This window comes from Hyunsoonleella aquatilis (assembly GCF_014270105.1).
GTDB lineage: Bacteria > Bacteroidota > Bacteroidia > Flavobacteriales > Flavobacteriaceae > Jejuia > Jejuia aquatilis.
Genome location: NZ_JACNMF010000004.1, coordinates 115,344 through 308,848, shown reverse-complemented (window position 1 = coordinate 308,848; position 193,505 = coordinate 115,344). Strand labels below are relative to the sequence as shown.

145 protein-coding genes, 4 tRNA genes and 1 pseudogene are annotated in these 193,505 nt (G+C 37.8%); 85 read left to right on the top strand and 65 right to left on the bottom strand.

What is annotated here, in order from left to right; all coding sequences use genetic code 11:
- Positions 1-1,809 (top strand): T9SS type A sorting domain-containing protein (locus H7U19_RS12915; protein ID WP_186563027.1); only part of this gene is annotated, 1,809 nt, incomplete at its 5' end.
- A 73-nt stretch (positions 1,810-1,882) separates the two neighbouring features.
- Here the strand turns inward: H7U19_RS12915 and H7U19_RS12910 are convergent.
- From H7U19_RS12910 to H7U19_RS12875, 8 genes are all read right to left on the bottom strand, one after another.
- Positions 1,883-2,062 (bottom strand): hypothetical protein, encoded by a 180-nt coding sequence (locus tag H7U19_RS12910; protein WP_186563025.1) that lies wholly within the window; start codon positions 2,060-2,062, stop codon positions 1,883-1,885.
- 72 nt (positions 2,063-2,134) lie between these two features.
- Positions 2,135-2,512, bottom strand: coding sequence for a hypothetical protein (locus tag H7U19_RS12905; protein ID WP_186563023.1), 378 nt, complete (start codon positions 2,510-2,512; stop codon positions 2,135-2,137).
- A gap of 12 nt (positions 2,513-2,524) precedes the next feature.
- A complete protein-coding gene (locus H7U19_RS12900; protein WP_186563021.1) occupies positions 2,525-4,153 on the bottom strand; it encodes a DUF1501 domain-containing protein in 1,629 nt (542 codons plus the stop codon).
- Positions 4,154-4,164: 11 nt separating this feature from the next.
- On the bottom strand, positions 4,165-5,817 hold the full coding sequence (locus H7U19_RS12895; protein ID WP_186563019.1) for a DUF1800 family protein: 1,653 nt from the start codon (positions 5,815-5,817) through the stop codon (positions 4,165-4,167).
- 89 nt (positions 5,818-5,906) lie between these two features.
- Complete coding sequence (locus H7U19_RS12890; protein WP_343069106.1) at positions 5,907-8,261, bottom strand: TonB-dependent receptor plug domain-containing protein; 2,355 nt, start codon at positions 8,259-8,261, stop codon at positions 5,907-5,909.
- A complete protein-coding gene (locus H7U19_RS12885) occupies positions 8,254-9,162 on the bottom strand; it encodes a FecR family protein (RefSeq protein ID WP_186563017.1) in 909 nt (302 codons plus the stop codon). The genes H7U19_RS12890 and H7U19_RS12885 overlap by 8 nt, the downstream gene beginning before the upstream one ends.
- 151 nt (positions 9,163-9,313) lie before the next feature.
- Positions 9,314-9,673 carry a hypothetical protein gene (locus H7U19_RS12880; protein ID WP_186563015.1) on the bottom strand — a complete coding sequence of 120 codons (360 nt, stop codon included), beginning with the start codon at positions 9,671-9,673 and terminating at the stop codon, positions 9,314-9,316.
- 54 nt (positions 9,674-9,727) lie between these two features.
- Positions 9,728-10,246, bottom strand: coding sequence for an RNA polymerase sigma factor (locus H7U19_RS12875; protein ID WP_186563013.1), 519 nt, complete (start codon positions 10,244-10,246; stop codon positions 9,728-9,730).
- Between the two features lie 217 nt (positions 10,247-10,463).
- Between H7U19_RS12875 and H7U19_RS12870 the strand changes: the two genes are divergently transcribed.
- The gene (locus H7U19_RS12870; RefSeq protein ID WP_186563011.1) at positions 10,464-12,215 is read left to right on the top strand and encodes a hypothetical protein; all 1,752 of its coding nucleotides are present in this window, start codon (positions 10,464-10,466) and stop codon (positions 12,213-12,215) included.
- Positions 12,216-12,749: 534 nt separating this feature from the next.
- Here H7U19_RS12870 and H7U19_RS12865 read toward each other — a convergent pair.
- Entirely contained in the window at positions 12,750-13,163 is a 414-nt protein-coding gene (locus H7U19_RS12865; RefSeq protein WP_186563009.1) for a hypothetical protein, read from the bottom strand.
- 255 nt (positions 13,164-13,418) lie between these two features.
- Here H7U19_RS12865 and ffh point away from each other — a divergent pair, with 255 nt between their 5' ends.
- Both ffh and folD read left to right on the top strand, forming a co-directional pair.
- Positions 13,419-14,747 (top strand): signal recognition particle protein, encoded by a 1,329-nt coding sequence (gene ffh / locus H7U19_RS12860; protein ID WP_186563007.1) that lies wholly within the window; start codon positions 13,419-13,421, stop codon positions 14,745-14,747.
- A 184-nt stretch (positions 14,748-14,931) separates the two neighbouring features.
- Positions 14,932-15,807: a bifunctional methylenetetrahydrofolate dehydrogenase/methenyltetrahydrofolate cyclohydrolase FolD gene (gene folD / locus H7U19_RS12855; RefSeq protein WP_186563005.1), complete on the top strand. Its 876-nt coding sequence runs from the start codon at positions 14,932-14,934 to the stop codon at positions 15,805-15,807.
- Positions 15,808-15,834: 27 nt separating this feature from the next.
- Here the strand turns inward: folD and H7U19_RS12850 are convergent, their stop codons facing one another.
- The 10 genes from H7U19_RS12850 to H7U19_RS12805 form a co-directional block, all read right to left on the bottom strand.
- Positions 15,835-16,581: a LytR/AlgR family response regulator transcription factor gene (locus H7U19_RS12850; protein ID WP_246454806.1), complete on the bottom strand. Its 747-nt coding sequence runs from the start codon at positions 16,579-16,581 to the stop codon at positions 15,835-15,837.
- Entirely contained in the window at positions 16,578-18,413 is a 1,836-nt protein-coding gene (locus H7U19_RS12845) for a tetratricopeptide repeat-containing sensor histidine kinase (protein WP_186563003.1), read from the bottom strand. Before H7U19_RS12845 ends, H7U19_RS12850 begins: the two co-directional genes overlap by 4 nt.
- Positions 18,414-18,559: 146 nt before the next feature.
- Positions 18,560-20,527 carry a leucine-rich repeat domain-containing protein gene (locus H7U19_RS12840; RefSeq protein WP_186563001.1) on the bottom strand — a complete coding sequence of 656 codons (1,968 nt, stop codon included), beginning with the start codon at positions 20,525-20,527 and terminating at the stop codon, positions 18,560-18,562.
- A 166-nt stretch (positions 20,528-20,693) separates the two neighbouring features.
- Positions 20,694-21,446, bottom strand: a complete 753-nt coding sequence (gene rluF, locus H7U19_RS12835; protein ID WP_186562999.1) for a 23S rRNA pseudouridine(2604) synthase RluF — start codon at positions 21,444-21,446, stop codon at positions 20,694-20,696.
- 20 nt (positions 21,447-21,466) lie between these two features.
- Positions 21,467-22,294, bottom strand: a complete 828-nt coding sequence (locus H7U19_RS12830; protein WP_186562997.1) for an alpha/beta fold hydrolase — start codon at positions 22,292-22,294, stop codon at positions 21,467-21,469.
- Entirely contained in the window at positions 22,295-22,663 is a 369-nt protein-coding gene (locus H7U19_RS12825) for a cupin domain-containing protein (protein ID WP_186562995.1), read from the bottom strand. It lies immediately after the preceding gene.
- A gap of 8 nt (positions 22,664-22,671) precedes the next feature.
- A complete protein-coding gene (locus H7U19_RS12820; RefSeq protein ID WP_186562993.1) occupies positions 22,672-23,655 on the bottom strand; it encodes a YitT family protein in 984 nt (327 codons plus the stop codon).
- A 4-nt stretch (positions 23,656-23,659) separates the two neighbouring features.
- On the bottom strand, positions 23,660-24,214 hold the full coding sequence (locus H7U19_RS12815; RefSeq protein WP_186562991.1) for a hypothetical protein: 555 nt from the start codon (positions 24,212-24,214) through the stop codon (positions 23,660-23,662).
- Positions 24,215-24,344: 130 nt separating this feature from the next.
- Positions 24,345-25,886 (bottom strand): helicase HerA-like domain-containing protein, encoded by a 1,542-nt coding sequence (locus H7U19_RS12810; RefSeq protein ID WP_186562989.1) that lies wholly within the window; start codon positions 25,884-25,886, stop codon positions 24,345-24,347.
- Between the two features lie 57 nt (positions 25,887-25,943).
- Entirely contained in the window at positions 25,944-26,672 is a 729-nt protein-coding gene (locus H7U19_RS12805) for a hypothetical protein (protein WP_186562987.1), read from the bottom strand.
- A 113-nt stretch (positions 26,673-26,785) separates the two neighbouring features.
- Here H7U19_RS12805 and H7U19_RS12800 point away from each other — a divergent pair, with 113 nt between their 5' ends.
- From H7U19_RS12800 to H7U19_RS12790, 3 genes are all read left to right on the top strand, one after another.
- Positions 26,786-27,415 (top strand): 7-carboxy-7-deazaguanine synthase QueE, encoded by a 630-nt coding sequence (locus H7U19_RS12800; RefSeq protein WP_186562985.1) that lies wholly within the window; start codon positions 26,786-26,788, stop codon positions 27,413-27,415.
- A 281-nt stretch (positions 27,416-27,696) separates the two neighbouring features.
- Complete coding sequence (locus H7U19_RS12795; RefSeq protein ID WP_186562983.1) at positions 27,697-36,507, top strand: fibronectin type III domain-containing protein; 8,811 nt, start codon at positions 27,697-27,699, stop codon at positions 36,505-36,507.
- A 263-nt stretch (positions 36,508-36,770) separates the two neighbouring features.
- On the top strand, positions 36,771-37,085 hold the full coding sequence (locus H7U19_RS12790; protein WP_186562981.1) for a DUF202 domain-containing protein: 315 nt from the start codon (positions 36,771-36,773) through the stop codon (positions 37,083-37,085).
- Positions 37,086-37,088: 3 nt separating this feature from the next.
- Here H7U19_RS12790 and H7U19_RS12785 read toward each other — a convergent pair whose 3' ends face one another.
- From H7U19_RS12785 to H7U19_RS12735, 11 genes are all read right to left on the bottom strand, one after another.
- The gene (locus tag H7U19_RS12785; RefSeq protein WP_186562979.1) at positions 37,089-37,544 is read right to left on the bottom strand and encodes a hypothetical protein; all 456 of its coding nucleotides are present in this window, start codon (positions 37,542-37,544) and stop codon (positions 37,089-37,091) included.
- Entirely contained in the window at positions 37,544-38,059 is a 516-nt protein-coding gene (locus H7U19_RS12780) for a DUF4468 domain-containing protein (protein WP_186562977.1), read from the bottom strand. The genes H7U19_RS12785 and H7U19_RS12780 overlap by 1 nt, the downstream gene beginning before the upstream one ends.
- Before the next feature lie 98 nt (positions 38,060-38,157).
- A complete protein-coding gene (yiaK, locus tag H7U19_RS12775) occupies positions 38,158-39,177 on the bottom strand; it encodes a 3-dehydro-L-gulonate 2-dehydrogenase (protein ID WP_222597434.1) in 1,020 nt (339 codons plus the stop codon).
- A 129-nt stretch (positions 39,178-39,306) separates the two neighbouring features.
- Positions 39,307-42,645, bottom strand: a complete 3,339-nt coding sequence (gatB/aspS, locus tag H7U19_RS12770; protein ID WP_186562975.1) for a bifunctional amidotransferase subunit GatB/aspartate--tRNA ligase AspS — start codon at positions 42,643-42,645, stop codon at positions 39,307-39,309.
- Positions 42,645-44,045, bottom strand: a complete 1,401-nt coding sequence (locus H7U19_RS12765) for an amidase family protein (protein ID WP_186562973.1) — start codon at positions 44,043-44,045, stop codon at positions 42,645-42,647. The genes gatB/aspS and H7U19_RS12765 overlap by 1 nt, the downstream gene beginning before the upstream one ends.
- A gap of 2 nt (positions 44,046-44,047) precedes the next feature.
- Positions 44,048-44,314, bottom strand: coding sequence for an Asp-tRNA(Asn)/Glu-tRNA(Gln) amidotransferase subunit GatC (locus H7U19_RS12760; protein WP_186562971.1), 267 nt, complete (start codon positions 44,312-44,314; stop codon positions 44,048-44,050).
- Positions 44,315-44,714: 400 nt separating this feature from the next.
- Positions 44,715-44,939 carry a membrane protein insertion efficiency factor YidD gene (gene yidD / locus H7U19_RS12755; protein WP_425489559.1) on the bottom strand — a complete coding sequence of 75 codons (225 nt, stop codon included), beginning with the start codon at positions 44,937-44,939 and terminating at the stop codon, positions 44,715-44,717.
- An 81-nt stretch (positions 44,940-45,020) separates the two neighbouring features.
- Positions 45,021-46,502 (bottom strand): cysteine--tRNA ligase, encoded by a 1,482-nt coding sequence (gene cysS / locus H7U19_RS12750; RefSeq protein WP_186562967.1) that lies wholly within the window; start codon positions 46,500-46,502, stop codon positions 45,021-45,023.
- Between the two features lie 40 nt (positions 46,503-46,542).
- On the bottom strand, positions 46,543-47,220 hold the full coding sequence (folE, locus tag H7U19_RS12745) for a GTP cyclohydrolase I FolE (RefSeq protein WP_186562965.1): 678 nt from the start codon (positions 47,218-47,220) through the stop codon (positions 46,543-46,545).
- Between the two features lie 178 nt (positions 47,221-47,398).
- Positions 47,399-48,943 carry an OmpP1/FadL family transporter gene (locus tag H7U19_RS12740; RefSeq protein WP_186562963.1) on the bottom strand — a complete coding sequence of 515 codons (1,545 nt, stop codon included), beginning with the start codon at positions 48,941-48,943 and terminating at the stop codon, positions 47,399-47,401.
- A 31-nt stretch (positions 48,944-48,974) separates the two neighbouring features.
- Complete coding sequence (locus tag H7U19_RS12735; RefSeq protein WP_186562961.1) at positions 48,975-50,135, bottom strand: hypothetical protein; 1,161 nt, start codon at positions 50,133-50,135, stop codon at positions 48,975-48,977.
- A 101-nt stretch (positions 50,136-50,236) separates the two neighbouring features.
- Between H7U19_RS12735 and proS the strand changes: the two genes are divergently transcribed.
- The 3 genes from proS to rpsT all read left to right on the top strand — a co-directional run bounded on the left by proS (position 50,237) and on the right by rpsT (position 52,177).
- On the top strand, positions 50,237-51,715 hold the full coding sequence (gene proS, locus H7U19_RS12730) for a proline--tRNA ligase (RefSeq protein ID WP_186562959.1): 1,479 nt from the start codon (positions 50,237-50,239) through the stop codon (positions 51,713-51,715).
- 113 nt (positions 51,716-51,828) lie between these two features.
- Positions 51,829-51,900: transfer RNA gene (locus H7U19_RS12725), tRNA-Glu, on the top strand.
- A 25-nt stretch (positions 51,901-51,925) separates the two neighbouring features.
- Positions 51,926-52,177 carry a 30S ribosomal protein S20 gene (rpsT, locus tag H7U19_RS12720; protein WP_186562957.1) on the top strand — a complete coding sequence of 84 codons (252 nt, stop codon included), beginning with the start codon at positions 51,926-51,928 and terminating at the stop codon, positions 52,175-52,177.
- Positions 52,178-52,497: 320 nt separating this feature from the next.
- Here rpsT and rho read toward each other — a convergent pair whose 3' ends face one another.
- Positions 52,498-54,069 carry a transcription termination factor Rho gene (gene rho, locus H7U19_RS12715; protein WP_186562955.1) on the bottom strand — a complete coding sequence of 524 codons (1,572 nt, stop codon included), beginning with the start codon at positions 54,067-54,069 and terminating at the stop codon, positions 52,498-52,500.
- Between the two features lie 200 nt (positions 54,070-54,269).
- Between rho and H7U19_RS12710 the strand changes: the two genes are divergently transcribed.
- Positions 54,270-54,680, top strand: a complete 411-nt coding sequence (locus H7U19_RS12710; protein ID WP_186562953.1) for a DUF4293 domain-containing protein — start codon at positions 54,270-54,272, stop codon at positions 54,678-54,680.
- Between the two features lie 448 nt (positions 54,681-55,128).
- On the opposite strand, the gene H7U19_RS12705 is transcribed toward H7U19_RS12710, so the two are convergent.
- Positions 55,129-55,623 carry a YfcE family phosphodiesterase gene (locus tag H7U19_RS12705; RefSeq protein WP_186562951.1) on the bottom strand — a complete coding sequence of 165 codons (495 nt, stop codon included), beginning with the start codon at positions 55,621-55,623 and terminating at the stop codon, positions 55,129-55,131.
- A 215-nt stretch (positions 55,624-55,838) separates the two neighbouring features.
- Between H7U19_RS12705 and H7U19_RS12700 the strand changes: the two genes are divergently transcribed.
- The 3 genes from H7U19_RS12700 to H7U19_RS12690 all read left to right on the top strand — a co-directional run bounded on the left by H7U19_RS12700 (position 55,839) and on the right by H7U19_RS12690 (position 60,455).
- Entirely contained in the window at positions 55,839-57,386 is a 1,548-nt protein-coding gene (locus tag H7U19_RS12700; RefSeq protein ID WP_186562949.1) for a hypothetical protein, read from the top strand.
- Between the two features lie 555 nt (positions 57,387-57,941).
- Complete coding sequence (gene truA, locus H7U19_RS12695) at positions 57,942-58,685, top strand: tRNA pseudouridine(38-40) synthase TruA (RefSeq protein WP_186562947.1); 744 nt, start codon at positions 57,942-57,944, stop codon at positions 58,683-58,685.
- Positions 58,686-60,455, top strand: a complete 1,770-nt coding sequence (locus H7U19_RS12690; RefSeq protein ID WP_186562945.1) for an ABC transporter ATP-binding protein — start codon at positions 58,686-58,688, stop codon at positions 60,453-60,455. It begins immediately after the preceding gene.
- Between the two features lie 21 nt (positions 60,456-60,476).
- Here H7U19_RS12690 and H7U19_RS17040 read toward each other — a convergent pair whose 3' ends face one another.
- The 11 genes from H7U19_RS17040 to folP form a co-directional block, all read right to left on the bottom strand.
- A complete protein-coding gene (locus H7U19_RS17040) occupies positions 60,477-63,350 on the bottom strand; it encodes a CHAT domain-containing protein (protein WP_186562943.1) in 2,874 nt (957 codons plus the stop codon).
- A gap of 4 nt (positions 63,351-63,354) precedes the next feature.
- Complete coding sequence (locus H7U19_RS12680; protein ID WP_186562941.1) at positions 63,355-64,095, bottom strand: tetratricopeptide repeat protein; 741 nt, start codon at positions 64,093-64,095, stop codon at positions 63,355-63,357.
- Positions 64,096-64,108: 13 nt separating this feature from the next.
- Positions 64,109-64,693, bottom strand: a complete 585-nt coding sequence (locus tag H7U19_RS12675) for an RNA polymerase sigma factor (protein WP_186562939.1) — start codon at positions 64,691-64,693, stop codon at positions 64,109-64,111.
- Between the two features lie 139 nt (positions 64,694-64,832).
- Complete coding sequence (locus tag H7U19_RS12670) at positions 64,833-66,317, bottom strand: BspA family leucine-rich repeat surface protein (protein WP_186562937.1); 1,485 nt, start codon at positions 66,315-66,317, stop codon at positions 64,833-64,835.
- Between the two features lie 135 nt (positions 66,318-66,452).
- Complete coding sequence (locus H7U19_RS12665; RefSeq protein ID WP_186562935.1) at positions 66,453-67,169, bottom strand: hypothetical protein; 717 nt, start codon at positions 67,167-67,169, stop codon at positions 66,453-66,455.
- Positions 67,170-67,181: 12 nt separating this feature from the next.
- Positions 67,182-68,264 (bottom strand): hypothetical protein, encoded by a 1,083-nt coding sequence (locus H7U19_RS12660; protein ID WP_186562933.1) that lies wholly within the window; start codon positions 68,262-68,264, stop codon positions 67,182-67,184.
- Between the two features lie 437 nt (positions 68,265-68,701).
- A complete protein-coding gene (locus tag H7U19_RS12655; protein ID WP_186562931.1) occupies positions 68,702-69,526 on the bottom strand; it encodes a DUF3667 domain-containing protein in 825 nt (274 codons plus the stop codon).
- The gene (locus H7U19_RS12650) at positions 69,526-70,311 is read right to left on the bottom strand and encodes a diadenylate cyclase (RefSeq protein ID WP_186562929.1); all 786 of its coding nucleotides are present in this window, start codon (positions 70,309-70,311) and stop codon (positions 69,526-69,528) included. The genes H7U19_RS12655 and H7U19_RS12650 overlap by 1 nt, the downstream gene beginning before the upstream one ends.
- 35 nt (positions 70,312-70,346) lie before the next feature.
- Positions 70,347-71,075: a hypothetical protein gene (locus H7U19_RS12645; protein WP_186562927.1), complete on the bottom strand. Its 729-nt coding sequence runs from the start codon at positions 71,073-71,075 to the stop codon at positions 70,347-70,349.
- A gap of 34 nt (positions 71,076-71,109) precedes the next feature.
- Positions 71,110-71,508 carry an endonuclease domain-containing protein gene (locus H7U19_RS12640; protein ID WP_186562924.1) on the bottom strand — a complete coding sequence of 133 codons (399 nt, stop codon included), beginning with the start codon at positions 71,506-71,508 and terminating at the stop codon, positions 71,110-71,112.
- Positions 71,509-71,615: 107 nt separating this feature from the next.
- Positions 71,616-72,443 (bottom strand): dihydropteroate synthase, encoded by an 828-nt coding sequence (gene folP / locus H7U19_RS12635; RefSeq protein ID WP_186562922.1) that lies wholly within the window; start codon positions 72,441-72,443, stop codon positions 71,616-71,618.
- A 120-nt stretch (positions 72,444-72,563) separates the two neighbouring features.
- Here folP and H7U19_RS12630 point away from each other — a divergent pair, with 120 nt between their 5' ends.
- From H7U19_RS12630 to H7U19_RS12570, 13 genes are all read left to right on the top strand, one after another.
- Complete coding sequence (locus H7U19_RS12630; protein WP_186562920.1) at positions 72,564-73,103, top strand: DUF1599 domain-containing protein; 540 nt, start codon at positions 72,564-72,566, stop codon at positions 73,101-73,103.
- 49 nt (positions 73,104-73,152) lie between these two features.
- On the top strand, positions 73,153-74,910 hold the full coding sequence (locus tag H7U19_RS12625; RefSeq protein ID WP_186562918.1) for a BT_3928 family protein: 1,758 nt from the start codon (positions 73,153-73,155) through the stop codon (positions 74,908-74,910).
- A 3-nt stretch (positions 74,911-74,913) separates the two neighbouring features.
- On the top strand, positions 74,914-75,990 hold the full coding sequence (locus H7U19_RS12620; RefSeq protein ID WP_186563414.1) for an ABC transporter permease: 1,077 nt from the start codon (positions 74,914-74,916) through the stop codon (positions 75,988-75,990).
- Positions 75,991-76,005: 15 nt separating this feature from the next.
- Entirely contained in the window at positions 76,006-76,485 is a 480-nt protein-coding gene (locus tag H7U19_RS12615) for a TlpA family protein disulfide reductase (protein WP_246454805.1), read from the top strand.
- 48 nt (positions 76,486-76,533) lie between these two features.
- Complete coding sequence (gene tpiA, locus H7U19_RS12610; RefSeq protein ID WP_186562915.1) at positions 76,534-77,283, top strand: triose-phosphate isomerase; 750 nt, start codon at positions 76,534-76,536, stop codon at positions 77,281-77,283.
- Positions 77,284-77,692: 409 nt separating this feature from the next.
- Positions 77,693-78,412 carry a fibronectin type III domain-containing protein gene (locus H7U19_RS12605; protein ID WP_186562913.1) on the top strand — a complete coding sequence of 240 codons (720 nt, stop codon included), beginning with the start codon at positions 77,693-77,695 and terminating at the stop codon, positions 78,410-78,412.
- Between the two features lie 342 nt (positions 78,413-78,754).
- The gene (locus tag H7U19_RS12600; RefSeq protein WP_186563438.1) at positions 78,755-79,483 is read left to right on the top strand and encodes a hypothetical protein; all 729 of its coding nucleotides are present in this window, start codon (positions 78,755-78,757) and stop codon (positions 79,481-79,483) included.
- Between the two features lie 637 nt (positions 79,484-80,120).
- Positions 80,121-81,224 (top strand): right-handed parallel beta-helix repeat-containing protein, encoded by a 1,104-nt coding sequence (locus tag H7U19_RS12595; protein WP_186562911.1) that lies wholly within the window; start codon positions 80,121-80,123, stop codon positions 81,222-81,224.
- A gap of 17 nt (positions 81,225-81,241) precedes the next feature.
- A complete protein-coding gene (locus H7U19_RS12590; RefSeq protein ID WP_186562909.1) occupies positions 81,242-82,654 on the top strand; it encodes a T9SS type A sorting domain-containing protein in 1,413 nt (470 codons plus the stop codon).
- 58 nt (positions 82,655-82,712) lie between these two features.
- Positions 82,713-84,638 (top strand): ATP-binding protein, encoded by a 1,926-nt coding sequence (locus H7U19_RS12585; protein ID WP_186562907.1) that lies wholly within the window; start codon positions 82,713-82,715, stop codon positions 84,636-84,638.
- Positions 84,628-85,263, top strand: a complete 636-nt coding sequence (locus H7U19_RS12580; RefSeq protein ID WP_186562905.1) for a response regulator — start codon at positions 84,628-84,630, stop codon at positions 85,261-85,263. Before H7U19_RS12585 ends, H7U19_RS12580 begins: the two co-directional genes overlap by 11 nt.
- A gap of 36 nt (positions 85,264-85,299) precedes the next feature.
- On the top strand, positions 85,300-86,136 hold the full coding sequence (gene prmA / locus H7U19_RS12575) for a 50S ribosomal protein L11 methyltransferase (protein WP_186562903.1): 837 nt from the start codon (positions 85,300-85,302) through the stop codon (positions 86,134-86,136).
- 30 nt (positions 86,137-86,166) lie between these two features.
- Positions 86,167-86,442, top strand: coding sequence for an ATP-dependent Clp protease adaptor ClpS (locus tag H7U19_RS12570; protein WP_186562901.1), 276 nt, complete (start codon positions 86,167-86,169; stop codon positions 86,440-86,442).
- Here the strand turns inward: H7U19_RS12570 and H7U19_RS12565 are convergent, their stop codons facing one another.
- Entirely contained in the window at positions 86,443-86,709 is a 267-nt protein-coding gene (locus H7U19_RS12565; RefSeq protein ID WP_186562899.1) for a heavy-metal-associated domain-containing protein, read from the bottom strand. It abuts the gene before it with no gap.
- 66 nt (positions 86,710-86,775) lie between these two features.
- On the bottom strand, positions 86,776-87,375 hold the full coding sequence (locus tag H7U19_RS12560) for a LexA family protein (RefSeq protein WP_186562897.1): 600 nt from the start codon (positions 87,373-87,375) through the stop codon (positions 86,776-86,778).
- Positions 87,376-87,487: 112 nt separating this feature from the next.
- Here H7U19_RS12560 and dinB point away from each other — a divergent pair, with 112 nt between their 5' ends.
- The 3 genes from dinB to H7U19_RS12545 are packed head-to-tail and all read left to right on the top strand — an operon-like array spanning position 87,488 to position 91,974.
- Positions 87,488-88,708: a DNA polymerase IV gene (gene dinB, locus H7U19_RS12555; RefSeq protein WP_186562895.1), complete on the top strand. Its 1,221-nt coding sequence runs from the start codon at positions 87,488-87,490 to the stop codon at positions 88,706-88,708.
- Positions 88,709-88,736: 28 nt separating this feature from the next.
- On the top strand, positions 88,737-88,892 hold the full coding sequence (locus tag H7U19_RS12550; protein WP_186562893.1) for a hypothetical protein: 156 nt from the start codon (positions 88,737-88,739) through the stop codon (positions 88,890-88,892).
- 43 nt (positions 88,893-88,935) lie between these two features.
- Entirely contained in the window at positions 88,936-91,974 is a 3,039-nt protein-coding gene (locus H7U19_RS12545; protein ID WP_186562891.1) for a DNA polymerase III subunit alpha, read from the top strand.
- A 30-nt stretch (positions 91,975-92,004) separates the two neighbouring features.
- Here H7U19_RS12545 and H7U19_RS12540 read toward each other — a convergent pair whose 3' ends face one another.
- From H7U19_RS12540 to H7U19_RS12515, 6 genes are all read right to left on the bottom strand, one after another.
- On the bottom strand, positions 92,005-93,417 hold the full coding sequence (locus tag H7U19_RS12540) for an MBL fold metallo-hydrolase (RefSeq protein ID WP_186562889.1): 1,413 nt from the start codon (positions 93,415-93,417) through the stop codon (positions 92,005-92,007).
- Between the two features lie 70 nt (positions 93,418-93,487).
- A complete protein-coding gene (locus tag H7U19_RS12535; protein ID WP_186562887.1) occupies positions 93,488-94,279 on the bottom strand; it encodes a sulfite exporter TauE/SafE family protein in 792 nt (263 codons plus the stop codon).
- A complete protein-coding gene (locus tag H7U19_RS12530) occupies positions 94,280-94,693 on the bottom strand; it encodes a DUF6691 family protein (protein ID WP_186562885.1) in 414 nt (137 codons plus the stop codon).
- 2 nt (positions 94,694-94,695) lie between these two features.
- Positions 94,696-95,253: a YeeE/YedE family protein gene (locus tag H7U19_RS12525; RefSeq protein ID WP_186562883.1), complete on the bottom strand. Its 558-nt coding sequence runs from the start codon at positions 95,251-95,253 to the stop codon at positions 94,696-94,698.
- A 204-nt stretch (positions 95,254-95,457) separates the two neighbouring features.
- Positions 95,458-95,778, bottom strand: a complete 321-nt coding sequence (locus H7U19_RS12520) for a YtxH domain-containing protein (RefSeq protein ID WP_186562881.1) — start codon at positions 95,776-95,778, stop codon at positions 95,458-95,460.
- 293 nt (positions 95,779-96,071) lie between these two features.
- A complete protein-coding gene (locus tag H7U19_RS12515; protein WP_246454804.1) occupies positions 96,072-97,232 on the bottom strand; it encodes a tRNA modification GTPase in 1,161 nt (386 codons plus the stop codon).
- A 230-nt stretch (positions 97,233-97,462) separates the two neighbouring features.
- Here H7U19_RS12515 and H7U19_RS16915 point away from each other — a divergent pair.
- Positions 97,463-97,609 (top strand): annotated as a pseudogene (locus H7U19_RS16915) (MazG nucleotide pyrophosphohydrolase domain-containing protein); the annotation flags it as partial.
- 26 nt (positions 97,610-97,635) lie between these two features.
- Here the strand turns inward: H7U19_RS16915 and H7U19_RS12510 are convergent.
- The gene (locus tag H7U19_RS12510) at positions 97,636-98,853 is read right to left on the bottom strand and encodes a porin family protein (RefSeq protein WP_186562880.1); all 1,218 of its coding nucleotides are present in this window, start codon (positions 98,851-98,853) and stop codon (positions 97,636-97,638) included.
- Positions 98,854-99,141: 288 nt separating this feature from the next.
- On the opposite strand from H7U19_RS12510, the gene mazG reads away from it, so the two are divergent.
- Positions 99,142-99,915 carry a nucleoside triphosphate pyrophosphohydrolase gene (gene mazG, locus H7U19_RS12505; protein WP_186562878.1) on the top strand — a complete coding sequence of 258 codons (774 nt, stop codon included), beginning with the start codon at positions 99,142-99,144 and terminating at the stop codon, positions 99,913-99,915.
- Here mazG and H7U19_RS12500 read toward each other — a convergent pair.
- Genes H7U19_RS12500 through H7U19_RS12480 form a run of 5 tightly spaced genes read right to left on the bottom strand, consistent with a single transcriptional unit; the run spans position 99,912 to position 104,777 of the window.
- Positions 99,912-101,054, bottom strand: coding sequence for a lycopene cyclase family protein (locus tag H7U19_RS12500; protein WP_186562876.1), 1,143 nt, complete (start codon positions 101,052-101,054; stop codon positions 99,912-99,914). The genes mazG and H7U19_RS12500 overlap by 4 nt on opposite strands.
- 6 nt (positions 101,055-101,060) lie before the next feature.
- Positions 101,061-101,513, bottom strand: a complete 453-nt coding sequence (locus H7U19_RS12495) for a sterol desaturase family protein (RefSeq protein WP_186562874.1) — start codon at positions 101,511-101,513, stop codon at positions 101,061-101,063.
- Between the two features lie 10 nt (positions 101,514-101,523).
- Positions 101,524-102,363, bottom strand: coding sequence for a phytoene/squalene synthase family protein (locus H7U19_RS12490; RefSeq protein ID WP_186562872.1), 840 nt, complete (start codon positions 102,361-102,363; stop codon positions 101,524-101,526).
- Positions 102,364-102,366: 3 nt separating this feature from the next.
- Positions 102,367-103,830, bottom strand: a complete 1,464-nt coding sequence (locus H7U19_RS12485) for a phytoene desaturase family protein (RefSeq protein ID WP_186562870.1) — start codon at positions 103,828-103,830, stop codon at positions 102,367-102,369.
- A gap of 44 nt (positions 103,831-103,874) precedes the next feature.
- A complete protein-coding gene (locus tag H7U19_RS12480; RefSeq protein WP_186562868.1) occupies positions 103,875-104,777 on the bottom strand; it encodes a MerR family transcriptional regulator in 903 nt (300 codons plus the stop codon).
- 243 nt (positions 104,778-105,020) lie between these two features.
- Between H7U19_RS12480 and H7U19_RS12475 the strand changes: the two genes are divergently transcribed.
- Entirely contained in the window at positions 105,021-107,270 is a 2,250-nt protein-coding gene (locus H7U19_RS12475) for a tetratricopeptide repeat protein (protein ID WP_186562866.1), read from the top strand.
- Positions 107,271-107,311: 41 nt separating this feature from the next.
- Positions 107,312-107,722 (top strand): hypothetical protein, encoded by a 411-nt coding sequence (locus H7U19_RS12470; RefSeq protein ID WP_186562864.1) that lies wholly within the window; start codon positions 107,312-107,314, stop codon positions 107,720-107,722.
- 124 nt (positions 107,723-107,846) lie between these two features.
- Here the strand turns inward: H7U19_RS12470 and H7U19_RS12465 are convergent.
- Positions 107,847-107,931: transfer RNA gene (locus H7U19_RS12465), tRNA-Leu, on the bottom strand.
- 57 nt (positions 107,932-107,988) lie between these two features.
- A tRNA-Lys gene (locus H7U19_RS12460) sits at positions 107,989-108,061 on the bottom strand.
- 138 nt (positions 108,062-108,199) lie between these two features.
- Here H7U19_RS12460 and H7U19_RS12455 point away from each other — a divergent pair.
- Positions 108,200-108,721 carry a shikimate kinase gene (locus tag H7U19_RS12455; RefSeq protein ID WP_186562862.1) on the top strand — a complete coding sequence of 174 codons (522 nt, stop codon included), beginning with the start codon at positions 108,200-108,202 and terminating at the stop codon, positions 108,719-108,721.
- Here H7U19_RS12455 and H7U19_RS12450 read toward each other — a convergent pair.
- Both H7U19_RS12450 and H7U19_RS12445 read right to left on the bottom strand, forming a co-directional pair.
- Positions 108,713-109,216, bottom strand: coding sequence for a phosphoribosyltransferase family protein (locus tag H7U19_RS12450; protein ID WP_186562861.1), 504 nt, complete (start codon positions 109,214-109,216; stop codon positions 108,713-108,715). The two genes, H7U19_RS12455 and H7U19_RS12450, sit on opposite strands and share 9 nt — an antisense overlap.
- Before the next feature lie 30 nt (positions 109,217-109,246).
- The gene (locus tag H7U19_RS12445; RefSeq protein WP_186562859.1) at positions 109,247-109,618 is read right to left on the bottom strand and encodes an RNA-binding S4 domain-containing protein; all 372 of its coding nucleotides are present in this window, start codon (positions 109,616-109,618) and stop codon (positions 109,247-109,249) included.
- 81 nt (positions 109,619-109,699) lie between these two features.
- Here H7U19_RS12445 and H7U19_RS12440 point away from each other — a divergent pair, with 81 nt between their 5' ends.
- A complete protein-coding gene (locus H7U19_RS12440) occupies positions 109,700-110,743 on the top strand; it encodes an FKBP-type peptidyl-prolyl cis-trans isomerase (RefSeq protein WP_186562857.1) in 1,044 nt (347 codons plus the stop codon).
- A gap of 103 nt (positions 110,744-110,846) precedes the next feature.
- On the opposite strand, the gene H7U19_RS12435 is transcribed toward H7U19_RS12440, so the two are convergent.
- Positions 110,847-111,476, bottom strand: a complete 630-nt coding sequence (locus H7U19_RS12435; protein WP_186562855.1) for a Crp/Fnr family transcriptional regulator — start codon at positions 111,474-111,476, stop codon at positions 110,847-110,849.
- Positions 111,477-111,559: 83 nt separating this feature from the next.
- Between H7U19_RS12435 and H7U19_RS12430 the strand changes: the two genes are divergently transcribed.
- Positions 111,560-111,633 (top strand) — tRNA-Arg (locus H7U19_RS12430).
- Here H7U19_RS12430 and H7U19_RS12425 read toward each other — a convergent pair.
- Positions 111,631-112,146 (bottom strand): hypothetical protein, encoded by a 516-nt coding sequence (locus H7U19_RS12425; RefSeq protein WP_186562853.1) that lies wholly within the window; start codon positions 112,144-112,146, stop codon positions 111,631-111,633. The two genes, H7U19_RS12430 and H7U19_RS12425, sit on opposite strands and share 3 nt — an antisense overlap.
- Positions 112,147-112,603: 457 nt before the next feature.
- Here H7U19_RS12425 and H7U19_RS12420 point away from each other — a divergent pair, with 457 nt between their 5' ends.
- From H7U19_RS12420 to H7U19_RS12345, 16 genes are all read left to right on the top strand, one after another.
- Positions 112,604-113,278, top strand: coding sequence for a bifunctional 4-hydroxy-2-oxoglutarate aldolase/2-dehydro-3-deoxy-phosphogluconate aldolase (locus tag H7U19_RS12420; RefSeq protein WP_222597433.1), 675 nt, complete (start codon positions 112,604-112,606; stop codon positions 113,276-113,278).
- A gap of 9 nt (positions 113,279-113,287) precedes the next feature.
- The gene (locus tag H7U19_RS12415; protein ID WP_186562851.1) at positions 113,288-114,376 is read left to right on the top strand and encodes a sugar kinase; all 1,089 of its coding nucleotides are present in this window, start codon (positions 113,288-113,290) and stop codon (positions 114,374-114,376) included.
- Between the two features lie 372 nt (positions 114,377-114,748).
- On the top strand, positions 114,749-115,927 hold the full coding sequence (locus H7U19_RS12410; protein ID WP_186562849.1) for an enolase C-terminal domain-like protein: 1,179 nt from the start codon (positions 114,749-114,751) through the stop codon (positions 115,925-115,927).
- A 51-nt stretch (positions 115,928-115,978) separates the two neighbouring features.
- On the top strand, positions 115,979-117,436 hold the full coding sequence (locus tag H7U19_RS12405) for an NAD-dependent succinate-semialdehyde dehydrogenase (RefSeq protein ID WP_186563408.1): 1,458 nt from the start codon (positions 115,979-115,981) through the stop codon (positions 117,434-117,436).
- A gap of 24 nt (positions 117,437-117,460) precedes the next feature.
- Positions 117,461-118,444 (top strand): family 16 glycosylhydrolase, encoded by a 984-nt coding sequence (locus tag H7U19_RS12400; RefSeq protein WP_186562847.1) that lies wholly within the window; start codon positions 117,461-117,463, stop codon positions 118,442-118,444.
- 5 nt (positions 118,445-118,449) lie between these two features.
- Positions 118,450-119,475 (top strand): family 16 glycosylhydrolase, encoded by a 1,026-nt coding sequence (locus tag H7U19_RS12395; RefSeq protein WP_186562845.1) that lies wholly within the window; start codon positions 118,450-118,452, stop codon positions 119,473-119,475.
- A gap of 19 nt (positions 119,476-119,494) precedes the next feature.
- Positions 119,495-119,851 carry a hypothetical protein gene (locus H7U19_RS12390; protein WP_186562843.1) on the top strand — a complete coding sequence of 119 codons (357 nt, stop codon included), beginning with the start codon at positions 119,495-119,497 and terminating at the stop codon, positions 119,849-119,851.
- A gap of 24 nt (positions 119,852-119,875) precedes the next feature.
- Positions 119,876-121,369 (top strand): sulfatase-like hydrolase/transferase, encoded by a 1,494-nt coding sequence (locus H7U19_RS12385; RefSeq protein WP_246454803.1) that lies wholly within the window; start codon positions 119,876-119,878, stop codon positions 121,367-121,369.
- A gap of 490 nt (positions 121,370-121,859) precedes the next feature.
- Complete coding sequence (locus tag H7U19_RS12380; RefSeq protein ID WP_186562841.1) at positions 121,860-122,717, top strand: AraC family transcriptional regulator; 858 nt, start codon at positions 121,860-121,862, stop codon at positions 122,715-122,717.
- A gap of 202 nt (positions 122,718-122,919) precedes the next feature.
- The gene (locus H7U19_RS12375; RefSeq protein ID WP_186562839.1) at positions 122,920-126,144 is read left to right on the top strand and encodes a SusC/RagA family TonB-linked outer membrane protein; all 3,225 of its coding nucleotides are present in this window, start codon (positions 122,920-122,922) and stop codon (positions 126,142-126,144) included.
- Between the two features lie 16 nt (positions 126,145-126,160).
- Positions 126,161-127,885 carry a RagB/SusD family nutrient uptake outer membrane protein gene (locus tag H7U19_RS12370; protein ID WP_186562837.1) on the top strand — a complete coding sequence of 575 codons (1,725 nt, stop codon included), beginning with the start codon at positions 126,161-126,163 and terminating at the stop codon, positions 127,883-127,885.
- 116 nt (positions 127,886-128,001) lie between these two features.
- On the top strand, positions 128,002-129,324 hold the full coding sequence (locus H7U19_RS12365) for an MFS transporter (protein ID WP_186562835.1): 1,323 nt from the start codon (positions 128,002-128,004) through the stop codon (positions 129,322-129,324).
- A gap of 116 nt (positions 129,325-129,440) precedes the next feature.
- Entirely contained in the window at positions 129,441-130,607 is a 1,167-nt protein-coding gene (locus tag H7U19_RS12360) for a mandelate racemase/muconate lactonizing enzyme family protein (protein ID WP_222597432.1), read from the top strand.
- Positions 130,608-130,621: 14 nt separating this feature from the next.
- Positions 130,622-132,391 carry an arylsulfatase gene (locus H7U19_RS12355; RefSeq protein ID WP_186562833.1) on the top strand — a complete coding sequence of 590 codons (1,770 nt, stop codon included), beginning with the start codon at positions 130,622-130,624 and terminating at the stop codon, positions 132,389-132,391.
- A gap of 132 nt (positions 132,392-132,523) precedes the next feature.
- Positions 132,524-134,740 carry a T9SS type A sorting domain-containing protein gene (locus H7U19_RS12350; protein ID WP_186562831.1) on the top strand — a complete coding sequence of 739 codons (2,217 nt, stop codon included), beginning with the start codon at positions 132,524-132,526 and terminating at the stop codon, positions 134,738-134,740.
- 10 nt (positions 134,741-134,750) lie between these two features.
- Positions 134,751-137,741: a sulfatase-like hydrolase/transferase gene (locus H7U19_RS12345; RefSeq protein ID WP_186562829.1), complete on the top strand. Its 2,991-nt coding sequence runs from the start codon at positions 134,751-134,753 to the stop codon at positions 137,739-137,741.
- Positions 137,742-138,398: 657 nt separating this feature from the next.
- On the opposite strand, the gene H7U19_RS12340 is transcribed toward H7U19_RS12345, so the two are convergent.
- The gene (locus H7U19_RS12340) at positions 138,399-139,445 is read right to left on the bottom strand and encodes a T9SS type A sorting domain-containing protein (protein WP_186562827.1); all 1,047 of its coding nucleotides are present in this window, start codon (positions 139,443-139,445) and stop codon (positions 138,399-138,401) included.
- Positions 139,446-139,855: 410 nt separating this feature from the next.
- Between H7U19_RS12340 and H7U19_RS12335 the strand changes: the two genes are divergently transcribed.
- The 18 genes from H7U19_RS12335 to H7U19_RS12250 all read left to right on the top strand — a co-directional run bounded on the left by H7U19_RS12335 (position 139,856) and on the right by H7U19_RS12250 (position 170,349).
- Positions 139,856-142,891 carry a SusC/RagA family TonB-linked outer membrane protein gene (locus H7U19_RS12335; protein WP_186562825.1) on the top strand — a complete coding sequence of 1,012 codons (3,036 nt, stop codon included), beginning with the start codon at positions 139,856-139,858 and terminating at the stop codon, positions 142,889-142,891.
- A gap of 4 nt (positions 142,892-142,895) precedes the next feature.
- A complete protein-coding gene (locus H7U19_RS12330) occupies positions 142,896-144,755 on the top strand; it encodes a RagB/SusD family nutrient uptake outer membrane protein (RefSeq protein ID WP_186562823.1) in 1,860 nt (619 codons plus the stop codon).
- A gap of 75 nt (positions 144,756-144,830) precedes the next feature.
- A complete protein-coding gene (locus H7U19_RS12325) occupies positions 144,831-146,558 on the top strand; it encodes a hypothetical protein (protein ID WP_186562821.1) in 1,728 nt (575 codons plus the stop codon).
- A 201-nt stretch (positions 146,559-146,759) separates the two neighbouring features.
- Entirely contained in the window at positions 146,760-148,193 is a 1,434-nt protein-coding gene (locus H7U19_RS12320; protein ID WP_343069104.1) for a sulfatase-like hydrolase/transferase, read from the top strand.
- Positions 148,194-148,258: 65 nt separating this feature from the next.
- The gene (locus H7U19_RS12315) at positions 148,259-149,752 is read left to right on the top strand and encodes a family 16 glycosylhydrolase (RefSeq protein ID WP_186562819.1); all 1,494 of its coding nucleotides are present in this window, start codon (positions 148,259-148,261) and stop codon (positions 149,750-149,752) included.
- An 11-nt stretch (positions 149,753-149,763) separates the two neighbouring features.
- Positions 149,764-151,737 carry a glycoside hydrolase family 127 protein gene (locus tag H7U19_RS12310; protein WP_186562817.1) on the top strand — a complete coding sequence of 658 codons (1,974 nt, stop codon included), beginning with the start codon at positions 149,764-149,766 and terminating at the stop codon, positions 151,735-151,737.
- Positions 151,738-151,755: 18 nt separating this feature from the next.
- Positions 151,756-153,612 (top strand): CRTAC1 family protein, encoded by a 1,857-nt coding sequence (locus H7U19_RS12305; protein WP_186562815.1) that lies wholly within the window; start codon positions 151,756-151,758, stop codon positions 153,610-153,612.
- Positions 153,613-153,636: 24 nt separating this feature from the next.
- The gene (locus H7U19_RS12300) at positions 153,637-155,205 is read left to right on the top strand and encodes an MFS transporter (protein ID WP_186562813.1); all 1,569 of its coding nucleotides are present in this window, start codon (positions 153,637-153,639) and stop codon (positions 155,203-155,205) included.
- Positions 155,206-155,228: 23 nt separating this feature from the next.
- Positions 155,229-155,975: an HpcH/HpaI aldolase family protein gene (locus H7U19_RS12295; protein WP_186562811.1), complete on the top strand. Its 747-nt coding sequence runs from the start codon at positions 155,229-155,231 to the stop codon at positions 155,973-155,975.
- A gap of 239 nt (positions 155,976-156,214) precedes the next feature.
- Positions 156,215-157,864, top strand: coding sequence for a sulfatase (locus tag H7U19_RS12290; RefSeq protein ID WP_186562809.1), 1,650 nt, complete (start codon positions 156,215-156,217; stop codon positions 157,862-157,864).
- A 10-nt stretch (positions 157,865-157,874) separates the two neighbouring features.
- Positions 157,875-159,752: a CRTAC1 family protein gene (locus H7U19_RS12285; RefSeq protein WP_186562807.1), complete on the top strand. Its 1,878-nt coding sequence runs from the start codon at positions 157,875-157,877 to the stop codon at positions 159,750-159,752.
- Positions 159,753-159,786: 34 nt separating this feature from the next.
- Complete coding sequence (locus tag H7U19_RS12280) at positions 159,787-160,821, top strand: SMP-30/gluconolactonase/LRE family protein (RefSeq protein WP_246454802.1); 1,035 nt, start codon at positions 159,787-159,789, stop codon at positions 160,819-160,821.
- Between the two features lie 92 nt (positions 160,822-160,913).
- Positions 160,914-163,292 carry an alpha-amylase family protein gene (locus H7U19_RS12275; protein WP_186562805.1) on the top strand — a complete coding sequence of 793 codons (2,379 nt, stop codon included), beginning with the start codon at positions 160,914-160,916 and terminating at the stop codon, positions 163,290-163,292.
- A 32-nt stretch (positions 163,293-163,324) separates the two neighbouring features.
- Positions 163,325-164,260: a family 16 glycosylhydrolase gene (locus H7U19_RS12270; RefSeq protein ID WP_186562803.1), complete on the top strand. Its 936-nt coding sequence runs from the start codon at positions 163,325-163,327 to the stop codon at positions 164,258-164,260.
- A 5-nt stretch (positions 164,261-164,265) separates the two neighbouring features.
- Positions 164,266-165,924 carry a sulfatase gene (locus H7U19_RS12265; protein WP_186562802.1) on the top strand — a complete coding sequence of 553 codons (1,659 nt, stop codon included), beginning with the start codon at positions 164,266-164,268 and terminating at the stop codon, positions 165,922-165,924.
- 15 nt (positions 165,925-165,939) lie between these two features.
- Positions 165,940-167,862: an FAD-dependent oxidoreductase gene (locus tag H7U19_RS12260; protein WP_186562800.1), complete on the top strand. Its 1,923-nt coding sequence runs from the start codon at positions 165,940-165,942 to the stop codon at positions 167,860-167,862.
- Complete coding sequence (locus H7U19_RS12255; RefSeq protein WP_186562798.1) at positions 167,859-168,986, top strand: hypothetical protein; 1,128 nt, start codon at positions 167,859-167,861, stop codon at positions 168,984-168,986. Before H7U19_RS12260 ends, H7U19_RS12255 begins: the two co-directional genes overlap by 4 nt.
- A gap of 7 nt (positions 168,987-168,993) precedes the next feature.
- The gene (locus H7U19_RS12250) at positions 168,994-170,349 is read left to right on the top strand and encodes a hypothetical protein (protein WP_186562796.1); all 1,356 of its coding nucleotides are present in this window, start codon (positions 168,994-168,996) and stop codon (positions 170,347-170,349) included.
- Positions 170,350-170,374: 25 nt separating this feature from the next.
- On the opposite strand, the gene H7U19_RS12245 is transcribed toward H7U19_RS12250, so the two are convergent.
- Positions 170,375-171,544 (bottom strand): carboxypeptidase-like regulatory domain-containing protein, encoded by a 1,170-nt coding sequence (locus tag H7U19_RS12245; protein WP_186562794.1) that lies wholly within the window; start codon positions 171,542-171,544, stop codon positions 170,375-170,377.
- Positions 171,545-172,005: 461 nt separating this feature from the next.
- Here H7U19_RS12245 and H7U19_RS12240 point away from each other — a divergent pair, with 461 nt between their 5' ends.
- The 14 genes from H7U19_RS12240 to H7U19_RS12175 all read left to right on the top strand — a co-directional run bounded on the left by H7U19_RS12240 (position 172,006) and on the right by H7U19_RS12175 (position 193,383).
- Positions 172,006-172,962 (top strand): sugar phosphate isomerase/epimerase family protein, encoded by a 957-nt coding sequence (locus H7U19_RS12240; RefSeq protein WP_186562792.1) that lies wholly within the window; start codon positions 172,006-172,008, stop codon positions 172,960-172,962.
- 41 nt (positions 172,963-173,003) lie between these two features.
- Positions 173,004-175,316 carry a chondroitinase-B domain-containing protein gene (locus tag H7U19_RS12235; RefSeq protein WP_186562790.1) on the top strand — a complete coding sequence of 771 codons (2,313 nt, stop codon included), beginning with the start codon at positions 173,004-173,006 and terminating at the stop codon, positions 175,314-175,316.
- 5 nt (positions 175,317-175,321) lie between these two features.
- Positions 175,322-176,323 carry a sugar kinase gene (locus H7U19_RS12230; RefSeq protein ID WP_186562788.1) on the top strand — a complete coding sequence of 334 codons (1,002 nt, stop codon included), beginning with the start codon at positions 175,322-175,324 and terminating at the stop codon, positions 176,321-176,323.
- Positions 176,324-176,352: 29 nt separating this feature from the next.
- Positions 176,353-177,390: a polysaccharide lyase family 7 protein gene (locus H7U19_RS12225; protein ID WP_246454801.1), complete on the top strand. Its 1,038-nt coding sequence runs from the start codon at positions 176,353-176,355 to the stop codon at positions 177,388-177,390.
- A 32-nt stretch (positions 177,391-177,422) separates the two neighbouring features.
- A complete protein-coding gene (gndA, locus tag H7U19_RS12220; RefSeq protein ID WP_186562786.1) occupies positions 177,423-179,303 on the top strand; it encodes an NADP-dependent phosphogluconate dehydrogenase in 1,881 nt (626 codons plus the stop codon).
- A gap of 23 nt (positions 179,304-179,326) precedes the next feature.
- Positions 179,327-180,601 carry an Nramp family divalent metal transporter gene (locus H7U19_RS12215; RefSeq protein ID WP_186562784.1) on the top strand — a complete coding sequence of 425 codons (1,275 nt, stop codon included), beginning with the start codon at positions 179,327-179,329 and terminating at the stop codon, positions 180,599-180,601.
- 54 nt (positions 180,602-180,655) lie between these two features.
- Positions 180,656-181,720: a polysaccharide lyase family 7 protein gene (locus H7U19_RS12210; protein ID WP_186562782.1), complete on the top strand. Its 1,065-nt coding sequence runs from the start codon at positions 180,656-180,658 to the stop codon at positions 181,718-181,720.
- 162 nt (positions 181,721-181,882) lie between these two features.
- The gene (locus H7U19_RS12205; RefSeq protein ID WP_343069103.1) at positions 181,883-184,153 is read left to right on the top strand and encodes an alginate lyase family protein; all 2,271 of its coding nucleotides are present in this window, start codon (positions 181,883-181,885) and stop codon (positions 184,151-184,153) included.
- Positions 184,154-184,159: 6 nt separating this feature from the next.
- Positions 184,160-184,537, top strand: a complete 378-nt coding sequence (locus tag H7U19_RS12200; RefSeq protein WP_186562780.1) for a cupin domain-containing protein — start codon at positions 184,160-184,162, stop codon at positions 184,535-184,537.
- 414 nt (positions 184,538-184,951) lie between these two features.
- Positions 184,952-188,056 (top strand): SusC/RagA family TonB-linked outer membrane protein, encoded by a 3,105-nt coding sequence (locus H7U19_RS12195; RefSeq protein ID WP_186562778.1) that lies wholly within the window; start codon positions 184,952-184,954, stop codon positions 188,054-188,056.
- A gap of 13 nt (positions 188,057-188,069) precedes the next feature.
- Positions 188,070-189,518, top strand: coding sequence for a RagB/SusD family nutrient uptake outer membrane protein (locus H7U19_RS12190; protein ID WP_186562776.1), 1,449 nt, complete (start codon positions 188,070-188,072; stop codon positions 189,516-189,518).
- Positions 189,519-189,534: 16 nt separating this feature from the next.
- Positions 189,535-191,451, top strand: a complete 1,917-nt coding sequence (locus H7U19_RS16990) for a PKD domain-containing protein (protein WP_186562773.1) — start codon at positions 189,535-189,537, stop codon at positions 191,449-191,451.
- A gap of 82 nt (positions 191,452-191,533) precedes the next feature.
- A complete protein-coding gene (locus H7U19_RS12180; RefSeq protein WP_186562771.1) occupies positions 191,534-192,451 on the top strand; it encodes a polysaccharide lyase family 7 protein in 918 nt (305 codons plus the stop codon).
- Positions 192,452-192,465: 14 nt separating this feature from the next.
- Positions 192,466-193,383 (top strand): polysaccharide lyase family 7 protein, encoded by a 918-nt coding sequence (locus tag H7U19_RS12175; protein ID WP_246454800.1) that lies wholly within the window; start codon positions 192,466-192,468, stop codon positions 193,381-193,383.
- Positions 193,384-193,505 lie beyond the last annotated feature (122 nt).

The following is a 193,505-nucleotide window of genomic DNA, read 5'->3' as shown; positions in this document are numbered from 1 at the left end:
GATAGCGTTGAGATCAGCGCCACCGAAGACGGCAACCAGGTAGTCCCCGACGGCTACAGCAAGATATTCGTGCTTACGATGGGAGAGGCCCTTTTGATCAAGGGCGTTAACATGGACGCTCCCGTGTTCGAGGTGACCGAGCCGGGCATGTACACGATCCACACGCTTGTGTTCGACGGCAGGTCGGACAGCCCCAACTTTTTGGACCTTGGCGTCGTGGGCCCGACCACCACGGGTGTTGACGTGCTGAACATAGTTATAGAGAACGGTTTATGTGCCTCGCTGGACGTAACGGGCGCACCGGTTTACGTAGAAGAAGCAGACTCTTGTGATGTAAGTGCAGGAACGTTAACCGCTTCGGCAGAAGAGGTGTGCTCAACTGGAGAAGTTGTTATTTCAGCACATCCAAATAATGATGCGATAATTCCAAATGATTATTCCGTGTTATACGTATTGACGCAAGGCGAGGGGTTGATCATTCGTCAGATTTCAGAAACACCTGAATTCACAGTTGTTGGAGGAGGGCATTATACCATTCATACTTTTGTTTTTTCAACAGGATTAGATTTAAGCGGTGTTGTTCCAAATGTTACTACAGGTTTTGATGTAAATGCTTTGTTGATCCAAGGTGGAGGTGAGCTATGTGCTGCTTTGGATGTAGCTGGAGCGCCAATTAGCATTACAAACCCAAATGCAGGTACATTAACGGCAATAGATACAAATGTTGCTTTGACTGGTGGGGTTGCAATGCTTTATGCGCAACCAAATGATGATGCCATAATTCCTAACGATTATTCCGTGTTGTATGTACTAACGCAAGGCGAAGAACTAATAATACGTCAAATAGAAAATACACCAGAGTTTACAGTTACGGAGCCAGGTAATTACACCATTCATACCCTTATTTATCCCATAGGTTTAGATTTAAGTGCTGTTGTTCCAAATGTCACTACAGGTTTTGATGTTAATAGCCTTCTGGTTCAGGGTGGTGGTGAGTTATGTGCCTCTTTGGATGTGGCAGGAGCACCAATTCAGGTTGAGGCTGAAGAATGCACGGCGTTTTCAGGAAAAATGTATTCGCCAAAATCTGTAGTATGTCTCGAAAATGGCGTGGCTAGTCTATATGCAAAATTCAATAGAAACCCTAATATTCCGAAAGGATACAAGCAGTTATTTGTTCTTACCGATGCGTTTACTCTAACCGTTTTACAAGTGTCTGGGCATCCTGAGTTTAATGTGGATGGTAGCGGTTTCTATCGTATTCATAGTTTAGTTTATAATCCGGATACCTTAGATTTAAGTGTGGTTAAGTTTGGCGAGACTACGGGTTTTGATGTTCTAAATTTAATAGAAGAGAATGGTATTTGTGCTTCGCTACATGTAAAAGGTGCTATCAATTTAGTGATTGGCTCAAAATGGTTCTGCTACTTTTTCAATAAATACCGAGCGAAAAACAATAGCAATTTGACGAGTAAAGGGACAAATGATGATGATTTGGAAGGCTATGTAGGCGACTTTGATAGTTATGATGAATTTGAAGCATCTTTTGTAGAACAGAACGATGAAGTAAGGTTCTATCCTAACCCTGTTGTCAATGATTTAAATGTTGAAATCAGATTGTTTGAGAACGAGGAAATTGAGTATAGTATTGTTGATATGAAGGGCAGAGCAATAATTAGTGGTTCAGCCGAAGATCTTAAATTTGGCAGGTTAACCATTAATACCAACCGATTTGCAAACGGAATGTATATCATAAATTTTGTATCAGAAATGAGAACCATTACTAAAAAGATTATGATAGAAAAGTAATAATATCAGTTTAATTGTGAATAAAAGCCGCAACAATGTTGCGGCTTCTTTTTTTGAAGTAATGGATTCGTATTTAAAACAACTCTTTAATATCATCTTCTTCGTCTTCATCCTCCTTTTTATCAATTTGTTCTATGGTAAAATTAGGGAGCTTGTCTTTTCGGTAAACCGTGATGGGTACTGGTATGATGGTAGCCAGCATAATTAGCAGAACTAAGGCCATAAGCCTTAATGCTTTTTTAAAGTTTTTCATTAGGATACAGGTAATGCGGCATCAAAAGAATGCCTTTCTAAAAGTTGAATGGATCAAATAAAGCGTGCGGAATTACGGCAAGGATACCTGTAAAAAATCCCCTGAGTAAAGTATGGTAACTAAGTTTTGGGCTAAACTGGATTTTTGACTGTAAAAATCTGATAATGTGTTATTTTGGTGGCAAAAAGCTGTGTTGGAACTGATGAGTTGCGCATTAAAAAGACAATCAAAATCAAAAAATGCAAAAACAAAATAGACCTTTGGTGAGACACTTTTTGAAATTTGAAATAGGGCAACTTTGGTATATTGTTGTGGACGCCCATATGACAGCAATTCAACATTATGGTTATGGGAGGGGTTGAGGGTGGCTTTAAAACCATCAAAGGAAGCAAGTGTTAGTAATACTACTAAACCCGTGAGCAATTTTTGAATGGTTTTAAAATGTGGCATAAAACTGCTGGTTTAAAGTTTGAGCAATTTATGCACTTCCTGAGCATTACCAAATTTAATGGCGCAAAAATAGACGCCACTACTCAAGTGCATTAAATTTAAGGAGAGGTTGCCATTTTCGAGACTATCTGTTCTGTTCATAATTTCGACCCCCGTAGCGTTGAACAGTTTGTAACTTATCTCGGAATTTTTATTCACACTAGAAAAGTTGATGGTATCGATAAACGGATTGGGATATATCAACCATTCTCGCTCGGCTTTTAATTGTTCTTCGGTACTTAGTGTCTGGTAGCATTCACTGGATAACGGATTCTTTAAAATTTCAGGTAATTTTAAATTGGTAAAGCTATCACCAAGGGTATGGTTGAAAAAAGTACCATCAATTATGGAATTTTGTGCGCCCAAAAAGTCCTGTAATAGTGTTGCAAACGTTTGTCTGTAGTCGTATTGTACCGTTTGGATTTGCCAATTGTTGGCACTGGTAGCTTCGGTCAAATCTGGATTGGTTCCCGAAACACCTCCTGCTACTGGATTTCCAAAAACAAACATTGGGGCTATTTCTCCATGATCGGTTCCAAAATTTCCGTTTTCGGCTGCCTTTCTGCCAAATTCGGAAAAGGTCACACCCACAATATCATCTCCTAAATTTTGGCTTTGCATGTCATCCACAAAGGCTTTTACGGCCCCTGAAAGTTCTTCTAAAAGCACGTAATGACGTCCCAAAATATCACCGGAGCCCTGCACTTGGGCATTATGGGTGTCAAACCCCGAAATCCGAACCATATAGATTTTTGAAGCCAAATCCCCACTAATCAATCGCGCTACGGTTTTTAATTGGTTGGCCAAATCCGTATCGGGATAGGTTACATCATTTTGCCCACTATTAAAAGCATTAGAAATTGCTTCGGCATGAGTATTTGAAAGGGTATCCGTATCTTTTAGAAATCGCAATTGGTAACCATAATCGGAATCGGGAATATTTGCTGGCGGTACACCTCCCAAACCATTCAAAATATTGTAAAATCCTGCGGGATCCTGGCCTGTAATGTTGAGTGACATCCCATGCGCCTCTTCGCCGTGAAATCCAAGTGAAGTTTTAGTAGAACCTATTTCGACAGCTAACGGATAGTTTTCCAATAGAAAATCCTCATAAAATTGCTCCATAAAACGTCCAATCCATCCCGTTTCGGCACCATTTAAATTGCTGTTGCCATCATTGCCGGTCATATACAAATCGGTGGATTTAAAATGACTTTTATTTTGTGAAGGATACCCCACGGACTGCATTATTCGTAGTAATCCGTTGTCGTATAACGATTTAAAACCTGTAAGAGTTGGGTGCAAACCGACTTGTTGATTCGTCGGAAGCGTAGTGTCCAAATCAATGTATTGGCCGGCCCCGCTGTTGGGTACTTTTATGGTAGGTCTTAAGTTGCTGTACGTGTCGTATTGATTTAATGGTATTGCCGTATTTAATCCGTCATTGGCTCCAGCAAGATTTATTAAAACCAGTTTTCTGTTGGAAATATCTGGACAGGACGCAAAAGGCAATACAGCTTTTAGAGCGGCTTGCAGTTCAAAAGGGGTCATTCCAATTACAGAAGCCGTGGCAGATAGTTTTAAAAATTGTCTTCTCTTCATAATCTAAAGGCTTACATTAATTGGAATTCGGCTGCATTTACCATTGCAGTGATTAATGCATCTAGTCTAGTTTTAACGGTGGTTTTATCTGCTTCACTATGGGTGTTGATGTATTGCAACCAGGCCCCAGTCCAATAATAATCATTGAACCCTTCCACTAAAAAGCTCTTAAAATAGTCTTTACGGTCTTCATCAATACTTTCGGGGTATAATAGGTCTGCAATTTCAATCACTAACAAATTCGGGTCTGAGGCATTGGTGATCTTAGTTTCAACAAAAACTACAGTATCTAAGGTGGCATATATGTTAGCATTGTTGTCTATGGTGTTTCTGCCAATGATAAGGCTTTCAATCAATTTATAGCGCCCAATCAAGGTGTTTGAGGAAAACCAAATTCTATCAAAACTGGGTTCCTGATAATAGGCGGGATAGCCAGCAACGGAATCTGGATTGTATATTTCCATCCCAGCTGCTGAATAATACGTATTATGAATAAAACGCAAGTAGAAATTAACATAAAAGCGAAATGCATCCATTGCAGGGTCTGGGATTGTAGGCTCAAACATGCTACATACTTCGGTCAATAACTGAAGTGGGCTTTTAATAATGGAACCTATAATATTATCCGTTGCATCACCATCATCCGCATCATAAAAATGCTCGCTGGAAAGCAAAGTAGTAACAACGGGTAGAATTTCAAAATTATTATCAATGAGCTGTTGTGCTAAAGGCGTAATAATATCAGTTTCAACTGTATCGTCCCAAGTGCTTTTTACAAAATAACGATATAATTTTCGGCAATAGGCTTTGGCCGTTTCTGGTTGGGCAAAGACCATTTCTACAAAGTCATCGAGTTCGTCCATCATGCCCGAGGCTGTATTTCTACCAGTAATAGTTTGGCCTCCAAAAGCACTACTAAAGGTTTTGTCATTGGTATCGTGCTGACCTAGGGCCAAGTAACCAATGGGAATACCAGTATCTGGGTCAATATCCCCATTTCTGTCATATTTCTTTTTAAACCCCGAAAATACCTTGGCTGCTTGCTGAATATCAAGTTCAGTGTAATTAGTATAATTGCCTTCGCCAATTTGCTCTCCCTTTAAAATGGTGAACAGTTCTAAATACTCCCTTGCATAATTCTCGTTCGGATTGTTTTTATTGTTCTGTGTATTGTCCAAATAGTCTAGCATACCATTATCCAGGGTGATTTTTTTTGCCAAGGTTTTTATATTGCCCAAGGCATAAAAATCAAGTAAGCGGATATGGTCATAAAAAAACGGGGAATGGCCTACGCCGGAATCTTTTCCAACGGTGAAACAGGTATGCAAAAAGAAAGATAACTTATGCTTTAAACTTACTTCGTTTAAGGCATTATACCACCACCAAGCCGTGATGTGGGAGCGTTTTCTACTTTGTCCGCCAAAGGTATTGGGGTGTTCTGTGGATTGCAACCAAAACCCATCTGGGTTTCCATTTGGAAGTGGGTCGTAGGGTTCTGCTATTTTATTAATTGGGTTTGAAGAAAGGCTATTGACAGCATTTGTTGCTGTCATATTAGCAAAAGCTTCAATCTGTAATTTCGTATAGTTGAAGGTGGTTCTACGTAACAAATGTTTGGCCCGTCTTAAACCAAGAGTACCACTTAAAGGATTTAAAGAAGCCATTTCCTATTTTTCTGTAAATTAACTAATTAAGTTCAATTGACGAAAAAAAATAGATGATTGGTAATTTGCAGTAGGAAAAACAATCTTGTCTAAAACACCATCCTAAAACTTACATTGGGTGTGATGCCCAACGATTGGTTTTCAACAGTGATTATATTATTGTCCTCGTCTTGCGTATAGTAGGTGTTCAGGATGTTTTTCTCATTTAAAAGGTTCCAAAGAGAGGCGCCGATCACCCCTTTCGATTTCCTAAAAAGGTTGAATGAATACGTTGCCGAAAAATCTGCTCGCATATAATCCTGAAGGTTGGAAGCATTCGGGCTTTCATAAAGAATAGTGTCTTGGTTGTTGGGGTCATCGTTTTCAAGGAACATGGTGGTTGGTCGTCCAGCATGCCAATTGAAACCGAGTGCCAATTTTAAATTTTTATAGTTGTAGGTTCCAGCAAAGGTTAGGGCATGCCTAATGTCAGCGTTGTTAGGGAAGGGTTGTCCGTCATTCAGTTCAGGAAAGGTATAGTCGTTTTTGCTGTAGGAATAGCCCAGCCACGTACTCACTACATCCGAAAATTGTTTATTAATAAGTACATCAATACCCTTGATTTCGTAACTGCCAACGGCATGTGTAAATTGATATTGATTTTGAAAGCCTTGACTTCTCGTTGTAATGCCGTCCACTTTTTTAATGAAGGCTTCAGCACTTATTAAAAACTTGTTTTTATTGAAATGAATACCAGCTGAGGCCTGTTTGCTTTTTACGATAGGCACGGGATACAACGATTTTCCATTTTCAATTTCTACCTCGGCTTTATTGTTGGCCAACACCCATCGGCGTTTTTCAATTCCTAAAAAATCATTTTGTAAATCGATAATCTGGGTGGTGGTTTGACTTTTATATTCGCCCAATAATTCCAAACGGAAAGCCCCCAAAAACCGTTGACTAAAATTCAATCGTGGTTCTACGAGAACTTCATCAAATTTGTTGAAATAATTGACCCGTGTACCCAATTTTAGCTTTGTTTTGGCGTTGTTGGATAAAAAAGCGATTTCCCCGTAACCGGAATGACTTCGAATCACTTCCTTGATAAAACTCCGGAATTCAGGATTGTTCACATCCTCCAAATTACTGATGCCCGTTTCGGTAAATTGATACCCTAAGTTGACTTTAAAATTGGGGTTCATTTGATAATCAATATCCAATCGACCTGAACCATCAAATACTTCGTTTTCCTGAATCAGTCGCTGATTATTTATGATGTCGAAGTTGGTGCCGTCCAAATCATAATTGGTTACATATAACTGCGCGGTAGTAGAGAATTTAGAACTCCAATCCCTGATATACGTGAAGCCGTAGGCCGAATTTTGTTGCGAAAGTTTACTGTTTAGGGCCTCATTTCTATCATTTATTGTAGAACGTTCCTCATATTTCAGGCTGTTATTGACATTTAAAAAATGAAGTCGAATCTTGTCCTTTTTGGTGATGTCGTATAGTAATTTGGCCGTAATATCGTAAAACGAAAAATCCTCATTTTGGGAAATCGTATTGTCATTTTTTTGATGGTTCGATAAATCAGAATCCTGAAATACCCGCTTAAAATACTGGTCGTAGGTCGGGGTGGTAATCACATCCGTAATGGAACGTCTTGTGGAAATTTGGAGTTCCATATTTCGAAAAATCGGAATCTTGGCATACCCATGGGCATTAATTAAATTAAACCCAAGTCCGCCGTTAAAATTTCCATCTACATCATCCGAAAGACGCATATCGATCACACTGGAAATGCCATCTCCAAATCGTGCTCGTGTCCCATTTTTGGATACATTCACTTTTTCTGTTGTGTAGGGGTTAAACGCCGAAATCAGCCCGAAAAAATGTCCGGATTGATACATTTTAATCCCATCCCAAAGGATAAGGTTTTGGTCGTGAGTGCCACCTCTGACGTTTATATTTGAAACGGATTCATCAATACTAAAAATTCCTGGGAGTGCCTGAATGGTCTGCAACACGTCGGGTTCAATCAATCCAGGCAAAATACCGAATTTGGCAGGTCTTAAATTAATGGTCCCGTCGTTGAATTTGGTGATACCCGAGGTCAAATAATTATTGACCACTACTTCTTCGAGTCTTTCCCTTACTATTGTTTTTTCTTCTTCTTTTCGTTTAATAATCGTAATAAAGCGCGTATCCAAAACATTGAATTCCAGACCGGTGTTGATTTCAATTTCTACGAGGGCGTCCAAAAGGTCTAAATCGGCCTCAGGGAGCAGCGATTCAATATCTGCAATCGTTTCATCTACATAAGAAAAACTAACCTTATAGCGTTCAGACAGTATTTTGAGAATAGCCGAAAGGGGTTGGGTTTCTTGATTGGTTTGAGAGAAACCGATGGCACCATTCAAAAAAAATAAGAGTACAGGAACAATAAGTAGCCCTTTGTTATTCACGCTTTAAAATTATCGTACCGTCTTTTTTGCTGTACGATACTTGTAAAGGTAAGGCAATAGATTTTAATGCCACATCAAGGTTGTCGTGGGTGAACGATCCCGTAAATAGTTTTGTGGAGTCTACGCCTACCAAGGTAATATCCACCTCGTATTGTCTCTCAAATTCGGCAACAACCTGCTTAAACGGAATGCTTTTAAATTCACTTTCGTTATTTAGCCACGAAGGCGATGAGCGATAATCTTTTTCTTTAGCAATTTTTTTCCCATCGATAATTAAAAAACTGTCGCCAGGTTTTAATTTCGTTTCTTGGGCATTGTAGGTAACGCCAACCAATCCTTCGTAGCAAATAACCTCAAAATAATTGTCCCGTTGTTTTACATTAAATTGAGTACCATAAACCGTTACGGTTCCTGATGTGGTGTTTACATTGAATGTAGAGCCCTTGGCCACTTTAAAAAAGGCCTCGCCCTGCAATTCAACATCACGTTCTTTGTTCCAATGGTTTTTATTATAAGCCAAAACTGACTTTGCGTTGAGGGAAACGGTGGATGCATCTGGTAATTCTACAGTGGCTTTTTGCGCAAACTGTGTTGTTACTGTAGTATCAAGGGTAGTAGTGTAATAATACGCACTGACACAAATGGCAATAACGGCCGCAACACGTAAAAACGTTTTAAACATCCCAAGTTTTGGGGCCGTTTTTTGCGTTTCTGTGGCTCGGATTTTGGATAATACCCCTTCCAATTCACTGGAAGTATCATAGGTATCCACCTTAAATCCTTGCAGGCTGTTATCTAACTTTACTAACTCGTCATAGTCCTCAAGCGCTTTAAACGCCTCGAATTCCTGATCGTTTAGATCGTTATTTAACCATTTTGATATGAGTTCTTCTCGTTTCATTATATCGTTATTCAATTATATAACAAGTATGTTTTATTTTTTCCTACCCTAGCTTTAAAAAAAGTTTCAAAAAAAATCAAAAACTAAATTCCAAATACCAGTTTCCATCTTAATTTCTAAAGAAAATATTCCAGTATATACCGGAGGTTTTTTATTTTTTTAATTTGAACTGATTCATTTTTATACTAAAGACAATTTTATTTTCAAATTCTATCTGTTTTCCATTTGCATCTAAAAACTCGGCAAATACATTTTCCTTGTCAATTATTTCTAATATCACGCCTTTTTGCCCATATTTTAAATTAGGGTTAACATTTTCCAACAATTCGATTTCTTTATAAAGAAGTTTTTGCTCAAGTATTTTTTTCCGGTGAAGTGTTTTTTTTTCAAAACCGAATAATCTGATTTTTATAAGTTCAAAGAATTTTTTCAATAATCTATAAATACCCAAGATGATACCTTCAAATAGGAATTCAATGAATATTCTTCCCAAAATTTCCAAAACAATCATAACTCTCAAATATTTTTCCTGTCTCTTGTCTCCTGTCTTCGGTCATCCGTCGACTCACAACTCCTTAATCTCCCTCCGCAACTTCTCCAGCGCCCCATAAATGCGTTTCTCCACTGCTTTGGTGGAAATATCCAACAGTTCCGCAATTTCCTTAAAGCGTTTCCCTTCCACACGGTTCATCATAAAGGCCACCCGCTGGGGTTCGGTTAAATTCGCAAGTGCTCGTTGCAGTTTGTCGTTATATTCGGATTCCTGCATTAAAAACTCTGGGCTTTCGTTGGTACTCATCTTCGGTTTTGAAGATTGCTGATGTTTCAATACCACTTTTTGGTGGGCTACTTCATTCAACATTAAATTGTTGGCGGTGGTAAAAACAAAACTTTTGGCTTTATCTGGTGATACCTTGGCGCAGTTTTGCCACAGTTTTACAAAAGCCTCCTGTACTTTGTCCTTCGGGTTGAGTAATTCTCCGAACTTATAGTATAAAAAATCGTGTAAATCTTTAGAGTATTTATTAAATATGGATGAAAATAATCGCTCCTCGCAAATATTTTCATGTAGTTGTTTGGCCATGCGCATTGGTGGTTAATGCCACTAAAATAAAGGTTTTGGTGTTTTATTTTGGAATTTGGAATTTATTTTTTTGAAAATTTTTAACATCTGGGGTAGGAATTTTTAAAGTTGCCCTGTTTTATAATAAAACGCTATGAATCGTTTCAATCTTTTAACTATCATGAACACCTATTTATCATTGAAACGCATAGAAAAGTTTAACCTAAAATCATATACCATGAAAACTAAATTTAAAGCCCTATTGCTATTGCCTTTTTTTGCCCTTCTATTGTTTTCTTCTTGTCAAGAGGAAGCACTAGAAATTACTGAGCCCACCGAGGCTGAAGCCCTTGTTGCAGATTCTGCACTAACTGCTATGATTAGCTCCGCATCTACCATGGACGGATCTGAAGATAATATTATCGACAGAGCCAGTTGTATTGCCGTAAAATTACCTGTTATTGTTAAGGTAAGAGGTTTGGAAATCCGTATTAATTCCAAATTGGATTTCAAATTAATCGAAAAAATCTATGACGAGTTTGACAATGATGAAGATCGTCTGGACATCATTTTCCCTATTACTATTATTAACAGGGAGCATGATGAAATCGTCATTAACAATGCAGATGAGTTGGAAGCTTTTGTTAAAGAATGTAAAGGCGAAAACGAAGAGGACGACGATATAGAATGTATCGATTTCCAATATCCAATTTCCTTTTCTGTATATAGTCCTAATTTTGATGTGATTGATGTGGTGACTATTGAAAACGACCGTCAATTACACAGATTTATGAAGCGTGTAAAAAATAGAGATGTTATTGCTAGTTTAAATTTCCCAGTAACTATGGTATTGGCTGACGGTACTACAATTCAGGCTAATAATAATGAAGAACTAAGAGCTATCATTCATGAAGCTAAAGATGCTTGTGATGAAGACGATGATAACGATCATAACGACGACGATTTCACTAAAGAGCGTCTGGATGAGTATTTGATTAGATGTCCTTGGGTGGTGTTCGAATTTAAAAGAGATAGTAATGCCTTGACTGAAGCTTACCAAAACTATGCTATCAACTTCAAAAAAGAAGGTGTAGTTACCATGAAAGCTAGAAATGGCGATGTATTGACCGGTTCTTGGAGCACAAGAGTAAGTGATAGAGGTGCTTTGATTAAGATGGAGTTTGAATCTTTGGCTGACTTTACTTTAGAGTGGTTCATTTATGAATTCGAAGACGGAAGAATTAAAATCTACCAAGAAGGCGGTAACCGAATCGTACTAAAAAGAAACTGTGAAGTAGTTGTTGATATTACTAAAGAGCGTGTTGAAAACTTCTTACAGGAATGTTTATGGAGAGTAGCCCGTTTACAAGTTGACGGTGCGGATAACGAGAAAGATTATATCGGTACACCATTAAAGTTCTACGAAGGAAACAAAGTTCATATCAGAGTTCAAGGTGAATTACTTGAGGGTACTTATGAAGTAATTGTAAGACCTGCAGGTGTCGGATTGGAAATCAATCTTGAAGGAAGACCCGACTTGAAACTACAATGGTTGATTACTTTCCTTGGTAAAGATTTGATTAAGTTGACTAATGTAAACAACCAGATGGTATTGAAGAGACACTGTCCAGATATTGATGACGATTTAGATTATGTTGAAGGTGTATTGATAAACGGAACCTGGGAAGTGGCCTCGTACATGGAGCTTGATGCTGATTTAACGGATAACTTTAACGACATCGTGATAGGCTTCAATGAAAATGGTAGAGTGATTGCCGAAGGTGCCGGGAAAAACTTTTTCGGATCTTGGTTGGCCTACAGAAACGATGGCCTTCATTTAGGATTGTACTTTGGAAGAGAGCAACAGCCAATGAGCGAGTTGAACCACAGATGGAGAATTAAGGAAATCACGCCTAACAGAGTGGAGTTGAAAGATTTCGGTGCCAACGGAATGATAGAGCGTATCCTAGTTCTTGAAAAAGCACAATAAAAAATTGAAAAGAATTCCTCGAGGCTGTAGGTCTCGAGGTTTCCATTGAAGTTGTCATTCCCTGGATCCCGATAGCTATCGGGAGGGAATCTAAAAAATTAATTTCAAGGAAATAATTTTTGCTTTTGGTTAATAAAGGAAACCCTTATTTATTCGCCCCGATAGCTATCGGGATGTAGGTTGGTTAACTAAGATTCCTTTTTGGAGGCTGTCAAATTTAATTTGGCAGCCTTTTTTTTTGTGAAACCCAAACTTGAGAAGTTTTTAAAAAACGCGCTCAAGTTTGATGGTTGTCCCGATAATTATCGGGATAATTCCGATGAAGATCGGGATATCATCTTTAGTGTGATTTTTTGGGCGTTCCCCTGCGGGTCGGGCTTTCACTACTCAATCTTTTTTAAAGTGTCATTGCGAAGGAGGAACGACTGTGGCAATCTCAAAAATTTATTTTCTGCACAGACTTAAATCATAACTGCTTTAAAAAAGGATTTCAAACATGCCGTTCAATCCCTAACGCGGTTGTGTTTTCTGGCTTTATTTAATTCCAATAAACTTTGCCGGCGATCCAATTTCTTGTTCAGTTTTCAGATAGAATTTTTTTCCGTCTTTACTTATCATTAGTACTGCAAATGTGCTTTTTTGACATTCTTCAAATGCGCTTTTCAATTCAACAAATTGTTTATCAAACTCATTATAGGAAACCACATAACACAAGTCCGAATCCTTGAGTTTCAAATCAGATTTGATTTTCTCATAGGTATCACAGTCCGATTTTGTATTCAGTTCGGTCAAGTCTTTTTCCGCAATCATCTCATTCCAACTGTGATTGAATCTATCGATAAAGTCAGTTCTTTTCTTTTTATGATTCAAAGCCCACAAACTTCTTTCTCTTTTTTCTTTGCGAATAAAATTTTTTACAAATTGCTTTTCGGTTTCTCGTACGTTCATTTTTTCAGCTTGCCTACAATGAGTTCAGATATATACGCCGTTATATAATGGCTTATATCCGCCGTTAAACGAAGTTAGTTGAAAATTTTCACAAAGTCAAATACCATTAGCTTTTAAATATCAGTTTAAATTAGGTGGTAAAACACGAATTCAACCTTACAGAAAACCAAATATTTCGCTATTTTTGCAGTTCTTAAAATTTAATCGAAAAGGCAGGCTGGTGACAGCATACTGCCTACTGAAGACTGAAAGATTATGTTTAATAATTTAAGTGAAAAATTAGATAAGGCCCTACACGTATTAAAAGGACACGGTAGCATTACGGAGGTAAACGTTGCCGAAACCTTAAAAGAAGTAAGACGTGCTTTGCTGGATGCCGATGTCAACTTCAAAATTGCCAAGGAATTTACCAATAAAGTAAAGGAACAAGCGCTGGGTCAAAATGTATTGACCACCTTACAGCCAGGGCAGTTGATGGTAAAAATCGTTAAGGACGAGTTGACCGAATTGATGGGTGGTGATGCCGAAGGCATTAACTTGTCTGCAACGCCAAGCGTGATTTTAATGTCCGGTCTACAAGGTTCTGGTAAAACCACCTTTTCTGGAAAATTAGCTAATTACCTAAAGAATAAAAAAACTAAGAAACCGCTTTTGGTAGCCTGCGACGTGTACCGTCCTGCTGCGATTGACCAATTGCATATTGTAGGGGAACAAATCAATGTTGAGGTGTATAGCGATAAAGGCAATAACGACCCTGTGGCTATTGCCCAAGCAGGTATAGCCCACGCCAAAGCAAATGGTTTCAACGTTGTCATAATTGATACGGCCGGACGTTTGGCAGTGGATGAGGTAATGATGACTGAAATCTCAAATATCCATTCTGCCATCCAACCGCAGGAAACTTTGTTTGTTGTGGATTCCATGACCGGTCAAGATGCAGTAAATACGGCAAAAGCTTTTAACGATGTCCTAAATTTTGATGGCGTTATCCTGACTAAATTGGATGGTGATACCCGTGGAGGTGCCGCCATTTCCATTAAATCTGTGGTAAATAAACCCATTAAGTTTATTGGTACAGGCGAAAAAATGGAGGCCATCGATGTGTTCTACCCATCACGTATGGCCGATCGTATTTTGGGCATGGGGGATGTGGTATCCCTTGTGGAACGTGCCCAAGAGCAGTTTGATGAAGAAGAAGCCAGAAAACTCCAAAAGAAAATCGCCAAAAATCAATTTGGTTTTGACGATTTCTTGAAACAAATCCAGCAGATCAAAAAAATGGGGAACATGAAGGACCTAGTTGGCATGATTCCCGGTGCTGGCAAAATGATGAAGGATATTGATATCGACGACGATGCTTTTAAAGGTATCGAAGCGATCATCCACTCCATGACACCAAAGGAACGTTCAAATCCATCCGTTTTAAATGCCAGTAGAAAAAAACGTGTTGCCAAAGGTTCTGGAACTACGGTTCAAGAGGTAAATCAGTTGCTGAAACAATTTAACCAAATGAGTAAAATGATGAAAATGATGCAAGGCGGCGGTGGCAAAAAGATGATGCAGATGATGAAGAATATGCGTTAATCTTGTTAAAAGTTAAAAGTTAAAAGTTAAAAGTTAAAAGTTAAAAGTTAAAAGTTAAGAATTAAAGGTGTCACACTGAGCGCAGTCGAAGTGCTTTCATGGCACCATGATAATCATTCCAATTTAATACTTGGCGTTTTTGCGCCCCTGCCTAACGGCAGGCAGGTTTACGAGAGAATAAAAAATGACAATTTTAGACGGTAAAAAAGTAAGTAACGATATTAAAAACGAAATCGCGGAACACGTACAGTCCATGATTTCGAAAGGTGAAAAAGTACCCCATTTGGCGGCTATTTTGGTAGGTTCCGATGGTGCAAGTATGACCTACGTGAATGCCAAGGTGAAAGCTTGTGAGCGTATCGGTTTTAAATCGACGCTAATAGAAATGCCAGAATACACTTCTGAAGAAGAGCTTTTGGAAAAAATTCATTTATTGAATACAAATGACGATATCGATGGCTTTATCGTGCAGTTGCCCTTACCGGAACAAATCGATGAGCAAAAAGTGTTGATGGCGGTAGATCCTGATAAGGATGTCGATGGATTTCATCCTACTAACGTTGGAAGGATGGCTTTGGATCTGCCAACATTTTTACCTGCTACGCCATACGGTATCATGGAATTGTTGGAACGCTATCAAATTGAAACCTCTGGCAAAAATGTGGTAGTTATGGGAAGAAGTCATATCGTTGGTCGCCCGATGAGCATTTTGATGAGCCAAAAACGTCCGGCAGGAGATGCCACGGTTACTGTGGTGCATAGTCGTTCAAAAAACTTAAAAGAAATAACGAAAGTTGCCGATATTATTGTGGCAGCCATAGGTATTTCGGAGTTTTTAACTGGGGACATGGTCAAGGAAGATGCGGTAATTATTGATGTTGGTATTACAAGAGTACCAGACCAAACCAAAAAGAGTGGTTATCGATTAGCAGGGGATGTAGAGTTTGAAAGCGTTAGCAAAAAAGCAAGCTATATTACACCTGTTCCTGGGGGTGTGGGGCCGATGACGATAGCTATGTTGTTGAAGAATACGTTGTTGGCCAGGGAGCGTCACGGATAATAACCTTTTGATAGAGTAACCAATACTTTAGTGGCCAGAATTTGTCCATCGTAAAAATGTACTTAAAAAGTGTTCTTTTTTTCTAGAAGATACTGGTATTTTCTTGCCGTTTTTCAAATAGATAACTCCGGATTTATCATACTTATCGATAAATTTTAGATTCACCATAAAGGATTGATGCGGACGGGTAAAATTGGCTTTCGAAAGGCGTTCTTCAAATTCTTTTAAGGTTTTTGAAACAACATATTTTTTATGGTCATTGCAGTAAAACGTTGTATAACCTTTGTCCGATTCGCAATAAAGAAGTTCCTCTAAATCAATGACCTGAAAGCTGTCATGAAGTGACAAGATTATTTTAGAGTCATCAGGTTTCCAAACGGATTTGGTGTTTTTTATTTGTTGTTTTTGTTGCGCTATAGTAGTACTATCAATTTTTTGAAGTGCGATTTTAAGTTCTTCACTATCAATGGGTTTTAAAATATAATCTACCGCTCCAAATTTTAAAGCCTTAAGTGCATATTCTTCATAGGCGGTTATAAAAATGACCTTGAAATTCAAATGCTCCGTTTGCTCTAAAAAATCAAATCCAGTACCATCCGTTAAGTTAATATCTAAAAAAATTAGTTCAGGTTGGCAGGCATTTGCAACGGTAACGGCATCTTTAACGTTGGCACATTCTCCTAAAACTTCAACCTGTGCTTCAATAAGTTGCAATAGGTTTAAAAGTCCTTTTCGTATATATGCTTTATCTTCAACAATTAAGGCTTTCATCATGCTTCAATTATTTTGTGGGGAATTACTAAAGTTACCAACGTACCTTGGGCATCATATTTTCGTCTATCCTCAATAGTTACCCACCCTTTTACTTTTAAATCTTTTGATAAGAGCTTTACCCTTTCCGAAGTAATTGCTGTGGCAAGAGATGTTTTATCTCCGCTTTTAATTTCCTTTTTGGTGTTTACGCCTATTCCGTTATCGGTAATCGTACAGATTAAATTTTTGTTGGAATAATTTAAATGAATGGCTATCGTTTTAATTTCTTGTTCGATTTTGAATGCATGCGCTATTGCATTTTCTACAAAAGGCTGTATCAGCATCGGCGGTACTAGAAATACCTTACTATCGATATTATCATCAACAGAAATACTAAATTGGTAAGCTTCATTTTCTAAATTCTGAAGGGATAAATAGTTATCTACTGCTAAAAGTTCTTGGGATAACAATACGAGTTTGTCTCTAGAATTTTCTAATGTAATGCGCATCAATTTAGAAAATTTCGATAAATAACTAACTGACTTTTTTTCTTCCTTATTTAAAATCATGCCTTGTAGAACGGATAGTGAATTGAAGATAAAATGCGGGGTCATTTGGCTACGCAATAACTTTTGTTCCGTGGCGATGGTTTGATTTTTAACTTTAATAGATTTAAATTTTTGAAAGAAAGCCGTGGAACCCAAAATTATTGAAACCAATAAAACACCAATAATAGCCCATAGATAATTTTGTTGGGATTTTGCTAAATCTCTACTCGTAGCTGTGACCTGTTCAGTAAGTTTTAATTCTCGTATGCTTGCAGAGTCCAAAGCCTTTTGGTATTTGTATTCAGATTCTATTTGGGCTATTTTTTCAATATTTTTCTTGTTAAAAATGCTGTCATTCAGTCTTTTATAGTGTTGGTGGCTCGATAATGCTTCTTTGTAATTGCCAATGTTTTGATAAATAGTGGAGAGTAATTCTTGAATATCTTTTTCAAAGCCCGACATGTTGAGGTCCTGCGAGAACTGAAGACTTTTTAAAGCATTTGGTAGGGCTTTCTGGAATTCTCTCTTTTGCGTTAAGGCTTTTGCTAAACCATAATACGAGACCGTCAAAGCTCTTTTTCCATTAATATCCAAATTGGTTTTTTTTGCCTTTTTATAATATTCCAGCGATTTCTCATAATTTTTCGAATTCAAATAAGCATATCCGATGTTATTCAAGGTGAAACCCTCAATGTATTTGCTATTAATATCCTGACTTATTGCTAATGCCTCCTTTAAAGTTGTTTTAGCCTTTTCGTGGTCTTTAATTTGAATATATAACAACCCTAAACTATTTAGTGTTTCAGCAACCCCCTTTTTGTTACCAATTTTTTTTTGTATTTCCAGAGCTTTTTCCGAAAAGGTTATTGCTTTTTCATAGTCTTCTAAATTCCTGTAAATGAGTCCTAAATTGTTTAAAGAGAAGGATATCATTAAAGTATCACTGATGCTTTCACTAATTTTCAAGGATCTATTATGGTAATCTATGGCAACAGGATAGTTGCCGTTGGATAAATGCACATTGCCAATATTCAATAAGCACCGTGCGGTTATTGATTTGTTATCTGTTTCTCTGTTGATTTTCAGAGCTTTATCATAGTAGCTTAGTGCTTCTGTAAAATCACCAATTTCAAAATATGCCACACCTAATGTTCTAAGGGTGGACGGATCCTCTTTTGTATTGTTTTTTAACTGATTGCTCAAAACTATTTTTAGACTATCTATTTTTTTATTTTGTGCAAAAACAGATGTTTGTATCCAAAAAAAGAGAATGAAAATAGCAAAACTTAATGTCAAGGATTTCATTAGGCTAATTAACAATTTAATTTTTATAGTTAGCAAAAAAATCATCTGTCTCGGTATTTTGCAAACCCCAAACAAAAAAACAGCAAACCGCAAACTTCATAAAAGCTTACGGTTAACTAAATAGTCAGATGGGGCTTTAAACTAGCTTATTTTGCAAATTTCTTAACAAGTTTTCCTTCACCAAAAATGGCTTTTAGAATATAAATACCATCAGGTAAATCGCTAATTTCCAAAATACTTGAATCGTTTTGCGCTTTCACTTCTTTACCCATTATATCAAAAACACTTAAGTTTTTAAGCGTAACGTTTCCTGACGACACGATTCTTAGTTCATCAGAATTGGTAATTACTTTTATACCATGTTCTAATTCAAAATCTGATGCACTTAAATTGGCATCTTCTGTAACCATATTAAAATTTGTCCATAGCGCTCCCGAATTTGTTACATAGACACCTGTAGTACCTGTTGGGATATGTAAGTCGATGGTGCCTCTATTTGTAGCAAACGTATCCATAAAATCGGCTGTGGTTGTAATGGTTGGTGGGGTATTGGCTAGTGAGGTAACATCGGTTAACGGATTGTTATTAAAAGCTCTTTCCCCAATTGTAGTCACATTTTCTGGAATGGTTACTGTTGTTAATTGGTTTGATCGAAAAGCAGCAGTTCCAATAGAAGTAATACCGTTTGGAAGTGTAATACTCGTTAGGTTATTTTGCAGGAAAGCACTCTGTGGTATGTCAGTCACACCATTTGGAATGGTTACACTGGTTAAATCATTATTCATAAATACACTTTGACCAATAGAGGTTAGTGTATTAGGAAAATTTATACTTGTTATATCGTTATTTTCAAAGGCAAAATCGCCTATACTTGTTAAATTATTTGAAAGGACAAGAGTGGTGATATTATTATTTTGAAATGCAGAAGTTCCTAAACTTGTAACATTATCCGGAATTGTAACACTGGTTATGTCATTTATAGAAAAGGATGCATCTTCAATTGTAATAATACTTGTAGGTATGTTTACGCTCGTTAAACCACAATTGTTGAAAGCATAGGCACCAATACTTGTAATGCCATTATGCAAAGGTGCGCTAGCTAGGTTTGGGTTGTTGGAAAAAGCGTTTGGTAAAATAACGGTAACACTTGAAGGGATGGTGACACTGGTTAAGTTCTTCTGAAAAAAGAATCCAACTTCTGTAACATCATAAGTTATACAACCTCTAGTGACTGTTGCAGGTATAACAACATCGGAACCTCCAGCCGTATTATAGCCCCCGGTTCTTACCGTATTACTTGATAAAATAGTATAAGTTATATGATCCACAATAAAGAAACCCGTTAGTCCTTCGGCCACACTATTGAACCCCGTCCAAGTCGCACTTGCATAAGCGCTAGCTGTATTGGATGGTATAGTTAGATTGATGTTACTTCTGTTACCAAAACTATCAGAACTTACATTTGGACCCGTTGGAGTATCTATTGAAGGCGGTGTTGAATTTTGTGAAATAACACAAGTTAAAGGGTTTCCAAAAAATGCACGCGTTGCAATACTGTTGACGTTACTAGGTATAGTAACGCTTGTTAATTGGTTATTAGAAAATGCATTAGAACCAATTGCGGTAACAGAACTAGGTATGTTAATAGTAGTTAAAGCACAACTAACAAAAGAAAATGGAGCAATATCAGTTAAATTAGCGCTAAGCGTAACGCTTGCTAATTGAGGGTTTTCTCCAAAACTTAGATTGCCTAATTGTGAAACACTATCAGGAATGGTAACACTGGTTAATAAGTTACTTTGAAATGCCCTATAACCAATAAAAGTAACCGAATTAGGAATAGTTACGTTAGTTATTTGAGCACCTGTTGTGGTATTACCAAGAAAGGCCTGATCACCAATCACAGTAACAGTGTACGTTATCGAGTTATTACTTACCGTTGCTGGAATAGTAACTGACGAGCTGCCATTTGTGAAATCATAACCTGTTATTTGTACCGTGTAAGGAGGCGTAGCACTTATTACTTGATACGTAATAAAGTTGTCCGTAAATGTTTGGGAAAACCCAACGACATAAATAAATAAAGCGATTAAAATAAGTAGATTTTTTTTCATAAGTACCATAAATTTGGGTTAATAATGGTACTAAAGTAGGGCTGTGGGTTGTTGTGTAATACACCGAATATTTTTTCGAAACCTTTGAAGTGATATCCGTTTAGGTTGGCTTAATATTCGTCGTCTTTTGAAATTTTATGAAAAAACAATGGAACTTGGACTCTGGTTAATGCCTTTTTTTGGGTTCGAAGAGTTTTGAAGAATCGCTCAGTAAATCGGTTAGCTGTCTAAACTCTTCGGAAGTTAATTCTCTATATTTACCAACCGGAGTATCTAATTTAATATTCATTATCCGAACACGTTTTAACGTTTGTACCTCGTAATTCAAATAATCGCACATACGTCTAATTTGTCGGTTCAGCCCTTGCGTCAGGACAATTTTGAATTTAAATGTGCTTAGTTTTTCTACCTTACATTTTTTAGTCCGTTGCTTTAGTTCTTCCAAATAAATCCCGCCCGACATACGGTTGATAAAGGTTTGCGAAATAGGCTTATCCACCGTAACTACATATTCCTTTTCGTGATTATTACTGGCACGAAGAATTTTATTGACGATATCCCCGTCATCCGTCAGAAGAATTAAACCTTCACTGGGTTTGTCTAATCTTCCGATAGGGAAAATGCGTTTTGGGTAATTGATAAAATCAATAATGTTGTCTTTTTCTACGGAAGTGTCAGTAGTACAAACAATTCCCACGGGTTTATTGAAAGCGAGGTAAACAAACGAATCTTTAGTGTTTTTAATGGTTTCACCATCCACGGCAACCACATCTCCCGAGGCAATTTTTGTGCCCATTTCAGGTACTTTCCCATTGATGGTTACGCGTCCGGCTTCAATAAGCTTGTCCGCTTCCCGACGGGAGCAATAACCTACTTCGCTTAAATATTTATTGATACGTTTTAAAGGTGTTTCTGCCATGGCTCAAAAGTACGATAAACTTAGTCGTTTAGAAAGTCGAGAATATAGCCATACACCTTATAAGAGCGCAATCTATGCCCTAAACTTTCTGTTTTTATCAACTTGGCATTGGGATATGCCCTATAGTTTTCAAGGGCATTCTTAAACGGTATCACATCATCCATTTTGTCATGAATGATTAGCCCTTCGGCTTCGATTTTGCCCAAGAAATTGGAAGCTTTGTAGTGGTCCACAGTATGTCTAAAATGTTCAAGAAAATAATCATGCATAGCACTTATAACCTTGCTGTTATAGCCCATCAAATCCACATAATGTTGCACAAGTCCTGCAAAATTGGAAGGGGAGCCCATAATTACAAATTTTTTGATGGATTGCTTTTTGTAGCTCTGAAGTGCCAAGGCAACCGAATTACCGCCAACAGAATGTCCTACAACATAATCAATATCAAAAGCCTCCATAACAGTATGTATACATTCAGAGTACAGAATTGCATTAAATATTTTACTGCCGGATGCACCGTGTGCAGGAGCATCCACGGCGATAATCGAGTAATCCTCTTTTTTTAAAAGTTGTATTAAATCCTTCCATCGGAAGGCATTGCTTTCCCAACCGTGAACCAATAAAACCGTCGCTTTTGAACCTTTCCAATGGTAAGTTCTAAATGAAAAGTCATCATGGTTTAAATCTTGGATAGATGCACTTTGAAGGTAGTCGAATGCCTCTTTATCTAGCCTGCCCTTTCGTGGTGTTGAAAATACTTTAACGGCCAATTTGGCTGCATATTTCGATGAAAAATAGCTGAGAAAGTTTACAAAACTTCCAATTATTCTGGGAAGATATTTTTCCATTTAATCTTCCCGATTTACTAGATCCATTGAAAAGGCTGGGGTGCAAATAGCGATGTATTCACAAACTTGATCAAAGGGGTTGGAATATTGAATTCTGGTGTTTTTTTCAATTTTAATGGATTGCCCACCTTCCAAAACAATGGTTTCGCCCTCAATAATAAACTGCTTTTTTCCGCTGATGATAAATGTATATTCATCAAACTTGGGGGTTTGAAAAGGCTCACTCCAACCGGGTGGGGCTTTCATATGGGCTATGCTAATTTCTGGGTTTCCATTGGTGGCATTTCCAAAATGCTCTTTTATGATTTTTCCATCATCTGTAGGTACTGCAAAGGGATTTTTTTGAATGGTATATTTCCGAGGCATCATATTAAAACTTAGTGGTTGTCTTTTAAAGGCTTCTTTTTTATCATGCCACCTTTTAAATCTTTTACTACGCCCATTATGATAAAGGCTTTACTATCAATTTTATCAATTTCAGTCTGCAATTTTGCCAATTCTAAGCGGGTAATAACAGTATAAATAATGTCTTTGTCAAAACTTTCGCCACTGCTACCATAACCCCCTTTTCCAGCATAAATGGTACAAGCGCGTCTTAACTTTTGGGTTAGCATAACTCTCATTTCCTTGTGCTTATTGGATATAATGGTAACACCAACATATTCCTCAACACCATCTACAACGAAATCCACTGTTTTTGCCGCCGATAGATAGGTTAAAATGGCATATAGAGCCGTCTCTACAGATAGTACGTAAGCTCCAACCGAAAATATGATGATATTAATAATCAGTAACACATCGCCTATGGTCAATGATAATTTTCTCCCTAAATAAATGGCCAAAACTTCTGTGCCGTCAATTACACTGCCACCTCTCATTGACATCCCGATACCCAGCCCAAGAAAGAAACCTCCAAATACTGCGATTAGTAATTTGTCCTCAGTAATTATCGGATATTTGACAAAATGAACCACAATGGCCAAGAATGCAATGGCGACGATACTTTTAATTGCAAACTTATTTCCAATAGTTCGTGAGGCTAGGTAAATAAACGGCAAGTTGACTATTACTAAAAGTAGACCCAGCTTCAATGGGGTAACATTTTCAAGAAGCAGAGAAATACCCGTGGCGCCGCCATCAATAAAGCTATTGGGCAATAAAAATCCTTTTAGGCCAAAACCGGCAGAAAAAACGCCGATAGCAATAAACATGTATTCTTTAATGGCGTGGGTGACTTCAACATGGAGGCGTCGTACAACAGGCTCTATTTCCTTTTTGGTAACAGGGGTATTTGACGGTCGTTTTTTTTCAAGACGTTTTCTTGCTACATCTACTAATATTTTGGATAAAAAAGGGTTCATAAGTTTAGTGCCAGTTAATGAAAAAGTATTTAATCTTTGCGTTATCAGGGATATGCGTAGCTTCAATATTTAGGTCCATATCGAACCTTAAATTTGGGGGCAGTTCCTTTTTGTCGATAGTGAAACTGGCGTTGATACTGTTCACGGTCACTACGATAGAATTAATGAGGTTGTCAATCCTCGAAATTTTATAGTTATCCGCGATGTCCTTAAAAGTGCTTAATGCTGAAATGTTTTTATCCGTTTTAAAACGCTCGTCCATAATCTGAACGGTTTCAATCACCGAAACAGAATCTAAAGCTTGGGAAGGGGTGAGGGATAATAAATGTTTTCCACCCTTTTCATAGATTTCTATCTGATTTTTATTTCCGGTGAATTCATCGCCTCCGATGCGTTTTACTACGGAATCGGTTTTGAAAACCCATTCAATATCTTTCACGAATGTAGAATCTGTCAATAGTCCAACATGCCGTTTTGAGATTTCGAATGGATCCTGTTCTTTTTTACAGGAAATCAAAATGAATAGAATGCAAATACCATATAAAATGTTTCGGGTCATAATATGTTTTATTAAATAAAATGTCACATTGAGCGCAGTCGAAATGCTAAAAAAACTCTTATTATAATGCCTTCGACTGCGCTCAGGCTGACATTCGTTCACTACACTAATTTTTAGATGTAATTAGTTTTTATTTCATCACTTTGGTCAGGATACCAAAAACACTTCGAATAAACGTGGCACTGGTCAATACCTTAACCACAGGGTTCATACGTGTACTCCGTCTTCTGGAAGATGTTTTTCGTTTTGCTTCGGCCTTTTCTAGTTCTTCTTTTTCCTTTCTGGCTTTTTCTTTTGCCTCTTCGGCTTCCGCCTTTTTTATCTTTTCGTTAAGCAGTTCGTATGCGCTTTCCCTGTCAATGGTTTCATTGTATTTTTTGGCCAATTTCGATTTGGAAAGGAGTGAAGCTAGTTCAGTTTCCGTCAACACGTCCATACGGCTCATCGGTGCGCGCATCATTGTCGCCGCCAATGGGGTAGGGCGTCCTTTTTCGTCCAAAGCCGAGACCAAAGCTTCACCAATTCCTAGTGAAGTCAAAACTTCAGTGGTATCGTAGTAATCTGAATCAGGGTAGTTTTGCGCAGTTAATTTTATCGCTTTTCTGTCCTTTGCCGTAAACGCACGTAAGGCATGTTGCACTTTGAGTCCTAATTGCCCCAAAACAGCTTCCGGTACATCCGTTGGATTTTGAGTGACGAAATATAAACCCACCCCTTTACTACGAATGAGTTTTACGATGCTTTCAATTTGGTTTAACAGTGCCTTGGAAGCCTCGTTAAAAATCAAATGGGCCTCGTCAATAAATATGACCAATTCAGGCCTGCCACTATCGCCTTGTTCAGGAAATGTAGAGTAAATTTCTCCTAATAAACTCAACATAAAGGTTGAAAACAGTTTTGGCCTATCCTGAATATCCGTCAATCGGATGATATTGATATAGCCCCTGCCTTCTTCGTTAATTCGCAACAAATCATCCACTTCAAAAGAAGTTTCACCAAAAAATAAATCTGCGCCTTGTTGCTCCAATTCAATAATTTTCCGAAGGATAGCTCCTGTTGAAGCGGTAGAAATACGTCCGTAAGCTTCGGTAAACTCTTCCTTGCCTTCGTTTGTGGCATAATGCAGAATCTTTTTAAAATCTTTTAAATCAAGAACCGGTAGTTTATTGTCGTCGCAATATTGAAACAGTACTGCAACTACGCCTGATTGGGTTTCGCTCAAATCCAAAATTCTGGATAATAATACTGGGCCAAATTCACTCACGGTAGCTCGAAGTCGAACACCATTTTGCTCGGATAAAGTCAAAATTTCAACTGGGAAGGGTTTTGGCTCAAAAGGTAGTCCAATTTTTTCGTGGCGCTCGTCAATTTTTGGGTGTCCGGGACTCGGTTGTGCCAAGCCACTTAAATCTCCTTTGATGTCCATCAGTAATACAGGTACGCCTTTATCGCTCAAATTTTCAGCCAAAACCTGAAGGGATTTTGTTTTTCCGGTACCTGTGGCTCCCGCAATCAAGCCGTGCCGATTCATGGTTTTAAGTGGAATCTTAACATGTGCTCCAGCAATCGTTTCACCATCCAACATTGCGGCGCCAATCGGGATAAAATCGCCTTTGGTAGCGTTGCCCTCAGTAATGTATTTAAAAAAGGTATCCTTGTCCTTCGTACTCATATGCTTCAATTTTGCATAAAAATACAGGAAATTGCCAGAAAATTGGAGGGGATGGTATTATTTTATTCTTTCAATGTAGATATTGGAGGTGCCTGCGCTACGCATAACTGCTGGAGCCGAATTGCCACCTCTAATAGTCTGTACGCTGATAGTTTGCCCAGCGGCAATATTAAAAACCTCGGTAATGTGCAACGAAGCCTCCAATTGGTTGTTGGCATGCCTAACGTATCCTGTGTTTCCAATTGTTCCCGTAGGTGTGCCGTTAATAGCAATTTGTGCTTCCACGGACACCCTTTGATCTGTGTTTCCCGCAATAGCGGGAACTCTGTATGCAATATTTACCGTTATGCGATAACGGCCTGAAGTATTGATGGTTAAAGTGTTTCCAGCTTGGTTATAGAGTGTCGTATCATCGTTCCATTCTAAATTACCAAAAATGGGAACGTTGGCGTATGCCCCATTATTATTGATGTTTGTTGCCGTGTCTGTATTGCTGTATTTTACCGAACTATTATGGGAAATTTTGCTCCAATCCGGAGTTACTAAAGTGCCGCAATTAAATTGAAATTCACCAATATCGGTGTTGTAGACCATAAGACCATTCGCCGGATTGGCAATAGCATTAATCTGGGCTGTAGTTAATCTGGGAATTAGAATGCCCTTATCTGTCGATTCGATATGCAGTACTGACGACGCATCAGGGTTGGTCGTGCCAATACCTACTTGGGCTAAACCAAGATGGCAAAAGGCAATAAAAAGCACGAGCACATAGGCTATTTTGTTCATTCTCGGGGTTTGAGAGATTAGCAATTTATACTAAAAATCGACGTAAAGATATAAAAATCCGATAAAACGCAAAGAAATCATAAAAATATTTGAATTTGTATCTTTGCCAGCCAATGAAAAAAGAGATTCAAAATTTAGTAGATAAGGGCGAGATGTTGCCTTTAATGGAGGAGTTTTATACCATACAGGGTGAGGGCTACCACAAAGGCACTGCGGCTTATTTTATCCGTATTGGAGGTTGTGATGTCGGTTGCCATTGGTGTGATGTAAAGGAAAGTTGGAATGCCGAAATTCATCCACCCACCGAAACTCAAAAAATTGTTGATAATGCGAAAAAATATAGCAATACCATTGTAGTTACTGGTGGTGAGCCGTTAATGTGGGATATGACTGCATTGACAGCCAAACTTAAGGCAGAAGGTTTGCAAACCCATATTGAAACGTCGGGAGCCTATAAATTAACCGGAATTTGGGATTGGATTTGCTTGTCGCCAAAAAAGTTGAAATTGCCCACTCAAGAGGTTTGTGAAAAGGCCGACGAGTTAAAGGTTATTATATATAACAAAGACGATTTTCGCTTCGCAGAAGAGCAGGCCTCCAAAGTCAATAAAAACTGTATTTTATATCTCCAGCCCGAGTGGAGCAAACGTGAAAAGGCCGTGCCAGCTATTGTGGATTATGTGATGGCAAACCCCAAATGGAAAATTTCCCTACAGACACATAAGTATTTGAATATTCCCTAAGTTTTTGGTAACCAAATACTTATGTGTTTTTCATGACCATTGGCCCTATTCAATTTTTATTCCTACGTATATTTATCGCCCAAGGTAGCATAAAGTGGAATACTTTTTTGAATCTAATGAATGTAAAAACTTACGTCTAAAATATTTCCCTTTTGGCGGTTTTATTTCTTCAAGCTAAAAACTTAAGCCATATTTGAGAAAACCAGTTAATAACAATACTAACTTAAATCAGCCTATCACTTCTGGCTGCTTTAAGTTATATTTTTTTTCACATTTCAACTATGAGAAAGAAACCTTCCAAGTTTTTAAAAGCCCCAATTCTCCTTTGTTTTTACTTTTTAATTTCTTTTCAGGCCATAAATTCCCAGAATGTTGTCTGGGAAAAAGCCAGTCCTGGGAAAAGGGTACTTTCTAAAAATGGTGCAACCTCTGAAGTATATAGTCTTAAGCAGAATGCTTTTGAACAAAAGCTAACGTCTATATCTGCCTATCAACCTATAATGCTAGGTTTTCCGGTTGACAATGGTAAGCTGTTGGAGTTTCGCATTAAAGAGACAAATACAATGCATCCAGATTTAGCGGAGAAATTCCCTGATATTAAGAGCTATCGAGGCATTTCAACAGATGGGACCAATAAATCAATTGCGTTTACATATTCTTCTAAGTGGGGTTTCAAAGGGGTTTTTGAAAGTGATTTGCACGAAAAAAGAGAGATTAGGAATTTGGGGAGTGCACTTTATGAGTTTGTGGTTAATTCTGCCTTAAATGATGACGCTACATTTATATGCGAAATGGAGGACTATTTAAGGCCAAATAGTTTTGCAAGTGGAATTTTAGATAGAGATGTAGATGATGGGAACCTCAGAAGATATCGTTTAGCGCTTTCAGTGAGTGGGGATTATTCTCAGGTGTTCCTGGATGGTTCGGAAGTGGACGATAGCGAAAGAAAAGCGAAGGTCATGCAGGCGATGGTAAATTCCGTGAACAGATTAAACGGTATTTTCGAACGTGATTTTGGCATTACCATGCAGTTAATTGCCAATTCTGATGCCTTAATATTTCTAAATCCTTCGACCGACCCATTTACAAGCGGGATCAGTTTAAGAAGCCAATTGGTAAGTACTTTAAATAATGAGCTTTCCGACAGCGATTATGATGTAGGACATTTATTCCATAAAGAAACCAATAGAAAATATGGTAATGCCGGTTGTATTGCCTGTGTTTGTACCGATGGGCAAAAAGGGCAGGCCTATAGTGTTCATGGAAATCCAGATACCGACGATATGAATCTATTGGCGGCTCACGAGTTTGGTCACCAATTTGGAGCCTATCATACACAAAGTAGCAGAAACTGTAGAAGTGGTCTAAATAGCGAGGTAGAACCTGGAAGTGGTAGTACTATTATGAGTTATGCCGGTATCTGTGCGCCAGACGTACAACCCAGTTCTGATGATTATTTTAATTACACCAGTATAAGGGATGTAGCAATTTGGACAATTGACAATTCCAATTGTGCGGAATTAATACCAACTAATAATAATGCCCCAGTTGTTGTTGAAGGGGCAGATTATGTTATTCCGAGAAGTACAGCTTTTGTGTTGGAGGGAAGTGCTTCCGATCCTGACGGGAATGAAACATTGACCTATTGCTGGGAGCAAAACGACCCGGAAGACCCAAATAGTACAGTTTCTCCTATGTCCACCAATACTTTTGGACCAATGTTTAGATCTTTGCCACCAACCTCTGATAACAAAAGATACTTTCCTAGGTTGGACGATATCTTGGCCAATAACTTGAATACGACATGGGAAGTTCTCCCTTCAGTATCAAGAAGGCTAAATTTTGTTTTAACTGTAAGGGACAATGATTTAATTGGGGGGCAGGTAGCAGCAGATGCAATTGCTGTTGATGTAGATGCCAATGCAGGACCCTTTAATGTTACTTCTCAGGCAGATAACACCGAAGTATGGACGGTAGGGGATGCTGTTACTGTTACCTGGGATGTGGCTGGGACAAATTTATCACCGATAAGTACTGAACAGGTGGAGATATTATTGTCAATCGATGGAGGGGCCACATTTTCATCCAGTTTGTTAATTACGGATAATGATGGAGAGGAAACCTTTAATTTACCTGATGTTGAAGCTACATCAAGCGCGCGGATAATGGTCAAGGCCGTTGATAATGTGTATTTTGCAGTCAATCAGGAAGAGTTTGCGATCCTAAAATCGGAATACGCAATTTTATCAGGTGAAACTCATGTTGACGCATGTAATTCTGAAGACGCCATATTTAATTTGGAATATAAAACTTTCCTCGAATTTGAGGAAGAGGTGGGTATTTCAGCCTCTAATTTACCAACAGGAGTTAATGCCACGTTTTCCGTAGATACATTCAGCGGAACGCATTTGGATGGTACCCCTTTTATCGTAACCTTATCAGGATTAGAAGGACTGGATACAGGAACCTATAACTTCTCTGTTGATGGTCTGTCTGGAACTTCCAATATTGTTAAAAATATTAATCTTCAATTTACTATATATACAGCGAATACGGTTGCAATAAATTTGGTTTCACCTATTAACGATGCTACTTCAGAGGCATTAGAAGTGGATTTGATTTGGGATGAAGATGCCAATTCAGTGTCATATCAGGTACAAATTGCAACTGATGATACCTTTGTTGATGTTATTGAAGACTTTGTTACAAATGAAACTACATTTCAGCCTTCAGGCTTGGAAGGCAACCAAAAATATTATTGGAGGGTAAAGTCTTTTAACCCTTGTGGGTCTTCGGATTTTTCTCCAGCTTTCAATTTTTCAACGCGATGTATTGCACCAACCGATATTAGTTTGGTTTCAACAGAAATTGAATCTATTGAAATAACATGGGAGGATGCATCAAGCACTTCCTCATGGACGGTGGAGTATGGTTTGGCAGGCTTTACATTGGGTACCGGGATTGTGACTCAAGTAAATCAAAAGCTATTTAAAGCGGAGAGTTTAGCATCTGGAACAAAGTATGATTTTTATGTATCCGGAGATTGCAGTGTTGGGGGCAGTAGTACGTACCTTGGACCATATAGCGTTTATACAAAATCGGACTATTGTGCAGGAGACCTCTTTTATGATTCGGGCGGAGCAGACGGCAATTATGAAGACAATGAAAGTATTACAACCCAAATTGCCCCAGATAATGAAACAGATAGGGTTAGGGTGTTCTTCAATACCTTCGACGTGCATAGTGGATTTGATTATTTGTCAGTGTACAGTGGAGAGGATAATACCGGAAGTTTTTTAGGGGCGTTTACTGGTTCTGAGTTAGTGGGTCAAGAATTTGTATCTACACATGATTCTGGTGCGCTAACATTTGTATTTACTTCAAACAGTTTTTTAAACTTTAGTGGTTGGGATGCAACCGTTTTTTGTGAGGAAAAACCAAATTGTTTTGAGCCAGTTGATTTTACTGCATCTGAAATAAAAGGAGATGAAGCTAGCTTTGTATGGACGGGAGTTGGTGACGAAAATAGTTGGGAATTGGAATATGGGCTGGACGGTTTTTCTCAAGGAAATGGTACAAAAATAACTGTTAATGAGGAGTTGGTAACAATTTCAGATTTAATACCTCTGACGGCCTACGATATTTATATCAGAACAATTTGTGATGTTGGTGGATTTAGCGAAACTGTAGGCCCATTGAAAATAACAACCACTGAATTGTGTTCAACGCCTTCAAACCTGCGTATTACTAGCTTCACTAACGACACGGCAAACGCCGAATGGGATAATTTGAATAATGACGTTTCTAGTTGGGAATTAGAGTACGGTGATTTTGGATTTGTTCAAGGGACAGGAACTTCCCAGGTCGTAAATGAAACAAATGTTGCAATTACTGGTCTGTCATCTAATACTCAGTATCAAGTATACGTTAGAGCTAGTTGTGAGGCTGAGGGGGATGGATTTAGTGATTGGATCGGCCCAGTCGATTTTACTACTTCCCTTGACTATTGTGGTGGAGATAGGTTTTATGATTCTGGGGGTCCAAATGGAAATTATGCCAATCGGGAAAATACCTTGACCACAATTCATCCGAATACTTTAGACGAAAGAGTAAGGGTAATGTTTAATAGTTTCTTGGTGGAAACTTGTTGCGATCGCTTACGAATTTTTGATGGGCCTGATGCCCAGTCTCCTTTAATAGGGACATATACTACTAATCCCGGTACAATCGTCTCGTCCCATGAGAGTGGTGCATTAACGTTTTTGTTTACCTCAGATGGTAGTGTTACAAGAAGTGGCTGGGAAGCTACGGTAATCTGTGAATCAAAACCCAACTGTTTAGCACCAACTAATTTCAGCTATGGCAATTTGGAAGCAAAACAAGTGAGTTTAGATTGGCAACAGGCAGATAGTGAAACTAGTTGGACTGTTGAATATGGTGTGGCAGGTTTTGTTTTGGGAGAAGGAAACGAAGTGACCTCAAATACCACAAGTAAAATATTAACTGAATTGACACCAGAAACAAGTTATGAAGTTTACATTAAGGCAAATTGTACCGAAGGTGGATTCAGTGATATAGTAGGGCCTCTAAGGTTTACAACGCCTGTGGCTTGTTTTGTTCCTCAAAATGTTAACATAACAGCAGTTAGCACAACTAGTGCTGACATTACATGGGACAATGGTACAGGCAATGAAAATGAATGGGAGATTGCTTACGGTGTACGGGGATTTCAATTGGGTAATGGAACTCGCTTGGTAGTTGCAGAAAACGAAGAAACTCTTGAAGGTTTGATCTCTAACACTGAATATGATGTTTATGTCAGGGCCAATTGCGCTGATGACGGGTACAGCGATTGGTCATTTGTAAAGACTTTCAAAACAGACTGTGAATCGTTGCTTGCGCCTTATACAGAGAGTTTTGTTACTACCAACGTCATCCCAGATTGTTGGGAGCAGAGCAGTAATGGAAACTGGAGTTTCAATACCTTTGCCAGTTCGGGAGCGTCCAATGTGCAGGATAGGAATCCTTTACGGAATTCCAACTATGCTTGGTTAGATGGGTCTTATAGTGCATCTAACGGTGATTATATATTATATTCGCCTTGGGTGGATATCTCGTCCTTAACCCTACCGGCTGTAACTTTCTCTGCTTTTAGTAAGAATATTATTAATGAAGTTTACAACACCCTATATGTTACTTTGCGAGACTCGAATGGGGTTGCATTTGAAGATATCATTGTAGTTGACGGAGATACGGGTATTTGGAAAGATTTTGTAATTGACTTAAGTACGTATGCGCTAACATCAAATGAAATTCAGGTAGCCTTTAAGGTTCGTTTAAACACCCAAAGTAGCAGTAAGCGATATAATGATATCTTGGTCGATGAGGTTAGTTTTGATGAGTTGCCATCATGTACTAATCCTATAAATCCAGTAATTACGAATATTTCGGGAAAATCTGCAGAATTCTCGTGGGAGGCTACAGATGATGAAACCAATTGGGAAATACAATATGGCTTTGCTGGATTTACATCAGGTGAGGCCCTGACTGTGTTTACTACAACTACTACTTATGAGTTTAGCAATTTGGAGCCCGAGAGAGCTTACGACGTTTACGTAAGGGCTGTTTGCGATATAGGTAATGCTAGTGAATTTATTGGACCTGTTAGGTTTACTACAACAGAATTATGTCCAAGGACTACCAACTTCAATTTTGTTTCCTCAACAACTTCCACAGCGTCACTTTCATGGGATGATTTACCAGATACTTCAGGTTGGGAGGTAGAATATCATACAAATTTCTTTACTCCGGGAATTGGAACTGGTACCACTCAGATGTCTAGTACAAATTCAATTAATTTGGAAAACTTATCACCTGATACCTTCTATTATGCCTATTTAAGAAGAAATTGTGGGGAGGAAGATGGTTATAGTGACTGGATGGGCTATATTACGTTTCGTACTCAAATATCCTGTTTTGTTCCTACAGGGTTAAGGTTTACCGATGTCACTAAAAACAGAGCTACAATCTTATGGGATGACAATGAGGATGTAGAGGAATGGGAAGTTGAATATCATACAAGTTTCTTTTCACCCGGAAATGGAGTTGGTGTAACGATCACTTCAACGACTAATACATTAGATATTGAAAACTTAACTCCCAGTACACTTTACTATGTTTTTTTGAGAAGTAATTGTGGAGCCGAAGATGGGTATAGTAGGTGGGCAAGTTATATAGCTTTTAGGACACCTTTAAGTTGTGCTGTTCCAACAGGATTTGTAGCCAAAGATATTACCAAGAATAGTGCCGTGCTGGAATGGGATAATGCAAGTGATGCCACAGAGTGGGAGGTTGAATACCACACAAGTTTCTTTTCACCCGGAAATGGAGTGGGAGCTACTGTAACCTCAGCAACCAATTCAGTATTGGTGGAAAATTTGTCACCCTTTACAAATTATTATGCATATGTGAGAAGTAATTGTGGAGCGGAAGACGGTTACAGCGCTTGGACGGGTTATATATTTTTCAGAACGCCATTGAATTGTGCGGATCCAGTAGGGTTTGTTGCTACGGATATTACAAAAAACAGTGTCATGTTACAGTGGGAAAACAATAGCGGCGCTGAAGAATGGGAAATAGAATACAACCCTGGATTCTTTACCCCGGGTATTGGTGTTGGTACAGTTATAACTACTACATCTACTCAACAAGAGTTGCAAAACCTATCCCCTGACACGAGTTACTATGCTTACATTAGAAGTAATTGTGGTGTAGATGACGGATTTAGTAATTGGATTCGTTACGTTTTTAGAACTGAAATATCCTGTAATATACCTACTGGAATTCTAATTTCTAATATTACCAGCAGCGCCGCAACAATGGAATGGGCCAACAGTAGTGACGCCAATGAATGGGAAATTGAATACAGTACTACAGCTTTTAGCCCTGGAACAGGTGTAGGAACTCAGGTTACCACCACCTCAAATTCATTAACCATTGATAATCTCCAGCAGGATACAAGGTATTATGTTTATTTCCGAAGTTATTGTGGTTTAGATGACGGTTATAGTAACTGGGTGGGCTATTATTCATTCAGAACCTTAGTGTCCTGTAGTGCGCCAACTGGATTTAGGTTGAATAGCGTTACTAAAAATAGTGCTTCAATAGAATGGAATAACAGTAGTGATACAAGCGAATGGGAAATAGAATACCATACCTCATTTTTCTCACCGGGTAATGGAGTGGGAACTGTGGTTTCAGCAACATCAAATGTTTTTACCATAGAAAACCTATCTCCGGATACTTTGTACTATGCATATTTAAGGAGCAATTGTGGGTCAGGTAATGGTACAAGCAATTGGGTAGGCTCTGTTTGGTTTAGAACTCAGGAATCCTGTGCAAGGCCTAACGGGTTTTCGGTAAGTTCACTAACTAAAAATACAGCGACGTTGCAGTGGGATACGGATACTAATGTCAACGAATGGGAAATAGAATACTATCCTGGTTTCTTCAGTCCTGGTTCTGGGGTTGGAGCACTTTCCACTGCTATAACCAATCAAATAGAGTTACAGGACCTCTCTTCTGATACGCTTTATTATGCCTACGTTAGAGGTGATTGTGGTACCGATGATGGCTATAGCGAATGGGCGGGTTACATTACCTTTAGAACCCAAGTTTCTTGTAACATCCCAACTGGATTTGTAGTGACCAATATAACCCAGAATACAGCATCCTTAAATTGGACAAATGGAGCTGATGCCGATGAATGGGAAGTAGAGTATAATACAGCTCCTTTTACTCCAGGGATAGGCGCAGCCACCAGTGTAAGCGCATCATCCAATACATTGCTTTTGGAGTCGCTTACACAAGATACACCGTATTACGTTTATTTAAGAAGTAATTGCGGTGATGAGGATGGCTTCAGCCGTTGGGTAGGGCCGATTAGTTTTAGGACGCTAATATCCTGTCCGGCACCCACTAATTTTAACGTGATCGGTTTAACGGATAATAGTGCGTCTTTAACTTGGGATGATGATGAGAATGCAGAAGGTTGGGAAATAGAGTATAGCACGGCACCATTTGTGCCTGGCAACGGAACTCTGGTAACTTCAATATCAAATTTGGTTAATCTGGATAACCTTGATTCAAGTACTACCTACTATGCTTCTTTAAGAAAGGATTGTGGTGAGGATGACTTCAGTAATTGGACACAGCAAATAAGCTTTACTACACTATGTGATACAGGTTCGGATAGTGATAATTTATTGGTAAACGGTAGTTTTGAGTGTGGCTATTTATCACCATGGACTGTAAGTGGTACTGCAGCTTTTTCTGGCTGCAGTTATAATTTTACCGTGTTAAATAATTCTGGTTCAATTTGTTCTATTGTAAACGAAGTGGTTCCTACTGACGGGAATTATGCGGCATTTACGTCGTTTGATGGTCAGGCCGGTTACGTATATATACTTGAGCAAAGAATTGACGTTCCTGCAGATATTGGTAGTGCAGATGGTGCCATATTATCTTTTGATTTTAAGGTAAATTATCAAATGACCTATAATAATCCAACTCAAGAAAGGATTTTTGAAGCAAGGTTTACCGACTTAAGCGGTGTGCAATTATTTCAAGTTGAGGAAATACGATTTGGATTAGATCCAGCTATTGGTCAAATAGAAAGTTCGTTCAGTGAAGATATATTGGCAAGTTTAAATGCGTATGCAGGGGAAACGATAGTGTTAAGTTTTACGGCATTCGTCCCTGAGAGTAATACGGGGCCTTCGAAAGCATTAGTGGATAATGTTTCATTGATCATTGAGGAATCGCTTTCAAGTTCACAAAATGGCCTAGGAAATAAAGATTTACTGGTCTACCCAATACCAAATAATGGTGAATTTATAGTGGAAAACAAAGCTGTAGGGTTAATCGAAACTATTCAGGTTTTTGATGTATCCGGAAGACTGATAAAAGATGAGAAGCTCAAAAAACCATTACGGAAGGCAAATGTAAGTCTACAAAATGCGGATGCAGGATTCTATTATGTTATTGTTGGAATAGAAGGTTCCAAGTACACAAGAAGAATAATTGTAGATTAAGAACTCTAAAAAAGGGGCATTTGGGTTGGAGTGCTCCTTTTTTATGTTTTTAGGTCGAAAAGCAAAAGAGAGAATTCATTCCCTTAATTGAAGACTTTTTAATAACCTCCAAAAAATGGAAAATATCATTGCAGACGAATAGGTATTTGAATATACCTTAGAACCCCGAAGTTGGAAGTGGGATATATTTTAAATTTTCCGTAAATTTATTTTGGAAACTGAAATCGGAAACTGTGGTGAAGCCCAACGTAAAAATCAGGAAAATGAAGCTATTGCGTTTTGGACGGGATTTTAAGCCGGACGAACGTGTCATCCTAAGGGACTACCTAGCTATAGAACGCACCCGTTTGGCAAACGAAAGAACATTGTTGTCGTATATAAGATCTTCCTTGTATTTATTGATAGGCAGTATTGCTTTCTTTCAGTTAAAGGAATTCCCGAATTTCAAATATTTAGCCCTTGCGTCTCTCGTGTTTAGTGCCCTGTTCTTTATCATTGGTGTTTTTAGATTTACCACCTTAAAGCGAAGTTTAAAGCGCTTGTATTATATGACTGAGGATTTGGAGAATAAGGATTAAATACTATTGATTTCTTAGAAATAATAGTTTTTTACCATTTTTAAGTTCTATGAAAATAGTGTCATTTTTAATGAGCCTTAACGATTTTCTTTCTTTTCGTTTTTCAAAAATCAATCTGTAAAGAATAATGTTTTCGTCGTCATCGGTAAATAAAGAATCCACTTTTTTTAAAGGGCCAAATTTATGAGACCTCACTTTGTTAACAAGAGTATTTGGATTAATACTATTTTCCGTTTTTATAACAGCTCCCAAGCCATTTTCTCTATTTCCTGAATATTCATAGAAATAGCCAACATTTATTAATAAATCATTTCGTTGATCTAGTTTTATGCGCGTAAACCCAAATTTTTCTTTTGGTGCATGAGGGTCAATGAAATCATAGTCATAATAGTGAGCGGCAGGACAACTAAATAAGATAAAACAGATTAAAACTAAGGATGATGTTCTTAGGTATCTCATTATTCAGAAATTAAATAATTATAAAAACTGCTATTGAGTTCATTCAAAACTTCAGGAATAACCTCTACATAAGATTTTGTTTTATAAATGACTTTCCCATTTTTGAAAAATTCTGCTCCATTTTTGAGGTCGAAAGGCTTCCATCCCATATCATATTTGCTGTTGACTTTGGTCTGAATTGATAGTGGTTCAAACTTGTATTGCCCCGTTTTAAAACTAATTTTGATGGTGAACCTCAAGTGCAAATGGCGTTTGTCAACTTTAATAGCGTTCTCTTTTAAACTGGTCATTTGAATATGGTGATTTTCAATTTTGCTATTGATAACCTTATCAGGGTTTTTATAGGTGGCTTTGATCCAGTTGAGGGTTTTGCTATATAATTCTGTTTCTGAAAGACTGTCCACTTGAACAACAACATGTTCAGGTGTCAAACCATTTTTGGTGAAGGTGAATCTGGTTTGGGTATAAGAGGCGTTACTGAATATTAAAAATGTAATAATAAATGTACTCCTCATCGTTATAAATTTTAAATTAAAACCCTAAAAAACTGCTTCAAAAAAAGATTGCTCTAAGACATAAAAACGTTATAATTAAATATTCCTTAGTTGCCTATTTATTGCAATAGCATCGTTATTTTATCCCAAATATTTTGGTTGACGGGAATACCATTTTTTAAGTTTTCAGATTTTCTGAGCAAACTTCGTTCTCCTGGATAATATGTTTTATCATCAGGATGTATGGGTTCCACATTATGAGTATAATCAATAATTTCATTTATTAATTTTTCTTGTAAAGTCGTATCATTAAAAACTTCGGGATAAATACATAGATATACTTGAGAAATCCCAGTTTCTATTTCGTTTAAGCTAATTCTATAGGTAGAATTTCCTGCTGATAATAACGTAGCCAGCATATCTAAAACTATAGAAAGCGCTGAACCTTTCCAGAAGCCTATTGGTAATCCACGTTCTTTTTTTGAGATTTTTTCGGGATCTTTAGACAGTGTGTCGTTTTCGTCCCAACCGCCATAAAAGGGTAGCTTTTCTCCCTTTAGCTTATAGTCATTTATCTTTCCAAATGAAAACTGGGATATGGCCATATCCAAAACGATATTCCCATTTTTATGAGGAATAGAAACAATAAAAGGGTTGTTACCTATACGGCTATCTTTTCCTCCCCAAGGAGGCATGTTAGGTTGGGTGTTTGTAAAAAGTATGGAAATGCAACCAGCATCCGCTGCCTGGTTGCCATAACTTCCTCCCCTCATCCAGTGATTGGTGTTGCGCAAAGCTACCAAGCCTATACCGTATTTCTTGGCAAGCTCCGTAGCTCTATTTGTGCAGGTTATAGCATTGACCACTCCAGATCCAAAGTTGCCGTCCCATCGTTCTATACTGCCAAAAGCTTCTGCTTTTTTGGCTTGGGCATTTACGTTAATGATCCCTTTTTCTATGTATTCAATGAAAAGTGGTACGCGATTTATTCCGTGGGAATTCACACCAATCAAGGTGCTTTCAGTGTGCGTTTCGGCAATTAATCTTGCATTCTCTTCGGTAAACCCGTATTTCAGAAGTAGTTTACATAATGTATCCTGCATTTCATTTGCCGAAACCCGTATGATGTTTTCTGTCACTTTGATGAAAATTTATGGTGCATTAAGAATTAATCAAAATACAATGCCTACAAGTTACGATATATAGACCGTAAAACGAAAAGCCCCAGATTCCTCCGGAGCTTTTCAATTTTTGTTTTAGAAGTTAATCTATTTCTTAATCACTTTCACATTCATCTCCTCTACCTTTTTATCAGAAAGTGGGGAAGGGGAGCCAAACAATAAGTCTTCACTGGTACCAGTTTTTGGGAAGGCCATCACTTCGCGTATCGAGGCTTTTTTCTCTAAAATCATCATCAAGCGGTCCACACCCCAAGCAATACCCCCATGTGGTGGCGCGCCATAATGAAAGGCCTGGTACATGGTGCCAACACTTTTTAGCATTTCGGCTTTATCGTAGCCCATGTTTTTGTAAGTGGCTTCTAAAATTTCAGGTTTGTGAGCACGCACCGAACCACCGCCAATTTCGTAACCGTTCAAGATTAAATCGTATTGTTGTGCAATGATGCTTCCAATCTCATCTTCTTTGCCGTTCATGTGCTTTTCAATATCCTGAACCGCTGGCATCGAAAAGGGGTTATGGGTAAAAGTCCAGTTGCCTTCCTCGGTTTTTTCAAACATTGGGAAATCCACCACCCAAGCAGGTCGTAACTCTTTGGGGTTAATGAGTTTCAACATACGCCCCAATTCTTGTCGTACTGCATCCAAAGCCTTATTGGCCGTGGCATAATCCGATGCGGAAAAGAATACAATGTCGCCCACTTCGGCCTTAGTGGCCTTAATGATATTTTCGGCAATGGTTTCGCCTAAAAATTTAATGATAGGCGATTGTAAATCGTTTTCATTCACTATGATATATGCCAATCCTCCCAGGCCATGGTCCTGGGCAAGGGCGGTTAATTTCTCAATTTGCCCTTTAGATAGACGTTTGTTGCCTTGTTCCTTTGCAGATACTTTGATGCATTTTACGATACCGCCCTCATCAATAGGTTTACTAAACACTTGGAAAGTGGTGTCCTTTACAATGTCAGTGATATCTTTTAATTTCAGGCCAAAACGTAAATCAGGCCTATCGCAACCGTAGAAGTCCATCGCCTCTTTATAGGTGAGTACTTCAAACGGACGTAAAATCCATTTTTTGCCATAGATGGTGTTGACAATCTCATTAAAGAGTTTGGTGTTCAAATCAATGATTTGTTGCATGCTGGCATAGGCCATTTCAATATCCAATTGGGTAAATTCCGGCTGTCGGTCGCCACGGGAGTCCTCGTCCCTAAAACAGCGTGCAATCTGGAAATACTTTTCATAACCACTCACCATTAAAATCTGCTTGAACTGCTGAGGTGCCTGTGGTAACGTATAAAACGACCCGGCTTTTTTTCGTGTTGGCACGATAAACTCTCGTGCCCCTTCGTCAGTTCCCGCAGTTAAAATTGGGGTTTCAATTTCCAGGAATTCCTGCTCGTCCAGCATATCGCGCATCAGTTTAATCACCTTATGGCGATGCACGATGGCACGGCGCACATCATCATTCCTGTGGTCTAAATATTTATATTGAAAACGAACCGTTTCATTGGATTTATGAGCCCTTTTAATTTCAAAAGGCAAGGTTTTGGCCAAGTTTAAAATCTCTAATGCCGAAGTTTCCATTTCGATGGTACCCGTTCTTAGCGAAGGGTTATAGTCATCGGGGTTACGCCTTACCACTTCACCGGTAACCATAATGACCGATTCTGGTTTTAGTTTCACCAATTCGTCTAGGTTGGGGAAAGATTCCCTGCTTAATCGCACTTGGAAAATTTCATGACTAGAATCGCGCAAGTCAATAAACATCAACTCTCCGTGGTCGCGAACGCTGGATACCCAACCGGCTAGGGTCGCTTTTTTCGAAATCGAGGCCTCGCTTAAATCTGAAGCTTTGTGTGTGCGGTAGCGTTCCTTGATAACCATTGGGATTTCAGGCATCACATCGTCGTCGTAGGCTTTTTGCTCTTGGCTTTTGGCGCGCGATGCTTGGGCGCTAGATGTCTCGGTGAGATTGCTTTTAGCTCCTTCACCGGATAATTCATCCAAAATTCGCTGACGAATCACTTTTCCTGATGCCCCCTTTCCAATAATACCAATCACTTTGCCGACTAAAATTCCAGCTTTGCCTTGATTTCCGGCCTTTATATCATTGGCAATCGCTTCATTTTCAGTAATTACTTTTTTTATGGCATCATCGATCTGTGTATCCGAAATGGTATTGTCCTCAAAATATTTATTGTAATCGAAAGTGCGGTCTTTCAGATAGGCCGTAATCGCGTTTTGTACCAAAACCGAAGTGACTTTTTCTTCCTTAAACAGTTGAAAGATTTCAATCAAATGTTCAATGCGATGGATATCCCCATAGTCTTCCGCACCAATATTGTTCACCAAGGTTTTCGCCACAAAAGATGGGTCGTTGATGACTTTATTAATGGTTATAAACGTCTCAGAACGCAGGGAATCTGCGGTAAAGAATTTGGCATCTTGAGGCAAAACGCCACCGCCGATTAGAATACGTTCTACCGCAAAAGGCAGGGCAGAAGTGTCCACATCGATACGTTCAATGGCGTTTTTGATATTCACAAAAGGCAAATCGGGTTCGGAAATAAAACGGTAATCCGCCTCAAATTCCTTTTTCCGCATGGTTTTGGTCTGCTTCAAATCCGCATCAAATAGCACCGTGGTTTGATCAGGTCGAAACTCCTTGTGCTCCAAGAAATAGTTGAGCTGTTTTTCAACCTCTTCTTTTAAGGCATCCACCATAAATCGGAAGGAGTTGAGGTTTTTGATTTCCGTACGCGGATTTAAGTTGTAATCCCGCTTTCTTCGTAGTGACACCGACACATCGGATTTAAACTCGCCCTTTTCAAGATTTGCTTCTGAAATCCCTAAATTTTGAACAATACGCTGAATGTACTGCGCATAAATCGAAGCATCTTCAATATGACGAATACACGGTTCGGTAACAATTTCAATTAAAGGCACACCTGCCTTATTGAAATCCACCAAAGAGATATTTTTCTCGTGCATCAATTTAGCTGCATCTTCCTCAATATGCACCTGGGTTAAATTCACCGTAAATTGCGACCCGTCATTTCTAAAACATGATACCTGCCCATCAGGGATTATCGGATGATGGAACTGTGTGATCTGAATATTCTTTGGGTTATCCGGATACTCGTAATGCTTTCGGTCCCAAGAAATTACCTCGTTTTCAAAAGTAGATTTTACGGCTTTTCCAAAATAAATCGCTTTGGTAACAGCCTCCTTGTTTATGGCCGGAAGCACACCCATTTGTCCGGTACAAACTGGACAGATATGTAGATTTGGTGTCTCCGTTTCCTCATTTGGGCAGGAACAAAACAACTTGGTTTTCGTATTCAGGCGCACGTGGGTTTCCAGTCCGATAACCAGTTCCAGTTCGTGCTTTTTTAACAGCTCATTTAATTGTTCCAGTTCCATTATATCGTATCTTTTAAGAAGTTAGCAAACTTCAAAACAAGTGCGTCGTTTCTTTTTGAAGCGGTGATTTGTAGTCCGGTTTCTGTGCCCTGAGGTACGGTTAATGTCGGTAGTTGCCCTAGGCTAAATCCAACGGTATAAGCATCAGAAAGGTACATCGCCAATGGGTTTTTTAAACTATCCCCAATTTTCGGTGGGGTACTTGGAGTTACCGGCGATAATATCACATCCACTTCCTCAAAATCTTTTTCAAAATTTTCCGAAATGGCATCTCTCAATGCCAGTCCCTTCAAATAAATCTCATCTGAAAACCCTTGAGACAATACTTGGTTGCCTCCAACAATTCGCCGTTTGGTTTCTTCCGAAAAATTCTCGGAACGGGTTACCGAATAAGTTTCTTTTAGGTTATCGGCCTCAATCCGATTGCCATAATTGGTGCCGTCCAAACGGGAAAGGTTGGATGCGGTTTCGGCCATAGCTAAAGTATAATAAGTCGATACCAAAGTATTCGATTCAAAAAAGTCCAAGGCTTTTACTTCGATACCTTTTGCTTTTATTTTTTCGATGACAGCTAAAAAATCAGCTTTAATTTTGGCGTCAATAGCTTCACTTTCAATAAAGTTTTTGAAATAGCCAACGGTTTTTACGTCATCTGAATTTGAAATACTATCTTCTGAAATGTCTTCTGATTCAAAAGTTGTTTGGTCCTTAACATCACGACCGCTCATCACATTCAACACAATACGAATATCCTCAATGGTTTTAGCAATCGGTCCCACACAATCCGTGGATGAGGCATAGGCCATCAAGCCGTAACGTGAAATGCGCCCATAAGTGGGTTTCAAACCGTAAACCCCATTATATCCAGCCGGTTGACGTACGGAGCCTCCGGTGTCGCCCCCAATGGAAAACACCGTAAAATCCTTGGCCACATTTACGGCAGAACCACCACTGGAACCGCCACCCACCAACTCGGGGTTTTTGGCATTTTTCACCGCCCCAAAAATGGTGTTTTCACTGGAAGACCCATGGCCGAAGCTATCGCAATTTTCCTTTACTATTGGAATTGCCCCGGCATCCAATAATTTTTGAATAGCAGTTGCAGTATATGCCGATTTATAATTTTTCAATAAATCCGAACTGGCTGTAGTCAAAGTGCCTTGCACCATGTAAACGTCCTTAATGCCAAAGGGAATACCTTCCAACAAACCAATGGTTTCGCCATTGGCAATTTTGGCATCCACTTTTTTGGCTAAATCCAAAGCCATGTCGTCCAATAAGGAATTCACCGTGTTATGGGAGTTGGGCCTTAAAGCTTCCAGTTTTTCCTGAACCAAAGCAGTGCAGGTGATGTCCCTGTTCACCAATTGCTGATGAATATGTCGTATCTGCGAATCCATACCTAAGCGTCAATTACTTTTGAAACTACTAAATAGCCGTTCTTTTCCTTTGGAAAGTTCTCGATAATAATGTCCCGCTCTTTCTCCGTGCTAGGAATCACCACGTCCTCTCTTAAATCGTCCAGAGACACCGCATTATGATGATGATTAAGGCCATTATTATTTGAAGTATCAGCATTTTTAATCACCTCAAATAATTTATTCACCGTTTCCGATGGCTTTGCACCTTTAATACTGGACAGTACGTCCACCGTCATAATTTTACCCATGGTTCAACTATTTAGATTAAAAAAAGCCTTCCGCTATTGGAAGGCTTTTCAATATTTTTAAACAATAACCTTCCTCTCCTAGCGTGTAGGATTATTGAAATTATTATTGTTATTGTTGTTTTTCATTGTGTTTATTGGCTTCAAAGATATGTAAATAATTGTAGTCTGCTCAATTTAATTTGCCCGCGATTTCACTATTGCCAATTTCACAAAAAAAATGATTTTAATTTTAAAGTTTTGAAAGGAATACAAGTAATTGTTCTTTTTAAATTAAACTAAAGGCATAATAAATTGTTAGTAAGAGTTGAAGGACTTAGAGGTTTTAAGTATTTATTAAGTATGTCTTCTACTAAATAAATTTAACACTTTTCTTGCATGATCAAATTGCACAAGTCTTCCGCTAAGGAACCGGATCGTAACCTGAACCACCCCAAGGGTGGCAACTAAAAATACGTTTTATTGATAGCCAGGCTCCCTTAAACAAACCATGCTTTTCAAGGGCTTGCTTAGAGTAATTGGAGCAAGTAGGTTGATATCTGCAAGTAGAGGGTGTAATCGGGGATATCAACGTTTGATAGACTTTGATAAGGAACAGGAAGGGTGCTATTATTACTTTTTTGAACACTTTGATCGTCATTCCTACGAAGGCAGGAAGCTATTTTAGGATTATATGGATTCCGCATTAAGTGCGGAATTACAGAAATGTTTAATTTAAGCTGAAGGTCGTCCCGTCTTTGCCGTCTTTTAAAACGATGCCAACAGCGGCAAGCTCATCACGGATTTTATCCGATAGGGCAAAGTCTTTATTGGCTCGGGCTTCTTGCCTCAGTTTTATCAAAACCTCAACAGCTCCGGACAGTTTATCCGTACCGCTGTCACCATTAGTATGGTTTTCCAAGCCAAGGATGTCAAAGGCAAAGGTTTTTATGGTTTCAGAAAGAGTGGCTAAATCCTCCGCTGAAATGGTAGCATTCCCATCTTTAATTTGGTTGATAAACTTAACGCCCTCAAACAAATTGGCAATAAGAATAGGGGTGTTGAAATCATCGTTCATGGCATTGTAGCAGGATTGTTTCCAAACCTCGACATCAATGGATGATGTTGATGTAGGCCTTAAATTATCCAAAAGATTGATAGCATCCATCAATTTCATAAACCCTTTTTCACTGGCTAGCAGGCCATCATCAGTCAAATCCAGAACGCTACGGTAATGGGCTTGGGCTACGAAAAACCGTATTACTCCCGGTGCAAAAGCTTTACTGAAAAAGTTGTTTTCTCCAGACAATAATTCATGCGGGTTAACAGTATTTCCAGTAGATTTTGACATTCTGGCGCCATTCAATTCCAACATGTTGGCATGCATCCAATAGTTCACCGGCGAACATCCTTTGGCGGCTTCGTTTTGTGCGATCTCACATTCATGATGCGGAAACTTTAAATCCATACCGCCACCATGTATGTCAAACTTGTCGCCCAAATATTTGGTACTCATGGCCGTGCATTCTAAATGCCAACCCGGGAAACCATCACCCCATGGAGATGGCCAGCGCATAATATGTTGGGGCTCAGCTTTTTTCCAAAGTGCAAAATCCTGAGGATTTCTTTTATCGCTTTGGCCGTCTAAAGTTCGCGTGTTGTGAATCAGATCTTCAAGTACCCTTTTGCTTAGCTTACCGTATTGGCTGGTTTCATTAAACTTGTGCACGTCAAAATACACAGAGCCGTTAATTTCGTAAGCGAAACCATTTTCTATGATTTTACTTATCAATTCAATTTGCTCAATAATATGCCCGGTTGCGGTAGGTTCAATACTAGGAGGGAGGAAATTGAATGTATTTAATACATCATGAAAATCTACCGTATACTTTTGAACGACTTCCATGGGCTCAATTTGTTCCAAACGTGCTTTTTTGGCCACTTTATCTTCACCGGAATCCTCATCATTTTCTAAGTGTCCCGCGTCCGTAATATTTCTTACGTAACGTACTTTATAATCCAAATGTTTTAAGTATCGAAATACTATATCAAAGGACATAAACGTGCGCACATTCCCTAAATGCACATAGCTGTAAACCGTAGGTCCACAAACATACATGCCAACATGACCTTCGTTTATGGGTTTGAATACTTCTTTTTTTCCAGTAAGAGAATTATATATCTTGATGGGGTTAGATTGGTATAACTGCATTTGGTTTATTGATGAGTTATTCGTTTGGGACCGGATGTTTTTAAAATTGAGTATCTAACTTAATATAATCCAAAAACTCACGGCGCGTTGCCATATCTTTAAATTTTCCGCCAAATTCCGAGGTTACCGTGCTACTCTCTATGTCGCGAATACCTCTTGAATTTACGCAAAGGTGTTTTGCATCAATTACACAGGCCACATCTTTTGTTCCTAGCACTTCTTGTAGTTCTTTTACAATTTGAATGGTTAAGCGTTCTTGAACCTGCGGACGCTTTGCATAATAGTCCACAATACGGTTCATTTTAGACAGTCCAACCACAGTGCCATTAGAAATATAGGCCACATGTGCTCTACCAACAATTGGCAATAAATGATGCTCGCAGGTAGAATACACAGTGATATTCTTTTCTACTAGCATTTCACCGTATTTATATTTGTTTTCAAAAGTTGAGGCGCTTGGTCGTTTTTTGGGATCTAATCCACCAAAGATTTCGTTTACAAACATTTTTGCAACACGATTAGGCGTGCCTTTTAAACTGTCATCAGTTAAATCCAAACCAAGAGTTTCCATAATATGGCGCACATCATCTTTGATGATATCGATCTTTTCATCATTGGTCAATTTGAATGCATCGTTGCGCAATGGGGTGTTTTCGGAAGAACCAATGTGTTCATCTCCGAATGCATCAAAATCCTCTAAATTGTTATTGAACTTCATAATGATCAACTCAAAATTTAATTTGCAAAGATAAGCATTTCAATTTTCCTGCGCCTGGCCTAAGCAAATAATTAATATGGGGTTAGTCTCTATTGTTTTTCCCAAATTACACCAAAAAAATAAAAGCCTGAGAATTTCAATACTCAAGCTTTTAAAATTATATAGTGACAAAGTATCTTTATATGTTAAAACCTAAGGTTAACGTGATGTTAGAGTTCTGTCTATCTATTGTAGTGGTGTCAATTAATCCAACACTATACAATGGCATTTCGTCCTCCCTTTCCCATCTGTCGTAAGTAAGGTCCAATCGGGTATTGCCAAAGTTGTAGCCAAGACCCAATGAAAATCCGGTCAAATCGCCAATAGTTGTACCATTTTCATAAGGACTTTCTTCAAAGCGGTAACCGCCCCTAAAACTGAATTGCTTGTGTTTAAATTCACCTCCCAGTCTATAAGTGCTGGCATTGGTCAGTATATTGTCAATATCTGCATTCAAATCTGGAAAATCGGCATCAGGCCTTAGCTTGGCACTACCATAGTTTTTGCGGGAATAATCAAAGCTCACCAATCCAATATTGCCAAAAACATACGCACCACTGGCCGTAATTTTTGCTGGAGTTTGTAATCGGTAAGCTGGATAAATATTTACGACTTGAGGGTTGATGCTTTGTGTAAAGTCCTGTCCGCTGTCCACACCAGCGGTTCCAAGGAATTGGGTTGTTTCTTCTTCGATTCTATACCAAATAGGGGAATCGTAAGTTAAACCAACTCGGAATTCATCAGTCAATTTCAAAATGCCGCCTATCTGAAATGAAAACCCGGTACCAGTTGTTGCCAAGTTGTTTTCAAACTCCACGAAGCCTACATTGATATCGGAGGGAGCCGGATTAGGGTTGTTGGAGTTGTTTTCGAACAATAAGGTAGAGCGTTCAAAGTCTATAAAATGAGAATTGAAATTTGCTCCTAAATACAAATTATCCCCGTATTGAGCTGCAAGATTCACTGCAATCTTACCTGTATAGCCTTGGGAAATATAACTATAGTTATGGCTAAAATTGCCTTCAGTCATATTGATTAAATAGGCGGTGTTGCTATCATCATTTACCGCAGGTTCCAAAATAAACGATTCATAGCCCAAAAAGGCCTGCTGATGTGCAAAGCCGAAACTATTACCTATGTCAAAATAGGCTTCATCTAAAGTCTCGTCATCAAAGGATCTTATTTCACCGAACGGTTTTCCAACGGCATAGTCAAAAAAGTAACTGGCGATACTATTATTGAAATCTGCACTATTGGTATTTGTGCCAGCGGCAACCCAACTATCGTCAAAAGAATTTGTCCTGTCATAGGCAACCCCAATACTAAACTTCTTCCAAGGAGAATTACTGGTGTTTCTAAATACAAACGAAGCCCCGCCTTGAAGAATGTCGAAATGGGAATCGTTGGTAGTGCCCATCGTGCCAAAGTAGTTGGTATCATTATCAAATTCGGTGTTTCCTAGGGAAAAGGAGGCATGGCTTTGGCTAAACACTGCCGAACTGGCCGGGTTGATGCTTACCGCACTCATATCTCCGCCCAGTGCGCCAAAAGCACCGCTGAGTGCCCTAAAACGCGCTGTTCCTTGAATATTATCTTGAGAGTAACGCAAGGCATCACTTAATTCCTGAGCGTAAATCGTAGACATAGATAGCACACCTATGAACAGTAAATGGAGCTTTTTCATATCGAATGTTTTTTCTTAGTAATTTTTAGAATTAACGTCTTCTTCCGCCAGATGAACTTCTCGAGCTTCCTCCAGAGGATCCCCTTGAATAAGACCTCGAGCTACCTGAAGACGACCTTGAGTACGACCTATTGTTACTGCTGCTTGAGCGTCGACTATAACTAGAATTATTATTGCTTGAACTGCTACTTCCTCTAGAATACGTAGATGAACTCGTGCTTCTTCTAATAGGTGTTGAAGACCTTGATACGGTTGACGACGATCTATTTGTGGGATAAGCAGTCTGTCTTGAACTGCTGCGTCTTACCGTAGAATTTCTATTAATTGTTGTTGGCGAACTTGAACGCCTGTATGCGGTTGCAGTTCTTCCGGAATTGGAAGTTACACTGCTTCGTCGTGTGGAGCTATACCTTGATGATGGTGAGCTTATACTTGAACGTCTTGTCACAGCACTACTGCTTCTTCGGACATTGTTACTCGAACCTCTTCCATATAAGGAGCTACTGCCCCTTCTGCTATTATTGTATGCATAACCATTGTTAAATCTATTGCCACGGTAAATACCGTTCCAGCCCCAGCCGCCATTCCAGCCCCAACCGGCGTTCCAACCCCAGTTGTTCCAGCCCCAGCCACCATTCCAGCCCCAGTTGTTCCAGCCCCAGCCGCCCCAACGGTTCCAGCGGTTCCAGCCCCAACCGGCATTCCATCCCCAGTTGTTCCAACCCCAGCCCCAGCCAGCGTTAAACCATGGGTCCCAACCCCATCCCCAGTTATTCCAACCGTTGTCGATGTAGTTGATGACCACTCTGTCATTAGTGTCTCCCCAGCCGGCAAAGCCTTGGTAATCATTGTAAATAGTATCGTTTACAGCCAAGTTTTCGTCGGTGCTGTAATTGTCAATATCCGTGAAAATAGCACCATTGTCTGTTGCTATTTCGTATTCTTGGGCCTTATTTTTGAAGTAGTTATCGTAGTAGCCATTGTCGTTTCTGCCATTTGAGTTTATTTGAACAACAGGTTTTTCGTTTTCTTGAGTTGTAGTTTGAGTTGCAGGCTGAACTTGCGGTTCGCCATAAATACCATCATTGTCTACGCCAACATATTGATAGGACCCACAGGACACCAAAACGAAGAACAATCCGAGGATTGCCACGAATGGGAATTTGGTTTTGAAGTAGTCGTTAATTTTCATATCTCAAGAATTTTTATTGTTGAACATAGCAAAAAATAATTAGTTTTGCGCTACAATTTTTTTATTTAACATAGTCACAATATTTGTGCCAAAGAAGCGATATGAGCAAAAAATTGACGAGTAGGGCGGAGGATTATTCAAAATGGTATAACGAATTGGTGGTGAAGGCCGATTTAGCTGAGAATTCGGCAGTAAGGGGTTGTATGGTCATCAAACCATATGGCTACGCCATTTGGGAGAAAATGCAAGCAGAACTGGATAAAATGTTTAAGGAAACAGGGCACCAAAACGCCTATTTCCCGCTTTTTGTACCCAAAAGTTTGTTTGAAGCCGAGGAAAAAAATGCTGAGGGATTTGCCAAAGAATGTGCTGTGGTTACTCACTATCGATTGCAAAGCGACCCTGAAAAAGAAGGGAAGCTTCGCGTGGATCCTGAGGCGAAATTGGAAGAGGAGTTGGTAGTACGTCCGACAAGTGAGGCTATAATTTGGAACACCTACAGAAACTGGATTCAATCCTACAGGGATTTGCCTTTGCTTATTAATCAATGGGCGAATGTAGTGCGCTGGGAAATGCGTACCCGACTGTTTTTGCGTACTGCAGAATTTTTATGGCAGGAAGGCCATACGGCGCATGCTACCAAAGAAGAGGCTGTTGAGGAAACCAAATTGATGAATGGAGTGTACGCCAAGTTTGTTGAGAATTTTATGGCCATTCCTGTGATTCAGGGAGTGAAATCTGAAAGCGAGCGTTTTGCAGGTGCGGAGGATACCTATTGTATTGAGGCGCTAATGCAGGACGGAAAGGCGCTTCAGGCCGGGACTTCCCACTTTTTAGGACAGAATTTCGCAAAAGCTTTCGATGTGAAATTTGCTAACAAAGAAGGGAAACAGGATTATGTATGGGCCACATCTTGGGGTGTGTCCACCCGTTTGATGGGCGCTTTAATAATGACTCACAGTGACGATAACGGTTTAGTGTTGCCTCCAAACTTGGCACCTTATCAGGTAGTTATCGTGCCTATTTATAGAAATGACGAGCAGTTTGATGCCATTGCCGAAGTTGCCAAGGAAATTATGAATGATTTAAGGGATAGAGGGATTTCGGTGAAGTTTGATAAACGAGATACCTTAAGACCAGGCGCAAAGTTTGCACAGCACGAATTACAGGGCGTACCATTAAGGATAGCTATTGGTCCCAAGGATTTGGAAGATAAAACCGTTGAGGTGGCCAGAAGGGATACATTGTCCAAACAATCTGTGATTTTAGATAGGATTACCGTAGTGATGGAAGATTTGTTGGAAGAAATACAGGGAAATCTATTTGATCGGGCGTTGCAATTTAGGGACGAGCATATAACTCCGGTTGACAATTTTGATGAATTTAAGAAGGCGCTCGAAACTAAAGGTGGATTTTTATCTGCCCATTGGGATGGCACAGCCGAAACCGAAGATAAAATTAAGGAATTGACAAAAGCGACCATTCGATGTATTCCGCTGGATGCCAAGCAGGAAGAAGGGGTTTGTGTGTACTCAGGTAAGCCATCAAGCAAGCGCGTTTTGTTCGCCAAGGCCTACTAGTGTAAATTTTTTCAAAAAATTGTCGCACACAGTTGCAACATTTAAAAATAGTTGTATTTTTGCATCCGCAATGAAACATTGCATGTTCATTTAAAGAATGAAAATAACCAAATGGCCCGTTCGTCTATCGGCTAGGACGCCAGGTTTTCATCCTGGTAAGAGGGGTTCGATTCCCCTACGGGCTACATATTTTAATTAAGAAAAAAATAAATGGCAAATCATAAGTCAGCTTTAAAGAGAATTAGAAGTAACGAATCTAAGCGTGTGTTGAACAGATATCAGCATAAAACAACGCGTAGTGCTATCAAAAAGTTACGTGAATTAACGGATAAGAAAGAAGCGGAGGCTATGTTTCCATCGGTAGTTTCTATGTTGGATAAACTGGCGAAGAAAAATGTGATCCACGCTAACAAAGCGGCTAACTTAAAATCTGGTTTGGCAAAACATATTGCTGCGCTTTAGTAGGAACAATAGTTATATAATATTTTGAAAGAACCACTCAATTTGAGTGGTTTTTTTGTGCTTGTTAGTTTTTAGTTCCTTTTGGAACGGTCAACGAATACCAGGCCTTTACTGAATTAACGGAATCTTTTCAAAATACTATCAAATATAGAATTGATAGTAGATATTAATGGGTAGTCCTGCGCTTTAGAATGTTAATTACTGCTTTTACTTAAGAATTGGAACTGGTTTGCATGTAGCCTGCCTCAAATAGGCCAACCAAAAAAAAGCCCCAACGTAAACGCTGGAGCTCCAATTAATTTGAGTTAGTCAGCTTTTAGTTATCCATTCATGGATATCAAAAATTCTTCGTTATTTCTAGTTTGCTTAAAGCGATCATTGATAAACTCCATGGCTTCAACAGGGTTCATGTCCGCAAGATATTTGCGCATTACCCACATACGTTGTACAGTGATGTCATCCAGTAATTTGTCATCACGACGCGTACTTGAGGACATCAAATCGATAGCAGGGAAAATTCTGCGGTTGGAAATCTTTCTATCCAACTGCAGTTCCATATTACCTGTTCCTTTGAATTCTTCAAAAATCACCTCGTCCATTTTAGAACCGGTTTCCGTTAGTGCCGTAGCAATAATGGTCAACGAACCACCATTTTCTATATTACGGGCCGCACCGAAGAAACGTTTTGGTTTGTGTAATGCATTGGCATCCACACCACCACTTAATATTTTACCCGATGCAGGTTGTACTGTATTGTATGCTCTTGCCAAACGTGTAATGGAATCCAAAAGGATCACAACATCGTGTCCACATTCAACAAGTCGTTTTGCTTTTTCCAAAACGATATCAGCAATTTTTACGTGCTCGTGGGCTTCCTTGTCAAAAGTAGAAGCTACAACCTCACCACGCACGTTACGTTGCATATCCGTAACCTCCTCAGGACGCTCGTCAATCAATAATATCATTTGATATACCTCAGGATGATTTGCGGCAATGGCATTTGCCACATCCTTCAGTAACATGGTTTTACCCGTTTTTGGTTGCGAAACAATCATGCCGCGCTGTCCTTTTCCAATCGGCGCAAACAAATCCATAATCCTAGTAGAAATGGTACTTTGCTTTTCGGCAATATTGAATTTTTCCTGTGGAAACAAAGGCGTTAAATGCTCAAAAGCCACACGGTCCCGAACCACATTAGGATCCTGGCCGTTAATTTTACTCACCTTGATTAAAGGGAAATATTTTTCGCCCTCTTTAGGAGGTCTCACATGTCCTAAAACGGTATCGCCCTTTTTAAGCCCAAACAATCTAATTTGAGACTGAGATACATAAATATCATCAGGCGAGGACAAATAGTTGTAATCCGAAGAGCGCAAAAAGCCATAACCATCCTGCATGATGTCCAAAACACCTTCACTTTCAATGATGGCATCAAACTCATAATCCGGCTCGCGGTAACGGTTTCTATTGTCCTTATTACCGTGGTTGCCTTGATTTTTTTGATTTTTATGTTGTGGATTGTTGTCGCGTCTTTGGTTTTGGTGGCGCTGTTTGTTGTCTTTTTGCCCTCGGTTTTGGTTATCGTTTGTAGGCTTGTTGTCCGCAGGCTTTTCCTGTCCGTTTTTTGAAGCTGCATGCTCCTGCTTATTGGTTTCAGGTTTCGCTTCTTTTTGAAGGCGTTGCCTAGGTTTTCTAGTCGGTTGTTCACCACTGCCGTTCTGTTGGGCTGGGTCGGCCTCTTTTGCTACCTTAGGGTTGGCTGCTTGAGTATCCAGTATTTGATATACTAAATCCAATTTCTTTAATGATCGGTACTTTGGGATGCTTAGTTCTTTTGCAATCTCTTGTAAATCAGTAAGTTTCTTTTCTTTTAATTGTGAAATTTCAAACATGAATGTTTAGTTGAATGCTATTATATTGAATATAAAATTTGAGTTTTCTGAAAAAAAATAGATTTTTTATTCTGAAGAGTTAACAATCTGTATTGGCGATTGTTGTGAATTATTGATGCAATAATACAACTTTATTTTAATTTAAACTGTCAATTTTATAAAGAAACTACTATTTTTGCCATCCGGATTATTAAATTAATATGTTACAACGCATTCAAACGGTATATTTATTACTTGCGGCGGCCAATGCACTAGGGCTCATCTTTGTGTTCCACCTATGGGTGACCAATGATGAAACCCTTATTTTTGCGCAGGATAAATTGCCATTTTTCCTGGCATTTTTGGCCTCTGGAGCGTTGTCTTTAATCACCATTTTTTTGTTCAAAAACAGGAAGCTTCAATTCGTTTTGGGGCGACTTAATATCATATTAAACTTTTTTTTACTAGGATTTTTCGTGTATCTCTCTCTAAATTTATCTGGAGAAACCGAGGTTTCTGAGAAAGGTATTGGGATGTTTCTTCCTATAGTTTCTATCGTGTTGTTGGCTTTGGCCAACAAGGCCATTAAAAAGGACGAAGATCTCGTAAAATCTGTGGACAGATTGCGTTAAACCTAACATCTTAGTAGTATTAGTGCGTAAGCCCAAGGTGAAGATCTTGGGCTTTTTTTTTGAAGCCTCCCTTAATCCCTCCGAAGGAGGGAAACACTCATGCCTTTAAACGCAATGCAATAAATTAGCTGTAATCTTATTGTTTATTTGGGCGTTACCCACAAGGGGTCGGGCTTTCACTAGTCGCTCCTCCTAAGGTCGGGAGCTCCAACATGCCGTTCAATCCCTAACGCATGGGTTCACGTCATTGCGAGGAGTGTGCGACGTGGCAATCTAGGATTGGTCTTTGAGAGCGGGAGATTACTTCAGTCGTTCCTCCTTCGTAATGACGTTTTATTTTTCGTCATTGCCAAGAACGCAGTGAAGCAATCTTGTTAATGTTATTTCGGATACGTCTTAGGCTGGATGAGATTACTTCGTCGTACACTCCTCGTAATGACGGGATGAATCAGCGTCGGCTAAACTCAATCACCTCCAAATTATCAATAGCTTTCCCATCAATCGTAAACCGAAGCATCGTCCGTTTTTTATGAAACCCGTGTTTCCCCACCGCCCCGGGATTCATGTGTAATAGGTTTAGTTTTTTATCCGGCATTACTTTTAGAATGTGGGAATGCCCACAGATAAACAACCGAGGTGGGTTTAATTTGATAGCCTCCCGCACCCGTCTATCATAAGCCCCGGGATAGCCCCCAATGTGGGTGATCCAAACGTCCACATCTTCGCATTTAAAGCGGTTATGCTCCGGGAATTCCGTACGTGTTTTGGTGTCGTCAATATTGCCGTACACCCCTCGCAACGGCTTTAAGGCCTTGATGGTATCTGTAACTTTTACATCCCCAATATCCCCGGCATGCCATACTTCGTCGGCTTGTTTGACGTATTTGAAGATATCGTTATCGATATAGCTGTGGGTGTCGGAGAGGAGGAGGATTTTGGTCACTTTTTTATTTGAAAATTTGTTTGGTAAAGTTATGGATTATGAAATGTTTGTATTGAACATTAACATAAGTCTTTTCTTGATTTTGTTAAAAAAAATAACGAACTTCGTTTAACGTCGGATATAAGCCATTTAGAACGGCGCACTTCCGTGGCAATGCTGCCTCGTCCTGAATAAATGTAGATAATCTAAAAAATTTAATTATTAATAAAATTCCTGTGAAAAAAATCATTTTACTAATTGTTTCTTTTGCATTATTCATTTTATCATGTAGTAAAGAAAACGAAACTAATGATATCGAATTAAATGAAATAGAGTTTACAACCCAAGAGGATATTAATGCGTTTAATAATGAAGCTATAAAGAAAATAGGTTTCCTAAAAATTTCAGGTTCTGATATATCTGATTTATCAGCTTTAAATTCATTAACTTTAGTAAGCAAATTGGAAATTGTTAATAATCCTAAATTAATTAGCCTACATGGTTTAGAAAACTTATTAACTGTTAGTGAAAGTTTATCCATTACAAACAACCGCTCTTTAGGAGATTTTGAGGCTATAAAAAACTTAAATATTGATAACTTAATTGATGGAAACAGTTTATCTAATAAAGGTTATGTTTCCAAAAATCCAAACAACTCCTTCAAAATTGAAAACAACTTATTCAATCCTACTAAAGATAGTCTAAAAATCACATATAAGTTAAAGGAAAAGATATATTCTGGAAATTTAATAATCAACTGTAATCAATATTTAAAAAATTTTATTAAAGAAAAATATACTATTATTGATGGGGACTTAACAATAAAAGACGATAATTGCACATCAAATAGTGGGTTAGAAGTAATTACAAGTTTGATAGGTTTAGAGTCTATATCAAAAGTTAATGGCACATTACAAATTACATCAAGCCCATATATAAGTAGCTTAGAGGGTTTAGAAAATTTAACTTACACTTCTCACTTATTTGTTAATGTTAACCAAACCTTAGTTAGCCTAAATGGTATTGAAAATATCACTAGTGCAAATAGAATTTTTATTGGTAGTAACGAATCTTTAAAAAACTTAAAAGGTTTAGAAAATCTTAATTTAACAGAATCATTTGAGATTATAAAAAATAAAAACCTTACAAACCTTACCGATTTTGTCAATTTTAATTATGCTTCATCTTTAACAATAAAAGATAATCCTCAATTGGTAAATTTAAAAGGATTAGAAAACATTGAGCGTATACAAGGTGGAGTAAATATTATTTCAAATAATTCGTTAGTAGATTTAACAGGGTTAAATGGACTTTCCCGAGCTAAAGTTATTAAAATCGAAAACAACAAAACCCTCGAAAACTTAAAGGGTTTAGAAGGTATTCACACTGAGTATGGTGGTATTTCTACTAGTTCAGGTGTAGATTTGATAATCAATAACAATGAATCATTAGAAAATCTGACGGAACTAGATATTGCTGCAATTGGAAACCTATTCATTACAAATAATAATAATTTAAAAAACTTAATTGGATTAAATTCTCTTAAAAGTGCCACAACTTTAAAAATTGAGAATAATGACTCTTTATCATCACTATTAGGTTTAGAAAGTTTAATTAGAATAATAAACAAATTTCATGTTACGAACAATATTAATTTGGTCGATTTTTGTCCTATTAATAAAGACTTTAAAATTTATAACCAATTTCAGAGTTCATATAATGTAACCGGTAACGCATATAATCCATTGATTAATCATATGGTTTCAACTGATAAATGTAAGTAACAATAAAATGAAAGGTAGAAATATATTTACAACAAAAAATTAAGCACCACCTACATCTAAGTGTATAAAAAATTGCTAGCTTTATCCTTAACCAATGTTAGTTTCTTTGTTTGCTAGCTTCTGATTTTCCTTTGAAAAATCATTGCACACAATAACCGCTACTTTTCATATACAAACACGTTAAACGAACCTCTCAAAAGTACTTTAACTTCGAACAAGGAAAAAAGCCAGCAAGCAAGCCCCGCGTTAGGGATTGAGGCATTTGTTGAAGCTCCTCTCCCGATAGCTATCGGGAGAGAGCGACTGCCGAAAGCCCGACCCCGACCGTCAGCGTCTGGGTAACGCCCAAATTTTTAATATTTAATTAAGACACCGCCCTTTTCAACCAACACAAATCTCTATATCTTTGCAACTTGACAAAAATTGATAGGTTTTTGTCAACCTGTCCCGATAGCTATCGGGATTATTTCAGGTTCTCATGAGAAACAAAAAAGAGACTTCGACTGCGCTCAGTCTGACAGAGCGTTTTCGTTTTAATTAAAAGGGCAACAACCATTGCGATATTTTATAGAACTCTCATACAACGGTAGCGGGTACCACGGCTGGCAGATACAGCCTACGGCGCTAACGGTGCAGGAGGTGCTGGAGGAGGCACTTTCCAAATTGCTGAGCGATACGATTTCCGTTGTGGGTGCAGGGCGTACCGATACCGGGGTGCACGCCAGCCAAATGTTTGCGCATTTTGATACGGACCGCTTGTTTGATGCCGACGATTTGGCGTACAAGCTCAATTCGTTTTTGCCGTTTAATATTGCTATTGCGCGTATTTTTAAGGTGAAGCCCGAGGCGCATGCGCGGTTTGATGCGATACGGCGCAGTTATTTGTATCGGGTGAGTACGAAGAAGAATCCGTTTACGCACCGAAATGCCTACTATTTAAAGCAGGAACTGGATTTGGAGAAGATGAATGTGGCGGTCAAAATTTTATTTCAGTATAAAGATTTTCAATGCTTTTCCAAGGCGCATACCGATGTAAAAACGTATTATTGTGATATCATGAAGGCGAAGTGGTTTGTCCGCGAGGGCGAACTGCATTTTGCCATTACGGCCGACCGGTTTTTGCGCAATATGGTGCGCGCCATCGTTGGGACGATGATTAATATTGGGTTGGGGAAGCTAGAAGTGGAGGAGTTGCACGATATCATAAAATCCAAAAATAGAAGTGAGGCGGGGTATTCGGTGCCGGCGCACGGGTTGTACTTAACCGAGGTGGCGTACCCCGAATCGATTAGATTATAAATGACAAAACAAAAGGAACAAATATTTGATGTGGGACTGTTCAGGCGACTGTTCAAGTTCATAAAGCCCTACAAAACGGTGTTTACTGGGGTGTTTGCCTCGGTAATTATTATTGCGTTATTGGGCGTTGCCACACCGTATTTGTTAAAATATGCCATTGATGAAAACCTGACCAATAAGCTGAGCGAAGGCTTTTTGACGATTATTGTTGTCATGATAGCATTGTTGCTATTGGAGGTGCTTTTTCAATTGTTCTTTATCTATTATTCGGGATGGTTGGGGCAGAATGTGGTGCGGGACGTTAGGGTAAAACTCTTCAACCATTTGTTGCGCTTCAAAATGAAGTATTATGATAATTCGTCGGTTGGGGTTTTGATTACCCGTTCGGTAACCGATATGGAGCGTATCGCCGATATTTTTGGCCAGGGCCTTTTTATGATTTTTAAGGATTTGCTGGCTATGGTGGTGGTTTCCGGAGCGATGTTTTATATGAGTTGGAAATTGAGTTTGATCGTTTTTGCGATGTTGCCCATTTTATTATATGCCACAAAGCTGTTTCAAAAGTATATGAAAAAAGCTTTTGAAGAGGTGCGAAGCGAAGTGTCCAACCTAAACCAGTTTGTGCAGGAACGGATTACAGGGATGAAAATATTGCAGTTGTTTGCTCGGGAAACTATTGAAAATGAAAAGTTTAGGGCCATTAACGAGCGGCATAAAAAAGGGTGGTTAAAAACCATTTGGTACAACTCCTTCTTTTTTCCCATTGCGGAATTATCGTCGTCCATTACCATTGGTTTGGTGGTGTGGTATGGTGGGTTGACCCACGTAGTTAGCGATACGGCATCCCAAGGGGTGTTGTTTGCCTTTGTGATGTTTATTCCAAAATTATTTAGGCCGTTGCGCCAAATTGCGGATAAATTTAACACCCTTCAAATGGGGATGGTGGCGGCCAACCGAGTGTTTAAGGTTTTGGACACTACTTCCCAGATTGATGATAATGGCCAACATGAGGCGGCACATTTTAGGGGAGATATAGCATTTAAAAATGTGTGGTTCAATTACGTGGAGGACGAACCCGTGCTGAAAGGTATTTCGTTTGATGTACAAGCTGGGCAGACCATAGCCATTGTTGGTGCTACGGGTGCTGGAAAATCTACCATCATCAATTTATTGAACCGTTTTTACGAAATAAAGGATGGGGTTATTGCCATCGACAATATTGATATTCGGGAAGTGACTTTGGCCTCTTTGCGAACCCAAATTGCCGTGGTATTGCAGGATGTCTTTTTATTTGCTGACACCATTTTAAACAATATCACTTTGCACAATCCTAATGTTTCAGAAGAGAAAGTCATTGAGGCGGCAAAGGCTATAGGCGTTCATGAATTTATTAGTAGCCTACCGGGTGGTTATCATTATAACGTCAAAGAGCGCGGGGTGATGCTTTCGTCCGGTCAGCGTCAATTGATTTCTTTTTTAAGGGCCTACGTTACCAATCCAAGTATTTTGGTGTTGGATGAAGCCACATCTTCAGTGGATTCCTACTCCGAACAATTGATTCAAAATGCCACAGATAAAATTACGAAGGGACGGACTTCTATTGTCATTGCCCACCGATTGGCTACTGTTAAAAAAGCAGATAAAATCATAGTGATGGATGCTGGTGAAATTGTAGAACAAGGCACTCACAAAGAACTGCTTAAAAAGAAGGATGGTTACTATAAGAATTTATATGAAGTTCAGTTTTTGCAGGAAGCTGAGGTGGTTTAGTATCATTAGTTCATTTTACTTTTAAACACTATTTGCTTTTCTTAATTTTAAGAATAGTAGAATTCCAATAACAACGAACCCAATAAAAATCAGCCATTTCCAAGGTGTTGTTGTGTTGGATATCTCAATCGGACTTACATCACCCATTAGTACTAATCCAGCCCAAAATTTAGGTGCAACTGTTCTGCCTTCGGTATTCTTTATATAGTCTAATTTTGCTAACCTTAGGGCTTCGTTTTTTGGTTTTCCTTCATCGATATTTTTGTAAAATAATTCGATAATTTCAGATGTAGAACGCTCATCAACTTTCCATAGGCTAGTCAATATGCTTTCGCTACCAGCATAATTAAATGCATGTGCTAATGAAATCATTCCTTCACCAGCTTGATAACTTGGTTTGCCTGTTTCACATGCGGTGAGAATTGCCAAATTAGAGTTTAAACTTGTGTCGTAAATCTCGTAGGCGTATAAAGAGCCATCTTCATTTTTATCAGAAATATTTTTAGCAAAAAGTAGTCTGGAGAGCTCTGGACTAATATTATTGGACTCAGCATGTGTGCCGATATGTATAATTTTATGTTCGCTAGCATTTTTTTTAAAAACACGTTCTGTGGAGTTTTCATTTAAAAAGTAATTGCCATCAAAAACGTCAGCATATGCTTTTGCCAAATCCACATTAAAGGGCTGTTGCAACAAGGTTAAATAGGTTTTGTCTAGGTTGATGGAATCTGTGATTGCCAGTTTGTAGGTCTCCTTCATTTTATCATTAAACTCAGGGGCGAAAGCAATAAAACTGTTTTTATAATTAGTAGTGTTTTCAGATTGTTCTATTAAATACAAGCTGTAATTATAACTAATATTGTGTTTAGCTAAAAGACTGTTTGTTGAGAGTTCTTTAAATGATTCTATTTTTGTGGGTGTTAGCGTTTCAAAACTTAGGTTATATAAATCGCCATCAGGAATGATGATGATATTTTTGGTGGTTATTTCATTGGCAAACGGTTTCCACAATACCTTATATAAATCAAATAATAGGTCGTTGGTTTTAAGAAGGTGCGATTGATTCTCTATTAACTGAGAAATCATTTTTTGAGAATCGTTAAAGCCATCTAAAGGTATAATTTTCTTTACATCTTGATTGAGTATTACAACCTGTAGGGTATTGCCAATGAATAAATAACGAACAATAGTTGTATTTTCAGGAATTACTTTCTGTAAGCTCCCAAGTGATTCAAAAACTGTTGCATAACGCATTTTATGATATTTGGGATGCGAATGTTTTAAGGAATCTAAAAACTGGTCTCTTAACTTGTTAGCTTTAATATAGTCTTTTATGTCAACGGAAAATGCGAGTACACTATCTATACGCTCTTTAAGTTGTTTTTCTCTATTTATTATTTTTGGATGAACATTAAAGTGTGCTAAATCTTTAAGGTTCAACCTAGATCTAACACGATTGTAAATACTAGATTCATGTATATTTAATATGGCATCAAGATGTGCTTCATTTTTTGTTTTTTCATACAAATTGAGATACAATTTTTTTCTAAAATCAATAAGATCTTTATTGTCATTTAATAACACCTCAAGATCTCCGTGTGTTTTGATAATGCGCTTTCTGGTCTCTAATACGGAAACAGCTTTTTCTGTTTCCTTAATTTGATTCTCAAGAAAAGAAATACTTTTATTCTCTTTTAGAAAGTATTTGGATTTAATATTTACTAATAATGAACGTGGCTTTCTAGTTTCGTTTTGAATAGAATCTAATAGTGATGTTAATTTTAAACTATCCTTAGAGAAGTATTCGAGAGCCTCATGACTGTAGCGTAAAGCATCTTTATAGTTTTTAAGTGCAAAATTAACATCAGCTAAGTTTTGAGTTTGAAAATACCGCAACAATTTGTTTTTAAAGCCGTCCCTATGTGTATAATCATAAGCTTCTTGAGCAAGTGATAAAGCTTTGTTCTTATCTCCAATTTTGGCGTAAAACAAGGACATTTCTATCAGAGCATCAAGGAATTGAAAAGTGTATGGTGTTTTGTTTTTTCTATATTCAGCTTCTGTTTTTTCGTAACTTCTTTGAGCATTTGCCATATCTTCCATATTTTCATATATAGAAGATCTAACAATTAGGGCATAAGATTTCCATGATGGCAACTCGTCTATTCTAGCTAATCCTTTGTTGCTAAACATATCTGCTTCTTTATAATTCATTGCAATTAAATGAATATGAGCTAAAATTAATTCCGATATTATTATGCTTAAATCTTTTTCAGGAAGGAATTGTTTTTTTTGTTGATAGGCATAATTCATTAAATCAAGACAGCGTTGGTTATCTCCAACGCCTCGATAAAAACCACCTAAATTTTCAATACATGCATATAGCCTTTTTCTAGTCTTTAAAATTTTAGTTTTATTAGTATCAAGAGGAATAGATTTTTGAAGATTGGTAATGGCATCATTCATTTCTTCAATTGATGTTTGTGTTCTACCTGAATTAAACATATTTAAAGAAATAGAGTTTTTTAATAACCCTTTATTATAGAATTTTTCAGAAAGAGGCATTGACGTTTTTTCAAGAAAACTAAGTGCCTGTTTTGAATAATATGTTGAGCTATCTAACTTTTGTGTGTAAGCATTTATAAAACCTAATAGATTGAAAATTTTGAACGATAAATCAGAATGTGTACTATCTTTTTTATTGATTTTCTTTTTAAGATGATGTAATATTTTTTCTGATTCAGAATAAGCTCTAGAGTTATAAAACGCTTTTGCTTTGTTATAACTAATACTGTCTATATCTGAAAGGTTAATACTTTCTTGTGCATTGGTTTTTTCTAAAAAAAGAATACATAAAAACACACTTAAAATATTAATTGATAAAGTTTTACACACGACTTTACTTTTTTAATGCTTCTATTATCGCTTTACTTCTTTTAGAATTGCTTTTTTGGAAAGCTTCAATGGCCAAATCTGTTTTATCCATTTTTAAATAGGAGAGGCCTAAATAAAAATTGGCTTCGCTTAAGAAAATACTTTTGCTGTCATTTACTGTAGTTTTTAAAAATTTAATGGCCTTATCTTCGTCTTTATTTGCCAAATGTGCAACACCTAAAAAGTAATTAAGGGTGTCATTTTTTGGTTGGCTTTTTAATAGAAGATTCCATTTTTCAATGGCTTTATCATATTTACCATGCTTATAATCTACCATAGCATCATCAAAAGCATATTGGTTAGTCTCTCCCATATTGGTTTCTAAACCTCTATCTTCTATAAAATATGTATTGAAAATGGCTTCGTTTTGTGGTGTACGATTGAAAAACCAAAAGCCACCAACAAGAACAACAATGGATGCAGCGATTGAGATGGTTTTAAAGTTTAAAGTGAATACCTTTTTGTCTTTTTTAGACGTAACATCTTCAGAAATTACCTCCTCATGAAACGCTTTGGTTTTATTCTTAAACATACCGCGCCTTACTCCAAAAAGAATAGACTCAACATCTTTTATTTGTTGCTGTAATATTGGATTACTTTTGATTTTTAATTCAAAAGTATTCCGTTCTTCTATAGGCATGGTATTTTTTAAATACCGTTCTATGGTTTCTAAAAGTTCTTGCGATATGGGGTTATTCTGGTCCAATTTAAAATAGGTTTTAACTATGTTTTACGGTTAGACTTCTCAGTTTTTCAGTACAACGGTATTTTTTATTGCGAGCTGAAGCTTCTGTGATTTCAAATACTTTGGCTATATCTTTTAGTGATTTATTGTCGTAATAAAAGGCTGATAAAAGCTTTTTACACGCTTCACCTAAGTTATTAAAGGCATTTGCTATTAGATTTAAATTATCGTTATTTTCAGGTTCAATATTCATTTCGATACTTTCGTCATTTAAAACATGCATATTATTATCGTATGAATTTGTTTTCCTGTAACGTGCCGAGTTTAAATGATTCAACCATTTGTTTTTTGCAATACTGTATAAATAACCATTTAGCGCTGATTGGTTCTTAGGGACAAATTTATTATCCTGAACGTTTTCCCAAACGGTTACAAAAGCCTCTTGAAAAATATCTTTAGCTTCTTCTATAGAGCCACTGTTATTTAAAATGTATTGCTCGGTTTTATAGAAATTATCTTTATATAATTGTTTCAGCGAAGATTCATCATTCGCTTTAATAGATTGAATAAGCTGTTGTTGACCTGAGAGGTCTTTTTGAAGTGTATCTTTCTCGAGCATAAGTTGTTAATAGCATGAGAAAGATACACTTTTTATGTTTAAACTTTTGACTCTTTATTCTTACTCAAAGGTTGCAATCAGCTGTATATCTGCTGTAATACCTTTTTCAATAAAAATCACTAATTTCTATTCATCTAAACTAAGGCGTACAGTTTGTAAAATTGGGGCGGTTACTATCAGAAAGCCCAGAACTTCCTGCATTAAATTGAACACAGCTAGTGACGTTTGCTACAGACCAACCAGTAAGGTTCTGATTAAAGTTTGTGGCATTTCGAAACATAAAAGCCATATCGGTAACATTGCTTACATCCCAAGTACTAATATTTTGATTAAAGGATACGGCTCCATTAAACATGGTTAACATGGAGTTTACATTGCTTACATCCCAGTTTCCAATATTTTGGTTAAAGACAAAAGCTTCTTCAAACATCAGTCTCATATCGGTAACACTGCTTACATCCCAGTTTCCGATGTCTTGATTAAAGGCAATAGCGCGATGAAACATTTCTCGCATGTCGGTAACGCTGCTTACATTCCAGTTTCCAATGTTTTGGTTAAAGGCAGTAGCGTCTTCAAACATACTGTTCATTTTTGTAACACTGCTTACATCCCAGTTTCCAATGTCTTGGTTAAAGACAGGATTACGGTAAAACATCTGTATCATATTGGTTACATTGCCTACATCCCAGTTTCCAATGTTTTGGTTAAAGGCATCAGCAGAACCAAACATATTCTCCATGTCGGTAACATTGCTTACATCCCAGTTTCCAATGTCTTGGTTAAAGGCATCAGCGTCGGTAAACATACTCTTCATAGTGGTAACATTGCTTACATTCCAGTTTCCAATGTCTTGATTAAAAACAACAGAATTTTGAAACATCCGTACCATATCGGTAACATTTGATAGGTCAGGTACGTCTGTTGCCTGCCCCTCTAAATTGGGACAGTAGGCAAATGCTTCCCGCATCGATTGCCACGCTATATCTCCCCATTGGTCTATAGATATGATTTTGGTTGAATTCGCCGGACTTGGAGAGGCTAAAAAAATCGCTGGGAATGTCCCTGTAATAGCTACTTGGTAAGTGCCTGCCGCAGCATAGGTATGTGTGATATTTGCGGTTACTCCAGATTCTATAGTGCCATCACCCCAGTCAACGGTATAGTCATAGGTAAACTCACTCGCTCTTGTTGGTACGAAAATAGACTCATTGGCAGTAGTGGTTTGCCATGTAGTAATAAAAGGACGTGTATTCTCTTGCACATCGGTAATATTTACGGCGATGATTGCTGTACTGCTTAGTTCACCATCACTTACAGTTACAGTTATGGTATGTGAGGTGGTTGTTTCAAAGTCAAATGCTGTCAAGGCAGTAATTTGGCCATTAGGTGCAATGCTCAACACGGAATTTGCTCCAGAGAAGGTAAGGTTATCCCCTTCGGCATCTGTTGCCACAATTTGGCCAATAACAGCATCTATGGCATTATTTTCTGCTATAGTAAAACTTTGATTCGATATAATGGGAGTTGTGTTTTGGCTCTCATTTGAGGCTTCGTCTGTACTACAGCCTAAATTGAATAAAAAAAGGCATAGTACAAAAAGTGTGGTTATTTTATTTTTTTTCATGATTAATATTTTATAATGTATTGATTAATTAAAATTTAATTGTTGATTTGAGCTTCGATCCAAGTACCATTTACATTTAAATTCACATTGTGATTATAATTAGCATTGTTTGTTGAGATAAGTTGATTGTTGAATTTAAAAAGTAATGATTACTTGTGCCTCACCTTCTCTAGAAGTGATGGAGTCTATAAAATCATTATAATCTGGGTTTACGGTATTGATAGAAATACCAGTTAGAGAAGCGACATATTTACTGCTATCACTTAGCAATACATAAATCGGATCGTTTTGAGATTCGTTAGTCCATGTATAAACACCTGTTTGAGTATCTACAGTACCATCTACCCAAGTTATTGAGTAGTTTAAAATTTCAATTTGATAAGATACTGCGTTTTCATAATAAGGTATTTCAAAACCTGCACCTCTAACTTCACGCGTACCTCCTGCTTCTGGGGAGCTATCCCAAATCCAATCTGATGCATCTACAGTAAAAACTAATGTTTCAGGCTCTGTTTCAAAAAAGAAATTGGCCTGTGATGTACCTCCATTACCATCATCTGCCAGTATATAGCCATCATAAACCGTTTCAGGTTCTAAACCTGTAAAGGCATAGTTTAGCGTTGTCCCTCCAGTTGAGATAAGCACTTCATTTAAATAAATTGAATAGGTAACAGGATCATCATCAAGATCTATAGCTTCAGTCCATTCAATATCAGCACCATCAATAAATACATCTAGAATTGTTACTGAAAACGGACCAGGATTTCGATTATTAGGATCATTGCTATCATCTTCAGATGAACAGTTGGTTAATAAAAATAGTATTGCGAATGTGTATATAAATTTTTTCATGGTTATGTCTTTTTAGTTTTTAATATTTCCTTTGGTCCATGTTTGGTTATTTAGATTAGGGTCTAGATTGGGGTCGAAATTGAAATCGTTGGTAGGAATGTATTCACCATTAGAATTTATCCAATACACATTACTACCAGCATCAACTTGATAGTTGGCGCCTCCTGTTGAAACTGTTTGTCTTTCCAAATGCGAATCCATAAAACGTTTATGATTAACATCTACCATGGCACTATGTGCTTTTCCCCTTTCAATAATGCGTTGTCCTTCGGCACGTAAATTTGCCATACGTTGTTGGTGTAATTTTCCAGCTTGCGCAGCTTTTTTTGCATCTTCCATATAGCATGCATATCGCCATTGTGGATTATACTTAGTGTTTTCTAGACTGTATATATAATTGCTTTTTGCGGTTTCAAAATATGTTTTTGGAGCATCAAGCATATTAACCATATAGCCCCAATTACAAGCTTCTTGAGTGTAGCTAATATATTGGCGAATTATAAGTAACAATCTATTGCCTTTATTGTCACCCCATTCTGTGGCTAATACTTCAAATGATTTTTGTTGTGGTACAGATGTAAACATCATTTCATCATAATTTTCATCGTAAGCCTTTAGTTTTGGTAGGTGGTATTGTTTAAGAAGATTAATGCCATCTTTAGAAAATAGAGGAGTTAATTCTTCTTTTACTAATTGTTCAGCACTTTTTAAGGGCTTTATTTGATGCCCAACTTCAGCCATCATTTGGTTATAACCAGGTAATTGAGAATACACAAACAAATTATTTCTTGGCATTAATACTCTCACGTTGTTATTACCTTTAATATAAGCACCATCTTCATCTAACTTATCCAGATATTTCCAGTCACTTGGTATGGGTTGATAGCACATAACCATGTTTCTTTGAGTATCGTCAATTTTGTGAAAAATGATTTTAGGTTCTGTTTTGTTGCTAGATGGCTCAACTTCTTTTAAAGTGTAAGTTTTTCCATTAAGTTGGATAGTGTTGTCTTGTGAATTCTTAGTTATCTGTCCGCATGAGTAGTTTAGAAAACCAATTATAAGACATACAATTGTAGTTTTGATAGCTCGCATTTGTAAGTATTTTTAGTGATTACACACTTTTACATAAAGACAGCATCAAAAATGTCATCAAAAAACTATTCTTTTTTTGATTGTTTTTTTTAATTAATTGTAAATGAGGTTGTTATTTTTGTATTAGGCTTGCTAAAAATGAGCTTTGTGTTTTTTTGGGGTAAATGTTGGTAGATTAAATTGCGTTAGGGATTGCAGTGTAAAGCCCTCTATCCGACGTAAGTGGGGGAGGAGTGGTAACGGAAAGATAGACCTTTAAGTAACGCCCAAATTATGGTAGTAAACTCTAATCGTTTTAAAAGTTGTTGTCATTTACTGTATATAGAATTAATGCTGCTTAGGAGTCATAAAGTCTTGAACAGATATTTCTCGGGTTAAAAACAAGGCTTGTCAGCAAAAATCCTGCAAAATTTTTTAATAAGGAAGCTTTGGGATAATTAACCGCCACCACTTGCTTTTTTTGCTTCTATAAATTCTTGTAAATCCCCACTAAAATACATTGAGACAGCCATAAGCACACCGATAATTACTGAAAAGACGACATAGGCAATAAAGAACAGTACCAAAAACAATAGTGTTTTAAAAAGCAGTTCGTGGTTGCTTAGTCGGAATAGTCGTTTTAGCAAAAAGCAATGGTATAACATGGCCACGACATAGAAAAAAGCACTAAATGGCATGTAGCTGTTGGGGTGAATCAAAAGTATGGCCAGCCCCAAAAATACCGATACAATGGAATATAGCGACATGCTGTACATGTAGGTTACCAAATGTTCGGTATAGTTGTATCTTTTATTGATGAAAACCACCCACGAAATCAATGCAAAAATTGGAATCATCGATGCATAAATAAGGGATGAATATTCCAAAGAAAAATCAGCCGAGGATTCCATGATTTGCTTCGAAGCTTCATTGGAATACATTTCTGAACTTTGAAACAAGTTGGAGGCATCAAGATATTTCTTATAGAACTTCCTGATAATGAAAATGTTGAATCCCGTTAGTGTTAAAGAAATACCGAAAAAGCTTATGGGGTTTATATAACGCTTACGGATGCCGCTAACGTAACTGTCGATTACCGCTTCCGGGGCTTTAAACAAGTCAATAATAGTTTGGAAAAGCTTATTGTCGTAATTAAAAAAAGTTTCGCCAATATGCTGGGCCAAGTTTTTTAATGTCAATCGTTTCCGAATCACTTTTGCGCCACAAGCATGGCAAAAATCACTTTCAGAAGTTAAAGTCGTATGGCAGTTTTTGCATTGCATTAGGCCAAATCGTTCTTAATCATTTTTGCGAGTTCTGTGGTATCTTCAAACACTACAAATTCGCCATCCTTAAAATAGGAAATATGTCCGGTTTCCTCGCTCACGGCCAGTGCCAAAGCATCTGTTTTTTCGGTGATGCCGATTGCTGCGCGGTGGCGCAAGCCAAAACGCTGTGGGATATGTTTTTCATTGTTTACGGGCAGTACCACACGTGTGGCTTTTACGATGTTATTGCTGATGATAATAGCGCCATCGTGCAATGGGCTGTTCTTAAAGAAGATACTTTCAATAATGGGCTGGGTGACTTTAATATTCATCTCATCACCCGAGGAGGATAAAAAATCCAGATTATTGTTGCGCTCAAAAACGATTAATGCCCCGGTCTTGGACATGGACATTTTACTGCAGGCCGAAATGATGGCATCCACATTGGTGTCGTCTGTGCCCTCGGTTTTAAGGAATTTTAGTTGTTGCAAAAACTTGCGCCGTCGTCCAAAATTGGTGGAGCCTACCATCAATAAAAACTTTCGAATTTCGGGTTGAAATACGACGATCAGGGCAATAATACCCACTTTCATAAAACCTCCGAAAATCCCTGAAAGCAGTTCCATATTCAGGAATTCCGTCAATCGCCATGCGCCGTAAATGATAATAATACCGAGGAAAATGTTGATGGCCACAGTGCCTTTTACCAATTTATAAAGGTAGTAGAGCAGGAGGGCCACTAGGACCACATCAAGGTAATCTATAAAGCGTAGGTTGAGAATGTCATCAAAGATGTCCAAAGGCCAATGGTTTTGGTAAATTTAAGAAATTGTGGTTAATTAAATATAAGTTCATAGTTGAAAAACTGAACGTCGTGAGATTCTCTTTTGATTAACTCTGATTTTATAGTTACATATTCTTGAAAAGTAATATTTGATGAGAATTTTAACTTCACAACTAAGCCTTTTCTAGTTTCATCGATTAGCTCTAGAAATCTATCAAAGCTGATTTTTATATTGTCAACATGTTCAAAGAATAGAATTTCTAATTGAATATCATTAAAAGAATTAATTTCTGCAAAAAAGATGGATGGAACAGCATTTAAGTCAGGTTCACTTTCATTTTCTGTATTAAATTCATAAACAACATCCGTAAACTCCATAAACCCCAAATTATTGATGCTCAAATCATGGCAGGTAAAATAGTTTTTGGCTTTTTCATTTTTATGGCTGGAATTCTGTTTCTTTTCTTGAAGGTATTTGATATGCGGAATCGCCTGTTTCAGTGTCAAACGTTTATCTACGTTGATTAGCCAATTGGTGGTGCTGATAAGGTTTTTTCTATTTAATAAAACGCTATCGGGTTGGGTTTCATCATAAAATAAATATGCCACCGAAACGTCCTGAATTTTGGTGATATCTGCTTTTTCAATTTGAGGTAGTTGGAGCTCGCGCTCATTTCCACAGGAAAACATAAGAAGGGTTAGCATAAAAATACACACCCCTAATCCCCTCTTTTTAGAGGGGACTTGTTGCGTCTGATGTTTAAAATATAGTAGTTTCATTAACACTTTCTTTTTAAGAGTATGAGTGTCCTTCCTAATAAGGAGGGAGTGAGGGAGGTGTAAAATTATTTTCTTCAAATCTAAAAATATAATCTTCAATAGCCCTAATCACATTGTCAATATCATTCATAATTTGATAATCTGAAAATCTCAGGACATGAATTCCTAATTCGTTTAAACGTTTGGTTTTCTTTATATCTTTTTCAAATACTTCGATTATTTCATGTGAATAACCATCGCATTCAATAGCCAATTGCAGTTTATTGCAAAAGAAATCAACAATATAATTATCAATGGGTTTTTGTCTGTGAAAATCGTAACCATGCATTTGTTTTCTTCTTAAATAAGTCCATAGTTTGATTTCAGACTTCGTGGAATTATTTCGAAGTTGTCTTGCAAGTTCTTTGAGTTTTGGGTTGTAATGGATTTTCATCTTTTATTCTGATGACACACCCCTTAATCCCCTCTTTATAGAGGGGAAACTGTTGTGCACGAGTGTCCCTCCTAAGAAGGAGGGAGTCAGGGAGGTGTTTTCAGTTATTATTTCGTTTTAAGAGCCTCCACCAATTTTATACATTCCACAGCCTCCTTCACATCATGCACCCGTAAAATGGACGCGCCCTTTTGTAACGCAATTGTATTTAAAACCGAAGTGCCATTCAAAGCTTCTTGAGGCGAATTTCCTAAGGTTTTATAAATCATGGATTTTCTGGAAACCCCAACCAGCAATGGCTTTTCAATCATTTTGAACAGTTTCAGTTGGTTTAACAGTTCAAAATTCTGTTCCAAAGTTTTGGCAAATCCGAAGCCAGGGTCAATAATCACGTCCGTAATGCCCAAATCTCTGGCAACACTGATGCGTTCAGAAAAGTAAAATAAAATGTCTTTGGTTAAATCTTCATAATCCGTGAGGCTTTGCATCGTTTGTGGCGTGCCTCGCATGTGCATCATGACATATGGCACTTGTAACTCGGCAATGGTTGGCATCATCTTATCATCCAATTGTCCGGCAGAAATGTCATTAACCAAAGCGGCACCTGCTTCAATACAGTTTTTGGCAACAGTACTTCGAAACGTATCTATAGAAATTAATGCCTCCGGAAATCGTTTCAAAATTAATTCAACAATTGGTAAAATTCGGCTTAGTTCTTCATCCTCGCTCACATGCTCTGCATTGGGTCGGGAGCTATATGCGCCAACATCAATAAATGTGGCACCTTCCGTGAGCATCTGTTCCACTTGGTTGAAAATGGAAGCTTCGTCTTTGTATTTACCGCCATCGTAAAAGGAATCCGGGGTAACGTTGAGCACGCCCATCACCTTTGGGGTGGATAAATTAATCAGTTGGCCTTTGCAATTTATGGTCATCGATGGTTTTAGGTTTGTTGTTTTGAATTCAGGGTTATCAACAGGGCTTAAAAACTTTAAACTTTAAACCTTGAACGTTACACTTTTTTATGCGAAATTTACGCAAAATACAATATTTGAATGCAAGATACCTCAAAACAATATGACGCCGTAATCGATACCTGTAAAAATTTATTTGTTAAGAAAATGACTGATTACGGAAGTGCCTGGCGCATTTTAAGATTACCTTCTTTAACCGATCAAATTTTTATTAAAGCGCAACGCATTCGGGGCTTGCAACAGAATGCGGTTCAAAAGGTGGATGAGGGACAGGAAAGTGAGTTTATCGGCATTATCAACTATTGTGTTATGGCTTTGATTCAGTTGGAAAAAGGAGTAGTAGAGCAACCCGATATGACCACCGAGGAAGCTTTGGAACTGTACGAGAAGCACGTTACCATCACCAAAAAATTGATGGAGAACAAAAACCATGATTATGGCGAAGCGTGGCGCGATATGCGGGTAAGCAGCTTAACAGATTTGATTTTGCAAAAGTTGTTACGTGTAAAGCAAATTGAGGATAATCAAGGTAAAACCTTGGTGAGCGAAGGTATAGATGCAAATTATCAGGATATGATAAACTACGCTATTTTTGCAATGATTCATCTGTCTGAAAAGTAGAACAATTGTCACCTTGAGCGCAGTCGAAAGGTCTCAATAATAAATCTAAATGAAAACATTAGTAAACATATCAAGAATTCTAGTTGGAGTTTTATTCATCTTTTCGGGATTTATAAAACTCAACGACCCACTCGGTTTTTCCTATAAGCTTCAGGAATATTTTAGTCCGGATGTATTGAATATTCCTTTTTTAGAACCTTATGCCTTATTGATTTCTGTATTTGTAGTGGTGTTTGAAGTCGTTTTGGGCGTATTTTTATTAATAGGTTACAAACCTAAATTCACGGTTTGGAGTTTATTGTTGATGATAGTCTTCTTTACCTTTTTAACCTTTTATGCGGCATATTTTGAAAAGGTAAAAGACTGCGGTTGCTTCGGGGATTTTCTAAAGTTAAAACCATGGGAATCTTTTGGTAAGGATGTGGTGCTGTTGATATTTATTCTGATTTTGTTCTTTGGAGTAAAGCATATCAAACCCATTTTTGGAAAACTGCCAACAACCGTTTTAGCATTGCTGGGGTTTATATTTAGTCTATGGTTTGGCTATCATGTGCTGATGCATTTGCCAGCGATTGATTTTCGTGCTTATGCCATTGGGAAAAATATTAAAGAAGGCATGACCATTCCTGAGGATGCACCCAAGCCGGAGCAGGAATACAGCTGGAAATTCAATGTAAATGGTGAAGAAAAAGTGATTGTCACCAATGGCTCTTATCCATCGGTTGATGGCGAATTTATAGGCGTTGAAACAAAGGTGATTCAAGAAGGTTATACGCCACCGGTTGTAGATTTTTCAATTGAAAGTGCGGATGAAGATTTGACCGAATACTTTTTGAGGCAGGATAATTTAATAGTGGTGGTATCCTATAGTTTGGAAAAAATTGAGGTGGATGGTGCCTTAAAACTGAAAGCATTACAAAAAGAGGCCAGAAGAAACAACTATCAAATTATTGGTTTGACAGCTTCGGGCGAGGAAGCCAAAAACCGTATCAATGAGGCCTATGAGATAGATTTTGATTGGTATTTATGTGATGAAAAGGCCCTAAAAACTGTGGTGCGTTCTAACCCGGGGATTTTGGAACTGGATAGTGGGACCGTGATGCAAAAGGTACATTGGAATGACTTGGAGGATCTGGAATTGCCAACGATGCCATCAAAGATTAATGTAGAATTAAAAAACGAGCTAAATAGAATTTATGAATTGGACCAAGGTGTACGAAATATCTATTTTTCAAAGACAGATGAACAAAGAAAAGCTTTGGCGTTAAAATTGGATTTACCTGTCAAGAATTCAGAAGAAGGTTATATGAAACTTTGGGACAGTATTGATGCTGATAACTTGTTCAAAGTAGAAAAAATTATAAAAAAACACGGCTATCCAGGAAAATCATTAGTAGGAGAGCCGGCTAATGAATCCGTATTTTATGTGATTCAACATTCCCCCAAGATTGATGAATATATTCTTTTGATTGAAAAAGCCACCAATGCGGGCGAATTGCCTTTTCCTTTATGGGCTAAAATGAAAGACAGGCATTTGATGGGACAAGGCAAACCTCAAATATATGGGACTCAAGGAACGGTACTCAATCAAAAAAGTAATCCTGTAAACATAATATGGCCAATTGAAAATGTTGGTGCAGTTGATTCCTTGAGACTTCAAGTAGGTTTTACTTCAACTGTTGAGGAAAATGGAAAACGCATGTTTGGAGACGATTTTAGATTTAAGTCTTATTCCCTCCAAGATGTCAAAAGAATTGAAAAGGAGCATCCTTGGATAATTCAAATACTCAAGGATATTAAAATCTAAACACTGATAACCTATTTCCTAAATAAAACCCTCTACGCAATACTCACTTTATTTGGAGTAGTAACAGTTATCTTCTTTTTATTTAATGTACTTCCCGGCGACCCCGCACAAATGATGATGGGGCAAAATGAGGACAGTGAGCAACTCGCCAAAGTGAAGGCCAAATATGGTTTTGATAAACCTGTTCTAACACAATATGCCTATTATCTTAATGATTTATCCCCCTTGTCTTTTCATTCCAATTCAAAAGAAGATTATACATATTTAAGTGTGAGCAAGTATAGTGCGGTTAAGTTGTTTTCAATTGGAAATACTACTACAGTAATTAAATTTCCCTATTTACGAGAATCCTTTACTAAGCAGGGCAAAAAAGTAACTCAGGTGTTAGGCGAGACCTTACCGAATACATTTGTCTTGGCAGTTTCGGCGATTATCATCGCTATTATTATCGGGATTCTTTTAGGAATAGTTTCTGCGTTGTACAAAGATCGATGGTTAGACAAGGCCATTCAAGTCCTCAGTACCTTGGGCATGAGCGTGCCGTCTTTTTTTAGTGCCATTTTGTTCGCTTGGTTATTTGGGTTTGTGCTCCACAATTACACCAATCTGGAAATGACGGGAAGCCTTTATGAATTGGATGATTTTGGTGAAGCGATGCATATTAAGTGGAAAAATCTGATTTTACCAGCTATAGTTTTAGGGATTCGTCCGTTGGCAGTTGTGATTCAATTGATGAGGAATTCGTTGTTGGAAGTATTTAATCAAGATTATATTAGAACAGCACGGGCAAAGGGTTTGAGTGAATTTCAAATCATAAAGCGTCATGCCGTTAAAAATGCTTTAAACCCTGTAGTTACGGCCATTTCAGGGTGGTTTGCATCCATGTTGGCTGGAGCCGTTTTTGTGGAATATATTTTCGGTTGGAATGGTTTAGGGAAGGAAATCGTTAATGCCCTAAATACTCTGGATTTACCTGTTATTATGGGTTCGGTTTTAGTAATTGCAACGCTTTTTGTAATGATTAATATTTTAGTCGACTTAATCTATGTTTGGTTGGACCCGAAAGTTAAATTGCAATAAAAACCTATGAAAAAGATGAGTTATATTTTAATACTTTTAGTAAGCTTCTTTAGTTGTACTAAAGAGCCGGTGACGTTTTCAGAAGAAGCCTTAAATGATACTTTCACCACCTTAGAAGGGAACCGAGTTACTGTAAAGTCTATTTTAGAAAAGCACAAGGGCAAAAAAATAGTCATTGATATTTGGGCCTCTTGGTGTGGCGATTGTATCAAAGGGATGCCCAAGGTAAAAGCACTTCAAAAGGAACATCCTGAGGTGGTTTACTTGTTTTTTTCTTTGGATAGGGCAGAAGTGCCTTGGAAAAGAGGCATCAAAAAATATGATGTTGTTGGCGAACATTATTTTATGCAAAATGGGAAAAAATGTCCTTTTGCCGATTTTGTAAATATCGGTTGGATTCCGAGATATATGGTGGTAAATGAAGCTGGCGAAATCGTTGTATTTAATGTTATTGAAGCTGATGACGAAAAGTTGCTTCAAGCTCTGAAAAATTAAGTAGTTTTGCAGAAATAATCAATTACTAAAATACTTTCTACCAACATCATGAGAAAACATATCGTAGCCGGAAACTGGAAAATGAACAATGGTTTGTCGCAAACCCAAGCCTTAATTACTGACCTTAAAAATCAAACAAAAACCTCGGATGCAGAGGTGATGATAGCACCTGCTTTTACCAACTTATGGAATGCTTTTGAATCCTTGAGACAGGATAACATAGAGGTAATTGCACAAAATATGCACTTTGCAGAAGATGGTGCCTATACTGGTGAAGTTAGTGCGGGTATGCTGAAGAGTATCGGTATTACTACAGTGATTTTAGGACATAGCGAGCGTCGTGAATATTTTAATGAAACGGATGAGGCCTTGGCCAAAAAAGTTGATGCAGTTTTAGCTAACGGCATGCGTACTATTTTCTGTTTCGGTGAGGAGTTGGCGGATAGAAAAGCTGGAAATGAAGAAGCGGTGGTTGAAAGCCAAATCAAAAACGCTTTGTTTCATTTAGAAGCAGATGCTTTTAAAAGTATCGTTTTAGCTTACGAGCCTGTTTGGGCCATTGGTACTGGTGAAACTGCAACACCAGAGCAAGCTCAGGATATGCACGCCTTTATTAGAAAAACTTTGGCTGATAAATATGGTGCAGAGGTTGCCGATAGCGTTTCTATCCTTTACGGTGGAAGCGTAAAACCTGGAAACGCTCAGGAAATTTTCTCAAAACCAGACGTGGATGGTGGATTGATTGGTGGGGCTTCTTTGAAAGCTGCCGATTTCTTTGCTATTGTGAATGCGTTTTAAAACATAAAACTTGTTGTCATGCTGTCCCGATAGCTATCGGGATTATTTCAGCATCTCATAATATTAGAACCTGCCAGTCAAAACTTGGCAGGTTTTTTTGTGGGTTGTTTTCTGTGGATTTGTAATTTGAGGAAATTATCTCGCAAAGACGCTAAGGCGCAAAGGATGTGTTAACTTGGCTTATCAGAAAAAACAATTTATTAAATTACTGATAATAAAAACACTTAAATCGATATTGTTTCGGTAATAAAATGTTACAAATTCTTAAGTTGTGGTGTATTAAAACATTGGGTACACATTTTCTTTGAGCATTATTTAAAACCCATTTAAAAAAACTTCCATTTTTTTTGATGACATTTTTGTAGAATAGCGATGAAGAAGTAAATGTTCAAAATTAATCAAATTTATTATGAAACAATTACTCTACTTTTTATGCTTTGCCTTCGTATTAATCTTTATGTCTTGCTCAACCAATGGTGACGACCCAAATAACAATGCACCTTCAATTTTTTCGGCAAACACTACGGAAATACGTTTTGATGGAGCAACCATCGAATGGACGGAATCTATCGACCCCGATGACGATACCGTTACCTATGCCATTGTTCTAGATGGACAAGAAATGGCCTCTGGAGTTACAACCTTAAGCTACGGCTTCTCTGGACTAGAACCTGAGACCACCTATGAAGGTTATGTGGAATCCAGAGATGGAAGAGGAGGCACGTCCCGTGCCCAATTCTTTTTCGCTACTGGACCAGAAGTGATTATTATGGAGGTTGATATTGCATGCAGATGGTGGGAAGGTGGCGGTGGCTATGGTATTGTAAATTACTTTGAGGTACCTGCCGTAGATGACGCTAAAAGTTACCATTTAGAAATACTAACATATGCTCCGGACCCCATACCTTCCAATGTTGGGAGAACCTACTCATGGACTCCGGATACCGTTCTGCCAACGGGAAATAGTGTAGGATCTGGTGCAAGCCATCTTACTGAATATACCCCTGGAGTTTACCACGCCAATACCAGTACTGGGAGTGGCTCCTTAATTTATCTAGATAGCGCAATAGCCAATTGCGAAGCCGTTAATGCCAAAGCGCGTGTAACCGTTACCATTGGTAAGAATTAAAATGAAATACAAACAACTCGATGGAAAGCTCACCCGAGTTAGGGATTGAACACTTCGACTACGCTAAGTGTTCAAAACTTAACACGGGAGTTTTCTGGATTGATTCAACATCTTATCATATAGAACCTGTCAGGTTAAATCTTGACAGGTTTTTTTTGTGGGTTGTTTTCTGTGGATTTGTAATTTGAGTAAGTTATCTCGCAAAGACGCCAAGGCACAAAGGGTGAGTAGGTTTGACTTTGTCAGGAAAAATGGGTAGATTCGTTAACCACTGAATATCGGTCATTAAAATGTATTTTATACGCATAAGCAAGTAACCTTCATTATAACCAACAAAAGCCAATGATAAAATTCTTTAGAAAAATTAGACAAAAATTACTCTCCGAAAACAAATTCAGCAAGTATTTGATTTACGCAATTGGAGAAATTGTTCTTGTAGTTATTGGAATTTTAATTGCTTTATGGTTAAATAATCTTAATCAAGCAAAAGCGAATGAACAGGAAAGAAGGAATATTAAAAAAGAACTCATAGCAGAGTTATCTGAAAACAAAATATTTTTCAAAAACTATAAAGCTTATGCAGAGCAATGCCGTAACAAAGCCATGGAAATATTAAATATATCAGCGGGTAACAACACGGAATTACCAATAGACACAATCAGAAAATATGCAATTGAAATGATGCCTATTAAGTCTTTTTCGATTGATGGATCGAGAAGAGCTTCTGCTAAATCTGCAGGCTTATTAAAACTATTAAATTCTAAAGAAAATAATGCGATAGCAAAATATGATACTACATTAGAAGAGTATAAAGAAGCCAGAAAAATCAATACCATATGGAAGCAAGAGAACAGGACGCTCTTCTTATATCTAAATAGTTTTGATATTTCAGGTGATAAAGTGTTAAAACATCCAGATTATAATTTATCTGAAGAAGGGTATATTTCTTTTTTAAAAAAGAAGGAAACATATGTAAAACTTAAAGATATATATGTAAGCGCGGAAATAGATGTACGTTGGCTAAAGGAAATTATCAAGGATATTGACAAAACAATTGAAATTTTAGATTGAAGCTAAAAGGCAAAATAATGACAGCGCAAAAAAGATGGTTATTAATAATTGATCGTTCCCACTTACTTCTGAAAATTCGCGAGGATTTTCAGTTTGTGTATACTTGCCAAATTAAGTGCTAACCCAGGTAACTCCGCATAACAAGGCCATTAAGCGAACTTCCCAAAAAAACATATACTATTTCGGTTTAAACCATAAGCCCGCAAACACACCCGCGTCAGGGATTGAACGGCCTGTTTGAAATCCTTTTTTAAAGGGGAAGGCTTAAGTTTGTGAGGAAACACAATTTAGAAGATTGCCACGGTCGTCCCGATAGCTATTGGGACTCCCTCGCAATGACACTTAAAAAAGATTGAGTAGTGAAAGCCTGCCTGCCGGCAGGCAGGCCCGACCCGAGTACGCTGGTTTCATGAAACAACGGAATGTATCTCGAGGGTAACGCTCAAAAAATCGTTAAGGGTAACCTGCCTGCAATACCGCCGGTAGGCAGGCGCCCAAATAAAAATTCATCTGATTTTAGATCTTATTACTTCTAAGGGTATTCCCTGATTTTTTACAAATCAAGGAATGCCCTTAGTTTTTTTAGGGTAAGGGGTAATACCTTGTAGCTATAAGTAATCACTAAAATTTTTTAATTATGAAGCTATTAGCAAACCTCCGAAAATCCTTATTAACACTGGCAATTATGTGTATTGCCTGTATGACATTGCAAGCTCAAACCGTTTATGTTGTGGACAACAATCAAGGTTCTGGAGCACAATACACCAGCGTTCAAGCGGCCGTAGATGACGCCGTTGCAGGCGATATTATTTATTTGCAACCTTCGCCAAATGGTTATGGTGATATTCAAATGAATAAACCCTTGAGTATTTATGGAATTGCGCACCATGCTCAGTTGAACGCCGGTGAAAGGGCATTGGTTAACAATATTCTTTTTAGATATGAAAACGCCTCTGGCTCAAAAATATCGGGGCTAAATATTAATGGCATTTATTTGGATAACACCACTTATAATAACCACGATGTAATCATTACCAATAACAGAATTGTTGCCATTTACGGTAATAGCACGACTTCAAGAGCCAACAATGCCATTATTTCTGGAAATTTCTTTTATCATTCTACAACTAGAGCCATCGATAACTACAATAGCCAGAACTGGATTATTTCCAACAACACATTTAACAGATGGAACACTTGGTACGATTATGAATTGTTTTATCGGTTTAATAATACGACCCTTTTGAACAACAATATTATTATGACCCTCCAAAATGGGGATAGCAATCAATCCATTGCTGTTTTTAGGAGTTGCAGTGGCACGCAAATCAGCAATAACATTTTCATATTTACTGGGACTGATGTGGTTAACATGAATAGAGGTTCAAATTCGGCTTTAAACTTTCAGAACAATTTGACCTATAGTATAAACACGACTTTTGATGCGCTTTCGGGGACAAATAATATTGATGATATGGATCCACAGTTTGTGTCCTTTAACCCAAATGCGGCCTTGAATACAACTACAAATGATTATCATATTCAAGCGGGATCTCCTGCTGAAAACGCTGGTACAGATGGCAATGATTTAGGGGTGTTTAATGGCGGTTTTCCGTTTAGCATTCGGGGATATCCGACGGAGCTACCTTATTTGACAGATTTTGTCATTTTCAACAATATCCTAAGCGCTGGAACACCTTTAAATATCAATATTAAGGCCAACGCCAATATTACTAACTAATTTTAAACATACTGAAAATGAAAGCGTTCATTTTAATATGGTTGTTGGTGTTCGGGCCATGGTGCTATTCGCAAATTGCCTCGGCTGAGTATTTTATTGATACCGACCCCGGTGTTGGCAACGGCACAACCTTGGCGGTTTCGGGAAACACCATTGACCAAGATTTTAGCATAGCAACCACGGGACTATCCGATGGTGTTCATAAGCTGTATATCCGTGTTTTGAACGATGATGGGGCCTGGAGCATTTACGACAGAAATGTATTTTACGTTAACCCAAGTAATGCAAACACATACAATATCGCTTCTGCTGAATATTTTGTGGATACCGACCCTGGAGTTGGGAATGGTACTTCCATAGCCGTTTCGGGAAGTACGGTTGACCAAGACTTTAGTTTGTCTACAACCGGCTTTTCCAGTGGCGTTCACAAACTGTATTTGAGGTTGTTGAATATGGATGGCACATGGAGTCTTTATGACAGGAATGTGTTTTACGTCAACCCAAATAATGCCAATACATCGAGTATTTCATCGGCAGAATATTTTGTGGATACCGACCCCGGAGTTGGAAATGGTACTCCTTTAACTGTGACCGGTAATACCGTAGATGCTGATTTGAATGTGGCTACCACGGGTCTTTCCAACGGAGTTCACAAATTATATGTGAGGTTGCAGAACGGTGATGGTACGTGGAGCTTGTATGACAGAAATGTGTTTTACGTCAATCCCAATAACTCAAATACGGCAAGTATCGCTTCTGCGGAATATTTTATAGATACCGACCCTGGAGTAGGGAATGGAACCTCTCTTGCCGTTTCAGGAAATATGATTGATGAGGATTTGAATGTGCCCACAACTGGCCTTGCTGAAGGGGTACATAAGCTATATGTTAGATTGATAAATGATGACGGCACTTGGAGTATTTATGACAAAAATGTGTTTTACGTCAGTCCAGACTTAGTAAATTCAGCATTAATTACTGGAGTAGAGTACTTTTTTGATATTGACCCCGGTATTGGAAATGCAACGCCGATAGATATAAGCGATGCAGTGCTGGTAGATATGGATTTGGTGGCACAGGTACCTGCCGATTTGCCTGATGGCGATCATATTCTATACATTAGGGTGCAAAATACCGATGGTACTTGGAGCTTGTATGCGCGCTCTGGGCAACTGTCTACCTTATCGGATGACGATTTCGTACTGAACAGTTTTACCTTTTACCCTAACCCCGTGAAGGATATCCTGGTTTTAGATACCAATAATCAGCAAATAACAGACTTTAAAATCATAAATTTAAGAGGGCAGGTGGTGTTGGAAGTTATTCCAACGGATAATAGATTAAACCTGAGCAACCTGCAATCCGGTACTTATCTGTTTCATTTGAAAACTGAGGGGGGTAGTATTTCGAAGCAATTTGTGAAACAATGAGGATGGTGTAATGGATAAAATTAAAATTCGCTACATTTAAGTTGTTAACGTCACAGTTTTGAAATTTCAACTAGCATATGTTTTTCTTTTGTTATACTCAATTTGTTTTGGGCAAAGTCAGGATGCATATCTGGATAGCTTAAAAACTGTAATATCATCAAAAAAGTCCAGTGATTTTAATCGGGCATTAGCACATTCAAAATTGGCGTGGGCCAACCTGAGCAAGGACGTAAAAACTGCCGAAACGCATTTGGATTCGGCCATGGCCTTGTATTCAAAATTAAAGAATGAAGAAGGCATCTCTGCCAGTAATTATCGCTATGCGGTGCTTAGCAGGGTGGTGGGTAACTATGAACAGGCGCATAATTACATTGATAAATATCGGAGGTTTGTAGAAAAACAAAAAGACACTTTTAAAATAGCCAATGGCCTTTATCAAAAGGGGGTCATCTACAGTTTAGAAAATAATTATGAAGCCAGTTTAAAGGCATATCTCAAAACCTTATCCATATATGAACAATTAAAGGACTCCACGGGGATGGGTTTTACCCTTAATAGTATTGGGATTGTTTATAAAAATCTGGAAAAATACGATGAGGCCATAGCCAGTTACAACCAAGCCGTTGCCATCCATGAAGCAAAAAGCGATCTTGATAATTTGGCTAATGTTTACAACGGTATCGGGTCGGTTTATGCTGAGCAGGGAAACCTTGATAGGGCTTTGGAATATTACGAAAAGACCCTTTCGATTGACAAACAAATTGAGAATGAATGGGGAACGGCCCAAGTGAGTAGAAATATTGGTGCTATTCTAATAGAAAAGGAACAGTTTCAAAATGCTTTGGGTTATTTGAATCAGGCTTATAACATTCAGCAAACCCATGACTATATTTCTGATATACCCGAAACATTGTCCTTATTGAGTAAAGCCTATATGCATTTGAGGGATTTCAGCAAAAGTCGAACCCTTTTGAAACAGGCTTTTGCTATGGATGTCCCCTCGAAAAAAGTGTTTCGGGATTTGCATTGGCAGAGCTATCAACTCAACAATAGTTCGGGCAATGTCGAAGAAGCACTACATCATTTTATAACCTATACAAGTTATAAGGATAGTATTCTAAATGAGGACAATCTAAAAAACATCAATAGGCTTGAAATTCAATTTGAAACGGAAAAAAAAGATAAAGCCCTGGTAGAGCAACAGCTTGCCATTGAGAAAAACCAAGCAAGGTTTAAATATATGACTGGAATTGCGATTTTTTTGTTGATAGTTTCCATAATGACCTTTGTGGTGTTCAGGCAACGCCAGAAAAGAAAAGCACAGGAAATTTTGGCCTTAAAGCGAGAAGGCCAGATTAAAACTTTGGAAGCGCTTATTGAGGGCGAAGAAAATGAACGCTATAGGATAGCAAGAGAACTTCATGATGGGGTAAATGGAGACTTATCTGCCATCAAATACAAATTGTCAGCCCTGATGGAAACCAACCAAAAAGTAATTGCCGAGGCCATCACAATGATAGACGAATCCTGTAAACAAGTGCGTGCTATTTCGCATAATTTGGTGCCGCCTTCGCTTAAAAACTTTAATTTAGTAGAAGCAATTGCTGATTATTGTAATAATTTAAATAATATAAACCCGAAAGAGGAAATCATTTTTCAGCATCTAGGGGAAGCCGTTGAATTACCGCAAAAGGCTGAGGTGAATGTATTTCGAATTATTCAGGAATTGGTGACAAATAGTTTGAAGCATGCTGAAGCCAAAACGATTAATGTTCAATTGAGCCTAAGGGACAATACGCTCCAAATAACCGTCGAGGATGATGGGAAAGGTTTTGATAAAGACAAGGTCGATTCTGACGGGATAGGTTTGAGCAATGTGCAATCCAGAATTGATTATTTAAAGGCGGAAGTTGATTTTGTATCCAACGAAAATGGGACCTCTTACATTATTGAAATCGATTTAGAAAAATTAAATGACAACTAAAATAGCCATAACGGACGACCATGTGATGGTGCTTAAGGGCATAGCCTCGATGCTTGAGGGCACGACCCAATTGAAGGTTGTTGGTCTATACGAAAATGCTTCTCAAACTTTAGAAAATATTGGTGCGGATCAACCAGATGTGTTGCTCTTGGATATCAATTTACCTGACATCAATGGTATCGATTTAAGTAAACAACTGCTTAAATCCTATCCCGATTTGAAGATTATCGCCCTCACCAATTTTGAGGATACTTCCTTTGTGAAGCGCATGCTCAAAAATGGTGTGCATGGCTATCTGTTAAAGAACACCGATAAGTTGGAATTGGTTACTGCCATGAAAACTGTACTTTCTGGGGAGTTGTTTTTACAAAAGGATATTCAGCAACAGTTATTAAACCAAACTTCAAAGTCAACAATTGACAATGCACTAAAACCGAATTTAACGCGACGCGAGCATGATGTTTTAGTCGCCATTTCAGAGGAGCTCACCACACAAGAAATCTCAGAAAAACTCTTTATCAGTCCAAAAACCGTGGAGACCCACCGCATGAATATCATGAGTAAACTGGGAGCAAAAAATAGCGTGGGCATCATCAAAATTGCGATGGAAAAGCAGTTATTGTAGTATTAAGGTCTATCTTTGTGGCCTAAATTTTTATAGATGTCTAATCCAATTTATATAGGCTATAATTTCTCAATAAAACCATTGCAACCCGCAACTGAAATCCTAATTGCCGAACTAGGATATGCAGGTTTTGAAAGCTTTGTGGAAACTGAGGATGGCGTAACGGCATATATTCAAAAGGAAGAATGGCACGAGTCGATTTTGCAAGATATTCAAATTTTGGGCTCGGATGAATTCGAAATCACCTATACTTTTGAAGAAATAGCCCAAACCAACTGGAACGCCGAATGGGAAAAGAATTTCAATCCCATAGTTATTGAGGATATGTGTGCCATTAGAGCACCATTCCATGAGCCTTTCAATACCAAATTTGATATCGTTATTGAACCAAAAATGAGCTTTGGTACTGGACATCACGAGACGACGCACATGATGATTCAGCATATTTTGAATAATGATTTCAAAGGAAAATCAGTGTTGGATATGGGATGTGGTACGGGGGTTTTGGCAGTTTTGACTGAAATGAAAGGAGCAAAACCTATTGATGCGGTGGACTATGATAATTGGTGCTATTTGAACAGTTTGGAAAACGTAGGGCGCAACAATTGTGCTCACATCACGGTTATTGAAGGAGATGCCTCTGTTTTAGGAAAAAACAAATATGATGTAATCGTGGCAAATATCAATCGTAATATTTTAATGCAGGATATGGAAACGTACGTGTCTTGCTTAAATAAAAAAGGGATGTTGTTTTTAAGTGGGTTTTATGCGGATGATATTCCAATGATTCAGGGGGAATGTGAAAAATTTGGATTGATGCTTAAAGAAAAGTTGGAACGAAACAACTGGGTTTCGTTAAAATTTTTAAATTAGTAGTAAAATTGCTCCCAAAAGATTTAAAAAATGAGTTCAAAAGAAAAATATTCAGAAGAATTACTACTTGAAGAAGAGGTAGTGAAGCTCAATGAAATTGTGCTGTACAATGACGATGTGAATACCTTTGATCACGTTATCGATACACTGATTTATGCCTGCGACCACACTTCAGAACAAGCAGAACAATGCTCACTAATTGTGCATTACAAAGGAAAATGCACCGTAAAAACTGGTGAATACGAAGATTTAAAACCGCGTTGCTCTAAATTATTAGAGGCTGGTTTGAGTGCTGAGATCGTTTAATTAATTCATTCTTCCAATTGCACAGCTTACAAAGGATTTAGCTTTTGTAATCAATGCGTTTTTGTCTCCAACAATAGGATAACCAATAGCATGCAATACTGCTTTTACCTTATTGAGTGTTTCCATATGTGTATGCTCAAAAGAAACCCTATTCATTTCGGGATTAATTTCAATGCTTTTAGCATCCTCAATTTCCTGTAACTTTTTAGAAATGGTATTGGCGCATCCTCCACATTTTAAATTTTGTATTTCAAAAGAGGTTTTCATTTTAACAATGGTTTAATGCAAAATTACTGCTGGGGCCGGTCTTTTAATGTGATAATTGTCAGTTTTTTAGCTGTATTTTAAAACATTCTTTATCACACCTTCTATTTTAAAATAATCAGCAACAATAATTGGGGGATGGTTTTCGCTATTTAAGGATGTTAGGGTTATGGTGTCGTTTTGCTGAAAAAATCTTTTGATGAGTACTTTTTCGCCATACACGCACACGATTTTTTCTCCATTTTCGGCGTTGTCTTTTTTTTGAGCAATTACCAGATCACCTTCTTTTATAAATGGTTCCATAGAGTTGCCTTTGGCGGTAACGATAAAGCCTTCATGTGCAGGAAACTTTAGCAATCTTGATGCGATTGGGATTTTATCTATAGGAATGCCGTCCAAAATCGTCCCGTTTTTACCGCATTGTGCATTTCCGTAAAGATTTAAATAAATAATTGGGCGCTCGGGATTCAAAAATACTTGGTAGTCCCTAGGGTTATTGGGATTGCGCTTAAGGTAGCCTTTTTGTTCCAGCTTTTGAATATGATGGGCCACCATGCTTGACGATGAAAAATTAAGGTTGTCTTGAATTTGCCTGATGGTAAGCGGATTATCAATTTGCTCATGGAGCAGTTTTAAGAGCGCTATTTGGTTTTCATGCAAATCGTTCATTTACAGTGCGGTTTGGAAGGCGTGCTATTTTGTTAATAATTTTTGGATACACAAATATAGAAAATATATTATTGTTCTATATTTTTGTAGAACACTAATTTTTTTCTTCTTAATGAAGCGTACCATTTTACACTTTGATCTGGATACATTTTTTGTATCCTGCGAACGGCTTTTGGACAGTAGGCTAAACAATAAGCCCGTAATTGTTGGAGGTACCGGGGATAGGGGCGTGGTAAGTGCAGCCAGTTATGAGACTCGTGCTTATGGCGTACATTCCGGGATGCCGGCAAAAATGGCAAGGCAACTATGCCCACATGCCATATTTATAAAGGGCAATGCGGGAACCTATACCAAATACTCAAAAATGGTCACGGAAATTTTGCAGGGCGAAGTTCCGGTTTTGGAAAAGGCCAGTGTGGACGAGTTTTATGCTGACCTTTCGGGCATGGACCGTTTTTTTGGTTGCTATAAGTATGCCACGGAATTACGGCAAAAGATTATTCGAGAAACAGGCTTACCCATATCTTTTGGGCTTTCCGAAAATAAAACCGTGTCAAAAGTTGCTACCAATGAGGCCAAGCCCAATAATCAATTAAAGATTGAATTTGGGGCGGAAAAGCAGTTTTTGGCACCACTTTCCATCAAAAAGATTCCTATGGTCGGGGAGAAGACCTTTCGGGCATTTTGCAACATGGGCATTAAAACTGTTGAGACCGTACAGCAAATGCCCGTGGAGATGATGACCTCGGTATTTGGCAAAAACGGGCGTGTGATTTGGCAACGCTCCAACGGCATTGACCATACGCCCATCATCGAATATCATGAGCGAAAATCCATTTCGAGCGAGCGTACTTACGGAAGGGATACCACAGACATTTCAAAAATAAAGACCACACTTTCTGCCATGGCCGAAGATTTGGCTTTTCAATTACGGCGTGGTGGGAAATTGGCTTCTGTAGTGACGGTGAAAATCAGGTATTCCGATTTTCAGACGTATTCAAAGCAAACAAAAATTGCATATACGTCGGCAGATCATCATTTAATACCATTGGTGCTGGAACTGTTTGATAAACTTTATGACAGGCGGGTGCTTATCCGCTTAGTGGGAGTTAGGTTTAGTGGTATTACTTCTGGCACATACCAAATCAATCTTTTTGATGATGAAAAACGAACGGTAAACCTTTACAGTGCCATGGATAAGATCCGATTGCGGTATGGTTCCAGAAGTGTGATAAGGGCTTCTGCTATGGGCGAAGGGGCACGGACTGTTGGGAATTTTACCAACCCGTTTAATGGGGAGCCACCCATTGTTTTGGCGCATCGAACGCAATGATTTATGTGGCCGTACACAGTCAGGGCTTTTGGGCCTGAAGGTAGAAGGTCTGCCCGATGATTGGGTGATAAAACTACGGTGGCGGATAGGTGCGTTAGGGATAGAAACGGCATCCCCTGACGGTACCGTCAGGGATATAGTGGATAGCCCGACCACGCCCTTAAGCGTGGTAACGCCAAAATAGAGAATAATAAAGATTCAATTTAAGTATTAAGCTTGGATAAGCCATGTTTTTGAACAACCATTCCTTTTATAGTTTGCGCTACGGCACCATGTCCGAAATAGAACTTATGGCATTGGCAAAAGAGAGTGGTTGCAACACGTTTCCGCTTACGGATATCAATAACACTTCTGGATGCTTAAATTATATAAGGCGTGCTCCAGAATATGGTATTACACCCGTAGTGGGGATAGATTTTAGGAACAGTGCGCAACAATGCTATGTATGTTTGGCCACCAATAATGAAGGGTTTTTGGAGTTGAACAATTTTCTGTCCAGGCATTTGCACGATGATGAGCCGTTTCCTGATGAGGCGCCCGTATTTGAAAATGCAGTCACTATTTATCCCTTTCGAAAATTATTGGAAATAGAAAAATATACGTTTTCTGAAAGCGAATATATAGGGGTGTCGCTAGACGATATCAATATGCTTCCATTTTCAAGATTGAACCAGCATAGGGACAGATTGGTTTTGCTACATACCATAAGCTTTAGGGGTAAACGTGATTTTAATGTGCATAGGCTGTTGAGGGCTATAGACAACAATCTGCTTTTAAGCAAGCTTCCAAAAGCGCAACAAGGTAAGTTGGCACACCAAATACTGCCTGGTTCCGAAGTTGAAAAAAGCTTTAAGGATTATCCCCATATTATAGAAAACACATCAAATTTATTGAAGCGGTGCAGTATTGAGTTTGACTTTTCAAACACAAAAAAAAGTCAGAACTTATCAACACTTTATGGCTCCGAAGAAGTGGATTTCAATACGTTGAAGGCCTTGTGTTATGAGGGTTTGCCCAAACGATATGATGAGGTTTCAAAAACAATTGAACAGCGTTTGGAAAAGGAGCTGGACTTGATAAAAAAGCAGAATTATGTGAGTTTCTTTTTGATTAATTGGAGGATTATTCAATATGCAAAATCAAAGGGGTATTATTACGTAGGGAGGGGCAGTGGAGCCAACAGTATTGTTGCCTATTTGTTGCAGATAACTGATGTAGATCCTATAGAATTGGACTTGTATTTTGAGCGATTCATGAATTTATACCGCACCACGCCGCCTGATTTTGATATTGATTTTTCAACATGGGACAGGGAGGATGTTACGCGTTTTATTTTTGAGGAGTTTAAAGGGGACGGGCAGGTAGCACTGTTGGGGGCTTATGTAACGTTTCAATATAAAGGAGCAGTACGCGAGCTGGGCAAGGTGTTTGGGTTGCCCAAATATGAGATCGATAAACTATGTTCTGGAAAGTTTGATTACAGGCAATTGGACGATTTGTCTAAACTGGTATTGCGCTATGCCAAATATTTGGAGGGCCGTCCTAATTATGTCAGTATTCATGCGGCAGGTGTTTTGATTTCAGAACGGCCTATCCACTATTTTTCGGCAACAAATATGCCACCCAAAGGATTTCCAACGGTTCAATTTGATATGCATATTGCGGAGGATGTCGGTTTGTACAAGTTTGATATTTTAGGGCAACGTGGCTTGGGAAAGATTAAGGATGCCATTGCTGTTATTGAGGAAAACAGGCCAGGGGTTGAGTTGCCCAATATTCATAATGCGAAGCCTTTTTTTGAAGACGATAGCATAAATGATATGATAGAGCAGGGCGAATGTATCGGTTGCTTTTATGTGGAGTCCCCAGCAATGCGCATGCTGATTAAAAAATTGGGGGTACGGGATTATTTAACACTGGTTGCGGCAAGTTCTATCATTCGTCCGGGTGTAGCCAAAAGTGGCATGATGCGAGAATATATCCTGCGCCACAAAAACCCAGAACGCAGAAAAAGGGCCCATCCCGTATTGTGGGATATTATGCCAGATACTTATGGCGTAATGGTATATCAGGAAGATGTGATTAAGGTGGCGCACCATTATGCGGGATTGGATTTGGGCGAGGCTGATGTGCTGCGGCGCGGTATGAGCGGAAAATACCGTTCTAGGGAGGAGTTTTTGGCAGTAAAGGAAAAGTTTATTTCCAATTGCAGGGAAAAAGGAGAACGAGATGAGGTGATATTTGAGGTATGGCGACAAATTGAAAGCTTTGCTGGGTACGCTTTTGCTAAAGGACATTCTGCATCCTATGCTGTAGAATCCTACCAAAGTTTGTTTCTAAAACATTACTACCCTTTGGAATATATGGTAGCTACGGTTAACAATGGAGGTGGGTTTTACAGGACTGAATTGTATTTGCACGAAGCCAAAAAATGGGGAGGGGTTGTGCATCCGCCCTGCATTAATCGAAGCCGTATTGAAACCGTTATTGTGGGTGTAGATATTTATCTTGGATTTCAGCATTTGCAAGGGCTTGAAAGGCGTAATATGGTCAATATATTACAAGCTAGGGTGTATGGCAATTTTATGTCGCTGGACGATTTTATGGAGCGTGTCCCCATGTCCATAGAGCAATTGGATATACTGATTAGGGTTAATGCATTTAGAAGTTCGGGGATAGACAAACGAACGCTATTATGGGAAGCCTATTATAAATGCCATCATTTGGCCATTGATGAGATGCAACCACAATTATTTAGATTGGGGGCGAGAGCTTTTGAATTGCCAAAATTTACCATTACCCAATTAGAGGATGCTTTTGATCAGCTGGAGTTGCTCAATTTTACACTTTATGACGTGTTTTCACTATTGGAAAAATCGCCTACTAATAGACTTTTAACAAAGGATTTAGCAGTTTACAAAGGTAGGGTGGTAACTATTTATGGCTATTTGATTACCGCAAAAAACACGAGTACGCACAAAGGAGACCGTATGCATTTCGGAACGTTTTTGGATCAAGAGGGAGAGTGGTTGGATACGGTACATTTTCCTCCCGTGGCTAAACGATATCCATTTAGGGGCAAGGGGGTGTATCGTATTATAGGAAAGGTGGTAGAGGAGTTTGATTTTTTGAGTGTTGAGGTCATCAAGCAAGAACGGATGGCATATATAGCCGACCCGCGCTTTAGCAGTGCAAACGTAAAAAATACGGAGCAACAAAAAATATCTGTACCAAGCAGACAGGCTTATAAGCGTTTAACAACATAATACAAAGGCGAACATTGAATTATAAAGCGGCTACAGTTCCGAAGGGCACACAAAATCTGTAGTTGGCAAGTCCATCTTCTTTATTGCGCCAAAACCTCCGGCAATGTCAAAAATATTATTAAAACCTCTTGCTTTCAAAATAGACGAAGCGATTACCGAACGATAACCACCTGCACAATGCACATAATAGGTGTTTTTTGGATTTACTTTGCTCATATTATCATTGATGTAATCCAGAGCAAAATGCTGCACGTTGTCGCCTTCCAAATGTTCGGAGGTATATTCACCATCTTTTCTAACGTCCAGTACGTTTATGTTTTTATTTTTAAAATCTTCTGAAAATTGTTCGGCAGATATGGATGCTATCGTCTCGATGTCCTTTCCTGCCTTTTTCCATGCTTCGATGCCTCCGTCTAAATAGCCCAATGTATTATCATAACCAACGCGAGATAATCGGGTTACGGATTCTTCTTCGCGCCCTTCGGGAGTTACCAACAAGATCGGCTGTTTTAAATCGGTAATCAAAGCACCAACCCATGGGGCAAATCCGCCATTCAATCCAATGAAAATGGAGTTGGGGATATGCGCTTTCACAAATTCCTGCTCTGTTCTTACATCAAGAACCAGCGCATCTTCATTGTTGGCAATGGCTTCAAAATCATTTGGGTTAAGAGGTGTGTCACCTTTTTTAAGTACTGTCTCAAAGGTGTCGTAGCCCATTTTGTTCATCATCGCATTTTTAGCAAAATATTGGGGAGGAGGAGCGATGCCATCTAGGACTTCTTTCACAAATTCTTCCTTACTCATAGCCGCTCGTAATGCATAGTTAGTTTGTTTTTGATCGCCTAAAATACCAACGGTTTCTTTGCTTAAATTTTTTCCGCATGCGGAACCTGCGCCATGCGCTGGATAAACAATGACATCATCGGGCAAGGTCATTATTTTGTTGCGTAACGAATCATACAGCATGCCGGCTAAATCCTCTTTGGTTAAATCAGATTTTATGGCTAAATCAGGTCGCCCAACATCACCTAGAAATAATGTGTCCCCTGAAAAAATAGCGTGTTCCTTTCCGTTTTCATCCAACAATAAATATGTTGACGATTCTAGTGTATGCCCTGGTGTGTGCAATACTTTAATAGTAACATTTCCCAGTTTAAATTCCTCATTATCTTTTGCTTCATGGATGTTGTATTCTGTCTTCGCTCCAGGACCATAAACAATAGTAGCACCAGTTTTTTTCGCCAAATCTACATGACCGGAAACAAAATCCGCATGAAAATGGGTTTCAAAAATGTACTTGATTTTGGCATTTTCTTTTTCTGCTTTGTCCACATATTGTTGGGTTTCCCTTAAAGGGTCAACAATAGCTACTTCACCTTTCGATTCAATATAATAGGCACCTTGGGCCAAACATCCGGTATATATCTGTTCTATTTTCATATTCTTAAAATTCTTTTTCAAAATTAATAAACCTCATTGATACACTTTGTAACTTATATTACTTTTAGAGTTATTTTAACTCTTTGTAAATGATATAAGTAGCCATTATCAGAATAAAATACCCAAAGCTTTTTTTAAGCTTTTTTCCGCTGATAAATTTTGAAAGGAATACCCCCAAGACAATACCCAATATTGCAATTACAGTAAATGTCAAAAGGAATCCCCATTCAATATCTAAAGTTTGTACGTCCCCTAAAAAGCCAATTAAGGAATTGACGGTTATGATAATTAGAGAGGTGCCTACTGCTTTTTTCATCGGAATGTTTGCCCAAAGCACAAGAGCAGGAACGTAAAGAAACCCTCCCCCAGCACCGATAATTCCTGTAATGGTTCCAATAATTAATCCTTGAATAAAAGTTTTGTAATAGGGCTGACCGGAAATATTTTCTGCAGTTTTTGACTTGGATTTAATCATGGAATACGAGGCACCAATCATAATGAGGGCAAAGAAAATCATGATGCTCATGTCCTTGGTGAAACTTAAGTTTCCAATTTCAAATAATGCTTCAGGAATATTGGGTAACAGATAGCGTCTTGATAAATATACCGCTACGAAAGATGGAAACGAAAAAACCAGACCAGTCTTAAAATCTACTAATCCCTCCTTATATTTTTGAAATGTACCCACCAAAGAAGACGAACCAACAACAAATAGGGAATAGGCCGTGGCCACTATTGGATTATATCCCAAGATATACACCAAAACGGGAACGGTTAAAATAGAACCGCCACCGCCAATAAGCCCTAATACTAGCCCGACGATTAGTGCTCCGATATATCCTAAGATCTGGGTGGATTCCATTTAATGTGGCAACTTGTTTTTTAGAAGTCCGTAAATGAAAGTCCCTAGAATAGCTGATGCAATTACTATAAGCATGCTCCAAACGCCAGTGCCCAAAAGCACGTACATGGGGCCGGGGCAAGCGCCAATCAATGCCCAACCGAACCCAAAAATCGTACCGCCAACAATATACCTTATAAAACCATTTTCTTTTTTCGGAACAAAAATATCCGCACCTTTTACGCTTTTGATAAGGCCCTTTTTTGAAAGTTGAAGAAACAGAATTCCGGATGTTATCGCCGTACCAATAATGCCATACATGTGAAACGATTGAAAACGGAACATTTCATAAATGCGATACCATGAAACAGCTTCGGATTTCACCAATAAAATTCCGAAAAATATGCCGACCAATAAGAATTTTAAGAACTTCATAATTAAAATATTAGGGGTAAGAGAAGGTTAGCCATAATAAGTCCACCAATGAAAAAGCCGATAACAGCTATCAATGATGGTTTTTGCAAACTACTTAATCCTGTGATAGCATGCCCTGAGGTACATCCGCCGGCATAACGGGTTCCAAAACCAACCAATAGTCCACCAACAACGAGAAGTAAAAGGACTTTAGGAGATGACAGTAAATCTAAACTGTACATTTCGTTGGGAACTAACGTTTTGCCTGGGTTTTCAAATCCCATGTTTTGGAGTTCAGCAATAGTTATTGGGTTTAAATCCGTACCCGAATCGTTGGACAGAAATTGAACGGCTATAAACCCTCCAATTACGGCACCTAATACCACGGTTAAATTCCAAAGTTGTGCTTTCCAATCGAACTTGAAAAAATCAGAAAACTTATCAGCACCGATGATGGAGCACATGGTTCGGAGGTTTGAGGACATTCCAAAGGTTTTTCCAAAATAGAGTAAAAGTGCCATGACTAAGGCGATTAAAGGGCCTGAAACATACCATGGCCATGGGTTTAAAATGGATTCCATAATTGTCGATTTTAATGCGAATTTAAATTGAAACGTAGTTAAGTATTGTAATAAATGTTACTTAACAGCAAGTAATTTATAATTATTATATAGGTTTAGCAATACATGAAAAAATCCAACGGATAGCGTTGGATTCTTTTTATCTAAATAGCAGAATTACTGTCATGCTGAACTCGTTTCAGCATCTCATCTAATTATTGGGTATTAACTCGTTTGTTGCAACGTTTTATTTTTCTCCTTTAGAATTGCCAATTGCTTTTCCAAAAATGTAATCACCTGCTCGGTTTTATAACTTGTTTTGGACGCAAAATCCTTTGCCTCTTTCTTAAATTTGTCCTTACCGGATTTAGTGGCTTTTGATATATCCTCTTTAACCTCAGTAAAATCTTCGGTTATTTGGTCCTTTATTTTTTCTCCTTCCTTTTTAAGCTTAGCTCTGGTAACTTCCCCTTTTTCGGGAGCGAATAAAACGCCTACACCAGCGCCAATCAATACGCCTAAAACTAATGCACCTTTATGAATCATTTGTTTTTCTTTTTAAATATTAAACTTGTTTTACTAATGAGTAGCTAAAACTTTCGAAATGTTACAAACAAATTCAGTGCCAGATATTTAAGGTGGTTTCGAGGTGCTAAAAATGATTTTAGGCCTAAAGTGAGCATTTTTGGCAGTTTCGCTTAAGGTCTCTGTATAAACTTTGTTGCGTCGTTTTCATGCTAAAAGCAGGCAAACTATTACTGAATAGGAAGTCCACGAGGACCTTCACAAATAAGCTGAAAGCTAACAATAAAATTTATACTTTATTATGTGTTGTTATTTTAGAATAAAGAGTATCCAAAGACTATTGATAAAGTTTCATAATCCGCAACCCAATTTGAATCAAAACCTAATCCTCTTCGTGTTTGATGCCTTAACTCTATGCTGTATTTATCTTTATACTTATAACCTAGACCAAAAGCCATATTATAGGCGTCTGTAATTTCTTGGGAATTAATTTGTGAATCATTTAAACTTGAATCATAAATTAAAGAAGCATTTATAAAAATTTTTGAATTATCATTTAAAAAGAAGTAATGTCTTAAACCAGCATGTAATTCAATAGAACTATAATTAACGATTACATCTCCTGAACCTCCATCAGTTGATTTTTCTCCAAAACTTTGATAAGTTGGCTCAATTATAAATGACCATTTGTTTTTATGAAAAGGAAGAACTAATTCTGCTTCTATTCCAAAACCAAAACCTAGATCGTTTTTAATATTAATATTCCTGTCATTAGATAATGAAGAGAAATTTAATCGAGGCCTGATGTTCAAATTAAACAAATCTTTTTTTTGCTTTTCTTCAAAGTTGATATATTCTTGATTGCTACAGCTGTTATACGTTACAAAAAAGTTGACCAAATCTGATTTTCTGTATTTTATTTTTTCTACTCTGCTCTTTTTGATATCAGAGCATTTCAAGTTATTCCATAGCTGATTTCTAAATCTATTATTTTTGCCAATTTTAAATTCAGGAGTTATATAACTTTTAAACACCAATTGCTCAATATTAGATGTTCCGATGCTGTAAAAATATCTTATTAAACCACGGTCAATGTAACTATACAAAGTAGATTTTCCTTCGACTAATACTTTTAAAAAGAGTTCTTCTTCCTGAAATTTAGCTTTTCTTTCGTTATCTAATTCATCAACCTTGTTACTAGACCTATCAATTTTTACCGCGCTTCTCACATATTTTGAAGCGTTAAAAATCCCAAATTCTTTAACTGATTTTATTGTTTTTTCATTTAATTCGCTATTTTCTGATAATTTATATTTGAATTCAGTTGGATTATCTCCCCAATCAAGATTTTTAATTAAACAATTAGTTTTTTGATTATTGTTATCTATAAAATATCCATTTTCAAATGAAATTTGAGAGTAGCAATTAAAACTTAAAATTGTCGTTAAAAGAAATAGTAGTTTTATTTTCATCATTATTTTAATTTATTCGTATTTAAATTGTTGAGTGTTAATAACACATAATGGGCTATCGGATATGCACCGTTAAACGAAGTTATCATTTTTTTCTGACAATGTTGTTTGTTAAATTACTTTATAAAGCATAATGTCTTCTTCTAGACCATTAGAATTGTATTTTTGCAAAAATATTTAGAATGAATTCCAGACAACACCAGCTCTAAGCCTTCGATAGATTATTAACCATTATGAACGAACTGCGGGAGCAATGCCCATGGGATAAAAAACAAACGATGTAAACCTTACGTCGTTTGACTATCAAGGAAACTTATGAGCTTGGTGATGCTATTTTGTATAATGATTTGGAATGGGTGAAAAAAGAGCTGGGGACTCTAACTTAGACGTCTGCGCAAGCTAGATTTTAAAACATAGAATACCCTAAAACCATGGATACCGATGAAAATTTTGTACCCCAAGCCCCTTGACCATTTAAAATATTTCTATTGGGTATGTACCTTAGTTCTAAATTATATCTTTCTTTATATTTACAACCTATACCAAGGGCTGCGCTAATCCCCGACATACCTTCAGATGAAAAAATGGGTAGACCACGTTCACTTCTAACATCAACTGATGAATTATTGTTATCAATAACCATCGAAACATTGGTGAAAAGTTTTAAATCTTTATTCAGAAACATATAATATCGTATACCTAAATTAACCTGTATAGATTCATTATTTATTTTTGCTATTGATTTTTCTCCAGTGGTTCTATTTGAAATAACTACAGCTTCTGATTCAAACTGCTGGTAGGTAGGCTCCAATATCATAGCCCATTTATTATTGTTAAATCCCAAGATAAACTCTGCTTCAAGCCCAAACCTAAAAGAAGTTAAACCCTCATCAAAATCAAAAGGCTCCCTAATTGGACCATCTAAAACCAATGAAGAAATAGTTACACCAGGACGAATAGTTAAATTGAATAAATCCTTCTTTTGTTTAGTTTTGTAATTGACAAATTCTGAATTTGTGCATTCATTGTATTTTATGAAAAACTTAATCAATTCTGATTGCCTATAACTTATTTTAGCGACCTGGTCCATGGAAATACTTTCGCATTTTAAGGCATTCCATAGTTGTTGTCTGAAGTGTTGGTTTTTGGCTACTTGTCCATTGTCAGTTAGATAATTCTTGAAAACCAGTTGCTTCACTTCTGTAAGGTCTTGATTAAAAAAATACCTTATTAGGCCATTGTCTTCGTACAAATATAAATTCCCTTTCCCCTCTATTAGTACCTTTAAAAACAGTTGTTCCCTATTAAAAACAGGATTTTTGTTATAGTCCATCTCTTCGATTATTGCGCTAGATCTATCGATATCTACATCCTGTCTTACATATTTTGTTATACCAGTAATTTCAAATTCCTTCACAGAAGTAATGGTTTGGATTTTTTGCTCCGAATTTTCAGAAAGTTTATATTCAAACTGAGTGGGGTTGTTTAGCCAGTCACCGTTTTTAATAAGACAGTCCATTCTTTCATTAGAGTTATTGATATAATACCCTTGTAGAAATGTATTTTGGGCAAAACCATTTAGCCCTAAAATTAAAAAGAAGAGTAAAGTTATTAGTTTAGTCATTTTGGATTTGGTTTAGATAAGGTTTGTTCAGTTATAAAAAAACAAATACCTACTGTATTTGAGTTGATTTAGATTACAATAAGTTTTGAAATGTTAATATATCAAATATAGAGTTTTTTCTTTCTTTAAATAAACTAAACAACTTACTTTTTTAATAGAATTTTATGGTATAATTCTCTCTGTTTTGATTAAAGAGATTTGTGAGAATTATATACTTTTCAAAACTAATTTAGGCCTTGGCCATTCCTTGAAGCAAATCAAAATTGTATTTTTGCCAAAATATTTAGAATGAATTCCAGACAACGCCAACTCAAAGCTTTCGATAGATTATTAACCATTATGGACGAACTGCGAGAGCAATGCCCATGGGATAAAAAACAAACCATGGAAACCTTACGCCATTTGACTATCGAGGAAACTTATGAGTTGGGAGATGCCATTTTGGATAATGATTTGGAAGAGGTTAAAAAAGAGCTGGGGGACGTGTTATTGCACATTGTATTTTACGCAAAAATCGGGAGTGAAACCAAAGATTTTGATATTGCCGATGTGTGTAACACCATTTGCGAAAAGTTGATCAACCGGCATCCACACATCTATGGTGATGTTAAAGTAGAAAATGAGGACGATGTCAAACGTAACTGGGAAAATCTTAAATTAAAAGAAGGGAAAAAAAGTGTTTTGGAAGGTGTGCCAAGGAGTTTACCGGCCCTAGTGAAAGCCAATCGTATTCAGGAAAAAGTGGCTGGAGTGGGCTTTGATTGGGAAAAGCCTGAACAGGTTTGGGAGAAACTGCAAGAGGAATTGTCTGAGTTTCGGCATGAGGTAAAGGTTGGTAATGAAGAGGCTATGGAAAGCGAGTTTGGTGATGTGATGTTCTCGATGGTGAATTATGCACGTTTCCTAAATATCAACCCCGAAAATGCCTTGGAGCGTACTAATAAAAAATTCTCAAAACGCTTTCAATATTTAGAATCGAAAGCCAAATCCCTAAATAAGCCCTTAAAAGAAATGACCTTAGCAGAAATGGATGTGTTTTGGGAGGAGGCCAAAAAGCTCTAAAGCGTTTTAAAAAAAGCCTTTACAAAACTCCAAGAAAATAGCGAAACCATAATTTTCAATTCCTCTTTAAAGCTAGATTCTTCGTCCAAAAATAGGAACATACTCGCTGGTTTGTTTTTACCGTAAAACTGCTTAAAAATCCATTCGCCTTTATGGTTTTCCTCTTTTAAAACTTTAAGGAACACAGTGTCAAAAAATCTATATTTTTTCGAGAAAAGACTATCAGATGGCTTTTTGTTGGCTTTAATGTTATCTAGAATCTTGGCCACTTTTTTTTCAGTATGCTTAAAGGAGTACCCTGTTGAAGGTTTTACCCAGCCACCACCGGTGCCAATTTTCGTTATCTTTTCCGTGTTGAATTTATCAAAGGGAAAAGTGGTCATCGGAATATTACCCTGTTCAGATTCAATGATTTTGTAATCGTCAATTTTCAGGTACTTTTTGATGTACGTTTGGAGGAACCCGTCATAGACTGATGTTTCAACAATGTGCTCAGTAAAATATGTAAACTCCACCAACGCCTCATGCTTTGAAAAAGGAAGCACATAAGTAAAGGTGGTTTGTTCGCCATCCTTCAGCCGATAATCCATCATGGTAAAGCTTTTAGTGTCAAATACTTCTCGTTCCGTTTTAATGACGATGCCCTTGAAGTGTTGGTTGATATTTAAGCTCTTATTGTTATTATAAAATTCAATTGGAACCCTGCTATCAAATACATGTTCTGCCGTATAAGAACGTTTTTTTGTTTTCACAATAACCCTTGAATCCTCGTGCGTGTACACCACTTCGTCCACAAAAAACTGGAAGTTTTGATGGTTTTCCAGGGTTGATTTCGCATACTTGTAAAAATCAATGGCTCTGATAGTTTTATATGCATACGGCGATAAATTCATTTCCATTTCATTTTTGGAAGTTATTACTTTCGCCTGTTTCCATGACTTGTGCACAATGTGGTTCCATTGCGAGGGCTCCGTTTCCCAAAAACTCCAGGTTTTGTCGTTGCTATTTTTTTCCGAGGCGTCGATTAAGGCAATTGTCTTGTCATCGAAAAAGGAATCAGAAGCCATTTTTAAAGCCAGTTGTAGCCCTGCCAAACCACTACCAATAATAACATAGTCAAAATGCGAGTTACCCGACATTGAGTATTATTTGCTTTTGAAGTATTTGAAGGGGACGAACAGCATGCCGTAGCATTCTCCATCATCCTTGCCCAAATGTTTATGGTGGATTTTATGAGCTCTTCTTATGCCCCGAGCATACCAATTGTTGGCATTTCTAAATATTTTAAAACGCTGATGTATAAAAATATCATGCACTAAAAAATAACACAGGCCATAAGCAAAAATGCCAATACCTATGGGCAAACCTGGCCAAAACCAGGTAAATTTCCAAAGTAAAACGAAAGAAATACTCACTATGGCATAGAAAATAAAAAAGGTGTCATTGCGCTCAAACCAACTGTCGTGGTCCTTATGGTGGTGGTCCTTGTGTAAGTGCCATAAAAAGCCATGCATAATGTACTTATGGGTAAACCATGCCATAAATTCCATAATGCAGAAAGCACTTAAAAAACACAAAATCCAAAGTAAAGTATGCATAACTAAAAAATCACATTAAATTTAGTTGATATTTTACATAACTGCGCATTAATAACTCAATTTTTTTTGGATTAGACACTCTAATGCGGGTATCCTTAATTTGTAAAGCAGGTGTTTTTTTCAGTTTTTTTAAAAGTTGTCTGTAATAGCGATAAGCCATAAATACTCCAAATTTGGCTTCCATAGGAAGTTTTTTGATCCCTTTAAGACCTTCTTCAAAATCTCTTTCAATGTCATCAATAATTTCTTGTTTGGAGTGCTCATCCAAATTGTTTAGATCTACATTCGGGAAATAGCTTCGGTTTAAATCATCAAAATCGGCTTTAATATCTCGTAGAAAATTTACCTTTTGAAATGCCGAGCCTAAAGACATCGCCATTCCTTTTAAATCATTGTATTTTTCTTCATCACCTTTTACGAATACCTTTAGGCACATTAACCCAACCACATCAGCTGATCCATAAATGTATTCCTTATATTCCTCATCAGTTAAGTAATCTTTTTTATGAAGATCCATGCGCATACTCTTCATGAAGGCATCTACTAGGCTTTTATCAATCTTATATTTGTGAAATGTGTATTGGAAGGCATTCAAAATTGGGTTCAAACTAATTTTATCTTGTAAGGCCTTCTCCAGATCATTGGAGAAACTTTCAAATAAGGTTGCTTTGTCGTATTCATGAAAGGAATCCACAATTTCATCTGCAAACCTCACAAAGCCATAGATGTTATAAATGTGCATCCTGATGGTATTGGACAGCATTTTGGTAGCTAGAGAAAATGAAGTGCTATACGATTTAGTAACTACTTTGCTACATTGGTACGAAACGGTGTCAAAAAGTGCTTTCATAGCTTAACTGTTGTTTTTTATTACTAATTCGGAAACCAATTTTCCGGAAATCAATGACGGGGGTACACCGGGGCCAGGAACCGTCAATTGTCCTGTAAAATAAAGTTGATCCACTTTTTTGCTTTTTAATTTAGGTCTCAAAAAAGCAGTTTGCAATAGGGTATTCGCCATCCCGTAGGCGTTTCCTTTATAAGAGTTGTAATCCTTAATAAAGTCGTTTATACAAAAGGACTCTTTAAAGATAATATGATTTTTTACAGTTTGAGAAGTCAATGCTTCAAATCTTTCAATAATCTTTTCAAAATATTGAGCTCTCAATTCAGGGGTGTCTTCAATTCCGGGGGCAAGCGGAATCAAAAATATGCCCGCTTCTTTACCTTTGGGCGCACTGCTTTCATCCGTTATACTTGGAAAACTTGCGTAGAACAAAGGTTCTTGAGGCCATTTGGGGTCGTCGTAAATAGCTTCTGCATGCGCATCAAAATCCACATCAAAGAATAAAGTGTGGTGCTCAACCTTTTTCAATTTCTTATCAAAACCAACATAGAATAGGAGGGAAGAGGGAGCAAAGGTCTTTTTATTCCAGTAGGATTCGGGATATTGTCTATATACTTTATCTAAAAGTGTTTCAGTGTGATGGTAATCTGCGCCACTTACGATGATATCGCCATGATGTGCTTCTCCATTTGAAATCAGGCTTTTTGCCTGGCCGTTTTCAATATTGATTTTTTCAATGGGAGCGTTCGTTTTTATAGTCACTCCTAATTCCTTGGCCAATTGTTCCATGGCAAGAATGACTTGATACATTCCTTTTTTAGGGTGAAACGTACCCAAACCAAAATCAGCATAATTCATGAAACTATAGAATGAAGGAGTATCGCTGGGCTTCGCACCCAAAAATAACACAGGGAATTCTAGAATTTTGGCCAACCTGTCATTCTTAAAGTCTCTGCGAACATCCTTTTTAATGTTGCTGAAGAACTGGCCGACTTTTTTTATGGTAGCTGGAGTTACCAGTTCGAGTGGTGAAACACCTGGATTGTAAACCAAATCTTTTATGGCAATATCGTAGTTACTTTGGGCATCGTCCATAAACTTCTGAAGTTTTTGGGAACTGCCTTTTTCCTCTTTTTCAAAGGTATTCTTAATTTTGTCCAAAGAATCCTCAATGGTGATACTGTCATCCTTTCCAAAGTACACACTGTAGGCGGGACTTAGCTTTTCTAGTTGATAGTAATCTGAAGGCTTTTTGTCGAAATCGGCAAAAAATCGCTCGAAAACATCAGGCATCCAATACCAAGTAGGACCTATATCAAAGGTAAAACCGTCTTTTTTTAATTGCCTTGCGCGACCACCGATGGTAGCATTTTTTTCAAAGATAGTAACGTTGTAACCGGCCTTTGCCAAGTAGCACGAAGCGGCTAATGACGAGAACCCTGACCCTATGACAAATACTGTTGTTTTCATTTTGTTCAACAAATGTAATTAAAAGTTAAACAAAATAAAAGTTTTTATAAATCTTTAACTAAGTTTTCGATAGAATCATAGATTTTAACGCTGTCCGGAAGTTGAAAATCATCTTCGATCGCTGATAATTTTGGGCCCAAAGCTAAAAGGTTGGTTTTGTCATTATTGAGCAAAAGTTCTTCAAATTCTTTGAAATATCCGGGGATTTCTTTTGCCTCGGGATTTACCGTAAAATAAGTGACGAAAGTAATTTCATTGAAGAATTCCAAAACACTCACGAGGCTATCCATTGGTACACTTTCACCTAAAAATATCGTATGATATCCCTTGCTCCTCAATTGATAATTGATGAATAGCAAACCAATATCATGTACCTCATTATCTGGCAAAAACAGAATAAACGTTTTGGTTACTGGTTTGGGTTCAAGGATTTGCAAGCGTTCAATATTCAATAATATTTTCTGCTTGATGTGTACGGATAAAAAGTGTTCGTGTGCCGGAGTGATAGTACTGGTTTGCCAAAGCAGCCCTATTTCGTTTAGCAATGGCAAAAACACGTCATAAAAAATGGTATCAAAGGATTTGTTTTCAATCAGATTATTATAGGTGTTGTAAAATAAAACCTGATCAAAATTTAACATTGATAGTTTGAATGCGTTTATGGCATGGTCTTCCACCTTTGCTCTCGAGGCGATTTCCCGAACCTTAATAGGAATATCCTCTTCGCTAAGCTTGGCAATTTTTGAAATTTTATAACCGTTATTGTTTAAAAAAGAGATGTTTAGGAGTTTTTGGAGACTGGCTAAACTATAATTTCTAATATTTGTATTACTTCTATCTGGATGCAATAAATTATAACGCTTTTCCCATATTCTAATGGTGTGCGCCTTTATGCCCGTTAGGTTTTCAAGATCTTTTATGCTGAAATTAACCTGTATATTGTTCATCAAAAACAGAATTTAGTTAAACAAAATTACGAATATCTTATGAGAAATCAATAGAAAAGGGCTATCAAATTGAAAAAAAATAAAAATTAATGGTTTTATGATATTCTATTTTCTCGGCAAAACGCAAATGAATGTGCAATGAGGTTATGCTTGAAGAGGTGCCATATTTGAGGTAAAAGCTTTGTTTGAGGGCTTTTAATTCCATACTTTTGGTCGTTATATTATTTTAACTCCATTGCCTGTATGCGGTCCCTTTTTTCGTTGATTATTTTTATGGTTTTTATCTCCTGTAAGGATAAAAAAAATGATTATGTACGGGCATCGGCTGGTTCTGACAATATTTTTGTTTCGGCGGAAATGATCCCTGATAATCACTTTTTGGGTGATGGAGCTTGTAAGTCCTGTCATCAAGATCAATTCAAAGATTGGAAAGGCTCCCATCACGATAAGGCAATGCAAATTGCAACAGATTCTACGATCTTGGGTGATTTCAATAATGCTTCCTTTTCCAGCCAAGGGGTGACTTCAAAATTCTATAAAAAGGATGGTGAGTTCTTTGTAAATACGGAAGGTAGGGATGGTAAGTACCACGATTATAAAATAGAGTATACTTTCGGCGTCACACCGTTACAGCAGTACATTGTGAAATTTCCCGATGGGCATTATCAGTGCCTAAGAACGGCTTGGGACACAGAAAAAGGCAAATGGTTTGATCTGTACCCAGATTTTAAGGTGGTGCATTCCGAATGGTTACATTGGTCCCGTGGTGGATTGAATTGGAACAATATGTGTGCTGATTGCCATTCCACGAATGTTAGGAAGAACTATAATATGGAATCTCATGGTTATGATACTAAATACGCCTTGATTAACGTAAGTTGCGAGGCCTGTCATGGCCCAGGAAAAACACATGTGCAAAAAGCAAATGCAGAAGGCACAAAGTATAAATTTGACAATGATTTAAAAATGACATTGAATACGCCTCCTAAAGAATTGGTAGATCAATGCGCCAGATGTCATGTAAGGAGAGAGCAAATTTCGGAACATTTCAATTTTGAAGGTACGTTTTTAGATCATTATTTCCCTCAGTTAATTGCAAATAATTTGTATCACCCAGATGGACAAATTTTGGATGAGGTTTATGTGTATGGTTCGTTTCTTCAGAGTAAAATGTATCAAAATAACGTAACCTGTACCAATTGCCACAATCCGCATTCGCTGAAATTAAGATTTGAAGGCAATCAGCTTTGCGCACAGTGCCATGACACCAAAAAATATGATGCACCAACACATCATTTTCATAAGGCGAATTCCGAAGGATCCGAATGTATCAATTGCCATATGACTGGAAAGATCTATATGGGCAACGATTACAGGAGGGATCACAGTTTTCGGATTCCCAGGCCGGATTTGAGTTTGAAATATGGCACACCCAATGCATGTGTACAATGCCATACGGACAAAGACGACAAGTGGGCATGGGAAAACTATAAAAAGACACATGGCGTTCCGAAGCAGAAACATTTTTCTGATTTATTGGCACCTGCTTTAACAGGAGATCCGCACGGTTTGGAGAAATTAATGGAGCTATCGAAAGACACGATTTACCCAGAAATCGCTAGGGCTTCAGCGGTCAGGGCCATGAGCGGTTATGTTACCCAGGAATCCATTAACGAATTGTTGCGATTTTTGGATGATGAATCTGCTTTGGTGCGAGGTGCAACTATTGATGCTTTCAACGATTTAAATACAACAGATTACGTGAATTCATTTTTACCGCTTTTGAAAGATGAAAAACGATCGGTAAGAACAAAAGCATTTTTAGCAATTGCATCCTTGAATGAACTGCAAATTCCAGAGGATTACAAAGATGCCTACAGAAAGGTTCAAAAGGAATTCAACACCCATTTAAGAGTGACGGGCGACTTTAGTGGAGGTCGTGCGAAAAAGGCAACTTATTATCTAAAGAAAGGAGATGTCGCCAACGCCATAAAATGGTTTGAAAAAGCTTTGGAAATTGATGACTTGAACAACATGATTCGTACCAATCTAGCGAATTTGTATTACCGAAATAATCAAACGGCAGAGGCCGAAGCCGCTTTTAAAACAATTATTCAGCAGGAACCCGATTTTGCGCAAACCTATTATTCCTACGCGCTGTTATTGGCTGAGCTCAACCGAACGGAAGAGGCTATAAAGCAAATGGAGCTTGCCATTGGCCACATGCCAGAAAATGTTAGGTTTTATTACAATCTCAGTTTGCTTTATGACAAGGTAAATGACTTGAAAAAAGCAGAGGACACTGCCGTAAAAGGTTTAAAGATAGCACCGAATAATGAAAGTTTGCTTTATGTTCTGGCCTATATCTACCAAAAAGGTGGGGAAATTTCTAAAGCTAAAAATATTGCCAGACGATTGGTAGAAATGTTTCCTAATAATCAGCAGTATCGTAGTTTTTATGGGCAGTTAAATGGTTTGGGTGCTGCTCCGTAAAACAATATTCAGTAAGTTTGTAGTACTAAATCTATTCAACAATGAAAAAAATACTACTATTGCTGATGGCTATATTTCTTGTTGGCTGTTCTTCTTCAGATGACTCGGATTCCAAAAATCAATCCCTAATAAACCCTCCCAACTGGATTATTGGCACCTGGTTATTGGAAGAGCCAAACCCCCGTTCTGGATACCGGTTTTCAAGTGACGATTTTTGTTTGGTTTTGTTTACAACTGAAAATTGTTTTAAAGAGTCTATTAGGCTTAGTAAAAGTTCTGGTGCTGTGGCTGATGTAGAGGAGACAAATACAGACAACAATTATTCAATAAAAATAACGTTAGCCAGTCAAGTTATAACCTATGAGTTTAATATGCTTTCCGCTACTCAGATTGAATGGGTAAATGACCCTTTAGGAAGTATGACCCAAACTATTTATGTCAAGCAAGAATAAGTGAAATTTACTGAGGATTTAGAAATTCCATTTCCAAATTTCGGTTATCGTGGTAGTTGTGTAAAACGGAGATAGCGAATGAGGTAGATAGCCTTTATTCCAAATAAAGTTTGAACTTAAAAAGTGCACACGAGAAGATTCGAACTTCCACATCCTATACGGATACTGGCCCCTCAAGCCAGCGCGTCTACCAATTCCGCCACGTGTGCTTTTTTTGAAGTATGCTAAAATAAAAAAAGTTAAGCAATGTTGCTTAACTTTTTTAGTGACCGGGCTGGGGCTCGAACCCAGGACCCTCTCCTTAAAAGGGAGATGCTCTACCAACTGAGCTACCCGGTCAAAACTATCGGTAAATTTCCGTTAGCGGGTGCAAATATATAATGTTTAATTAATAAAACAATGGGTTTTCTAATATAATTTTTCGTTTTTTTGTAGCCTGTTTATCTATGTTTTTAGTAATCAATTTATAGCATAAAAATGATCATAGTTTTATTAGGATATATGGGGTCTGGAAAGTCCTCAGTTGGTAGGATTTTAGCTGAGAAATTAAACTATAATCTTATTGATTTAGATGATTTTATTGAAGAAAAGGAAGGCATTTCGGTTAGCGAAATCTTTAAAACCAAAGGTGAAGTCTACTTTAGAAAAAAGGAAACCGAGTATCTAAAAGATTTGTTGAAGCTAGAGGAAAATACCATTTTATCCTTAGGGGGTGGTACACCATGTTACGCAAATAATATGGACGCCATTTTGAATGCCGAAAATGCAACCTCAATTTACCTAAAGGGATCATTGCCGTTTTTATCGCAAAAATTATTTAAGAAAAAAGCAAAACGTCCATTAATTGCACACGTTGAATCTGAGGAATTGATGACCGAATTCATTGGAAAACATTTGTTCGAAAGGTCTCAGTTTTATAGCAAGGCTGAAATCCATATCGTTACAGATTACAAAGAAAAAATAGAAATTGTTGAGGATATAATTTTAGCGCTATTCTAAAATTACTTCATTTGCCTTTCCGGAAAGATTAACCTGAACATGTTCGTGTAACGAGGTGGACAGGGAAATACCTTTAAAATCTGCTTTTACAGGATATTTTTTATGATTTCTATTTACCAAAACCGCAGTTTTGAACTGTTTCATCGGAACACTTAAAAAATGTTTCACGCCATAAATCAAGGTGGTTCCAGAATTAAGTACATCATCCACCAAAACAACAGATTTGTTAGAGTACTCTTCTGGAGGAAGCGAAGTGTCAATGGCTTCCAGTGGAGCTCTTTTATTTATTTTTACTTTACATAGTACCGGATTGATATCTGAAATTTTTTCTAACATGGCCTTCAGTTTTTTAGCAAGTATATAGCCATTGCTATCTATTCCTGCAATAATAACTTCAGTTTCATTAACATTCGTTTCATAAATCTGAAAAGCTATCCGTCTAATCTTATGTTGAATTTCACTATGGTTTAGAATAACGTTGTTCTTTAATTCCATGTGGTAATCGGTTATTTTGAAAGTTTAAAATTAGTCATTTTCAATGGTAAAATCATCAATGTCGCGTCTATCTTTTTTGGTCGGTCGGCCCGTTCCTTTTTTGCGATAATAGTCTTTGGAATATTTTAAAAGCTCTTTGGCTTCAAACTCTTCTTTGGGCGTTAAATCGGTACGGTAAATGTCTACCAATTTTGCCGAAACCCGATTGGGAGGGATATCGTTTACTTTCAATTTATAATTGATTTGAGTCTTGCGAAGCTCAATCCTGTCCTGAGGGTAAACCTCCCTGCTGGGCTTCACAACATCGTCATTTACCTTTACCTGCCCCTTTTTGCAGGCGGTAGTAGCCAAGGTTCTAGTTTTGTAATATCTCGTACACCATAAATACTTGTCAATCCGCATACAAATCTTGTAAAAACTGCGTTAATGTTGTTGCACAAGATATCATTAAAATTGTATCTTGCGCCCCAAAAATAAGCAATAATGAGTTTTAGAAAAATCGGTTTTTTGATATTATTGGCAACATTGGCCCTAATATCCTGTAAGAATGATGATGATGGAAATGGTGTAATTTCAATACCGATCGCAGATAGGGATGAACAGCAGAGTATAGATAATGGAATGTTGGTGGATTACCTAACTACGCATTATTATAATGCCTCAGCTTTTGTAAATAACCCCAACCCAAAAGTTGCAGATTTAATCATTAGTGATACCCCTGATGGAAATGCAAGGTTGATAGACTCCGTTGATATCAAACCCGTAAGGTTTGCCGATACCGATTATGAGATTTATATTTTGAAACTCAATGAAGGGGGTGGTGAAACCACTAATTTTTCAGATAAGGTTAGGGTGCATTATGAAGGATTTCTTTTGGATGGAACAATTTTCGATAGTGCTGTAACTCCTACTGATTTTAACCTAGTAGGCGATGGCAGAACCATTGGATCTGTTATTGATGGTTGGAAAAAGGCGTTGGTTGATTTTAAGTCTGCCGAAAATTTTACGGAGGATGGCGGTCTTATAAATTATGAAAACCATGGTGTGGGGGTGATGTTTATGCCTTCAGGACTGGCATATTTTAACGAGTCCAGATCGCAAATACCAGCCTATTCCCCGCTCATTTTCAAGTTTGAGCTGTTGCAGAACTTTTTCACTGATTTTGATAATGATGGTATTCCTTCACATTTAGAAAAAATATTAAAGGATCCTGCGGATAGTCAATTCCTAGACCAATTTGTGGTGTTTGCAGATGAAAATGAAGAAGATGACGACACTGATAATAATGGTTTATGGGATTTTATTGATCCCGATGATGATGGCGATGGTATTTTGACTAAGGATGAGATTAAGGTAAGAACCATTACGGGAACCAAGGATGAAGTTGAAAACGCAGTCCTAAACAAGGATGAGGAACGAGTTCGGGTTTATAAAGATGTACTCAATAACAATTATGTGGCAACTATAATTGAATTTACGGATACTGACGATAACGGTACTCCCGATTATTTAGAGGATAACATCTAGGTTTCTTTCAGCTAAAAAAAATTAAAAAACTCGCAAAATAAACGTTGCGAGTTTTTTGTTTCCTAAATTCTTTTCTTGGGCCTTAGTACTTATTTGTTTAAAATCAAATCAAATCTATTTTGCCACGGTTTAGTTTTATTTTGTTTTTGTTTTCCAGTTGCTTCAAAAGCCTAGATACAACTACACGAGAGGTATGAAGGTCTTCAGCGATATCTTGGTGTTTGATATTAATAGTATTGGATCCATGTAATTCTGCCTTATTAATAAGGTATTTATAAAGGCGTTCGTCCATTTTCATAAAGGCAATATTGTCAATAGCCTCCAGCATTTCGTCAAACCGTATTTGGTAGCTTTCCAAGATGAAGTTTCTCCAACTTTCATGTGTGTGAAACCAATTTTGCATCTGCTGAACAGGTATCATAATTAGTGTAGAATCCTTTTCGGCCACAGCCCTTATTTTGCTTTTAGATTTACCAGTACAACAGGTAAGGGACATAGTGCAAGTTTCGCCAGGCTCCAAAAAGTAAATCAGTAGTTCGTCGCCTTCAGAATCCTCACGCAATATTTTAATGCTGCCTTCCAAAAGTAATGGGATAAAGCGTAAGGGCTGGTTTATATCTATAATAATATCACCTTCGTCGTAAGTAATTCGTGTCCCGATGGTTTCAATCTCTTTGATGAGCGCATCATCGAGTATATTTTTGAATTTTTGATGGAGTAAAGTCCCTGTCATATTCAAAAATAATCATTTATAAAATTGAAATAAAAGTTTGGAGGAGTTTTAATAAATAATGTATATTTGCACCCACTTTTAAGGGCCTCGTAGTTCAACTGAATAGAATACCTGATTACGGCTCAGGCGGTTGCAGGTTTGAATCCTGCCGAGGTCACGAATAAAACGAAAACTCCAGCGTTAAATCAATCTTAAATGAATTTATAAGCTGGAGTTTTCGTTTTTCAAAGCGGAGCTTTGTCAGGATATTTAATCCTGCCGAGGTCACTAGAACGGAGAATTTGTTAAAATTAACAGGTCCTCCGTTTTTTGTTTCAGATAAACCCTTTGCCAACAATGGGATTGAAGAGAATATGGAATTTACTCTTTTGGTTTGAACTTTTCCTCCTGACTTATCATAACCTATTCCGGAAGGAAAAATGAGATTTTGAATTTTTTTCTTTTGGATCAAATCACCTGATTGCCATAAATTACTGAGTTTAGAGGAAATTGTCAGAGCTTTTTCAATGGCTAAATTGAGGTTTGAACTCGAAATTGACGAATTATCCAAACCGTACTCTAAATCTGCTTGTTCTTTGGTGTAATTATCCCTAAATTTTTGATAAATATTGGTATTAATTTCTCCGATAGCAAAACGCTCTTCGATGGCCTCAATTTTGGAATTAATCAATGTCAATTTTTTTTACATGCGCTTCGTTTTCTCGAATTTCTTTTGTAACATCATCAAAAGCGAAGATCATAATGTCTTTGATCACGCTTCACGAATTTTAACTCAGGAAGACCAGCTCATTTCAGAAATATGCTACAATGTGGAATATGAACCCATCTCTAATTTCAACAAGCCCTTTAAGCAAATCATGGAGGTTACTCCAAAAGAATATAGATATAATCTTTAATCTTTGTTTGTTCAAATGAATTTGTTGCACACCTATACCATTTCTTCTTTACCCTATGATATTTAAAGTTCCCTTTCACTATCTTTTATTCAAAGGGTAAATTTAGATAAGTACTGGGTAAGTTCTATGAACTTTTGCCTTTGTTTTTTGTTTTGTTTTGTAGGGTACTTTTAGGATGCAACAACATGTTTTCGCTTAAAAGTTTATGTGAAACCTTATTAAAAATAGAAGATGCAACCCATAGCACAAAAATCAATGACTCCTGAAATGATCGCAAAAATTGACGATTCAGGTGTAATTGCAGTCCTGGTTATTGACCAACTGAAGCATGCCGTTCCTTTGGCAAAAGCTTTGCTAAAAGGAGGGGTTGACGCAATTGAGTTGACCTTGCGTACCCCTGTAGCACTTGATGCGGCCAAATTAATTAAAAAGGAAGTTTCCGAAATTACTTTAGGTTTTGGTACTGTGCTAACCACTGAGCAAGTAAAAGCTGTGGTAGATTTAGGAGCTGATTTTGCAGTTGCTCCTGGTTGTAATCCCAAAGTAATAGCTGAGGCGGTAAAATTGGGTTTACCATTTGCGCCGGGAATCATGACGCCAACAGATATTGAAATGGCTCTTCAAGAAGGTTGTAGAATACTTAAGTATTTCCCAGCTGAAACTTCTGGAGGCATCGCTAACTTAAAAAATATGGTAGCCCCTTACCAATATCTGGGGCTTAAATTTATTCCTTTAGGAGGCTTGAATATAAATAATGCAAGAACCTATCTAGAGTCGCCTTTAATTACAGCTATTGGAGGCTCTTGGATAGCAAAAAGCTCGTTGATACATGATGAAAACTGGGGCCAAATTACCCAAAATGCACAAGAAATAAGAAACTTGATATCTGACATAAGAACAAAATAATTTGTAAAAATGAATACTGTAGTAACATTTGGTGAAATTATGGGGCGTATCGCTGCTCCAGATAATTTGAGATTAAGACAAACTAGACAATTTGATATGACTTATGCCGGAGCAGAAGGAAGTGTTGCTGCTTCAATATGTAATTTTGGGGGTACAGCTAGATATGTTACTGCATTACCTAAACATGCTTTGGCCGAAGCCGCCATGGATGCGGTAAGAGCTGTTGGTGTCGACACCCAATATGTCTTACGCACAGATAAGGGGCGTTTAGGTATGTACTTTCTGGAAACCGGTGCCAACCAGCGCCCAAGCAATGTAATTTACGACCGTGCAGATTCGGCCATTGCCATAACACCTGCAAATGCATATAACTGGGGAGCTATTTTTAAAGGTGCCAGTTGGTTACATTTAAGTGGTATTACACCAGCACTTTCAAAAAACGCTGCTGAGGCCACTTTGCATGCCGCAAAACAAGCAAAGCAAGCAGGGGCTTCCGTTTCTATCGATTTAAATTTTAGAGGAAAACTCTGGAATTGGGACGATAGCAAATCGGCTCGCGAATTGGCACAAGAAACCATGCGGAAAATTTTACCGTTCGTTGATGTAGTTATCGGAAATGAAGAGGATTGTCATGATGTTTTAGGAATAAAAGCAGGTGATACCGATGTGCATGCCGGAAAATTGGATACCTCACGCTATCCAGATGTTGCCCGTAAAGTGATTAACCAATTTCCTAACGTAAGTAAAGTTGCAATTACTTTACGTGAAAGTTATTCGGCATCTCACAATAACTGGGGCGCCATGCTTTTTGATGCAAAATCGGATAAGCCGTTTTTCGCACCTTTGGATGCAGATGGAAATTATCAGTCTTACCAAATAAAGAACATTGTAGATAGAGTTGGTGGTGGCGATTCCTTTGCCGGAGGCCTTATATTTGCTTTAACAACCAAAGAATTATCTGAACCTCAAATAGCCGTGAAGTATGCCGTAGCGGCATCTTGTTTAAAGCACTCTATAAAAGGTGATTTTAACTTTTCAACCCGTGCCGAAGTAGAGACATTAATGGGTGGTTCTGGTTCTGGAAGAGTGGTTAGATAATAACAAAAAGAATAGTAATGAAATTAATAGTAAAAGTGTTTAGGTCAATTTTTTTATTCACCCTAATACCTGCAGTTATTCTAAATGAATTTGGAAATGGGTAATGAAATTGATTGAAATTGCACTTTCAAATAAAGATATACGGGAGACCTTAAGGGCTTTTATGTTGTTGGTTTTAAATAAGATACTTAACTTACAAATTGCTAAGTTAACTAGAGAATTTCTAAATAAGGTAAAATTGGTTACTTCGAGGGTAATTTAATAAACAACTAAATAATTATTAAAACCTAATTTGGAAGTCTATTTAGTAGAGTCTTACAAAAGTATAGAAATACTAAAAGAGTAATTTTTAATTTTAAAAATAGTACAGTTGTGGTTATAAAAAAAATTGAAACATTTGTCTTAAAGGATAAGTTGTCGAAAAGCTTTTTCTTTTCCCAATGGGAGTATTCGGAAAGATGTATTTGTATTGTAAAAGTAACTGCTAAGGATGGTACTTATGGTTGGGGAGAGGGCTATGGGCCGGCATCGGTTTTAGAAGCTGGTATTAAACTTTTGGAGCCCTTTGTTATTGGTGAAAATGCCTTGGAAAATGAGGTGATTTGGAACAAAATGTACCGCAAGACACTTGACTTTGCCAGAAGAGGGATTTTAGTGGCTTCCATGAGCGCGATTGATATCGCTATTTGGGACTTGAAAGGAAAACTTTTAAGTTTGCCTGTCTCAACATTGCTAGGTGGGGCACATCGTGATAGGGTTAGACCGTATGCAACAGGTCTTTATTTTACAGATCATAAGAATCCTTCTAAAACTTTTAAGGAGGAGGCTGAACTATATATTTCTCAAGGGTTTAAAGCGATGAAAATGAAGGTTGGACTTGGCATTAAGGAGGATGTGAATAATGTTAAGTACATGCGAGAAATCATTGGCCCTGATATCCAATTGATGGTGGATTCCAATCACGCCTATACATTAAGAGAGGCTACTGAACTAGCGAGAAAGATTGAAAAATATGATATTAGTTGGTTTGAAGAGCCTTTATCACCTGAATTTTACGATCAATATAGTGAGTTAAGGCAAAAAACAACTATACCTATATCTGGTGGAGAATGTGAATACTTGAGATTTGGTTTCAGACAGTTGATTGAAAGTAAATCAGTAGATATTATTCAGCCTGATATTTGTGCAAGTGGTGGTCTTACCGAGGCTAAACGAATTGGGGCTTTGGCAAGTGCAAATGGTGTAGATATTATTCCACATACTTGGGGAACGGCAATTGGATTGCATGTAGCTTTGCATTTTATTTCAAATATAGAATCTGTACCAGGACGTATGTATCAACCCGATTTTTTAATGGAATATGACCAAACCGAAAACGGTTTAAGAGATAAATTATGTTTTCCATCCATAAAAATGAAAGATGGTATGATAGAGGTGCCTAAAAGACCTGGTCTGGGTATTGATATAAATGAAAAGGTACTCCATAAATATGCTTCTAGTGTTGAGGAAGTTGATATAGAAGTACTTCAAAAAATATACAAAGTAAAATAGCTTAGAAAGGCTTTTAAACAGAATAACCAAAATTCACGATAAAAATTGATAATGAAAGTTGAAAAATACGGCTATAAGAAACTATATATAGATGGTAAATTAATTGACGCGGCAAGTGGAGAGAAAGATGATGTTGTTTGTCCCGCAACGGGAGAAGTGATTGCTCAAGTTGCAAGAGCTGGAGTTGCTGATGCCAAAAAAGCGCTTGAATCTGCACAACGTGGATTCAAATATTGGTCAAAACTTTCTTTAGCAGAAAGAACTAAATGGATGCTCAAATTACGTGACGCCATTTTAGAGAAAGAAGAAATTCTAAGAACAGCTATGGTTCATGAAATGGGAAAAACGTATGCTGGTTCTCAAGAAGACATTGACAGACTCACTGAGGCTTTGGAGTGGTACCCGAGTGCTATGCAAAATTTACGGGAGGAGCAAATTCCAGATCATGACAATACGCATACGCATAAAATGATTTCTCAACCCGCAGGTGTCGCTGTAGCCTATTTGGCGTGGAATTTCCCATTGCTTAACGTCGGCTATAAAATAGGGCCTGCATTAGCATCCGGATGTTCCTTAATTATTAAACCTTCCGGAATATCGCCTTTATCTTCTTATTTGGTTGGCGAAATATTGCACGATATAAATTTTCCTGCAGGGGTAGTCAATATCTTAGCAGGTCCGAGTAGTGAAGTAGCAACTACTATGACAACTAGTAAAATTCCAGCTGTAATAACAATGATTGGGTCAACCCAAACAGGACAGAAAGTAATTGCAGATAGTACTACGTCCATCAAAAAATTGGGAATGGAGTTGGGTGGAAATGCGCCATTTATTGTTTTTGAAGATGCGGATTTAGATGTAGCATTGGATTTAGCTATAGGCTTAAAATTTGGCAATTCAGGGCAAATATGTGTTGCTGCAAACAGAATTTTTGTGCATAAAAGCATTTACGATAAATTTTTAGCGGAATATGTAAAAAGAGCATCAGAAATAAAAGTTGGTTTCGGTACAAAAGAGAACGAAGATGTCTTTATGGGGCCTTTAGCATCAAGTGGTGGAAGAGATCGTATGTTTGATATTATAGAAGATGCTGTTAGTAAAGGTGCAAAAATAGAATTCGGAGGAAAGATTCCAGAGCATTTGCCAGAAGGAGGTAATTGGATGGAACCAACAATTTTATCAGGTGTAAATATGGATATGACTGTATTCAATCAGGAAACTTTTGGGCCAGTGGCGGGCGTAATGCCTTTTGAAACTGATGATGAAGTTATAGAGTTGGCGAATGATACTGAATTTGGATTAGCATCATACATATTCACGAACGATCATAAAAGAATAGAGAGATTTACTGAGGAATTAGAATTTGGAGAAGTTCAAATTAATGGCGTAAAATATGCGATATACTTACCACATGGAGGTTTTAAAAATAGTGGTATAGGGCATGACTGTTCTCATCTAGCTTTAGAGGATTATTTAGTTAAGAAAAGAGTTTCTACTGCTCTATTATAAAAAGATTACAATAAAATAATTGAGGTGAAATCGAAAAGAAATATGCTGTTCGCTAGGGCATTTATGCTCTTTTTGTACCTGTTTTTAGGTGTTATGGTGTCTTGTTTTAGAGAAGATATTGATGCCAGAAATAAACCTATCGATCAAATGGAAGAGGATGAGGTAGATGTTAATTCAGGTTTCCCCTTATCGGATCAGGATAATGTTGGCGGTTGGGTTTTAAATTCAGAAATGAGCGATGAGTTTGAAGCTGTCGCTTTAGATGAAGATAAGTGGTTAGTTCAAGGCAGAAACGGTGAATACCAATCAAACTTTAGAGGCCGACCGCCTTCGCAGTTTTCAACGGATAATGTGCGCTTGGAAGATGGAAAGCTTAAAATTCAAACAAGATGGGAACCAGATTATAATTTTTCACCTAAAACAAATCCAAATACTGGTGAGAAATTTGAAAACATTACCACCGCAGCTGTAATTAGCAAAAATGTGTTTAAATACGGCTATATGGAAATCAAGTCTAAGTCGGCTAATGCACAAATAACCAGCTCGTTTTGGACCACAAATGAAAAAAATGCGGATCTAAAATCTGAACTTGATATGTTTGAGACTTTTGGCGGTCACAAAACCAATGCTTCATGGAGAAAACGTCTTAAATTCAACATAATAAGCTGGGAACCAAACAATCCATATTACCTGCCCGGAGGTAATGGGCCTGTGTATAGCGATAATATTCAGGTAGGGCATGAAACCGCAAGCGATTTCCATGTGTACGGTTTTGAATGGTCGCCAGAATTTATAAAAATTTATGTGGATGGCGAATTGCACCCACAAGGCACTATAACCAAAACGGCTTTAACAAATAATGGTACTGACCCCAATCGATGGGTTACGGATACACCGTATCATATTTGGTTTGATTCTGAAACGTTCCCCTGGTTGGGATTGCCGGAAGAACAAGATTTACCTGCCGACTACGAGATTGAATATATACGCGTTTGGCAAAAAAAATAAATTAAATGAATATTAAAATTAAAGAAATCCTATTTTTTGGAGCTATTATTTTTTCAGCACTATTTATTGTTGGGTGTAACTCCTCAAAAAATACTACAAACAAAACAAACGCAACTCAAGTTTTACCTCACACCGATCCAAACAACGAAGGGAATTGGGTATTGGATAAATTGGTAAGCGATGAATTTGACTCAGCAGAAATCGATGAGAGAAAATGGTATATCGTGGGAAAATTTAAGAATGGCGAGCCATTTTATAAACACCCAGATATGCCAAACAAAAAGGTATGGAAAGGGCGGGCACCTTCCCAATTTTCAGGACGAAACTACAGGCTGGAAGATGGAAAACTAATTCTTGAAACCAGATGGGAACCAGATTTTCCATTTAGCCCCGAAATCAGAAAACCGGTTTTTGGTGAAGCGATGCCCTATGAAAACATCACAACAGCGTGCTTTATCGGAAGAAACGAGTTTAAATATGGCTATATAGAAATAAAAAGTATGGCGGCTGATGGGCCTATTTCCAGTGCCTTTTGGGCTATGGGCGATCATTTGGAAATTGATTTCTTCGAACTTTTTGGGGGTACGGGAAATCCAAATAAAAAACATTTAGATAGCCAACTTTGGTGGTCAATCCGGGATTGGAATAAGCCCGTTACCGGAAAACCGGTTTATACCGAAAGAAAGGATTTAGGGTTTAGAGTAGCGGACGATTTTCATATTTATGGTATCGAATGGGATGAAAACGGTATGAAATATTATGTGGATGGCAAATTGTTTTCCCAAGTTACGGCGGATGAAGTTACCGCTTGGGCAAAAGCTAATCGCAGAAAAATAACCTTGCCCGATGATTATAATGGCTATGTTGCGGATAGGCCAATTGCCTTGTGGTTGGATCAAGAAGCGTTTCCTTGGCACGATATTCCAAAGTCCAAAGAAGAATTAGAAGCTAAAAGTCCAGAATCGGAAAAGCAGGATGGTGTATTAGATTTTGAGATTGAATACGTTAGGGTTTGGCAAAAAAGAAGTTAAATAAATAAAAACAAAAACCATGAAAAAAATAATTTTCTTAATTTTTATCTTAGCTGCTGTATCATCGACTTTTGGTCAAAGCAAATGGCACGAAAAACAAAACAATCATTTTGTAGCACAAGCAGCTAAGGAGTATAGTTTAACTGAAGATCAGCAGGAAGACCTACGACAAAATAGAATGGAAATGGTTACAGCTTTTATTTCTTCAAATGAAAAAATGAAAGCAGGGGAAATTACTTCTGAAGAAAGAAAAGAAATTACAAAAGAAGCGAGTAAAACATTTAATTCTTATTTCTCTCAGCTTGCTGGAAAGCCTTATGCAGAGGTGGCACCATTTTTAAAGCGGATGCGTGAGGAGTTAAAGAATCTTAAATAAATTCACTTCTAAGTAAATTAAGATATGGGATGTCCACATAAAACTATCTTTATTCTATGTTTTGTAATCGTGGGATTCATTGGTTGCGATTCCTCAAAGAATAATAAGAATGATTTGGCAATGGGTACAACTGAAAAAGTTTCCGATATTGCCACAAGGCCAAATATATTATTGATTTTATGTGACGATTTAGGGTATGCCGATGTGGGATTTAGTGGCTCAAAAGATATCTCAACTCCTAATTTGGATATGTTGGCAAGCAATGGTACGATTTGTACCGATGCTTATATGGCGCATCCATTTTGTGGTCCAAGTAGAGCCAGTTTGCTGGCGGGTAGGTATGCGCATAAATTTGGCTCTCAGTTTAATCTCCCTACCGAAGGCGATGAGTCCAAAGGTATCGACGTTGATGAAACCTTTATAAGTCGGGTGTTGCAGAAGTCGGGGTATTATACGGGTGTGATTGGAAAATGGCACTTAGGATATCAGCAACAATTCCATCCAAATCAAAGAGGCTTTGATGATTTTTATGGGTTTTTGGGAGGGGGACACAACTATTTTCCTGAACAGTTTAAGGAGGCCTACCAACGTCAAAAGGCAAATGGCAGAGCATTTGTTTGGGAATACCTTCGGCCTTTGGAGCATAATGGTAAAGAAGTGGAGGAGAACGAATATGTAACCGATGGCTTATCCCGCGAGGCCGTACGTTTTATTTCGGAGGCATCCGGCAAAAAGGATCAGCCTTTCTTTTTGTATTTATCGTATAACGCACCACATACACCTTTGGAAGCCAAAGAAGAGGATTTAAAATTATTTTCGCATATAGAAGACAAAAAGCGAAGAACTTATGCAGCCATGGTTTATGCCGTAGATAGAGGTGTAAAGCGAATAGTGGAAAAACTTAAAGAAACCCACCAATTTGACAATACGCTGATTGTGTTCTCTAGCGACAACGGCGGTAAAACAAAAGCTGGTGCAAACAACTTTCCGCTAAAGGAAGGAAAAGGAAGCGCGTATGAAGGCGGTTTCCGTGTTCCAACATTTTTGCACTGGCCCAATGTGGTGCCTGCAGGAAAAAAATTTACTTATCCAATATCATCCCTTGATTTTTATCCAACTTTTGCGGGTTTAGCAAACGCCAAAATTCCAGAAGAGAAGCAATTGGACGGAAAGGATATTTGGAAACCTTTTCTGAAGAATGAAAATCCGAGACCCGAATCCCCACTCTTTATTATGCGCCATAGAAAAGGCTATTCTGATGTGGCAGTCCGACAGGATAGATGGAAAGCCCTGAAGGTGTATCAACAAAAATGGAGGTTATTTGACATTGAAGCTGATATTGAGGAGAACAATGATTTAAGCACCCAGCATCCTGAAATCTTAGCAAACCTCGTTAGAATGGGTAGTCGATGGAGCAAGACCCATGTGGAACCACAATGGTTTCATATTGAAAAAGAAGGTGAGCAATGGAGAGCGGATGGTATGCCCAATTTTGATAAAACCTTTGCTTTGAATTAGTTCATTCTTGAACTTAGAGATTTTATCTGAGCAATACGAATAAAGCCTCACAACCTTAAAAGGTTGTGAGGCTTTTGTTCTTTAATAGTGATTTGAGCTTTATGCTTCATTAAAGGGTTGACTTACTTATGTGTCTCAACGTAAACCCAATATTCTAACTAACATTCTTTAAATCTTTAGCATTATTTTACCATTTATTGTCCTATAAATGCTGCAAATTGAAGTCGATGTATATGTGTATATTGTAAATTTACCCCATTTGTTTAGGTTTATGGTTAAATTTGAGTGGGTTTTTAAAGAGCCTTATTGCATATTAACCTATTTGATTTTCTATAAAAAAACGTAACTTACATTAAATCAATTATTTAAGTATTAGTTTGGTTTGTTTTTATCTTTTTTTAAGGGTAAAATTGTAATATAGGGTAAATTTGTACTATAAAGGGGTAATTATAGGTGAAATGGCTTGGCTCGATTCACTTAATTTTGAAGTATGAAATTAGTATTAAAAAATACCGAGAGTTTTACAAATTCAAGATTGAACGTCTTTACCAAGGAAAAGCCTTGCTTGGATTCCGCTTGGCACTATCATCCGGAATTTGAATTGTTGTATATTTCCAGAAGTACTGGAATTCGATTTGTGGGAGATAGTGTCTCTCCTTTTGAGCCCGGTGATTTGGTTCTCGTAGGTTCAAACTTGCCACATTTATGGAGAAATGATGTGTCCTACTACAGCGAGGGCAGTGAAAAAACGGTCAAAACAGTCGTCATCAAGTTTTATAAAAACTTTATAGGGGAAAATACTTTTGATACACCCGAATTTACAGCAATAAATAGGATGCTATCTGATTCTAAGTACGGTATAAGCTTTGGGAAAAATGTATCAGACTCCATGAAGGGTGAACTTATAGGCTTGCCAGGTTTAAGCAACACGGAACAGTATATAAAACTGTTGGATATTTTGCACCGGCTTTCAATTGTTAGCGATAAACAATTATTGTCTTCATCTGACATGAGGCAATATACCCCAAAAGGTGCACATAGAATAGACAGAGTATTGAGGTACATTTCGGATAACTACGGGAAGACGATAGCCTTGGAGGATGTATCGGACATCGCCTGCATGACGCCTAACTCCTTCTGTCGGTTCTTCAAGAAAAAAACTAATAAATCGTTTACCGAATTTTTGAATGAGGTGCGTATCAGAAATGCTTCAAGAATCCTTGTTCAGGAAACCTTTGCTGTAAATGATGTTTGCTTTTTAGTTGGATATAATTCTATTACTAACTTCAATAAGCAATTCAAAAGAATCATGGGCAGTACGCCAAAGCAGTATAGAGAGGCTGTTTAAAATTTGACTCATAATTACTATATAGATTTAGTTAAAATTCACTAAGCATAGGGTAAATTTTTGCTATCCCCTAGCGGATTTAATCTTTTCCTTTGTTCAGGAATTCATAATGGTTAATAGCCGTTTTTTTGATTAAGCATCAAAAGGGTTTTCCATTAATAATTTTAACATGACTACATTATTAACTAAACTAAATTATCGTATGAAAAAACTAAAATTAATTTTAGGAGTCTTCTGCTCAGTTGCATTTAGTATTTATGGTTACAGCTCAACTGTCTCTATTACTGAGATAACAAAGCTGGACACAACTGCAACTATGGAAATTTCTAAAGAAACTCAAACCATTGAAGTATCAGGTACAGTCTCCGATACTGAAGGCCCCTTGCCGGGGGTAAACATCCTAGTGAAGGGTTCTTCAAAAGGAACTCAAACAGATTTTGATGGAAACTTTTCAATTTCGGTAGAAAATGAAAAAGCGGTGCTTATATTCTCTTACGTAGGGTATAAAACCCAAGAAATAACTGTGGGAAATAAAACTTCAATTAACGTTATTCTGGAAGCGGATATCGCAGGATTAGATGAGGTTGTGGTTGTGGGTTACTCTACTAAAACCAGAGGGGAGCTTACGGGATCTGTAAGCACGATTGGGAGTGAAGCTATTGAGCAATCTTCCAGTAAGGATGTTGCCAAGTCCTTGGCAGGTAGAGCTTCAGGTCTTATAATTAGTGACCGTGGTGGTTATCCCGGGGCAGGTAATGGTGCTGGTGGAAACACTAACGATGATGCTACAACTATATTGATTCGCGGAAAATCCACTTTAGGGAACAACTCTCCCCTAATACTTATTGATGGTATTCCTTCGGGTTCCTTTTCTCAATTAGCGCCTCAGGATATTGCTTCCTTAACTGTACTAAAGGATGGTGCTGCCGCTATCTACGGATCAAGAGCGGCTAACGGAGTTATATTGATTACTACCAAACGCGGTAAATCGGGCAAGCCAAAAATTAATTTTTCAAGTACTTTGAATTTCTCTTCATTTACTGTCAGACCTAGTTTAATGTCGTCTGAACAATTTGCCATTTACAGAAATGAGATAGCAGAGAGAAATGGAGATGCATTACCTTTTACTCAAGAGGAGATTAACAACTATGCCTCAGGGAGCGATCCTTTAAATTTTCCTAATACAGACTGGGTGGATTTGACATTTGCGGACACAGCGCCTGAATCCAGAAACTCGCTTTCTATCTCAGGTGGTACAGAGAATGTTAAGTATTTCGTTAGTGGTGATTTTATTGACCAGAAGGGTATGTATAGATCTAGGGATTTAGGTTTTAAGCAACATCAATTGCGTACCAATATTGATGTGAATATTACCGACAATTTTAAATTTGGTGTTGATGTAGCAGGGAGATTTGGTAAAACCGAAGAGCCAGGCGTGAATGACTCAAATATTTACAAGTTAATATTCACTATACCGCCAACTGAAATTGGGGTTTATCCTAACGGTTTACCGGCTAGAGGTGGTGACGAAGGAAACCCGGTTATTACTTCAAGCAATGCATCTGGTTTTGTGAAGACAATAAGCAACACCCTTACTTCAAGGTTTACTGTTGACTGGGGGCTCGACTCATTGTTGGAAGGCTTGAGTGTTAAAGGTTTTGCTGGATTAAGAAGACTCAACAATGATACAAAGTCATGGTACACACCATGGACTTATTATGTGCCAGATGGATCTGGAGGTTTTGATACTGCAATTGGTTCAAACCAACAAGGTACACTTAGAACATTGCGCGAAAGTTTCTGGAAATTTGATGAGCAAATTTACAATGCCAGATTGCACTACTCCAATGTGTTTGGTGATCATTCCGTAAATGCATTCATAGGTATGGAAAGGTTAAATTCCAATACGCGCAATTTTTTTGCCGAGAAAAGAGGAGGTTTCCCTGACCCAGGTAATGGTGAGTTGTTCCAGGGGTCTACCGAAAACCAAGCATCCAATGGCTCAAGTTCTGAATTTGCAAGACAGGATTACTTTGGTTCATTATCATACGATTTTCAAAAGAAATATTTTATTGATTTAACAATACGTCACGACGGGTCTAGTAATTTTGGTCCCGGAAATCGTTTTGGTACCTTCCCAAGTGTTGCTGTTTCTTGGGCATTGCACAAGGAGTCTTTTATGGAAAATATAAGTTGGTTAGACGCTTTGAAGATAAGAGCATCTTGGTCTGAAATGGGTAACGACCGTATTGGTCCAAACCAATTCTTGTCATTGTTTGATTACGGAACGGATAACGGAACAGCCAACCCATTAAATGCACCAATACCGAATTATTATGTTTTTGGCGAAAATGGAACGTTTTCCAATGCATACAGACTGGCAAGGATTGCAAATCCGGATATAACTTGGGAAACTGCTGACATGAAGAACCTTGGATTTAATTTTTCCTTATTTGGCAACAGACTAAACGGAGATATAAATTATTTCTATCAAAAACGTAGTGGTATTTTGATAACTCGAGGTGCTGAGATACCTGATTTCATTGGTTTAACAGGTAATCAATTGCCTGCTGAAAATTTAGGTGTTACCAAAAACTTTGGTTTTGAATTTGAATTGTCATGGGCGGATAGAATAGGTAAGGTCGATTATAATATTGGAGCGAACTTTTCCCAGGCTAGAAACGAAGTAGTGTTTTTGGCCGAACCGGCAAATGTTTCGCCATTCTTAAAACGTGAAGGCCGTCCTATAGACTCCTACATTGTTTATCCAACTGCTGGAATATTTAGAGACCAGGCTCAAGTAGATGCAACCGACGTTAAGCTGGATGGAACCGTAGAAGGAGAACCGATTTATTTAGATACAGATGATGACGGCTCAATTGGAGCGGGCGACCGGGTGAGAACAGATACTTCAAACATTCCAGAAATACAATACGGTATTTACGGAGGCCTAAACTATCAGGGCTTCAATTTTAATTTCTTGTTACAAGGGCAGGCGGAAGCTGAAACCTTGGTGTTCTTTGACCAAGATGGGGCCAAGCCAGATTTCGTGTTTAATAATAGGTGGACACCAAATAATAGAAACGCAAGCTATCCTAGAGCGTTCGCTCCTGGCGATCAGTATAGTGGTGTGCAAAGCGAAGGACCAACATCCGATGTTAATGCAGGCTTTCAAGGAGCTGATTTATATTACCAAGATGCATCTTTTTTAAGGTTAAAAGAAGTTGAATTGGGATATACTTTAACCAAAGAAAAAATTAAGTTGGGGGATCTTAAAATATTTGTGAGAGGTTTCAATTTATTAACAATGTTCTCTGATATTTATGATATGGGATTAGATCCCGAAGCAACAGGATATAACAACTTTAGAAGTGCGACGTATACACCGCTAAAAACGTATACTGTCGGGTTGAATTTTAGTTTCTAAAAAAAATATGAAAAACATGAAAAATATTAAATTTTTAAATCTATTTTTTACTGTAATATTACTTTTTACAGTGAATAGTTGTGATGATGATTTGGATATTAACGTAACCGATTCCTTCGCAAGTGACCTTGTGCTCAGTACTCCTGACCAGGTAGAACTTTTATTGTTCTCAACTTATAACAGTACTGAGAGTTGGGGCTTGAACAAATCCAAATGGTGGACAAGACGATTCAATATTGAAAATGCTTCATTTGAATCAAAATTCAACTTTAATAATCTTGATATTTTAGGATTAAGACGTGGATGGACCGCTGGGAATGTTGGTTTTTTTGGGGACAAGTGGAGTACTTATTGGACTTATGTACGACAGGCCAACTTGTTCTTTGAACTTGTTGAAGGTAGCCCAGCACAGCAAGCTGACCCTGAAAGAGTTGCCGTTTTGGTAGCTGAAATGAAATTTTTAAGAGCAAATCTTTATAGTAAATTAATTAAATTCTATGGAGGTGTGCCGATTATAACAACCGCTGCTAGTCTGGATGATAATTTTAATATTCCTAGAAATACGTATGAAGAGTGTGTGGATTTTATCGTTAAGGAGCTGGACGAGGCTGCGGCTGTATTGCCACTAACACAAACAGGCGATAATTTTGGACGTGCTTCAAAATTAGCAGCATTGGCTGTTAAATCTCGCACATTGTTATATGCTGCAAGTGATTTGCACGACCCAGCAATGGCACCCCAGGCCACCAATTTAGAATTTTATACTTATTCCAAGGGATCAAAATGGCAGGATGCTGCCGATGCGGCAAAAGCCGTAATTGACCTTGTTGGAGCCAGGGACCTAATAGCTGTTGGGAGCGCTGATGCCTATCAAAAATTGTTTTTATCGCCAAATGACGATATTATTTTTGCAAGGCCATATGGTAGCCAACTGTATGATTTTGGAACGGATGCTAACTCGCTTTGGGATAAAACCCAGTCTCCAAGAGGTTTTGACGGGTGGGCATTGTCTTCCCCAACTCACAATTACATTCTTCAATACAATATGGCGGATGGAACCACAACTGAAGGTGCAACATACGACCCAATGAATCCGAATACAGGAAGGGAAATGAGGTACTATGCCAACATCAATTTTCAAGGTGCTCAATTTAGAGGTCGTGAGATTGATTATGCCCTATCCGTCGATAACACTGTTGTGCCCGATGGAAAGGACTCAGAGTCTCAGGCTCAAGCCTTCGGTAATTTTAGACATGCCTCGAAAACAGGTTATAACATCCGCAAGTTTCAGGATGAAAGTATTCCGGTTACAGGGATTTCAGCCAATCGTCCATTCATTTTATACAGGTTGGCGGAGATCTATCTAAATTATGCAGAGGCACAAGCGCGATTAGGAAATGATGGTGAAGCAAGGACGTATTTAAATAAGGTGTCTGCACGGGCTTTGCAACCTGCAATTACCGCCAGTGGAGCAGAATTGCTTGAGGCCATTTATAGGGAAAGACGTGTTGAACTGGCATTTGAAGGGCATAGTTTCTTTGACGAAAGACGTTGGATGTTTGAGGATCATTTAGGTTTTGAAGTAAGAGGTTTAAGGTGGACAAAGCAACTAGATGAGTCTTTGACATTTGAAGAATATACTGTCGTTACTCGTCCATGGGAGACAAAACAATATTATTTACCAATTCCATTGTCTGAGGTTGAAAAGGCTCCTGCACTGATTCAAAACGATGGATACTAGTAGAAATGAAATAGAGTAATTTGTTAATCATTTATGTTTAGTATTTAGTTGGGAAATACCGAGTGTTTAATGGCCTCGGTATTTCTATTTTTTGAACCTTAAGAAACAAAACCCGCATGCCATCATTAAACAAAAAGAGTTCCAAAAAACGCTATAACATACTAACTTTAATATTTGGTACGGTAGTGATAAACTACCTCGATCGGACGAATATTTCTGTGGCCGCATCCGCCATTAGCGAGTCTTTAGAATTAAGTACCGTACAAATGGGCTCAATTTTTTCTGTATTCGGCATTGCCTATGCGGCGTTGCAAATCCCAGGGGGTATTATTGTCGACAAAGTGCGTTTACGCTTTTTATATGCTATGATGCTTTTTTTATGGTCAGTAGCAACATTATTTCAAGGTTTTGTGAATTCGTTCAAAGTGCTATTGGGGTTAAGAGCCAGTATTGGGGTTTTTGAAGCGCCATCCTATCCAGCAAATAATGCCATAGTTACCAAATGGTTTCCAGAGACGGAACGTGCCTCAGCTATTGCTATTTATACATCTGGGCAGTTTATCGGGTTGGCCTTTTTATTCCCTGTTTTAACATTGATTCAAGATAAAGTGGGTTGGAGAGGATTATTGATTATTTCGGGTATTATAGGTATTGTTTGGGCAGTAGTATGGTATGCGTTTTACAGAGACCCGGATCAACATAAAACAGTAAGCAAAGTCGAATTAAAACTGATAAAAGATGGCGGTGGTTTTTCAAAAAAGCTGAAGACTCCAAATGAAAAGGAAAAGTTCAACTGGAATGATTTTTTTGAAGCCTTCAAGCACAGGAAATTATGGGGCATTTATTTGGGCCAATTCTGTATGGGTTCTATGTCCATCTTCTTTTTAACATGGTTTCCAACTTATTTGGTTGAATATAGAGGATTCGATTTTATAAAATCCGGATTTTTGGCGTCCATACCTTTTTTGGCTGCGTTTTGTGGTGTGCTTTTAGCAGGCTTTTCATCCGATTTTTTGGTTAAAAAAGGCAAAACCCCCGAGTTTGCAAGAAAAGCTCCCGTACTCATAGGTTTATCATTATCAACATTGATTATCGGCGCCAATTTTACCGATAGTACATTTTTAATCATTCTGTTTTTAACAATAGCTTTTTTTGGTAACGGGCTTGCATCCATTACCTGGGTATTTGTATCCTTAATAGCACCAAAACGTATTATAGGGCTAGTGGGAGGTGTGTTTAATCTCATCGGAGGTTTATCTGCAGTTGTGGTACCATTTGTCATCGGAGTTCTGGTGCAGGAAGGCGATTTTAGTCCAGCACTGTTTTTTATAGGGATTCTAACAGTCATCGGATTTCTGTCATTTTTATTGGTGGTTGGTAAGGTGAAGCGTATTGAATTGGACGGAGGCAAGGATGACATTAAAAATATAGGGTCATGAGACGAACATGAATTTTCATCATTTCAAATTCACAAAATAAAATGATTAAAATTTATGCGAGTACCTGAATGTATTCAAATTTTTTGAACATTGAGGAATCAAAAAAAATTAAACAAATGAAAATTAAAATAACAGATGTTAAGGTGTTTCCGGCAAATATCGCAGGGAGAAGCCAGCTTAATGTAAAGATAGAAACCGACTCGGGGATTTACGGCTGGGGCACATCCGGTATAACTGGTAGGGAGATGGCGGTTATCGGAACTATAAAACATTACCGGCCATTGTTGATAGGCAAAGACCCTATGCAAATTGGTGCGATTTGGCAAGACTTGTATCGTGGCCAATATTTTGAAGGCGGAAGGGTATTGACGGCGGCCATTTCGGCCATCGATATTGCACTTTATGATATCAAGGGAAAAGCATTGCAAGTTCCTGTTTATGAACTTTTAGGAGGAAAACAACGAGATTATGTAGAATGTTTTGCATCATTAAGATTCAGTAGCAAAGAAGAATTAATTGCTAGGGCAAAAGTATTGATTGAAGCAGGTTGGCGGATGCTAAGGTTGGCTCCTGCCGAGTATGAAGAAGGGAAATATGCCTCAGAATTTGAACCCAGGGATTCGATTGCAATAATAGCAGATTGGGTCACGGCCTTGCGAAAAGAAGTGGGTACAAAAGTAACCATAGGTATCGATTACCACCATAGGCTGTCTGTTCCGGAAACGGTTTCATTTCTACAGCGCATGCCTGTTGGAACCCTCGATTTTATTGAAGAGCCTATTCGCGATGAATCGCCGGAGGTATATCAAGAATTACGAAAAATGGTGAATGTACCATTTGCCATTGGTGAAGAATTTGGAAGTAAATGGCAGTTTATGCCCTATATAGAAAATAACATTACGCAATTTGCAAGAATCGATGTGTGCAATGTTGGCGGCCTAACAGAAGCAATGAAAGTAGCGGGTATGGCCGAAGCACATTACATTGATTTGTTACCTCACAATCCCATTGGCCCCATTTGTACCGCCGCAACGATTCACTTGGCGGCCGCATGTCCTAATTTTACATGGCTGGAAGAAATGAATACTCCAGTTGAAAATCCGGGATTGGACGATGTCAATTATTATCCTGTGCAACCAAAATTGGAAGGCAATCGATACAAAGTGTTAGATGCGCCCGGTCTTGGTGTAGAATTTAATGAGGAGCTTGCCCTTAAAAAAGGATTTAAGATGGTAGAAACACCACGCTTAAAACGTAAAGACGGGTCTTTCACCAATTGGTAAATTATTTAGATAAAATGAAACTATTATTCTCAATACTTTTCACAGTCGTTTTTAGTGCGGCGTATGCGCAATCCAATGAAAAACCTAATATCATTATTATGATGACCGATGACCAAGGTTATGGCGATATAGGAGCACACGGCAACCCGTATTTAAAAACGCCCCACATGGAATCCATTGGAGATCAGGGCATCGAAATGACACATTTTTTTACCTACCCCAATTGCTCGGCAACTAGAGCAGCATTGTTAACAGGTAGATATCCGTACAGAACTGGGGTAACTGCGGTTACGCAAGTAGATCATTTTATGAATACTTCTGAAGTCACTATTGCCGAAATTTTGAGCAACAATGGCTATAGAACAGGGATATTTGGAAAATGGCATTTAGGCGATAACATGCCAATGCGCCCTATTGACCAAGGTTTTCAGGAAGCACTTGTACATAAAGGAGGGGGCATAGGTCAAGCCGCAGGACCTGCGGGGAACACTTATTTTGATCCCGTTTTGGAGCATAATGGCACACCGAAAACATACAAAGGCTATTGTGATGATATCTTTACGGACGCCACTTTGGAATTTATATGCAAAGAAGACGACAAACCATTTTTTGCGTATTTGGCAACTAATTTGCCGCACTTTCCTTTGCAAGTCCCAGATTCTCGAGCGGCACCTTTTAGGGAAATGGGCTTGCATGAGGACAATGCCTTAACATACGGGATGATTGATAACATTGACTACAACGTTGGTAGGGTACTCGATAAACTAAAAGCACTAGGAATTGAAAAGAATACCCTGGTTATTTTCCTGTCGGACAACGGTCCGCGACATCGCAGAACAAAAAACGATTCCTACCCCGGTCGTTGGGTAGCCAATTTAAGAGGGACAAAAACCAGCGTTTATGATGCTGGTATCCGTGTGCCGTTTTATGCCATGTGGCCGGATAAAATTGATCCTAATAGGCAATTTTCTACAATGGGAGCTATCATTGATATATTACCAACATTGTTGGATGCAAGCAACATTCAAGCACCAAAAGATGTTCAAATTGATGGGCAATCGCTTTTACCGTTATGGACAAAAAATCAATCCGATAACTTAAAGGAACGTGACTTTTTTGTACAAATGCATTATGGACCAACACCATTTAAATACATGCATTTCACATTAAGAACCCCTAAATATAAATTGGTAAGCCCGCATAATTTTCCGCATGGAATCGTACATCAACCAACTGATTTTGAACTGAAAAATGTGTTGAAAAATTTGGAGCTTTATGATGTAGAAAAAGACCCAAGCGAACGTATCAATATCGCTAAAGACCACCCGGAAATTGTAGATGAAATGTTGCAACGCTATGAAAATTGGTTTGACGAGGTAACAGAGGAACGAGACGCCAAAGGAATTCAGCGTATTTATTTAGGAAATAAAAGCCAACCTCATGTGGTACTATCCCGTTTTGATTGGGGAGGCCCGCGCGTAATTTCACGATTTGATTATGGTGGGCCGAGAGTGATTGAAGATAACCAATTAGGCTTTTGGGGCGTAACAACCAAAAAAGGAATTTATAAAGTGTCTTTGGATTTACCTGAAATCAAAAACGATGGTGTGGCACACTTAAAATACAATGGGTTGCACTTAACAAAACCAGTTAAAAAAAATCAAAAGCAAGTTGTTTTTGATAATGTAGAATTGACAGAAAGCGAAGGGAATTTCCATGCCTATATAAAAGTGGATAGGTTACCTGTAGGTCCCTCATTTGTAGACGTCATTAAACTTGATTAGTGTGCTTTTTATCCCGGATTTCTTTTTTCAACAATAATTTAGGATAAGATAGGCTTAACAGTAGATAACTTTATACTCCCAAAAACATAATCCAGTAATTAATTTTGAAAAAAATTGAATTGCTAATTATAGATGGGTAAAAATAAGTCTACTTCAAACTTCAAAAATTTAGTATTCACTTTAGCTATTGTTCTTGTATTGAATAATAGTTTGACAGCACAAGTATATCCCTTTTCTGATCCTTCAAACACAGGCGGTTGGGTTTTAAATGCAGGCATGAGTGATGAATTTGAAGCACTAGTTTTAGATGAAACCAAATGGCTCATACAAGGCAAAAATGGCGAATACCAATCCAACTTTGTGGGAAGACCGCCTTCTCAATTTTCTACAGATAACGTAAGGCTAGAGGACGGCAAACTTAAAATTCAAACCCGATGGGAACCGGACTATCCATTTTCGCCTACAACGCATCCAGAAACAGGTGAAGCCTACGAAAATATCACTACTGCGGCAGTAATTACTAAACAAGTTTTCAAATTTGGCTATATGGAAACCAAATGTAAAGCCGCAAACGCACCCGTAACCAGTTCGTTCTGGACTACCAATGCTACTACGGTAGCTACCAGTGAACGCTCGGAATTGGATATGTTTGAAATGTTTGGCGGACATAAAACCAATGCCTCGTGGAGAAAACGACTAAAGTTCAATATCATAAGTTGGGCACCAGACAACCCCTACTATTTGCCGGATGGGAACGGGCCAGTACATACAAGAAATATTCAGGCAGATAATGAAACCGCTAGTGGATTCCATGTATATGGTTTTGAGTGGACGCCGGATTACATCAAAGTATATATAGATGGTGTTTTGCATCCACAAGGTACTATTACCAAAGCAGAATTGACTCAAAATGGAGAAGATTCTGATAGATGGGTGACAGATGTGCCCTATCATATTTGGTTTGATTCTGAAACCTTTCCATGGCTTGGGCTTCCGGAAGCGGCAGATTTACCGGCAGATTACGAAATTGAATATTTAAGGGTTTGGCAAACCAATCAAATTTCGGTGCAAGCCACTGCGGATGCCGCAGAACCTAGTACTAATGGTGCATTTAAGGTCAGTTTACCTAATGGTACTTTGGCCACTCAGGATATTACGGTAAACTACAACGTAACTGGAACTGCTACAGCTGATACTGATTACAATGCGTTGTCAGGAAGCGTAACGATTTTAAATGGCAATAACAGTGCCTCTATCCCTGTAAATGTAATAGGTGATAATGACCTTGAAGGCGATGAATCCGTAATAGTGACGTTAACATCTACAAGTTCGGGAGTTGTAAATACGACACCTGCTGAAATCACTATTGCAGATACGGCTACAATTTTAACGGCTGGCGATATAGCTATTGTTGGTTGGAAAGCTGAAGGCAATAATGGAGGTGCGGTAGCTTTTATGCTTTTAAAGGATATCGTTTCAGGCACTAAAATGTCGTTTTCCAACAGATCATGGAAAGGCACACAGGATGGTTGGACAGGAGATTTTGGTATTGATGATGTTTGGACTTGGACGGCTGGAGCTTCCCATGCTATTGGAGATATTTTTATTTTGGATTCTGATGGACAGGTGAAGCAGGTTAGTGCAGATGTGGAATCAGCAGTCGGAACTACTTCACACGACGTTGCCGGCAAAATAGTATCCTCTGATGATGACGCGGATTTTGACCTTTCTAGTTCTGGAGATTCTGTTTTAATCTATCAAGTTTACGGCACATTTTCAGAACCTACAGATCCAAATGCCTCCAACTGGATTACTGGAATAAATCTTAACGGTGGTTGGGGCACTGGTGGTGGCAATGTGTTTTGTGCATTGCCAACAGCACTTTCCAACGGAAATAATGCAAATACCGTAGGTACTGATCAAAATTATGGTGTTTATAAGGAGAAATTGATGGGTAGTGTTGGCACGCTAAGAAGCACAATTAACAATAGCAGTAATTGGGTTTTTAATGAAGACACCAATTACAGATTGTGGAGTCATTCAGAAACTGTATCTGGAGATTTTGGAGATATCGGAATTTCAGGAACTTTAACTGCCAATGACGAATTTCACAAACCCCTAATGATTTATCCCAATCCGGTAAGACAATCATCTTCAAAAATCATAACTATTTCTTCCCCAAATACATCACAAATATCTGTTTATAATATATCCGGTGTTAAGGTAATTGAACAGAAAAAAGAAACAGAATCATTAGAGTTGCCTTTAGGGAATTTAGCTCCTGGGGTATATTTCATGACTTTAGGTTCTAATACGAATATGACAACAAAAAAAATAATAATCGAATAAAGTTTATAACATGAGGAATTATACCTTTAATATAGTATTCATAGCAATTTTTGCGTGTTTCATCACAAATGCCTTTGGGCAAACCGAAAACACAAAACCTAATATCATTCTAATTTTTGCGGATGATTTAGGCTATACGGATGTTGGTTTTAATAGGCCCGCAAATTTTCCCGAAGAATATGGTGTAATACCCACTCCGGAGTTAGATGCCCTGGCCTCCAATGGTGTGATAGCACAGAATGCTCACGTTGCCCATCCTTTTTGTGGGCCTAGTAGAGCGGCCTTATTAACAGGGGTTTACCCCCATAGAATTTGTGCGCAATACAATTTAATGAATAGTGTGGCAGATCCCAATGGAGTAACCACCAATGAAAAATTCTTCAGCAAGGTTTTACAGGAAAATAATTATAATACAGCCGCTATCGGTAAGTGGCACGTTGGTGTTAGTAACGACTTCATTCCAAATAATAGAGGTTTTGATTATTTCTTCGGAATGTTAGGCGGTGGCCATCAATACTTTGAGTCCGATTATGAAGCACAATGGTATAATAGTGGCGGAACGGTAACAAATGAATATCGTGTGCCATTGTTAAGAAATCAAACATATGTTACCGCAAACGAATTTGATAATGATGAATACTTAACAGATATTCTTACCGAAGAAGCTGTTGATTATATTGATAGTTTATCCACGGCGGGCAGTACAGATCCATTTTTTATGTACTTAGCCTATAACGCGCCACATACGCCGTTACAAGCACCTCAATCCAAAATTGATGCTTTTGACGCGGCCAATGGAGACGGTACTCCGGGAAGCACATTTTCTTCGGTCGTGGCAAATAGCCCAGATATTTTAAATGCAAATATTCCGGGCAGTTGGACGGGAACTGACGAAGAGTATAGAGCCACACTAGTGGAAGATCGTCTAGTGTATGCTACCATGGTCAGCATTATGGATGAAGGTATTGGTCTAGTTGTAGATGCCTTAACGGCAAACGGCATTTTAAACAATACGCTGATTGTATTCATGAGTGATAATGGCGGTAAGTTAAGACAGGCGGGAGCCGTCAATTATCCGCTTACACAAGGTAAGGGTAGTGTGGACGAAGGAGGTCATCGCGTGCCTATGTTTATGCATTGGCCGGATGAATTAAGTGCAGGACAAACCTATGACCATCTAATTTCTTCAATAGATTTATATCCTACATTTTTAGATTTAGCTGGGGCACCAGTTCCTGCTGGTAAATTGCTTGAAGGAAAGGCCGTAATGAATAAAGTAGTAGCAAACCAAGATGCACGTCCTGGAGAAAATATGTACGTTATGCGCCCTCAACTTGGTTTTCACAATGGAGCTATTATGAAGGGCGATTATAAAATCGTTAAAAAAGGAAATAACAATACAACAGCAGGGTTTAAATTATACAATATTATGACGGACCCAGGCGAAACAACCGATATAAGAGGGACAGAACCCAATGCAGAAACGTTAATTGACGGTATGCTTACCGAAGGCGTGGCGTGGGTATCAGAGTTTCAAGATGTAAAGCCCTGTTTTTATGACAATGACGGCGATGGTTCTGGGCATCCACATAGTTTTTTATGGAATGATGGCACACTCCCAAATTACGACGGCTTTTTTGGAATGCCATTGATAACTGACCCGGAGCTTATAAGTGTCACTGGAGAAACAGATGCTGTGGAAGGGCAAACCGATGGCGTGTTCACAATGAGCTTGCCAACGGGCATACTTGCTGATTCGGATATTACTGTAACATATACGGTAAGTGGTGAGGCAACTAATGGTACAGATTATACAATGTTGTCAGGAACTTTAACAATTTTGGAAGGGACTAATGGTACCGATATTATAATTGTTGCCAGTGAAGATGGTATGGCAGAAGGTACCGAAACAGTGGTTATTCAATTGGTGAGTACATCCTTTGGGTCAATTAATACTACTCCAGCTCAAATCAATATTTCAGATGTTACTTTGCCAACTACCTTAACCACTGGAGATGTTGCAATTGTTGGCTACAAAGCTGATGCGGGAAATGTTGCTGAATTAGCATTTGTCATCTTAAAAGATATTAATCCAGGAACCTCAATTACTATGTCCAACCGAAGTTGGAAAGATGATGGCTCCTTTAATTTAGGGGGAGGAGGAAGCCCTTATGCTATTGATGATGTGTTTTCTTGGACTGCTACGAGTACGCATAATGCAGGTACTATTTTTAAACTGGAAAGAAGTGGTATTGTTACAACTGTGATTAATAATGTAGAAACTGCGGTCGGAAACACTGTGCAGACATTTGGTACAGATGGTGACTGGGATCTTTCTCCGGCGGGCGATTCTGTTTTGATGTACAGTGGAGCTACGGATACACATCCCAGCGATAATAGTAACCTGTGGTTAACAGGCTTGAATACTAACGGTGTTGAAAACGCAAGTATTCAGAATGCAGGTTGGGCGGTTGGAGGTGGTAATGCGTATTGCGAATTGCCCGCGGCTCTTGTTGGATTTGATATAGATGTTACTGGCGGAGATGTTAGCAATCCTTATGATCAAAATTTTGGCGTATATACGGGAAATGCTTCTGGAGATCCTGCTACGGTAAGGGCAAGTGTCAACAATTATACGAATTGGATACTGAACGAATCTAATGCTTATTTTCTCTGGAATAACAGTGATACAGTTGATTCTGATGCTGGAGATATCTTTTTGGGACAAGTCACGTTATCATCAAATGACGCTAACGCCATAGATTTGGGATTAAGGTTATTTCCAAATCCAACAAGAGACTATTTTAATGTAAAATTAAATGGGAATATCCAAAGTGCTAATGTTGAGCTATTAAGCCTAACCGGAAAAGTATTAAGGACATTAAATACAAAACAGAATCAATCCTTTAAAATGGATGTTTCTGATTTGCCTTCAGGAATATATTTGATAAAAGTTAGCTCGGACAGTAGCTCACAAATAGGGAAAATAGTAAAACTTTAAAAAAGGTTTAAGATTAATAGCAAGCAATATATTTTTACCATTTCGTGAAAATAAAGACGTCAGATGATTATCTGGCGTCTTTTCTTTTTATTGCCTGATTTAGATAAGAATTCTTAAGAAATATAGTTAAATCAAAATAAAATAGGATAAAAATTATTGCGGACCGGTCAGGTTTTTAAAACCTGACCGGTCTTTCTATAAATAAATCTGTTTAGTGGATTATGTCAAATTATTATGATTCAGCTATATTAAATGAAACTAGCAGTGTATGAGTTAAAATACTGTCACCAAAATATCCAAAAGGTGCTCAAAACCTTGCAGGATAAGGATTTTTAAAAACGGATATTTAATAATCTGACTCAGTCTGATTATCATTATTTTGTACTTACCCTTGCACAAAAATTTAATTGTGAGCCTGAAAAATAAACCGAATTTAGTTTTAGTGGCTAATCGAAAGCACCAAAATTATGAGGATACAATTAATTGGGCAATGGTGCTTTTTTAAAGTTGATGAATTCCAATTTGCACATACAGGGTTGGCAATTGACCACTTTTACTACCAGAGAGACTGCTGGCACAAAAAAATCCCAAAGCTTAAACCTTGGGATTTTACAATTAACTAAAATAACTAGCTTAACGATCAATACTTAAAACTACTTATTTTTTAAGAAACTTTCTAGTGGAAACACCTCTGTCTGAACTTAATCTGACAATATACAGCGCACTTTTTAAAGAAGAAACATCAACGGTGTCTAATACGTTTTCTTGGAACAATACCTGTCTGCCCAATAAATCCAAAACTTCAACTTTGTTGATAGCTTCTTGTGTATTGATATGTAATTCGTCATTGACTGGGTTTGGATACAAGCCAAATTCAAAAGCGTTGTTTTTGTTGGTGGATAAAACGGGCATGTTTTTAGTAACCGACATGCTATTGATATGTAAATGGCTAATGGCACTTGATCCAAAACCAAAACGTAAAGCCCAAGTAAAGAAATAAGCTCCTGTGCCAGTAAGCTCAGTATAAATGTCTCCACTGAGTGCAGTTGAGTATGATGTTACTGCTGAACCAGCAGTACCATTAATACTTGTAATTTGAGCAGACTTACTTGAAGAAGCGGCATCTGCCCCTATAAGGTATTCAACAACTACTTCATATCTTCTGGCGTTTAATTCACTGGCTAAAACACCGGTTGTACCAAAACCACTACCTGCTCCTCCGTTATTATTGGTCAACGCAAGTTCGTTGGTTGTTCCTTTGTTTTGAATCATTATGCCATCTCTGTTGGCATTATTAGCTTCTGCACCGCTCATGGGGTTATTTTTATCCAAAAGACCTATGAAAATTAAGTTTTCATCAGGCTCTGTTCCGTACGTTTGTCCATTAAACCCAAGATCAATATTCACCGTAATGGTAATAACATCCCCGTCAGTAGCAGTTATAGGAGTGGAATCCACTAACGCGTATGTAAAAAAAGCACCGGTTCTAATAACTTCTCTTGGTTCAGCCGAAGTAAAGGCAACCCATGTGTTTGCGTTGCCAAAATGACCAGCATTCCAATCAGGGTGACTATCTAAGTCCGTTTGAGGGCCACCAGTAGTGTAATCCGCAGTGCTAAAGTCTGTAGAGAAAAGAGTTGACTGAGCATTTACCAATGCAACAAAGGCAAAAGCAAGTAAAAATGTTGTGTAAATTTTTTTCATAATAAAATGTTTTATATAGTTAATTATGGATGTTCAAAATTAGAGCGAAACTAAAAACATAAAGGGTAAAAAATTACCCTTTCCTTGCACTGAATTATCTAATTTAGAATCCCATATCTGACACAATTGCCCAAAGGGTAATTTTTGATAAGTAATAGATAAATATTGCTAAATATCTAACTAAAAGAGCCAGTAATTTTGTCATTGAGGCTTTATAAGAATAATGTCGCATTATTTTTCGTGTAATGATTACTTCGCCATAGGTAATTTTTAATTGCACTAACTAAAAACTAATACTAAAACACATGAAATTAAAAATGATTTTTGATGTTCAAAGGACTAGAAGCATTTGTTTGCTCCTTGTTTGCTTATGTTTCTACGGACTGACATTAGCACAAAACCAAACGTTAATGGTTCAAGGTGTTGTAACTGGATCTGAAGACGGTGTGCCCATACCAGGCGTTGCCGTTGTTTTACAGAAAAGTGCTAGTGCATCCGGAGCCGTTACGGATTTTGATGGGAAGTACGAAATTGAAGCCAATATTGGCGACAAGCTTACCTTCAGTTATCTCGGGATGAAATCTGTTACATTGCCGGTTACCGGCCCTAAATTAGATGTACAAATGGATACTGAAATTGACGAGCTCAATGAAGTTGTGGTCGTTGGTTTTGGTACCCAGAAGAAGAAGGAAGTTACAGGTGCTGTAGCGCAGGTAAAGGCCGAGGAAATTGAAAATGTGGTGACCAGTGATATTGGTCAGGCGTTACAAGGACAAATTGCAGGAGTTAGTGTTACTGCCAACAGTGGAGAGCCTGGTGAGGGATCGGGAATCCTAATTAGAGGGGTGTCTTCATTAACCGGATCTAATTCGCCTTTATGGGTAGTTGACGGTGTGCCACAATCCAACGGAGACCCAGGGCTTAACCCAAACGAAATTGAAACGATTGATGTTTTAAAAGATGCTGCCTCTGCTGCCATTTATGGTACTCGAGCCGCCGGAGGTGTAATTTTGGTAACTACTAAAAAAGGTAAGCCAGGCAACACGGCTATTGAGTTGGAAGTGATTAATGGGTTTCAAAAAATTACCCGCCAAACCCCTTTGATGAATACAAAGGAACAAATATTCTTTGACCTGAACAATCCAACCAGAAATGGAAGCCCAGCAAGATCGGACAGGTTTAGTTTATTGAATGATAACGATTTAAGGGATTTGACAGAAAACGACCATGCGCGTATTGATAGGTACAATTTTAGTATTTCCGGAGGAAATGAAGACGCAAACTATAGCGTGGTTATGGGGCTTTTCAATCAGGAAGGTATTGTGATCAATTCAAGCTTTAAGCGCTATAATTTGAGGGCTAACCTCAATATGGAAAAAAGCAAGTGGACTTTTAATAACGGTTTTGGATTTACTATTGACGATAGGGAGCGTCCTAACTTTAACCTTTTAATTCTTGGGCAAAGAGCATTTCCTTACTTGGATAAAATTGGCCCGGACAGTTTCAACGTGGTTAATGAAAATGACGAGAGTGCAGGCCCTTACGAGCAAGTTTTGGAAGCCTTGACCAGAGATAGACAGATAGGCAGATATCGTTTTGAGGGGAGTTCAAACATTAAATACAGAATTAACGACCAACTTGAATTGACCACGCTTATTGCCGGCGTATTTACACATGAGCAAGAAAAACAGATTCAACCAAGAATTGATTTGTTTGATTCAACCGGAAATAACCTAAGATCGGATGAAGATAGTTTTGTTTTCGAAGGAAGGGACCAGACCATTTTACTCAACTGGAACGGCGGGATAAACTACAAACAGGATTTTGGCAAGCACAATTTAAGTGCTTTAGCCTTAATGAGTATTGAACAGGATAATTTTACATCCATTGGTACAATAAGCAAAGGGTTGTCCTTTTCTGATCCCATTAACCTTACGTTGGGAACTACAGGTGCAGAAGCGCTGTCCTATGGGACTATTAGTGTAAACCGGGGGGTCATTAATGTAGAACCAGATTATAAGATAAAACGTGTAGGTTCAATTGGCCGTATTCAATACGATTACGATGAAAAATATCTGTTAAGTGCTAGTATGAGGGTGGATGCCTCCAACCAATTTTCGAAGGATAACCGTTATGCCTATTTCCCTTCGGTTTCGGCAGGGTGGAACATTTCGGAAGAAAAATTTTGGCGACCACTAAAAAGAACCATTAACAGTTTTAAATTAAGGGGTAGTATAGGTACTACCGGTAATGACCGCTTTGCGCCAAATTCAATCTTTAGTCCGGTGATAACAGGATATAATGCCTATTTTGGGTCGGGTTCTGGAGTAAACGAAGCTCCGGGCATTGTTCAGCAATCCTTTGGTAACCCTGCATTAAAGTGGGAGGTTACTACCCAGCGCAATATAGGGGTGGATATCAATATGTGGAAAAATAAACTAACGTTTACTGCGGACTATTATAACACGGATAAAAAGGATTTGTTATCAAACATTCGATTGAACCCAAGCTTTGGGGCACCCGCTACTGTAGAGCGTTTTCAAGGATCTAACTTTGCAGTTTTTAATATTGGAAATATGACCAATGAAGGTTTTGAAGCCTCATTGCGTTACCGTCCAGTCACTGGGAAAGTGCGTTGGAATTTGTTGGGAACATTCACAACAAACAAGAACAGGGTTACAAGTATCAACGGAGATAATGACCGACTTATGTTTAGTACCTTAAGTATCTTTGGCGATATTGAGTCTTTAGTCTCAGGGTTGCAAGTTGGCAGGGAAGCAGGGTCGTTCTTATTATGGGAGACCGATGGCTTGCTAAGGACGGATCAAGAAGTTGCCGACTATAATAATCGATTTGGCGAAAATGCACAATTGGGAGACTTAAGGTATGTTGATAGGGACGGCGACGGTTCATTAAGAGGCGAAGGTGATAGAGTCTATAAAGGAAGTGGGCTTCCAGATTATGAATTGGGGCTTAACATTCAGGCAACATATAAAAACTGGTTTTTTGTAATGAACTGGTACGGTTCCTTCGGCAATGAGGTGTATAATGCCACACGGGCCAACGCAATGCGTCAAGGACGCCATAAGGATTTACTATATCAGTACATCCCTGGCGTAAATGAAAATACTCCAATTCCGGCATATAGGGATAATGACAGGGGCGACACAAACTTCAATGGTAGTTCTGATTTCTTTGTAGAAGATGGTTCTTTTATAAGATTACGAAACGTAGTAGTATCTTATGGCCTACCAAATGATGTAATTAAAAAGCTTGGGCTGGTCAGGGCAAGAATTTTTGCCAATGCCCAGAATATGCTGACAATTTCAAAATACACTGGTCTTGACCCAGAAGTTGGAGGAAACAATATTCAATTAAAAGGTATTGACCGTGGTTTGATACCAATTACTGCCAGTTATAATTTAGGTGTAAGATTAAATTTCTAGAAAGATGAAAAAGATAAAATATTTATATGTGATAGTATTGGTAGCTCTAACGTTTTCCTGCGAGGAATACTTGGACGAGCCCAATCCAAATGCACCAGAACTTTTAGAATCCGTTAATAATTTGAACGATTCAGAAAAAGTGCTTAACGGGGCCTATAATTCCTTGTTCAACCACTTTTTATTAAGCTTAGAAGAGGATAATTATCGTGCCGATATTGGATCTATGAGAAATAGGAGGTTGCCTTTGGGTGGTGCGTTGAATGAACATAACGATTTCTATTTTAAAACAGTTTCGCCAAGCACAAGGCGTATTGATCAGCGTTGGGGAGCTCTGTATCGCGGTATTTTCTTCGCAAACCAAGCTTTGGCAGCTTTGGATAAAATTCGTCCAGGATTGGAAGGTGCCGAAATTGATGAATGGAACCATCAACGCTCACAGGCTCTGTTTTTTAGAGGTACATATCACTTTTATCTACATTCGGTTTTCAATAATGGAAATATAATTATCCGTGACCTTTATGAGCCAGATGTAACAAAAAGACATAAGGACGTATCCCCATCTCAGGACGTTATTGCATTTTTTAGAAAAGATTTGGAGGAAGCCATAGAGCACCTGCCAATGCCATCTGAGGTTTCGGAAGATGGGCGTATCAGCAAGGGTGCGGCAACTATGATTTTGGCAAATTCTTATTTATACGAAGGCACTGAGGGGGGTACACAAAACATGGAACTTATCAATAAAGCCATGGCGCTATACGAAAGTTTGCGCGATGATTTTGGATATGCCTTGGAAACCGAGGTGAATCCAATTACGGGTTCAAACATGTTTACTTTGGCAGGAGAGTTCAACAGCGAATCTATTTTCGAAATTAATTATACTACAGCTTTTGGGTTGGAACTTAATGAGTTTGATGAGCGTAGTCCGCATACAAGACTTGCCTCAAGGTCAGGCCACTTTAATTTTGGGGCTCAGGATTTTATGCAACCAGCAACTTGGCTTATGTTGGCCTATGAAGCTGAACCCATAGATCCTTCAAACCCTGTTAATACTGTAATTAATGGTGCTGGAGAATCGGATTTACGCCGCGTTTCATTAAGAGCTTCCAATATGATTTTCTTAAATGACGATTTGGATACACCTGTTTATGGAGGCCCAAATGCGATAAATGCTGGTAGGTTTACGGGCTTAGCCAGTAGAAACCTAACAATTACGGCATTTAAAAAGTACACAAACCACGATATTGCAGTAATACAAGAGTCATCACTTAACGGCAACCGATTAAAGTCCGGTAAAAACGTTGTAGTCAATAGATTGGCAGAAGTATTGTTGAATTTGGCCGAATGCTATATTTACAATGGCCGTTTGGACGATGCCATTGCAGAGATTAACAAAATTAGAAATAGATGGGCCCTGGTGCCATTAGATATCAATTCTCAATTAGGAAATGATGGCATACCGTATGATGAAACTAGTTTAATGGAGCACTTGATGTTTACTGAAAAACCATTGGAATTGGCCGCTGAAGGACATGCCACACGTATTATAGACTTACGCCGATGGGGTGTTGCACAGGAGCGTTTTGATGAACTTAGTCAGCATTTTTATCAAGGAGTATTTTACCCAAAAGATGGACGTAGACAAGTAACACCTGAATTAGCGCGAGGACCAATAGCCAATATAACTAGGGCATTAAGTGATATAGCCGAATTAGACCCCGCTGATGTTCCAACCGATGAGGAGACCAGGGAACAGCAAAACATCTTTAGCGAGTTTATGTTTTCAGCACAAAACTATCCAACTAACGGTGGTTATTTACCAATACCAGCAGAAGAGGCTGTAAGTAACAACGAAATTGAAAATTAATTAAGCTGATAACCAATGTGGTTGTTTCAATCATAATTGATGGCATGACAGATAAAAAACATTAAAAAGAAACACATGAAAAAAATTAGTATAATATTATTAGTTATAATATGTATTGGTTGTACTGCTAAGGATGACTTCAAAGTTCTTTCAGATTATGCAAAGGCTGAAATTTTCACACCTAGTCTTTTCACTATAAATGAAAATTCCATAGCCAGGCCAATACCTATAGATATCAATAACTTTAGTTCCGTAATTGATGCTTCTCAGGGCGTTATTTCAAGAAGTTGGACAATTGAAGAAGGCTCAAAATACTTAATGCCAACGTTTGAGAGGAAAGATAGCTTAAATCTAACACCATTTATCGATCCTGAATTAGGGCTGACCAATGGCAGTGAAACGGTTCACGTGCTTTTTCAGCAACCGGGAGAAACTACGGTTACATTGAGAAATAGATTTGATAGACCTGTCAGTTTTTTTGGCACGGATGCGGTTGAGCAAGCAGATGGACTGTGGTTGTTGATTACACAACTTACCTACGACGTCTATGCCGATTTGAATACCGAAGCAACCATATCAAATGCCGATGACACGCAGGTTTTGGCAACGCTTAGTTCCAGTCAAAATCCAAGTAGTGATGATACCAGTGGTTTTACAAATATTACAATCGAAGCTGGGGAAAGCCTAACGTTTACTGATGTAACCACCATTGGACGACCAGATGAAAGAATTTGGAATTTTGAAGGCGGGACGCCAGAAACAGGTACTGAGGAAAAGCAGGTAGTAACATTTAACAGACTGGGGGAATATCTGGTGGAACTAACTACACTTCGCGATAGGCGTGGTACGGCATTGGATGATGCTGAGCAGACCAAAACCTTGCCAGCAATAATTACGATTATTCCATCTACCAAACCTTACGAAATAGCCGGAAATGCTAAAGCAATAGACGATGAAGATGTAAGTGCCGGTACTACAATAATCCAGTTTAATGTAAATGGAGAAATCGATGAGGTAAGCGATGTTGAAGGTGATTTTGTAGTAAACGTCCAAAATGTTGGATTCAACCAAAATTTTACCGTTACCTCCACAAGAAAAAGCAATGATGATTCTACGGCCATTGAGCTTATTTTGGATCAACCTATATTAAATTCGGATACCGTAACGCTTTCATACAGTGGCACCGGTATTACTTCAATTGATTCGAGAACCTTATTGCCGTTTTCGGATGTGCCGGTTGACCCTGTAAATAAGAATTTGTTGACCAATGCGTCAAACCCCAGCATGGAAAATTCGATTGATAATGATAGAAACGTAAATACGCAGGGTTACTTTCTATTTGTTGGTGGCGGGGGCAATAACTTGGACAATGCTAGAAATACAGACGGTTCACTTCAAATTAATCGCAGTACGGAAAGAGCAAGTGACGGCGATGCTTCTATAAAATTTGATGCTGAAATGCCATTGGGTGCAGGTTTCTTAAGTATGTCCAATACAATAATTTCAAATTCGGCAATTCCAGTAGGGGACTATAAATTGACCTTTGATGTGTTTATCGAGGACGGTTCGAATTTCAATGCTATTTTCAATGTTATACAGCAAGGAACTCCAAGAACCCAATTGGTAAGCCTTAATGCGCCTGGAACAGGAGAATGGTTCACCATTGAAAGAGAATTCAGCAATGGAGCTATCCTTGGAGGAAATATAATCTTCAACTTTAGAAATCAAGATAACCCCGGAATTACCGGAAGGCATGTATTTTATATAGATAACTTGCAAGTTATTGCCTTAGAGCCAAGATAATTTATTTGAGTATTTAGTTTGTTTTAGTTGGGTAAAGCTGTAAATATTAATGTTTACAGCTTTACTTTTTAAATTGCCACATAGTAGAATTAATCATTATTTTTTTAAGGTAAATAAAGATAAAAATTGGTTATTTCAGGATTAATAATGGAGTTTAAAAGAGGTTATCTTTAAGCCAGTTGAAAATTTAAAGGTTTACAAGTGAATTATAAAGAAAAAATAATACGAACATTGGTGATTTTAGCCATGTTTAGCCAGTTTTCTTGTGTATCACAGGAAAAGCCAAACATCATTTTAATATTTGTAGATGATGCCGGATATGGTGATTTCGGGTTTCATGGGAGTGACGTTATGATAACGCCTAATTTGGATAAACTTGCAGAGCAGGGTGTTTTGTTCACCCAAGGATACGTAACAGATGCTACCTGCGGACCTTCCAGGGCGGGGCTCATCACCGGTAAATACCAGCAACGTTTTGGATATCAAGAAATCAACGTACCTGGTTACATGAGTGAAAACTCAAAGTACTTAGGAGATGATATGGGGCTACCGTTGGATCAAAAAACGATTGCCGATTACTTAAAAACACTAGGCTATACAAACGCCGCATTCGGCAAATGGCATTTAGGGAATGCAGACCGTTTTCATCCCTTAAAAAGAGGGTTTGATGAGTTTTATGGTTTTCGAGGAGGTGCTAGAAGTTATTTTCCCTATAAAAACTTTAAAGGTGTGCATCATGACAATAAAATGGAGCGTAATTTTGAGCAATTTGAAGAACCTGAAGGCTATGCCACGGATGTTTTTGCCGATGAGGCCATCTCTTTTATTAAGAGAAATAAAGATAACCCATTTTTCATCTATTTAGCTTTTAACGCTGTGCATACGCCAATGGACGCAACGGAAGAGGATTTGGCAAAGTTCCCAAATCTTATAGGAAAACGCAAAGAAGTTGCCGCAATGACTTTGGCATTGGACAGGGCCTGTGGCAAAATAATGGACAAACTAAAAGAACTAGGCTTAGATGAAAATACCCTTGTTGTGTTTTCTAATGATAATGGTGGGCCAACCGATAAAAACGCATCATTAAATCTGCCATTAAGTGGCACAAAATCAAACCATTTAGAGGGAGGATTAAGAGTGCCTTACTTGATGAGGTGGCCTAAAAAGTTTAAGGCGGAAACAGTTTATAATTACCCGGTTAGTACGTTTGATTTATTGCCTACGTTTTACGCTGCGGGAGGTGGTGATGTTGAAAACTTGGAAGATGTTGACGGTGTTGACCTTATGCCCTTTGTTACAGGAACAGTCAAGGGAAGACCACATGAAGATTTATTTTGGAAAAAGGATGTACGCGCCGTTTACAGACATAACGATTGGAAGCTTATCAGGTTTGCAGACAGACCTGCCGAACTCTACGATTTGTCCATTGACCTTACGGAACAAAACAATTTGGCGACACAACATCCTGAACGTTTAAAGGAAATGTTCAAGAAATTATTCGAATGGGAATTAACACACGAACGCCCCTTGTGGACTTTAAAACAAGATTTTGAAAAGTACGATATTGATCGAATGGATCGTTACCGAACCCCTGAACTGGTAAAAAAAGAAATGGAGAAATACATTAAGCAATAGAAGGTAATTTCCAATCAGGAAGGATTACCAATATTGCTAATTTTTCGAGCAACTAAACTAAAAATATGACTAAACTAAACCGCTATTTACTGATTGTCGTTTTGTGTTTTTTTGTAATGCTTCAAATAGCTTGTGAACAAAAAGCCAAAGAAGATGAAAATGCAAAAATAGCAATGGAACAATCAGGCCCTTTCCCTTCTTCAGATCCAGAAAATAAAGGTGGATGGGTATTGAATGAAGAAATAAGCGATGAATTTGAAGGTGTAAAGCTGGATTCTTCAAAATGGTTTATCGAAGGCCAAAACGGAGATTATTACATTTGGAAAGGCAGACCGCCGTCGCAATTTGTGCCGCATAATGTCAATCTCAAAAATGGTAAACTGGTCATAACTTCTCAATGGGAACCAGATTACGAGTTTGCAGATGAGAAATATGCCGATGGAAAACTAAATGAGGCTTACGGTATGCTAGAAGGAGAGCCACTACCAGTAACCACGGGTGGTATCATAACAAAAAAAAGATTTCTTTACGGCTACATGGAAGTTGAAGCACAAGTAGGATATGCGGCAATTTCAGGAGCGTTTTGGGGCATAGGTTATGAGCAGGAGCTGGATATTTTCGAATTAATGGGCAACCCTAAAAAATATGGCTTTATCGAAAGTGGCGAACATTTTATCGGTACCGTTCACGATTGGAGCCCACCGGCAGAAAGGCCAACACAAGTTTTTCTGCACTCCGAAAAATTAGATTTTAATACCTCAAGTGGCTTTCATGTTTACGGAGCTGAATGGGGCAAGGATTATTTGAGCTTTTATATTGACGGAAAACATATCAAAACGTTTACCCAAGATGAAGTTGGAACTGATTTCATATTAAATAATCCAATGGAAATCTGGTTGGATTCCGAAATATTTAAAAGGCTTGGAGTGCCACACGAAGAAGAATTACCGGTAGATTTTAGCGTGAAATATATGAGGGTATGGCAAAAACCAACTGATAACCTCCTTGCTAAAGACGCGGCTTTCTATGGTTTTGAGGGTCCGGTTTTATTCGAAGATAATCCTAGGCCATTGGATTTATTGCCAGTTACAAAGGAAGCAAATGATTATCAAAAGTTCTGGATTTTTGATGAAGATTCAGCTAAATACCTGCAAATATATGAAGGCCACTATTCCACTGGTGTTGAAAGTTTGAGGTTTGTTGGCTATGGTAAAAATGAATATTTGGAGGCAGAAAAAGTAGAGGTCAAATCGCCTGATGGGGTTTTAGGTTTGCCAATAGGTAATTTCAAATTGTCCATGAAAGTCTGGCTGGATCAAGGTAGGATTACGGATTCCATTCATGTAACATTGATTAACCCAAAAACTGAATTGGTCTTTTCTGGCTTGAGAAAACTTCCCAGAAAGGAATGGGTAGTTATCAATAAGAACTTTTACAGATCGGAAGCATCTTCGCATGACGATGGTATGATAATCCGAATTAAAAAGGAGAATTTACCAGAAACCAAAGCCGCCAAGTTTTTTATTGATGATATAGAAATAAGAGCACTAACTGATTAACTTATAAACCAATGAATGTACATAACAAAGCAATAACCAACACTTCTGAAAGCCCTTTTGTAAAATTGAAAAGTATCAATTTTGGAGATTGTAAATGGGATAAGGGCTTTTGGGCTGAAAAAGTAACGGTCGCAGAAGAAAGAATGTTACCCTACATGGGCGACGTATTGTGTGGTGATATCGGTCACGGTCTGAATAACTTTAAAATCGCCGCAGGCGCGAAAGAAGGAGAACATAAAGGATTTTATTGGCACGATGGCGATTTTTTTAAGTTTATGGAAGCCAAAATGTACATTTATGGATTGACGAAAAACGAAGCCTTATTAAAGGAACTGGACGAATATATTGAGTGGATTGGCAAAGCTCAAGAAGAAGATGGGTATATTCATACGCACATCCAAATTACAGAAGGTGCGGAGCGCTTTTCCAATAGAAAGTACCATGAAATGTACAATTATGGCCATTTATTCATTGCGGCCAGTGTACATTTTCGGTTAACTGGGCAACGTAATTTCTTAGATATTGCCATAAAGCAGGCTGATTTACTGTGTGTTTATTTCATGCCAGACACAAAACATTATCAGCGTTTTGGATTCAACCAAACACAGATTATGGGCTTGGTAGAACTGTACCGAACCGTTAAAAATGAAAAATACTTAAAGCTTGCCGAAAAGTTTATTAACAGGAGGGGGACGTTCAAAATTGAACATGATTCTACTACAATGGGGTATCCCATTGGAGATATGGTTCAGGAGCGTACACCCTTGCGGGAGTCTGAGGAGGCCGTGGGCCATGCCGTTTTAGCACTATACTATTATGCAGGGGCCGCCGATGTGTATGCCGAAACAGGCGAAAAGGCATTAATCGACGCTTTGGACAAACTTTGGGAAAACGTAACAGGTAAAAAAATGTACGTTACCGGAGCCGTGGGGCAGGCACATTATGGGGCTTCTACCAATTTGGATATGATTGAAGAAGGCTTTATCGATGCTTACATGATGCCGAACATGACGGCTTATAACGAAACTTGTGCCAACCTATGTAATGCCATGTTTAGCAATAGGATGATGGGCATAAAAGAAGAATCAAGGTATGCCGATATTATAGAATTGGTACTTTACAACAGTGGCTTATCAGGAATCAGTATTGAAGGAAAGGATTATTTCTATTCCAACCCATTAAGAATGGTGAATAATTCAAGGGAGTATGGTGTACATGAAAATGAAACCGAAAGCCCGGTAAGACAGCCTTATTTAGAATGTTTTTGCTGTCCGCCAAACTTGGTAAGAACTATTTGTAAAAGCTCGGGTTGGGCCTACAATTTATCTGAAAATGGCGTTGCTGTGATTTTATTTGGCGGAAATAAATTGGATACCACAATGTTGGACGACTCTCCGTTAAAGTTATCACAAGACACGGAATATCCATGGAAAGGACTGGTTAAAATAACCGTTGACGAATGTAAAGGTTCAGCTTTCGATATTAAGGTTAGAATCCCGAAATGGGCAATTGGTAGCACCCTAAAAGTGAACGGGGAAGATGCCGGTGTTGATGTTACTCCAGGTAAATTTGCAGTAATTGAGCGTACTTGGAAAGCAGGAGATATCATTGTTCTGGACATGCCAATGGAGGTAAAACGTATTGAAGGACATAATAGAATTGAGGAAGTAAGAAATCAGATAGCCATCAAAAGAGGACCAATTGTGTACTGTATTGAGTCGTCAGATTTACCTGAAAACACCTCTATTTTGGATGTTTACATTAAAGGTGATGCGGATTTGGTAGCTGAACATAAAGCTGACTTTTTGGGAGGTATCACCGTGGTGAATACTGAATTACTGCTACGGGAAGATAAAAACGACGACATGTATCAGGCGGTTACCAAACCAGTTTTAAACGCTTATAAAACGCAGTTGGTGCCATACTTTGCTTGGAGCAATAGGGGGCAGGCAGAAATGACAGTTTTTATGCCCGTTGTTTGGTAAACATTGAAACTCAGATATATGTATAAAATTGTCATTTGGTTTTTTGTAATTGCCTTTCTGTTTCTGAACATTCTAAGCGGGCAATCAAATCCTAAAATTTCTTTTAGGGAGGTCTTTAAAGAATTTCCACGGCAGGAGAAAAATCTAAGAAAATGGGATGCCCCCGTTGTGGCCGATTTGGACCAGGACGGCTATTTGGATTTGTTGATAAACGATCACGGTTTTGGCGTTCAAGTGTGTTGGAACAACAAAGGGAAATTTGCAAAACCCTACGACATTATCATGGGTGATTTGCATGGGGTTTCTGCTGGCGATTTTGATTTCGATGGGAATATCGAAGTCATTATGTCCCGTGGTGGTGGCTCGGGGAGCAATGCCCGAAACTCGAAAATGTATCGTGTAGTGGGAAGGGAATTTGTACCGATGGGCGATTTTGACGAACCCTTGGCTTTAATGCGTGGCAGGACGGTTGGCTTTGTGGATATGGATAATGACGGCGATTTAGACCTGATAAATTTTGCCTTTCCGGACAATGCCAAAGAAGGTCAAACGGAAAACTATCTGTATAAAAATAATGGAAAAGGTGAACTTATCTTAAATTCTACCTTGCCCGCAAGCAAAGCAAATGGACAAAAAGTATTGGTTACCGATTTCAACGGAGACGAAATACTGGATATCGTCATGTACGGCCATGGAAATGTTAAAATGTACAAGGGCGGTGATGGCTTCTCGTTTGAGGATGTCACCAAAAAAGTAATGCCAAAGGATATTGATGAAGTAACTGGCGTTGCAGAAATAGATTACGATAACGATGGGGATTTCGACTTGTATTTTACTAGGGGTTTAGAATTCGAAAAAGGCGAAACCTTTTACAATAAGGAGACCAAAACCCTCGGACTTTTCACAAAAAGGGGCGAATTCCTATTTGATAATATTGAAGTAGGCGACGTTTTGAATATGGAGAATTTCCAGTCGCAATGGCCAAATGCAAATACGTATTATATTGGAGAGGCTTCGTACGATTATGAATTTGAAGGCGAAACCCATTCAGGAAAGGACATAGAATTGGTGGTAAGTGATGCCCTTGGTTTTCCGGACAATGCAGATTATAAAGAGAAAAAAGGCTGGTATATCGGATACATAGGCAATCGAAAATGGCGTATAGCCGGTTTTCTGTTTGCACCGTCCACTGGGGTCATCCACGATGTGGAAGATTATCCTAAATATAATCATCCGGAAGGTCTTGAGAATGTCCTTTTAGAGAATAAAGGCAGTAAGTTTCAGGATGCCACTGCTAAAACAAATTTACTGTTCAAGGAGCATTCCATGGCTTCAACGATTGCCGATTTTGATAATAACGGCTATCAAGATATTTTAGTGGTTCCAAGGGGAGAGTTGGTGCGTGAAAATAAATGTATCCTTTATCTTAATCTAGGTGATGGCACATTCAAAAGAAAACACGATCACGCCATAATTTCACCTGAATTGGGAGCCATCGGAATGGCCGTAGAAAACTTGGATTACAATAACGATGGAAAGGTAGATTTGGTTTTGGGTAATGAAAGAGGTAAGTGGCATTTGTTTGAAAATGAAATTTCAAATAGTAATAGTTATGTGGTGATTGATGTAGGAGATTCGCCATCAAAAAAGGCTACTGCTCTTGGAGCTTTTGTCACTCTTAAATCGGGAAATACTATTCAAACTAAACGCGTAGGAACAACTGGAGCTCAATATTCTCTTAGCTTTAATAACTTGGTACATTTTGGTGTAGACTCTAGTTCATCGCCTTTAAAGGTAAAGGTCATTTGGTCCAATGGAGAGACAAAGGAGCAGACCATCACAAAAATGAATAATACGATACCAATAGGAAAATAATATCAACTAACTAATACTAATTAAATGAATAAATACACAAGAAATGCATTCTTATACGCCCTTATAGTTGCTATAGGATCTTTTGTCTTTGGTTTAGATGCTGTATTAATTTCAGGAGGCTTCAAATTTATTACTCAAGAATTTAATTTAACAGCTTCTCAAGTTGGTTTAATTGGTTCAGGACCAGGTATTGGTGTTTTGATAGCGTTGCCTCTGACAGCGTATTCAGCAACCAAATTGGGTAGAAAACTAACCCTACAAATCATAGCAGTCTTTTATATTGTCTCTGCAGTAGGTTCTGCTTTAGCACCATCGTTTTTATCATTATTTTGGTTTAGGTTTTTAGGAGGCTTAGCCTTTAGCTCGGTGACTTTAGCTTCAATGTATATTGGTGAAGTGGCACCTGCAGAGCAAAGAGGTAAGCTGGTTTCAACGCTACAAATAAATATGGGAATTGGATTTACAGCGGCCTATTTAATAAATTATTGGATTTTACAAAAAATGGGTTCTGATGCCCAATGGGTTCAAGATTTGAATCTAGCTGAAACCGGCTGGCGCTGGATGCTTGCTATAGAAATAGTTCCTGCTGTTATTTGGTTTTTGTTGTTGTATATGATTCCAAAAAGTCCGGCTTGGTTAGTCTATAAAGGTAGAGTTGATGATGCAAAAAAATCATTAAGTAAAGTATATCCAGAGGATAAAGTTGAACAGCAGGTGCAAGAAATGATTGAAAGTGTAGAAGATTCAGATACCAGCAGTTCTTCAACAATGGGTCAATTTAAAGAGATTTTCAGTAGTAAAATGCGGATTGTATTAATCATAGCATTTACGCTTGCCGTAGTGCAACAATTTACGGGAATGAATGCTGTTATGATTTATGCCCCAACGATGTTTGAGCAATTAGGTTTGGGGACAGATGCCGCATTTTCTAGTACCATTTGGATTGGCGTAATTGGTTTAGTATCTACTTTGATATCTCTATCCTTAATTGATAGATTTGGACGTAGACCATTAGTACTTGGTGGTTTAGTTGTCATTATTTTAAGTATAGCAACGGTGTCTTACGGATTTAAACAAGCCACATATAAAGTAACCCAAGATGCTATTGTTCAAATGAAGGATATTCCGGATATCGATAAGCTAGGTGTTATCGTAGGAAAGGAATTCGATAGTGATATTGTATTTAAAAATACTTTAGCTGAAATTCTAGGTGTAGAGTCAGCGCGCGATAATTCAGGGGTAATTTTTAAAGAAACCGCACACATGAATGCCATGTTAATATTACTGAGCATTTTAACTTTTATCGCCGCTTTTAATTTTTCTATAGGGCCTATTATGTGGGTGTTGCTTTCAGAGATTTTCCCAATCTCCAATCGAGGCGTGGCCATACCTCTATTTGCATTAATTTCTAGTACAGTTAGTGCGTTAGTCCAGTTCCTGTTTCCTTTAGAAATGGAACACTTTGGGGCAACTATAACGTTCATAATTTACGCAGCCATTGTACTTGTAGGCGTTATTATTCTTTATAAATATCTTGTAGAAACTAAAGGGCTTTCCTTAGAAGAGATACAGGCAAAACTTCAAAGAAAATAAATATAACCACTTGACTTAAAAACATGAGTTTATTCGAAAATAAAAAATTTGTAGTAGGGCCATTTATGAAAGTAAGCGACCCCGCTTTAGTGGAAGTAGCTGCTTTTGCCGGTTTTGACTTCGTTATCATAGATTTAGAGCATGGCCCTAGTACTTTTGAGACAATTCAAGGTCATGTAAGAGCGGCACAAGCTAAAGGAGTGGTGCCAGTAGTGCGTGTTCCAGAAATCAGCGAAAATATGATTTCAAAAGCACTGGATATTGGTGCCGATTACGTTCAAGTACCCCAAATAGAAACAGCGAAAGACGCAGAACGCGTCGTGAAGGCTTCAAAGTTTTTCCCCGAAGGCGCTAGGGGCGTTTGCCGTTATGTAAGGGCGGCCGATTATTCGTCTATGCACAAAGAATATTATTTTGGAAATGCCAACCAATCTACAGGTGTTATTATTCATATTGAGGGAAATATTGCCTTTAAGAATATAGACCAAATTTTAGCTGTTGATGGTATTGATATCATTTTTATAGGTCCTTATGATATGTCTCAATCCTGTGGCGTACCTGGCCAGGTGAACCACCCAAAAGTCATTTCCCAAATGAAAGAAATTGTTGAAAAAGCTAGTAAATTGGGTAAAGTTGTAGGGACTTTTGTCGAAAGCCCGGAATCAGCAAGACAATGGATAGATTTGGGTGTTAAATATATTTCCTACGCTGTTGACGTTGGAATTTATTACAGCGCATGTAAGAGCATTGTGGATGAAGTGCATAAATAGATTTAGCCGAAACTTTGGCTATGGTATTTGCTAAGTTCTTTGCGATAGTACAAATTATTTGATTGGCCGTGATTCAAACGATACTAAAATTTTGGTTTCGAATTGATGCGTAGAAGCGGGTTTTTCACCAATTACAATTAGGGTAAATTAGTTGTATTTTATGATATATATGTTTCATAGATATTGCCTTATTTTTTAAAACTTGTCACATCAAAACATTACTCTTAAAAAACAACTAAATGAAGATATATTATATCGTATTCGCACTATTTTTCATGTGGGGGTGCAAACAAGGCAAAAAACCCCAAGAGGAGCCCAAGAAACAACCAAATATTTTGTTTCTGGCCGTAGATGATCTGCGACCTGAAATTGGAGCCTATGGATCAGAAATTGCAATAACTCCAAACATTGATAAGCTTGCATCCGATGGGCTGTTGTTCAATAAAGCGTATTGTCAAGAGCCTATTTGCAGTCCCTCCAGGGCAAGCTTGATGACCGGGGCAAGACCGGAGAGCATTAACGTCATTGAAAACTTTACGTATTTCAGGGAAGCCAATCCGGATATAGTTACAGTAGCACAACATTTTAAAAATAATGGCTACGAAACAGTGCATACGGGAAAGATTTTCCATAAACCAGCCTGGGCAGATAATGAAAAATCCTGGAGTAGAAGCCCTGCCCATGATAAAATGACCGTTGAAAAAAGCAAAACTCCCGGAGGATACGCTTTACCTCAAAATCAGGAATATTCCAAAAAAGCAACTGAGGAAGTTATTGCCAAATATGGTAAAGATGCTCCAAGAAATGGACTGGGGAAAGGTCCTGCTTACGAAAAAGCAGATGTAGAAGATACGTTTTATGAAGATGGTTATAATGCAGAATTGGCCATAGCTACCATGAAGGATATGCTGGAAAAACACCCCGATAAACCTTTCTTTTTGGGCATGGGTATGAAGAAGCCTCATTTAAACTGGACAGCACCTTCAAAATATTGGGATATGTATGATCCCGAGAAAATTGAGTTGGCAACCTTAACTGAAGCACCCGAAAACGGAGCGTCTATGGGATTGCATCCTTCATTTGAGCTACGCGCCAGATATGGCATACCCAAAAAAGGTCCCATCGACGATGAAATGGCGCGAACATTAAAGCATGCATATTTGGCCTGTGTGAGCTACATCGATGCTCAAATAGGCAAAATGATTGATGCCCTTGAAGAAGCAGGGGTAAGGGACAACACTATCATTATGCTGTGGAGCGATCATGGTTTCCACTTAGGAGATATGGGAATTTGGTGCAAGGCTACCAATTATGAAATTGCCACCAGAGTCCCACTAATAGTTTGGACACCAGATATGCCAAAAGAAACCCGTGGTTCAAAATCCAATGCATTAGTGGAGCTTGTAGATATGTATCCCACATTGTGCGAGTTTGCGGGATTAGAAAAACCGCAACATTTGGAGGGATATAGTTTTGCACCTTTGGTAGAAAACCCAAATCAACAATGGAAAACCGCTGTATTTAGCCAGTTTCCAACACCGGCTTTAAGAGAATGGGCCGCTAACCCCTTATCTCAAGGAATGCGAGAAACTTATTTTGGACCTCTGATAGAAGAAGTTGAGGCCAAAATAAAAGCCCAGATGAAGGAAAAGTGGGATCGGGACTTATTTGAGAATAACTTAATGGGATACGCGATGCGTACTCAAAATTATAGATTTATTGTTTGGAAGGATTATACCAAAAAAGATAGTGAACCTCTGTTCTATGAATTGTACGATCACAAAACAGATCCTGGCGAAACTAAAAACATTGCAGAAGATAATCCGGAGTTGGTAAAGCAATTACTTGAGCAGTTTAACAAAGGTTGGAAAGGTAATCTTCCAAGTTAATGGAAAAATTATGAATCTTTTTTTTAAATATTCTAGTACAATAGGTTTTACAGCCTGCGTTGTTTCATTTTTAATGATGAATACAGGGTGCAAAGCTCAAAACCAGAATACCCAAACCCAAACCATGTTATCTTTTTCCGAAAGCAAAGATTTTCCGAAAGAAGAACGGTCTCGTAGAAAATTCGATAATGCCGTAATTGCCGATTTGGACCAAGATGGATGGTTGGATCTATTGCTTACAGAGCACGCTCGAAGGGTTGAAGTGTTTTGGAACAATAAAGGCACTTATGAACTCGGGCAACCATTTATCTTCGGAGATACACACGGTATTTCTGTTGGGGATTATAATGGTGATGGCTTGCAGGAAGTACTGGTGCAACCGGGTGGTGGTGACGGGAAAAACCCTCGAAAATTGCGTGCCTATACCATTTATAAAGACAGAACTGTTTCCGAAGAGAATGAATTCAAGCATTTTGAAGCGAGTCGCGGGCGAGCGGTAAAATTCTTTGATGCTGACAACAATGGTGAACAGGATTTGATTTTATCGGCCTTTCCTCCCAATAAAAAATGGGAGAGAGCACATTTCCTTTACAAAAGGGATACGGAAAAGGACTTTGTGTTTGATGGACTTTTGCCATACGCAGATCGATTCAATATGCGGACTACTATCATCGATTTTAACAACGATGGCGTAAAGGATTTTATATTTTACGGCGGAAGTAAAATTATTGCTGTGAAAGGTGGTGAAAATTTTGAATTTATTGATGTTTCAGAAGAGGTTTTAGGGAATCTGACCAATACTAATTTAGTAAATAGCGTTTCGGAAATTGATTTTGATAATGATGGCGATTTCGATTTGTTTTTAACGCGCTCGAAGCACCCATTCGATTCTGAAAGCGACTATAACGAAGAAACTAAAACGTACCATTTTTTCGATAGAAGAAGAGCATTCCATCATGAAATTCAGGTAGAGGGCGACTTGATTTTGGAAAACCTTCAAATGGCGTATCCACATTTTGATATCAACATCGGAAAAAATAAAACCCTATACGAAAGAACGCTAGATCAACACGGTGGACAAAATCTAACAATTACTCAAAAAGAAGGGGAGGGCTTTCCCAAGGATACTGAAAAAGAAGGTCTGTATATCGGCTATTTGGGTAATAACAAGTGGCGCTTATCTGGGCATACGGATTCACCAACTTCGGCAGTAATTCATAATGTAATCGGTAAACCAGAAACCATTTCCCTAAAGGATTTACCTGCGAAATTATTGGAAAATCAGAATGGAACCTTTGTAGACGTAACCGCTAAATTAGGCATCGATTTAAAAGAACAAACTTCAAGTACGGCTGTTGGTGATTTCAATAATGATGGATGGTCTGACTTGTTTGTCGTTCGATATGGGCATTCAGCTTCAAAAATTGAACAATTTATACTTCTGAATAACGAGGGTAAAAATTTCAATCTAATTAAGAATCACGGCGTAGTTAGAACCGAAATTGGTTCAACAGGCATGGGTGCCGATGCTCTTGACTACGATAAAGATGGCGATTTGGATATCATTTATTGTAACGAACGCGGGCGATGGCATCTGTTTACCAACAACCTTAAAAGCGACAATAATTTTGTTGTGGTGAATGTTGGAAACTCCCCTTCAGGAAAGGCGTTACCAATAGGTGCTGTACTTACTTTAAAGTCCGATGGAAAGATTTATAAACGCGCAGTTGGAGCAACATCGTCCTCTTACTCGCAAGGGTTAGATACCTATTTGCATGTTGGTTTGGGTAAAACCGCAACCATTGAAGAAGCCATGGTTACTTGGAGCAATGGAGAATCTTTAAAGTTAAATTTATCCGAAGTTAATAAAGTGTATAATACGAATTAGCCGTTCTAAGCAAAAATATTAAATCAGTATAGTTTTGAATTTACTAAAAATCTCGCTTTTCGCTATTGTTTTTTTTGCACTAACTGCAAGTACAACGGCACAAAATAAGCACTTGCTAACTACTAAACTATTTGCAAAACTACCAGACATTTGTCCAACACCAGATGCTTTTGATATTGCACCAGATGGAAGTTTAACACTTTCATGCCCAAATTTTGCTGACAAAACCAAGCCTGGTGTTTTAATGAGCATTTCAAGGGATGGAAAAGTTACAAAGTTAGTAGAAATTCCAGTATTAGCCTCTACTGGAAAATCAAACCCAATGGGTATTGCCTATGATGATCAAGGAGCGCTTTATCTATGTGATAATCAACAGAACAAAGGCAGATTGTTAAGAATGGTTTTTAATGATAATAAATTGATATCTACCGAAATCGTAGCATATGGTTTTAATTCAATTAATGGTATTCGATACAACAATGGATATGTTTATATAACACAAACTAATTTACCAAAGCTTAAAAAAGACAAAGTTGTTGGAGGAGTCTATTGTTTTAAAACAACTGAAAGAGATATTAGAGTTAATAATGACAGATCCGACAAAAACTTAATTTACACCTCCGTAACCCAAAATTTAAAACGTCAGGTAGGGCTAGACGGTTTAGTTTTTAATAAAAAAGGAGAATTATTTGTTGGAAATCTTGGAGATGCTACTATTTATAAACTCACTTTAAATGCAGATGGAAAAGTAGAAAGGGACGAGGTTTATGCTAAACTCCCCGTCAATTCTGCTCCAGATGGAATCAATATAGATGACAAAGGAAATTTATATGTAGCAGGGTTTGCACAAAATCAAATTTTTAAAGTAGATACCAATCAAAATATAGAACTTTTAGCACAATATCCAGATAATGATGGCGCTTTAGGTGGTTTGGATCAACCTGCGGATTTGATTGTTTATAACGGTAAGCTGGTTATCTCAAACTTTGATTTAATGGTAGCAAAGGGTATGATAAATTCAAAGCATAGTAAACCTTACACTATTTCATATTTAGATTTAAATGAATAGTTTTTTGGCTCTAAAGCCAATTAAACTTTCATATAACTGTATTGTATAATGACTAAACTAAAATTATAATTCTGACAATAAAATTTAAAATTATGGATATTTTAAAATCTAATTTATTAAAACTTGCTATTGGCCTATTTTTAGTAGGCAATATTCTGTCTTGTGAATCTGAAAAAACACTAGAACAAGAAGCCCTATCTAAAATAGAAACCCTTGAGAGGCTTATGGATAAGGCTCGTTCTAAAGACATTGATGTAACACGAGAAGAAACAACATTATGGTTTTCCAAGGAATTTATAAAGTTTGCAAATTGGGATGAAGCGAATAAAGACGCTATAGCAAAGCTTTTTGGTTACGAGCGCTATTATGCGCCCAATAAAGATTCTTTAGCCGAAATGTTGCCAGATTTTGAACGCAAAAAAGTGATTCAAATTTTAGATAAAAGTATTGATGATTTAAACAAAGAGCTTAATGGTAAAATAAAGCGAAGACCCGTTAATAAGGTAGATTGGCAAAACACCAAAGCTGGTGATAATATGTTTGTTAGTAATGGCAAACCTATTTTTCCTTATGATTATTTCTCCAAAACAGTGGGGCAACCGTTAACAAACGAGCAAGTTTATAACGATCATTTAGGGGCGCTGTATCATGGAGGTGAGAATTTATATCCTGTAGATCACGATCGCGCGATTAACTCTTTTTTAATGAAAGAGGATGGGACTTGGGATGAAGAATTGATGAAAGAGCTTACTGGTATTCCTGATACCAATATTGGGTTTTTGTATTATTGGGGCATGGGTATTCCAGAGTGGGTTGAGAAGAAGGAGCCAGAAGTTCGTAAAGGGCGCTCATTGTTTTTAGGGTTTGACATTGATAACCCTGTTGCCAAGGATTTATGGGGAAAAATCATTCGTCATACAGGTGAACTCACCAAAGGCAAAAAAGTTACGGAGTTGGGTTACGTTTTTGCTAACGAACCGCACTGGTATTCGGAAAAAGGCCATTGGACGGCTAAATACCAGGAGATGAATGCTATTTCTTCATATACCCTGAATAACTTTAGAGGTTGGTTGAAGAAAAAGTACAATAATAACATTCAAAAATTGAATGCCAATTGGGAAACCTCTTATGTCAATTTTAATAAGGTTGAAATAGAAATACCGATAGCCACAGCACTTCAAGGAAAACCCATTTGGTTTGATTGGTGTCGTTATAACATGCACAGAACCACGGAATGGTTCACTTTTAATCAAGAAAATTTGCACTCGGTTAACCCCGAGGCAGATACGCATATTAAACTATTTCCACGAACATTTTATGAAGATTCCCGTTCTCACGGAATGGATTTTGAAGCACTTACAGAATTAACTACCATGATTGGTCATGATGCAAAAGCCTTGGGAGACCCAAGTATTCGCCCGCATATTAACTCTGATTGGCATAAAGACTATGCTTATAAATGGGACGGGATGGCCATTTTGCATGATTTTTTGGAGTCGGTAGCACCGGAAAAGATTAATGTGAATTCTGAATCTCATTTCTTGTCATCGGGTATGTATAGAAAATTGGATATGCGCACAAGCTATGTTAGAAACGTATATTGGTTAGCTACCCTTATGGGTATGGATGCCAATACGGGATGGTTTTGGGCGCGCGACCCAGATGGTTCGCCAGAAGACCGTTTAGAAGGCGAATTGAATTTCTTCGATCCGGGTTTGGGTGGCGCTTACGCAGGTTCAAACAACATGCAACCGCATATCACTAACGAGGTTACCCAAGTAATGTTCGATTTGAATTCATTTTCAGAAGAAATTATTGCGCTTCGTGGACAATCACGTCCGTTACGTTTGTTTTACTCGGAAACATCTGCTATCAATACACCAAAATATATGACTGAAGCCACTAAAATGTATAAGTCGTTGTTCTTTGAAGGGCTTCCGTTAGGTTTTGTTACGAAGAACATCATCGAAAAACAGGATAATAGTACTTGGAATACCGTAGTTGTTTATAAAACGAAATATGTAACCAACTCAGAATTTGATGCGTTACAATCTTATTTAAACAGCGGAGGAACTGTAATTTTGGATTCATCTGAGAGTTTATCAATGGACGAATACGATAAAAAGCGCAATAAGAAATTAACCGCTGGTAAAGGCAATTTAATCACCTTAGATGGCGACATGGCTAAAATTAAAGAAACTGCTTTAACGCAAGTGGCAGATCAAATGCCCGATGTGATTGTAGAATCTGATAACGGATTGGACTTTAAAACGGTAATTTCAAGAGTTGTGAAACAAGATGATGGCTCGTATTTGGTGAATTTACTAAACGTAGGTCACAATACTGCTAAAATTAAACTGTCCTTAAAATCTGGTGCACCAACAACCATCAAAGATTTAATGACATCAAATGAAATGGAGGCTGAATTCGATTTGGTATCAGAAGAAGTATTGTTATTAGAGGTTAAGTAAATTCAAAATATAACACCTAAAGTTGATTTCCTGTGAAGAAGCTAGTATGGATTTTTTTAATTGTGCTTATCACGAATTGTAAAGTTCAAAAGGGTGTTCAATCTAAAATATTTCAGCCGTTAGCAACTTCAAATACCAATGATTCATGGCAATTGGTAAACGCCTTGTCAGATGAGTTTAACGATGAAGACATAGATTGGGCAAAGTGGTATAAAAACTCTTATTTGCCCAATACCACGGGCTGGAAATGGAATAACGAAACCAATGCAAAGGCTAAAAGCGGTATAGCAGAATTGACCATGAGGCACAATGCCGATAATGTTTCAGACGGCGGAACCTATTTTAAATCGGGCATACTAAAATCTAAAGCAACCTTTACAACGGGTTATGTAGAAGCAAGAATAAAAGGAGCTGTTATAGATGTTCCCGGTCCCAAAAACGGCTGGGGCGTTTGTCCTTCGTTTTGGCTCTACAGTGATTTTGATGGAGATGTAGCCGATGGCAAAACCATATATTGTGAAATAGATGTGGTTGAGTTACAACAGTTTGATTGGTACAAAGGGCATCAAGACGACATAAAAGATACCGATCATAACCTTCATTTGGTTAAAAAAGTAAACGGAAAGGGCGTGTGGTTCAGACCAAAAAAACATCCTGAATCGCAATTGAACAAATACCGATTAGAGGACGACCCAAGCAAAAATTATCATGTTTACGGTTGCGAGGTAAATGCAACAAAAATCATTTGGTATGTTGATGGTGTAAAAATTGCCAGTAAGCCCAATACAGATTGGTATAGACCAATGAATGTAACGGCATCTTTAGGCTTAAGAAGGCCTTTTGTTGAATTCTCAAACAATGCAAATAGAGCAGTGAATCCGTTGGTAAATGAAGATGCTAAAAAGCAGTTGGAAGGTATGCCAACAACTATGTATGTTGATTACATTAGGGTTTGGGAAAAGAGATAAAGTGCATGTTAAATAAGGATATTTATAGTAAGGCAATAATTTTCAGCCTATTAGTTTTTGTTTTTTTAGGTTGTGAAGAAAAGAAGGAAGCGGTTCAAAAACAACCTAATATCCTTTTTATTGGTATTGACGATTTGCGTCCAGAATTAGGATGCTATGGTTCAGAAATTGCAATAAGCCCCAATTTGGATAAATTGGCTAGTCAGGGTTTACTATTCGAAAAGGCGTATTGCCAACAAGCTATATGTGGGCCTTCCAGGGCCAGTTTACTAACTGGAATTCGGCCCGAAACCAGTGGTGTGTTTCATAATTATATCAAATTTAGGGAAGCTAATCCTGATGTTGTTACACTTCCTCAGCATTTCAAAAATAATGGGTATGAAACCGTCTACACGGGTAAAATATTTCATCATGGTGATTTAGATGATGAAAAGTCTTGGAGTAAATTACCCGCAATAGATAGTATGACTTCAAAAGGCATAAAAAATCCTATTGGATTTGCGTTAAAAGAAAATATTGAGGAACGCTTTGCAACGAGAAAGACCATGATGGAAAAATATGGAGAGGTTGCCAAATATGGTTTGGCCATGGGGCAGGCTTACGAAAGTGCTGATGTTCCAGATAACACCTATCATGATGGTTACAACACCGAATTGGCTATCGCAACCATGAAGGAGATGCTAAAAAGCAATCCAGAGAAACCATTTTTTTTGGGTTTAGGCTTTAACAAACCACATTTAAATTGGGTGTCGCCAAAAAAGTATTGGGATTTATACAACAGGGAGGATATCAAACTATCAACACAAACCAAAAGCCCTGAAAAGGGTGCCCAAGTGGGATTGCACCCATCGTTTGAATTACGCGTTAGAAGTGGAATTCCAAAGAAAGGTAAAATAAAGGATTCTTTAGCGGTTACCTTGAAGCACGCCTATTTGGCCTGTATAAGCTATGTAGATGCCCAAATAGGGAAAATGATTTCCGCTTTGGAAGAAGCAGGCATTAGAGATAACACCATCATTATCGTTTGGAGCGACCACGGTTGGCATTTAGGCGATATGGGCATTTGGGGAAAGGCTACCAATTATGAAATTGCGACGCGAGTTCCCATGATGATTTGGACACATGATATGCCAAAAGGAAGTCAAGGAAAAACCACCGATGCGTTGGTAGAATTAATCGATATGTATCCTACATTGGCAGATTTGGCTGGTTTAGAAATGCCAACACATGTTGAGGGTACAAGTTTTAAACCTTTAATTGAAAACCCAGATTTGGATTGGAAACCGGCTGTATTCAGTCAGTTTCCTTCACCGGCATTACGGGAATGGGGCGCATTTCCAATCAGGCCTGCAATGCGCGAGACCTATTTCGGGCCATTACTCGAGGAAGTTGAAGAACGAATTATCAAACAACAAGGTGATACATGGGATAGGAATTTATTTGAAAACAATCTTATGGGCTACGCCATGCGGACAAAAGACTATCGCTTTATCGTTTGGAAAGACAGAGAAAACTCTGAAAAAGAACCTGTTTTTATAGAATTATACGATCACAATACCGATCCGTTAGAAACTAAAAATATTGCAGAGGTGCATCCTGACATAGTTGAAAAACTTATGATTCAATTCAATAAAAGTTGGCAAGGAAATATACCAAAAACATAAGCTAGATTAGACAAAATGAAAAGAAGAGATTTTTTTAAAAAAGGAACAACCGCGGCCATTGCGGCTGGTTCCGTGCCATTAATTTTTACATCTTGTGCTAGCACCAATGATATTGTTTATGATAAACCCAAAGATAAATGGTATCACCTCGGCACGGGAAAAACGGGTACACCTAAAAGAAAAATAACTAAAGACTATGATGTAGTCGTTGTTGGTGGCGGTGCTGCAGGAATATGTGCAGCAGTAGCGGCGGCAAGAAATGGTTCTAAGACAGTGTTGGTTCAGGACAGGCCTGTTTTGGGCGGTAATGCTTCAAGTGAAATAAGGGTACACTTAAATGGGGTGAACGATTTAAAAGGAAAAGCTGAACGGGAAACAGGAATTATCGAAGAAATTTTATTGCACAACCGCTTTGAAAATGCACAGGAATCTTTTCCTGTTTTTGATCATGTGATGTACGATTTTGTAGTTCGAGAGCCAAACTTAACCTTGATGTTGAATACACAGGCTGTTGAGGCGGTTATGGATGGGAATACCATAAAATCTGCAATGTGTTGGCAAGCTACTACCGAAAAAATGTTTACCATAAATGCACCAATTTTTATCGATTGTTCAGGTGACGGGCTATTAGCGGCCACCGCAGGAGCTGAATATAGAACAGGTAGGGAAGGAAAAGCAGAATTTAATGAAACTTATGCGCCCGATGAACCAGATGGGTGGCAAATGGGGGCATCATTATTGATGTCTTCAAAAGATATGGGAAGACCCATGAAATACAGTCCGCCTTCTTATGCGATAAAATATACGCATGAAGGCGCACATCCTCGCAGACATTTCAAATGGTACGAAGATGGTATTTGGTGGATTGAAATAGGAAGCGATGATGATATTATTGGAGATGCAGAGGAAAACAGGCATAAGTTGATGGCTTATCTTCATGGCGTTTGGGATTATATTAAGAATTCTGGTCATTTTCCTGAAGCAGAAAATTTGGCTTTAGATTGGGTAGGTTCTGTTCCTGGACGGAGGGAGTCCCGCCGTTTTTTAGGCGACTATATCGTATCAGAACGCGATATGACAGAGCATAAACATTTTGAAGATGCCGTAGCATTTGGAGGGTGGTCTTTAGATGAACACAATCCGGGAGGCATCGAAAATATTTCGGAGCCACCAAGTTATTTCCACTATCACTTTAAGGAAGTATATGAGTTTCCATTTAGAAGTTTGTATTCTAAGAATGTACCCAATCTCATGTTTGCTGGTAGAAATGTAAGTCAAACACATATTGCGCTGTCCTCCTCAAGAATTATGGCCACTTGCGCATTGCAAGGGCAAGCCGTGGGTACGGCAGCAATGCTTTGTAAAAAACACAATGTTCTTCCGAGAGGCGTTTATCAAAATCATATAAATGAATTGCAGGAACAGCTAATGCGGGATGATGTTTACATTCCAAAACGTCCCGCTCAAGACCCATTGGATTTAGCTAAAAATGCAAGTTTAATTTTTGCATCCACAACATCTTCGGGTGATGCTAAAAACCTTTTAAACGGTATTTCCCGGGATATCTATGGAAAAATAAACCATTGGCAATCTGATGGTTTGCCTGCAGAGCTTCAGTTGGAATGGGAAAATCCTATTTCTATTTCCAAAGTAGAACTTAAGTGCGATACCAATGTCAATCGCAACATTATGATGCGAAAGGATAGCAGAAACGATGAACTTTTCAGCAATAGCGTACCTAAGGAAATGCTAAAAGCAATGCGTCTTCAAGGAAGAGCCAATGGAAAATGGATAGACTTGGGCAATATTTCAGAAAACCGAACAAGATTGATTAAATTCAATTTTAAACCCATACAAATTACGGCGGTCAAACTTATAATGACCGAAACTTACGGCGTTGAAAACGTAAAACTTTTTGAAATCCGTTGCTATGCATGATGATATCTTTTGTTAAAACATACTTGTGGTTGTTTTTGCCAATTTTATTGCTCTACAATTTTGAAAAGAGGCAAGCAATCAACAAAACAATTTTGCATGACGTACTTATAAATCATCCAGGAGAAAAAAAACCGGTAAATGCGATTCTTCAAGAAATTCAAAATGAAGATGGATATCCCGTTCAGTATGTGATGGACGTTTATTCTGTTATCTGTTTGAAGCAAGTATGCAAAGAGATTCCTGTAACGTTATATTGGAACAACATAGGAGAATATCAAAAGTATAAAATTGCTAAAGGCCGGACTCTTGAAAAATATGAAGCCGATCTTTTCGAACCTGAAGATTACCTAAAAATTCAAAGTATTATGGCGAATCCTAATTCGCCATTTAAGGATGTGTACTACGACGAAATCCTTTCGGTTCCTCAAGAATCGGATATTGATGACCTGGATGCAGTTTCTGGCCCAACTGCTTTAGAACTGGACGAAAAGGACACCGTGCCTGGGGCCGCTTTAACCTGTTATACCCTTTGGCATTGGGCGAATGGAGAGGTGGTTTCAAAAATTAAAAATATAACGGGAAAATCCTTGTCGCTCACACAACTTCAAGATTTTATTTTAAAAGAAAATGAAACCTATTTCAATATTGCTATTAACGAATTGAATAGAAGGGATTTGTTTTCAAAAGAAATTATCGACACCATTATTCTTAAAGTTTTGAAAGATGAAGCTTTGTTGAAGAAAGCATTTGGTTATTTTGAGAAGGCACCTTCTGAATTGTATTATGATGCAACAAAGCGACTATTTTTTGAAGGTAGTAAAAAACAAAAATTGGTAGTAATACAATCATTGCAAAATGCTTCTGATGTTCCAAAAATCCAATTAGATGATTTGAGTACAACATTTGGTAGTTTAAGCTCTTATCAAGAAGTATCAATGCTTCTGAATCTTATGGAAAAGAAACAACACTACTCAGAGATACTTTTAAATAATGTAGTTCCTTTATTAGAATCAGATTTTTTAATAGCCAGACGAGTATATTGGTTTTTAAAAAATCATAAAGCCTTGAATGCAAATGAACAAGATTTGGAGGTATTTTATCAAAAGAATAAAAGTAGATTATAAGCTAAATATGATAAATAAAAAAAATCAAATATTTATAAAAATATTATTTCTGATATGCTCTTTGCATGGAGTGTCTCAAAGTAGTCCGCTGGATAGAAAACTTCCAGATGATAGTTATTTCTTTAATCCAATTGTTCACGATGTTAATATTTTAGAATTTTCTAACGCTTTTAATGATAGTAGGAGTTTGCAATACAAAATAGATGAACTTGAAAGCCGGGGTGGTGGGGTTCTCATAATTAAGTCTGACACTTATGTTCTGGAACAAATACACATGAAGTCCAATGTACATATCAAAGTAGAGTCAGGTACGATTTTCAAAACCAAAACCCCTAAGAATGCTCTGTTTAGGGCTGGATACCAAAATGGATTTAATAAGGTAACAAATTGGAGTTTTCAAGGTTTTGATAAAGGAACGTTTACTTTCGATTTTTCAAATTTTAAACCGAACGAAAAAATTAGGGCGTTTCAACTTGGTAACGCACAGAATTTTAAGATTGCGGATTTTAAGGTTATTGATAACAATACTAAGTTTAACGCCATTACGTCAGAGGCTGTTGGCGGTACACCAGCTTTTTTTCCTTCATTTGGTATTATAGAAAATATTGGAGTTGAAAATGCACACTATGGGTATGGTGTTGTTCAAATTCAGGTAGGGCAGGACTTATTGTTTAGAAATTTACAAGGTATAGGTGGCGTAACACTACGACTGGAATCAGGTTATAAAGGTTTGGCTGATAGATATCTTACCGATAAGACAATAGTAATGAATAATATATACGGTAGAAATATTTCTTGCAAGAATGGTGCTCATGCTGTTATGATATCTCCACATACCATTCATCAAGGTGTTGTAGATATAAGAAATATAAGCACTATTAGTTGCGAAGCTTCCGTAGCCATTAATTTTGGGTTCCTTTCCCGGAAAAAAGATCAGCTAGGTACAGGGCACGTTGCAGGTACATTTTCAGAAGACTCTGTAATTGCAAATGTTTTTGCAGAATACGGTAACCAAGCCCAGGTAAGGGCTATGCGATTAAAGTTTATTCCCTGCGCTTTGCGCGAGTATATAAGTGTTGAAAAAAATCTTGATAATGAATCTTACAAAGCACCAGCTCTATCTGCGGTGTACTATACATCATTAGATGGTTACAAATCTTTTAATAATCCAGAAGGAACTTATCAGATTGATGTAGATGATGTAAAACACTCAGGATTCTCACCAGAAGTACCTAAAAATGGATTTATAACCAGTAGCACCTTGAACGATTTTGAGAATTGCGAGAATCAGCGATCAGCCACAATTTTTATTAAACCTAAAGAGCGAAATACTCAAAACCCATTACAATCTACTTTTAAGTAAGCCAACCACAGATTTTGAAAAATTATTATTGATTCACCAATTCAAACTGGGTTTCCAAAGGCACTCCGTAATTGCTCTCCAATCCTTCTTTAAGACTTTTATAAAATTTAGTGTCTGGTGGCATACTCAGGTTTTTCCAAAAATCGGGATTATATGGCAATTCAATAATTCCCATATCTGTATCGCCACCAAAAGGGTAAACCTTTCGAACTTCTTTTTTATCCGTACTGGTGCTGTAAACAAATGCCTCGGTTTTATAATGCGAGGTTTCGGCATCAGTATTGTGGTATTCCTTGGGAACCATATGTTTTTTAAGTTTCCACTCGTTTTTAAAGTAGCTTAAAACAAGTTTTCCGCTGTTGTGCTTTTTGTAAATGAAAAGGGAGGGACCGCGTTCAATGCGATACACTTTATAAGAATCAACACCGATATACATTGTTATTTTTTCCCAATCAATATCTGGATTTTGCCCTTTGATTACCAATACATCTTCACCTTCATAGGATGATTCCCCGATCTTTTTCCAATTAAATTTTTTTAGATTTCTTTTATGTTGGGATTGGTGAGGCCTAAAAGGATTTAAATTAAACAGGCTGTTTACGGAATGTTGCCATTGCTTACCCTTCCAAATGCGATAATCTGCCGATTTTCGGGATTCTGCAACCTGAATGACACTTGGGCCGTAAGCAGGACCCTTGTCTCTCAATAAAATATAATTCTCAATTAAGAATTTTGGCTTATCAGCCTCCGTAGTTGTCCTTCTGTATAGCATTTCAAGCCTGTGGGGTTCTGATAAGGTGTTTTCCTTCAGGCGCTCCATGGCATTAATTACGTAGTCTTTTGGAGTTAAAAGTTTAACCACATCCAATTCAGTAATCGTTTCTTTTAGTACAATTTCCTTCTTTTCAAGTTTTAAATAATCGGCAACTTTTATACTGTAAGGGTCAAAGCCCAAACTTGAGATTGAAAGCGAATCCTGCAGCTCATTTTTTGTTACAAAAAATGAAAATTCACCGTCTTCCGTACTCGAAGTACCTATGTATTTTTTAACAATACCGACGGCCACAAATGGAACGGGCATCTGTGCTTCGTCCAAAATAATTCCGTTGATTTCGATCTTATCGTTTTGGGAATATCCAATGCTGGTTGAAATTAAGACAATACAAATTAGGATCCTCTGAAATATGGTTTTCATTCTAAATCATGATTAAATACCTCAAATATAATGAGTTGTTGCCTCAAGTATTATGTCTTAATTATCCAGTAATTACACTGTATATTCATAATTTTATATTTAAATTATAATGGAAATATTAAAACTCTTTGAGCGATCCGATGTCTTTTAAAAAGTTTGAACTTTTCCCTTTTGAGGTCACTAGAACTGAGAATTTGTTAAAATTAACAGGTCCTCCGTTTTTTTATCTACTCCGTTTTGTATTATGGGGCATTAAATGGCCCACTCGCTTAGATATTTTTTTAAATTCGAAAATATGCAGGTTTTCGATAGCTCGGCTCAAAGCTAACACCAAAAGGCATTTCTTGTTCTAGTCAAGATGGTTTAATTTTCAGGCTTTCGTGTTAAAAAATTTGGTCGCTCAAAAAATATTATTACTTTTGGTAAACCAAACTGGTAAACCAATTTAAAATTAAGCTAAATTGCCACATCAAAATAGAAGAGATTTTATCAAGAAAACCGCCCTTGTGGGAAGTATAATTCCTTTTGTTAATATCCTAAATCCTCTTTTTGCTCTAGAAAATGTTTCATACGATGATAAATTATCGGTTCATATTTTCTCCAAACACTTGCAATTTTTGGATTATAAGGAAACTGGAGCCATGGCTTCTGAGATGGGTTTTAATGGAGTAGATTTAACTGTGCGCCCGAATGGTCATGTACTTCCTGAATCAGTAGTATTAGACTTGCCAAAGGCCATTACCGAAATTAAAGAAGGTGGTGCGGTGTGTAAAATGATTACGACTAGTATTGGGAGCGTTGAGAATCCTTTAGATGTTCAAATATTGAATACTGCCTCAACTTTGGGAATTGAGTATTACAGAACAAATTGGTTTAAATTTAAGAAAGATTTATCCCTAAAGGAATCCTTAAATCATTATCAGAATGAAATCAAAAAACTTGGAGAACTTAATAAAAAACTTGGTGTCGTAGGGTGCTATCAAAATCATGCTGGTACTAGTATAGGGGCATCTTTTTGGGAAATACATGAAATGTTAAAAACTGTAAATCCTGATTATTTTGGAACACAATACGATATAAGGCACGCTATTGTGGAAGGTGGATTTTCATGGGAAAACGGCTTTCAGCTTCTGCATCCAAAAATAAAAACTATCGTATTGAAGGACTTTAAATGGGGAAAAGTTAATGGCCAATGGAAGCCTATTAACGTGCCAATGGGCGATGGAATGGTAGATTTCTCAAAATACTTTAAGCTTCTTAAAAAGCATAAATTAAATCCACCTGTCTCACTGCATTTGGAATATGATTTGGGTGGCGCGGAAAAGGGGCATAGTAAAATTTCAATAGACAAAAAAGTGGTTTATGACGCCATGAAAAGAGATCTGAATACGGTTCAAAAGTTATGGCAATCCGCATAGCCAAAAGCTTTGAACACCATAAAAGTAAAACTAAACTAATCATGAAAAAAATATTAACAATTATTCTTATAGCGTTTGCTTTAACTTCATGCGAACAGAAAAAATTAACAAGTTTAATTCAAGTATCTAATATTGAAGAACTTAATGAGGCCATTGACAACAGTAAAGAAGGCGATCATATTATTTTGACCAATGGAGTTTGGAAGGATGTTGAGATAAAATTTGATGCCGAAGGGACAGAAAGTAACCCCATTATTATCCAAGCAGAAACCCCTGGAAAGGTATTTATTGAAGGTGTTTCCAATTTAAAATTTGGAGGGAGCCATTTAGTAGTTGACGGCCTTCATTTTAGAAATGGCTATTCGCCAAGCGATGCCGTGGTGGAGTTTCGAATAGACGATGAGACTATTGGAAATCATTGTACGGTTACAAATTGTGTTATAGAAGATTTCAATAAAATGAATCGTGATGATTCAGATCGCTGGGTACAATTTTGGGGTAGACATAATACCTTGAGCAATTGCTATATCAGGGGTAAAACCAATCGTGGGCCTACCATTCGTGTGGATTTAAAAGGCAATGAACACATCAACAATTACCATCAAATTCTAAATAACCATTTTGGGCCACGTCCGCCTAAAGGTGGTGCCAGTGGAGAAACTATTCAGATTGGCGATAGTTATTCGTCTATGTCGCCAAGTTATACGCTAGTGGCCAATAATCTGTTTGAGGAATGTAATGGCGAGGTCGAAATTATTTCAAGTAAAACCAATTTCAACGAGTTTAGAAATAACGTGTTTTACAAAAGCGAAGGGTCTTTAGTAACGAGGCACGGTAATTACTGTACCATTGACGGGAATTATTTTATAGGTGACGGTAAAAATGGAAATATTGGTGGCATCAGAATTATTAATACTGGGCATTGGGTGACCAACAATTATTTCTACAACCTAAAAGGAAAGAGTTTTAGAAGTCCGTTGGCCGTAATGAACGGTATTCCAAAATCGCCTTTAAATCGTTACAATCAGGTAACGGACGTTGTGGTTGCCTATAACACCTATGTGAATTGTGATTCGCCATGGCAATTTGGCGTGGGGCAAAATTTAGCTCAAAAAGATGTGCTGCCTCCTTCGGAAATTCGTTCTGCAAGACCTTTAAGAACCTTGATAGCCAATAATGTGCTTTATAACGAGACAGGCGATAAATCTCCTGTTGTGGAACATGATGAAGCTGAGGGCGTTACCTTTAAAAGCAATGCAATTAATAACCAAGGTGTGCCTTATAAAAACTACGATGATGGTATTAAAAGTGTCAATTTTGAATTGAAGAAAGTTGCTGAAAATATATTCTTACCGTCATCAAATATTGATATAGAACCTTATCAAGGTTTTGAGTTTGAAAACATATCAAAAGACCTTTTTGGTAATTCCAGAAATGAAAATAATAGTATTGGTGCGGTGGTTGATGTTGATACAAATGTGCCTTCTATTTTAGATAAATCCAAATATGGTCCCTCATGGTTTTCAGATGAAGTTGAAGCTAGGGAACCCGCAATCATTACTGTTGAAATCAATGATAATCTTCAAGAAAAAATTGATAAAGCCGAAAATGGGGATATTATCGTTTTAGGAAATGGAAAACATGCTATTTCAAATCCTTTAATTATCAATAAAAGTATCACCATCAAAATGAAAGACAAGTCAAAGGCAGTTCTTTTTTATGGAGAGGAAAACAACACGCCTTTGTTCGAATTGCATCCCGAAGGGTTCTTAACGCTTGAAGAGGTTTCTTTAAAAGGAACAGGAAATCAACACGCATTTGCTACCCTTAAAGAGAATATGTACACCCATTTTGGACTATCGGTTTCGAGTAGCAACATCAGTGATTTTAACTTTGCTCTAAAAGTATATAAACAATCGTTTGCAGAGCGTATCACCTTTAAAAATACCTCTATTTCCAATTGTGAAAATGGTTTGGAATTATCAGAAGAAACCAACGATAAAGGCGATTACAACACCGAGTATTTAACAATAGACAATTGCCATTTTTCAAACGTAAAACAAAATGTTATCGATTACTACCGAGGGGGGTATGACGAATCCACCATTGGCGGAAACCTTCTTGTTTCTAATAGTACATTCACAAATTGTGGTGCAAAAGAAGAGAACGGTATTTTAATAAATACCGGAGGTATCGTGAATGTAGATATTTCAAATAACACATTTAAGAATAACCCTGTAAAATTGGTGGCCCTGCTTTGGGGAGCCAAGAATAATTCCCATACCAACAATACAGTTATCAATTCTGGAAAAATAGTTGTTGAAGAAAACCTTAAAATGAAGTTGATGTACTAGAAATTATGGCTAAAAAATTAATAACATTTGGTGAGGTAATGATGCGTTTATCACCTCCAGGTTACGAAAAATTTTCTCAGGCATCTTCTTTTGATCTTGTTTATGGAGGAGGTGAAGCAAATGTTGCCATCTCATGTGCTTATTTGGGTATGAAAGCATCCCATGTTACACGCTTTCCAAATAATGCCCTTGGTAAAGCAGCGACACAGTTTTTGCGAAGACATTGGTTAAGCACTGAGCATGTTATTTATGGTGATGATATGATTGGGAAGTACTTTTTAGAGAAGGGAGCTGTGCACAGGCCTAGTGAGGTTATTTACGAAAGAGAAGGATCCGCATTCTCTTTAATAGAACCTTCTATGGTGAATTGGGAAGATGTTCTAAAGGATGCCGATTGGTTTCATTGGACAGGCATAACACCAGCAATTTCAGAAGGAGCAGCAAAGTGTTGTCTCGATGCTATCAAAACAGCCAATGAAATGGGGATTACAGTTTCTGGAGATATCAATTCTAGGAGTAACATGTGGAAATATGGAAAGACCATGCAAGAAGTCATTCCAAATTTGGTAGAACACTGCGATGTGGTGATTACAAGTAGTAATGGAATAAACCAGATGTTTGGATTGGGAGATCCTGGTGATAAATTCCAAATATTAGCCAAGAAATTGATAGATGTTTATCCTAATATCAAAAAAATTGTTAAGAAAACAAGAAGAACTATAAGCGCTTCGCATCACCAGATTCAAGGTAAACTTTGGAATGGCAAAGCGTATATTAAAACTGATATGCTTAATATCTCACACATAATAGATCGTGTTGGAACAGGTGATGCTTTTGCGGCGGGTCTCATTTATGGATTATTGCACTATGAAGATAAGCAAGCTTTAGATTTTGCTTCAGCCGCCTGCGCTCTAAAGCATACCGTTCCAGGAGACGTGAATACCGTTTCTCTTGAAAATGTACAAAACCTTATGGAAGGGGATACTTCTGGAGCTTTGAGGAGGTAATGAAAAAGAACTAACGATTAACTAATGATATGAGAACTAAAGCTATTAAATCTACATTCCATTTATTTTTATTCATGGCCTTCATTTTGACTTTAAGTAGTTGTAAGGAAAAAGTAAAGAAAGATGATAAACCTGAAAAACAAAAGGTGACGTATCCAAGTGATGTTATCTCTTTTATGAATAAATGGCAAATTCTTTTAGGAGATGGTACTCGCTCCGATTCACTTATAAATTATGCAAAGCAAGGATTTTTTTACGTTGAAAAAGAAGCTGGAACCGATTGGGTAGTGTACAAAACTCCAAATTCAGGAATTACTTCTCCAAATTCAAGTAATACCAGAACTGAACTAGGAGAAAAAAGGCGATGGATACCTGAAGAAGGGGGAAAACTTACTGGCACCTTAAAAGTTAAACATGTGTCAACAACAGGTGATGCAACGGCTCGCTCTTCTTACTCTGTGGTAGTCGGACAAATACACAGTGATGAAGGACACGAAAATGAACCGCTAAAAATCTATTACAAGAAATTCCCGGGACACAAAAAAGGCTCTGTTTTTTGGAATTATGAAATCAATACAGAAGGTAATAACGATGGTCGTTGGGATTTCTCTACCGCCGTTTGGGGACATGATTTTTCTATACTAGGTCCAAGTCCAAATAGTTATCCAGAGGAACCTATAGACGGCATAGCTTTAGGGGAAGAATTCAGTTATGAAGTTAATGTTTATAAAGGTATAATGTATTTAACTTTTACGAGTGAAGGTCATGAAACAAAAAGGTTCACTAAAAACTTATTAAAATCAGATTTTGCTAAAGCATCAGATATTCCGCAACAAGTGTTGGATTGGTATTCGTCAAAAAGACGGGTTGGAGTTGAACGTGAAAATGCCTACGCTGGTGAAAAACAGTTTTTTAAGCAAGGTGCTTACAATCAAGCCAACGGAAAATCGACAAAATCAGAAACCTATAACGGAAACATAGCCAAACAATATGCAAATGGAAGTTATGCTGAAGTGTGGTTTAAAGAAGCAACTTTAGGTGTTGGAACATTACCAACCAAAGAGTAATTGTCCTTCGGCGAGAGCTAAAAGAATAAATCATGAATCAGGTAATCTTTATAATGGGTGTTTCTGGTAGCGGAAAGAGTACAGTTGGAAATATGTTATCACAAGCTTTGAAAATTCCGTTTTTTGATGGCGATGATTTTCACCCCGAAGCCAATGTTGCTAAAATGTCCAAAGGCATACCGCTTAATGATGAAGACCGTTTCGGGTGGTTGCAAACATTGAATATGTTAGCTAAAAAGCAGTTGAATAAAAGTAGCTGTGTTATTGTTTGTTCTGCACTAAAACAAAGCTATCGAGAGATATTGTCAAAAGGAATTGAAAGCCATATAAAATGGGTACATCTGTCTGGCAGTTTTGAACAGATTTTAGAGCGAATCAACAAAAGGGAGCATCATTTTATGAGCTCGGGGTTGTTGCAATCTCAGTTTGATACTTTAGAACAGCCTAATGACGCTTTACGAGTTGATATTAGTTTAAAACCTCAAGATATTGTAAAAAAAATTGTGAAAGAATTAGATATGAAATCGGAGTTTGGTTTATTTGGTTTAGGTGTTATGGGTAGGAGTTTAAGTAGAAATTTAGCTCAGAAAGGGTTCAATATTTCTATATTCAATCGAGAGGTAAAAGGATCTGAAGAAAACGTTGCTAAAGATTTTAAGAATGCCCATCCTGAACTGGAAAAATCTCAACCATTTTCTGATGTTGAAGCTTTTGTGAACTCTCTGCAAACACCAAGAAGAATCATGCTAATGGTGAATGCAGGTAAGATTACCGATATGGTTATTGAAGATTTAATTCCCTTTTTGTCTGATGGTGATATTCTGATAGATGGAGGGAACTCTAACTATTTGAAGACTAAGGAGCGTTACGATTATTTAAAATCAAAGTACATAAATTTTATTGGCGTTGGTGTTTCCGGAGGAGAGGAAGGAGCTCTTAAAGGACCATCAATTATGCCGGGTGGAAATAAAGAAACCTACGAGTTGGTAAAACCTTATCTCGAAAGTATAGCTGCTAAAGACGCCAATGGTTTACCATGTTGTACCTATGTTGGTGAAGAGGGTAGCGGACATTTTGTAAAGATGGTTCATAATGGTATTGAATATGTTGAAATGCAATTATTGGCAGAGGTGTTCAGCATTTTTAAAACCATGGGTAAAAATCCAGAAGACATCGCGCGTATTTTGGAGTCTTGGAAATCTAAAGTTGATAGTTATTTATTAGGAGTCACTATCGATATTTTGAGGAAGAAAGAAGGAAACGATTGGCTTTTAAACAAGATTGTAGATAAAGCTGGCAATAAAGGCACAGGCAATTGGACCACCATTGCCACTGCACAACTGGGAGCTCCAAGCACTTTAATAGCTTCAGCTTTATTTGCCCGTTATACATCATTTTATAAAGAAGAAAGGCTTAGTGCGAGTGAAAATTTTGGAATTACACCTTCAGATTTAAACCTTAATTCAGGTGATGTGCTAAATGCATATCAATTTGCTAGAATCATTAATCATTATCAAGGATTTAAATTGATTTCAGAAGCTGGAAAAGCTTATAATTGGACTTTAAATTTAAGCGAAATTGCCAGAATTTGGACAAATGGCTGTATTATAAAGTCTGATTTTGCGGAAGCATTGATTCCAGTTTTAAAAGAAAATGGTAATATATTAACCAATCAATCAATTATCAGTCAGTTAAAAGCATTGAAGCCATCAACAAATAAAGTGGTGGCGGAATGCGTTTTAAAGGAATTGCCAATTCCTTGTTTAAGTGAATCTGTTAACTTTTTAAACGCATACATTACTGCAAATTCATCGGCAAATATCATTCAAGCGCAACGCGATTATTTTGGTGCGCATACCTACCAAAGAACGGATGACGACTCGGGAAAATTTTACCATACCAACTGGAAATAACCAACTAAACTAAAACAGTCACCATGCCAACATCCGAAAACAAAAAGTCTTTTTTAAAAAAAGTTATTGCAATTATCTTGGGTTTTGGCCCAGGAATTTTTGCCATTGGTTATACCATTGGCACAGGCAGTGTAACATCCATGATTGTTGCAGGAAGCAAATTTGGTATGCAATTGCTATGGGTGCTTTTGCTAAGCTGTTTTTTTTCAGGGGTCTTAATGTTTGCGTATGGCAATTATGCTTTGATTACAGGTGAAACTGCGCTTTACGGGTTTAAAAAGCATTTAAAGTTTGGTAAGGTTTTAGCAATTTTAATTATTGTAGGAATCACGTTCGGGCAATGGAACTCCCTAATGGGAATTTTGGGAATTTCATCCAACATCATTTTTGAAATACTGGCTGTAAATTTTGAGGGTTTAAGTGCATTTAAATATGAAACCGTATTGATAACTGCTATCATAATCATAGTTACTTTTTACTTATTGATGCTGGTAGGTAAGTACACATTTTTCGAAAAAATCCTGGTCATATTTGTTAGCGCAATGGGCTTATCATTTTTATTGTCCTTATTTTTTGTGCAACCATTACCAATAGATGTAGTTAAGGGTTTAATACCAACCATTCCAGAAGTTCCTGGTGGCAAAATGCTAGTAGCTGCTTTTGTTGGTACCACTATGGCTGCGGCAACGTTTTTGTCTCGCCCACTTTTTGTAAAAGGAAAGGGGTGGACCATTAAAAATCTGCAACAACAAAAAAAGGATTCAATAACAGCTGCTATTTTAATATTTGTAATTAGCGGTACTATAATGGCGGTAGCTTGCGGCGCATTATTTCATCAAGGAAAAGTTGTAACCGAGGTATTAGATATGGCAAATACATTAGAACCTGTTGCCGGAAAGTGGGCCGTTACCATATTCTTTTTTGGGGCATTAAGTGCAGGTTTATCATCCATATTTCCTTGTTTATTGATAGCACCGCTGTTGGTTGCCGATTATCAATCTGGAATACTGGACACTAATTCGCGGCAGTTTAGAATTATTACGGCCATTGCCTGTTTAGTGGCACTAATTGGGCCAGTGTTTGGGGCCAATCCCATTGAAGTTCAAATACTATCACAAGTATTTAATGTGTTTGTTTTGCCAATTGTAGTGCTAGGAATCATACTTATGCTAAGTAGTAAAAAGATAATGAAGGACTATAAAACGAGCCTTGGTGTTTATATCGGGATGTATGCGGCGCTGTTCTTTTCTCTAGTGATTTCATACAACGGAATTTTAGCATTGCTAGATTATTTTTAAGACATTCAAACAGATATCTAAATAAAGATTATTAGAATAAATAAATTTTTAAAAATGAATAAAAAAAATATTACTTCGTTAGTACCGGCCTTAAGCATTTGTGCTTTCCTAACATTAATTAGTTGTAAAAATGAGACTAAAAAATTAGACATAAAAGAAGTAGAGAAAACCGTTTACCCTAGTGAAATTATTCCAATCTTTAATCATTTCAAATTAGTTTTGGGTGACGGGGCCAATGTTGGTCAACCACTAAAATATGAACATAAGGATTACTTTTATACAACAAACGATGACTCCGAAAATTGGGTAGTTTATAAGTCGCCAAATGGAGGCAATACACATGGCACATCCAAAAATACTAGAACTGAATTAGCCCAAACAAAAAAATGGTATCCAAAAAGCGCTAATGACAAACTAACAGCAACACTAAAAGTAATGAATGTGTCAACTTCAGGAGATGCTACAAAAGGAGGGGCATTTTCAGTAGTCGTTGGGCAAATTCATAGTGCCGATGGACATGAGAATGAACCACTCAAGATATACTACAAAAAATTTCCGGGACATACCAAAGGTTCCGTTTTTTGGAATTACGAAATCAACACAAAAGGTGATGATAATTCGGGAAGATGGGATTATTCCACTGCAGTCTGGGGCAATGATTTTTCTGTAGTTGGTGCCGATAAAAATAGTTATCCAGAAGAACCTAAGGAAGGAATTGAAATAGGTGAAGAATTTAGTTATGAAGTGGTTGTTAAAGATGGTATCATGAACTTAAAATTCACAAGCGATGGCCACGAGACGAAAACATTTTCAAAAAATATAATTGAATCAGAATATAATTCCAAAGCTGATATTCCTTTGCAAACAAGAGAATTATATGCTGGAAGAGGTAGAGACGGAGTAGAGCGAGAAAATGCATATGCGGGAGAAGGCTGTTTTTTTAAACAAGGTTGTTACAATCAAACCAATGGCGTAACGACTGGTGGTGAAACTTATGGAGGCAATATTGGTAAACAGTATGAAACTGGAAATTATGCCGAAGTTTGGTTTAACAAAGCAAGCGTAACCGTAAGCGATGCCTCAGTATCAAATGAAGGTTATTTTATAAAAAATGATTAATTAATTATTTAAAGTTGCTGTCCTTCATTTCACCAATTTGATGTCCAGATTATCATTTATTTAATCAATTGGATAAGCTATTATAAATACATGCTTGGATAATAGAATAATTATCGTATATTTGGTTAACCAAACTGGTAAACCAATTAAAATATCATTACTGTGAAGCATCCTATTTTATTTCGATTTACTTTTCTTTTACTGATTTCAGTAGTCGCAGGATGTAAAAATGAAATTAATCATAACGCAAACTTGGATTCCAAGACGGAACATCCAGGTTTGATTTTGACTAGCCAAGGGGTTAATGAAATAAAAACTAAGCTAGGCTCAGTTCCTATTTTCGATTCAACTTTGGCAGAAACAAAAGCCGAAATTGATGCTGAAATTAAAAATGGAATTGAAGTTCCTGTTCCAAAGGATTACTCCGGGGGCTATACGCACGAAAGGCACAAAAAGAATTTTTTTGTACTTCAAAAAGCGGGGTTTTTATATCAGATTTTAGACGATGAAAGCTATGCAAAATATGTGAAGGATATGTTGTTTGAATACGCAAAAATGTATCCAACATTGCCCGTACACCCAAAACCACGCTCGTATGCAAGAGGTAAAATTTTCTGGCAGTGTTTGAACGACTCTAATTGGTTGGTGTATGTTAGTCAAGCTTATGATTGTATCTATAATTATTTAACAGAAGAAGAACGATATACCCTCGAGACTAACTTATTTAGACCTTTTGCCGATTTCATTTCAAAAGAAAACCCGCAGTTTTTTAACAGGGTTCATAATCATAGTACCTGGGGAAATGTGGCCGTAGGGATGATAGCTTTGGCCATGGATGATGATAGTTTATTGCAACGGGCACTTTATGGCGTAAAGGATGTAAACCTTGATCCGAATATGAAGGACAATGATGGAGGCTATATAAATAAAGATGGTAAAATGGGCTTCTATGCAAACCTTGAAGAGCCATTTTCGCCTGATGGCTATTTTACCGAGGGTCCCTATTATCAGCGTTACGCTTCGTACCCCTTTTTAATTTTTGCACAGGCACTTCAAAATAAGAAACCTGAATTAAATGTATTTCAATATAAGGACGGTGTACTTTTAAAAAGCGTTAACGCCCTAATCAACCTTTCGGATGCCGATGGTGAATTCTTCTTATTAAATGATGCCCAAAAAGGCATGTCGTATTACGCACGATCGTTGGTGTCTGCCGTTGATATTGCCTATCACTACGGAGGTAACAATCCCGGGTTGCTAAGTATTGCCGAAAAGCAGGGCCAGGTCGCTTTGGATGATGCAGGCTTTGCCGTTGCTGTGGGTATAAAAGAGGGGAAGGCCAAACCATTCGTTAAAAAGTCTTTCGAGTTATCCGATGGTCCCAATGGAGATCAAGGTGCGGTGGGTATCTTAAGAAGTGGTGATTTGGAATTGGTATTCAAATATACGGCACATGGTTTAAGCCATGGACACTTTGATAAGTTATCCTATTCGTTATTTGATGAAGGTGATGAAGTGGTTCAGGACTATGGACTGGCACGTTTTGTAAATATTGAGCAAAAAGGTGGAGGCAATTATCTAAAGGAAAACAAAACTTGGGCAAAACAAACCATTGCACATAACACATTGGTTCAGAATGAAACCTCTCATTTTCAAGGGAAATACGATATTGGAAGCCAATACCACTCAGAGAAGTACATTTTTAGTTCTGAAAACGACATTTTACAAGTTGCGAGTGCTAAAGAAAATAACGCATATCCGGGAACACAACTTCATAGAACTTTTGTAACAATTAAAGGTGAAGATTACGAGAACCCTTATGTATTGGACATTCTGCGCGTAACTTCGGAAACTTCAAATCAATACGATTTGCCTTTCTATTATTTAGGACAGATTATGAAAACCAGCTTTGAGTATTCAAAATTGGCAATTCCAGAAGTTTTAGGAAAAAAACATGGGTATCAACATTTATATAAAGAAGCTACAGCATCTTCAGATGGAAATCCTATAAAACTAAATTGGTTGCTCAACAACAAGTTCTATACTTATACAGCCATAACATCAGCTAATGACGAGATTATTTTTGGCAGGATAGGAGCTAACGACCCTGAATATAATCTTAGAAATGAACCAACTTTAATTCTCAGAAAAAAGAATGCTAAGGACGCATTGTTTGTGTCAATTATTGAGTCGCACGGTACTTATAGCCCGGTATCAGAATTTGCAGTTAACGCTTATAGTAACATTAATAATGTTTCTATAGTTCATGAATCAGAAGCATATACAGCCGTACAAATTGAAACAAAAAATGGAAAGGAAAATATATTCCTTATTTCAAATGAAAACAATGATAAAGATGTGCAACATAGCCTAACCGTAGGAGGTAGAACACATCAATGGAAAGGTGCATATACATTAATAAACATAAAATAAAAGCATATGAAACGATTTAGCGAAAAGTACATCATAACAAAAGACATGGAATGGGAAGAGCTTGGGGGTGGCGTGTCAAGAAAGTTCTTAGGCTACGATAACCAAATCATGATGGTAAAAGTAAAATTTGATAAGGGCGCATTGGGTTCGCCGCACCAACATTTTCACACGCAAGCTACCTATTGTGTCTCCGGGAAATTTGAGTTTGAAATTGATGGCGTAAAGCAAATTGTAGAAGCTGGGGACGGCGTGTATATTGAACCTAATTTATTACATAGTGCAGTTTGTTTGGAAGAAGGTATACTAATTGACACGTTTAGTCCTGTAAGAGAAGATTTCTTAACTGGGGGAGGGGTTTCCTATTTTGGGGATAAACAGTCATAAGAAGTTAATTATTAGATATTTAAAGCATATTTTTTGGGATAAGTATGTTAAAATTAAAATATAATTTGTTTTAACAAAAAAATAACATATATTTGGAAAACCAAACTGGTAAACCAATTTGGATAACCAGTAAAAAACTAAACTAAATGTCTAACCATCTTACAAAAAACTCTATTTCACATGGCTGTAAAATAAAAAAAGGACAGGTGCACGCCTATCCTTTTTAAACTAGTTTACTTCTTTTAGGAGGGAAGTAAAAACTTAATTCACACCATTACTTTGTAATTGCACGAACTTTTCAAAATTACAAAAATTTACGGAAAAGTACTGTTTTTATAAAGTAATCATAATGATTTGTAATTCTCAAAATTACAATTAAAGCATTCAGATTTTAAAAACACAAAAAAGTAAATTATGAATTTAAAAAACAAACTAACTCTTATCGTAGTGCTTTTTTTTGGCCTTACGGTAATTGCACAGAGTGGGAATGTTATTTCTGGTACAATTGTATCAGCAGATAATATGCCTATCCCTGGTGTAAATGTATTAGTGGTAAACACAACACGGGGAACCACTTCAGATTTTGATGGTAACTATCAAATTCAAGCTAGTGAAGGTGAAGTTTTGCAGTTCACCTATGTTGGCTACAAAAACCAGACTGTTATAGTTGGAAGCCAAACAACCATAAACGTTACACTTGCTGAGGATTTGGCACAGCTTGACGAAGTGGTTGTTATTGGTTACGGTACTCAAAGAAAATCAACCGTTACAGGTTCAATTTCCAAGGTTGTCAATGAGAAGTTGGATCAAATTGCAGTATCTCGTGTAGATGATGCGCTTATCGGACAAGTGTCTGGGGTTAACATTCAAGCCACAAATGCAGAAGCGGGGGGCGCACCAACCATAAATATTAGAGGTGTTGGTTCTGTTAGCGCTGATACCGGACCAGCATTGGTAATTGATGGTATCGTAGTAAGTTCAGAATTTCTTGCCAATATTGATATGAACGATGTTGAGTCCTTTGAAGTGTTAAAGGATGCAGCTTCCGCTTCTATTTATGGTAGTGAAGGCGCAAATGGAGTTATCTTAATTACTACTAAAAGTGGTAAGGCAGGTAAGGCCAAATTTAGTTATCAAACCTACGTAGGGTATAAGCAAGCTCATGGTAGTGACGATTATAGCAAAGATCTTAACGAATGGGCGGCTAAAGAACGCGCTGCCACTGGGACTCTTTCTGGTGAAACTTTGTATGCATTAGATTTAGCTAGTATTAGCGGCGTAAATAGAGACTGGCAAGATGTTTTCTTTGATGGAGGTAATGTGATTAGTCATTCGCTTTCAGCAAGAGGAGGTACGGAAAACTCCACATATAGTGCTTCTTTTAGAACATTAAGCGATGAAGGTGTGGTGATTACTGATGATTATAAATTGTACACTGCAAACTTAAAGTTTGACACCAAAATAGGTAAGAAATTAAAATTTGGCCTTAGAGCATCTCCTTCTTATACAAAGCAAAGACGTTTACCTACTTCAATCCATAACCCAACTCGTCAATCGCCTTGGTTGCCTATTTATCATACGGAAGAAACGTTGCAGTTTATTGATCGCAGTCGATATCCTGATGTTGGTGTTGGAGATTATTTTTGGGAAAACCATTTGGAAAACAGGGATTATGATAATGATGGTAACACTGAAAGACCTAGAACTTCAGGAGATTCCAATCCCTATCAACAATATGTTGAGCGTCAGCACTATGAATTTAATACCAAATTGTTTGGTTCATCGTATTTAAGCTATAAGTTAGCAGATGGCTTAATTGCTAAAACGTCTTTGGGTGTTACGTTGGAGCAGCGTAAAAGGGATAGGTACGATGGCGTTAACTATCATGCGTCTGGTGCTTCAAGGTCTAACTATTATTTACAGAATAGATTTCGTACCAGATTGGTTTCGGATAATACCTTGAACTATAGCAAAACATTTGGAGATCATGATCTTAATGTGATGGCCGGTCTTACCGTACAACAACGTAAAAGTGAGATAAGTGAGGTTGAAACCAATGGTTTTGCAGATGATCGTCTTAGAAACGTGCAAGGTGGTAACCCAGACAATACCACCGTTTTTCAGTCTAATATAGAACGGAAAAAAATAGGCTATTTTGCAAGGGTAAATTATGCTTATAAAAACAAATATCTGTTTAATGCATCCTTCAGGCGCGATGGTAGTTCTGTATTTGGCATAGACTCAAAATGGGGTAATTTCCCTGCCGTATCTGTTGGTTGGAATGTGGCAAAAGAAAATTTCTTATTAGACAGCGAAGTTGTAAGTAATTTGAAATTTAGGGCTAGTTATGGTTTTACAGGTTCTGAAAACTTCAATGTAGGATCTGATGTTGAAAATACATGGCCCTACTTGGCATTGTTACAAAACACAAATGCCGTTGTTAATGGTAGTCTGGCTCCTGGAATATCTCCTTTAAATATTGCAAATACCTTATTGCAGTGGGAGGCATCAGAAGAATTAACAATTGGATTGGATTTTGGTTTCTTGAATAATAGGATATCAGGTTCTATTGATTTCTACCGGAGAAATAGTGATGAATTATTGCTGGAAAACCCAGTTTCTTATGTCACTGGATTTAACACAGGTATTGTAAACTTAGGTGAGGTTCAAAATAGAGGATTTGAATTTGAGCTAAGAACAAGGAATATTGCCAAGGAGAAATTTAAATGGAACTCCACAATAATTGCATCTACAAATCAAAATGAATTATTAAGCTTCGGAAATTCTAATAACGCTCTAATCGAAGATACCTATGGTAGGAATTCACAATGGATTAATAGAATTGGAGAGCCTATTTCTTCCTACTGGGGTTATGTAGTAGATACAGATAAATATGACGAGACTAGTTTTAGAACTACCTATGTTGATAATCCATGGAATAGAATCAACGGACAAGCAGATGATACGATAGTGAAAGATTTAAATGGTGATGGTATAATTACCGAAGAAGATAAAACCATACTTGGAGACCCTTACCCAGATTTGATTTATAGTTTCACCAACGAATTTCAAATTGGACAATTTGATGTTTCTTTTATGGTACAAGGTAGTTTGGGAGCTCAGGTAAATAATATTGGAGATCAGTATTTCTACAATTGGTTTGGTAATAGAACACGGAGTGGAGGTGAAGCGCAGGCTGTTGCAGATGGTTTAGTGCCACATGAATCCTTTATTCAAGAAAAAGTTTTGACCAGTGAAGTAATTGCAAGTGCAGATTATTTCTCTTTGAGAAATGTAAATGTTGGATATAATTTTGATGAGGATACGCTTTCAAAAATAGGCTTGGAAGGTCTGAGGATTTATGCTAGTGCACAGAATCTTATATACATCACTGCAGATGATTATCATGGGTTCAACCCAGAGCATGATGACAATGGGAATATTAGGGCATTTGGTTCGCAGAGAGCTGGTACACCAATATTCAGCACTTTAACACTAGGTCTAAACATTGATTTCTAAAAAAATAATTATTATGAAATATATAAAATATTTAGCATTCACCATAGTAGCGCTCTTAGCGTCTTGTGATGCCGACGAGTTTTTAAACCCTTTACCTGATACCGTGGTAGTTGAAGAATCGTTCTTTCAAACGGATGCCGATGTTGAAACAGGAATTATAGGTATTTATAGTGCCCTTCAAGGGGTAAATGAGAATACCGAAACTAATATTGGTAATTTCAACAGGGGTGTACAGTTTGAGCACCTTTTGACAGAACATCGTACAGATAATACTAGAAATGCAACCTTAGAAGGTTCAAAATCCGATTTTCACAGATATGTGGTTGATGCAAACAATGTAGAATCCGAAGATTATTATGCATCAATGTACGAGGTTATTTTTAGAGCAAATAACATACTTAGATTTATTGATATAGCAGATGATAGTAATCGAGCAAAATATGCAGCTGAGGCTAAATTTTTAAGAGCATATGCTTATTTTAAATTGGTAAGGCTTTTTGGTAGTGTGCCACTGGTTACCCAGGTAGTTGGTCCAACGGACGCTGCTGCACTTTTCACCAGAGTTCCGGTGGAAGAAATCTATACTCAGATTGTGGACGATTTGCAAGAGGCTGTTAGCGTATTGGACAATACTTACAAAGGAAGGGCTTCTAAGGCAGCAGCTCAAGGTATTTTGGCAAAGGTGTATTTATCGCAACCAAGTCCTAATTATTCAGGAGCGGAGCAACTTTGCGAAGCCATCATTAATAGTGGCGAATTTAGTTTACAGCAAAACTTTTCGGACGTGTTCTATAATGAATTGAACGACGAGATTATTTTCGCCATTCAATACCAATTTGGTAATACCTTAGAAAGTCAAAGTTTTTCCTCGGAGTTTACGTCATTTTCACGTCAAGGTAGGGAAGATGGTCAAAATATTGTTAACACCAATCTAGTTGCTGATTTTAGTGCATTTGGAGGTGTTCGCGGCGCTCAATCTTTTATAAACTTAGGGAGCTCCATCGAAGTTATTAAGTTTTTACCAGAGGGATCGGATATCACTGTTTCCCCTCCAACATACGGAGACAATGCCCGTAACGCAGGCAATGATTATATAGCCCTGCGTTATGCAGATATTTTGTTATTGCACGTGGAAGCTACCATAGGTGCCGGAGCTAGTACTACAGATATTGGTGCTATTGAATCTTTTCAAAAAATAAGGGATAGAGCTTTTCCAGATACAGCTCCAAATTTGATATCAAGCGTTTCAAAAAGTGAACTTTTAACGGAAAGACGAGTGGAACTGGCATTTGAAAACCAACGCTGGTTTGATTTAATTCGATTTGGTGTTGCCAATGATGTATTGACCGCACATGCCAATGAGATGGGATATGTATATTCTGCTAGAGATTTATTGTTGCCAATTCCAGCAAGGGAAATCAATTTAAGCGATGGGCTTTTAACACAGAATCCTGGCTATTAATATTAAAATAAAAACTATGAAATATATATTAAACATATTTAGTAAAACAAAACTTTTGCTAGTAGCATTAGTTGTAACAGGCATTTTTGTGAGTTGTGTTGGTGATGAACTTTTTAGAGATGATTTACCTGGCGCAAATTCAAAGGCAGATACCGTATTTCCGGGGGCTAATTTTTCCTATGCTTCTTCTTCTGATGATTTTAGGATGATTAATTTCACCAACCTTTCTACTGAATCCTTATCATTTCAATGGGATTTCGGTAATGGAAATACTTCAACAGAAAAAGACCCTACATTTACCTTTGAGGAGGGTGAAGGCACTTACCCAGTATCTTTGACTGCTACTGATGGTAATGGTATAACAGGAACCACAACTATAGATGTTGTTGTTGCAGAAGGGCCATTCCAACCCATTATTTTAGAACCAGGTTTTGAAGACGATACCCTGCCTGAAGGTGGTGGTGACGGACGGGATTCTTGGAGAAATAATGATTTGGGGGGTGTTATCCAGATTACTGGTAGTCCAGTAACATTTGGAGATCAGGGTGCTAAGTTGCCCGTTCCTGAAGGAGACCGTATTGGTTATCAGGAAATTACTGTAGATCCTGATATGAATTATGATTTAAGTTTCTGGTATACTATGTTGAGCGGTTCTTCCGATCCTAGATTGATTGTTTCAGTATTGGGCGTAACAGAAAATGGAGGTACTTTTACTACCTTAGAGGATGTAGCCGATGGCACTATTGCTTCTGTTACCGTTACCAATGATGATGAACCAAGCGTCTATGTGCAACAAAAATTGTCCTTTAACTCTGGCGATAATAATACGGTTGCCATTTTCTTTACCAATGGGGCTGTTGAGGCTAGATTGGATGATTTTACAATCGATATAGGGGCCGAAGGGGCAGTGCCTCCTTCTGTAGGATTTAGCTCTGCACAGAGTGAAATTAACTTTTTGGAATATGCATTTACTAATTCATCTACAGGTGCGGTAAGTTACGAGTGGGATTTTGGTGATGGAAATACCTCTACTGAGGAATCTCCAACACATGTTTATGCAGAAGCTAATGTTTACACAGTTTCGCTTAAAGCCACGAACGAAGCTGGTTTGTCAAGCACACTGGAACAAACTATTGAGATTTTAGCACCGGTGACTGCAGATTTTACGTTTGAGGTAGACCCAGATAATTATCAAACATATAATTTTATGGATGCTTCAGTAGGCGCAGTAATGCTTCTATGGGAATTTGGAGATGGATTCCAGTTTACTGGGATGAATCCATCACATACATATGCTGAAGATGGTATTTATACCGTTACTTTAACAGCTTATAGTATCACAGGTAATACTGATGTCGCTACTGCGCAATTGACTATTTCTCAAGGATTTGTTGTAGAGATTCTTAATGGTGATTTTACAGATGGTACTGCAAATTGGAAACCTTCTAGTTTCACAGGCAGTAGCACTAGTGCATTCAATTCTAGTTCTGATGGAGATCCAGTGGATTATAGTGGTGTAGATACAGGTTCTAAAACTAGAGGGGCAAAATATACCAGTAGTACTACTATGGTAGGGCCACTTGAAAGTTTGGCGAGAACTTCTTCTACCAGAGCCGCATATCAGGCGATTACAGTTGAACCCAATACGCAATATGAGCTTGAATTTAGTCATGCTGTCATTGGTGATGGAAACGCCGTTTATGTTGAAATATTAGATGGTTGGTTCAGTGATGGAGCTGATGCATTTATCAGTTCTACCGTTAACGGTCCTTTAGCAAGGGGAGTTGGTAATGTTGCAAATGGTAAAGGTAGCTTCACAGTCGTTACTGATACGTTTACTTCGAATGCTAGCGGACAAGTGTCTATTTGGATTTATGCCATAACAGATGCCGATGTTTGGGTTGATAATATTAAAGTTAATGCAGTTAATTAATAAAACAATTGAATTTCAAAAACCACCTAAGCTTTAAATGGGACTAGGTGGTTTTAATTCCAGTTTAATAAAAACTATTTTAATGAAGCCCTTCCGTAAAGAAATATTAATAGCAATTTTAATAGGTTTTATATCTGTTAATGCCACTTGTCAAAAAAAGGTGAGTAGCGTTGCAGAAACGGATGTGAAAGTTGAAAAGAAAAAGAAAAAAAAGAAGAAGAAGAAGGTAAAACTTCCTAAGATTGATTTGAGTCATTGGAAAGTAACTTTGCCGGTTACAAATGATAAAGGGAAACCTTATGAAATTGAACCGCCAGAGATATTGAATTTCGCAACAAACGAAATAGCGAAACCTTACATGTACTTAGATTCTACCGATGCTTCCATTGTATTTCATGCAATGCCAACAGCTTCTAAAACAAGGAACACAAAGTACACCAGGTCTGAACTTAGAGAACAGATGGTACCGGGAGATAATAACGTCAACTGGACATTTAAAAAAGGTGGGAATTTAAAAGCAAAAATTGCTATGGAGGAGACAACAAGAGATTCTGACGGTAAGTACCACAGAACCATAATTTTGCAAATCCATGGGCGCCTAACTAATGAACAGAGAGATTTAATTGGCGCAGATGACAATAATGCACCGCCAATCCTAAAAATTTATTGGGATAAGGGTAAAGTGCGTGTAAAAACCAAAGTGCTAAAGAATATCAACGCTTCAGATACTGCACTGCTTCATGAGGAGGCCTGGGATAATGACGAGGGTTTTAATTTTCAACAGGAAGTAGGATTTAGAAAATTCACTATAGAAGTTCAGGTGTCCGATGGTAAAATGGTTGTAATTCTCAATGGGCATGAATACAAAGTTTATGAGGATATCCACATTCGTAAATGGGGTATTTTTGAGAACTATTTTAAAGCTGGGAATTATTTTCAGTCAAGGGACGAAGGATCCTATTCAAAAGTGAAGTTTTACGAATTAGAAGTAAGTCACTAAATATAATTTAACAAATGACAATTGTAAAGCCGTTTAGAATTAATTTGATGGTATTATTCCTAGGAATATTCACGTTTACTATGGTTGTTTGTTGCGAAAGCAACAGTGATGAAATCATTATTGATGACGTTCAAGAAGAAGAGGAAGAGGAGGAGATTGTTGAGGAAACAACTTATAAGCTTCCAAATATAGATTTGAATAACTGGAAGGTAACCTTGCCGATTGGTAATCCCACGGAGGTAAAACCGCCAGAGATTTTAAACTATGCAACTAATGAAACATTGAAACCATTTTTTTATAATGATTCCATTAATGGCGCCTTAGTATTTTATACGTACCCGGGCGCATCAACAGCAAATTCATCCTATTCCAGGACAGAGCTGAGGGAACAAATGGTTCCGGGAAGCAACAATACAAATTGGACCTTTGAGCAAGGAGGAAATATGAAGGGTGTTTTACAAATGGATGAGGTGTCAAAAGATGCAGATGGCAAATACCATCGTACCATAATAATGCAGATCCATGGAAGATTGACAGATGCGCAAAGGGATCTTATCGGTGAAGATGATAACAACGCCCCGCCCATGTTGAAAGTTTATTGGAACTATGGTAAAGTAAGGGTGAAAACCAAAGTCCTAAAGGATTTGAATGCCTCAGAAACCGAAATCTTAAAAACGGATTCCTGGGGAGATGATGAAGGGTTTAATTTTGAGGAATATGTTGGTTTTGACAAATTCAAACTTGAAGTAAGGGTTGAAAAGAATAGAATGGAAGTGGTATTAAATGATAATGAGTCGGTGGTATATAATGACATTCACATCCAAAAGTGGGGTGTTTTTGAAAATTATTTTAAGGCAGGCAATTATTTATCCACAACCGATGAAGGGGCTTTTGCAAGAATTAAGTATTACGAATTAGAAGTAAATCATTAGTTAGAGCTTAAAAATATATGTTTAGTTTAGTTAGTTTGAGGTTTTAGTTTTACTGGTTTGGGCCAAACCAGTAAAACTTGACCTAAACAAATGATATTCTCAACATTTTTATTAAATTTATC

Excerpts from the sequence above, each read along its gene's own strand:
- H7U19_RS12235 (WP_186562790.1), top strand. The coding sequence starts at position 173,004 with ATGAAAAAAATATTAACAATTATTCTTATAGCGTTTGCTTTAACTTCA.
- H7U19_RS12355 (WP_186562833.1), top strand. The coding sequence starts at position 130,622 with ATGAAACTATTATTCTCAATACTTTTCACAGTCGTTTTTAGTGCGGCG.
- H7U19_RS12340 (WP_186562827.1), bottom strand. The coding sequence starts at position 139,445 with ATGAAAAAAATTTACACAACATTTTTACTTGCTTTTGCCTTTGTTGCA.
- folE (WP_186562965.1), bottom strand. The coding sequence starts at position 47,220 with ATGAAGTTCAATAACAATTTAGAGGATTTTGATGCATTCGGAGATGAA.
- H7U19_RS12600 (WP_186563438.1), top strand. The coding sequence starts at position 78,755 with ATGATAAAATTCTTTAGAAAAATTAGACAAAAATTACTCTCCGAAAAC.
- folD (WP_186563005.1), top strand. The coding sequence starts at position 14,932 with ATGACAATTTTAGACGGTAAAAAAGTAAGTAACGATATTAAAAACGAA.
- H7U19_RS12865 (WP_186563009.1), bottom strand. The coding sequence starts at position 13,163 with ATGAACGTACGAGAAACCGAAAAGCAATTTGTAAAAAATTTTATTCGC.
- H7U19_RS12580 (WP_186562905.1), top strand. The coding sequence starts at position 84,628 with ATGACAACTAAAATAGCCATAACGGACGACCATGTGATGGTGCTTAAG.
- H7U19_RS12245 (WP_186562794.1), bottom strand. The coding sequence starts at position 171,544 with ATGAAAACCATATTTCAGAGGATCCTAATTTGTATTGTCTTAATTTCA.
- H7U19_RS12255 (WP_186562798.1), top strand. The coding sequence starts at position 167,859 with ATGATGATATCTTTTGTTAAAACATACTTGTGGTTGTTTTTGCCAATT.
- H7U19_RS12195 (WP_186562778.1), top strand. The coding sequence starts at position 184,952 with ATGAATTTAAAAAACAAACTAACTCTTATCGTAGTGCTTTTTTTTGGC.
- H7U19_RS12645 (WP_186562927.1), bottom strand. The coding sequence starts at position 71,075 with ATGAAACTACTATATTTTAAACATCAGACGCAACAAGTCCCCTCTAAA.
- H7U19_RS12535 (WP_186562887.1), bottom strand. The coding sequence starts at position 94,279 with ATGGAATCCACCCAGATCTTAGGATATATCGGAGCACTAATCGTCGGG.
- mazG (WP_186562878.1), top strand. The coding sequence starts at position 99,142 with ATGAATTCCAGACAACGCCAACTCAAAGCTTTCGATAGATTATTAACC.
- H7U19_RS12655 (WP_186562931.1), bottom strand. The coding sequence starts at position 69,526 with ATGCAATGCAAAAACTGCCATACGACTTTAACTTCTGAAAGTGATTTT.
- H7U19_RS12605 (WP_186562913.1), top strand. The coding sequence starts at position 77,693 with ATGAAACAATTACTCTACTTTTTATGCTTTGCCTTCGTATTAATCTTT.
- H7U19_RS12810 (WP_186562989.1), bottom strand. The coding sequence starts at position 25,886 with ATGAGTACGAAGGACAAGGATACCTTTTTTAAATACATTACTGAGGGC.
- H7U19_RS12800 (WP_186562985.1), top strand. The coding sequence starts at position 26,786 with ATGAAAAAAGAGATTCAAAATTTAGTAGATAAGGGCGAGATGTTGCCT.
- H7U19_RS12490 (WP_186562872.1), bottom strand. The coding sequence starts at position 102,363 with ATGAAAGCACTTTTTGACACCGTTTCGTACCAATGTAGCAAAGTAGTT.
- H7U19_RS12470 (WP_186562864.1), top strand. The coding sequence starts at position 107,312 with ATGAAAAAAATACTACTATTGCTGATGGCTATATTTCTTGTTGGCTGT.
- rho (WP_186562955.1), bottom strand. The coding sequence starts at position 54,069 with ATGTTTGAAATTTCACAATTAAAAGAAAAGAAACTTACTGATTTACAA.
- H7U19_RS12475 (WP_186562866.1), top strand. The coding sequence starts at position 105,021 with ATGCGGTCCCTTTTTTCGTTGATTATTTTTATGGTTTTTATCTCCTGT.
- H7U19_RS12565 (WP_186562899.1), bottom strand. The coding sequence starts at position 86,709 with ATGAAAACCTCTTTTGAAATACAAAATTTAAAATGTGGAGGATGCGCC.
- H7U19_RS12845 (WP_186563003.1), bottom strand. The coding sequence starts at position 18,413 with ATGAAATCCTTGACATTAAGTTTTGCTATTTTCATTCTCTTTTTTTGG.
- H7U19_RS12830 (WP_186562997.1), bottom strand. The coding sequence starts at position 22,294 with ATGGAAAAATATCTTCCCAGAATAATTGGAAGTTTTGTAAACTTTCTC.
- H7U19_RS16990 (WP_186562773.1), top strand. The coding sequence starts at position 189,535 with ATGAAATATATATTAAACATATTTAGTAAAACAAAACTTTTGCTAGTA.
- H7U19_RS12495 (WP_186562874.1), bottom strand. The coding sequence starts at position 101,513 with ATGCATACTTTACTTTGGATTTTGTGTTTTTTAAGTGCTTTCTGCATT.
- H7U19_RS12275 (WP_186562805.1), top strand. The coding sequence starts at position 160,914 with ATGGATATTTTAAAATCTAATTTATTAAAACTTGCTATTGGCCTATTT.
- H7U19_RS12390 (WP_186562843.1), top strand. The coding sequence starts at position 119,495 with ATGAAAAAAATAATTTTCTTAATTTTTATCTTAGCTGCTGTATCATCG.
- H7U19_RS12345 (WP_186562829.1), top strand. The coding sequence starts at position 134,751 with ATGAGGAATTATACCTTTAATATAGTATTCATAGCAATTTTTGCGTGT.
- H7U19_RS12300 (WP_186562813.1), top strand. The coding sequence starts at position 153,637 with ATGAATAAATACACAAGAAATGCATTCTTATACGCCCTTATAGTTGCT.
- H7U19_RS12595 (WP_186562911.1), top strand. The coding sequence starts at position 80,121 with ATGAAGCTATTAGCAAACCTCCGAAAATCCTTATTAACACTGGCAATT.
- H7U19_RS12175 (WP_246454800.1), top strand. The coding sequence starts at position 192,466 with ATGACAATTGTAAAGCCGTTTAGAATTAATTTGATGGTATTATTCCTA.
- H7U19_RS12375 (WP_186562839.1), top strand. The coding sequence starts at position 122,920 with ATGAAAAAACTAAAATTAATTTTAGGAGTCTTCTGCTCAGTTGCATTT.
- H7U19_RS12675 (WP_186562939.1), bottom strand. The coding sequence starts at position 64,693 with ATGCTCGAGAAAGATACACTTCAAAAAGACCTCTCAGGTCAACAACAG.
- H7U19_RS12225 (WP_246454801.1), top strand. The coding sequence starts at position 176,353 with ATGAGAACTAAAGCTATTAAATCTACATTCCATTTATTTTTATTCATG.
- H7U19_RS12525 (WP_186562883.1), bottom strand. The coding sequence starts at position 95,253 with ATGGAATCCATTTTAAACCCATGGCCATGGTATGTTTCAGGCCCTTTA.
- H7U19_RS12665 (WP_186562935.1), bottom strand. The coding sequence starts at position 67,169 with ATGAAAAAATTTATATACACATTCGCAATACTATTTTTATTAACCAAC.
- H7U19_RS12365 (WP_186562835.1), top strand. The coding sequence starts at position 128,002 with ATGCCATCATTAAACAAAAAGAGTTCCAAAAAACGCTATAACATACTA.
- H7U19_RS12640 (WP_186562924.1), bottom strand. The coding sequence starts at position 71,508 with ATGAAAATCCATTACAACCCAAAACTCAAAGAACTTGCAAGACAACTT.
- H7U19_RS12350 (WP_186562831.1), top strand. The coding sequence starts at position 132,524 with ATGGGTAAAAATAAGTCTACTTCAAACTTCAAAAATTTAGTATTCACT.
- gatB/aspS (WP_186562975.1), bottom strand. The coding sequence starts at position 42,645 with ATGGAACTGGAACAATTAAATGAGCTGTTAAAAAAGCACGAACTGGAA.
- H7U19_RS12850 (WP_246454806.1), bottom strand. The coding sequence starts at position 16,581 with ATGATGAAAGCCTTAATTGTTGAAGATAAAGCATATATACGAAAAGGA.
- H7U19_RS12325 (WP_186562821.1), top strand. The coding sequence starts at position 144,831 with ATGAAAAAAATTAGTATAATATTATTAGTTATAATATGTATTGGTTGT.
- H7U19_RS12825 (WP_186562995.1), bottom strand. The coding sequence starts at position 22,663 with ATGATGCCTCGGAAATATACCATTCAAAAAAATCCCTTTGCAGTACCT.
- H7U19_RS12310 (WP_186562817.1), top strand. The coding sequence starts at position 149,764 with ATGAATGTACATAACAAAGCAATAACCAACACTTCTGAAAGCCCTTTT.
- H7U19_RS12625 (WP_186562918.1), top strand. The coding sequence starts at position 73,153 with ATGAAAACATTAGTAAACATATCAAGAATTCTAGTTGGAGTTTTATTC.
- H7U19_RS12710 (WP_186562953.1), top strand. The coding sequence starts at position 54,270 with ATGTTACAACGCATTCAAACGGTATATTTATTACTTGCGGCGGCCAAT.
- H7U19_RS12230 (WP_186562788.1), top strand. The coding sequence starts at position 175,322 with ATGGCTAAAAAATTAATAACATTTGGTGAGGTAATGATGCGTTTATCA.
- H7U19_RS12215 (WP_186562784.1), top strand. The coding sequence starts at position 179,327 with ATGCCAACATCCGAAAACAAAAAGTCTTTTTTAAAAAAAGTTATTGCA.
- H7U19_RS12260 (WP_186562800.1), top strand. The coding sequence starts at position 165,940 with ATGAAAAGAAGAGATTTTTTTAAAAAAGGAACAACCGCGGCCATTGCG.
- H7U19_RS12570 (WP_186562901.1), top strand. The coding sequence starts at position 86,167 with ATGAGTTCAAAAGAAAAATATTCAGAAGAATTACTACTTGAAGAAGAG.
- H7U19_RS12210 (WP_186562782.1), top strand. The coding sequence starts at position 180,656 with ATGAATAAAAAAAATATTACTTCGTTAGTACCGGCCTTAAGCATTTGT.
- H7U19_RS12285 (WP_186562807.1), top strand. The coding sequence starts at position 157,875 with ATGAATCTTTTTTTTAAATATTCTAGTACAATAGGTTTTACAGCCTGC.
- H7U19_RS12630 (WP_186562920.1), top strand. The coding sequence starts at position 72,564 with ATGCAAGATACCTCAAAACAATATGACGCCGTAATCGATACCTGTAAA.
- H7U19_RS12840 (WP_186563001.1), bottom strand. The coding sequence starts at position 20,527 with ATGAAAAAAAATCTACTTATTTTAATCGCTTTATTTATTTATGTCGTT.
- tpiA (WP_186562915.1), top strand. The coding sequence starts at position 76,534 with ATGAGAAAACATATCGTAGCCGGAAACTGGAAAATGAACAATGGTTTG.
- H7U19_RS12200 (WP_186562780.1), top strand. The coding sequence starts at position 184,160 with ATGAAACGATTTAGCGAAAAGTACATCATAACAAAAGACATGGAATGG.
- H7U19_RS12480 (WP_186562868.1), bottom strand. The coding sequence starts at position 104,777 with ATGAACAATATACAGGTTAATTTCAGCATAAAAGATCTTGAAAACCTA.
- H7U19_RS12765 (WP_186562973.1), bottom strand. The coding sequence starts at position 44,045 with ATGGATTCGCAGATACGACATATTCATCAGCAATTGGTGAACAGGGAC.
- H7U19_RS12880 (WP_186563015.1), bottom strand. The coding sequence starts at position 9,673 with ATGATTGTTTTGGAAATTTTGGGAAGAATATTCATTGAATTCCTATTT.
- H7U19_RS12690 (WP_186562945.1), top strand. The coding sequence starts at position 58,686 with ATGACAAAACAAAAGGAACAAATATTTGATGTGGGACTGTTCAGGCGA.
- H7U19_RS12905 (WP_186563023.1), bottom strand. The coding sequence starts at position 2,512 with ATGCCACATTTTAAAACCATTCAAAAATTGCTCACGGGTTTAGTAGTA.
- H7U19_RS12435 (WP_186562855.1), bottom strand. The coding sequence starts at position 111,476 with ATGACAGGGACTTTACTCCATCAAAAATTCAAAAATATACTCGATGAT.
- H7U19_RS12190 (WP_186562776.1), top strand. The coding sequence starts at position 188,070 with ATGAAATATATAAAATATTTAGCATTCACCATAGTAGCGCTCTTAGCG.
- H7U19_RS12790 (WP_186562981.1), top strand. The coding sequence starts at position 36,771 with ATGAAGCTATTGCGTTTTGGACGGGATTTTAAGCCGGACGAACGTGTC.
- H7U19_RS12885 (WP_186563017.1), bottom strand. The coding sequence starts at position 9,162 with ATGAAACGAGAAGAACTCATATCAAAATGGTTAAATAACGATCTAAAC.
- H7U19_RS12785 (WP_186562979.1), bottom strand. The coding sequence starts at position 37,544 with ATGAGATACCTAAGAACATCATCCTTAGTTTTAATCTGTTTTATCTTA.
- H7U19_RS12385 (WP_246454803.1), top strand. The coding sequence starts at position 119,876 with ATGGGATGTCCACATAAAACTATCTTTATTCTATGTTTTGTAATCGTG.
- H7U19_RS12265 (WP_186562802.1), top strand. The coding sequence starts at position 164,266 with ATGTTAAATAAGGATATTTATAGTAAGGCAATAATTTTCAGCCTATTA.
- H7U19_RS12660 (WP_186562933.1), bottom strand. The coding sequence starts at position 68,264 with ATGCGAGCTATCAAAACTACAATTGTATGTCTTATAATTGGTTTTCTA.
- H7U19_RS12870 (WP_186563011.1), top strand. The coding sequence starts at position 10,464 with ATGAAAACTAAATTTAAAGCCCTATTGCTATTGCCTTTTTTTGCCCTT.
- H7U19_RS12250 (WP_186562796.1), top strand. The coding sequence starts at position 168,994 with ATGATAAATAAAAAAAATCAAATATTTATAAAAATATTATTTCTGATA.
- H7U19_RS12315 (WP_186562819.1), top strand. The coding sequence starts at position 148,259 with ATGACTAAACTAAACCGCTATTTACTGATTGTCGTTTTGTGTTTTTTT.
- H7U19_RS12820 (WP_186562993.1), bottom strand. The coding sequence starts at position 23,655 with ATGAACCCTTTTTTATCCAAAATATTAGTAGATGTAGCAAGAAAACGT.
- H7U19_RS12440 (WP_186562857.1), top strand. The coding sequence starts at position 109,700 with ATGAGTTTTAGAAAAATCGGTTTTTTGATATTATTGGCAACATTGGCC.
- H7U19_RS12530 (WP_186562885.1), bottom strand. The coding sequence starts at position 94,693 with ATGAAGTTCTTAAAATTCTTATTGGTCGGCATATTTTTCGGAATTTTA.
- H7U19_RS12305 (WP_186562815.1), top strand. The coding sequence starts at position 151,756 with ATGTATAAAATTGTCATTTGGTTTTTTGTAATTGCCTTTCTGTTTCTG.
- rluF (WP_186562999.1), bottom strand. The coding sequence starts at position 21,446 with ATGGCAGAAACACCTTTAAAACGTATCAATAAATATTTAAGCGAAGTA.
- H7U19_RS12450 (WP_186562861.1), bottom strand. The coding sequence starts at position 109,216 with ATGGAATTAAAGAACAACGTTATTCTAAACCATAGTGAAATTCAACAT.
- H7U19_RS12500 (WP_186562876.1), bottom strand. The coding sequence starts at position 101,054 with ATGTCGGGTAACTCGCATTTTGACTATGTTATTATTGGTAGTGGTTTG.
- H7U19_RS12670 (WP_186562937.1), bottom strand. The coding sequence starts at position 66,317 with ATGAAAAAAAATAAAATAACCACACTTTTTGTACTATGCCTTTTTTTA.
- H7U19_RS12360 (WP_222597432.1), top strand. The coding sequence starts at position 129,441 with ATGAAAATTAAAATAACAGATGTTAAGGTGTTTCCGGCAAATATCGCA.
- H7U19_RS12380 (WP_186562841.1), top strand. The coding sequence starts at position 121,860 with ATGAAATTAGTATTAAAAAATACCGAGAGTTTTACAAATTCAAGATTG.
- H7U19_RS12415 (WP_186562851.1), top strand. The coding sequence starts at position 113,288 with ATGAATACTGTAGTAACATTTGGTGAAATTATGGGGCGTATCGCTGCT.
- H7U19_RS12560 (WP_186562897.1), bottom strand. The coding sequence starts at position 87,375 with ATGAACGATTTGCATGAAAACCAAATAGCGCTCTTAAAACTGCTCCAT.
- H7U19_RS12615 (WP_246454805.1), top strand. The coding sequence starts at position 76,006 with ATGAGTTATATTTTAATACTTTTAGTAAGCTTCTTTAGTTGTACTAAA.
- H7U19_RS12910 (WP_186563025.1), bottom strand. The coding sequence starts at position 2,062 with ATGAAAAACTTTAAAAAAGCATTAAGGCTTATGGCCTTAGTTCTGCTA.
- H7U19_RS12805 (WP_186562987.1), bottom strand. The coding sequence starts at position 26,672 with ATGAACAAAATAGCCTATGTGCTCGTGCTTTTTATTGCCTTTTGCCAT.
- dinB (WP_186562895.1), top strand. The coding sequence starts at position 87,488 with ATGAAGCGTACCATTTTACACTTTGATCTGGATACATTTTTTGTATCC.
- rpsT (WP_186562957.1), top strand. The coding sequence starts at position 51,926 with ATGGCAAATCATAAGTCAGCTTTAAAGAGAATTAGAAGTAACGAATCT.
- H7U19_RS12740 (WP_186562963.1), bottom strand. The coding sequence starts at position 48,943 with ATGAAAAAGCTCCATTTACTGTTCATAGGTGTGCTATCTATGTCTACG.
- H7U19_RS12875 (WP_186563013.1), bottom strand. The coding sequence starts at position 10,246 with ATGGCCAAACAACTACATGAAAATATTTGCGAGGAGCGATTATTTTCA.
- H7U19_RS12590 (WP_186562909.1), top strand. The coding sequence starts at position 81,242 with ATGAAAGCGTTCATTTTAATATGGTTGTTGGTGTTCGGGCCATGGTGC.
- folP (WP_186562922.1), bottom strand. The coding sequence starts at position 72,443 with ATGACCATAAATTGCAAAGGCCAACTGATTAATTTATCCACCCCAAAG.
- H7U19_RS12735 (WP_186562961.1), bottom strand. The coding sequence starts at position 50,135 with ATGAAAATTAACGACTACTTCAAAACCAAATTCCCATTCGTGGCAATC.
- H7U19_RS12330 (WP_186562823.1), top strand. The coding sequence starts at position 142,896 with ATGAAAAAGATAAAATATTTATATGTGATAGTATTGGTAGCTCTAACG.
- proS (WP_186562959.1), top strand. The coding sequence starts at position 50,237 with ATGAGCAAAAAATTGACGAGTAGGGCGGAGGATTATTCAAAATGGTAT.
- H7U19_RS12520 (WP_186562881.1), bottom strand. The coding sequence starts at position 95,778 with ATGATTCATAAAGGTGCATTAGTTTTAGGCGTATTGATTGGCGCTGGT.
- H7U19_RS12370 (WP_186562837.1), top strand. The coding sequence starts at position 126,161 with ATGAAAAATATTAAATTTTTAAATCTATTTTTTACTGTAATATTACTT.
- cysS (WP_186562967.1), bottom strand. The coding sequence starts at position 46,502 with ATGCAGTTATACCAATCTAACCCCATCAAGATATATAATTCTCTTACT.
- H7U19_RS12545 (WP_186562891.1), top strand. The coding sequence starts at position 88,936 with ATGTTTTTGAACAACCATTCCTTTTATAGTTTGCGCTACGGCACCATG.
- H7U19_RS12510 (WP_186562880.1), bottom strand. The coding sequence starts at position 98,853 with ATGACTAAACTAATAACTTTACTCTTCTTTTTAATTTTAGGGCTAAAT.
- H7U19_RS12815 (WP_186562991.1), bottom strand. The coding sequence starts at position 24,214 with ATGACCCGAAACATTTTATATGGTATTTGCATTCTATTCATTTTGATT.
- prmA (WP_186562903.1), top strand. The coding sequence starts at position 85,300 with ATGTCTAATCCAATTTATATAGGCTATAATTTCTCAATAAAACCATTG.
- H7U19_RS12760 (WP_186562971.1), bottom strand. The coding sequence starts at position 44,314 with ATGGGTAAAATTATGACGGTGGACGTACTGTCCAGTATTAAAGGTGCA.
- H7U19_RS12780 (WP_186562977.1), bottom strand. The coding sequence starts at position 38,059 with ATGAGGAGTACATTTATTATTACATTTTTAATATTCAGTAACGCCTCT.
- H7U19_RS12900 (WP_186563021.1), bottom strand. The coding sequence starts at position 4,153 with ATGAAGAGAAGACAATTTTTAAAACTATCTGCCACGGCTTCTGTAATT.
- H7U19_RS12895 (WP_186563019.1), bottom strand. The coding sequence starts at position 5,817 with ATGGCTTCTTTAAATCCTTTAAGTGGTACTCTTGGTTTAAGACGGGCC.
- H7U19_RS12515 (WP_246454804.1), bottom strand. The coding sequence starts at position 97,232 with ATGATGAAAATAAAACTACTATTTCTTTTAACGACAATTTTAAGTTTT.
- H7U19_RS12405 (WP_186563408.1), top strand. The coding sequence starts at position 115,979 with ATGAAAGTTGAAAAATACGGCTATAAGAAACTATATATAGATGGTAAA.
- H7U19_RS12290 (WP_186562809.1), top strand. The coding sequence starts at position 156,215 with ATGAAGATATATTATATCGTATTCGCACTATTTTTCATGTGGGGGTGC.
- H7U19_RS12445 (WP_186562859.1), bottom strand. The coding sequence starts at position 109,618 with ATGCGGATTGACAAGTATTTATGGTGTACGAGATATTACAAAACTAGA.
- H7U19_RS12485 (WP_186562870.1), bottom strand. The coding sequence starts at position 103,830 with ATGAAAACAACAGTATTTGTCATAGGGTCAGGGTTCTCGTCATTAGCC.
- ffh (WP_186563007.1), top strand. The coding sequence starts at position 13,419 with ATGTTTAATAATTTAAGTGAAAAATTAGATAAGGCCCTACACGTATTA.
- H7U19_RS12795 (WP_186562983.1), top strand. The coding sequence starts at position 27,697 with ATGAGAAAGAAACCTTCCAAGTTTTTAAAAGCCCCAATTCTCCTTTGT.
- H7U19_RS12395 (WP_186562845.1), top strand. The coding sequence starts at position 118,450 with ATGAATATTAAAATTAAAGAAATCCTATTTTTTGGAGCTATTATTTTT.
- H7U19_RS12455 (WP_186562862.1), top strand. The coding sequence starts at position 108,200 with ATGATCATAGTTTTATTAGGATATATGGGGTCTGGAAAGTCCTCAGTT.
- H7U19_RS12540 (WP_186562889.1), bottom strand. The coding sequence starts at position 93,417 with ATGAAAATAGAACAGATATATACCGGATGTTTGGCCCAAGGTGCCTAT.
- H7U19_RS12420 (WP_222597433.1), top strand. The coding sequence starts at position 112,604 with ATGCAACCCATAGCACAAAAATCAATGACTCCTGAAATGATCGCAAAA.
- H7U19_RS12180 (WP_186562771.1), top strand. The coding sequence starts at position 191,534 with ATGAAGCCCTTCCGTAAAGAAATATTAATAGCAATTTTAATAGGTTTT.
- gndA (WP_186562786.1), top strand. The coding sequence starts at position 177,423 with ATGAATCAGGTAATCTTTATAATGGGTGTTTCTGGTAGCGGAAAGAGT.
- H7U19_RS12335 (WP_186562825.1), top strand. The coding sequence starts at position 139,856 with ATGGTTCAAGGTGTTGTAACTGGATCTGAAGACGGTGTGCCCATACCA.
- H7U19_RS12295 (WP_186562811.1), top strand. The coding sequence starts at position 155,229 with ATGAGTTTATTCGAAAATAAAAAATTTGTAGTAGGGCCATTTATGAAA.